This window comes from Reinekea thalattae, assembly GCF_008041945.1.
Classification (GTDB): Bacteria; Pseudomonadota; Gammaproteobacteria; order Pseudomonadales; family Natronospirillaceae; genus Reinekea; species Reinekea thalattae.
Window position 1 is genome coordinate 346030 of sequence record NZ_VKAD01000001.1, and the last position, 230686, is coordinate 576715.

A 230686-nucleotide genomic window follows, 5' to 3' on the forward strand; every position below is an offset into this window, starting at 1 on the left:
AATATCAAAGCTGGCGCTGTAGTCAGGATCGCCTTCGGAAATGTTTTCGTTGCGTACCAGAGTGACATTGGCCGCAAAGGTCGCAGAGTTGCCTAGCTGGCCAATGCGATCAATAACAGTACCATTTTGTTTCAGTAACACAGCGTCGTTACCATTAAAATTAGTCACAGTTGAACTGACGTTACTTACCGCAAGGATGTCGCTGTTGGCACTCGGATGGCTAATTACATAATAGCTGTCGCTGGCTAAAGAGCCGTTAAGTGTTAGGCTGTAACTGGCTGTACTGCTGCCATTCGAATACAGCTCAATGCTGTAGTTAGATAAATCAACAGCAGAGTCGCCGCTGTTGTAGAGTTCCAGTGCCTTATTGTAACTCGAACCTTCCACGTACTCCGAAAAGAGTAAGTTCGCGGAAGATTGACTGGCGAGTATGATGGCAGCACTGCCAATAAATGCTAAGCGATATCGCATGAGTATGTTCCTCAAATATACGTTCAGATTGTTACCTTGAGCATGACTTTGTCAACTGGGGCTTTGCCCATCGTGACGATCAAGACCTGTAGGCTACATTAGTGAGTCATAATGACAATAGCATTATAGATGGGGTGCATAGCATTGATTGCTTGGCTGGCCGCTGTGGGTTTAGCCTTCAGGGTTTGGGGTGCTGGCTTACAAGCCTTGGTCGGCTGTTGACATTGAATTGTCAGCATCGACTGTGTATTCTCGGCCGATTTTTTGATCGCTAACATATGGCGATCAACAATGACTTAATTTTAAAAGCAAATTTTAAGCAAAAAGCGAAGAGGCGAATTCATGTTGTTGGCTCAAAAGAAATCCGATTGGTTCGGTAATATCCGTGGTGACATTTTATCTGGTCTTGTTGTCGCCCTAGCGCTGATTCCTGAGGCGATTGCATTTTCAATTGTGGCCGGTGTGGATCCTAAAGTGGGGCTTTATGCGTCATTTTGTATCGCGGTTCTAACCGCTTTTGTCGGTGGTCGTCCGGGGATGATCTCTGCTGCAACGGCCGCCATGGCATTAATGATGGGCGATCTAGTGAAAGATCACGGCTTGCAGTATTTACTAGCTGCGACCGTGCTCACAGGTATTTTGCAGATTATTGCTGGCTATTTGCGGTTAGATCAGCTGATGCGCTTTGTGTCGCGCTCTGTGGTTACCGGCTTTGTTAACGCTTTAGCGATTTCTATTTTTCTTGCGCAGCTGCCAGAATTGATCGACGTCTCTTGGATTGTCTATGTCATGGTTGCCGCCGGCTTAGGTATTATTTATCTGTTCCCGCTGGTCAATAAGGTCATTCCGTCTCCGCTGGTTTGTATCCTGCTATTAACGGCGGTCTCAATCGGTTTAGGTTTCGATATCCGCACTGTTGGTGACATGGGTGATTTGCCAGATACGCTGCCAGTCTTCTTATTGCCTGATGTACCGCTGAACTTTGAGACGCTTGCAATTATTTTCCCTGTTTCAGTATCGCTTGCTGTTATTGGTCTGTTGGAGTCGTTAATGACAGCAACGATCGTTGATGAGTTAACGGACACTAACAGCGATAAAAACCGTGAATGTAAGGGTCAGGGTGTTGCCAATATTGGCGCTGGTTTCTTAGGCGGCATGGCGGGTTGCGCGATGATTGGTCAGTCGGTGATTAACGTCAAGTCTGGCGGACGTGGCCGTCTTTCAACCTTTGTTGCTGGTATGGTTCTGCTTATTCTGGTTGTGTTCTTAAGCGACTGGGTGGCTCAAATCCCAATGGCTGCCTTGGTTGCGGTAATGATTATGGTATCTATTGGTACATTTAATTGGGCATCGATTAAAAATTTGAAGCACTACCCACTGTCAACTAACTTAGTTATGTTAACAACGGTGGTTATTGTTATCTGGAAACATAACTTGGCCTTTGGTGTTTTTGCTGGAGTCTTGCTTGCTGCTGTGTTCTTTGCCAATAAAATCAGTCATTTTATGTATATCGAGTCTGATTTAGATGAAAAAGAAAGCAAGCGTACTTATCGCGTTAATGGTCAGGTGTTTTTCAGTTCTGCGACCAAGTTTACAGCGTCTTTTGATTTTAAAGAGGCGGTAAAAGAAGTAGAAATAGACCTATCTCGGGCCCACTTCTGGGATATTACGGCGGTTGAAGCGTTAGATAAAGCCGTACTGAAGTTTCGCCGAGAAGGTGCAGATGTTAACGTTGTTGGACTTACTGAAGCGAGCCTAACCATTGTTGATCGCTTTGGTCAGCACGACAAACCTGAAGACATAGAAAAGGTACTGGGAGGCCACTAGTGGCAAATAACAATAATACCGCAGAACGTTCTTCTACCATCGCTTGTATCGATGGCTCTAAATTTAATGCAGCGGTTTGCGATTACGCTGTTTGGTTAAGTAAGGCACTCAATTCGCCTTTTAAAGCGCTGCACGCGATTGAGCATGCAGCCACCGCTTCGGCTGCCGATTTGACCGGTGCATTGGGTCTAGGGGCGCAAGAAACGCTGCTGGCCGAATTGAGCGAGATCGAGCAGCAGCGCAATAAGCTGGAGATTGAAAAGGGTCGCCAAATGTTGGCAGCAGCAAAGCAGCGAGCGATTGATCTGGGTGTTTCTAGTCCAGAAGTACTGCAGCGTCATGGTGCTTTAACAGAAACGCTGATTGAGCTGGAATACGAAAGCCGAGTGGTTGTGGTTGGTATTCGCGGTCAACAAAATGAAGAAAACGGCAATCACCTAGGTGCGCAGCTGGAAACTCTGGTTCGCACTATTCAACGGCCAATTTTTGTTGTTAACCGTGAGTACGTTGAGCCTAAGGCAGCGATGATCGCTTATGACGGCAGTAGCTGTAGCGAAAAAGCGCTCGATATGGTCGCTAAAAGCCCGATGTTTGATAACATTCCTGTGCATATCGTCTATGTCGCTAAGCAGAAGGGTGAAGGCGAAGACCTTATCGATACTGCCAAACATACGCTGATGGCCGCAGGCCGAAAAGTCTATGCTGGCGTACTTGAGGGTGATCCTGCAACTGCTTTGTGCCAGTATCAAGAGCTGCACAATATAGATCTGACGGTTATGGGCGCCTTTAGTCACCATCGCTTGCGCGACTTTGTCTTTGGTAGCTTTACCGCCAAAATGTTGCTTAATACTAAGGTGCCTTTGCTGCTGTTGCGCTAATTCTTCAATGCCTCATGGTTAGCCGCTAACAGCATTGTCAAATAGAACCTGCACTATTGGGCTTAGTTTTATTTAGCTCAGTTTTATTTAGCTTAGTACTATGGTCTGAGCTTATTGATAAATACTTGACTGTTTTAGTCGGGTATTTATACTTTCGCCTAAATTTGCAGCCAGATCAGCCTATGAAACTGACCACAAAAGGGCGTTACGCGGTAACCGCCATGTTGGACTTGGCTCTTAATGAGAGTAAAGGCCCAACTAATCTCGCAGACATCTCGGAACGGCAAGGTATTTCACTTTCTTATTTGGAGCAGTTATTTTCTAAGCTTCGTCGAGAAGGCTTAGTGGCTTCTGTGCGCGGTCCGGGCGGTGGTTATTTGCTGGGTAAGCCAAAGGCCGACATCAGTGTTGCTCGCGTTGTTGAGGCTGTTTCAGAGTCAATGGATGCAACCAAGTGCCGAGGCAATACGGGTTGCCAGCAGGGTGAAGTCTGCTTGACGCACCACCTATGGCAAGATTTGAGCTGCCAAATTTTTTCTTTTTTAGATGGTATCAGTTTACAAGATCTGGTTTCGCGCCGTGAAATACAAAACGTTAACGAGCGCCAAAATCAGCAATTGATTACGTTGCTCGATAATACAGCAACGCCAGACTCAGATATTTCAAGGGTAGAATTAAGTTAATGCGATCAGTTTATCTTGATTATGCTGCTACAACGCCGGTGGATGAGCGTGTAGTGCAACAGATGACAAAATATTTAGGTGTGAATGGTGAGTTTGGTAATCCAGCATCACGTTCACACTATTACGGCTGGATGGCCGAAGAAGCCGTAGAAGAGGCGCGAAATCAGGTTGCAGAGCTTATTGGTGCCGATAGTCGCGAGATAGTCTGGACCAGCGGCGCGACCGAATCCAATAATCTGGCGATTAAAGGCGTTGCCGAAAATTACGCCCCAGACGATTGCCATATTATTACTAGTGCGCTTGAACATAAGGCGGTATTGGACCCAGTTTTATACCTTAAAGATAAGGGCTATGCGGTCACTATTTTACAGCCGGACGCGAATGGCGTTATTAGCAAAGACGCCGTTGAGCAAGCGCTGACTGAAAAAACTCGTTTAGTGTCGTTAATGGCGGTGAACAATGAAACCGGTGTTATTAATCCGATTAATGATATTGGTCAACTTTGTCAGCAACGCGGTATAGCCTTTCACGTTGATGCGGCTCAAGCTGTTGGTAAAATCCCATTAGACATGCAGCAGTTAGGTATTAGCCTGCTGTCGATATCCGCTCATAAATGTTATGGCCCGAAAGGGGTTGGCGCACTGTATGTGCGTCGTCGAAGTGATGTGGTTGTGTTGCCTCAAATCCATGGCGGTGGTCATGAGCGGGGTATGCGTTCAGGTACGTTAGCAACACATCAGTTAGTTGGTTTGGGTACGGCTGCGCAAGTCTTACAAGAGCAGCAGCAAACCGAAGTCGCCCGTATTGCGAAGCTACGCGACAACCTGTGGCAAGGTATAGAAAAGCTCGGCAATGTTTCAGTGAACGGTATGAATGCACCTCGTTCGGCGGGGCATTTAAATATTTGTTTTCATGGTTTAGACGGTGAAGCTCTGATGATGGGGCTGAGAAACGTTGCTATTTCAAGTGGTTCGGCCTGTATGTCAGCAACGGTTGAACCATCTTATGTATTAAAAGCTATGGGTTTATCTGATCAGGATGCCCATAGCTCGTTACGGTTTAGTGTTGGCCGCTTTACAACGCAAGAAGATATCGAAGCAGTCATTACCTCAGTGTCAGATGCTGTGATGTCATTAAGATCAGCATCGAAAGGATAAATGGTACAAGTATGAGTGAAGAAGTCGAACAGTATATTAAAACCGAATACGAAGCGGGTTTCGTAACGGACATTGAATCAGAAACCATAGGCGCAGGTTTGAATGAAGACGTTATTCGTCTGATTTCATCTAAAAAAGGTGAGCCAGAATGGTTGTTGCAGTGGCGCTTAAAAGCCTATGCCGCTTGGCAAGAAATGGAAGAGCCAGAGTGGGCTCACGTTGAATACGATAAGCCAGATTTTCAAGCGTTGTCTTATTATTCTTCGCCAAAAAGTATGGAAGAAAATCGCCCTAAGTCATTGGATGAGGTCGACCCTGAATTACTGCGAACCTATGAAAAATTGGGCATTCCTGTGCATGAACAAGAGGTTCTTGCTGGCGTGGCAGTCGACATGGTATTCGATTCGGTTTCAGTCGGTACTACCTTCCGTGAAAAGCTAGCAGAAGCCGGTGTGATTTTCTGTTCTATATCAGAAGCGGTACATGAACACCCTGAGTTAATTAAAAAATATTTAGGCAGTGTTGTGCCACAACGCGACAACTTTTATGCGGCGTTAAATTCAGCGGTATTTTCTGATGGATCGTTTGTTTATATTCCAAAGGGCGTGCGTTGCCCAATGGAGTTGTCGACGTACTTTCGAATTAACGAAGCAAAAACGGGCCAGTTTGAACGCACCTTGATTATTGCCGATGAAGGCAGTCACGTAAGTTACTTAGAAGGCTGTACTGCGCCAATGCGTGATGAAAACCAATTGCACGCAGCGGTGGTTGAGTTAGTCGTTATGGACGACGCAGAAGTAAAATATTCCACGGTGCAAAACTGGTATCCAGGGGATGCTGAAGGCAAAGGCGGTATTTATAACTTTGTAACTAAACGTGGTATTGCTCATAAACGTGCCAAGTTGAGTTGGACTCAGGTTGAAACCGGCTCAGCAGTGACGTGGAAATACCCGTCGTGCATCTTGAAAGGTGATGACAGCATTGGTGAATTCTACTCGGTAGCGCTTACTAGTAACCGACAACAGGCCGATACCGGCACTAAGATGATTCACATTGGTAAAAATACCAAGTCGACCATCATCTCTAAAGGCATTAGCGCCATGAAAAGCCAGAACTGCTATCGCGGTCTGGTAACCATGCAAAAAGGTGCTCAGGGTGCTCGAAACTTTACCCAATGTGATTCGTTATTAATTGGCGATCAATGTGGTGCGCACACCTTCCCGTATATCGAAAGTAAAAATCCTTCGGCGGTGGTTGAGCACGAAGCGACAACATCAAAAGTCAGTGACGACCAGATGTTCTTATGTCAGCAGCGCGGTATAGATGCAGAAAAAGCTGTGTCGATGATCGTCAATGGTTTCTGTAAAGAAGTATTCAAAGAGCTGCCAATGGAGTTTGCCGTCGAGGCGGGCAAACTGCTGGAAGTCAGTTTGGAAGGCTCCGTTGGTTAATCGGTATGAATCATGCCGGTCAAACCCTCTTTAAAATTTTATATAGGTTATAAATACAGATGTTAAGCATTAAAAACTTACACGCAAAAATTGAAGAAAAAAATATTTTAAAAGGCTTGGACTTAACCATTAATCCAGGTGAAGTTCATGCCATCATGGGCCCTAATGGTGCAGGTAAAAGTACATTAGGCAACGTGCTTGCTGGTCGCGAAGATTACGAAGTGACTGATGGTAAGGCACTGTTTCATGGTGAAGATATTTTAGAGTTGGACCCAGAAGAGCGTGCTCGTAAAGGCTTATTTTTAGCCTTCCAATACCCTGTAGAAATTCCTGGTGTCTCTAACATGGAGTTTTTGAAAGCTTCGGTTGATGCCGTTCGTGAATCAAAAGGCTTAGAGCCTTACAGCTCGGTTGATTTTATTAAGCTGGCGCGAGAAAAATCTAAAGCCGTTGATCTATCAGCAGACTTTCTAAAGCGTGGCGTTAACGAAGGTTTTTCTGGTGGTGAGAAAAAACGTAACGAGCTTTTGCAGATGATGCTGTTAGAGCCGTCACTTTGTATTCTTGATGAAACCGACTCTGGTTTGGATATTGATGCTTTGCAAGTTGTTGCTAAGGGCGTTAACGAGCTGCGTAGCAAAGACCGATCCTTTATCGTTGTAACCCATTATCAGCGTTTGTTAGATTACATTGTGCCAGATTTTGTGCATGTATTAGCTGGCGGTAAAATTGTTAAGTCCGGTGGTAGTGAGCTAGCCAAAGAACTAGAAGCTCAAGGCTACGGTTGGATCGACCAGGAGAATGCATAAGGTGACTACGCAGTTAGATGTAAGCCATGTTTTTCCTGCCGTTAATCAGCAAGTAAAACAAAGCGCTTTAATGAGTTGGCAGCAGGCTGCACAGCAGCAACTTGCTGAACAATTATTACCAACTAAAAAAACCGAAGCCTGGAAATACACGCCATTAAAATCAATTGTCTCGATTGATTGGAATAAGGACGCGCAAGCGCCTTTTGATCAGGGTGTCGTATTTCAAGATTGGCATGAAATTACCTTACGCATTGAAAATGGAATGCTAGCATCGGTTCCTGATTTGCCAGCGGGTGTTGAGTTGATCTGTTCGGCTGATTTTAATGAACAGCAAAGCCAAGAGTTTATTGAAAAAATTACCGAGCAGCGCGGCAGTTTTTATTTTGATGCTTTAAATCAAGCCGCTCTTGATCAAGCCTATTGGTTAAAGGTTGATGATGGCGTGACATTAGAAAAACCGTTGCACTTTAACTATGTGCAAGCCGGTAATCATCGCATGATCAACACTCAGTTATTGATTGAATTAGGTAAGGGCGCTGCTGCCACCGTTGCAGAAACCTTTACTCAAGCGCAAGGCAGTGTCTGTTTTTCGAATGCGAACACGACGGCAACTATTGGCGAGCAGGCACATCTGACGCATTACCATCTGTTATTGGAGCGTGATGAAAATCGTCATGTTGGTCGTGTCAGTATGGCGTTATCAGAAAAAGCCAAGTTGACGGCTTTTCACATGGCGATTGGTGGTGTACTAAAACGCAAAGATATTGCAATCCATCATCGCGGTGAAAACACGGAATTAAGTCTGAATGGCGTTTATTTGCCGACAGGTAACGAGATTATCGACTATCACACCAGTATTGATCACGCGGTTCCTAACTGCTTCAGTGATCAGGTGTTCCGTTGTATTGCCGGTGATAGCAGTAAAGCTATTTTTAATGGCCGTATCCATATTCATCCGCAGGCGCAAAAATCGCTGGCAAACATGAATAATCGCAATCTGTTGCTAAGCCCTAATGCAGAAGTTTATACCAAGCCGGAATTAGAAATTTACGCAGACGATGTGCGTTGCTCGCACGGAGCGACAATGGCTCAGCTTGATGAAGACATGCTGTTTTATTTTCAGTCTCGCGGCATCAGTCGTGCAAAAGCAGAAGTGATGCTTAGCTTTGGTTTTATTAACGAGCTGTTAGATGCGTTGACGGATGAGCCGGTAAAAGCACTATTGCAGCCATTGTTGGGTGAGTTGTTTTCACAATCATCGAGCCAGCCAATGAGGCAGACGGCATGAGTTTTAATGTCGAAGCAGTTCGCCAGGATTTTCCAATATTGCAGCAGCAGGTTAATGACCAGCCGCTGGTTTATTTAGACAATGGCGCGACGACACAAAAACCGAACTCGGTTATCGATGCGATAACAAATTATTATCGATGTGATAACAGTAACGTGCACCGTGGTGCGCATACTTTAAGTGATCGAGCGACTGGCCATTTTGAGCAAGCCAGAAAAACGGTGCAGAAATTTTTAAATGCTAGCTCAAGCGACGAAATTATTTGGACCAAAGGCACCACTGAAGCAATTAATTTAGTTGCTTTCAGTTGGGGCTTAAGTGAGCTCAAGCAGGGTGATCGCGTGTTGGTCTCTCACATGGAGCATCATGCCAATATTGTTCCTTGGCAGATGGTTTGCCAGCGCACCGGTGCAGAGCTTGTCGCTATTCCTGTAACGGATCAGGGTGAGTTAGATTTAAATGCCTTTGAAGCACTGCTGGATGAGCGGGTTAAATTTGTTTCGATGGTGCATGTATCGAATGCTTTAGGCACGGTAAATCCGGTTGCCGATGTCATTGAGCTAGCCCATAAAGTTGGTGCTCGAGTCTTAATTGATGGCGCTCAAGCCGTTGCGCATTGGTCGATTGATGTGCAAGTACTGGATTGCGATTTTTATGTCTTTTCCGGCCATAAATTATACGGCCCGACAGGCATAGGTGCTTTGTATGGTAAAGCCGAGCTATTAAACCAGATGACGCCTTTTATGGGCGGTGGTGAAATGATCGAAACGGTAACCTTTGCCGAGACAACCTATAATCGGTTGCCTTATAAGTTTGAGCCCGGCACGCCGAACATTGCCGGAGCGATCGGTTTAGCTGCGGCAATTGAGTATCTAAATCAGCTTGATCGGCAGCAGGTTGAACAGCATGAGCAGGACGTTTTGAACTATGCGCTTGAGCGAGCAGAGGCTTACGAAGGCCTGCGTTTAATTGGCAGCGCCAAGCAGCGTGCTGGAGTGTTGAGTTTTGTGTTGGAGGGTGCACACCCGCAAGACGTTGGTATGTTACTCGATCAGCAAGGTGTGGCGGTAAGAACAGGCAATCACTGCGCTATGCCGATTATGGATTTTTTCGGTGTACCAGGAACGATACGTGCGAGCTTTGCTCTGTATAACACTCGTGCCGATGTTGACGCTTTATTCGCCGCGCTCGATAAGGCTAAGCGTTTACTTTTTTAATTTCTTGATGCTGGCTTGCAACAGCAGCCAGCTGCAAATTTCTTAAACCTGCGGGTTTACATAGCTTTCTCAGAGGAGGCGATTATGACGGTCAATTCAATCGACCCAACCGATATTAAACAGAATCCCAATATTCGATTTACCGATGCGGCAATTGCTCATTTTAGTAAGCAGCTGGCAGCGTCTGAACACGAATCGATTCGTTTGTTTATTGAAGTGAGTGGTTGCTCTGGTTATATGTATCGACTTGAGTTGGTATCTGAACCACAGCCGGACGATGTCACTATTGAACTAGTCGATGGACTAAAACTTTATGTTCAAGGCGAAGCGATAGCCATCTTGCAAGGCACGGAAGTAGACTTTCGTAAGGAAGTCCTCAACGAGTTGTTGATGTTTAATAACCCAAATGTGACTGGTGAGTGCGGCTGTGGTGAGAGCTTTGTCGTTGAGTCTGAAGCTCGGGACAATGCCTAATGGAGCGGCGCGTTGTTGTCACCACTCGTGAGGTTAATGCGCGATTAGTGCCAGTAGGGACGCCGTTGACGATTCCTGCAGATACTTTTGTAACATTGACTCAGGCATTAGGTGGTACTTATACCGTTATCCATCAGGGGAATATGGCGCGTATCGATGGTACCGATGCCGATGCCTTGGGCTTTGAAGCTGAGGTATTAGAGTTTTCTGAGGTGACTGGAGACGACGTTCAAGAAGATCAGGTTTGGTACGCACTAAGTACTGTGTTTGACCCAGAAATCCCAGTTAATATCGTCTCATTAGGCTTGGTTTATGCTGTTCAAGTGAGTCAGAAGAGTGTCCAAATACAGATGACATTAACCGCGCCTGGTTGTGGCATGGGGCCGGTACTGGTCGATGATGTTAAGTATCGCGTCGCCATGGTGCCTAATGTTGAAAATGTACAGGTTGATTTGGTGTTTGACCCACCTTGGCACCGAGAGATGATGAGTGAAGAAGCCCAATTAGAAACCGGTATGTTTTTTTAGTTTGTATATTTTTTAGTTTGTATATTTTTTAGTTTGTATGTTTTTTTGATTGTATGTTCTTTTGGCTTGTATGTTCGCTTGATTCGTAAATTTTTTTAGTGTTCACAGCTCTAATTACAGCGTGTGAACAAACGGCTCGATAAGTTATAGCTTTATAAGAGAGGGAAGATGAGTTCTGTTTTTGGCGTAGATATCACCACCGATGATATTTTAGAAACCCTGTCCTTTTTTGATTCATGGGAAGACCGATACAAGTACATTATCGATCTTGGCAAAGAGCTGCCACCGATGGACACTGAATTGAAAACCGATGACAACATCGTTCGTGGTTGCCAGAGTCAGGTTTGGTTGTCTCCCTATATGGAAGGTGAGCAGTGCTTCTTTCAGGTCGACTCCGATGCTCATATCGTACGTGGGCTATTAGCGATGACGTTGGCAGCTTACAACGCTAAAACTAAGGCAGAGATAGCCAGCTTTGATATTGACAGCTACTTTGAGTCTGTCGATTTATTGCGACATTTAAGTCCAACACGTGGCAACGGCCTGCGTGCCATGGTTGCGCGCATTACGGATTACGCTAAAAGCTAAATTCTCAGATTTCTCTAGTCATAACCATTGTTGCTCAGCTAACGGTGTTGAGCAGGCGATAGTCGGCACTGTATGCTATATTTTTAACGCTGTATCTAATCTTTAAGAGATTGATAAAGCCGAATTTGCTGGCCTTCGCTGGTATGACAAAAATAAAAAATAAGAGAGAAATCGAATGGCGATTGAACAAACCTTTTCCATTATTAAACCCGATGCGGTAGCTCGAAACCTGATTGGTACTATCAATGCTCGCTTGGAGGCAGCAGGCTTTCAGATCGTAGCAATGAAGCTGATCCAAATGAGCCGCTCCGATGCAGAAAACTTCTATGGTGAGCATCAGGGTAAGCCATTTTTTGGGCCGTTGGTTGAGTATATGACCTCAGGGCCGATCGTCGTACAGGTGCTGCAGGCCGAGAATGCAGTGCTTAAATACCGCGAAATACTGGGTGCGACCAATCCAGAAAACGCCGCAGCTGGAACTATTCGCCACGATTTAGCCGAGAGCATGAGTAGAAATTCGGCACATGGGTCCGATTCGTTGAGCTCCGCAGCACGAGAAATTGGCTGTTTTTTTGAACAAAGCGAGATATTTTCGAAATAACGTCGGTTTTCACAATAAAACGGACGCGTTTTCAAGTATTATAGCCAGCTTAGCTAGTCAGTTAGGCTATTGAAAAGGGAGGCCTATGTTGCCTCCCTTTGTTGTGTTTAGTTGTTGGTCATCTTGGATGGCCTATTCGTATATCGATACACCGTTGCCTAGCCAAAAGGCTCAGCAATAGAGTATTTAGAAAGAAGTGACCGGAAAGAGTACTTGGAAAGTTGAATATGTCAGCGTCGTCGCAAAAAGTTAATTTACTGGGTATGGGCCTAGATAATATGGTGCAGTTTTTCACCGAAGAATTAGGTGAAAAGCGTTTTCGTGCCGTACAGATTATGAAATGGATCCATCAGCGTGGCGTTGATAACTTCGATGATATGACCGATGTCAGCAAGTCAATGCGTGAAAAGTTAAAGCAGCGATGCGAAATTATTGCACCGGAAGTCACCTATAAAAAATACTCGAAAGATGGCACCCGTAAGTGGGTCATGAAAATGCCCGGCGGCAGTGCAGTCGAGACCGTCTACATTCCAGAAGATGATCGTGGCACCTTATGTGTTTCTTCACAGATTGGTTGCGCGCTGGATTGTTCTTTTTGTTCAACCGGTAAACAAGGCTTTAACCGTGACTTAAGTTCGGCAGAAATTATCGGCCAGTTGTGGGTCGCTGCACGTTCGTGGGATGAGCCCGGTAAAAAGCGTGAACGCCATGTTACAAACGTTGTCATGATGGGTATGGGTGAGCCGTTGTTGAACTACGACAATGTTGTTGAGTCGATGAACTTGATGATGGAAGATAACGCTTACGGTCTATCTAAACGCCGCGTTACATTGAGTACTTCTGGTGTTGTACCAAGAATTTATGATCTTGCCGAGGTTACTGATGTTTCCTTAGCTTTGTCATTGCATGCTCCGAATGATGAGCTGCGTAATCAGTTGGTGCCAATTAACAAGCGCTATGGTTTGCAAGAAACCCTAAACGCGGTTAATGCCTATTTTGATCGCTTGCCTGATAAACGCGTCTGTACTATCGAATATACTCTAATTGATAAGATAAATGACGAAACTTTTCATGCAGAAGAATTAGTGCAGGTGCTTAAAAATACCCCCTGCAAAATCAATTTAATTCCGTTTAATCCGTTTCCAAATTCGGGTTACAACCGGCCGAGTAATAACCGTATCCATCGCTTTAAAAATATTTTGCACGAAGCCGGTTACAACGTCACCGTGCGCAAAACACGCGGTGACGATATTGATGCAGCCTGTGGCCAATTGGTTGGCCAGGTTGCCGATAAAACGCGTCGCTCGGTTAAGTTTATCGAAGCCATTGAGCTGGGCCATACGGCTGCAACCGTTGCCAGTCAGCGAACAGATCGGAACGCCGTGGAATGAAGCAAAAACGTCTTTGGGCTCTATGTTTAATGAGTGTTGTGTGGTTGTGCAGCTGTGTAACTACCACCCAAGGCCCGTTTGAGCAAAAAAAAGATCTGGAAAAAGCAGAAAAAATTTATATTCAATTGGGTTATGGCTATTTTGAAAATGGTCAATTACTCAAAGCCAAAGAAAAACTCAGCGAAGCCTTAGCGATTAATTCAAAAAGCGCAGGTGCGCATATGGGGCTTGCTCGAGTTTACGAGCAGGAGCAAGAGTACAGTTTAGCCGAATCTCATTTTCAAAAAGCTATTCAGTATGGTGGAGCGACAGAAGCGCATTTCCAATACGCGGTTTATCTATATAATCGTGCTCGATTCGAAGACTCGTTAGCTCAATATAATGAGGTGTTAAAAGACACTCTCTATGAACGCCGAGCGCAGGTGTTTTATTATCAAGCCATTGCGTTAACGCGCTTGCAGTCGTTTGATGAAGCGATAACCGCTTATCAAAAATCGCTGGTATTAAACACGGAATTAGCGGGCAGCTATCTTGGCTTGGCGAGGCTTTATAATAACGACCAATCTACCGATCAGGCTTACCAGTCTTATTTGGGTTTTATAGAGTTAGTGCGCGCACGTAAAGCGAACCAAAACGCTGCGTCGCTCTGGTTAGGTATTCCTTTGGCGTATGTCCATGGCGATATGGATCTATACGCTTCACTGGCATTACAACTGAAAAGCCAGTACCCACAGACAGACGAATATTCGCAATACTTATCTTGGCAGGCGGAATTATGAATAAGCAAGGCGAAAGCCCAATTAAGCGTCGAGTTTCGAGAAAAATTTGGGTCGGTGATGTCCCCGTTGGTGGTGATGCACCGATCAGCGTGCAGTCGATGACTAATACGCCAACAACCGATGTTGCCGCGACCGTGGCGCAAATTAAAGAGTTAGAAAAGGCCGGTGCCGATATGGTTCGGGTTTCGGTTCCAACCATGGAAGCTGCCGAAGCCTTTGCTGAAATTAAAAAGCAATCCAATGTGCCGTTAATTTCGGACATTCACTTCGATCATAAAATTGCTTTGCGCGTTGCCGAACTGGGCGTTGATTGCTTACGTATTAACCCGGGCAATATCGGTCGCGAAGATCGAGTGCGGCAAGTTGTTGATGCCGCGCGTGATAAAAATATTCCTATTCGAATTGGTGTTAACGCCGGTTCGTTAGAAAAAGATCTACAAAAGAAATATGGCGAACCCACTGCGGAAGCTTTAGTTGAGTCGGCAATGCGCCACATCGATATTCTCGATCGCCTTGATTACCCAAACTTTAAGTTGAGCTTAAAGGCTTCGGATGTCTTTATGACCGTCGCGGCCTATCGCCAGATCGCCAGTCAAATCGATCAACCATTGCACTTAGGTATTACCGAAGCTGGCGGCTTACGCAGCGGTACAGTGAAATCGTCGGTTGGCTTAGGCATGCTGTTGATGGATGGCATTGGCGATACTATTCGGGTCTCATTAGCGGCTGATCCAGTACAAGAAATTAAAGTCGGTTTCGACATTTTAAGAAGTCTGCGTTTACGCAATAAAGGTATTAACTTTATTGCTTGCCCAAGTTGTTCACGGCAAAACTTTGATGTTATTGGCACCATGAACCAGCTCGAAGAGCGCCTAGAAGATGTACTAACACCTATGGATGTGGCGGTGATTGGTTGTATTGTCAACGGCCCAGGCGAAGCAAAAGAAGCGGACCTTGGTATTACTGGCGGTTCACCCAATAATTTAGTTTATGTCGACGGTAAGCCTGATCATAAAGTAGAGAACAGCAACATCGTAGATCACTATGAACAGCTTATTCGAAAGAAAGTAGCAGAAAAACAATTGCTTGATGAGTCGATCATCGCAAAAGACAGTTAAGGAGAAGTTCGGTTGGCTAATTTGCAATCCATTCGTGGTATGAACGATGTCCTGCCCACGGATAGCCCACTATGGCAATACTTTGAAAAACAGGTGAAGGCGGTATTAGATCAATACGGCTACCGAGAAATTCGCACGCCCGTTGTTGAACCAACAGAGCTTTTTTGTCGTGGCGTTGGCGAACATACCGATATCGTTGAAAAAGAAATGTACACCTTTGCCGACCGTAATGGCGAAAGCTTAACCTTGCGTCCAGAGGGTACCGCCAGCTGTGTTCGCTCAGCGATTGAACATGGTCTTTTGCATAATCAGCAACATCGCCTTTGGTACCAAGGCCCAATGTTTCGTTATGAGCGTCCGCAAAAAGGCCGCTATCGTCAGTTTTATCAGTTAGGTGTCGAAACTTACGGTATCGCCAGTGCCGATATTGACGCTGAATTAATTCTGATGACTTATCGATTGTTCAAGCAATTGGGTGTCGCCGAGTCTGTGACGCTAAATATTAATACCTTGGGCAGTAGTGAAGCTCGAGCGCAATACCGTACGGCCTTGGTTAACTATTTAGAGGGCGTTAAAGATCAGCTGGATGAAGACAGTCAGCGTCGCTTAACCACAAACCCTATGCGTATTCTTGATTCTAAATCAGCCTCGACTCAGGCTTTATTAGATGCAGCGCCAAACTTTGACGACTTTATCGATGATGAGTCTAAGCAACACTTCGCCGATTTGCGCACTATTTTAGATGCCGCCGGTGTGCCGTACGTCGTTAATTCACGTCTGGTTCGTGGTTTAGACTACTACACAAAAACCGTCTTTGAGTGGATTACCGATGCGCTCGGTGCTCAGGGTACAGTGTGTGGTGGTGGTCGCTACGATGGCTTAGTGCCAATGCTGGGCGGCAAGCCAACGCCAGGCTCTGGCTTTGCTATGGGTATTGAGCGTTTGTTGTTGCTACTGCAAGAGCTTAACGTGGTGCCAGATGGTATATATAACACCATCGACCTCTATTTAGTCGCCGCTGGTGAACAGGCTGAAGCCGTTGCTTTAGCGGTTGCGGAACGTATAAGAGATGCCTTGCCGCAAGCTCGCTTACAGGCCAATTGCGGCGGTGGTAGTTTCAAAAGCCAAATGAAGAAGGCAGATAAGTCTGGTGCTCGCTTCGCATTGATCTTAGGTGATCAAGAAGTGGCCGATAAGAGCGTGCAAATCAAGGATTTACAAGGTCATAACGAACAACAAGCAAGTTCTTGGGATGATGTAGCTGAAGTTTTAATCAAACTCGGGCTATAATCTGCGCCCTAAAAAATAGTCACGGTCTATCTAGGTAGGCCCATTAATAAAACTGGCAGCCGCCAAGCGCCAGTATTTTGAGTTTATGTTGGAGTAATAGCGTGTACGACACCGATCAGGAACAAATTGAAGCATTGCAAACATGGTGGTCCAAATACGGTAATTGGGTGATTGCTGCCTTTATTATTTTTATCGCCGCTTATGTCGGTGTTCAGCTATACCAAAATGCACGTGAAAATCACCGAATTGAAGCGTCGGTTATTTACGATGAATTAAGTGCCAGCCTAGCTGACAGTGAAAATACCGAAAAGCAGCAAGAGTTGATTGATGCGTTGAAGCGCGATTACTCAGATCTTGGTTACGGTGCTATGGCTGCTTTGATTGCCGCTAAAATCGACGTTGATGCCGGTGATTTCGAGGCTGCGTTAAGCGAATTGGATTGGGCGCGAAAGAATAGCGATGATGAATTGCTTGCCTTGGTTCAATACCGTAAAGCACAGGTCGAATTCCAATTAGGTGAGCTGGATGCGGCGTTATCAACCTTGGCGGCTATTGAAGGTACTGGTCATGAGGCGGTAACGTTCGAGTTAAAAGGCGATGTATTGTTTGAGCAGGGCGATATTGAAGCTGCGCGTCAAGCTTACCAAACCGCTTACGAACTTAGCTCAGAGCAAAGCATTAATAACCCCTATTTGAAAATTAAGTTGGATGATTTAGCCGTTGCTGAATAGTTCTCATATGTTACGCCAATTAATAGCGATTACTGCCGCGCTTGTATTAGTCGCCTGTTCTAATGGTGCCTTGCGCGAGCAGCCAGCGCAATTGCCTGAGACCTTGCCGAGTGAGGCAAATTTAAAGGTACAGTGGTGGCGTATTTTAGATAGCCAAGCCGATGCCAATGCTTTTGCGCATTTGAATCCTACTGTAGTCGATGAAGCGATTTATGTTCCGCTAGCCAACGGCGAGTTATTTGAACTTGATCAGCGCGGCAAAACGGTTCGTCAGTTTTCGCTAGGTGCTGGCATTACTGCCCAAGTTAGCTATGACAATGAACAGTTTTTAGTGCTCAATAATGAAGGTCAGGCGGGTTTGTACGACACTGAATTTGAACGTCAATGGCAAACTAAATTAGGCGCGCTTTCAATAGAGCCGGCTTTGATTACCGATAGCCGAATTTTTGTGCAAACCATTGATGGCCGATTAAATGCTTTAGAGCGCATTACTGGTCGTCTGCTTTGGGCTTATCAAGATGCCGAGCCAAATTTAACCATTACTGGAACCAGTGCGCCGGTGCTAGTGAATACCGCTCAGGGTGAAGCGGTAATTACTGGTTTATCTAATGGTAAGGTTGTGGCGTTAAGCGTTACTGACGGTGCCATTCTTTGGGAATACCGCATTGCTCGTGCCAGTGGTTCGACAGATATTAGTCGCCTAGTGGATATCGATGCACAGGCAACATTGCTGGGTAATCGTTTATTAATATCTGGCTATCAGGGTGATTTAGTCGTTATCGATGTCAATTCTGGTCGTGTATTGCAAGCGGCACCGTTCTCTTCTTATCGTGCGGTTAAATCGGATGGTCGTTTGTGGTATGGCGTTAATGCTCAATCACACCTTGTCGCCATAGATCCTGCCACGATGAATGAAGTATGGCGGGTTGAGTCGTTCCAATATCGTCAGCTCAGTGATTTGTTAATTGACGGTGATTATCTGTTCGTTGCCGACATTAAAGGTTACGTGCATCTGCTTAATAAAGCAGACGGACAATGGCTCACTTCTCGCCAGATCGACTGGAAAGGCTCAAACGGTGAACCTGTTAAATATTTAGATGGCATTTTATTCCAAGGCAGCAGCAGTCGAATTAAATACCTAACTGTGCAATAGCTTCACAGACTCGTGAGCGGCTTTTCTACGCTGGCATTATTGAGGCGTAGATAAGCCGCTTTTTTGTGTTTTAGCGCGGCCTATTTTTAATAGTGATGCGGTGCTAAAAAGTATGAATTTTGGTCAAATTAGTCCAAACTTCAAAGATTCAATAGACCCATATAAACCTAAAGACGAAAATTAAATGATTCCTGTAATTGCATTAGTAGGCCGACCGAATGTCGGTAAATCAACTCTTTTCAACCGCTTCACGCGTTCGCGAGATGCCTTGGTTGCAGACTGGTCAGGCCTGACCAGGGATCGTAAATACGGTGAGGGTAAGCTTGGCGAACAGCCGTTTATTGTTATCGATACCGGTGGTGTCAGTGGTTTTGAAGAAGGTCTCGATGCTGAGATGGCAAAACAGAGTTTTGCCGCCATTGACGAAGCTGATGCGGTGTTGTTTTTGGTGGATGGCCAAACGGGCCTTACTGGCGCCGACCAGTTTTTAGCTGATCATCTGCGTAAAATAAATAAACCCATTTATTTGGTGGTGAACAAAACCGACGGCCGCGATCCTGATGTAGCCACGGCAGACTTTTTTGAAATTGGCTTAGGTCAACCGTTACCGATTGCCGCCTCGCAAAACCGAGGAGTTTCTTCGTTATTGGAAGAAGTATTGGCCAACTTCCCGATACCAGAGGATCGTCAAGATCCGATGGACGATGACACCATTCGTATGGCGATTATTGGTCGGCCAAATGTGGGTAAATCAACACTGGTTAATCGCATGTTGGGTGAAGATCGAGTGGTTGTTTACGATCATCCGGGCACGACGATGGATAGCATTTACATTCCATTTGAGCGTCATGAAAAACATTACACCCTGATTGATACGGCCGGTGTTCGTCGCCGTAAAAACATTTCTGAGGCGGTAGAAAAGTTTTCTATCGTTAAAACCTTGCAGGCCATTCAAGATGCGAATGTAGTGGTGCTGGTTATCGACGCACAGGTTGGCTTGGTTGACCAAGATATGCACATGCTGGGTTTTGCATTGGATTCAGGCCGGGCGTTAGTTCTTGCTGTCAATAAATGGGATGGTTTGCACGAAGATCAAAAAGATACCGTTAAAACGGCAATTGATCGTCGAATGCCGTTTATGGATTGGGCTGATCTGCACTTTATTTCTGCTAAGCACGGCACCAATGTTGGCCATCTGTATGAGTCGGTTGATACCGCCTATGCAAGTGCTCGTGGCCATTGGAGTACTAATCAGCTCACTACAATAATGCAGGGTGTGGTTGAGATGCATCAGCCGCCAATGGTCGGTGGACGTCGTATTAAGCTGCGTTATGCTCACCAAGGTGGTACTAACCCGCCGATTGTGGTTATCCACGGTAATCAGCTTAATAAGCTACCTGGCAGCTATAAACGTTATTTGGAAAATGCCTTCCGTAAAGCATTGAAAGTTCGCGGTACGCCGATTCGATTTGAATTCCGAGTTGGTGAAAACCCCTATGATGATGTTGCTAAGGGTCGTCGAGCACCTAAAGAAAAGGCACGTCGCGAGCATCGACGCAATAAATAAAAACAGCTTCAATCAAAGTATCAAGCGTATCAAAAGAAAAGCCTGACTGTGGCAGCGGCAACAAAGCCATGTCACAGTCGTATTTGGTTTTACTGCTTTTGCTCGCTACTGCTTTTACTCGCTATTTAATTGCAGGCTTTGTTGCCGGTTCTGTTGCAACGACTCTAGATCGAATCCGACCTTGCGCCACCTCTGTTTGAATCTCTTGGCCTTCGGCTAATTCAGAAACATCTCGAATGATATTTCCTGCGTCATCTTTGGTAATGCTGTAGCCTCGTTCCAGTGTTGCCAATGGCGATAGTATATTCAGCTGTGAGGCGCAATTGGCCAGTTGTACCTGCTTGTTGCCAAGGCTGTGTTGAATGCTATTTTGTAATCGGCTTTCTAGCTGCACCAGGCTGTTGTGCTGTTGTTTTAGCTGAGCGGCAGGGTTCATGCGTTCAAGCCGATTAGTGAGCGAGCTTAACCGCTGACTCCAAGCTAACATCGGCTGTTTGATGGCATCGATTAACTGACTTTGTTGTATGTGTAGCGACAGTCGCCATTCACTAAGCGTTTGTTGTGGGCTTTTTAAGCGCTGCCGGGTTTGCAATAGTCGTTGTCGGCTGAGCGCCAGCTTCGTATTGACGGCGTAATACAGCTTTTCAGTCAGCTGATCAACACGCTGTATACGTTCATACTGATCTGGGCTGACTAATTCGGCAGCTTGAGAGGGCGTTGCTGCTCGAACATCAGCAACAAAATCGGCAATAGAAAAATCCACTTCATGGCCAACGGCAGAGATAACGGGCAACTCCGAGGAAAATAATGCCCGAGCGACAGGCTCAGTATTAAAACACCATAAATCTTCTAATGAGCCACCGCCACGGCCGACGATCAGAACATCGACTTCATTGCGCCGATTGGCGGTTTCAATGGCTTCTACTAAGGTTTGTGTTGCTTGAGCGCCTTGAACTTGGCTGGGGTATAAAATGGCTTTTATAGCCGGGTAGCGGCGCTTTAAAACCGTTAAAATATCCTGTACTGCAGCGCCTGTGCTAGAGGTCACTAAGCCGACTGTTTGGATCGATTCTGGTAGCGGTTTTTTGTGTTCTGCGTCAAACAGGCCTTCGGCTGCTAGGCGTTCTTTCATTTGAAAGAATGCCGCCTGTAACTCACCTTCGCCTACAGGTGCGATGCTATTGGCAATCAGCTGATAGTCGCCGCGGCCTTCGTATAGGCTTAAACGGCCTTGTACCAGTACTTCATCGCCCTGTTTGGGCACATAACGATTACGCGCTAGCTGGCCTTTAAACATGGCGCAGCGAATCTGTGCGTTTTGGTCTTTCAGCGTGAAGTAAATATGCCCAGAAGCAGGGCGGCTTAAAGTCGAAATTTCACCTTGCACAGGAATCGCAGGGAATTGGCTTTCCAGTAGCTGTTTAACCTGTCGGTTCAGCTGCGAAACGCTTAATGGGGAAGAGGGTTGGTGCCACATAGAAGACTCTCGATATAGAAGACTCTTACTCTTTAATAAGAAGTCACATTAATAGTAAGAAGTCACACGATGACGCTTATTGGCTGCGCAGCCTGTCTTAGCATTCGCCAGACCCGCAAAGAGGCAGTCTATAAAAGCGCGCGATAATGCCATAAAGCTTTGCAATTAAGCAAATATGGTTATAATGCCGCGCCAATCAAAGATTGGTATCCTTAATAGCGAGGGTGCTTCATCTATCTCCTTTCCACGTTAAGCAAAGGGATACATCATGCTACGAATTGCTCAAACAGCCTTAACTTTTGACGACGTTCTTTTAGTTCCAGGCCACTCAGAAGTTCTACCCAAAGACGTGTCGTTAAAAACGCGCATCAGCCGTAATATCGCCTTAAATATTCCCCTTGTTTCTGCCGCAATGGATACTGTTACTGAATCTCGCTTGGCTATTGCCATGGCGCAAGAAGGCGGTATCGGTATTATTCATAAGAATATGACCATTGAGGCGCAGGCGCAGCAAGTTCGCCTCGTTAAAAAATATGAATCTGGCGTTGTACGTGACCCAATCACTATTGACGCCGATGCGACCATTCGCGAACTTATCGACCTAACAACCCTGCACAGTATTTCTGGTGTTCCAGTACTTAAAGATGGTGATTTAGTCGGTATTGTTACTAGCCGAGATGTTCGCTTCGAGAAAAACCTCGACAACAAAGTCTCTGACATCATGACTGGTAAAGAGAAGTTGGTGACTGTACAAGAGGGCGCTAGCCAATCGTTAGTACGCGATTTACTGCACGATCACCGCATCGAAAAAGTCTTGGTGGTTGATGATGCCTTTAAGCTGATCGGTATGATGACGGTTAAAGACATTAACAAAGCCAAAACCTATCCAAACGCCTGTAAGGATCAGAATGGCAGTTTACGTGTGGGCGCTGCGGTTGGTACTGGTGCAGATACTCCCGATCGCGTTGAAGCGCTAGTTAATGCTGGCGTTGATGTCATTGTTGTCGATACCGCACATGGTCATAGCAAGGGCGTCATCGATCGAGTTCGTTGGGTAAAAGAAAACTACCCTCAAGTTGATGTGATTGGCGGTAATATCGCCACAGCCGCTGCCGCGATAGACTTAGCCAAAGCTGGTGCTGATGGCGTGAAAGTCGGTATTGGACCTGGCTCTATCTGTACCACTCGTATTGTTGCAGGTGTTGGTGTTCCTCAAATCAGTGCCGTCGCTAATGTTGCAGAAGCGCTCAAAGAGTACGACATTCCACTGATCGCTGATGGCGGCATTCGTTTTTCTGGTGACCTTGCTAAAGCGATTGTTGCTGGTGCTTCGGCTATTATGGCTGGCGGCATGTTTGCCGGTACTGACGAATCGCCAGGTGAAGTCGAACTGTTCCAAGGCCGTTCTTATAAAAGCTACCGTGGTATGGGCTCGATGGGTGCTATGTCGCAAACACAAGGTTCAAGTGATCGTTACTTCCAAGCCGTAGAAAGTGGTGTCGAAAAACTGGTACCAGAAGGCATTGAAGGCCGTATTGCTGTTAAAGGACCAATGGGTGCCGTTGTGCACCAGTTATTGGGTGGTTTGCGAGCATCGATGGGATACACTGGCTGTAAGAACATTGAAGAAATGCGCACCAAACCAGAATTTGTGCAAATTACCGGCGCTGGTATGAAAGAATCGCACGTGCATGATGTTCAAATTACCAAAGAAGCACCGAACTACCGTGTCAGCTAATCACTGTCACCTAGTCTTTAAAGGCTAGCTAGCTCTTAGTAGTCATAAATAGCTAATGATCATAGATAGTTAGTGGCCATAAGCAGTTAGCGGCTATAGGTAGTTTGACTGTGGTAGTTAGTGACAGATAGAACGTTTAAATCGCCGAGCGCGCCCATTAGGGTTTCGCTCGGCGAGTTGTTTTATTTGTATTAAATTAGTTGTTTTACTGAACCAAGAAAACGCAATCAACATTAAGCTCGAAGGTGTCGGTTGTTGTGTTAGACAATAGATCTGAAGGCAAATTACATGACTCAAGTGAATATCCACTCCGATAAAATCCTGATCTTGGATTTTGGCTCTCAATATACTCAGCTGATTGCACGTCGCATTCGCGAGTTAGGTGTTTATTGTGAAATTTACGCCTACGACTTACCCGAACAAGAGATCAAAGATTTTAATGCTCGCGGCATTATTTTATCCGGTGGTCCAGAGTCTGTTGGTCAACAGGATAGCCCAGCAGCGCCAGATATTGTATTTAATCTTGGTATTCCGGTTCTTGGTATCTGTTACGGCATGCAAACCATGGCGCACCAGTTTGGTGGTGTTGTTTCTACCTCGAATGAACAAGAGTTTGGTTACGCCGAAGTTAAAGTTGAAAGTAACGGTAGCCTATTAAAAGGCTTATCCGATAAAGAAACCGACGGTGCGCAGCTGTTGGATGTTTGGATGAGTCATGGTGATAAAGTCACTCAATTACCTGAAGGCTTTGAGTTGATGGCATCAACACCCAGTTGCCCAATCGCTGCCATGGCCAACGAGGCTAAAAAATTCTACGGTGTGCAATTTCACCCAGAAGTGACGCACACTTTAAAAGGCCTAGAGTTGCTACAGCGCTTTGTGATTGAATTTGCAGGTTGCAAAGCCTTGTGGACACCGGCCAATATTATCGAAGATCAAATTGCAGCGGTCCGCCAGCAAGTAGGTAATCGCCGAGTATTGTTAGGTCTTTCAGGCGGTGTTGATTCGTCAGTCGTGGCTGCCTTATTGCATAAGGCTATTGGCGATCAGCTAACCTGCGTGTTCGTTGATAACGGCCTATTGCGAAAAGACGAAGGCGATCAAGTCATGAAGACCTTTGCCGAAAATATGGGTGTTAAGGTGATTCGTGCCGATGCTCAAGATCGTTTTTTAAACGCGCTTAAAGGCGAGTCTGATCCTGAAGCCAAGCGAAAAATTATTGGTCACGAATTCATCAATGTATTCGATAACGAAGCGACAAAAATTACCGATGTCGATTTTCTAGCGCAGGGTACGATCTACCCTGATGTTATTGAATCCGCTGCTTCTAAAACCGGTAAAGCGCACGTGATTAAATCGCACCACAATGTCGGTGGCTTACCAGAAGATATGAAAATGGACTTAGTCGAACCGCTACGCGAGCTCTTTAAAGACGAAGTTCGCCGCATTGGTTTAGAGCTCGGCTTACCGTACAACATGGTTTATCGCCATCCATTCCCAGGGCCAGGCTTAGGTGTACGCATTTTAGGTGAAGTTAAAAAAGAATACGCCGATATCCTACGTGAAGCCGATGCCATCTTTATGGAAGAGCTGCACGCAGCGGATTGGTACCACAAAACGTCACAAGCCTTCGCTGTATTCTTACCAGTTAAATCCGTCGGCGTGGTTGGCGATGGCCGTCGCTATGAATGGGTTATAGCACTGCGCGCGGTAGAGACTATCGACTTCATGACAGCACGCTGGGCGCATTTACCGTACGAGTTGCTAGGTAAAGTCAGTAACCGTATCATCAATGAAATTAATGGTGTCTCGCGTGTTGTTTACGATGTGTCAGGTAAACCGCCAGCGACCATCGAGTGGGAATAGGCTTTAATCAACTAGTGCGATAGTCTACGAGGCTTATCTAGATCAATAGATAAAATATTTTATTTTGGCAAGGTTTTACAATTCGGTTGTTTGAAGCAACTGTCTGTAAAGCATATACAATAAGGTAGCAATAGATGAACGATGTAAATTACAGGCATGACGATGAAATCGACCTAATAGAGCTATTTAATACTCTATGGGCTAAAAAAATACTGATTGCTGCGGTTACCGCAGTGTTCTCTATTATCGCCTTAGTCTATGTCTCTATCACACCGTCTACCTTTACTGCACAAACAATATTTCGTCCTATACCGTTATTAGAGAACTTGAAATATAGAAGCTTTAATCAATATGACGCAGTAGAGGTTAATTCAAATACGTTATTCGTGATGTTTTTGGAGCAGCTTCAGTCTAGTGATGCTATTCAGGCAGCGATGAAGGAATTGAATTTTATTGATTCTTCATTATATGACGCTGAAGCCGAATACAATTTAGCATTAGCTCAAGAAGCGTCGGAAGTTGGTGTGAAGATCATTAAAAATACGAATATTGTTACTGCAGAGGAGCCTTCTATTTATCTAGAGCTAAGCTACTCTCATACTGACGAAGAAAAATGGAAGCAATTATTAGCTTTGTTATATTCCCAAGTGAATACAGACATACGGAAAACAATTATAAGTCGAGTAGAATCAATAGTTGCGAGTGAGCGATCTAAATTAAACTTCGAGATAGAAGATATAGCAACAGCTATAGAGAATGCAGAGCGAGACTACGAACAGTTTGTATTAACTCGTATTGCCTATTTAGAAGAGCATGCAGCTATTGCAAGGTATTTAAATTTAGCAGAAGGAAGAATGGTCTCTGGCGACAAGGTGAATTTTGAAATTTCAAATGATGTCTTGATGAACTTAAACTCAAACGATGCAATGACACCAGAAAAAACAAATAACTTTGAAGCTAATAGGTCGAGTCAAAACCATGCTGACGATACAATTACCTATCTACGTGGTTATAAAGCCATAGAAAAAGAAATCGAGTTGTTAAAAAATAGAAAAAACAAGAGTTATTTCATTGAAGGCTTGTTTCAGCTAGAACAACAAAAGCGAGCTCTAGAGCAAGATAAAACATTAGAACGAATCCAAGCCGCTTTACTAGAAACGCCTATTGCTGATGAAGCTGAATTTCATTCGGTATTAGCTAATGTTGATGCCACTGAATTTAACTACAGTAAAAAGAAAATAATGATATTGGTATTGGCTATTTTCCTAGGCCTTATGTCTAGCTGTATTTTTGTGCTGTTCCGTTCAGCTGTTCAGAATAAAGCAGAACAACATTAGGATGATTAATCCATACGGCAAAGGCGAATGAGTCAGCAAGATCAACACTATATGCATCGAGCTCTTGGGCTAGCGGATAAAGCCGAGCAATTGGGTGAGGTGCCTATAGGCGCAGTGGTGGTGTATCAAGATGAGGTGATTGGGGAAGGCTTTAATCAATCCATTACCTCGCTCGACCCGAGTGCTCATGCCGAGATGGTAGCGATACGTGCAGCGGCCAAGCATATAGGCAATTATCGCTTGGTGGATTGCACGCTTTATGTCACGTTAGAGCCTTGCACTATGTGTATGGGCTTGCTGATTCACAGCCGAATTAGCCGTTTAGTTTATGGTGCGGTTGAGCCTAAGGCGGGCGCCATTTCATCGACCTTAAATATCCATAGTTTGACTCATTTTAATCATCGCTTCGATATCACCAGTGGTGTGTTGGCGGAGCAATGCTCAACTAAAATGTCGAACTTCTTTAAAGAACGCAGAGCGCGCAAAAAGCAGCTCAAAGACAGCGTTCAAGTTCATAAGGAAAGTTAAGATTGTCTCCAAGTTCGTTGTCGCTAACTCAAAAGGTGTGGCGACTTTCTCCTATTTATCTTTTTTATTTTGCCCTGTTCGGCTCTTTTATTCCTTATATTGCGCGATTTTTAATTGCCAGTGGTCTAACTGCCGTTGAGGCTGGGATCATTGTTGCCGTAGCAAATGGCGTGAATGTATTTGCACCCTTTTTAATTAGTTTTTTAGCCGATAAAACCGGTAAGCGTGTTATTTACTTGCGCATCGGTTATATCGGCATGGGGCTGTTTTATTTCGCCTCATTATTTGGTTCTGGGTTTTGGTTTTATTTTACGGTCTTTGGTTTATTTGGTATTTGCCTTTCAGCTGTATTGCCGCAAATGGAAACCATTACCTTATCGCTGTTAGGCGACCAGCGTCATCGTTATGGCCAAATTCGGCTTTGGGGTTCGATTGGCTTTGTCATTACGGTATGGCTGTTGGGCAGTTTGATCGACCTATTTAGTGTTCGCATTATTGCCATGATTGGTGCGGTGTTGTCGATGCTGATGCTAATTGCATCACTGTTTATCCCTGAACAAAAAAATACCGATACAAAGGTAGTGCTCGAAAATAAACCACAAACAGAAGCCTCACCAATCGAACTGCCAATAAACTGGTTACAGGTGAGTGGTTTACTCGTAGCGGTTTTGTTTTGGCAGTTCAGTATGGCGCCTTACAACACCTTTTTTGATTTATATATGCGAGAGCAGGGTGTGAGTGCCTCGATGAGTGGTTTTTTGCTGAGCTTTGGATCATTCTGCGAAATTGTCACCTTTATCTTTATTGCTCGGCTATTCGTTAAATACAGTGATAAAGCCTTGCTGTTGTTTGCCTTGGCAGTGACGGTACTGCGTTGGTTGGTGTTAGCTAATTTCGCACAAAGTGTTGCCGTGGTGCTATTAACTCAAGTTGCGCATGCAATCACCTTTGGTGTCACTCACTCAGTGATCGTGCATCGAATGAGTTACCTATTTCCGGCCAGCCGTGCCAGTTTTGGTCAGGGTTTGTATGTTGCAGTTGGCTCTGGCGTTGGCTTGTTTTTCGGTAATTTGATTGCCGGTGCACTCTGGGATGGCAGTGGGCGAATTTACTGGGTTGCTTCCTGCTGGGCAGGTTTAGCATTTTTAGTTGCCCTGTTGTTTATTAAAAAAGACAACAAAACTCATTAATTGCAACTTAATCTCGCTTAGCTTAAATAAGCGGATGAGCAGCTTTTTCTTGGCTTAGTAGTAATTGGTAAAACTGTTCATACTGTTGTGCGGCTTTTTGCCAACTAAAGCGTTGTTGCATTGCATTCTGTTGCAGCTGTTGCCATATATCAGGCTGTTGATTATAAACAGCCAGTAAGCGTTCCAGCTCACGTAGCAATGCCGTTGAATTAGCCTCTAAAAACATAAAGCCAGTAGCCTGGTCACAATTGGTGTAGTCGTCAGCTAATCGACAGACGGTATCTTTTAATCCGCCGACTTGTCTCACTAACGGCAGGGTGCCGTAGCGCAAACTGTATATTTGGTTCAGCCCACAGGGCTCAAAAATGGATGGCATTAAAAAAGCATCGCAGCCAGCTTCTATTTGGTGAGATAACTCGATGTCATAGCCGTTAATAAATTTAAAATTCTGCTGGTTATTTTCTGCCAGTTCTAACAATTCACTGGCTAATCGTTCATCGCCAGAACCCAATACGACAATCTGGCATTGGTTAGCCTGCATTAATTGCTTAAATGCCGGAATGAGTAGATCAATACCTTTTTGCTCAGTCAGTCGACAAATAACGCCAAGCAAGGGTTTACTGACCTCGCTAGCCAGATTCAGTCGTTGCTGTAAATCCAGTTTGCATTGCTGTTTGCCGCTAAGGTCAGAGGCAGAAAAATGGCTGCTAATATAGATGTCACTCTCTGGGTTCCATTGAGACTCGTCACTGCCGTTTAAAATGCCTTTAAAGGGCTGTGATAGGCTGTTTATCTTATCTGTAAGTCCATGTCCGCCCAGTTCTGTTTTCAGTTCCTGTGCGTAACCTGGGCTTACGGTGACAATGCCATCGGTAAAACCAAGACTGCCTTTTAGTAGGTTAAGGCCGTCCTGTTGTTTAAAATCCTGTTCGGTATAAAAGCGCTCGTCGATGCCTAAATAAGTAAGCTCACGTTGCTCGCAATACATTTGGTACGCTGCGTTATGCAGGGTCAGTATTGATCGAGTATTGGTAAAAAAGGATTCGTGTTTAAAGTGTTCGGCTAAATAAAAACCAGCCAGAGACGATTGCCAATCGTTTGCATGCACAATGTCCGGCTGCCAACTATTTAACTGACACCAATCTAAACTGGCCTTGGTCATCATTGCAAAACGAAATGGATTATCGCTATAGGCCTGCTGGCGTTCATCGTAGATACCGTTGCGATTAAAGCTATCCTTATGCGCAATAGCCACGAGCGCCAGACCATTAAAATCACCCTGATAAGCACTCACGGGTTCAGTCATAAAATGATTAATTTTGCTTTCGAAGGTTTGTTTTGGCCACGTTTGCCAAACGGATTGAATTTGTTGGTAGGCGGGTAGGGCAATTTTAACTTCATGCCCCAGTGCGCAGAGTGCTTTTGGTAGCGCATAGGCGACATCGGCTAGGCCGCCTGTTTTAATCAGCCCATCGATCTCGGATGCGATAAAAAGTATCTTCATGGAGTGAGGTGTGATTAATCGTATTCTTGTTTTTTCTTCCAGTCGTCATCGACGAATGAATCGACATTATCTTCTAGCGTATTCGCAGTCGCTTTTGCATTCTCTTCTTTGGTTTTATTCCATTGATCGAGCATGTTGTTAAGCTCGCTGCGAATCTTGACTTCTTGTTGGTGGAACTGTTCAGCATGAGCTGAACTAGAGATTGCATCTAACGCCTGTTGATAAGCACTTTGTGCTTGTCGGTAGCGTTTGGTGTTATTAAGCTCTTTTGCCGCACCAGCAAAGAATTCCACTGCTGTTTCTACAAGTTTAATTTCAACCTGCAAGATAATTTTTTCAGCATGTTCTTTGTTTAATCGACCAGTTTCGTAATTGCGACGAATAAATTGATACAGCGACTTCAACAGGCTGCGAAATAACCCAACCTGTTCTTCTGTCAATCTAATGGATTTTTCTGGTGGTGGATTATTACTCGCTTTTTCACGTGCTTCGGTTGCTTGATCTAATTCACTTTGCAGCAGCTCTTTATTGATCTTACTGAGCATAATTTGGGATTTAATATTTTGCTGTAATGCTTGATAGATAAAATCCCGTAATTCAGTCGAAAGATAACCTGCCGGAAGTAAGTTGAGTAAGTTGTTTAGCCTTTTTTGCTGCAAACGAAGCTTTTGTATCTGCTCATTACGTAATTTTTGAGCACGATGGTTCGCTTGGGAGACGAGTACCCCTATTACGATAGCAACCAAGAAGGCAAAGCCTAATATAGCTAGTAGAGTGTCGTTATTTATTGCCATGCCCTAACGATCATCCAAAGTTAAAGTGAATACTATAATGTACTTTAGCGGCGGCGTTTGAATTAAATGAAGATTCATTATTGTTATTTCAGCGATATTTTTTCTATTTTAGCCAGAAAGTGACGTGTTTAGCACCGAAAATCCGGCTTTTGGCAGTTCTAAATAGTGTTTTAGTGCACATTCTACGGTTTTAAAGGCCAGAGAAGACCAAGGGATCTCTGTTTCGTTAAAGAGTTTGACCTCGCTAGACTCCTCAGTAGCCGCAAAGCTAAAGTCTGGCATTTGAATACGATAAAACAGATGGACTTGGTGCCATTTGGGTACGCTGATCACAGCAAATAGCTCACCGGTGTCGGCTTTAACTCGAGCTTCTTCCCATGTTTCTCGTAATGCTCCCTGTAGCGTACTTTCATCGTTTTCCATAAAACCACCAGGCAGTGTCCAGTAGTTTTTTTGCGGCTCGATATTACGTTTGCATAATAAAATTCGACCATCTGGAGCAATCGGCAGGGTTAGGGTGATGGCTCTTGGGTTTTGATAATGGATGGTTTGGCAATGATCACAGACGTAGCGCGGACGATTATCACCCTCTGGAATTTTAAAAATAACCGGCTGACCACATGCACTGCAAAAATTCATAAATTACTCATTGATTAAGACTGACGACAGAGTAGCAAAAATAACTCTGAGCTGAAAAGCGTCGTTATTTACCTTGATCAGCATTGTTGAGTAGGTCTCATATTAGCTATTTATCGGCTGTTAGTCTCGTAGTGGTTGTTGGCATCATTGCCGTTATGAACGTTGGCTTGCGAGTGCTCTTTATCGTAGCGTGCGAGCTGGTGACGTATGTAATCGATTTGTAGGCCTTGCAAGGAGAGTCTCAAAGCCTGTAATACTAAAAGGCTGTAGTTGTTATGAGGGCTGCATTTAAACAGTCGAGCTTTAAAGGGGTGCGTCAGCTTCGCTTGTCGTCGCAGCTGTTCTATTCGTTCTAGAGGCAAGCTCAGTTCATCATGGCTTTGGTGCGGTTTGCGGGCTCTAAAGCGGCTCAATGGTGTCGGTGCGACGGGCTTTGCCTGAACCAGATACAGCAGTTGGTCATAGTGGTAAATAAGCTCGCTTTCGCTCAACCAAGTCAGACTATAACAATTGTTAGCTTGTGGCTCTTGAGGCGATTTTTGTCGCGATAAAGAGCATAAAGGCTGTCGCTTAGGCTTTGATAAACTCTGTGCTGGGGTTAGCTGCGTTGGTGCTAAAAACAACGAAGGCGTGTTTTCGCAGAGCGTCAATAGGTCAGGCTCTGGTTCAATGATCAATGCTGTGTGTAGTTTCGCCTCGTCCATGAAGCAGCCCTATGTTATATCGATGCTGTCTGTAACCGCAGAAAAAGACTGAGTTTGTCCATTAATCTCAGCATAAGCGGCTTTAACCGCAGCGACAAGAGCGAACGCTAATCTGAAGTTTTGTCCTTGTATTCGCACAGATCTTCAATCAAGCAGCTACCGCATTTCGGCTTTCGTGCAACGCAAGTATAGCGACCGTGCAAAATAAGCCAGTGATGAGCGTCGAGCAAAAACTCTTTAGGCACCAAACGCATAAGGCGTTTTTCTACTTCTAAAACGTTTTTTCCCGGCGCTATTTTTGTACGGTTGCTGACTCGGAAGATATGAGTATCAACGGCCATTGCAGGCTGTCGAAAGGCGGTATTTAAAACCACATTCGCGGTTTTACGGCCAACGCCGGGCAGCGCTTCGAGCGCTTCTCTGTTATCTGGAACTTCAGAATTATGGTTGTCGATCAGCTGCTTGCAGAGCTTAATGACGTTTTCTGCCTTGGTGTTGAACAGCCCGATGGTTTTAATGTAACCCTTTAAGCGATCAACTCCTAAGGCGTAAATAGCTTCAGGCGTATTGGCAACGGGGAATAGCTTATCGGTTGCTTTGTTGACGCTGACATCGGTTGCCTGTGCAGACAGGGCAACAGCAACCAATAGCTCAAAAGGGCTGCTGTAATTAAGTTCGGTTTTAGGTTCTGGGTTTTCGTTGCGTAACCGAGTAAAAATTTCAGTACGAATATCTTTGTTCATTGCCTAGCTTCCAAGATTAAAAGCACACAGGTCTAATTTATCAGTCACTAACTGATGCTGCCCGTTACTCGTACACGTTTAGAAACTTTCGGCTCGTCTGTCTGTTGTTTGGCGAGGCGTTTTTCATGGTAAGCGTCGATGGCATTTTTTGCGGCAATTAAAAAGCCTAAGCCAACAAATGCACCCGGCGGTAACACAGCAAATAAAAAGTTAGGGTAATCGTTAAATAGATTAATCTGCCAGCCTCGCGCGGATTCGCCAAAAATTAGATGCATGTTGGTGAAAAGCGTGCCTTGGCCAATAATTTCGCGCATGGCTCCCAGTATGACCAAGACCACTAAAAAACCAAAAGACATGGCAAGGCCATCGATAATTGATGGTACCAGTGAATTTTTTCGAGCAAAGGCATCGGCTCGGCCAAGAATGGTGCAGTTGGTTACAATCAGAGGAATAAAAATGCCCAGTACTTGGTACAGCTCATAAGTATAGGCCTGCATCAGCAATTCGGCGCAGGTAGTAAATGAAGCAATGATCATAACAAAAGCCGGCAAGCGGATCGCATCGGCAACGTAGTTACGAATCAACGATACCGCAATGTTTGAGCCGACCAATACTACAGTTGTTGCAAGGCCTAAGCCTAACGCGTTTACCACCGTGCCAGAAACCGCCAGCAATGGGCATAAACCTAAAATTTGTACCAGCGCAGCATTGTTACTCCACAAGCCGTTTTTAACTAGTGTCGTGACAGAATTACTCATTGTGCCGCTCCTTCTGTTAGTCCTTCAGCTAAATTTTCACTGAGCAGGCTCGCCTTATTTAATTCATAAAAGGTGAGTGTTTGTTTTACGGCTTTAACGACTGCTCGTGGGGTAATGGTTGCGCCAGTGAGTTGATCAAAACTGCCACCGTCTTTTTTTACCAACCATTGTTCGGGCGTCGGGTTGTTAAGCGACTTGCCGTTAAAGTTTAGAATCCAATCCGATTTTGCTCGTTCGATTTGATCGCCCAAGCCCGGGGTTTCTTTATGCTGAGTCACGCGAGTACCAATCACTTCACCTTGCGCGGTTAAGCCAATAATAAGCTGGATACTTTCGGTGTAACCTTCGGGTGCTTGTGCCGGTAAAATAATGGCTTGGACTTGTCCTGCTGCATTTTTAGCAATGTAGTAAGGACTGCCGTTAGAAACATTTAACAGTTCAAATTGTTGCAGTTGTGTCGCATTTAAAGGCTGCGCACTGTTAAGAATTTGCTCTGCTTTAAAGCCATCAGGCAGTAGCGATAGCAATTGACGAGCTTCGAATTGGCGTTGGTTTTCAGTGATGTTTTTCGCAGTTACTTGCTGAGTTATCGCAATAATGCCAGCAGTAAAAAAAGCAAAAATACCTAAGCCAATAGCGGAGTTTTTTATTGCTTTAAGCATTGAGGTGTTGGCTTCAGTCATCTTTTTTAAACCCCTTTACGGCGCTCTTGTGACCATAAACTCTTGGCCGAGTGTAGTGGTCAATTAACGGTGCTGCAAAGTTCATCAGCAATACGGCAAAGGCGGTTGCGTCAGGGTAATTACCCCAAGTTCGGATTAAATAGATCAGCAAGCCAATGCCGATGCCGTAAAACAGTTTGCCTTTGTTACTGGTTGCAGCAGAAGCGGGATCGGTTGCGATATAAAATGCCGCAAGCATGGTTGAGCCAGAAAATAGATGTGTTAACAGTGGCACCTTGGCATCAATATCATGGCTAAATAGCAAAGCCATCAGCGTTATAGTTGCAAGTACCGCCACAGGAATATGCCAAGTGATGATGCGCCGCCACAACATGATTAGGCCGCCAACTAAAAAGGCTAAATTCACTTGAGTCCAGCCGATCGCAAATGAACCTTGAAACAGGGGCTCAATAAGTAAATCGTTGGCGCTAAAGCGCGAGATATTCTGCTTGTAATGATCCAGTGGAGTCGCGCCGGTCAGTGCGTCAAGAGGTGCTTGGCCAAGGTTAAAAATAGTCTGTAGGCTTTCTAGTAGTCCACTTGGGCTTTCTATTGCGGCCCAGCGTGTTGTCATATAAACCGGGAGTGATACCAATAAAAGAGCGTAGGCCACCATAGCTGGGTTGAAAGGGTTTTGCCCCAGTCCACCAAATAGCTGCTTGCCAAAAATAATAGCAATGCCAGTGCCGATAACTGTTAACCACCAAGGCGCGAGTGGCGGTAATGCACAGGCTAGCAATAAGGCGGTGACTAAGGCGGAGCCGTCTTTAATAAAAAACAGCACTGGCCGCTGACGAACCTTAAGGATCGTAGCTTCGATACAAATAGCCGTTAGGCTGGCGAGAATTAGGTTGACTAAATAACCCCAGCTTAAAAAATATATTAGGCACAGAATTCCTGGAATCATGGTGCTGGCAAGTGTCAGCATAACTTTGCTGACTGAGGCCTTACCGGTAATGTGAGGCGAGCTAATAGATAGCATGATTATTGTTTATCCTTTGCTTGCTTAACTAACAGCTCGAGGCTGTTGGCTTTTTCTTGCAATTTGGTTGCTGCTTTTTTTAGCGCATTAACCATTTCAGAGCCTTCTTCTTCAGCTGCTTTAATTCGCTCAAGCGCTTTTTGATAACGAGCGTTGGCCTTGTCGAAATCGGCTTGTAACTCTTCAACAGATTTGTCTGCCGCGGGAGCTTTTTGAGCCGCTTTTTTAGCGGCGGCTCGCGCCAGTGCGGCTTTAATTGGGTCGTCTTCAGCAGGTTTGTTTTCTGCGCCTGTTTCACCGGCTTCTTCTTGTGCCTTTTTCTTTGCGGCCAGTGCTTTGGCAGCGGCTTCGGCACGAGCTTTACGACGATTTTCTTTTTCTAACGCTTCACGCTCTTGGCGTGCTTGGCGGTTTTCAAAGCGAATGCGAGCCTGTTCCGATTTTAAGTGGTCGAGCTGCTCTTGGCGCGTTTCGCCCTTGGCATAGCGGAAGTACTGCACCAATGGAATATGGCTTGGGCAGACATAAGAGCAGGCGCCACATTCAATGCAATCAGGAAGGCTGTGTAATGCCGCGTTCTCTAACTGACGGTTTTTTGCCGCCCAAAGCATTTGTTGTGGCAGTAAATTCACAGGGCAGGCCTGCTCGCAAAGGCCGCAACGAATACAGGGATTATCGGCCATCGCTGGCGGTAATTCTTTTTTGCTCGGTAACAGCAGGCAGTTGGTGGTTTTCATCACTGGTGCAGCGCTGTCTGGTACGGCAAAGCCCATCATAGGGCCGCCCATAATAATGCGATCGGCCAGTTTAAGGTCTGCTTCGACATAGCTTAATAATGATTCAATTGGCGTACCGATGCGGACTTCATAGTTACCGGGTTGGCCTGAGGCCATACCTGTTACTGTGGTAATACGACTGATCAATGGCTCATCATGAACCACAGTGCGGTAAATTTGCCGCAGCGTACCGACGTTTTGGCATAAAATGCCGACATCGCTTGGTAAGCCTGCACTCGGCACTTCAATACCAGTCGTCAGTTGGATCAGCTGTTTTTCACCACCAGAAGGGTATTTGGTTGGCACAACGGTCAGCGTTATTGCCATATTCAATTGTTGCGCAGCCTCTTTTAAGGCGGCAACGGCTTCTGGTTTGTTATTTTCAATACCGATAATGATTTTATTAGCACCGCTCAGTTGCTGGCTAATTTGTGCACCCAAAAGTATTTCGCTTGCGTAGAAGCGCATCAGTACATCGTCGGAGGTGATGTAAGGCTCACACTCGGCAGCATTAATCAGTAGGGTATCGATCTTTGCATGCTTGTTGCTGTATTTGATATCGGTTGGAAAGCCTGCACCACCGAGGCCTACCAAACCGCCAGAGTGAATACGCTGGAGTAATTCCGCGGCAGGTTTTTCTTGCCAATTTGGCCAAGGCTGTTGTGCTCGCCATTGGTCTTTTTGGTCTGGCGTAATGCATATGGCTTCGACTGCAAAACCAGACTCATGAGCAAAGGCGTGTTCTGCAATAGCAGAGATATGGCCGGAAGTTGGCGCATGGATATTAGCCGAAATACCCGCTTGAGCTTTGGCGATCAGTTGGCCTTTTAACACCTGCTCGCCAACAGAGACAATAGGAATAGCTTGCGCACCTATGTGCATAGACAGAGGTAGCCATAGCTCGCTAGGCAGAGGTGCGGTTTTAATGGGCTGCTGATTGGAGAGCGACTTCTTATCGTCTGGGTGAATACCGCCTGGTATTGACCAAGCTTTTCCCATAGTTATCATTTTATCAGAAGCGATAACGTTGCCGGTGGCGATGTTGTCGGCGGATGAATTCATGAGGCGTTCTCGTTGGCATGGGCGACCAAACCGCTTCTGTCGGTCGCGATTAAATCTAAAACATTAACTGGCTTATCGGCATGCCAAGTTCTTAATGTGGTCTCAATCGGTACCATGTCGATGCAATCAACCGGGCAGGGCTCAACACATAAATCGCAGCCGGTACATTCCGACTCAATGACGGTGTGCATCTGTTTAGCGGCACCTAAAATGGCATCGACAGGACAGGCTTGAATACATTTAGTACAGCCAATACATTCGGCTTCACGAATGACAGCGATCTTTGGTGTGCTGTCGGCACCTTCTTCAGCATCGAGCGGTAAAACTTCGACATCGAGCAAATCAGCCAAGGCCTGAATTGTGGCTTCACCGCCAGGAGGGCATTTATTGATGGCTTCACCGGCGGCAATACCTTCGGCGTATGGTCGGCAACCAGGATGGCCGCATTGGCCACATTGGGTTTGCGGCAATATATTGTCGATTTCATCAACAATCGGGTTACCTTCGGGTTTAAAGCGAACAGAAGCAAAGCCCAACAAAGCGCCTAATATGGCCGCTAAAATCAGCAGAGTGACAACGGAGATAATCATAGTTAGCCTGCCACCAAGCCAGAAAAGCCCATAAAGGCAAGCGACATAATGCCGGCAGAAATCAGGCCAATGGCTGCGCCTTGAAAGGGCTTCGGTACATCGGCTAGGTTAATGCGTTCACGCATTGCCGCAAACAGAACTAATACTAATGAAAAGCCTAATGCTGCGCCAAAACCGTATAAGAAGCTTTCTAATAGCGAATTTTGGCGGCTAATGTTCAGTAGCGCGACACCCAATACTGCGCAGTTAGTGGTGATTAGTGGCAAAAAGATACCTAATACGCGATACAGTAACGGGCTGGTTTTACGCACCATCATTTCGGTAAATTGCACCATGAAGGCGATGACCAAAATAAAGCTGATGGTTTTTAAATAAACTAAGCCTAGCGGCTCTAGTAAAAAGGTATAGACGACATAGCTGGCAACCGAAGAAAGTGTCAGTACAAAGGTTGTTGCCGCCGACATGCCTACGGCGGTCTCCAGTTTATTCGACACTCCCATGAACGGGCAGAGGCCTAAAAACTGAACCAGCACGAAGTTGTTCACGAAAACCGTGCCAATCAGTAAAAGAATGTAGTCAGTCATTTATTATCGTCTATTTATTGGTTCGTCAGCTGGCAAGCTTTACTCGTAATCAGTTGCCTATTTTTAATACCGTAACGAATCGAGTTATAAAATTTGGGGCGTTAATATCAGTCGCGTTATTATCGTTATAACAGTTATATCAAACAAGCGGGATCTTCTGTTATTTTTATAGTTATTTGGAATAACTATGTAATCTTAGTGAGGCAGGTAAAAAGCAGAATAAGGATTGAGTTGTTTAGTAGAGACTCGCTTTCTAAGCGAGCAGCCACAGAGTAACGACACTCTGTGGCTGTTTGATCGCCTAAATTAGCTAATTCGGGTTCCTGGAGGGATGTTCACATCGCCTTCCATAATCCACAAGTCTTTGCCTTCACCGGCGGCAAGTACCATGCCTTCCGACATGCCAAAACGCATTTTTCGTGGTGCTAGGTTGTAGACCAATACCAGATTTTTACCGATTAGGTCTTCAGGTTGATAATGGCTTTTAATGCCTGAGAATACTTGGCGAGTCTCGCCATTGCCGACATCGAGCTGTAATTGCAGCAATTTATCGGCGCCTTCCACATGGTTTGCTTCAAGCACTTTGGCGATGCGCAAATCGACTTTAGCAAAGTCGTTAAAATCGATCGGGCCATCACCTTCACCTGCCGGTTTCGTATCTGACGATTTGGCTTTTTTATCTGCCTTTTTGTTTTGCTCGGCGGCAGGCGCCGCTTTGCCTTTAGCCGCTTCGCGTGCCACGTCTTGCTTGGTTTCTTCTATTAAGGCTTCAACCTGTGTCATCTCGATACGGGTCATCAGTGGCTTAAATTTATTAATCGCGTGGCCGGTCAGTGTTTGTTCTAGGTCGGTAAAGTTAAGGCTGTCGACGTTTAAGAACGTACGCGCTTTCTCCGTTAGGTTTGGTAATACCGGGCCAAGGTAAATCGCGAGTGCTCGGAACAGGTGAATACCCATAGAGCAAATATCCAGCACTTCTTGCTCTTTGCCTTCTTCTTTAGCCAGCGCCCAAGGTGCTTTCGCCTGAATATATTCGTTGGCCTTATCGACCAGCGCCATAATTTCACGAATCGCTTTGCTGTATTCACGAGCTTCATAAAGTTCGGCGATGTTTGCTTTGGCTGCAATAACCTCTGCTAACAATTCAGGTTCGGCAATGTTCTGTGAAAGCTCACCGCCAGCTTTTTTGACAAAACCTGCGCAACGGCTGGCAATGTTAACGAACTTGTTAACCAAGTCTGTATTCACACGCTGGACAAAGTCTTCTAGATTTAGGTCAATGTCTTCCGTGGTAGAGCCGAGCTTAGCAGCATAATAGTAGCGTAACGCTTCTGGGCTTAAGTGTTTTAAGAAGGTGCTGGCCATAATGAAGGTGCCGCGAGACTTAGACAGTTTTTCACCGTTAACGGTAATAAAGCCATGCGCGAAAACGCCGTTAGGGGTTTTAAACTCTGCGCTGGTCAGTACGGCAGGCCAAAATAAGGCATGGAAGTTAATGATGTCTTTGCCGATAAAATGGTACAGCTCGGCATCGGCGTCCTTTGCCCAAAAGTCGTCAAAGTCGAGGCCTTCGGTACGGTTACACAAATCCTGAAAACTGGCCATGTAACCGATAGGCGCATCCAGCCAAACATAAAAATACTTGCCTGGGGCATTAGGGATTTCAAAGCCAAAGTAGGGCGCATCACGAGAAATATCCCAAGCTTGCAAGCCTGAGTCGAGCCATTCCGAAAGCTTGTTGGCAACACTGGTTTGCAAGGTGCCAGAGCGAGTCCACTGTTGCAACATGTCTTGGAATTGTGGCAAATCAAAAAAGTAATGCTCAGATTCTTTTTCGACTGGTGTTGCTCCGGTATAGGCTGATTTCGGGTTGATCAGTTCGTTGGCTTCGTAAGTCGCCGAGCAAACTTCACAGGCATCGCCGTATTGGTCTTCGGCTTTACACTTAGGGCAGGTGCCTTTTACAAAGCGGTCGGCTAAGAAAATCTGTTTTTCAGGGTCGTACAGCTGGCGAATCGTTTTAACGGTGATGTGACCGTTTTCTTTTAAACGATTGTAGATCAACGAAGAAAGCTCACGGTTCTCATTCGAATGAGTGCTGTAATAGTTGTCGTGACCAATTAGAAAGCCTTCAGAATCCGCTTTATGGTCGGCATTCATTTTGTCGATCCATTGCTCCGCTGTAACACCTTCTTTTTCGGCTCGCAGCATTACCGCGGTGCCGTGGGTGTCATCGGCACAGACATAAATACATTGGTGGCCCATACTTTTTTGGAAACGCACCCAGATATCGGTTTGGATCTGTTCCATCATATGACCTAAATGAAGTGGGCCATTAGCGTATGGAAGGGCACTGGTAACGAGAATTTTTCGTTGACCAGAGTTCTGTGGAGCAGCGTTTTGTAGGGCAGTCATATGCGCGACTTGTATCCTCTATCTAATTGTTCTGAAACTCAGGTGACATCCCTAAGCTCAGAGGTATCTTTAATGTAGCCAGCTATTCTAACCTGAAGCCGCTTGAGTCGTCATCCATTGTGCGATAAGCAGTTGGCTAATATTTGCGTTCTGTGCCGTAAGCAGTGACAATTGCCGCCATTTTAACGACGAGTATTTATTAAGATCGGTCGTTTACTTATTTTTAGACTCAAAAAGGAATCGAACGTGGTTATACCTGTATTATTAGCTGGCGGTGTGGGAAGTCGTTTATGGCCGTTATCGCGAGAGCTCTATCCTAAGCAATGCATTAACCTGTTTGACCCAACTAAAAGTTTAATTCAACAAACCGCAGAGCGGGCGCAAACGGCCAAGCTTGCTGAGCCGATCGTGGTTTGTAACGATGAACATCGGTTTCTTATAGCACAGCAATTGGCGGAAGCTGATATCAAGGCCGACATTATCCTTGAGCCTAGCGGTAAAAATACCGCTCCAGCCATCGCATTGGCTGCTTTTAGAGCGCTGGCTCTTGACCCAGAAGCAGTTTTGGTTGTGTTGCCAGCCGATCATGTCATTAAAGATCAGGCGCAATTTAACGCAGCATTAAAGCAGGCAGTTAGTGAAGCGAAAAAAGGCAAACTAGTCACTTTTGGTGTTAAGCCTGCCTATGCCGAGACTGGTTACGGTTATATTCAAGCCGAGCAACAAGGCTGTGTTAGCGCGGTACGCGCCTTTAAAGAAAAGCCCGATGCTGCAACTGCCGAGCAATACCTAGCAGCGGGTAATTATTATTGGAATTCAGGTATGTTTGTCTTTAGTGCTCAAAGTTACCTGAGTGAGTTGCAAAGTCTGCAGGCCGACATTTTTAACGCTACCGAACAAGCCTATAAAGAACATAACATCGATCTGGACTTTATCCGTGTCGGTGCTGAAGCCTTTGCGCAATCGCCAGCCGATTCTATCGATTACGCCATTATGGAAAAAACCGATAAGGCCGTGGTTGTACCTTACCATGGCGACTGGAACGATATTGGCGCATGGGCTGCGTTATACGACCTTAACGAAAAAGATGACAACGGCAACGTACTGTTTGGCGATGTACTCACCCATGAAGCCAGTGGTAACTACATCCGTAGTGAAAACCAGTTGATTGCAGCCGTCGGCGTTGAAAACCTCGCTGTAATTGCCACTAAAGATGCCGTCGCCATTGTGCCGCGTGAACGTGCGCAAGATGTTAAACATATAGTGCAGCAGCTAAAAGACGCAGGTCGTACCGAGCATGAAATTCATACCAAAGTGCATCGCCCTTGGGGCTCTTACGAAACCATTAATCTAGGCAACCGTTACCATGTAAAAAATATTATGGTGAAACCTGGTGAAAAGCTTTCGGTACAAAAGCATCATCATCGTGCCGAACACTGGATTGTCGTTAGTGGTACAGCAAGCGTAACTATCGATGATAGCGTACAGATGGTGACAGAGAATCAGTCAGTCTACATTCCGCTCGGTGCCGTTCATGCATTAGAAAACCCTGGTAAAATCCCTTTAGAGCTTATCGAGGTACAAACCGGTGCTTATTTAGGTGAAGATGACATTATTCGCTTAACTGATCGCTATGGCCGTGTATAGGCTTGTTAAACTTAACCTCTTGGTAGGTAAAAGATTAAGCAAGCCTAAGTATGGCGTTAGGCTTTGAAACCGGAAAACCTTAAGGGCTAAGCATTTAAGTATTTGGTTAATGCACATTCAGGCAAAGTTAAGGAAAAGGCATGACTATGGAAAACGTAAAAAAGATAATTGCCGTTGCTTCAGGTAAAGGCGGCGTCGGTAAATCTACCACGGCGGTGAACCTAGCCTTAGCATTGCAACAACAGGGCAAGCAAGTCGGCCTGCTCGATGCCGATATTTATGGCCCCAGTGTCGCGCTCATGATGGGTGTTGCTGAAGGCACTAAGCCAGAAGTGATTAACGAAAAGCAAATGCAGCCGATCATGGCGCATGGCATTCAAACCATGAGTATTGCTTATCTTATTACCGATAAAACACCGATGGTTTGGCGTGGTCCAATGGCCTCTGGCGCATTGCAGCAATTATTAACGCAAACCAACTGGCAAGGACTCGATTACTTAGTCGTCGATATGCCACCTGGTACGGGTGATATCCAGTTAACGCTCGCGCAGCATGCGCAAATTAGCGGTGCTGTGATTGTCACGACACCGCAAGATGTTGCCTTGCTGGATGCTAAAAAAGGCATCGAAATGTTCCAAAAGGTTAACGTGCCTATTTTAGGCGTGGTTGAAAACATGGCGGTACACATCTGTTCGCAGTGCGGCCACGAAGAACATATTTTTGGTGACGCTGGTGGTAAAGCATTAGCGCAACAATACGGTGTTGAGTTATTGGGTCAATTGCCACTCAGCTTACAGGTGCGAACGCAAATGGATGCTGGGCAACCGCAAGCGCTACAAAATGAAGTGGGTATAGCAGAGGCTTACCAACAGATGGCGGTTAAGGTCATAGCTGGTTTGGACAGTGCAGAAGATGCCTTGCCAGAAATCACCCTCTCGTAACAGCGTGATGTTGCTTGGTATCAAAAAATATTTTTATTTAACTTATTTAATTAAGCATTTTAAGAGAGCATAGATGACTGTTTTGGTGACCGGTGCAGCCGGATTTATTGGTAACGCACTGGCATTAGAGCTCGTTAAGTCAGGTCACGAGGTTATTGGTATTGATAACCTGAATGATTATTACCAAGTGCAACTTAAGCATGATCGCCTTGAACGGTTAAACGATTACGACAACTTTAAGTTTATTCAGTTAGCAGTAGAAGACCGTGCAGCAATGCAGCAGTTGGCAGAACAATACAGCTTTACGCTTATCTACCATATGGCAGCACAAGCCGGTGTGCGCTATTCGATAGAAAACCCAGCTGCTTATATCGACTCTAACTTGGTTGGCTTCGGTAATATTTTAGAGCTTGCGCGCCAGCAAAAAGTAGAGCATTTAGTTTATGCCTCTTCCAGCTCTGTTTATGGCGCTAACAAAGAGCAACCGTTTTCTGAACAGCATAATGTTGATCACCCAGTCTCACTTTATGCAGCAACGAAGAAGTCGAACGAGGTGATGGCGCATTCCTATAGTCATCTATACGGCATACCAACCACAGGGTTGCGCTTTTTTACCGTTTATGGCCCTTGGGGCAGGCCAGATATGGCGCCATTCTTATTTTTAGATGCCATCCTGAATGACCGGCCAATTAAAGTATTTAACCATGGTGATATGGAACGTGATTTCACCTATATCGACGATATTATTGAAGGTGTAATTAAAGCGGGCGAACACCCACCTCAAAGCCTGTCTGCGGATTTAGATAGGGTTTCTGGTCCAGCCAAAAGCGATGCGCCTTATCAGCTGTTTAATATTGGTAATTCAAAACCGGTTCGGTTAATGGAGTTTATCGAAACCATTGAGCGTGAGTCCGGCAAGCAAGCAGAAAAAATCTACATGGATATGCAGCCTGGTGATGTACCTTCAACCTATGCCGATACCTCAATGTTAGAGCAGCGTGTAGGTTATAAACCGAGCACCGAGTTAAGCCAAGGTTTAAAAGAAACCGTCGCTTGGTACAAAAGTTATTACCGTAAATAGAATTTCAACAAGTATGACGTTTACATGACAGTTATTGGCTGTAAAACAGCCAATATAGGCTGTTTTATGTAAGCTAAAGGGCGTTTTTATGACTTTACGCCTGTTCTTACTTTGCTTTTATGTATACTGGCTGAAAATTTAAAGTGCATAGATCGAGTGGTTTTATCTATGCATTGTTTGATCGATTCGTTGGAGTAAAAATGACTAAAATTGCAGTGGCGGGTACTGGGTACGTTGGCCTTTCAAATGCTATGTTGTTAGCACAAAATCACCAAGTGATAGCAGTAGATATCGTGCCTGAAAAGGTCGAGATGCTAAACCAAAAAACTTCACCAATCGAAGATACTGAAATTTCAGATTTCTTAAAAAATAAGCCGCTTAACTTCACTGCAACCCTTAATGCAGAACAGGCTTACAGCGATGCTGAATTTGTGATTATAGCAACACCAACTGATTACGACCCTGAAACTAACTACTTCAATACCAACAGTGTTGAAGCAGTAATCAAGCAGGTTTCAGCAATTAACCCTAATGCAGTGATGGTGATTAAATCGACTGTGCCGGTGGGTTATACGGCAGAGGCAAGCGAGCGGTTTAAAACCTCAAATTTAATGTTCTCGCCGGAGTTCTTGCGTGAAGGCAAAGCGCTATACGATAACCTTTATCCATCTCGTATTATTGTGGGTGAGCAAAGTGAGCGCGCTGAGCGTTTTGCAGCATTGCTTACCGAAGGTGCGATTAAAACCGATATCCCAACGTTGTTTGTCGACTCAACCGAGGCCGAAGCGGTTAAGCTATTTTCTAACACCTACCTTGCTATGCGCGTAGCTTACTTTAATGAGCTGGACTCCTACGCAGAAACACACGGCCTAAATGCCAAGCAAATTATTGAAGGTGTTGGTTTAGACCCACGTATTGGTAACCATTACAACAATCCTAGTTTTGGTTATGGTGGCTACTGCTTACCTAAAGATACCAAACAGCTATTGGCTAATTTCCAAGACGTACCGAATAACATGGTGCGTGCCATTGTTGATGCTAACACTACCCGTAAAGATTTTATCGCTGACTCTATTATTAAACGTAATCCGAAAGTTGTGGGTATTTACCGTTTAGTGATGAAGTCTGGCTCTGATAATTTCCGTGCCTCAGCCATTCAAGGCGTAATGAAACGTATTAAAGCCAAAGGCATCGAAGTAGTGGTGTACGAGCCAGTATTAAATGAAAATGAGTTTTACCATTCTGAGGTAGTCAACGATTTAAGCGCCTTTAAACAGCGTGCCGATGTGATTGTTGCCAACCGCCCATCGGAAGAGCTCATCGATGTTGCCGAAAAAGTTTACACACGAGATTTGTTCGGTAGTGACTAAAGACTTTTAGCTTAAAGGTTAAAATTATAGCTGTGCGTATTTTAGGTTTAAGCATCGAGTCATGACTCTATGTAATGTAACTAAAGTAACTAGTAAGTAAGAGTCATCAAGTTAAAGGGTAACGAGTATGAGTAGCAGTAAAAAAACACCTTATGAAGTTAAGAGCACCGAACTTGCCTCTAACGCAGTGTGGCACCACGCTACCGTAACAAACCAAATGCGTGCAGAAAAATTGGGCCAAAAACCAAAATGTATCTGGTTGACTGGCCTTTCTGGCTCGGGTAAATCGACCATTGCTAATGCCTTGGACTCCTCATTATTTGAGCAAGGTGCTGCAACCTTTTTACTGGATGGCGATAACGTACGCCACGGCCTAAACAAAGATTTAGGCATGAGCGAAAAAGATCGTGCTGAAAATATCCGCCGCGTTGGTGAAGTTGCCAAGTTGATGGTCGACGCAGGCCTAATTGTGATTTGCGCATTTATATCGCCATATCGACGCGACCGCCAAATGGTTCGCTCAATGTTTAACCATGGCCAGTTTATAGAAGTCTTTTTAGATACACCGTTAGATGTATGTGAACAGCGCGACCCAAAAGGCCTCTATAAAAAAGCCCGCCAAGGCATCATCAAAAACTTTACAGGTGTAAGCGATCCTTACGAAGAACCAGAGTCTGCCGAAGTTAAAATTAATACATCATCTTCTACAGTAGAACAAAGTGTTGCAGCTGTACTTGACGTTATTAATTAGGTTTAATTCTCTTTTAGATCATTGCTCTAGCCAGAAAAGGATTCTTATATGAGCTGGCCTGCATGGGTAACGTTACTAGTTATGGTGAGCGTACTGGGTTTTGCCTATAAAAATCATAACAAAGCCTGGCGCTATTTTTTTGCCGGTGCAGTGGCGCTTTATCTAACTGGAGTTAATGACATTCAAAGCTCTTTTCAAGGAGTGATGAATGAAGGTGTATTAACTCTGGTTGTTATGCTTATTATTTCTAAAAGCCTCTATGAAGCAGGGTTGATAGATGGCTTAGTGAAGGCACTATTACCGTCTAAATGGCAAAGCGCTACAGGCTTTTCGTTTCGTGTTCTTGTACCGGTAGCGTTGATTAGTGGGGTATTAAATAATACGCCTGTTGTAGCGCTGTTAATTCAACCTATTCGTCAATGGGCTATAAAACACGACTTAGAAGCACATCAGTTATTGTTGCCATTAAGCTATGCTGCCATTATTGGCGGTACCCTAACCTTGGTAGGGACTTCTACTAACCTAATTGTTTTAGGTTTGCTGGAAGCCCAGCAAGTCAGCCATAGTTTGTCACTATTTTCGCCTGCCGTTGTTGGCCTTCCGGTTCTTGTTGTTACCAGTTTTTATTTTGCGTTTTTAGTTAAGCGCTTAAAGCCTGCTGTCAACCTAAAAAAACAAAAATACTATGGTAACTACTTATTTAGAGCGACCTTTTGTGATGACTCCCTTATTGGTAAATCTTTATTCGATGCAGGTTTGCGACAATTGGAAGATGGTTACCTGTATCAAATACAGCGGCAAAATGGCGATGTAATAGATGCCGTATCTAAAACTGTAATTTTAGAAGGTGATGAACTTCACTTCAGTGGTTCACTGCAATTAGGTAATGAATTGGCTCAATTAAACATGATTATTAATGAGCTACCGAATCAATCGGAATTAAACTTTTATGAAGTAATTGTACCTTCTAATAGCCGCTTAGCTGGTAAAACCCCTAAACAAATAGATTTTCGGGAATCTTATAATGCTTCAATAATCAGTGTGGCGCATCAGGATAAAAGTATTTTAGGGCGCATTGGGGAATGGCTTATTCAGCCTGGCGATATGATGGTTTTATGTGCTGGCCCAGATTGGGCTGGTTCTTTAGCCGCAAGAGATTTTCAGTTGTTAAATCAAGCTCAGCTACGTCAGGTTAAGCCTGCTTGGGTTCAGGCTGTATCGGTTATTGGTTTATTAATCGCGATTTTCCTGGGGGCTTTCACGCCGATTGGGCTTTTAAAGGCAATGACTGTTTACCTTATTTTATTATTAGTGATGAGCGTTACCACGCCTCGTAATGCTGCTCAACAACTTCCCTTTGATCTTCTGCTTATTATTGTTTCATCAATTGCGATTGCTCAGGCCAGTATCCATAGCGGGCTTGCTTTATCTGCGGTAGAAGTGATCCAGCCTTTAGTTAGTGGACCTCTTACCTCTTTATTATTTATCTATGTTATTACTTGGTTGTTGACAGAGTTACTAACCAATAATGCAGCTGCAGCTGTTATGTTGCCTTTTGCTTTGGCCATTGGTGATGTTTCTGGTTTAAATGTGAATCAGGTTGCCATTACCGTGATGGTAGCGGCATCTAGCAGTTTTATTTCGCCTTTTGGCTACCAAACAAACTTAATGGTGATGGCGCCGGGTAACTACACCCCTAGCGATTACTTTAAAAGTGGTGTACCTCTGCTATGCATTTCTATCTTTATGGTGTTGTTTATTCTATTATAGGATGCGTGTGTTCTAGGGTTTTTAGCCTGTTATTACGGTTGGTGGTTATGCAGTGCCCTGTTTATAGTTAGCGCTAAAAAAGCTGTCAATTTCTGAACTTTAGAGGTTTGAGTTTGACTGCGAAGTTTATATATATAATAGAAACTATTCGGTCATATATTTATTTTGGATGGTAAATAGGTCAGTCATTTGTAAGGGCTGATATAGCATGTGATTGTAATGGCAGTTGTGTTTTATAGATGAAGATAATGTTTTGTTTAAGGTAACTAAGATGAAAGGGTGTCTTTTTATTGCTTATATATCACTCTGATCATTTAGTGCCAATCATGGTTCTGTTTGGTGAAGTCTTTATTGGCGTGTTGAAGCTGGTGATGAAAAAGACAAGATTATAGCGGGTTTGTAATTTGATTACCTTTTTAATTTTTTTTCGTTTTATTTCCGATTTTTTTTGGAATATTAAGTTTATAAGTTTATTAAGCTTTCTATTGCTTGGAGTTATCTTCTTTATTTTCATGATGAGAATGAGATTGCTGAAATCTCCAATTTCTGATTTTTTATTTCTGTTTTTTCTTTTTTATTCATTGTTTGTGTTTTTGTCTTATCCAGATAGTGCTTTGATTGATTTTATTAAATTCTCAATGATCTCCATAGGCTATTTTTTGGGACGAATCTCTTATCAAGAAAGAGTGGGTTATAGGTTTTTATTTTTTATTTCGGCTTTTGCAGTTTTGGTTTTTTTTGTGGTTTCACTGTTTGGGGTTGGCTACAAGCAATGGGGTAGTGTTGTTACTTTTTCCGGAGGGTATTATTTTAAAACGGACTTGGCTATAGCTGTTGCGATTTTTTCAATATTTATATATGTCTATTTGCCAGTGAGTTTTTTTTCGTATCTTATTTTTTTTTCTATATGTGGATATTTGATATTTTTATCCAACTCTCGTATATGTTTGCCTTTGATATTTTTATTGCCTTTTCTTGTATGGTACTTCCGTAAAGGAGGGGCGATATCATTGGGGTTTTTATTATTATGCATCATATCGATGGCTTTGTTTGTTTTGGTAATTTCACTTTTTGATTTTTCAGCGTTCGGCTTCTTAGCTATAGATTTTAATAGTTTTTTTAGTGGTGAGAATTTACAGGGGAGAAACAAGATATGGGCGGCTTTGATAAGTCATTATCAAACATATACACCTTTAGAGGCTGTCTTTGGTCGAGGTTATCTGGCTGATCAAGAGGCAACTTCTTTATATATGTATAATTTTGGTTCAGGGTCTCATAGAGCTCATAGTAGCTACTTTTATTTGCTATTATGTACGGGCATAGTTGGTTGTTTGCTTTTTTTATGTATGGTTGTTCAAGCTGTTTTTATTATATTTAAATCCACAGCTAGGTGTTCATTGCCAGAGCTAAAAAAAGATGCAATAGTATTTTCATGTTTTATGTGTATATTTTTAATTGTATCTTTGACTACAGAATCTATTATTCGCCCTCAAATTACCGTGCCTTTGTTTTTATTTTACGGTCGATCGGTTAGTAATTTGAAATTACCTAGTGTTATCTAATGAAAGAGATTTATATTTACCAGAGGGTCTTGCCTCATTATCGAATCCACTTTTTTGATGCCCTGCATGCGTCATTGCTTTCGCAGGGTGTCAAATTGTATGTGGTCGCTGGATTTGAGAAAAGTGGTAGTGTCCCTAAGACGGTTGAAATTAATCGGCCATGGGTTATTTACCGTGGTAATAAATATATAAGTTTTTTAGGTAAAGAAATTGTTGTTCAGTCAGTTTTATTTCGAAGCCTGAAGCGAGGATCTGTTGTTATTGTTGAACAGTCCAATCGATTAGTAATCAACTACTTGTTCTGGCTTTTGCGCAAACTTAAATTTATTAAAATGGGGTTGTGGGGGCATGGTAAAAATTTTCAGTCACGCAACCCTAATGGATTCTTGGAGTGCTTTAAAAAGCGTTTTTCATTATCATTCGATTGGTGGTTTGCTTATACAGATTTAGGAAAGAGAATATTCTGGGAAGCAGGTTGTCCGAAAGATAAAGTCACTGTAGTTTATAACAGCATAGATCTTGGCTGCTTTAACGATATTCAAAGGTATCGAGAGGGTGAAGTCCTCGACTTCGTAAAGTTTAAGGTTTCAATTGGTGATGATGTAGGGATATATTGCGGAGGTATGTATACAGAAAAAGACCTCCCATTTCTTATCGAATCTATTGAGTTGGTTAAAAAACATCGACCTGGCTTCAAGATGATCTTTATAGGTGATGGCCCTGATGCTTATAGCGTTAAGGGGTTTTCTGAATCTAATGATTGGAGTATTTGGTTAGGCGAGATCTCTGGGGAGGATAGAGTCAAATACTTTGCGTACGCGAAGGTTTTTTTAATGCCTGGGTTAGTAGGCTTGGCGATTTTAGATTCTTTTGCTTCTGGTGTGCCAATGATTACCACAGATGTCGCTTATCACAGTCCAGAAATTGAGTATTTAGTCAATGATGTTAATGGTTTGAAAGTTCCTCATAATATTGAAGCATATAGTGACGGAGTAATTAGTGTTCTCGCAAACAAAGAGTTTCACGATAGGTTGGTTACTGGGTGCATAGAGTCAACCAGTAAATATTCACTTCAAAACATGGTAAATAATTTTGCTAATGGCATTCAAAGATTGGTTCTAGAATAATGAAAATATTAGTTATTCATAATTCCTATAAAGTTAGAGGTGGGGAGGATTCAGTTTTTGAGAATGAGGTTGCTTTATTGCGTGATGGGGGGCATGAGGTAACTGAGTTAAGGGTGAGTAATGATTCCGTTAGAGGTTTTTTCTCAAAGATTTTTGTAGCAGTTTCGACTGTTTTTTCTATCCATGGCTACATCAAAACGTTAAAGGCTATTGATAAAGTAAGGCCTGATGTTGTTCATGTACATAACTATTTCCCTATTTTATCCCCCTCTGTTTTTTATGCCTGCAAAATAAAGGGCGTACCTGTTGTGCACACCTTGCATAATTTCAGAGCTATATGCCCTACAGCTTTGTTGCAATTCAATGGTAAAGTGACTGAGCGGAGTCTTACAGAAGGGCCATGGTGGGCGGTAAGAAAACGTGTTTATCGCGGCTCACTTGTTGGTACATTCCTTTTGTCCTCTATGATTTCTTTTCATAAAAAAGTAGGCACTTGGACTAAATGTGTAGATCGGTTTATAGCGCTTACTGATTTTAATAAGCAATTATATCTTAATGTTGGCTGGCCAAAAGATAAGGTTGTAGTGAAACCTAATTTTACGACTCCAGTGTTGAAAAGAAAGAAAGCTAGAAAACCTTATGCTCTGTTTGTCGGGCGATTAAGTGAAGAAAAAGGCATTCCATTTTTATTGAGTGCATTTGATGACTCAAATGAATTAAAGTTGAAGGTTATTGGTGCTGGCCCCTTAGAGCAATTAGTAAAAAGTAAAACTAGTAATAATATTGAATACTTAGGAGAGCTTAGCCGACTTCAGGTTGCTGAAAAAATGATGGAGGCTTCTTGTCTTGTTATAACATCATTAAGATATGAGCCATTTGGTATGGTTATTATTGAAGCTATGAGTTATGGACTTCCAGTGCTCATTCCATCTGAAGGAAGTATGGAAGGTATTGTGCCTAATGATGAAGCGGGACTGCATTATATGGCAGGTAATAGGGGGTCTTTTTTGGCTTGCATTCGAAGGCTATTGGATGACAATGTAATGTTTGAAAAATTATCGACCGGTGCTAAAAAAAAGTACCAGGAAAAATATACCGCAGAGGTGAATCTAGCTATGCTTGAGTCTATTTATGCATCTGTTATCTCTACTGACAGAGTTAAGCTCAGTAAATGAAAAGTAAGATTTTAAAGATGGATACAGATGTTACTTCACTGGAAGAAGTACTAGGCTTTGTTCAGTCTCATCGGGAAGATAATTCGTCGTATATCTGTGTGTCTAATGTGCATATGTGCATGGAAGTCTTTGACAGTAAGGACTTTGCAACGGTAGTAAACACTGCTGATATGGTTATACCTGATGGTCGACCTATTTATTGGGCGCAAAAGCTGCTAGGGAATAAAGGTGCAACTCAGGTTAGAGGGCAGGATATCATGAATGCGATTTGTGCCATCTCTGGAAGTAAACAGCTGAATATTGGTCTATATGGCGGCAGCTCACCGGAGCTATTGTTGGAAGTTAAGCGTAAGCTGTCAAATACTTACCCTGATGTGAAAATAACTTATGCTTATGCACCACCATTCAGATCATTAACAGAGACTGAAGATGTTCAGATGTGTACAGAAATTAATGGTTCTGCAGTAGATGTATTGTTTGTTGGAATTGGTTGTCCAAAACAAGAGCGTTGGATGTATGAGCATAAAGGTAAAATCAATTGCGTAATGTTGGGTGTTGGTGCTGCCTTTGACTTTATAGCGGGCTCTAAAAAACATGCGCCACGATGGATGCAGTTGGCTGGTTTGGAATGGCTGTTTAGGTTGGCTTCTGAGCCCGAAAGGCTTTGGCAGCGATATTTGAAACAGAACCCTAGATTTTTATTTCATTTTTTTCGGCAGAAAATCTTTGGTATTGAATTTGGCGATTAACTATTTTAGGTGTTCCAAGTATCGGATTAATTAACTAGCTGGCGCTAAATTTGTTATGAGATGCCTTTACTAGTACCTATCTGCGTGGTGTTTTGAATTTAATAGAATGAGAGATTTATGAATAGGAAGGTAGCTTTAATTACTGGTATTACTGGGCAGGATGGCTCGTATTTAGCAGAACTATTACTAGAAAAGGGTTATGAGGTTCATGGTATTAAGCGCCGATCTTCATTATTTAATACTGAGCGTATAGATCATATATATGAAGACCCGCATATAGAAAACGCGAGATTTAAGCTACATTATGGTGACTTAACAGATACTTCAAACCTAACCCGTATTCTGCGGGAAGTGCAGCCAGATGAATTGTATAATTTAGGTGCTCAATCGCATGTTGCTGTTTCTTTTGAAGCTCCAGAATATACTGCAGATGTAGATGCTATAGGCACCTTACGCTTACTGGAAGCAATTCGTTTTTTAGGACTAGAAAAGAAGACTCGCTTTTACCAAGCTTCAACCTCCGAACTCTATGGCCTAGTTCAGGAAATACCCCAAAAAGAGACTACGCCTTTTTATCCGCGCTCGCCATATGCGGTAGCCAAAATGTATGCCTATTGGATAACGGTAAACTATCGAGAGTCTTATGGTATTTATGCCTGTAACGGCATTTTGTTTAACCACGAATCCCCTCGCCGTGGCGAAACCTTTGTTACCCGAAAAATAACTCGTGCAATCGCCAACATAGCCATGGGCTTAGAGCCATGCCTATACTTAGGTAACATGGACGCCCTGCGAGATTGGGGCCACGCTAAAGATTACGTTCGCATGCAGTGGATGATGCTGCAGCAAGACCAACCAGAAGACTTTGTAATTGCCACCGGTAAGCAGATATCAGTGCGTGAATTTGTATGTATGTCTGCACAGGAAGCCGGTATTACTCTTGCGTTTTCTGGCGAAGGTGTCGATGAAATTGCCACAGTAACCGCAGTAAATAGTGAAACAGCACCAGGCGTGAGCGTAGGCGATGTAATTGTGAAAGTAGACCCACGCTACTTCCGCCCAGCTGAAGTTGAAACCTTACTCGGTGACCCTGCCAAAGCTAAAGAAAAACTCGGCTGGGTACCAGAGATCACCGTAGAGGAAATGTGTGGTGAAATGGTCGCGTCAGACCTTCAGGTAGCTAAGCAACATGCGCTTCTTAAGGAACATGGTTACAAAGTTTCCGTCGCAAAAGAATAACATGTGAATTCAGTGTTTCTGTTGGCCTGTGTCATAGCGTTTTAAAGGATACTGTCAAGATTAATTTAATTGTAAGGGAGTAGGGCAGGTTAACTCGTTTTGTAGCTGCCCTCTATATCTATGAAAAAAGTATTTGTTGCTGGTCACCTCGGTATGGTGGGTTCCGCTATTGTGCGTCAGTTAGAGTCTGACCAATCGATTCAAGTTGTAACGAAGAAGCGTTCTGAGCTGGATTTGATTAATCAGCAGGCTGTAAGTGACTTCTTTCAGCAAGAAACTATTGATGAAGTTTACCTTGCTGCGGCGAAGGTCGGAGGCATACACGCCAACAACACCTACCCAGCCGAGTTCATCTACGAAAACCTAATGATAGAATGCAACATTATTCATTCTGCATTCAAAAGTGGAATCACCAAGCTGCTGTTTTTAGGCTCTTCCTGTATTTACCCCAGAATGGCCGAACAGCCTATGGCAGAATCTGCCTTGTTAACCGGCACGCTGGAACCGACTAACGAGCCGTATGCTATCGCCAAGATCGCAGGCATTAAATTGTGCGAATCTTATAACCGGCAGTATGGCGTAGATTACCGAAGCGTAATGCCCACTAACTTGTACGGGCCGCACGATAACTTCCACCCGGAAAATTCCCATGTAATACCCGCCCTTATTCGCCGCTTCCACGAAGCCAAAATGAATGGCGACGCCAAGGTAGTAGCCTGGGGCAGTGGCAAGCCCATGCGAGAGTTCCTGCATGTAGACGATATGGCCGCAGCTTCGGTATTCGTTATGAACTTGCCTGAAAGCATCTATCAAGAGCATACACAGCCAATGTTGAGCCACATAAACGTAGGTACGGGTGAAGACTGCACCATTCATGAACTGGTGAAAACCGTAGCAGCTGTTACTGGCTTTAAAGGTGATATTGAGTTTGATAGCACTAAGCCAGATGGTGCACCGCGTAAATTGATGGATGTAGGCAGGCTACATTCTCTAGGTTGGCAGCACAGCTATAACTTAAGCGAAGGGTTGAATCACGCTTATGATTGGTTTTTGGAGAACCATAAATCGTTTTCGTAAGCCTTGAGGCTTATCGGACAATACTTGCAAATTGAAATGCCTCCAAGTTTAAAGTATTGCAAATAGATAGTAGGTCTATGAAAATATTTTTCTAGCTAAATGAATTATTGATTGAGAATAAATATTGGCTACTTGACTTTAGGTTTTTTACAAAAAATTTTAGCAGTGAGTGATGTGGTTATGTTAAAAGTAGCATTTGTGATGGATGATAGTGCTCTTGGAAAGTATTCTTCAGTGTCACCAGAAAACGGAAATGAGGGTATAGGTGGAACGCAATATTGTTTTATCGCATTAGCCTATGAGCTCACGAAGTCTAGTATGACGATCGAGCCTACTTTAATTCATTGTAATTCAGAGGCATCACTTCCTAATAATCTATCAGCTATTTGTGTGTCTGAACCTGAAATGAAGTGTAATTGTAACAGCGTTGATTTCTCTGCATTCGATTTGATTGTTGCAAGAGGGGATAATGCGATATTACAAAGTTGGATTTTAAACAAAGGCGTTCCGGTTGTGCTATGGGTACACAATCATCTTAAAAGGCATGTATTAGATGCGTTTGGTAAAAATGATCTAGTACAAAAAGTTATTTTTTGTGGTAGGGAGCAAATGGCGTTAGCTTTAGATACTAAAGCTGCCCATAAAGCTACCTATATCTACAATATGCACTATCCTCTTCGACAAGAGTATGAGATTAACTATGCGAGCCAGATAGTGGTATATATCGGGAATATTATCCCTAGCAAAGGCGTTCATAAGTTGATCAGGCTGTGGCCGATGATTAAAAAGGAAGCGCCTGATGCTCGTTTAAAAATCATTGGGTCTGGTCAGTTATATAATCAAAACGCAAAATTAGGCCGTAATGGTATAGCGGAAGCTGGATACGAAAAGCGGATTATGAAGTATCTGGATTTTGAGCCGGAAAAGTACGATGTTGAATTTTTAGGGTTGATTCGAAAGGATAAATATTTGCACCTTGCATCTAGCTCAGTTGCAGTACCAAACCCTACAGGGTTAACCGAATGCTGCCCTGGTAGCGTCATCGAGTGTGCATCCGTAGGTCTTCCAGTCGTGTCGGTCAATAAGTTTGGAATGGTAGATACAGTCAAGGATGGATCTACAGGCATCCTTACTGTGTCAGATAAGCAAATGATTCAAAGCATAGTCGCTCTTTTGCATGATCCAGGCTTGTCTGAAAAAATGGGGCGCACTGGGAAGGAGTTTGTTAAAGAGACGTTTGCTCCTAGTGTGGTTGTTTCTGCGTGGCAGTCATTAATTTCCGAAATAATTGCTGGCCATGCTCACCAAAGTGAGAATAAAGTAAATCTTCGAGGGCGCTATGCATATAGCTGGTTGATTAAGGCTAATCACTATGGAAATAAAAAATTAATAGGTTTGTTAAGAGATTTTATTTCAAGAATAGAAACTGCAATTTTAAAGCTTAGATAGTTAATGTTTCACTACATTTGGTGTTTCTTTGTTAGATTTTAAAAATATATTGAGCCTGTTCCAAAGCCGTACGGCCTCAGCTTATATCAATAATACTATCTGGCTTTTATTGGAAAAATTAGTTAGGTTGTTTGTTGCATTTATTGCTGAAGTTATAGTAGCAAGGTATTTAGGTGTATTTGACTATGGTTTGTGGTCTTATGTTATGGCCATAAATTTTGCACTATTAGCACTATGCACTCTAGGCTTAGACGGAATTTTAGTTCGTGAATTCGTAAAACAGCCATCCCTAACAGATAAGTTGTTAGGTTCTGCTTTTATTAGTCGGTTAATAGTTAGTGCTATAGTCATGCTGATTTTATTGTTGAGTATGGTTTTCTTCCAAAAAGACATGTTGATGTTGATGATAGTAATCATGTCGTTCAGTTTACTTTTTCATTGTTTTAGCGTTATCGATCAACTATTTCAGAGCAGGGTTCAGAGTAAGTTTGTTGTTTTTTCATCGATAATATCCGTGTCGCTAGGGGCATGTTTAAAGCTTTTTTTAGTCTTCATTAGTGCTCCTGTTTTTTGTTTTGCTTTAGCTTATGTTTCTGAGATATTTATATTATCTTTGGGTTACTTGTATTTTAATCGTAGATTTGGGATGCCAATTAATAATTGGTCATTCAGTACTCCTATAGCAAAGAGCTTACTTAGAGATAGCTGGCCCTTAATACTTTCTGGTGTCGCTATCTCTATTAATATGCGAGTTGATCAATTTATGCTTAAAGGGTTTTTAGGACTTGAGGCAGTAGGGATGTATGCATCAGCGGTAAGGATATTGGACTTGGCGGTAATGCTTCCACACCTAATTAGTCGATCTATATTTCCTTATTTTGTTAAGCTCAAAGAAGTCGATGAAAACACTTTTTACAGAAGGATGTCTATAGCTTATAAAGTCTTTGCTGTAGCTATGGGAAGCTTCGCGATAATCTTGTATTTTTTAGCTGAATATATTGTAGATTTATTTTATGGCGCGCAATATATTGATTCGGTGAACGTCTTAAGAGTAGGGTGTATTGCTATATTTTTGTCAAGTTTTGCAGCATTGAATAGTGTCTATTTAAGAGTTATGAATGAGCAACATAAAATAATGAACCGACAATGGGTTAATGTGATCTTGAATCTATTTTTGAACGTTGTTTTGATTAATCGATATGGATTCTTAGGTGCAATGTATTCAACGGTTATATCCCTCTTTATTAGTACGATTGTATATGATCTCTTTGATTCTGATCTTAAGGTTATGAATAGAGTGAAATTTAAAATTGTTGGAGGCTAATGTGATTTTTGGTCGACTTACTCGAATTTTTACAAGGCTATACCAATTTTTCTTTTACAATGAGTATTATCGACGTTCTGTTTACTTAGCGCCACGCTCTCGATTAGGTTTAAATACTTATATAGGCGATGGAACCAATATTAATGGACCTTGCTATATTTTCAGTAATAAACAAGCTAGTGTGCGTATCGGAAGGCATTGTGCTATAGCTCATAATTTTAGAGTCAGGACTCGTAACCACTTGGTTTGCTATGCGAATATGCAAGACAAATTACAAAAAATCGTTGGCGGTCCTTCTCTGTCCAGAGATCAAGGAGGTGTTGTCATTGGTCATGGATGTTGGATAGGAGACAATGTAACTATCCTTCCTGGGGTCTGTATTGGTAATGGAGTGGTTATAGGAGCGGGCAGTGTAGTTACCGGGGATATTCCTAGCTACTGTATTGCAGTCGGTACACCAGCTAAGGCCATAAAGAGAAGGTTTTCATTAGAGTTGATTGATCAATTGGAAGATATTAAGTGGTGGTATTGGCCTAAAGAAAAGTTAGAAGAGAATGTAGAGTTTTTTTCGATAGATCTAACTAGTTTCTCAGGTGATTTAAAGAGCATGGTTAAATGATTTATTTTCATGTTGGGTTTCCTAAATCAGGTAGTACGACGCTTCAAAAGAAGCTTTTTGATAAATGTGATCAAATAAATTTTTTAGGACAGTACCCAGTGAGTAATATTGGTTTAGATTCTGAATACATAAAAACCAGTACTCATGATGCTAGTGGTGAAGCAGTTCTTTCATATTTTCATGAGAGTATTTCACACGATAGTGAAATTGCTTTTAAGAAAAAATTTCAGGAGGGCGTTTTTGATTTATCCTCAGTATATAAGAATAATAAAGTTAATGTTTTAAGTAATGAACGTATGGCTTCAAATTTATTTTCTTTCCCGGATCAAGGAGTAAAAGCTCGACGGGTAAAAGAGTGCTTTGACGATTCAAAGATCATAATTGTTATACGTAATCAGTTTGATATTATTAAATCACAGTATCGTGATCATCCGTTTGATCCTAGAAGTTTTAATTGGAAGCGGCGTAGTACTGATATAGATAAATGGGTTGAAATTGATCAAAAGAATCCTAATGGCTTTCTTGCCTCTATTAACTATTTTGATTTATTGAATTATTACGTAGATCTATTTGGATGTGAAAATATCTGCGTTTTATTATTTGAAGATATGATTCATGATTTGGTTGGTTTTTCTAGCAAAATTGGCCGATTTTTAGATATTGGTAGTGAGGAAGTTCATCGGCTTTTAGCTGGTCATCATGAAAATAGTGGTGTATCGGCAGGGCTGAATAAATATCGCCACTATAAAAACTTACTTATCAATATTTTACCGGATGATATGAGAAATAATTATTTTCTTAAGAGTATAGATGTCAAGCTGATGAAGCGATTTCGTGGTGGTCAGAAGATGGCAGTCGATTTTTCTTCTGACACAATTGATTTTATTAGTGGTTTCTATTCGGAGGGAAACTTAGGATTATTTAAAAAATTTGGGTTAGAAGTGGAGAAATATCGATACCCGGGTTTTTAAAATCTAACGTGCCAACTACCCTATTAGTGACGCAACTCTAAATTAGAGTTTTCCAGTTTTAGAGATGCTAAGAGGTAAGCCCTGCGGGGCCCTCTTCCTTTTAGTTGGCCCCTCTAGTTTTTTGCGCCTGCTTAATTGATTCAAAGTAATATTTACTTAAAAACTCTCGATGAAATGAGCCGCTAAATGGTAATTTTTTCATAATGGTCTCCTGAGGTCATGATTTTAGAAACCCCAATTTTGCCTATCTCAGTTTAAGGGTAGCTGACAGGAGTACTATAATAGTGTGTTTTATTAGTAAGCGTTTTTATGCCTTAAAATATATAAAATTGTCAATGTGATAATTTTAATGTCAAACCAAAATGACCAATTGTCAATATAGAAAAGGTCGTGTTCAACTCGTTTTTCCATCTTATCTAATGTATCCGTTTCGCCCCGTAAACCATTTACTTGAGCCCATCCAGTGATTCCGGGTTTTACTTTATGCCGCTTCATGTAGCTTTGTACTAGGTTGGCGTAGTATTCGTTATGTTGAATAGCGTGAGGCCGCGGACCAACAATGCTCATTCTTCCTTGGATGACATTATAAAACTGCGGTAGCTCATCTAAGCTTGTTTTTCTTAAAAAACCACCAATAGGAGTTAGCCGGGAGTCGTTCTTCTTTGCTTGGGTAACTTCATTGTTTTCTTCTTGGTGTACTTTCATTGAGCGGAATTTATAGATTTTAATTGGCTTTCCATCAATTCCATGGCGATGTTGCTTAAATATAACTGGCCCTTTAGAGGTCAGTTTTACAGCAATGGCAATAACTAACATGATAGGTAACAAGCCGATAAAGATTAAACTTCCTAAAAATAAGTCTTCTAGCCGTTTTATTAAGCCTGATGATCCATCTAAGGGGGAGGTGCTTAAATCGATGGTATGCAATCCGACAATATTACCTACTTTATGGTTTAGGAGTCGTAAGTCGCTTAGGTTGGGTACGTAGCGAATGTTTTTTGTACAGTTTTGTAGTTTGTAGTAAAGCTCACTTACTTTCTCACTGTTTTTAATGGAGGCGGTTATCCAAACTTCGTCTGAATCACCCACAAGGTAAAGTAACTCTTGTTCTGTTAATTTACAGGCATCTTTTAAATCTAGAGTCCCACTAATGCGGAACCCAGCCCAATTATAAAGTTTGAACTGGTTTTCTATTTGTGATGCTTTGTCTTTACCGCCAAAAATAAAGACGTTACTTTTATTTCCGCCTTTTGTTCGGCGGATAGCGAGTATGTAATATGCAAATAGTCGAATAGTAATAGCAGAAAGCCAGCTGCCTACTAACCAGGTGCCTAGCCATAAGCGTGAATAGTATTCACCCTGGTGGCTGAATAGGATAAAACATATTAATAAAAGGCTTGATGTTAGCCAGCATGTTGATAGTCGCGAGAAAAGAGAGAAGCCATAATGTCCACGCCATGATTGGTAGATTTTTTGGTGTGAACATATAAGCAACATTATAACGGCGCCTAGGGCAAGGATATTTTTATACTCTCCTTGAAGTTGCCAGGTATTGAATCTCGCCCAGTAGGTAATGTATCCAATAGATGTAACGATTATTAGATCTGCTGCTCTAAAAAATAAGCCAGAGCATTGGGTAGGAGTTTTCATAAAGCTGTTCGCTGGATAGGATGTATTGACTATAACATTAAGAACTATAACCTAATGACAAGCTAGCTTAAACTACTTTGAGTTGTTGAATATCAAAAGATTTATGTATCAAGGTCAGTTAGCTATTGTTGAGGAGCTATTTTGTTGTAAGGTCTGGTTGGGTCTTTTTTTTGGGGGCAGCTTTATATCTGTAATTGGCTGATTCTCTAACTGGAATCGACTTTCTTAGAGCTTCTATTCTATAGTGAGCAAGGCTTTTAGGGTTAATTGGTTTAGTTGATACGACTCTAAGTTAAACTACCTACTCCCATTATTAGGTCAATAGCATCTAGAAATTTGGTCTGTGACACTACTAGTGTAGATAGCTTTATCTATAGTTTATAGAGAATAAATAGTGCTATGTTATTTTAATAGCAATGAAAATTATAAGTTAGGTTGTTGGGAAATGAAAAGAATTCTTGTAACGGGTGGAACGGGGTTTATTGGTAGTCATACGTGTGTAGAGCTATTGCAACAAGGTTATAAAGTGGTAGTGGTCGATAACCTATGTAATTCAAGCCCTGAAGTAGTGAATCGTATTCATGCTATTACGAACCAATCTATCGAGTTTCATAAAGTTGATCTGCTGGATTATGATTCCTTGAGCCAGGTATTCAAGCAGCATAAAATTGATGCCGTGATTCATTTTGCAGGCTTGAAAGCGGTTGGTGAGTCCACAAAAGTACCTCTTAATTATTACCATAATAATCTTACCGGCACATTGACTCTTTTAAGGGTGATGCAGGAGTATTCGGTTTTTAATATGGTATTTAGCTCCTCAGCGACAGTATATGGTGATAAAAACCCAATCCCTTTTGTTGAAACCTTTCCTTTAAGTTCTACTAGTCCTTATGGGCGAACTAAAGTGATGATTGAGCAATTTTTACAAGATGCTCATGCCTCGGATTCGCGATGGAATGTATCTTTACTTCGTTACTTTAATCCAGTTGGCGCTCACCCTAGTGGCTTTATAGGTGAAGACCCAAACGGAGTTCCAAATAACTTGATGCCATTTATTAGTCAGGTTGCTGTTGGAAGAAGAGAAAAACTTCAGATTTTTGGTGATGACTATCCGACTCCTGATGGAACCTGTATTCGTGATTATATTCATGTTGTTGACTTATCTTTGGGTCATATTAAGGCGCTAGAGAAACTAATCGCTAGTACTAAACCTACTGTTGAAGCTTATAACTTAGGCGCAGGCAATGGGTGTAGTGTATTGGATGTAGTCCGAGCGTTTGAAAAATCATCAGGTAAAAAAATAAACTATGATATTGCTCCGCGCAGAGATGGCGATATAGCCGCATTCTATGCAGATACAAAAAAATCATATCAGGAGCTTGACTGGCGTGTTGAACGCTCACTAGATGATATGTGCCGAGATACTTGGAATTGGCAATCTAAAAACCCAAATGGTTATTAATGATTGCTCCTTCAAAAAGGCTGGCTATTAATAGAGAGGCTACTTTATGCCTATTTTATAAATAGCGCCAGGGTTAGGGGGATAGCTTTTGTTATAGTTCGACTATAGGTTAGTTTAAAATGCCTATAGATGTACATGTTTGGAATATAAAGGGGTTTATGTGTTTATTCGAGAGATTGGCGGTGCGCCTAAAGTTTATAAGTGGGCTTGTAGTCTGCTTTTTGTTCACTTTTTAATGCTTTGGCAATTTAGGTATTCGCACGAACTTGCTTTGGTGGTTTTGTTATTTATAGGGCTTGGTTTTACAATGCTAAGTCTTTTACAGCGTAGGCTAGTGTTGAGCCGTACAGAGCGTTGGTTTTTTACTCTGATATGCATCCTCCCTCTTTATACTATGCTGCGGGAATTGTTTGGTGGCCGTTATTCTGCCGATCAATTCGATATATTGTCTCGTTTGATTTTTATTATCCCTGTGATGATATTTCTCATTCGCACTGGTATTAATGCAAAGCTATTGAGCTTTAGTATGTCACTTGCTGTTGTGATTGGTTCGGCAATGACTATTTGGGATGCTTTTCATAATACCGGTCGTCCAAGGCTCAATATGCACGCAATAACCTCGGCAGATTTTATTGTGTACCTCGGTTTTGCAAATCTTATCTTTGTTTATTTAGGGGTGAAAGCTCGCGGCTGGCATGGTCGTTGGCTTACGGCGGTATATGTTGTATTACTATTCGCATTTATACAAATAGTATTAAGTCAGACTCGAGGTTCTTGGTTGGCTGTGCCGGTTTTTTTTGTGGTTTCATGTTTTATGCTCTTTCGGTCTTTGCCTGTGCGCTATTTTTATTTATTGGCTGTAGTTATAGTCATTGTGTTTTCGGTGAGCTATATAGTGCCTGGGTCGCCTTTAAAAAGTAGAACTGATGCAGCGGTAAGTGAATTTCATGATCATATGACGAGTGGTGGCGGGAGAGGGTCAATAGGAGCGAGGCTTGTGATGTGGGAAGTTTCAGTTGCCGGCTTTAAAATACAGCCAGTATTTGGCCTTACTTCGGCTGGGTTAACTCAATTTGAGGAAGATAGCGGGCTGGCTAACTATAATTATAAAAAATACGGTCACCAGCATAATGACTTTTTTGATATTTTAGCAAAGAGGGGGTTGGTTGGTATTGCTTGCTATTTAGCGTTATTTTTTGGGGTGTTTTACGCTTTTAACTGCTATAGCTCAACCGGTTATCGGGAAGCAGGTATTTTGTTAGGTGTTGGCTATTTGGTATTTGGTTTAACTGAAGCAACAACTAATAACTACGCTGCATGGTCACTGTTCTCATCTCAGCTTGCCATTCTATTTGCTGGCGGGCACCGTGAGTGGCTGTTGCAAAACCAGCCTGAGTTATTGAATAAATTTTCAACCTATTGGCCTGATAAGCCAGTCACGCAAGGGTAGCTTAGGTGGCAGTTCAATTCTCCGTTATTCTTTCTGCTTATAACAATTTCGCAGCGCTTAATAGGGCGCTGCCTTTTTGGTTTAATCAAACGTGCTTAGACTTTGAGTTGATCATTGCTGATGATGGTAGTACTCAAGAGCAGATAGCTAGCTTCCATGCCGCTGTTGAGCGGTTGAATAATGCTAATGTATCAGTGAAGCATATCTGGCACGAAGATGAAGGCTTCGATAAATGCGGCATGCTCAACCAGGCCATTCTGGTGGCTAGTGCACCGCGATTGCTTTTTTTAGATGCCGATATGCTGCCGCGTTTTGACCTTGTCGCTAACCATATTTGTTTGCTTAAGCCTGGATTTTTTATAACTGGCGGTAGTCATGTCAATGTTAATGAGGCGGGACAGCAGTTTTTGGCAGAACTAGAGCAGGGTGCTGTTAATAAGGCTAATCAATTAAGTTCGTTATTTGCCAGTAAAGCGTTTGTTGAGCACGGTTTCATTGCTAAAAACAAAGCCAGTCGAGTCAGCACTTTCGGGATACAGGCGAGAGTGAAAGATTTTTTAACGTGGCGTAGCAATGCCTTTACCGGCGCGAATTCTTCTTGTTGGAAGAGTGATGCTCTAAGGGTGAATGGTTTTGATAAAGACTGGGGCTACGGTGGTTTAGATAGAGACTTTGGCATTCGTTTAACAAACGCCGGTACTTCTTCGCGACGACACCAATATTCATTAGTTGCCTTGCATCAAGAGCATGGTAGGCCTTACAGAAAGGCAGATAAGGTTCGCCAAAATAAGGTGATGTTAAAGCAGCGTATGCGTGACAAAGCGATTAAAATTGAAAACGGAATTGATAAACTTACAGAAAAAGAAATCCGAATTATTTGGGCAAATAAGTAGTTCTAGCTATAGCCTTCTATAGTTACTACTGTGCAGTCGTATTTTTTGTTTACTAGCCTAAGGCTTAGCTCATATATCGTTCAAAGTAATTTTTAATGATTAATAGGTTGAGTAACTTCTCGGCTTTATGATCAAAAAATGGTTGCACATGCCTATGTGCATGTTCAATAACTTCTTCCGCTTCTTTTGGATGGCTTAAGTAATACTCTACTTTATCTTCTAAATCCGAGAAATCGTCTGCTACCTCAATATAGTGTTCACCTGCATTTAATTTGCCTTCCATAAACCAGGTTTCATATTTCAGTTTTGGGCTGATTACCAGTGAGTTTGAAGCCATAGCCCATTTTAAATTGGTAGCTACGTCATTACCTTCAATACTAATAATGAATTTATGATCAAGCTGGTTCTGAACGCTCATAAATGGTTTTTTAGGAGGTAAGCTTGGGTAGTCTTTATTTGTTTGGTGTGCGTCAATTAGAGGGTTATTAATATAATTCGCGACTAGTTTACGTCTGTTTTCGTTATGTGCATGGCCACGCCATATAGCGCTGTCGGCTTTTTGGTACCATGTTTTTTTGTCAGCATGAAATGAAAAGTGCCGCAGGGTTGAAATTTTTAGTAATACAGATTGCCAGTTGTTTTTTGAAATTGGACGGCTTTTTACAAAGGTGGGGTTTTCAGGAACTAGGGTTATGTCACCGTATAAAACATTGAATTTATTATGTTTTGGGAAATGATGCAGCAGTGGTGCTAAATCAAAATATTGCAGTGAGTTTTTTTCTAGTTTGAAATCGGCAACAGCTTTATTAAGTTGTAGGCGATCAGGCGAGCTTTTTCTATCTTTTAAATAGTAATCGAGGCGATTCTTTTGCTCAACGTTCAGTTGATTTTCAAAGTTGGCTATTTGACGTTCTGTTATGCTATATGGTGTTGCTTTTGCGAGCTGAGTCAGCATGGCCTTGCGGAGAAAAAAACTAGGGCGTTCTAAATTTAGCATATCAATATCTCAGGATCTTTTTACTCAGTGCAATCAGTAACTTCTTCTCAATAGCGCAACACTGCCAGTCAAGTAAAGCAGATTACTCAGTAGTGTTGCGGCAATCGCGTTCATCTGTAGGATCATCAATGCAGCGCCAATGGTATCCATCATCAGGCCTGCGGTAATACCAATAACAATGGTTTTAAAGGCGGCATCGCCAACCGTTTTTTGTCGAAACGACCCAAATGAAAATGCCAATGCTAATAGCAATGCAGCGCAGTAACGGATGGGATACCAAACTCTATTCCAAAAATCTCGTTGTGTTTCTGAGGTTAGAGTGCCAGCTTCAGCGTCGAATCGGCTGCGTTTAAACAGTTCCGTGAGTGTTAATCGGTCGCTGTATTGTTTCAAGCTGTTAACAACATCAGGAGTGAATAACTCAGTTTGCCAAGTGCTTTGTGGATTAGTTTCCCGGCTGACTGAGCGGGTATCAAAGTTGAGTTCGGTACTGTTTTCTAATATCCAATGGTCTTCATTAAAGGAGGCCATTTTACTGTATTGGGCTGATAATAGATTTTGCTCGCCGTCGGTAGTAAAGCGGCTAATGCCAATGAGCTGGTTGTCGGTGGTAATCAAGTTAATGTTGATGTACTCATTGCCGGTTTTAAACCATTGGCCGCTTAGAGTTGGCGTGCTACGGCCGGTTAGGAGTGCTCGCTCTAATTTTGCACTCTGTGCCAGTGAAGGCCCAAGCCATTGGCCCGAATAGTATAAAAAGGGCAGCATGATTAAGGCAGGCAGCAATAACCGCAGTACTAAGTTGGCGGTTGAGCTGGATATTAATTGAATGCTGGTAAGCTCTTGGTTTTTGTTTAAAGAAGCTACTGTGATCAGTGTGCCAAGCATGACGCAAATATCGATGTATTCATGCAGAAACGACGGCAGCATCATGAGGTTGTATTTAACAGATTTTAATAGCGTGTAGCTTTCGTCAACGCGGCGTGCTGCATCGTCAGCAATGCCGGTGATCAGCAGCAGGCCAGCTATCGAACAGATGACAATGCCGATCATAAAGCTGGTTTGGCGCAGTAGATACCAGTCTAAAATTTTCATCACTGAGCCTTCCTTGCAACAAGGTAATAAGCAACTAACGCCAGTAAGGCAAAGTACCACCAAGGTGATAAAAATAATGCCGCATCCGATTTGGCGAAGGCGCTTTGCACCGTGCGATAACTAAAGTTCGACAGAATATAAAAAAAGATACCGATAGCCATGGCACCAGCTTTGCCGCTGCGCGGTTTAAAACGAGTAAGGGCGACAGCCCACATGCAAAAAACTGGAATAAATAGGCTGGAAATAGAACGATGCAAAACTTCAATTTGATTGCTTCGATCCGCCGTTGCTATCAACTCCTTGCTTGAACTGGAGTAACGTCGTTTTTGTGCCGATTGAGCTTTCGCCTGGTCGATCAAAATATTTAATGCCGAAAACTCACCCTGTTGGCTTTCGCTGTTTTCAGTAAAAGAGAATCGAGTTTGGGTGCCTTGTTGGAATAACAGGTATTGGCCGTTTTCTGAAATGCCGGTTTTGGCGCTATCGGCTAAGATGATGCTCAGTTCACCCTGTCGGTTTGAAGCAGAGAAAACCTGTTTAAGTTGCTCGCTTTGGTTGTCGGCGCCATTAGCGTAGAGTGTGCCGGCTGCACTGGAGATTTGGTTGAAGGTTTTTGCTTGAATAATGTCAGTAATTGGCCGGCTTTTTTGCTGCTCAATGTATTGAGCTAATTCATAGTTAGCTAGCGGAGTTATGTAGTTTTGCAATGCTAGCACAACGGCAATAATAGGTAGGGAAGTCGCCAGTAATAATCGTTTCAAGATATCTTTATCGCTAATGCCTACAGCATGGTAGACCACTCGCTCTAAGTCTTGGCTAAAACGGTTGAGCGTAGTTAAGCAAGCTAAAAAATAAGCTGCAGGAATTATCTCAGGCAGCAAAATAAAAATCTGAAAGCCGATCACATACAAAATAGCATTGCTGCTGTACTGCCGCGTTAATATCTTGGTGAGTGTGTCGCTGAGTTCGGTAGCGATAAGTAAACACAATAAAACCGCCGTAATAGAAAGGCTGGTGATCAGTATTTCTTTGTAAAGGTAGCGGTTTATTTTCATTAGCAATATAAGGTTATTAGTAGTCTTTTATTAGTTCGTTTTTTGAGCTTGATAAGAACAGGTCGTCGTTATTTAAAGCTAACACCATAAATATATTGCATGCCATCGTTTTCTTGGAAGCCAGCAAACCATTGTAGGCTGTTTACATAGCGCAGGTTCATTTTGTGCTCGGCACTTAACGTTAGGTTAGTACGGTTTAAATCTGACTCAACTGCTTTAGTGAAATCCCACCACTTGCTACTAACTTCAAATTTGCGAATAAGGCTTAGCTCTAAAGGTAGGCTGTTTAGCTTGATGGAAAGGCCTGCATTAAGTAAGTCGTTTTGGCCTTCACCGTTATAGACATCTGGGATTTCAGGGCCAAACTGGCCTGTAATATAGGCGAAGGGTGTTTCGATGCCGTGCGTGTAGAATGCATAAAAGCGCACAACATCAGGTTCTAAAGGGCGGTTAGCTGCGGGTTCTGTTACACCGACGGTAAAGGTATTGTGATCTTTGATTTGTACCGTCGTTAGGAAAGCAGGATCGCCAAGCGTGTAGCGATTGTCTTCGTTATCAGCGGTGTTTAAATAGACCCAAGGAACCGAGGCGCGAAATAAGATCTCATCTGAGACGTTTTTTTGCAGCAAAATACGCGGCAAGTCGATTCGGTAGCCGTCGTCATTGCGAATTTCACCACTACCTTCATTGATACCTAATTTGAAGATGACTTCGCCACCTGAGGCCTCATTTTTAACCTGTGATGGCTGTAAAAAGGTATCAGTTAATAGATTGTCGGCCTGAAGGGCGCTACTGATAAGGCTGAATAGGGCGATGGTGCTGGCTTGGCGGAAAAGGTTTGTAGGTATCATAGTGGCTCTGTCTAACGGTAAACGAGATTAAATTAAGCGTATAAACATATTCTTGGTATGCGTAAAAGTTGACCAAGGCTTTATCTGGATCAAAATAATACCCTAATCCATGCTGTTATGCTGAGATTACTTTCAGTCTCTATAAAAAAATATTACCCTACATGGCTTAGTTAAACTATTGATGGAACCCTGTTTATTATTTGCCGCTGTGAGGTTCTGTTAAGCCAGTTTTTATTACGATTAGACTTCGTGTTTGCTGTGGTTACTTGTTTGAGCGCTGCGGTCATCTGTTTAGATTAGAGTAGCTGTTAAACTGCGCTTATTTAAAATTTAAAACTTTCAAATTCAGTTATTTCATATTAAGGAACCCTAATGACGTTGACCTGCTTCAAAGCCTACGATATTCGAGGAGAGTTGGGAGTCGAACTCAATGTGGATATTGCCTATAAGATAGGCCGAGCTTTCGCTTCATTCTTAAAGCCTAAAAAAGTGGTTGTCGGTTGGGATGTGCGAGAAACCTCGCCAGAATTAAAAGATGCCTTTGCTCAAGGTGTTTTAGACTACGGTGCAGACGTGATCGATCTAGGTCTCTGCGGTACCGAAGAGGTGTACTTTGGCACCAAGTTTTTACAGGCCGACGGTGGTTGTATGGTAACGGCAAGCCATAACCCGATTAATTACAACGGCATGAAAATGGTACGTGATGAAGCCAAGCCGATTTCTGCTGATACCGGCCTTAGCGACATTCGTAAAATGGCAGAAGAGGAAAGCTACGATGCCAAAGCTGCTACGCCAGGTACGCTGACCCAGTTGGATAATCGAGCTCACTATGTTGAGCATTTGATGAGCTACATCGATATCGCCAATTTAAAGCCGATGAAAATCGTCGTAAATGCCGGTAATGGTGCCGCAGGTCCAAGTTTGGACGCCATTGAAGCCGAGCTTAAAAAGCGTGGTGCACCGATCAAGTTGATTAAAATTAACCACGAACCTGACTCCAGCTTCCCTAATGGTATTCCAAACCCATTATTGCACGACCAGCAGCCAGTGACGGGCAAAGCCGTGAAAGACCATGGTGCCGATCTAGGTATTGCTTGGGATGGTGACTTTGATCGCTGTTTCTTATGGGATGAGGACGCTAATTTCATTGAGGGTTATTACATCGTTGGCCTGCTGGCGGAAGCCTTTTTGGCGAAGCAGCCGGGCGCTAAAATTGTTTATGATCCAAGATTAACCTGGAATACCCTTGAAATTGTTGAAGCCGCTGGCGGCGAAGCTATCCAATCGGTTTCTGGTCATGCCTTTATTAAAGAGAAGATGCGCTCAGAAGATGCCGTCTACGGTGGTGAGATGTCGGCGCACCATTACTTTAAAGACTTCGCTTATGCAGATTCAGGCATGATTCCTTGGTTATTGGTTGTTGATTTACTGAGCCGTAAGAACACCACCCTTAAAGCCTTAGTGGAAGATCGCATGGCGAAATTCCCAAGCCCAGGTGAAATTAACAGCAAGGTAGCCGATGCCGATGAAGCCATGGCGCGCGTGTTTGAGCAATATAAAGCAGACGCTATTGCCGTTGAGCGAGTGGATGGTCTTTCATTATTCTTTGAAAACTGGCGCTTTAATTTGCGTAAGTCCAATACCGAGCCGGTTATCCGTTTAAACGTTGAAACACGTGGTGACCGAGCATTGATGGATGAAAAGACTCAAGATTTGTTGGCTTTGATTCGTCAATAGTCACTATGAGTCATTAGCGGTACTACGCTGGTTTAGCGCTAGCTAACAGATAGTTTACCGCCAGCTAACAAGTCGCTTAGCGCCAGAAAAAACAAAGCCAGCTTATGCTGGCTTTTTTGTGCTTGGAGTTTATTAGGTAAGAAGGGGATCAGTACCTTTCAGCTTTTCGCTCTTTATTTCGGTCGAGTTATTCTGTTCGAGCGTACAAAAATATAGAGGCTTTAATGATGTCTTCACTGTTGGTTGCACTGAGACCTTCGGTGTCCATAATCCAGCGACGCTGCTCGTCTAGGTCAAAGCTGTCGATGTTATCGAAGCAGTCGTATTCGGAAATAACATCGTATTCACATTCTTTCTGATATGCCTCAAACATCAAATCTAAGCAATATTGAGTCGATATCGGGTCTTGGCAGTAAAGCTCACCATCTTCTAGATCTAGATCCCACTCTTTGAGAATGTCTAAAACAGACTCACCCTTATCGAGTAAATCCTGAACCGATGGGGTGTCGCTGTTGAACTGTGCGGTTTCAAAATCAATCAGCCATTCTTCTTCTGGTCGAATCAGTACCGTTTTGTATTGGCCATCTTTTAACGACCAAGAAACCGCATAAGGGTAGCCGGATTCGATATCAGTCATTTCAAAAGCAATAAAGGTAGGGATATTCATAGCATCTCATCAGTGTTTCGGTTGCCGCTAATGATCTCATGGTGCAGGCAGAATAATCCAGTCTGCGATTTTTTAGTTTATACCGTTATCTAATTTGCGGGTCATGTTAAAAATGGCGGCTTTAGTTTAGAGTTCGCAGCCGTTTTGTAGTTTTAAATAAGGTTAATCAGAAGGGAGAGAGCGTGATGAGCGACGAAAACGAGCGAATTGCTAGAGATTTCAGCGCGCGCAGTGCAGAAGAGCAGCAGGCATTTTTAGAAAATACTTGGTGCAATCAGTGCCAGCAGGTCGATTTGGGGATGGTTGAGCCTATTGAGTACGAGTTTTTAGGTCGTATTTTTATCGAAGGTAAATGCTCTGTTTGTGGTGAGCCTTCAATTACCGAAGTGGTTGATGACGAAGACGACGATTGATGGTTGATGAGTAATGAGTGATGTTTCGGTTATTTATGAAGATGAGTACCTGATCGCGGTCGACAAGCCTGCCGGTTTGCTTGTTCATCCGTCATGGCTTGATCGCCATGAAAGCGATACGTTAAGTCATCGATTAAAAAGCTATTTTCAGCAGCAGGGCGCTAGCCATAAGGTGCATACAGTACACCGATTAGATCGACCGACCAGTGGCATTATGTTGGTGGCGAAATCTGAAGCGGTGGCGCGTGATCTAGCCGAACAGTTTCGTAATGGATCGATTAAAAAGCGCTATTGGGCGATTTGCCGTGGCTTTTGTGAGCCTGAATTTAGCGTCGATTATGCCTTGGTTGAGCAGCTCGATAAAATCGCCGATAAATACGCTCAGCAAGATAAGCCTGCACAGCCTGCCGTTACTTACTTTAAGCGTCTCGCCATTGCCGAGCTGGCGCATCCAGTCAGTCGATACTCAAAAAGTCGATTCTCTTGGTTGGAGTGCCAGCCTGAAACAGGGCGTAAGCACCAAATTCGTCGTCACCTAAAGCATGTTCGCCACCCCATTTTGGTGGATAGCCGGTACGGTTGCAGGCATCACAATAAGCTAGCTCAACAGCAGTTGGGTATTGCCTCGCTAGCCTTGAGGGCGGTTTCTATCGATTTTTTCCATCCTGTACTAAATAAAAATATGATGCTCGAAGTCCCTGCAAACCCCTTATGGCTCAGTGCTTTACGTGAATTTGGCTGGTTTTAGACGATAAATTTAGTTTGTATACTATTTGAGGTTTAGAATTGGCTTTGTTATGGTTGTGTCAACTTTTGCAATACAAGAGGACTCGTCAAACGGTTACCAGCCCCTAACCAGGCTCGGTTTTAGACTATTTGAACGAATAGTATATGAATATCTTAGAGAACAGTTTAGCCACGCTATTACTCCCGTTCCTTTCTGCTACTCGTGCCACAATTAGTCGGCCTGCAAAAGTTCTTCTTCCTTACCGTTTTTGTTTTTTATACCTCTTATCCCTAACTCGTAATACACAATTTCCCCTCTCTATAAAACGTAACAACCGTCTTGGCAGCTATTAGCTAGGTTTTGCTATGGGTTGTCTGTACAAAAAATAATCAAGGAATGCAATGAAATGAAAATTAAATTAAGTATGGTTTTGCCAGTTGTGACTGCGCTGCTGTTAGCGGCCTGCTCACAAGAAGGTGCTGAAGATTCGGTTGCTGAATCAGAAAGTCATCAGTGTGAGAACGTTACAATTGCAGAAATGACTTGGAGTTCTGCTTCATTGTGGGCGAATATCGATAAGGTGATTCTGGAAAACGGCTTTGGCTGTGAAGTGGAATTAGTACCTGGTGACACCCTGGCGGCAACAACATCGATGATCGAAAAGGGCGTACCAGCAATTGCCCCTGAGTTGTGGACTAATGGTGTTGTTGATGTACTGGAAAAAGGTGTTGAGGACGGCAAGGTCGAATATGTTGGTCGTTCACTTTCTGATGGTGGTCAAGAAAACTTATGGGTACCTAAGTACATGGTTGATCAATACCCAGAGTTAGCAACACTTGAAGGTGTTAAAAAACACGCAGCGCTGTTTAAAAACCCTGAAAACCCTGGTACGAGCATGATGATGGGTTGTCCAGCTGGTTGGAACTGCCAGATTGCAAATGAGAATTTGTTCCGAGCTATGGAACTAGCAGACTATGGTTTTGAATTAGTAGATCCAGGTTCTGGTGCTGGCCTTGCTGGCTCTATTGCTAAAGCGTATGAGCGTAAAGAACCATGGTTTGGTTATTACTGGGCACCTACTGCGCTATTAGGTAAATATGAAATGGTAAGTGTTGATGTGGGTGCAGAAGCTGACCTTGAACACTATTCTACCTGTATTGGCAAATTAGACTGTGAATCACCTCGAGTGATTTCATTCCCTGTTGCTAATGTATGGACAGTTGTAAGTACTGAATTTTCTTCAGGATCTCCAGAAGTTATGGATTATTTAGCTGTTCGTTCTTTAGATAACGCATTGATGAATAAGCTGCTAGCATGGATGGAAGATAACCAAGCAAACGGCGAAATTGGTGCTTATGAATTTTTAGAAAGCTATCCAGAAGTTTGGACTCCTTGGGTCTCTGAAGAAGTCGCGACAGCAATTAAAGCTTCGCTATAGAAGTTTGTGATTTATTTCATGAATTTTATTTGAAGTCATTTGTCTTTAAATAAAAACTAAGTGGCGCTCTTTATTAGGGCGCCTTATTTTTAGCTTGAAAAGAAACTTAACATGTCTTGGTTAACAGAAATCCCTCAGCTAGACCGTAGTGGTATGACTAGCTTAAAAAAAATAATTGATGAAGCCTTTAAAGGTTTTTCTCGTCAATATGGTGAAGGTATTGAAAACTTCTTTAAGCCTTTGCTGGATTTTTTAATCTTTTTTGAAAAACTATTACTCGCCACACCTTGGTGGCTAATGATCGCTATTTTAGTATTGATTACTCAGCTGGCAGCACGTTCAGTCAAGTTGTCTGTTGGTGTTGGCGTTGCGCTACTCTGTATTGGTTTTTTAGGTATGTGGGAAGACACAATGCGGACCTTAAGCCTAATTACAGTGTGTACGCTGTTATCAATTTTAATAGGTATTCCTGTTGGGATTTTGATGTCTCGGTCTGATCGTACGCAGAAAGTTATTACGCCTGTGCTCGACATTATGCAGACAATGCCTGCTTTTGTTTATTTAATACCGGTAGTCATCTTGCTTGGTATTGGCAGAGTTTCAGGCCTAATCGCTGTCGTTATTTATGCGATCCCTCCTGTTATCCGTTTAACGAACTTAGGTATCCGTTTAGTGGATAAAGAAGTCATTGAAGCCGCAGATTCTTACGGTGTTACTTCTATGCAAAGGCTTTGGTCGGTGCAGCTGCCGTTAGCCATGCCTAATATTATGGCGGGCATTAACCAAACCATTATGATGGCATTATCGATGGTTGTGATCGCATCTATGATTGGTGTTCGGGGTTTGGGTTTACCAGTATTGCAAGCCATTAATAACCAATACATTGCTCAAGGCTTGCTGAATGGTTCTGCCATTGTTGTATTAGCTATTATTTTTGATCGTGTATCACAGGCTTACGCTAAGCGCTCGCAACATAATATTGGAGGTCAAAATGACTGAATCATTGGTTCGAGTTGAAGGCCTCTATAAACTTTTTGGTTCAACACCTAATAAGTTTATTGAAAAAGCCAAAGCAGGTGAGACAAAAACTGACATCTTGAAAGAAACTGGACACACCTTAGGTTTACGTGACATTAGTCTAGATATTAAACGCGGTGAAATCTTCGTTATTATGGGGCTATCAGGTTCGGGTAAGTCGACTCTTATTCGTCACTTTAATCGACTGATTGACCCTACCGAAGGTAAAGTCATCGTTGAAGGTCAGGATATTATGACGTTGAACGAAGCTGAACTGCGAGAGTTCCGCCGAGTTAAAATGTCGATGGTATTTCAACGTTTTGGTCTTATGCCTCATTACACGGTATTAGAAAATATAGCCTTTGGTTTGCAGGTTCGTGGTGTTGCTAAAAAAGATCGCTCAGAAAAAGCCATGCAATGGCTGGAAGATGTCGGTCTAAAAGGTTATGAAGATCAGTATCCTTCACAGCTTTCTGGCGGCCAGCAACAGCGTGTTGGTTTAGCGCGAGCTTTGTGTACTGATGCAGAAATTCTATTAATGGATGAAGCTTTTTCGGCACTTGATCCGCTCATTCGTTCGGAGATGCAAGACCAGTTGGTTGAGCTGCAAGAGAAGCTGCATAAAACCATTATCTTTATCACCCACGATTTAGACGAAGCCTTACGTATTGGTGATCGTATTGCCATTTTACGTGACGGTGAATTGATTCAAGTAGGTGAGCCCGCAGATATTCTGCTGAACCCAGTAGATGATTACGTCGAAAGTTTTGTTCGCGATGTTAACCGTGCTCGGGCATTGACAGTCGATACCGTGATGCAGCCTGTTAAGGATCGTATTTCTGCGCATACTATTGGTGAAGCGATTAAACAGATGCGAACTTCTAAGCTCGATTACGCTTACAATGTGAATGAAGATGGCTACCAAGGTGCGATTGTTCGTGAGCAGCTTGAAGAGCTGGATAAATCTGAATATTCCAATGAACTGTGTGAAGACAACTACGAACCAGAAGTGGTTGTATCACCGGATGATGTGCTCGAAGCGGTGATTTCTGAAACTCTCGACAGCGAATACCCAGTACCTGTCGTCGACGAAGAAGGCCAGCTGCAGGGTGAACTCAGTCGAGGAAACCTAGCCGAGGCGCTCAGCGCTCAATCTCTGCAGGACCCAGAAACCGAGACGGATTCTAAGTCTTAATCTTAATGCTACTGGTCAATATTCAAGTTTATCCTTTAGGGTAAACTTGAATGCTATTTAACCGTTATGTCGTGGCGCTTCATTTTATCTATTTCTAAACCTGTTCCCTCAATTGTTAGGCCATGGTTTTGCTACTGCGTTAGTGAATTCAAAGCGGTTAGTGTGTTTTACTAATTAACATTTCAAACCAGCTTTATACAGCTGACAACGGAGGTTATACGCATGTTAAACGTCACCTGTGCATCCTGTTCTACCATCAACCGAGTACCTGAAGACCGATCGGTCGATCAGGCGATCTGCGGTCATTGCAAAAAGCCGGTCATTCAGTTCGGTGCTATCACTGTTGGTGAAGGCAATTTTGATAACCATGTATTGAAAACAGATTTGCCCGTTGTGGTCGATTTTTGGGCCAGCTGGTGCGCGCCCTGCGTTCAGTTTTCTCCAGTGTTTGAGCAGGCGGCTCGTGGCTGGGAACCTAGAGTTCGCTTTGTCAAAGTAGATGCCGATGCGACGCCTGTTATTTCTAATCGCTTTGGTATTCGCAGCATTCCGAGTATTTTATTGTTCTATAAAGGCGAGGTTGTCGAGCAACGCCAGGGTAATATGCCAGCAGGTTTATTCGACCAATGGCTAGAGAAGCAAGTGACTTCGCTGGGCCTTTAGTTAGGCCGCTGGTTTTTATTTTGTTATCGAGTTTTAGCTGTCGTATGTTGTTTAGTTATCCGGTTTGAACTAGCGAGTTTGAGTTATTTAATTTGAACTAAAGGCGTGACTTGCGTGCCACAGGTTACGCTTATGGCGGCAGCAATCAATGTTATACTGCTTTCATCTTATCTCACTTTGTCTTATTGAGTGCTGGTGTTTGTGCTGGAGTAATTAATGCATAGCCTGAGTTTGTTCATATTTATTGCGCTGCTGTATGTAATGGTTTTTTTTGCCATTGCTTGGTGGGGCGATAAAAAACCGCTGCACTCTCGACTGCACCCTTGGGTTTATGGATTATCGCTCACCATCTTTTGCACCAGCTGGAGCTTTTATGGCGCAACGGCTCAATTTGCGGGGCAGGGGTGGTACTTTTCTCCGGTGCATCTAGGCGCCATTGTGTTATTGGTTTTTGGCTTTTCGTTTTGGCAGAAGCTAGTTCGAGTCGCTAAACAAGAAAACGCCACCAGTCTTTCTGATTTCATTACATCGCGCTATGGCAATAGCAGAACCGTCGCATTATTGGTTGCACTGATATCGCTATTTGCCGTTATTCCCTATATCGCTTTACAGCTGCAGGCGATGTCCGTCAGCTTTAGCTTGGTTTCAAATACACCGGTTGTCACCAATTATTGGTTTCAGGATATCGCCCTTTATATTGCTTTGGTTATGGCTGCTGTTGCAATGCTGTTAGGCACTCGTCATCTCGACGCAACGAAACATAACTCCGGCATGCTGTTGGCTGTCGCAGCAGAAGCGATCGTTAAACTGGTAGTTTTTTTGGTTCTAGGTTACTGGGCAGTACAAAGTATCGGTGGTGGTTTTGTGCCCTTGTTGCGCGACTCTTTGGCTGCTTCGGCTACAGAAACTCTGTTTAATGGCTTTAACGACAGCTATATTTATACCACGCAAATGCTGCTGGGTTTGTTGGCTATTTTTGTCTTGCCGCGGCAGTTTCAGCTTGCTGTTGTCGACTGTCGAAATGACCAAGATTTGCAAAAATCGCGTTGGATTTTGCCCAGCTATTTAATTTTATTTAACCTCTTCATTGCCCCGTTAGCCGCTGTTGGTTTGCTGCACGTCAATGCAGATGCCAGCCAGTTAGAACACCTAGTATTAACTTTACCACTGCTGCATGGCCGAGATGATCTTGTTTTGCTTGCGTTTATTGGTGGTCTTTCTGCGGCAACCTCAATGCTGATTGTCAGCACTATTTCATTAAGTACCATGTTATCTAATGACCTTGTGTTGCCCATGTTGATTCGTTTTTCAATCTTTCGTGCTGAATCAAAACGGATGGCTAGCATTATTTTAACGGTTCGGCGTTTGGGTATTGTGGCTATTCTATTGGCCGCTTTTTCTTATTATCGCTTAGTTGGCTCGGCACACAGCTTATTACTGACAGGGTTAGTCGCGTTAGTGGCGGTAGCTCAGTTTGTACCATCCGTTGTGATTGGTTTGTTTTGGACGGGCGTGAATCGTAAAGGTGTTATTTGGGGGTTAAGCCTAGGGTTTCTGACCTGGTTTTATACTCTGATGTTGCCTATGGCAGCGCAAACATGGCTTGGTACCGAAGCGTTGCAGCAGTGGCTACAGCAGCAGAGCATTTTTAATCCTTATGCGTTATTTGGTGTCGATGGTTTAACACCAGTGGTGCATGCAACCGCTTGGAGCTTAGCGCTCAATGTTTTGGGGTTGCTGCTGGGTTCGGCATACAGTCAGGTTTCGTTAAAAGATCGAATACAGGCCAGTCGTATTGTTCAGCAGTCAGCTAAAGAGCCAGCAGAGAATCAATACAGTGGTATTACGGTGGCAGATCTCTATAGCCTGATGAGTCAGTTTATTGCCATTGAAAAGCTGTCATCGTTATTTCATGGCTACACCCACCCAGTGACGCATCGCATCAGTAAGGATGGCATAGCTGACGATCGTTTGATCCGTAACAGTGAACGCATGTTGTCGTCGGTCATGGGGTTGCCAGCAGCGCGTCTGTTGTTTGAAGAGGTTGAAAAGATTCGCCTACAAGGCTGGGGTGATGTTGATAACATCGTCACCGAGGCGTCTCAGGTGTTTAAGTTTAATCGGGACATATTAAATTCTGCACTGCAATCGATTAATCAGGGCATTAGCATTGTCGATCAGCAGTTTAATTTAGTTGCGTGGAATAAAACCTATCAGCAAATGTTCGATTACCCAGAGCACCTTCTCGTTGTTGGTACGCCGATCATTGATTTGGTGCGCTATAACGCAGAGCAGGGTGAATATGGTGAAGGCTCGGTGGCGCAATTGGTTGAGCAGCGCATGGCGTTTTTGTATCGAGCCGAAAATTATAAAACCGAACGAAAAGTTAAAGACGGCCGCTATATTAATATACTAGGCCGCCCGATGGACGAGGGCGGTTATATCACCGTCTATACCGATGTCACCGAGTACCGTTTAATTACTGAGCAGTTAAAGCACAGTAATGAAGACCTTGAAATGCAGGTCGATAAACGTACCGAAGCCTTGCGACAATCTAATTCAGAACTTGAAAAAGCCAACGTAGAATTAGAAAAGGCAAACATCAATAAAACCAAATTCCTTGCTGCAGCCGGACACGATTTAGTACAGCCATTAAATTCAGCTGCCTTGTTTACCGCCAGCCTTCAATCGCGGCTGAATGATTCGCAAGAGAGTGACGAACTCAAATTACTGTGTGAAAAAATAGAGAGCTCGCTGCAATCGGCAGATAGCCTATTAAGCGAGTTGCTCGATATCTCTAAGCTAGACTCGGACATTATTAAGCCGTCGATATCAACCTTTAGCCTGAGTTCGATGCTGCAATCGTTGCAGGCTGAGTTTGCCATTATCGCAGAGCAGCGCAATGTCGATTTTACCTTGGTGGTCAGTTCGGCCGTGGTTGTTTCTGATGCTCGATTGCTGCGTCGTATTTTGCAAAACCTGATCAGTAACGCCATTAAGTACAGCCATTCCGGACGGGTTCTGGTTGGCGTGCGCCGACACCAGCAACAGCTTCGAATTGAGGTTATCGATACTGGCCCCGGGCTCAGTGAGCAACAGTGCAAGGTTATTTTTGATGAGTTTTATCGAGTGCCGGAATACGCACAAAAAGAACAAGGCCTTGGTCTTGGCTTGTCGATTGTGAAACGGATGTCCGAATTGCTCGATCACCCGCTGTCTGTTGAATCTACGCTCGGCAAAGGTAGCTGTTTTAGTGTTAGCGTGCCTAAAGGCGATAGCTTGCCAGTAGCCAGCCAATCCAAACTTGAGGCAGTTGAGCGAGGTGCCGATTGGCGCATCCTCTGCGTTGATAACGAACAGCAAATTATTGATGGCATGCAGAGCCTAATGCAGGCTTGGGGCTATCAAGTTGATGTCGCACTCGACGAACAAGCAGCGGATCAGCATATCCAAAAGAGTCAGCCAGAGTTGGTGATTATCGACTTCCACCTTAATAATGAGGTGACCGGGCTAGAGGTGATTGACCGTTGGCAGCAAAGCTGGATGCAGCAAACACCAGTTATTGTTATTACCGCAGACTATACCGATGAGGTGCGCCACGCGACAAAAGACAAAGGCTATTACTTACTAAAAAAACCGATTCGGCCATTACAGCTTAAAGCCTTGTTAGAAAAGATCCTTGCTTGATCAGAGCCGCAAAAAGCTAGCAAAATCAACTATTTGCACTAAATATAGCGGCCTAGCACTGGACTAATTTTTCCGCCCTGACTACAATGGCAGCCGTTCAATTCTGAACAGCACTACGCGCCCGTAGCTCAGCTGGATAGAGTAGGTGGCTTCGAACCACTTGGTCGGGAGTTCGAATCTCTCCGGGCGCGCCATTTCAATAGTATTTCATTGCCAAATTATGTATTGCCTACCGGTATCAATTCCCGCTGTATCGGAGAGATTGTTTTGCACCGCAAAACGAGTGCGAAGCACGAACGAACGTAGGAGTTCGACCCGAAGGGCCGCGAAGCGCATATCTTTCGGCGCGCCATTTCAATAGTATTTCATTGCCAAATTATGTATTGCCTACCGGTATCAATTCCCGCTGTATCGGAGAGATTGTTTTGCGCCGCAAAACGAGTGCGCAGCACGAACGAACGGTCGAGTTCGACCCGAAGGGCCGCGAAGCGCATCTCTTGCGGCGCGCCATTTCAATAGTATTTCATTGCCAAATTATGTATTGCCTATCGGTATAGATTCCCGCTGTATCGGAGAGATTGTTTTGCACCGCAAAACGAGTGCGCAGCACGAACGAACGGTCGAGTTCGACCCGAAGGGCCGCGAAGCGCATATCTTCCAGTTCTTACCGGCTGTCTAATCATCATCGTTGCCGCTTGGCTCGGCTGCTTGGCAACCGCTAGTGTCATATTTGTGTCATGAGAATGGTTGTTTTTTACACGATCCCATAGTAATGTTGACCAAAAGGTAAGTTTTGTCGGGTTTATTAGGCTGTACGATTTAACCGCCTATGCCGGAGTTGCTAGGCTCCGGGTAGTTATCTCGTTGCCACCTACTGCGTAGGTGCTTTTGGCGTCTCTGAGTAGTATTTCTGTCTGAACATTTCTTCTCAAAGTTACACCTAAATTTATCATGGCCTTGTTGCTCAAGGCTGTCTGTTTGTTGCTGTGTTGTGTCACTGATCTGGCGATCCGTACTTTCAAGAAACCTTGATTGGCGGTCATTAGTTGAAGGACTACACTGATGTTTTTTGTGTTCGTAGCATGATTGCTGCTTAGTTTTAGAGGTTACTATGGCTTTTCTTTCTAAATTTTCGATTAAGACGCAAATTACAGTGTCGTTGTTTTTATCGATTTTTGCTTCCACGGCGGTACTGGTTGAAATTTCCACCGGTAAAACTCAGGAGTTGCTGGCCGAGCGATTAGAGTCGTCAGACTTTCCTAACCTTGTTCAGCGAGCACGTAACCTTATTGATGGTGAAATCGGAGAAATGCATGTTATTACGCATGCGTTAGCCACCAATCCGTTTATTGTTTCTTGGTCAGAGAATGGTGCTAACGCAGAGCAAGAGACAGAGTTAGTGGCCTATCTAAAGCAGGTTGCAACAACTAACCAGCTCAGTAACGCTTCTTTTGTTGATCGCCAAACCAATAACTATTGGAATCAAGACGGCTTTTTACGTCAGCTACAAAACGATAACTTCGACGGCTGGTTCTTCGCCTATAAAGCCAGCGGCCAGGCCAGAAGTGCCAGTACCTACACTTACGAAGATGGCTCTATTGACGTATTTGTTAACTATCAGCAGTTAGATGGTCGAGGTGCATCGGGTGTGTCTAAATCCTTTGGTGATGTCGTTGATGTCTTGAATACCATTGAGATTGAAGAAAGTGGTTTTTTATTTTTGGTCGATAAAGATGGCTTGGTCAAAGTTCATAAAGACATGAGCTTGGTTGGAGAGCGTCACCTAGACCAGCTGTTCGATAATATGGATACCAGCCAGCTATTAAAAAATAGAGACTTTGCCTTTGCATCCAACAAATCAATGATCATTGCTACCAGTTATATTGAATCGTTGGATTGGTATGTTGTGGCGCAAGTTCCGCGTTCAGAGCTGTATTCTGCTATCAATGAAGCACGTAATTACATGTTTATAGCATTGGCTTTATGTTTGTTGGTTTTTGTTGGTATTGCTGCTTTCTTAGTGCGTAAGCTGTTTGCTCCGTTGGATGATATGGCTGCCTCTTTTGAGCGCTTAGGTCAGGGCGAAGGCGATCTTTCTAGTCGTTTAGATACCAATAAGTCTGAAGAAATCGCTCGACTAGCGATGGGCTTCAATAGCTTTGTCGACAAAATACGAGCGGTGGTTTTACAGGTTAGTGAAACTTCTGATGCGGTACGCCATGCGGCTGAAGGCACTCGTACCGATGCTGAAAACCTACGTCAAGTCGCTGATCAACAGCGTGATCGAAGCTTGCAGGTAAACACGGCAGTTAATGAAATGGGTAATACCATTACCGATGTTGCTAACAACGCCAGTGTTGCTGCTCAGTCGGCTAATCAGGCGAATGAGTTGTCTAAAGAAATATCCGAAAAGGTTGCGGAATCTGAAAGTATTGTCAGTGTGATGGCGCAAGATATGGATGCAGTGTCTGGTTCGATTTCTTCATTGGCAGAAAAGAGTCGTTCTATCGCCTCGGTACTTGAAGTTATTCAGGGCGTTTCTGAACAGACCAATCTATTAGCATTAAATGCAGCGATTGAAGCTGCGCGAGCCGGTGAACATGGTCGAGGCTTTGCGGTTGTTGCTGATGAGGTTCGTAGCTTAGCTCAGCGTACCAGTGCCTCGGCCGAAGAGATTGGGCAAATTATTGCTCAGTTACAAGGTGGTGCTGACGAGTCGGTAACGGCGGTTGAGCGAGGAATTCATCAGGTTGAGAAAAACGTCGAGTCATCAAAAATGATTCGAGAGTCGTTATCGAAAATTGTGAAAAATATCCAAAACCTGAGCGATTTAAATACTCAAGTCGCGACCGCGACAGAAGAGCAGAGCGCCGTGGTCAAAGAGATTAATGAGCATGTCGTTAACATCAGCGACAGTACTGATAAAAATGTCGATGCTGCAGAGAGCGTTAATCAATCCAGTCATCAGTTAAAAGATTTATCAGATAACCTTGCTGAATTGGTGTCACGTTTTAAAGTCTAAAAATAGGCTCCTGTACTGGCTGTAAAGATTATAGCTGCAGCCATTACAGGAGACACTTAAGCAACTCTGTTTGCCAGCTCTGCTGAACGGTCGGGGCGATAATTTCTATCCGACTTTCGCTGAGCGGCGCTAATCGCGTTTCATTAAAGCTGTCTTCCGTGATGTTAAAACCTAAGCTGTTTTCATCGCTAATAAAGCTGCCTTTAATGCGTTCTGCATTAATGGTTTTTAAAAATTCCCTCAATTTAGAAGCGTCAAATCGATGCTCGCTTGAAAATTGCCAGCCAATACTTTCATAACCTTCGCCCTGATTCGCAACTTGCCTGTAGCCGTTGTCTGCTAACGGCTCAGGCTGGTTTTTATGGCTATGGCTATGGCTATGGCTATGGCTATGATTGTGATGCTCGTGCTCGTGCTCGTGCTCGTGCTCGTGCTCGTGCTCGTGCTCGTGCTCGTGCTCGTGCTCGTGCTCATGGGCATGCGGTTCCGGCTTAAGAGTAGGGTTCACAATCGGCGAAGCCGTTGCGCCGGTTATCTGCGCCAGCGTAATTTTGCCATGGCTTGTGGCATGGAACTCCACGTCGACTGCTGAGACATCGCTGACATAGTCTTTCAGTCGCGCCAAATCATCAGGCTGATAAAGATCGGTTTTTGTGGCAATAATAAGATCGGCGATTTTAATCTGCTGATTAAAGGTTTCATGCTCAGTGTAACGAGTGTCAGCCACTTTTCGGGCATCGACCAGTGTGACAATTTTTTCAAGAGCAAGGCTTTCTTGGTAATGTTCGCTGGATAATACCTTGAGCACTTCAATCGGGTGGCCTAAGCCTGTTGGTTCTATAAATAGCCGGTCTGGTTTAGCTCGTGTCAGTAGTTCATTTAGAGCAACCTGCATCGGCAAACCGGCTGCGCAGCACATGCATCCACCCGGCACTTCTCGAATAAAGACGCCAGCCTGTTGTGGCTGATGTTCGAATAGGCTGCCGTCAACGCCGATCTCACCAAACTCATTGACTAAAATGGCCCAGCGTTCGTGCTCAGGTTTTGCTTTTAATAGGTTTAAAATTAAAGAGGTTTTTCCTGAGCCCAAAAAGCCAGTGATGATATGGCTCGGTACTTTGCTGATCTTTTGGTTTTGGCTCATATTTGGCCTATCTATGAAAAAGTATTTAGGAAGATGGATAGTCGTTGCCGACTATTGTATCGCTCTTATCGATCGAGCAGCTATCCTGCATTGGGTTTAAAACGAAAGCTTTGTTCTTGAGTTTGGCTGAGTATGAATTCCCAGGTGAGCTTTAAATCTCGAAATTGATGTAAATCCTTACTGGTCGATATCCATAGTTCACGGTGCAGCAATATATCGGGCAGTACAGGGCTTAAGCCGTCATCACCATAGGCGACAAAGTGCGGCAGAATACCAATGCCTAAACCTGACTGAACCGCCTTGTGTTGAGTATGAATGGTGGTTGATTGGTAGATGAATTCCAAAGCTGGATATATTTCTGATTGATACTTTAATAGGTCGGTAAACAGTTGGTCTTCGATATAGCCAATAAAATGATGCGCTTCTAAATCATCGCGCTTTTTTATTTTAGGGTGTTCTTCTAAGTAGCTATGGCTGGCAAATAAGCCGAGCGTATAGTCGGTCAATTTTCGTTGAATGAAGTTTTCACCCTTTTGCGGCCCGATGGTGATACTGATATCCACATCGCCGCTGGTGATGTAAGTAATGCCGGCGAGTGAGACCAATTCAATATCGATGTTCTTATGTTTAATCCATACCGGTAAGTGGCTCGATAAAAAATAATTACTAAAGCCTTCGGTCACTCCGATGCGAATGGTTGAGCGGATCTGTTGTGTGCTGCGGTACTTTTCATTCGCTAGACGCAGCGTTCGCTCACATTCTTCAGCATAGGGAATGAGGTCTTCACCCGCTTTGGTTAGGTGAAAGCCTTTGCTGTTTTGAAAAAATAACCGGGTGCCGACCGCTTTTTCTAACTGTTCAATCCGGTTTGCAATGGTGACGTGAGTACAGCCAAGTTTGCTGGCAGCTAAAGATAGTCGGCCATAGCGGGACAGCGCTAAAAAATATTTTAGGTCGTTCCAGTTTATCGAAAGCAGGTTAGTGTGCTCATTCATACGGTGTTCCTGAGGTAAGCTTGCTTGGCGGTAGGCAGTGGCGATTATCTTTTGGCACTGGAGGCAAAGGTTAATGGCTTTAGCCCGCCAGTGGCAAGGCTTGTTGTAATTTTTTTTTCAGTCAAGTTGCTGTGCTGATGGCTTTAGGTTGAATTTTATTGCCTCCAAATAGGGCGTAATTGCAATGAATTAAAGGGCTTTGTTTTATTTTGGTGCTTTTTGCTTGAAAGTGAGGCTGTTTTTAAACCGCTGTTCGTGCTGTCAAATAGTGGTTTTCTGTAATTTTTTTTACAGCTGGTGTAAGCAAACTTCTATTGCCTTTAAATGCCCCGGCGCCTATTTTTTGTCCGACGCACAGAGAGTTCTATACAGTCATCGAGATCGATAAAGATTAATCGGAACAGAAGTAGGAGAGTCATGATGAAAAAGCATCTTATCGCTGCATTCGCGTTACTGATGAGTACAGCAGTCACCGCAGCAGAATACAACTTTACCTTTGCACACGTACTTATAGATGAAACACCTAACGGTCAGGCGGCATTGGCGTTTGCTAAAGAAGTTGAAGAAAAATCAGACGGCCGAATTAAAATTAATGTAATGCCGGCGGCGCAATTAGGCGGTGACGTTGAAATTATCGAACAGTTACAGCTCAACTTAGTGCAAATTGCTATTCCACCTACGGCTACATTGGGTAACTTTGAGCCACGCGTACAAATTTTAGATCTACCATTTTTACTGCCTTCTGAAGAGTTGATGATCAAAGTATTGGATGGCAAAGCTGGTCGCGAAATTCTAGATACATTAGAAGGTCACGGTATGCACGCAGTGAACTTTTGGGGTGCGGGTTTCCGTCATATGACAAACAATGTACGCCCAATCGATGAGCCGAGTGATTTAAAAGGCATTAAGATGCGTACTATGCAGTCACCAATTTTGCTTAGCACCTACCGTAACTTTGATGCAAACCCAACGGCAATGGCTTACACCGAGGTTTACAACGGTTTACAGCAAAGCGTTATTGAAGGGCAAGAAAACCCAATTGCAAACATTACCAGTAAGCGTTTTTATGAAGTTCAAAAGTACATGACACTGACGTCAAATGCTTACCATGGTTATGCCGCTATTGTTAACAAGCAAGCTTGGGATTCACTACCAGAAGATCTACAAGCGGTAATGACAGAAGCCTTTAATAATGCTCGTGATCTTTCTCGTCAGTTAACCAATGAGTTGGAAGCTACAGCACTTGAAAACATCAAGAAGTACACGCAAGTGACTGAGTTAACGCCTGAGCAGCTAGAAGCATTTGTTAAAGCTAGCCAGCCAGTACATGAAGAGTTCCGCGATACCATCACGTCAGATCTGCTTGATCTCGTCTATGAAGAAATTAATCGTTAATAACTCATTTAACATGAGTAAAGAGGGAGGTTTACCTCCCTCTATTTTTTTCGTCAACATTGGTAAGCACTGAGTCATGCTAATCAATAGCTCAGGTTGATAAATTTATCTAAAGCAGGGTGGGTTTTGTAAGCCGTTTTATTCTGCTGGTTGTCCTTATTGGAATATCCTTATTGGAAGGTCTTTATGTTACAGAAGGTCAGTAAAGCTCTGGATCAAATCGAAGGGTTTTTAATCGCGACTATTTTGGCGTCGGCCTCAGTCCTGACATTCGTGCAGGTTTTTTTTAGGTACGTACTGAATGATTCTATATTTTGGGCTGAAGAAGCGGTTCTATATTTAATCATTGCAATGAGTTTTTTATCGACCAGTTTAGGCGTACGTAAAAAATCGCACATTACGGTTGATGTACTTAAAGCTTGCATCCCTAAATCGTTCCAAGCTGTTTTCTTATTTATTTCGTCACTCATTGGTTTCGTGTTCGGCTTATTGATTTTCTATTACGGCTATGCGCTCTATTCAAGCGCGGTCTCGCGAGGGCAGTTAACTCCTACGTTAAGAATGCCTATCGCTTATATTTATGCGCTTATTCCTATTACGGCTTGTCTTCAATCCTTTCGGTATTTTGAAAGTATGGTGTCGTTGGTGTTTAAGCCAAAACAGCCTGATAAAACAGATTCTTAATGCAACGTCGTGGGTTAGGTTCTTTGGTTCAGTTTATTGCTCAAGTAATTAAAGGTTGAGGCTTAGATAAATGGTTGTCGCTCTACTGGGTGTTTTTTTAGTTTTATTGTTATTGGGTTTGCCGATATACGGCTCCTTGGCGATGTCGGTTATTGGTGCAATGGAATTAACCGGTTCGCTTAACCCAATGATTGTACCGATGCGAATGTTTTCAGGCATGAATAATTTCACCCTGATGGCGATTCCGTTTTTTATTTTAGCTGCCGAGCTGATGCGAGTCGGTGGTTTGTCTGCACGGCTTATTAAGCTTGCTCAAGTCTCTATTGGTTGGGCGCCGGGTGGCTTGGCATCGGCGGCGGTTTTATCCTGTTTGTTCTTTGGTTCTATTTCTGGTTCTAGCCCGGCAACGGTGGTGGCGATTGGCAGCATTATGTTTCCAGCCTTAGTGGAAGCTGGTTATAGCAAGCGTTTCGCCATTGGTTTGCTAACAACAGCTGGCACTCTTGGGCCTATTGTACCGCCAAGCATTGCGTTAATTATTTATGGTTCCGTGACTGCAACCAGTGTAGGGCAGCTGTTTGCTGCGGGTATTTTACCCGCCTTGTTGTTAGGCGGTTTTTTAATTCTGTATTGCATGATTTATTCGAAGCGGAAAAATTTTCCAAGCGAACCTTTCCCAACCTTTGCAGAGGTTATTGCAGCGCTAAAGGGGTCGGCTTGGGGCTTAGGTCTGCCGTTTATTTTGTTAGGCGGTATCTACAGCGGTGTCTTTACCGCAACCGAGTCAGCCGCAGTGGCGTGTGCTTATGGTTTATTTGTTGGCATGTTTATCTATAAGCAGGTTGATGCCAAAACCTTATGGCAAATATTGCAGAGTACCGGTTTGACATCGGGTTCGCTGTTATTAATCACTGCTGGTGCTTCGGCTTTTTCATGGTTATTAACTGTCACTGGCACACCTGCAACCTTGGCAAATTCAGTTTTATCACTCAGTGATTCTCCTGCCGTAATTACAGCTGTGCTGAATGGCGTCATGTTAGTGGCTGGGTTTTTCTTAGACAGCGCTTCGGCGATCATCGTGTTAGCGCCATTGCTTACACCCATTGCTAATCAGGTCGGTATCGATCCTGTTCACTTTGGTGTGATTAATTTGGTGAATTATTCGGTAGGCATGGTGACACCACCAGTTGGTCTTAACCTATTTGTCGCTGTAACGATTTCTAAAATGGGGCTGTTTGAAATATTCAAAGGTTGCATACCCTTTGTTGCCATTATGCTGCTCGGCCTTATTGTTATTACTTATGTGCCTTGGCTTTCGTTATACATACCCAGTTTTCTTTTTTAGTTTTAAGTCAGTTTATACATTATTCGTAGTTATTTATTAGGGTAGCAGATGCAATCAAATAAAGTTTTAAAGGTAGGTATTATTGGCATTGGAGCGATTGGTTTTAATGTTGCGAAATCTATCGAAAGTGGGTTGTGTGGTTCGGCACAGGTGGTTTCAATACTGTGCCGAAACCGTACTAAAAATTTAGTCACTCATTGCAATGAATCTGATTATTTTAAATCTATTATTACTGATAAAGCAGAATCTTTTTTTTATGCCAAGCCAGATATCGTTATTGAAGCTGCTGGCCAAGAAACATTAGATCAATACGCAGCAAAAGTACTAGAGCAGGGGATCGATTTGCTGGTCTCCAGTATTGGTTTATTTACTGACGATAGTAAGCTGGCTAATTTGATCGAAGTCGCAAATAAGTCTGGTGCTAAGATCCTGTTGTCATCAGGTGCATTGCCGGCTGTTGACTGGATGTCTGCTGCGTCCTTTTCGGATGTTAAAGAAGTTTCTATTACTCAATCCAAACCGACGGATTCGTGGAAAAATACCCCAGCGGAAGATTTTATTAACTTGAATGAGCTACAAGAGCCGCGCTGTTTTTTCCAAGGTACCGCAAGGGAAGCTGCTGCTTTATTCCCAAAGAGTAGTAACATCAGTGCGATGTTAGCGCTGGCTACCGTCGGTTTAGATGACACCAAGGTAAAGCTGGTTGCAGACCCTTTAACATCGATGATGCAAACAGACATTAGCTTTGAAAGTAATGTTGGCCATTTAAAAACCCATTGGCAGGGTGTGCCATCAGAGATGACACCCAGTACCAGTGCAGATGTGCCATTGGCGATTGTTAAAGCAATTCGCAACATGACATCAGCAGTTAACTTTGGCGTTTAACAGTACTTTGGTGTTTAACAGAGCTTGGGCGTTTAACAGAAGTTTGATGATGTTTGAACAAAAACTAAAAAGGCGAACCTAGGGTTCGCCTTTTTTATTTGTATAATCCTCACGAATTGAACAGTTTGCCACTTTAACAGCGGCAAGTTTTATTAACCGCGATAAATCGGATTCGTTAGGCATGTCGGTCCGCCTTCGCAAGCCATGCATAGCGCGTCGCCTTCAAAGGTTTTCACGCTAATGCCGTGGTCTTGCATGACTTTTTTAGTCTTTAGAAAACCGTCAATCATAATGCACTGGCCGGGGGAAGTGGGTAACACATTAAGGTTAAGGCCAAAGGAGGCTTCAAACTCATCAGCTGGCGCCACGATTAATTCAATACCGGACTGCTCAAGTAAGCTCCAAAGCCGAGCGGGGATCAACGGTGGGTGAACCAGATAAGCCGTTTCGGTCAGTGGTGAGATCACCGACATCAAATGCAAACAGGCTTCTTTGCCAGCCCAGTATGGCATGTCGAATCCCAGTACGGTTATCTCATGAGGGTTGAGCAATTCATTCAGCTGCTTAACGCCTTCTTCGTTTGAGCGAAAGCCAATACCAACAAGCAGGGTATTTTCGTTCAACCAGATGGTGTCACCACCTTCAATCATGGCATCACCAGTCAATTGGCCAAGCACAGGGATTCCGAGTTTTTCATAGCTGGACTTATGCAGCATCGGCTCGGCACATCGTAGTGGTTTGCCCATACGTAAAGGAACGGCACCGGCTTTGGTAATTAGCGAGGCATCGCGGGTAAACATAGCATCGGCAAGGCCATCACCCTGGTCTTCTATCCAGCAAATTTCTGCACCCGTTTCTTCAATCAGTTTGGCGAACTCATGGTATTGCTGGATGGCTTTTTTAGCATCAAAAAGCGAATTGTAATGCCAGGTAGCAGGGTCTGCTTGCAGTAAGCTTTTGCCGGGTCTGCGCATCAATACGCGAGACATATTTTTTGCCATCAACTGGCATCCATATTCTTTCATTGTTTCAACCTTCCTTAAATGTAAAGCAGTCCGAATGGCGCTGATAAATTGAATGGCCTTTTCGAAAACTGTCGAGCCAGTTTCTTGCAAGTGTTAAAGCATGCTCAGAGGAGTTTTCTCGCTGCTCTAAGCTTTGTCGTACCCATAGGCCATCCAGTAAAGCCATTAATCGCTGGCTGACGGGGGAAATATCGGTAATGTTTAATCCGTCATCTTGGCTAATTTGCAACAGCAAAGCCTTTAACAGATTTTCAGTTTCTTGGTTATTACGTTTATAGGCTTCAGCCATTTCTGCTGAGTCTGGAATAAGGCTCCAAAACACTAACCAGGCTCTGAGTAACTTTGGGTTCATCCAGCGTTCTTGGAAATGGTATTCAAAAAACAGGTGAAGCTTATCTTCTGCGCTACCGTTGCAGCTATCGAGTTGAGCAATGGTGGTTTGGCTAAACTCATGAGAAATAAGATCGTAAGCGCAGGCAATGAGGTTATTAATAGAACCGAAATGCAGATTAACCATTCCTTGCGAAACGTTGGCTTCTTTGGTTATTTTTCGCACCGAAAGGCCTGCATAGCCTTCATTTTCTAAACAACGAATGGCGCTACGAATCAGTAGTTCTCGTCGTTCATCCGGCTCTTGCCGAGAAAATTTTTTTTCTTTTATTGGCTTCTTGGTCATTTTTAAAATCGTATCGTTAAGCTTGAATAGTTTTAATAATAAACTAAAGAGGGCAGAACCCTCTATAGTTTATGCTGTAAGCGCTGTAGCCCTATAGGCATACAAATTACGGCGCTACATTGGTACCTAGGTATTTCACTGAAAGTGCTTCATATTCGTCGCTTACTGTGAGCTTTTTAATTGCAGCAGTAATTTTGGCTTCTAGTGCCGTATCTTCATGACGGAAAGCCGCAGAAGCGCCAGTGCCTAACATTGGGTCCCACGCTACGTTGCCGTAAACTTCTAGGCTATCTTGGTTCGCGTTGTAAAGTTCCATAGCGACAATGCCGTCAGCAAGCATGAAGTCAATACGACCGGCTAATAGATCAGAATTCACTTCGTCTTGAGTGTTGTATTCGCGAATCTTGGTGAGTTTCTCCGCTTTGTCTTTGATGTAGTCGCCAGCAACAGTAGAAGATTGCACGCCGATGATTTTACGCTTTAGATTATCTTTGCTGATTTCCCATGTTTGGCCTGGCAAACCAATGACGGTAACCGGTGTATTGTAGTAAGGCGCAGAGAATAATACGCGCTTAGCTCGCTCTTCGGTTGCAGACATGGAGGTGAAGATCATATCAATTTTTTTACTAACCAGTGATGGAATAATTCCGTCCCAGGCAACGGCAGTGATTTCACACTCAACACCGGCTTCTTCACAGATCATATCAAGCAGTTCTACTTCAAAACCTTCCCATGTGCCATCTGGCTTTAGCGTCGACATCGGTGGGTAAGGCTCGGCTGCAATACCAACTTTAACAACTTCGGCGGCAGTCGCCGAGATGGCGGCGCAGGCCAGCGCAGATAGGGCAATGGTTCGCAATGTTTTCTTCATGCTAGTTTTCCTTTCTTGGGTTTGGCGGTCGTGGAGGTTTGCTTATTGACCGTAATGGACAAAAAGCCGCTCAGCGCAATGAACATCGCACCGATAATTAAAAAGTATCCGGGTTGGTTCCCCCAGATAAAGTAAGAGAATAAAAATGCCCAAATCAGCCCGCTGTATTCGATCGGTGCGAGCGTACTGGCGTCGGCATATTCAAAGCTAGAAAATAAAAAGTACTGACCTAAAGCGCCAATCACACCAGTTAAAACCATGACACTTATCGTCGTTGCATCAATCGATGTGAAGGTCCACGGCAGGGTGGCTCCGGTCATTAGCGTGGTGACAACATTGGCTAAAAGCATCTGTACAAGGATGCTCGATTTGCCTGAAAGCTTGCGCAGCAAAATATAGGTATAGGCCCACAAAAAGGCTGAAAATAATGCATAAAAAATTGATAAATATTGATTTGTTGCTTCTGGCTTCGATGCAATGATAACGCCGATAAAGCCAATCGCTGTTGCGGCCCACTGGCGCTTAGTGGGTTGTTCTTTAAGTAATGCAACCGCAAGCAGCACCACAATGATTGGCGCCGAATAATAAAGCGTTGTCATCTGTGCCAAGCTCAGCTCTCTGGCTGACAGGTAATAAAAAAACCAAGCTAAGGCCGCAATGATGCTACGCCAAATTAGCGGCAACAGAATTTTAGAGCTGAGTGCTTGCTTTATAATAGCCGCGCCACCCAAAGCCAGACAGACCAGAATAGATGTGAGGCTGCGCCAAAAGAGTAACTCAGCAACACTAAAGTCAGTAACAAACCACTTCATCACCGCATCCTGAATAGAGAAGGTCGCGTATGCAGAAAAGCACATGATTACGCCGATGGTGGTGGCTGGTAGCTTGTGACGCATTGCTGAATTCATTCCATCAGCCCCGAGTCGGTATGCGGTTTTCGACGCGCTTAAATAGATGCTCAATCAATAGAGTGATAAGCAAATAGATCGCGGCGACGGTCAACAGAGGTTGGTAAACCTCAAGAGTGATCGAACGGAAACGTTGCGCTGCACCGAGTAAATCCATAATCGCAATAGTCGAGGCGAGGGCGGTTGATTTTAGCAGCAGGATTGTTTCACCGGCTAAGGTTGGCGTTAGGATGTAAATGGCTCGAGGCAAGCGAACACGAATTAAAATTTTGAAGGCTGACATACCAAAAGCGCGAGCCGCTTCAATTTCACCTTTGGGCACTGCTAATAAACCGCCTCGAATAACTTCACCCCAGTAAGCCGCAGTAGATACGATAAGCGCAAACGCAACATACCAATAACCGTCTCGCAGGTATGGCCATAAAAAGCTAGAGCGTATTCCTGGCATCTTGGCAAAGACTTCACCTAAGCCATAATAATAAATATAGATTTGTACCAATAAGGGCGTGCCTCGAATGACACTGGTAAAAATAAACGCAGGGAGTGCGATAATTTTGTAGTGAGAAAGACGACTCAGGGCAACAAAAATAGATAGGATAAATCCAAAAATAAACGAGATGATGAGTAGCGATACGGTGATCCATAAACCCTCTAGGATTAAATCACTGTACTCCATTATAAATGTCATGGTGTGCTCCTAGTGTTTTGGCTGCCAGCGGCGCAGGTAAGTTTCTAATATCCGCAAGAAGTAGCTGGAAATTAATGTAATTAGGTAATAAATCACTGCCGCAGCACCAAAGAACAAAAGGTACTCTTTAGTTGAACCGCCAGCCTGCTTGGCGATATGAAGTAATTCACTGGTGCCAACAACACTGATTAGCGCGCTGTCTTTAATGATGTAAACCCAAAGGTTGGAAAGCCCAGCTAATGCGTTGGGTGCCATAATGGGCAGCGTGATACGAAAGAATATTTTTTTCTGGCTCAAACCATAGGCTTGCGCCGCTTCGATTTGTCCTGGGTGTACCGACTGAATGGCACCGCGAAAAATTTCTGAAGCATAGGCGCCTTGCACTAAACCAAGAACGAGAATGGCAACAGGTAAACCGGCGACATTAAAATCTTCAAAGCCAATACGTTGAGCTACCGCATTTATCAGGCTGCTGCCGCCATAAAAAAATAAGATGATTAATAATAATTCGGGTACCGCACGGCAAAGCGTACTGTAGCCGTTGGCAATCATTTGCAACGATTTAAATCGGCAAAGCTTAGCGCTGGCAGTAATTAGGCCGATTAATAAGCCGGTTAAAAACCCGCCAAAAGATATTTGTAAGGTAATCCAAGTGCCTTTGAGTAAGGCGGGACCCCAGCCATTTTCGCTAAAACCTAATAGATAAAGTGATTCATGCATTATTAAGCCTTAGCGCGAATGCTGTGCGTTAATGAATTGATTAAATCGCTCGTTATTCGATTGGTTGAATATGACGTCTGGTTTGCCCTGTTCTTCAATAATGCCTTGATGTAAAAAAGCGACGTGCGAGGAGACATCGCGTGCGAACGCCATCTCGTGAGTGACTAGAATCATAGTGCGGCCTTCTTCGGCTAAAGAACGTATAACCTTCAATACTTCGCCAACCAATTCTGGGTCGAGTGCAGAGGTTGGTTCATCAAATAACATGGCTTTTGGTTCAACCGCTAAGGCTCGGGCAATAGCGACACGTTGTTGCTGGCCACCCGATAAAAAGCTTGGGTATTCGTCTTTTTTGTGCGCCATACCAACACGTTCTAATAAACCCATCGCACGTTCAATGGCTTCAGATTTCTTTTCTCCAAAGACATGAATTGGCGCTTCAATCAGATTTTCTAAAACGGTTCGGTGTGGCCAAAGGTTAAAACTTTGAAACACCATGCCAAGGCGAGAGCGAATGTCGATCAGCTGCTTTTGGTCGCGAACATAGGGGTTACCCTTTGAGTCGGTGCGGATATCGATGCCTTGGTTGTCGATATAAACCACGCCTTCATTGGGCACTTCTAACATATTAATACAGCGCAAAAGGGTGCTTTTACCAGACCCAGAGCCACCAATAAGTGAGATCACTTCGCCTTCGCGTGCGGTTAGAGAAATACCCTTCAGTACTTCTACATCGCCGAAACGCTTGTGAATGTTTTCAATTTGAATGACTTTTTTCTGCATCGTTTCGTCCTGATGGCTGGGCTGTTTAATGGATTAAAGGGCTTAGCTAATTTGTTGTGGTTCGGCTTCTAATTGATCGCTTTGCTCGATTTCGTCGGCACTGACAAGGTCGTTAATAAACTGACTGATTCGCTGACAAGCGCGTGCTAATTCGCTTTCACTCAAGGTAAATGACAGTCGGATAAAACCTTGAGCGCTGGCACCAAAAGCAGAAGCATCAAGTGTGGAAACTTTTTGCTGTTCGTACAGCGCCCAAATAAATTTTTCGGTGCTGATGCTGAGTTCACGAATGTCTATAAGTACAAACATGCCGGCATCGGGCTCTAATAATTTGATCTTAGGGCAGTCGGCTAAACCGGCTTTAACGACAGCACATCGTTTACGATAGGTTTCGACCATGTCGCTGATAATGCGCTCAGAATGTTCAATTGCAGTGGCGCCGGCTTCTTGGATAAAGCCGGGCAGGCCATACATCATGTTTAATACCAGCGGGTCCATATGTTCGATTAATGTCTTATTGCCGATCATCCAACCACATCGCCAGCCTGTCATCGCATGCGATTTTGATAAACTGCTGATGATTACTGTGCGTTCTTCCATGCCTTCTAATTCACGAATAGAGGTGCAGGGTTTGGCAAAGCTTAGGCTGTTATAAACTTCATCAGACACAACCCAAAGGTCAAATTCACGCGCGACTTCTGCAATGGCTTCGAGTTCGGATCGATCCATGACTCGCCCGGTAGGGTTGTTTGGATTAGCAAAAAAGATGGCTTTGGTTTTTTCGCTAACGGCGTTGCGCAAGCGAATAGGGTCAAGCTCAAAGTAGTTGTCAGGATCGGTTTTTACCGCAATTACCGTCGCGCCAGTTGCCTTCAGTGTTGCTTCATAAGTGAGGTAGCTAGGATCAATAACCAACACTTCGTCGCCTGGATCAAGTAAGCAGCTTGCAGCGCAATAGAGGCCATTTTGTGTACCGGCTAAAATAATGACATTGTTTTGGTCGATTTTTTTAGTCGCAGTTTGATTAAACTGTTCGGCAATCTTTTGTCTTAAATTAACGCGGCCTTTAGTACCGGTGTAGTGCGTGTCTCCGGCTCGAATAGCATCGATGGCGGTATCGCAGATAACTTCTGGGGTATTAAAGTCGGGGTCACCAACACTTAGTACAATAACATCTTCACCGGCATCTTTAGCTTCAACGGCTTTAAAATGAATATTCCATGCCTCACCGCCTTGGCTTTTGATGCGGTCTACAAACGATGCGTATTTCAAAGATTGCTCCTAAAATAACCAAAAAAATTAAGCTCTGATAGAACAGGAATTCAGGTTACATTAGTAATGTACGACCGTTCAAGTAGTAAATGTACGATCGTTCAATATTCCCTATAACGGGGCGTTTTAGCTGGTGCGGTTATTTTTTAGTGCGTAGCTAGAGAGTGAGCTGTAACAGTACTTTACGGTCGATTAGATGCGTGATGAGGCTGTTATGTTTGCAGTTGTGGTGCACTTTTTTTTGAATTTTTTGGTGGGTTTTCCGCGAATAGGCAGAGCCTTTGAACACCAAGCTGCAATGCCAGCCTTTAAATTATGAAGTGCTTTTATTCGGCCGCTGAAACCACTAGGCTGTGGTGAATTTAAATGATGTTGAGTTAGAGCAGAGTATTGTTTGTTGCTCTAAACCTAAGGATGCCAAATGACAGATCGCATTTTACCGACAAAAGATATCGACCAAGGTGAGCTAGAAGAGGTGGTGCGCTTAAGGCGGCATTTTCATCAGCGTCCAGAATTGGCGTTTACCGAATTTTGGACAACGCGTGAAATTTGCCAATACTTACAGGGCTTAGGTTATAGCATTCAATATGGCAAAGACCTCTATAAAAATGCTTACCCAAGCGTGCAGCATATTAGCGAGCTGGCGGCATTGGACGCCAACCTTGTTGATGAAGCCTATGCTCAAGTAACCAGTGAATATCCAAATGATCCATGGCTTGAGCAGATGCAAGGCGGCTTTACCGGTTTAATTGCCACCTTGGATAGTGAGGTTTCTGGTCCGACTGTCGGTTTCCGATTTGATATCGATGGTTTACCCATTAAAGAGTCTGCCGAGTCCAGTCATTTACCATCGTCGAACAGCTTTACCTCTAGCAACGAAAATATGCACGCCTGCGGTCATGATGGGCACACCTCTATTGGCTTAGCATTAGCGAAACAAATTTCTGAGCAAATTGATCAGTTAACAGGCCGTTTTGTTTTAGTTTTTCAACCGGCAGAAGAGGGGCCTTCGGGCGGTAAGGTGTTTGCACAGTTTAGTGTCTTCCAGCAGCTCGACTATTTTGTGGCGTTGCATGTTGGCATTTTAGATGCTCGACGAATTGTCTGTGGCCTATCTTTCTTAAGCCTGAAGTCCTTTACGGTGCGCTTTAAAGGTACCAACGCACACGCTGCGGTGAGCCCAGAGCTTGGCCGTAATGCATTGTTGGCTGCCTGCTCAGCAGTGACCAATATTTTTGCTATTTCTCGTCACAGCGATGGTGTTTCTCGGATGAATGTTGGTCAGTTTCATAGCGATAATCCAGCCAATGTAATCTCAGGCCTCGCTGAGTTTGAATTGGAATTACGAGGCCAAAGCAATGAGATTTGTGACTTTTTATATCAGCGTGCACAGGATGTTTTGCAGGGCATCGCCTTGGCCTATGGCGTCGAGGTAGAAATGGAACCCTTAGGTGAATACGTCATGGCTGAAAACGGCGCAGCCAGTGTGCAACTAATGAAGCAAGCGGTGCTCGATGCCGGTGTGCCCGAAGAATTGATTACCGATTACGAGCTGACGCCCGGCAGTGAAGATGCCACCTTTATGATGAACGAGGTTAATCGCAGTGGCGGTTCGGCGAGTTATCTTTGCTTAGGCTCGCAAACCTTTGGCGGGCATCATCACCCGGAATTTAATTTCGATGAAGACATGTTGCTGTACGGCGTTGATATTTTATGGCGCTATATTCAGCGAGTAAATGAATCAGAAAAATAGCCGTTATGAAAAAATGTGACATTAAAGAAATTCACCACGATTGGCTTCGCTTGCCAGATGGAACTCGATTAGCTTACCGCGCTTGGCTGCCTGAAAATTCAGACCGCCAGCCCGTTCCGGCAATTTTAGAATATTTACCCTATCGCAAAAACGACGGTACGATTTATCGCGACGAAATTACCATGCTGAAAACCGCTCAACAGGGTTATGCCTGTATACGGGTAGACATTCGTGGTACCGGTGAGTCTGAAGGTTATTTTGACGATGAATATTCACCGCAAGAGTTGCAAGATGGCGTTGATACCATCGCATGGATTGCAAGCCAGCCTTGGTGTGATGGTAATGTCGGTATGGTTGGCATTTCTTGGGGTGGCTTTAACGCCTTACAAATTGCCGCGCTGCAACCGCAGGCGTTAAAGGCGATTATTAGTCAATGCTCAACCGACGACCGCTACAGTGACGATGTCCACTATGCTGGCGGCTGTTTACTAAACGATAACCTCGACTGGGCCGGTTATTTTTGGGCTTACGCCTTAGGCCGAGCACCGGATGCTCGCCTTGTCGGGGATGACTGGCAGGCTATTTGGTTAGATCGGCTGAACAATATGCCAATGCTGGCGTTGCCTTGGTTGTCTCATCAGGTGCGTGATGATTACTGGAAACATGCCTCTGTTTGTGAAGATTACAACGCGATAAAAATACCGGTATACAGCATTAGCGGTTGGTCAGATGGCTATCGTAATGCGGTGTTTCGGTTGTTGGAAAATCTTCCCGGTATTAAAAAAGGCTTGGTCGGTCCGTGGTGTCATGCTTACCCAAATATGGCGTCGCCTAAGCCTTCTATCGATTACATTACAGAGTCGGTTCGATGGTGGGATCGTTGGCTAAAAAATGTCGACAACGGTATCGAGCACGAACCTGAGCTGCATTATTATTTGCAACAGAGTGTATTACCACAGGCCGATTATGATTATCGCGCTGGTCAATGGGTAAGTGAACCGGTTTGGCCAAGTGAAAATACAGAGACCGAGACGCTGTATTTTTCTGAACATGGATTACACCTTCAAGCGCAAGCAAGTGATGCAGAGTTAAGTATCTGTTCGCCACAAACCGTTGGTCTACAGGGCGGTAATTTTTTTGTTGGTATGCGTATCGATAAAGAGCAGCCAGTTGATCAACGCGACGATGATGCCGGTAGTTTGGTGTTCGACTCAGATAGTTTAACAGCCGACAAAGCCATTGCCGGGCAAATGAAAATCAATTTAAAACTTTGCAGTGATCAGGCTCAAGCCAACTTAATAGTTCGCATCAGCGATGTGCATCCAAGCGGGGAAGTCACTCGCATCAGTTATGGCGTATTAAATTTAACTCACCGAAACAGTCACGAACAGCCTGAGCTTTTACAGCCAAACCAATGGTATGACATTGCATTAAATATAAATCATATTGCCTATGTTGTACCGCAAGGCCATAAAATTAGAGTCGCGATTTCAACCAATTATTGGCCACTGATTTGGCCAAGCGCGCACAGTGCAACATTGCGCATAGCGCCTCAAAGCTGTTCATTGCAGCTGCCGTTGAATAATGCGCCTGAGGTCAGTTCCGCGTTTGCAGACTATGAAGAGACGCTCAGTTTTAATGCCCAACAAACCAAGCCAATGGTCAGTGAACGGACGCTTCATACAGATTCAGAGACAGGCGTGATTACACTGGAAACGCTGGAAGATTTTGGTAATGACTTTTATCAATCGACTCAGAGTGAGTGTGAATTCAGCATTCATCAATTACGTTCCATCCATCCATTAGATCCACTCAGTGCAAAAAATGACATTCGCTTTCATGTCAATATGGGCAGAGAAGGGTGGCGCAGTGCTCTTAAAGCGCGATACCAAATGACCAGTGATGCCGACCATTTTTATATCAGCGCCAACTGGCAAGCCTATGTCGACGGCGAATTGATTTTTACTAAAGACTTTACCGAAACTATTAAGCGCCAGTTTTTGTAATTGGCTTTTATTTTTATAGCCTGCCAGCCTTTCGTAAGCTAAAGCGCGATGAATGCATCGACTTTAATACCATAGCGTTGTTGGTATTTTTAGGTAATCTGACGTCGGGGCAGTGAATCCTTCCTGCCCATTTATCTAATGCTTAACTGTTCGTAGTGTTTTTTAAAAGGCATAAACTCAACCACATTGAGTTTGGGGGCGTATGAATCCAAAGCTAGAAAAACCGTCAGCCCAAGAGGCTAAAAACAGCATTCATCGGGTCGGCAGACAGTATAACCAGTGGGTTGCGGATCAAACCTTAGAAGATTTCGCGCTCCGTTTTACCGCGCGTAAAGCCCGCCATATGAGTATCCGAGTGGTGGGTACCACAGCATTAGGCGCAACCGCTTTTTTAGCGCTGGAGAGTTTGGCCGCGGCGGTAACCTTTGGCTACGGTACTGTGAATGCCGTTGCTGCTATCCTTGCTGTGGCGATTATCTTTTTTATTACTGGCTTTCCTATCAGTCGTTATTCGGCCAAATATGGTTTGGATATTGATTTACTCACTCGCGGTGCTGGCTTTGGCTATTTAGGTTCAACCATTACCTCGCTGATTTATGCCACTTTCACCTTTATCTTTTTTGCCATCGAAGCATCGATTTTAAGTTCGGCCTTGCACTTCCTATTTGGCATTCCTATGTCGTTAGCCTATGTCATTTGCGCCTTAGTCGTTATACCTATTGTGATGCGTGGCATTACTGCTATCAGTAAATTTCAAGTCGGCACTCAGGCATTATGGTTAGCACTACAGCTGGCAGCCCTAGTTGTGGTGCTGGTATTTGATTGGCGAGAATTTAACAGCTGGGCAAGCTATACGCCCGAACATTTACCGGATGCACATCGCTTTAATTGGCTGTATTTCGGTGCTGCGTCGTCGGTGTTATTTGCCCTTATTGCACAGATTGGTGAGCAGGTCGATTACTTGCGATTTATGCCAGAAAAAACCGAAAAAAATAAAAGACAATGGTGGTTTTGGTTAGTGCTGGCTGGGCCGGGTTGGGTATTTATTGGTGTTGCAAAAATGTTATTGGGTTCCTTTTTAGCGCATTCGGCGTTGATGAAAGGTGTGCCGATTCTTGAGGCTGGTGATCCAACAAAAATGTACCAGCGAGTGTTTGAATACTTTGTTTATTCTGAACGGATTGCGTTAATTCTTGCTGCGGTTATGGTGATTATTTCGCAAATGAAAATTAACCTGACCAATGCTTATGCAGGCTCTATTGCTTGGTCGAACTTTTTTTCTCGATTGACCCATACGCACCCGGGCAGAGTCGTTTGGTTAGTGTTTAACGTTATGCTTGCCTTACTGCTCATGGAGTTGGGCGTACATAAGGTTTTAGAGTCTATTTTAAGTGTATTTGCTTTTGTAGCGGTCAGCTGGTTGTGTTGTGTTTCGGCGGATTTATTAATTAACAAGCCTTTAGGTCTAAGCCCTAAACATATTGAGTTTCGCCGAGGTTATTTATTCGATATTAACCCCGTTGGTTTTGTTTCGATGTTTGTCGCTGCTTTTGTTGGCTTTGCTTTTTATATGGGCTGGTTTGGCGAGCCAGTTCGAACGCTGGGGCACTTTGCCACCATCATCGTTTGTTTTGTCATGGTGCCTTTACTGGCATGGCTAACGAAAGGTAAGTATTACTTAGCGCGACAGCCTGAAGATCTTTCTCAGCCGAGTTGCCAATGTGGTGTTTGTGAAAATACCTTTGAGAAAGAAGATATGCTGTTTTGCCCAGCCTATCAAAGCCATATTTGTTCTCTTTGTTGCTCTTTGGATTCACGCTGTTTAGATCAGTGCAAAGATACCTCTTCCGGTTTTACACCATTACTGGTGATTGTTCCGCGCTACATTCGTAACCTATTGCTCGGTTGGACAGGGCGGTTTTTTGCCTGGTTTATCGTGGTTAATGCGGCAATGGCGGCACTGCTTTCTTTGGTTTATCAACACATGACACTGCAAAGCCAGCGCGAATTACCCTATTTAGAAAACGGTCTATTAACACTGTTTTTTATCTTAATGATTATCAACGGTGTGGTGATTTGGTTATTTTTATTAGCGCACGAATCACGAAAAAATGCGCAACAGGAGTCGAACCAACAAACCAAAAAGCTGATGCAAGAAATACAGGCACACGAACTAACCGATGCCGCGCTACAAAATGCTAAAGAGTTAGCAGAAAATGCCAGTGCAGCAAAAAGCCGTTATCTTTCTGGTATTAGCCATGAATTACGCACGCCGCTGCAATCTATTTTAGGCTATACCCAATTACTTAAAGAACGACAAGATACACCCTCGACTCACCAAAAAAGTTTGGATTCTATACATCGTGGCGGTCAATATTTGTCCGATCTAATAGAAGGCTTGTTAGACGTTTCTAAGATTGAAGCGGGTAAGCTAGAACTGCATCAAACGGTGGTTAATTTCCCAGAATTGGTGTATCAAATTTCTGAAATGTTTCATATGAAAGCCGCAGCCAAGGGGCTGCCGTTTAATCTTAATGTGCAGGATGTCTTGCCTGGTTGGGTGAAAACCGATGAAAAGCGCTTACGCCAAGTGCTGATCAACCTATTATCAAATGCGATTAAATACACTGATAAAGGCGCAGTTGATTTTGAAATTCGCTATCGAACTCAAGTGGCGGAGTTTATTGTCCGTGATACTGGCTGTGGTATTCCTGCCGACCAGCATGAGCGCATATTTTCACCCTTTGAGCGTATTCAACGGGACGATAGCAAGTCGGTGTCTGGCACAGGCTTAGGCTTGACCATTGTTAAGCTGCTGGTTGAAGTGATGGGCGGTGATTTGCAGCTTAAATCGGAACTCAACAAAGGCAGCGAATTTAAAGTTTCTTTGATGTTGCCTTGGGTTCAGGGGGATATTCATGAGCTGGATAATCAAGAATCTATCGTTGGTTATCAGGCTGATAAGAAAAGTATTTTTATTATCGATGATGATACTTATGTTCGTGAAATGCTCACCGATCTATTGCAGCCTTTAGGCTTTGATATTCACTGTGCCGAAAACGGACGTGATTGTTTAAACCGATTGGATCAGCTAAGCAGTGATTTATTTATTATCGATGTCTCAATGCCTGGCATGAATGGATTTGAACTGGCCAAAGAATTAAGGTTGCAACGCGTGTCACAACCGATTTTAATGTTGTCGGCGAATGCACAGGTTCCGCCAGAAAACTTTAAAAAACAATACGGCTATTCCGATTATTTGATTAAGCCGATACGTAACCAAGCCTTATTGGATGCCATTAGTTTTCATTTGAATATTAGTTGGCAGACCACGGCCAAATCACTTTCAAACCTACAGGCTAAGCATAGTCGGCGGCCTATACAGATCGTCGATAGTCCGGAACTTGCCGAGCTGATCAGTGCGTCTGAGATCGGCTTTAAAAGAGGGATTTTAGAAGCACTTAAAACCTTAAGGACTAAGGCGTTAATATCAGAAGAGCAATTTGCACGTCTGAGCGATCATGCTGAGTCGATGCAATTTAATCGGATCAAAGAGGATATTGAGGTTATTTAGATGTCTATTGAATTAACTGGCAAGCTCGCATTAGTCGTCGACGATTCGCCGGATGCATTGTCTTTTGTACACGATGCCCTTGAAGCCTCAGGTATCGATGTTTTAGTTGCCTTAGAGGGCAAGCAAGCCATCAGCATTGTTAAAAAAATGAAGCCCGACATCATTTTGCTCGATGCATTAATGCCGCAAATGGATGGTTTTGAAACTTGCCGACAATTAAAGTCAGATAAAGCATTAGCCGCCATTCCTGTTATTTTTATGACCGGCCTGACCGATACCAAAGACATTGTCAAAGGCTTAGAGGCGGGCGGTGTCGACTACCTAACCAAACCAGTCAAACCGGATGAATTGATCGCTCGTATCAAGGTGCATCTGACTAACGCGAGCCTAACCCGAGCAGCTTATTCTGCATTGGATCAGAACGGCCAAATGATGATGGCAGTAAATAGTCAGGGTGAACAACTTTGGTCAACGCCTCAGGCCTATACGCTCTTGAGTAAAGCGGGTTTAAGGAGTGAGCAGAGTTGGCAATTGTTTTCTCAGCAATTGGCGCAATGGCTCGCCAATAAACCCAATGTGGGTTACCAGCTCCAGCTTGAAAACCCCGACTATCGATTAGCGGTTCGGCTAATGTTTGATCACGAAAGCGAATGGGTATTGCGGTTAATTGACGGTGAACGGCCAACCGGATCAGAGCTATTACGCAACCAGTTAGAGATTACTGAGCGAGAATCGGAAGTTTTATATTGGCTGGCCAATGGTAAGGCAAATCGCGAAATCGCTGAAATATTATCGATGAGTCCTCGCACCGTGAACAAACACCTAGAGCAGATCTACGTTAAATTAAATGTCGATAATCGCACTAGCGCCGCAGGCATTGCACTCAAAATATTTGCCCAAGAGAACGCATTGCTTTAAATCTAAATTAAGTTTTTGTCTATACGTCAATTAACGTATCTCGTTAGGGGATTCGCCCCATAGTCTTACATTCCTCGGATCGCATAATGCTGCATAGCCAGTTCAATACTGGATCATCCAAAACGCTACGAGGAACTTCCATGAAACTTAAAACTGTACTAACAGGTGCAGCCTTTGCCGTCTCTGCGACTATCGCTGCGACAGCATACGCTGCAGACACAATCAAAGTGGGTGTGCTGCATTCACTTTCTGGCACCATGGCTATCTCAGAAACGACATTGAAAGACACCGTTCTGATGATGATCGAAGAGCAAAATAAAAAGGGTGGTTTATTGGGCAAGCAACTTGAAGCAGTTGTTGTTGACCCTGCATCCAACTGGCCTCTTTTTGCCGAAAAAGGGCGCGAGTTAATCACTCAAGAAAAGGTCGATGTTATCTTTGGTAGCTGGACATCGGTTTCTCGAAAATCGGTATTGCCGGTTCTTGAAGAGCTAAATGGATTGATGTTCTACCCAGTACAGTACGAAGGCGAAGAGAGTTCTAAAAATGTTTTCTATACCGGCGCTGCGCCAAACCAACAGGCGATTCCAGCGGTAGATTACCTGATGAATGACCTTGAAGTTGAGCGCTGGGTATTGGCCGGTACCGACTATGTTTACCCTCGTACCACCAATAAAATTTTAGAAGCTTACCTTGAGTCTAAGGGCGTAGCGAAAGAAGACATCATGATCAACTATACGCCATTTGGTCATTCCGATTGGCAGTCGATCATTGCCGATATCAAAAAATTTGGTAGCGAAGGCAAAAAAACAGCGGTTGTTTCTACCATTAATGGCGATGCAAACGTGCCATTCTATAAAGAGTTAGGCAACCAGGGTGTTTCTGCTGAAGACATTCCAGTAGTGGCATTCTCAGTGGGTGAAGAAGAGTTGTCTGGTTTCGATACCGCGCCTTTAGTCGGTCACTTAGCGGCATGGAACTACTTCCAGTCAGTAGAAAGTGACGCCAATACTGCCTTTATCAAAAAATGGAAAGCCTTTGCTGGTGAAGATCGTGTCACCAATGACCCAATGGAAGCGACTTACATCGGTTTCAATCTTTGGGTAAATGCCGTAGAAAAAGCTGGCACCACCGATGTTGATGCAGTTGAGCAAGCGATCATTGGCCTGAGCGTACCAAACCTAACCGGCGGTACTGCAACCATGGGTGCAAACCATCACTTAACTAAGCCTGTTTTAATTGGTGAAATCCAAGACGACGGCCAGTTTGAAGTGGTTTGGGAAACAGACGGCGAAGTAGCAGGCGATGCATGGTCAGACTTCTTACCTGAGTCAGCGAAACTGATTGCCGATTGGACAGCCCCAATCAAGTGCGGTAACTACAACACCGAAACAGGTGTTTGTTCTGGACAAAATTACTAGTCCGCCTAAACGAATGGCAACCGACTCTGTTTAAGTTTTTGATTATTTTTATAGCAGAGTCTCCTAACTTAGCCTATTGAGTGTTCAGGCTTAACAGGTCGGTTGCCACCTTGATTTACATTTCGGATTGGGTGAGTTTATGAATCGATACCGCTGTCATTACCTACTAAGTAACAGTCTAAAATTATTATTCGGTTTTTTACTGTTCGTCTTTTCTAGTTTTTCTTATTCGCAAACCATTGCAGAATTACACCATGAATTAACCAACGTAACGCTCAGTAAAACCAAGTCAGTGCTTGAAAAAATAGTACAGACCGATGATGAAACGAACCTGCATTTATTTGAGACCATGTTGGCAGGCAACCTTTACTTTGATACATCTGATCACTCCTTGTTGGTATTAGAGAAGGTCGATGGTGTTGAACAAATTAAAGACTTCTATAGCGCCGAAGTACGGGCTATTGATCGCTCCGATGCAAAAAAAATCCGAGTCAATAACGCGTTACGTACCTATTTAAGAGCCAGTATTGCGCGTATTCAACTAACAGCTAAAGATGACACCGTGCGCAAAGAGGCTGTTGAGTCGTTATATAAAAAAGTTGATAAAACAACCTTTGCAACCGTTGTTGAACTGCGTAGCCAAGAGACTAACAAGGCGGTTCAGTCGGCAATGGATTTACTGATTGATATGAACGATGCTCAGTTCAACAAAAATGAGCAGCAACGTATCGCAGCGATTAACCGATTGGCGAAAAGCCTAGAACCTGCAGTCAGAAATATGCTGGTCACTATCGCTAATCAAACAGAGGTGCCAAAGGTTGCAGCCGCGGCAACGCAAGCGTTACAAACAATCGAAGCAAAAATAGGCTTTTATAACAAACTCGACACAGTATTTTTTGGCTTAAGTTTGGGCTCTATTTTGTTGTTAGCCTCAATTGGCTTAGCCATTACCTTTGGCGTAATGGGTGTTATTAATATGGCCCATGGCGAAATGATTATGCTCGGTGCTTACACCACTTACGTGGTTCAACTACTGATGCCCAATCACATTGATCAGTCCATTATTGTTGCGATACCGCTGGCATTTACCGTTTCTGCGTTAGTTGGCATTGTGATTGAACGAGGCGTTATTCAATTTTTGCATGGCCGACCGTTAGAAACGCTATTAGCAACCTTTGGTATTAGCCTTATTTTGCAACAGTTGGTAAGAAGCATATTTTCTCCACTCAATCGACAGGTCAATACGCCTAGCTGGATGAGTGGTTCGGTTGAAATTAATCCGGTTTTGTTTATTACCTTAAACCGTCTTTATATTTTCTTTTTTGCGCTCATCGTCTTTGCTGCCTTGCTCGTAATTTTAAGAAAAACATCGCTTGGCTTAAATGTACGGGCGGTTTCGCAAAATCGAAATATGGCTCGCGCACTGGGGATAAAAACCGCTCGGGTCGACGCTCTAACCTTTGGTCTCGGTTCTGGCATTGCCGGAATTGCAGGTGTTGCCTTGAGTCAGTTAACCAATGTTGGCCCTAACTTAGGCCAAAGCTACATTATCGACTCCTTTATGGTGGTGGTTTTTGGTGGCGTTGGTAATTTATTCGGCACTCTGGTTGCTGCCTTCACGCTGGGTATTGCCAATAAATTATTTGAACCGATGGTTGGCGCAGTGCTGTCCAGCATTTTGGTGTTGGTGTTTATTATTCTATTTATTCAAAAACGCCCTAAAGGCCTGTTTCCACAAAAAGGGAGGGCGGCTGAATGAAGCTATTTTCCAGTATTTTTAACTTTAAACGCTCAGGCGAACCTGGCGCGGTGATTGTGCCGTTTGTGGCCTTGTTATTTGTCGTGACGCTGTTTGCTGCCTTAGGTAATTTAGTGTTTCCAGAAGGCTCTGTGCTGCACGTTTCTACCTACAGCATTACGTTGTTAGGTAAGTATCTGTGCTACGCCATGCTGGCATTAGCAGTGGATGTGGTGTGGGGTTATTGCGGAATTTTAAGTCTAGGTCACGCGGCGTTTTTTGCCTTAGGTGGTTATGGCATGGGCATGTATTTGATGCGCCAAATTGGAGATCGCGGCGTTTATGGTAATGCCTTACTGCCGGACTTTATGGTGTTTTTAAATTGGGAGTCTTTGCCATGGTATTGGTTTGGCTTCGATCACTTTGGCTTTGCTATGTTAATGGCGTTGCTGGTGCCTGCGTTGCTGGCGTTTGTTTTCGGTTGGTTAGCATTCCGCTCACGTGTCACGGGTGTGTACTTATCGATTATGACGCAAGCGCTCACCTATGCCTTAATGTTGGCGTTTTTCCGAAATGAAATGGGCTTTGGTGGAAATAATGGCCTAACGGATTTTAAAGATATTTTAGGCTTTAGTTTGCAAAGCGATACGACTCGAGTGGTGCTGCTCGCTATTACATCCTTGCTGCTGTCGTTATTGCTGATATTAAGTCATGCCATTATGAAATCGCGATTCGGCAAAGTCATTGTCGCAGTGCGAGACAGTGAAAGCCGAGCTCGGTTTTTAGGTTATCGAACCGAGCGCTATAAGGTTTGGCTGTTTGTCTATTCTGCCGTTATCGCCGCGATTGCCGGAGTCCTCTATGTGCCGCAAATTGGCATTATTAATCCCGGTGAATTTACACCCATTAATTCCATCGAAATTGTTATTTGGGTTGCCATTGGCGGGCGTGGCACTTTAGTGGGTGCCGTACTGGGTGCGTTGTTAGTCAATTATGCCAAAACACGGTTAACGGCAATATTTCCAGAGGCGTGGTTATTTGCCTTAGGCGCTTTGTTTGTTGTTGTGACACTTTTTTTGCCAAAAGGTCTGTTCGGTTTAGCAGGTTCAATACGCAAAAAATTATTGCCATCGCCAGCCGCTGTTAAGGAGGTGAAATCATGAAATGGTTAAATGACTTCCGAGAGCTGTTTCGGCGCGATCAAGTTTGGTCGGTAATGTTACCTAAGCAGGTTGATGTCAATCTAGATAAAAATATCGCGCTTTATATCGAGGATTTAAACGTCAGTTTTGATGGCTTTAAAGCCATTAACCAGCTCAACCTTTATATCAAAGAAGGTGAGCTGCGCTGTTTGATTGGTGCAAACGGTGCCGGAAAAACCACGCTGATGGATATTGTCACAGGTAAAACAAAACCGGATTCCGGTTCGGTTTGGTTTGGTCAAAATCACGATCTTTTAGGCTACGATGAAGCCGCGATTGCGCGATTAGGTATTGGTCGAAAATTTCAAAAGCCGACAGTGTTTGAAGAGCTTTCAGTTTTTGACAATTTGGAATTGTCGTTAAAAACCAATAAGTCGGTTTTGCCAACTTTATTTGCTCGGCTAAGTCATCAGCAAGATAAACGAATTGCACAGGTGCTAGAGACCATTGGTCTTACAGAACAGCGCCAACTTGCCGCAGGTGCTTTGTCTCATGGTCAAAAGCAGTGGCTTGAAATTGGTATGTTGCTAGCTTCCGATTGCAGGTTGCTGTTAGTTGATGAACCCGTCGCGGGAATGACCGCAGAAGAAACCGAAAAAACTGCCGAGCTATTAAATAAGCTGGCAGGTGAACATACGGTTGTCGTGGTTGAACATGATATGGAATTTGTACGCTCTATTGCTCGCACCGTTACTGTATTGCATCAGGGCTCAGTTTTAGCCGAAGGCAGTATGGATGATATTCAAAAAAATAAAGAGGTGATCGAAGTTTATCTCGGTGAAGAGCACGCAGAAGGTTCGGAGGCAGCTTTATGATTCGTATTAAAAATTTGAACCAACACTATGGTGGTACTCAGATTTTGTGGGACCTAAACCTCGATATAGCCGAAGGTTCTTGCACCTGCATTATGGGGCGTAATGGCGTTGGTAAGACAACGCTGCTGAAGGCGATTATGGGTTTATTACCAACCACGAGTGGCGAGATTGAGTTTCAGGGCAAAGCCTTGCAAAACCGCAGTGCAGAGTTTCGTGCACCTGCGGGTATTGGTTACGTGCCACAGGGGCGTGAAATTTTTCCATTATTAACCGTTGAAGAAAACTTACGGCTCGGCTTACAGGCGCGTAACGACGGTTTAAAAACCATTCCAGAAAAGGTTTATCAGCTGTTTCCGGTGTTAAAAGAAATGCTCAACCGTCGCGGTGGAGATCTTTCTGGTGGGCAACAACAACAATTGGCGATTGGTCGTGCTTTGGTGACGGACCCGAGAGTGCTGATTTTAGATGAACCTAATGAAGGCATTCAGCCGAATATCGTCAGCCAAATTGGCGACGTTATTTTAAAGCTGAATGAGCAGGATGGATTAACGGTCATCCTAATTGAACAAAAATTAGGCTTTGCACGCAGAGTAGGTAAGGAGTTTCGTCTTATGGAAAAGGGCAGCATTGTCGCGGCTGATCGAATGGAAAACCTTAATGATCAGTTAATTCGCCAATACTTGGCCGTCTAATGATGAATCTATTGCAGCAAGCATTGCTGACTGATCAGGTGGAACTTAATGCGCCAGAGAGGCAGGCAAATAAACAGTCAGATAACAAAGAACTAGGCAGCAGAAGGTTAGAGAATAAAGAGCCAGATAGCCAAGCATGGCACGCTAACCTGATGTTGCGTTTTGCTCAAACGCAACGAGGGGTTCGTTTAGTAGAAAAGCAGCACCAAGGGCCGCTTTACGTTCAAAAACCTTTTTACCCAGAAGGGGTTGAGGCGCCGCACGTCTACTTGCTTCATCCTCCTGGCGGCTTGGTCTCCGGTGATTGCTTGAGTATCGACATCAATGTTGAACACCAAGCGCACGCACTAATTACAACGCCGGGCGCTGGACGGCTGTATAAATCAAGGCCTGATCAGCGCTTACAGCGTCAGCAGGTGACTTTAAATTTAGCCAGCGCAAGTTCTATTGAGTGGTTGCCGATGGAAGCCATCGTGTTTCCAGATGCCAACGCCTCAGCCAGCAACTGCATTCACTTAGAAGAAAACGCCCATGTTATTTTTTGGGATGTGCTCAGCCTTGGTTTACCGGCGAACCAAAAAACCTTTGACCAAGGCAGCATTAGCCAAAACATAAAAATATATCGAAAGCAGCGCTTACTGTTACAAGAGCGAATGCAGGTTAATGACGTTAATCGAAACATCTTAGAAAGTGCAGCTGGCTTTGCCGGTTATCAAAATCAGGGCGTTTTAATAGCGGGGCCTTTTACAACAGAGCCAGAAGAATTATTGCATCACTTGCGCGAGCAATTTACCGATTGTGATGAACCCTTAGGCATTACCTATGTGGGTGAATTTTTAGTGATTAGAGCATTGTCTAAACGCAGTGATTTAATTCGTCAGCGCTTTGTTTGTTGTTGGTCCTATATTCGCCCGGCGTTACTGAATCGACCCATTTGTGAGCCAAGAATATGGAACACCTAAACTATTTAAATTGTTGCAAACATTTGAATTATTTCAACCGATGAATCAAAAGCTTTGGTTAACTAAAAACTTATTAACTAAAAGAGTTTATTAACTAAAAGAATTAAGCAATTAAAAGATCTGATAAAAAGCACACATCAGTCAGGCAGGCTTAGCAAGCTGGAATTATTTTTAACCTATTCAAGATAAGAGAGAAGCTATGGAACTGTTACCGAGGGAGAAAGACAAGTTACTTATTTTTACCGCAGCGTTGCTAGCCGAGCGACGCTTGAATCGTGGTTTGAAATTGAATTATCCAGAAGCCATGGCTTACCTCAGCATGGAAATTATTGAAGGCGCACGCGATGGTAAAACCGTCGCCGAGCTCATGTCTTATGGCAAGCAGCTATTGTCGGCAGACCAAGTCATGGAAGGTGTTGCAGATTTAATTCATGAAGTGCAGGTTGAGGCGACTTTCCCAGATGGAACCAAATTGGTAACGGTTCACGAACCCATCTGTTGAGTGGGTTTTTACTTAAACAGAAAGATATTTTTTAACCGATGATAAAAATGGGGTTAGCTATGATTCCAGGTGAAATACAGGTTGCTCAAGGCGACATCGTGCTAAATGAAGGCAGAAAAACCTACCGGCTTTATGTCGAAAATACTGGCGATCGGCCCATTCAAATTGGCTCGCATTATCACTTTTTTGAAACCAATCCAGCGTTGAAGTTTGAGCGCCAGCCAAGCCTTGGTTATCGGCTGAATATTGCATCAGGCACTGCCATTCGATTTGAACCGGGACAAGGTCGCGAAGTTGAATTAGTCGAGTACGCGGGCACAAAAACAATTTATGGTTTTCGCGGTGAAGTGATGGGGCCGTTGGCAACGGAGGCAGATAATGACTAAAACAATGGACCGTAATGCTTATGCTCAAATGTTTGGGCCAACCACAGGCGACCGGCTTCGACTCGCCGATACTGAACTGTGGATTCAGGTAGAAAAAGACTTCACCCTGTACGGCGATGAAGTGAAGTTTGGTGGCGGTAAAGTTATCCGCGATGGCCAGGGGCAATCTCAACGGACATCCCGTGAAACTATGGATCTGGTCATTACCAATGCGTTAATTTTAGATCATTGGGGCATTGTTAAAGCCGATGTCGGCGTCAAAGAAGGCCGTATTGCCGGCATAGGCAAAGCAGGAAACCCTGATATTCAAGATAAGGTTGATTTAATTATTGGCCCCAGTACCGAAGTGATCGCAGGTGAAGGTTCGATTTTAACCGCAGGCGGAATCGATGCACACATTCACTATATTTGCCCGCAGCAAGTAGAAGAGGCGTTGATGTCTGGCGTTACTACGATGATTGGCGGAGGTACTGGGCCAGCAACAGGAACCAATGCCACTACTTGCACGCCGGGACCTTGGTACATCGGCAAGATGCTGCAAGCAACTGACAGCATGCCGATGAATTTTGGCTTTTTAGGCAAGGGTAATGGCAGCTTACCAGAGGCTTTAGAAGAGCAGCTCGAAGCTGGCGCCATGGGATTAAAACTGCATGAAGATTGGGGCACAACACCGGCTTCGATCGATAACTGTTTAACGGTGGCAGATAAATACGACGTTCAAATAGCAATTCATACCGACACCTTGAACGAGTCGGGTTTTGTTGATGACACCATCGCGGCGTTTAAAGATCGGGTCATTCATACTTATCACACTGAAGGTGCAGGCGGTGGTCATGCGCCCGATATTATTCGCGCCTGTGCCTTGCCAAATGTGCTGCCAAGCTCGACTAATCCAACACGGCCTTACACGCACAACACCGTGGATGAGCATCTCGATATGCTGATGGTGTGTCACCATTTGGATTCAAATATCGCTGAAGATGTTGCCTTTGCCGATTCGAGAATTCGTAAGGAAACCATTGCCGCAGAAGATTTATTTCATGATCTCGGCGCGTTCAGCATGATCGCATCGGACTCACAAGCAATGGGGCGAGTTGGTGAAGTGGTAACGCGGACTTGGCAAACGGCACATAAAATGAAAACTCAGATGGGATTATTGAGTGAAGACATAGAGATTGGGGCAGATAATTTTCGCGCTAAACGCTATGTAGCCAAGTACACGATCAACCCAGCAATCGCTCATGGTATTGCGCATGAGGTTGGCTCGATTGAAGCCGGTAAATTGGCAGACTTAGTTTTATGGAAGCCAGCATTTTTTGGCATTAAGCCGAGTTTGATTCTTAAGGGTGGCATGATCGCCGCGGCGCCGATGGGAGACCCAAATGCTTCCATTCCCACACCTCAGCCGGTGCATTACCGAGAAATGTTTGGTGCTTTAGGTAAGGCTGCGGCGGCGACATCGGTGACTTTTGTTTCTCGGGCAGCACTGAATAATAAATTAGCTGAAAAGCTCGGTTTAGATCGTCAACTTATTGCCTGTGGTAATACTCGCGATATCGCCAAAACCGACATGATTCATAACAGCTGGATGCCCGATGTCAGTGTCGATCCGCAAACCTATGAGGTGCGCGCAGACGGTCAGTTGATCAGCTGTGAGCCAGCAACAGAATTGCCATTAGCACAACGCTATTGTTTGTTTTAGCCGCGCTTTAACTGACAGGGGTTGTTAAATAATAGCGGCTATTTAATTAGATCGGTTATTTAATTAAAGCAATTATCAAATTACGAAGGTTACAGGAGAGCATCATGTTAGAAGCCATTGAAAGATTAGGCTTGCACTGTGAACAGCCTGCTGTCGCAATTGTCACGCTGAATCACGAACAGCGTGAGCGTGGCCGATTAAAATTAGTCAGCGATCAGGGTGAAGAAGTTCGCGTGTTTTTAGAGCGAGGAAAAGCCCTATTGGTTGGCGAGTATTTGCGCAGCCGCTGCGGTCAAATTATTCAAGTTCGAGGGGCTACGGAAGCGGTTGCTCATGCCAGCTGTGAAGATTGGCACACCTTTTCTCGTGCTTGTTATCACTTGGGTAATCGGCATACCAAAGTCGAGGTAGGGGATCGCTGGTTACGAATAAAGCCTGATCATGTATTGGAAGACATGCTTCATCAAATTGGTCTGGTGGTGAGTTTAGAGCAGGCTGTGTTCAACCCAGAAAATGGAGCCTATGCGCATGGACATCACCACCACTAGTTCAGCGCTATTTAAACTGCTACAGCTTTCGAGCGTTAGCTTACCGGTCGGTGGTTACAGTTTTTCTCAAAGTTTGGAGTATGCCATTGAGTCCGGCTCGATCAACGATGCCGAGCAAACCAAAGCTTGGTTGCAAACTCAGTTATTTGAATCGATCGCGCGAGTAGATTTACCAGTATTGTTTGGCGTGATGAATTCGGATGTTGACGATGTAGAAAACTGGCGGCGGTGGAACGATATTTCCATGGCGAACCGAGAAACCAAAGAACTGCGGCTAACAGAGTCTGCCATGGGCGAAGCCTTAAAACGACTATTAACCAGCTTTGCCGTGCCAGTGCCTGAGGTCGTAGATAATCAATACAGCTTTGTCGCGCTTTATGGTTTAGCGGCAAACTATTGGTCGTTAGAAGCGCAGCTTACCGCTCATGGCCTTGTTTGGTCTTGGTTAGAAAATCAAATTTCAGCAGCGACCAAGTTGGTGCCATTGGGGCAATCACAAGCGCAACAGCTATTGCTGGAATTACCGTCGAGTTTAGCGCCAGCCATTGAATTGGCACAGACGTTAGATGAAGACTCTATGGGTGGCTCGCTGCCCTTATTAGCAATTTATAGCTCGCATCATGAAACACAATACAGCCGATTATTTCGATCTTAGAGGGTGAGAAAATGACAAAACAAACATCGCTAACAAAACAAACCTTAAGAGTCGGCGTTGGCGGCCCTGTTGGTTCCGGCAAAACAGCATTACTGCGATCGCTCTGTGCCGCATTGAAGGATCACTACAATATCGCTGTAGTCACTAACGATATTTACACCAAAGAAGATGCGCAGTTTTTAACGCGACACAACGCATTAGAGGCTGATCGTATCATTGGCGTAGAGACCGGCGGTTGCCCGCATACTGCCATTCGTGAAGATGCCTCAATGAATTTAGCTGCTATCGATACGCTGATGCAGCGCCATGGCGAGCTGGATGTGATCTTTGTCGAAAGTGGCGGCGATAACCTCAGTGCGACCTTTAGCCCAGAGCTGTCAGACTTTACCATCTATGTTATTGATGTCTCAGCAGGCGATAAAATCCCGCGTAAAGGTGGCCCGGGCATTACACGTTCAGACCTGTTTGTGATTAACAAAACAGATTTGGCGCCGTTGGTGGGTGCCTCGTTAGAGGTCATGGATCAGGACACTCGTAAAATGCGCGGCAGCAAACCCTTTGTGTTTTCTAACCTAAAAATAGCAGAGGGTTTGGATCAGATTATTAATATTATCGTCAGTGAAGGCATGCTTGAGGTTAAGGATTTACCACCGGCCAAGGCTGTTGTGTAGCGCTACACTCAACGGCTGAGAGCCAGCAGGCTTGGTTTTTTGTTGCCTCGGTTATTCTATGATTCTATTTTTCGGCTCTCGTGTTAGCATCGCCTGATTATTGAGAGCCTCGATTATTTAGAACCTTAAGCATGAAAAAGCACGCCGTCCATCATTTATATGACCAACGCATTAGCCGTTCAACGCGGCCATTTAATGCGCGTGGAAAATTAGTACAACGCTGTTCTTTTTGCCGAATATCGCAGGCGCATTGCATATGTTCGCTGCGCCAAGAGCTGTCATCAGATGCTGGTTTTTTATTGCTGTATTACGACGATGAGGTGTTAAAGCCTTCAAACACCGGCAAGCTAATCGCCGATTTAATTGCCAACACCTTCGCCTTTATCTGGCAACGTACCGAAGTCGATGAGGCTCTGCTTAGCATAATCAACGATTCTGCTTGGTATCCGATTGTGGTGTTCCCCAAAGCCTATAGCGAACCAGAGCGGCTTTTGCCAGAAGGCCAGCTGAGTATTCCAAAAGGTAAAAAGCCGCTGTTTGTGCTGTTAGATGGCACCTGGCGTGAAGCTAAAAAGATGTTTCGTAAAAGCCCTTATTTAGATGCTTTTCCTGTGTTATCGATTGAGCCAGAAGCCTTATCAGCGTTTCAGATTCGTCAGGCCAGTCAACAGCATCAATTGGCTACCGCCGAAGTTGCAGCCGCGGCTTTAGCCCGTGTGGCAGAGCAAAAAAACGCCAATCGATTACACGCCTGGTTCGAGCTGTTTAATTATCGGTATCAGCAGGGTAAGACGGCGCCGAACCGAGGAAACCCAAATGCGGAAGCAGAATTTTGCCAATCGCTGCAGGAATGATCGGGTAAAGGTTCGTGCGCCAATAAATCGAAAAGGGCAGTGAGCAGCGCTATCTATTTCGATAAGGGCGAGTCAAAATAGACAGAATAAATACAATAAAAATTGCCCTAGATCTAAGATTCTATCGAAAACACGCAGTTTCAGGATGCCATCACCTTACATTGTACTACTTTCGTCGCATAATCGGTGGCGAATGAAGGGTGCTGGGTTCGTTCGAACCTTAATCTACGGCATTAAAAATGTGGAGTAATGTAGGAATGAAACGATTCACAATCATACTGAGTGTATTGTTGTCTGGTTTATTATTGCCGACACTAAGTTTGGCCAACACCGAGGCAACGCATCACACACTTAATCTAAATCTAACCCACGGTTGGTTTGGCTATGCCGCTGTAGCGGTTTTCGTTATCGCTTATCTGTTCGTTATTTTTGAAGAACAGCTGCATCTGCCTAAATCTAAGCCAGTGATGGTAGCCGCAGGTTTAATTTGGATAATTATTGCTATTGCTTATCACGCTCACGACCTCGACGGTTTGCATAATTCTATTCAACATAACTTTTTAGAATACGCTGAGCTGTTTTTCTTTTTGCTTGTCGCGATGACTTACATAAACGCGATGATGCAACGCGGCGTTTTCGAAGCACTTCGTAATTGGCTGGTCGAGCGAGGCTACAGTTACCGTCAACTGTTCTGGATGACGGGTGTACTCGCATTTTTTATTTCACCCATTGCTGACAATTTAACCACGGCATTAATTTTATGCGCAGTGGTACTGGCGGTCGGTAAAAATAATGACAAGTTTGTTGCTTTAGCCTGTATCAATATTGTTGTTGCAGCAAATGCAGGCGGTGCTTTCAGCCCGTTTGGCGATATTACAACGCTGATGGTTTGGCAAAAGGGTAATGTTCAGTTTGGCCAATTCTTTGCGCTCTTTATTCCATCGGTGGTGAACTTTTTAGTACCAGCAGCGATTATGAATTTTGCCTTACCTAAAGGCCTGCCAGAAAAAGTCACCGATATCCAAAACTCTAGTGGCAGTGCGCTGAAGCCTGGTGGTCTAGTAATGGTTGGGTTGTTTATTGCAACGATTGTTACTGCGGTTTGTTTCCATAACTTTTTCAACATTCCACCAGCCTACGGCATGATGTTTGGCTTATCGTATCTGGAATTGTTTGCTTATTATCTGAATCGACGCTCTCATCATTGGACTGCACGACCTGATCAGCCACCAGAAAACCAGACTAATCCCTATAAGTTTAATATCTTTAATAAGATTGCTCAGGCCGAATGGGATACGTTATTTTTCTTCTACGGTGTCATGATGTCGGTTGGTGGCTTAGGCTTTATAGGCTATCTGTCCATGGCATCGGAGACTATCTACGTTGGCTTAGGTGCCACAACCGCTAATATATTAGTTGGCTTTGCCTCGGCAATAGTCGATAACATCCCTGTGATGTTTGCCGTTTTGACCATGCAGCCAGATATGAATTTGTATCAATGGTTATTGGTGACTTTAACGGCAGGTGTCGGTGGCTCTATGTTATCCATTGGCTCAGCCGCCGGTGTTGCATTAATGGGTCAAGCACGTGGTAAGTATACTTTCTTTAGTCACTTACGATGGACGCCAGTGATCATCCTAGGTTATTTTGCCAGTATTGGAGTGCATTATTTGATCAACGGCTAAGCCTTTAAAATTAGCCTAATGGCTTGTTTTAAAATATGTTATTTTTACCTCCCGCCTTTGCGGGAGTTTTTGTTTGTATTGGTTGAATGTTTTGATCTTTTGGATATAAAAATGCCTAAAGCCCCAGATATAAAAAGTGGACAGGTGATTGAGCTGGACAATGCTCAATACATTGTTAAGTCGATTACCGTTAGTAGCCCAACCGCACGCGGCGCTGCAACGCTTTATAAAATGTTGCTTAATGAACTGAAAGAGCGACGCAAAAAAGAAGTTACCTTTAAAGGTGACGATGTTATTCAATTGGCGGATTTCCAGCAGATCAGTGTCAGCTATTTATTTTCTGACGCTGACTCCCACACCTTTATGGATACAGAAGACTATAGCCAGCATTTGCTTTTTAGCGATGATCTGGGTGATCAGTTGATGTGGATCCACGAAGGTATGGAAGGGATTCGAGGCTTGGTGGTTGATGATCGCCTAGTTGCGATAGAATTGCCGCAGTCGGTGGTTAAAAAAATTACAGAAACCAGCCCGAGTATTAAGGGCGCCTCTGCTTCTGCTCGAACAAAACCGGCAATATTGGAAGGCGGTGTGACCGTACAGGTGCCTGAGTATATTGGCCCTGGCGATGTGATTAAGGTGAATACCGAAACAGAAAAATATATGTCACGGGTTTCAAGCGCGACTTAATTGTAATGGCAAATAACGAATTAAACATTCGAAGCTAGACGTCAGAAGTTAAAAACTAGACGTTAAAAGTCAGAAAGTTAGAAGTTAAAAAGGCAGCCTAGATCTAGGCTGCCTTTTTTATTGGGTACGATCAACAGGGTTGCAAATAGAACTGGTACATCTGAGAGAACATCGCCGGATGCTGCAATTCAAATTCTTGCCAATTGTTTAAGTCGATCCGTTTAGCATCGTCAGGATAGCGCGTTGAATAGTCAGCCTTTTTATCACTTGGCAATACAAAACCTAAAAATCTTAAATCGTGCTCGCTAATGAGCTGTTGTATTTTTAGTGGCGAAAACAGCAATTCTTGCTCATGAAACAATAGATCTCGGCAACCACTGGCTGAGTAGAAATCTTGGCTTTCCAAAATACCTTTATTATCAATCGGTAATTTATCTTCAATGATCGATTGACGTAAGGTTCGAATCGACTCTAGGTTCGTTGGTACTTGGTATTGATCTAACAAGGCCCTAACTTGCTGAATCGGCTTGCGGGCCACTTCACTGTATAGGCCTAACTTAATAAGGCCATTAGCTGCTAATTTGGTTTTTAACTTCGCTAGTCCAACGGAAGGGTCTTGCATATGGTGCAGAACACCGGAGCATTCGATAACATGAAACTCGCCCTGCAGTGCATCCAAGTCGAGAATGTCCAAGTTCATGAAGGTGATGTTTTCAATGCCATATTGTTCGGCTTTCTTTTGTGCATAAGCTAAAGAGCGACGAGTTATGTCAATGGCAGTGACTTCAACGTTTCTAAAATATTTCGCCACTCGCAAAGCATGTTGACCAGTACCACAGCCAGCAATAAGTACCTTAATGGCGCCCATGTTAAAAAATTCTGGCGCTCTAAAATTTTCTAATTCTTGCTCAAGTGCGCGGCCATAATTGGTCGGTGTGTTATAGCCGAGATGCGACCAACGAGGATAGGGGTTAGCTTCGTATTGTGCTTTTACAGCCAATGAAATTTCATTTGAAATGCTGGTCAGTGTCGTTAATTCATCTGCTGCGGCAATTTCTGCTTTGAAGTCGAGCACGGTTGTCTTAAATAAAGTTTTTACCTCATCAGGCCAAGTGTAGACATCGGCAAAGCTGATCTTAAGTAAGCTGCTGATCTGAGTAGGGGATTCGTACATGGCGTATAAACTAAATAGATAAGCAACGTTCGAGTGCGACTGTAAGTCGGTCTGGCTCAGCTTTTTAAGAGAGTCTGTTAGCAGGTTTAGAATCTCTAACTCATCGGTTTGGTAGGCGTAAATGTATTCATTGTGTTGCGAATGCTGAGCAATGTTTATGGTTAAGTCGAGTAATTTACTGTCTTGATAATCACCGGCAATCGCGCTCAGCAGCAGTTGTTTTCGAATAATGATAATGACTTCTTCAAGGCTTTTGTCGGTCACGTATAGCTTCGCTAAGGCGAGGCTAAGCAGTGGATCAATAGCTAAGTCTTGTAAGTCTAAAACTGCGTTTGGGTTTTTTAGATCGTATTTATGCGTTAACAATGAAATGGTCAGAGGCGCTAACTTTTGGCTGTTAACGTCATCGAGCATCAGCCAGCTGATCACATCCTGTTCAAGCTCTTCTTGGTAATAATCCGCTTTGATTTGGTGAACCAAATCAAACAGCTTTGCTTGAACGTGCTGATCTTCTGGATGCACATGGAACAGCTTTCGGTACGCCTGAAAAGCGGCAACTGTTAAGCCTTTTTTATAAAGCGTGTAGGCTATTGATATTGCAGCGCGAGTCTCGTTAGGAGATATATCGAGTGCTTTGGTAAAGCATTCTAAAGCCTGATCGTAACATTGGTCGGCTAGATGCACGTGACCTAAGGAATACCAATTGCCTGCTGAGTTGGGTGCCAGACTGGTGGCTTCTTCTAGGTGTTGAAACGCAAGCGAGTAAAAGCCTTCGTCCAGTGCGATACGCCCAAGCAAATTCAAAGCGATACTGCAGCTTTGTGAATTTTTATGCTTATGTAGCGTAACTAACTGGTTGGCGTAGTCTCTAGCTTTTTGACGATGCATGGCGCAATCTTCATTGCGTGTGCTTTCTGCTAGGCTTTTCTCATAATGGTAAAGCGCATGCTGTTCTAAATTGCTCGCTGCATTGGTGTCATGATAAATGTCATCACGATTCGACGCAGTAGGCAGTTTAGTTGACCATGAATCCAAATGTTGAATTGCCTGTTCCATAACCAATACCCTTGTTTGGTTGACTCATTTATTGCCGTTTAATGAATTCTTTCGGCAACTTATGACCGCTATTTATTCAGCTCGTTACCTTTCTTTACAGTGGAGCAAAGGGCGTGCCAGAGGGGTTAATAGCCAGTGATACAGGCGAGTGTGAGAAAAAGTACTAAAATTATTCGTGCTCAGGCCGATAAGGTTTTTGTATTGATAATTTGTTGTCGCCAAGCAGCTAGATCACTTGATGATAAACAGACCAAACCGATCACGTTGGGAAATGAGGTAGATTAATGTACGCACAGGGCATTAACCAGTATAAGTCCGTTGGCACTGAGACATCGATTGTGGACGCCGATCCGCATCGTCTCATTCAGCTTTTGTTTGAAGGTGCGACGGCTCGCATTGCTGCGGCAAAGGGTCATATTGAGCGCAAAGAATATGATAAAAAGAATAATCAAATTAATTCTGCAATATCGATCGTTGGTGGTCTGCAAGATAGTTTGAATCTGGATGCTGGTGAGCTGGCTCAAAACCTTGAGCGACTCTACAACTATATGATTCGACGTCTGTTTGAAGCGAACATCCGAAACGACATTTCATTGCTAGACGAAGTTGGCGGACTATTAGGTCAAATTAAAAGCGCCTGGGATGAAATTCGTGATGAAGCCTTAGATTCATTAAAGCAGGAAGGTCGAATTTAACTTTAGCCGTTGTGGTCGTTGCAACTATCGATCGGCTTGGTTATGCATTTGATCAGCAGTGTCCTGCGTGGCAAAGGCTATTCTATCGACGAGATGGTTATTTTTTTACCGATTAGCGATTAGATAGTTATTTGATTGTTTGAGCCGTTGACGTTGATGAATTGACATAATTCAGCTGCACCATCCTACCTTTATTAACAAGTGTAATGAAATGAGAGAATGGTGCAGTCAATGCAGTTATCAATTGATCGATTTTGTGTCAATCAGATGTCGATAAAGCGCTTAAAAGTCTTGCCTGCACCGAAAACCTACCGTTTTTATCTCTGTATTACATAAAAATCAGTCATTTATTTGACTATCACTTCAAATCGCTCTTTACTTCTGTATATTAAGAATACCGATATTTTGGCAGTGTTTGTTTTTCAAGGTCAGTTCGCTGATTTGACCGTTCGAGGCTAATTAGATGTTGAAAGAAATTAAATTACTTTTAATAGATGATGACGAGCAGCGTTGTCGTGATATGAAAGTAATTCTCGATTTTTTAGGTGAAGAATTAATCACCGTGAAAGGTAAAGACTGGTTTGAGCAGGCCTCTAATGCAGTGGATTCACCAGCAAGCTTGGTTGGTGTGATGCTGGGTAGGCTGAGCGATGAACTAGAAGCGACCGTGAAAGCACTGACAGACTGGGATGCTGGCATCCCGATTATGCTTATTGCTGAGGAGCATACTGAGCTTGAGCAATTGGATGATGAGCTACGCTCTCGTGTGATCGCCAAACTTGCTATGCCGACAACCTACAACAAGTTGCTTGATACATTGCATCGCGCACAGATGTATCGAGAACAGTATAATTTGACTCGTGGTCGCGATAATCGACGTGAAGTGAATTTATTCCGTAGCTTAGTTGGCAGTAGTCGTACGGTTCAATCCGTGCGTGAAATGATGACTCAAGTTGCAGATAAAGAAGTGACGGTATTAATTACCGGTGAAAGTGGTACCGGTAAAGAGGTGGTTGCTCGTAACCTGCATTATAACTCTCATCGCCGAAATAAGCCGTTTGTGCCAATTAACTGCGGCGCGATTCCTGTTGAACTGATCGAAAGTGAACTCTTTGGTCATGAAAAGGGTGCCTTTACCGGCGCTATTACCTCCAGAGCGGGTCGGTTTGAAATGGCCGAAGGTGGTACTTTATTCTTAGATGAAATCGGTGACTTACCGCTCAACATGCAAGTGAAGTTGCTGCGAGTGTTGCAGGAAAGAACCTTTGAACGAGTTGGCGGTACGAAAACCTATACCACCGATGTTCGTGTTATTGCTGCAACTCACCGTGATCTTGAAGATATGATCACTAAAGAAACGTTCCGCGAAGATTTGTACTACCGTTTAAATGTTTTCCCGATTGAGATGCCCGCGTTGCGCGAGCGCAGTGAGGATATCCCTTTACTGCTCAATGAGTTGATTTCTCGCTTAGAGAATGAAAAGCGTGGCTCAATCCGATTTAATTCCGCTGCCATTATGAGCCTGATTCAGTACGAATGGCCAGGCAATGTCCGTGAGATGGCTAACCTGGTTGAGCGTCTAGTGATCATGCATCCCTATGGTGTTATTGGTGTGCAAGAGCTGCCGCTAAAATACCGTCAGATCGATGATGATATGGAAGAAGAAACTCTGCTGCCTAAGTCACTTATGGAATCGCTAGCGGAACATCACCCTGAGTCGACTGTCGATGGTATTCCTGCGCAGTTGCCGGTAAACGGAATTGATTTGAAAGAATATTTGACTGAATTAGAGAAAAACTTAATTCAGCAAGCCTTAGATGATGCTCAAGGTGTCGTCGCCAGAGCTGCCGAAAAACTGCATATTCGACGTACAACGTTGGTTGAGAAGATGCGTAAATACAATATTAACCGTAAAGAAGTCGCCTAGCTGCTCTTATAGTTAAAATGGTTTTCTTCTATTTAATCTAGTTTTTCTTGTGTTTAATACTGCTAATTCAACTCTAGCCCGCTTATACAGCGGGCTTTTTATTGTTTGAAAAAATAAAAAAGAAATTATAAAACTGGCATCGCCTTTGCAAACTTCAGATAAACGTCAATTATTTGAAGACTTTACATGCAAGCAGCTCAATTAACCGGCAACATCAGAAATCAGAAAACTGATCAGGTGACCGCCGACAAAAAAACCATTCAGGACTTACAGAAAGCCTTTACTGCATTTTCTGAGATGAGTCAGCATCTAACAGAAAGCTATTCTCAGCTCGAAAATAGAGTCATTGAACTCAGTGGCGAATTGGCTTCTGTTTCTGCTCAGCGCTTAGAAGAGCTCAATGAAAAAGAACAAATAGCGGACAAACTAGAAAGTTTACTTCGCCTATTACCCGCTGGTGTGATTGTGCTCGATAATCGAGGCGTCATTATTCAAGCCAACCCAACTGCCGAGAAATTATTGTCAGGTTCGTTGTTATCAACAAGCACTGGTTTGCTTGGTTTGGCTTGGGGCCGGGTGATACGAGAGGCCTTTGCGCCAAAGCAAACCGACTATCATGAAGTCAGTTTGAAAGACGGTCGCTTGGTTAAAATTGAAACCAGCCCGCTGGATAAAAAAGGTCAGCTGATACTATTAACTGATCAAACGGAAACTCGTGCATTGCAAAGTCAGGTTGCACGTCAACAGCGACTTACGGCGATGGGGCAGATGGTTGCTTCTTTAGCACATCAGGTTCGCACACCATTATCGGCTGCATTGCTGTATGCCGGAAATCTCAAAAATCCAAATTTATCGACCGAAAAACATGACATCTTTGTCGATAAATTGGTTGGGCGCTTAGATCATTTGGAGCGTCAAATTCAAGACATGCTGCTATTTGTTAAAGGCGAGTGTCAGCTAAAAGATCAGTTGCCGATTCAGGCGATCATCCAGTTACTGCAAGAGTCTGCAGAGGGTTTGCCCGCTCAGGCATTCGAAAAAATTCGTTGGCCAGTAACCCTGCCAAACGTATTTATTCAATGCCAAGCGGATGCATTAATCAGCGCCTTTATGAACCTCATTAATAACGCATTAGAGGCGTCAAACAATAAAGCAACGGTACATATTGATGCGGTACCAAAAAAAGACACGTTAGAAATTTCATTTTCTGATGAAGGTCCAGGTATGACCGAAGAGCAAATTCATAAAATTCAAGAGCCGTTTTTTACCACCAAAAGTCACGGCACAGGATTAGGTATCCCTGTGTTAATGACGACCGTTAAGGCTCACAAAGGGCATGTCAGAATACGAAGCAAAGTCGGTGTTGGCAGCCAATTCATAATTTCTTTACCAGTGGTTAAACAGGGGTAAGTGCAATGAAGATTTTAATTGTTGAAGATGATGCAAATTTACGCGAAGCGGTCAGTGATACGCTGACACTGCACGACTATGAAGTCGAATGTGCAGAGTGTGGTGAAGATGCGATACTAAAATTAAAGCAGCATTCGTTTGATTTTATTGTGTCCGATGTCAGCATGCCGGGTATGAATGGTCATGAGCTTTTAGATCATGTTCGCCAATACTATCCGCAGATACCGATGCTATTAGCAACAGCTTATGCCGCAGTAGATAAAGCAGTCGATGCCATGCAAAAGGGTGCGGTAGATTATTTAGTAAAGCCGTTTGCTCCGAATCAATTGATCGAATTGATCCAACAACATTGTGAACCGACGATTAAAGATACTCAATCACCTGTCGCGGTTGATAAAACCAGCCAGCATATGTTGGCGTTGGCGAGAAAGGTCGCTGTCAGTGACAGCACTATTTTAATTAGCGGTGAAAGCGGTACCGGTAAAGAGGTGTTGGCTCGCTATATTCATACGCATTCCGATCGCAGTGATGGTCCATTCATCGCAATTAACTGTGCGGCTATTCCAGACAATATGTTAGAAGCCACGCTTTTTGGTCACGAAAAAGGCTCCTTTACCGGTGCGGTTGCTAGTCAAGCCGGTAAGTTTGAACAGGCCAATGGCGGAACCATTCTGTTAGATGAAATTTCAGAAATGGATATCAATCTTCAGGCGAAAATTCTACGTGTATTGCAGGAAAAGGAAGTTGAGCGTATTGGCGGTCGTAAGACGATATCGTTGGATGTGCGAGTGCTGGCGACAACAAACCGTCAACTCACTGAAGAAGTGAAGGCGAACCGCTTCCGTGAAGATCTATATTATCGTTTGAGTGTTTTCCCGTTAGAGTGGCAGCCGTTGCGTAATCGTAAAGCGGATATTATTCCGTTGGCCGAGCGTTTATTAGTTAAGCATGCCAGTAAAATGCATAAATCAAACTTGCAGTTTGATGCCTCCGCTAAAGCAGCTATGTTGGATTACTCTTGGCCGGGTAATGTTCGTGAGTTAGATAATGCAATTCAACGTTGTCTAATTTTGCAATCTGGTCAAACGGTGACGGCTCAAGATTTAGGTGTAAACGGTGAACATCTAATCGATTTTGAATCGACGCGTCATTATTCCAGCGAACTTTCAAATCCTCCGACTATGGATATTGCCGAACCAATCTCATTAGTCGCTGAGAATAATGAAAGCTCGAGTATACATGTTGGCCTGAAGCACAAAGAGTTCGAGATTATTCTTGACGCATTACGTATTCATAACGGCCGTAAAAATAAAGCCGCAGATCACTTAGGGATTTCGTCACGCACCTTACGTTATAAGTTAGCCAAAATGCGTGAGCTGGGGATGAATGTTGATCAGGCAATCGCCGATATTCGTTGATCTCAGTAACCGGCTAATAAGCTGGCGGTAAATTAGACAAAAGCCTTCCAAATGGAAGGCTTTTTTATGCCTAAACGCAAATTAAAACTAAATCTTTGCCGAATAACTTAAGGTATTTAAAAAGCGGCAAATGTTGGCCTGTCAATTGCAAAGTATGTGTTGTAAGCGGAAATAGTCAGCAGAACGACAGAAAATTGTCGAGTTTTAGTCACTATTTCTAGGTATCACGAAACTTAGTTTTTTATTTGACGCGAAAGAGGTGACTCATGGTTGATAGAGTGGATATTCAAGGCGTACTTGAACAGATGCGCGCCTTAAAAGGCCAAACGAGTATTCCAAATACAACTGTCAATCCGACGGGCTTTTCCAATGCTATTGAGCAGGCTCGGCAACAGATGGGCACCGCCTCGCCATCTCGCGTCAATGAAGTAAATGAGCATCCTGATTCTGTGGTCAGTAACACACCAACCGGAGACGTTCCTTCGTTTGGTCAGATGATGGGAGCGGCCATTAATACCGTGAACCACAATCAACAGGTCGCCAATAATTTGGCGACACGTTACGAGATGGGTGATCCAAAAGTTGATCTACCCGAAGTAATGATTGCGTTGCAAAAATCCAGCGTTTCTTTTCAGGCGATGACCCAAGTGCGGAACAAGATGGTCGAAGCCTATAAAGAAATTATTAACATGACTCTCTAAGTAACGGGCAGATAAGACTATGACTCAGAACGTACCCGCTGCATCGACCACAGATATGAACGCCATGGAATCGGAGTCCGAATCCACTCAGTTGCCACAAAGCAGTGATGCACAAATACCGGTGGCGACAGAAAAAACCGACCTGATGGAAGCTGAAGATCCAAAGATCACTAAGATGCATCCAATCTTAGTTGGCTTTAATAAATTGACCATGATGCGTCAGTTTGGTTTGTTGGTGGCCTTGTCGGCGACTATTGCGTTGGCGTTAGGTGTCGTCTTGTGGATGCAGAAAGAGCGTTATCGGCCACTGATGAATAGTACCAATAGCTTTGATGCAGCCGAGCTGATCGAAGTATTGCAAGGTCAAAAAATCGACTTTGATATCGACCCTTCTAGTGGCGTTATCTTAGTCAAGCAAAGTGATTTACATGCTGCCCGTTTAGCCGTTGCAGGTGCTGGTTTATCTGATGATCAAACCGTTGGTTATGAGTTGTTGGATGAAGATCAGCCATTAGGTCAGTCGCAATTTATGGAGAATGCTCGCTATTTGCGTTCTTTAGAAGGTGAGCTAGCGCGTACCATTTCGTCGATTAATCAGGTGCGTTTAGCGCGTGTACATTTGGCTATTCCTGCTCGTTCGGTATTTGTTCGTAATCAACGCGAACCAACCGCTTCTGTTTTTGTAGAATTGTATGCCGGTGCGGAACTCGACAACAGTTCCGTTAAAGCGGTTCGAAATTTGGTATCAACATCGATTCCAGAACTGAAAGATGAAAATGTATCTATCGTCGATCAGCGTGGGCGCTTATTAAGCGACAGCGAAGAAAATTTAGAAGATGAAATGACCAATCGTCAGTTCGACTATCAGCGTCGAATTGAAGAAAATCTGGTCAGTCGAATTAACTCCATATTGTCGCCGATCTTAGGGACTGAAAAATTTCAGGCGGAAGTTTCGGCCGATATCGACTTCACTAAAGTTGAACAAGCTGAAGAGCTTTATAACCCAGATCTCATTGCATTACGTAGTGAACAAACGATAGAAGAAGAACGCGTTAATGAGCCAGAAGGCGGAATCCCAGGTGCGCTTTCTAATCAACCACCAACTGATGCAGAAGCACCGGAAGTTGTTGAAGGCGGTGAGGGCGGCGCTACTATTCCTCGTTCTAGTCGAGATGAAGCAACACGTAACTATGAAGTAGATCGAACACTCAGTTACACCCAATTCCAACAGGGTCGAGTGCGTCGTTTAACCGTTGCTGTTGTTATCGATGATATTAAAGTATTAGATCCAGAAACCGGCGAGCTTGTTGAGCAGGAGTGGGATCCAGAATCCATCTTGCGATTACGAACCCTAGTACAAGATGCGGTTGGCTATGACGCCAGTCGAGGTGATAGTATTAATGTTATTAACTCGACGTTCCTAGGTGTCGGCGACGATCTAGAACCAGAGCCGTTCTATACTCAACCATGGTTCTGGGAAGTGTTAAAATACTTTGGCACTGGGTTGTTTTTACTCATATTATTGTTTGGTGTGATTCGCCCAGCCTTCAGAAACTTGACTGCCAGTGGTGAAGAAGACCTTCAGGACAGCCTAGAAGATGCCGCATTAGCGAATTTGGATGTCGATGAAGACCTAATTTCCGACGATAGGGTGACGCTCAGCACTGCTGATGACTTCACCTTACCGGGCCCATCAGAAAGCTTTGAGCGACAGCTGGAAGCCTTGCGAGGGCTCATTGCAGATGACCCAGGTCGTGTCGCCTTGGTCTTAAAACGATGGATTATGGCTGATGACTGAGAATACTAACTTACCCGCTGCAACGCAGGCCGAGCTTGGTGAACTAGAGCGAGCCCTTGATGGCGTGCCAATGCGCACCCGTGCTGCCATGTTATTAATGACTGTTGGTGAAACAGATGCAGCAGAAGTGCTTAAACACCTAGGTCCAAAAGAAGTACAGCGTGTTGGTACAGCGATGTCGACCATGCCTGAGTTGCGACAAGAGCAGATCGAAGGTGCGGTACGTTTGTTCTTAGAGGAAGTTGGCGGTCAGTCTGGTTTAGGCGTTGGGGCAAACGACTATATCCGCAATATGTTGACTCAAGCATTAGGTGACGAAAAAGCAGCCGGCCTGATCGATCGAATTATTTTAGGGGGTAATACCACCGGTCTGGATACCTTAAAATGGATGGATGCCCGAGCAGTTGCTGATGTTATCCGTAACGAACACCCTCAGATCCAAACCATTGTATTAGCCTATCTCGACGCCGACCAAGCCAGTGATGTCTTGGCGTTATTCCCTGAAAAAGTTCGCTTAGACATTATTATGCGGGTTGCGTCCTTAGAAAGTGTGCAACCAGCAGCCTTACAAGAATTGAACAATATTCTAGAGAAACAATTCTCTTCCAGTGCAGGTACTCAGGCTCAGACGTTGGGTGGTGTTAAAACTGCGGCTGAAATCATGAACTACCTAGATTCCAGCGTTGAAACAGAACTTATGGACGGCATTAAAGAAGTCGATGAAGACTTGGCGACTGAAATTTCTGACCTCATGTTTGTGTTTGATAACCTGATTGATTTGGATGATCGTGGTATTCAGGCGCTGTTACGTGAAGTCTCTACCGAGTCGCTGAAGATCGCCCTTCGTGGTGCTGAGAATGATCTGGCGAATAAAATCCTGGATAACATGTCTCGTCGAGCTGCAGAAATTCTGCGTGATGACATGGAATCAATGGGACCAATTAAAGTCTCTGAAGTGGAAGTGGCACAAAAAGAAATTCTTGGCATTGCTCGCAGAATGTCTGATGCTGGTGAAATCGCATTGGGTGGCGCTGGCGGTGAGGACATGCTGTAATCACCAGCCTAATGAAAGGAGCCAATTGTGTCGTCAACCTCGAACTTAACGTCTCGTAAATCACTCGGAAAAAACGCATCGACAAAAGCAGAAAGCGTTGCGTTGCCTCGATGGGACCGACACGGCAATCTAATTTCCAGCCCTAAACGTCCAGAAGCTGAAGTTACAGTAGAAAATGTTGAAGAGCAGGTAAAGCTTCCTACCGTTGCGGAATTGGAAAAAATTACCGAACAGGCTTATAACGAAGGTTTTGAGCAGGGCTATGAACAGGGCATGGCTCAGGGGCAAAAAAAAGGCCTCGAACAAGGCTATGCCGAAGGTTTTACTAAGGGTGAAACGGAAGGACAAACCCAAGGCTTTGATAAGGGTTATGAGGAAGCCTTGCAGAAAGGCGAACTGGAAAGCCAAAAGAAAGTCGATCTATTCCATTCTGTTGCTGATGCGATGAGCCAGCAGCTTATTCAAGAAGAAACTGAATTAAAAGAAGCGGTGCTGGCGCTGAGTCTGCGTATTGCTAAGCAAGTGCTGCTTGAAGAATTAGCGGTTAATCAAGAACACATTAAACGGATCGTTCATGCAGCTGTGCAGGCGTTGCCGAACCCTGATGAGAAGCTCGTTATCTACACTAATAGTGCAGATGCAGAATTAGTGCGTTCCATCGCCGAGGAAAACTGGCGTGTTGCCGAAAACGATAATGTCGCCAGCGGCGGCTGCCAGGTAAAAAGTGATACTAGCTATGTCGACTACAGCATTGATCGGCGCTTTGATACCGCGGTGGCTCAGCTGATGACGTTACCGAGTCAGCCTTTATCGGAGCAGCATAAAGCCCCGATATCTGAACAGCCATTGGCCGATGTTCTAGAAAATACCGCTGCTGCCCAAGCGGAGCTTACGGATCCACAACAGCCTTTAGTCGATACAACGGAAGAGTCTACCGCAGACAGTCTGAGCTCAGATTCGTCACTAAATCCCGAGCAGGAATCTACACTGGAGCAACCGTCGACAGCATCGCTCAATGCTCAGGCGGAGCAAGAAATAACCGATGATGTCACTGAGCAGCAATCAGCCAAGAATGAACTAGCTGGCGATGAATCAGCTGAGCACGAACTAGCTGAAGATGGCTCAACAGAAGATTATTCAGCCAGTAACGAGCAGGCGGACGAAGAGTTTGTTGCTTCAGAAATAACTGTAGATACCCGTGACTCTCAACTGAACGACTCACTGGAATCATCAATTAATCAAGAAGCTGAGTCGACAACTCAAGAACCTATTTCTGAATCATCACAAGAGCCGATAGATCAAGAGCCATCAGTCCAAGAGCCGTCAACCCAAGAACCAATAGATCAAGTTAAGCATGACCAGCCCGATTAGCGATTACCTTAAAGACTGTGAACAGTGGGTGACTCCTCCAGAGCCTGTTGCGCAAGGGCGATTGACTCGAATGGTTGGTTTAACGCTCGAAGCCGTAGGCCTGAATACCTCTATTGGTCAGCGTTGTCAGGTAATCGATGGCGACCAAATAGTTGAAGCTGAAGTCGTCGGCTTTCATGACAAACAAACCTTTCTTATGCCGGTTCAGGCCGTACATTCGCTACGCGCAGGCGCCAAGGTTGTACCGCTAGCCTCATCGAATCAATTGGTTATCGGTGACGAGTTGCTTGGCCGAGTACTTAATGGCTTTGGTGAACCGATCGATGGCAAAGGGCCGCTGAATTGCCGTGTTCAACAGAGCTTAAGTGGTTCTTATATTAATCCCTTGCACCGAGAGCCCATTCGCAAGCCATTGGATGTTGGTATTCGTTGCATTAATTCTATGCTGACTGTTGGTCGCGGCCAACGGTTAGGCTTATTTGCCGGTTCCGGTGTTGGTAAATCGGTATTGTTGGGCATGATGACGCGCTTTACCGATGCCGATATTACCGTTGTCGGTTTGATTGGTGAGCGGGGCCGAGAAGTTAAAGAGTTTATTGAAGAGATTTTAGGTGAAGAGGGGCTCGCCAGAAGCGTTGTCGTGGCTTCTCCGGCGGACGACGCACCCTTATTAAGATTACGTGCCGCAGAATATACAACGGCCATTGCAGAGTATTTTCGTGCTCAGGGTAAGTCGGTATTGATGCTGATGGATTCGTTAACTCGTTATGCCATGGCACAACGTGAAATCGCTTTAGCGATTGGTGAGCCACCGGCAACCAAGGGTTATCCACCATCGGTGTTTGCTCGTATTCCCCAACTAGTGGAGCGAGCGGGTAACGCTGAACAGGGCGGTGGCTCTATCACCGCTTTTTATACCGTGTTGACTGAGGGTGATGATCAACAGGATCCTGTGGCGGATTCATCACGGGCAATCTTAGATGGTCACTTTGTACTGAATCGAAAGCTGGCTGAAGAAGGGCATTATCCTGCCATCGATATTGAGCAGAGTATCAGTCGAGTTATGCCTCAGGTGGTATCAGAGGAACACTTTAAAGCCGCGCAACTAACGAAGCAGTTATGGGCGACGTACTCACAAAATAAGGACCTTATTTCAATTGGTGCTTATTCAAAAGGCAGTAATAAAGAGATTGATAGAGCGGTAGAGTTACAGCCTCATATTCGTGATTTTTTACGACAGGGGCTGAAAGAAGAAACGCCTTTAGAAGAGTGTGTTAAAGGTTTACAGGCTTTGGTGGGTGGTACTGAAAATGCAGTGGCTCAGAAACCTAAAGCTGGCGAGCCGCAAAAAATCAGTGCAGGCCAAGCTACGACGGGCCGGGCTGCTCGTAATCAAAAAGGCATTAAAGGTAAGCGACCCATTAAAGGAGCGAAAAAATAAATGAGCCGCTCAAAACGCTTACAGCTCGTTGCTAAGCTCGCGCAACAACGAGAAGACCAAGCCGTTCAGGCCTTAGCAGAAGTGCGTAGCCAGCTGGCATTAGAGCAACAGCGCTTAGATGAGTTATTACAATATCGCAAAGAGTATCAAACCTATTTAGATCAGCAGGCGAATGGTGGTATTGCTATTGAACAGTGGCGGCGTACACAGGGCTTTATCGATCAGCTCGCGATGCTGGCACAACGTCAAGAAAGCACTATCGCATCCTGGCAACAGCGTGAGCAGCAGGTACTTGAAAAGTGGCGCGAGCTTTATCAGAAGAAAAAAAACATTGGCCAGTTCATCGATAAAGTCAGTGCCGAAGAATTAATTGCAGAAGATAAAAAAGAACAAAAATTTATAGATGAACTCGTGACCCAGCGCTTTCACCGCTCTTGAGACTAGCTTTAGCCTAGTTATTCCGAGCAATATCAAATAATTAAGCCCTTAAATTTCATATTAGACTAATGTTGTATAACGGCGCTAAGACCTGCATGATGTCTGGTCTTAGCAATCAGTTGTGGTTGGCTTTTGTTGGTCGTATAAGTGAATTCCTAAAAATATCACTGAATTGGCTACTAACTTGTCAAATTGGTGCTATTTTTTCAGGGAATAAGTGGCAACTTGTTATGCCCAATCTATACTCAGTAAAAAGTTAATATTTAAGGAATGCATATGACGGTTACCGCTTCTACACAGGGTGAAAAAATTACAATTCAGGTTTCGGGTCGTTTCGATTTCAGCTCACATCAAGAGTTTCGCCAAATTTACGAGAATGTATCAGCTGACGTGTCGCTATACACTGTCGATATGAAAGACGCTACCTATCTTGATAGCTCTGCTTTGGGGATGCTGTTGCTGATGCGTGATTACGCTGGCGGTGATAATGCACGTATAGACATCATAAATTGTAACGATGATGTGAAGAAGATATTGATCATCTCTAACTTTGGTCAGCTGTTCAATATCGTATAAATCGACGTAACGGACTTTACCGCCGTGAATAATCGTTCATCGCTTCGTATTTTGATCGCTGATGATAACGAAACCGATCGAATTATTCTCAATCGGATCGTTACCAGTGAAGGGCATGAAGTCGTTATGGCTAGTCATGGTGGTGAAGCATTACAGCAGTACCATGACGCCCATCCAGACCTGATTTTGCTTGATGTGCTTATGCCCGTAATGGATGGGCTTGAAGTCGCTCGAAAAATTAGGCAATTTTCTGATCCAGAAAATTATGTTCCTATTATCTTCCTGACATCGCTGATTGATCCTAATGCATTAGCCGAATGCCTAGACTGTGGCGGCGATGACTTTCTCTCCAAACCTTATGACCGCACTATTTTAAAAGCGAAAATCAAAGCCTTTGGCCGCATGCGTTCGATGCAAGCAAAGCTTGGCGATCATAATCGTCAGTTGCTCATTGAACAGCAGGTCGCCAAAACTATCTTTGATCGAGTCGCTCATTCTGGCTGTCTTGAGTTAAGCAATATCAATTACAGTATTTCGCCATTATCGGTTTTTAATGGTGATACGGTTTTAGCAGAAAGAAAGCCCGATGGCGGAATGCATCTGTTTTTAGGTGACTTTACAGGTCATGGTTTGCCTGCAGCCATTGGTGCTATGCCATTGGCTGAAATTTTCTATGGTATGACAGCCAAAGGCTTTTCCATGGAAGAAGTGTTACGAGAAATGAACAATAAGCTAAGTCAGGTGCTTCCAACCGGCATATTCTGTTGTGGCTGCTTTATTGGTATCGATTTTTACGAGCGAATTGCAACTCTATGGATTGGTGGTTTGCCGGACATCATTTGTTATCGTAGTAAAACTCAAGAGGCAGAGGTTTACGGTTCAGAAAATTTACCGCTTGGGATTTTAAGTGCCGAAAAATTTAATCCGAAATTTACCGGGTTATCGTTAGACTTTGGTGACGAGCTGTTTGTTTGGTCCGACGGTATTATTGAATCACGTAATGAGTTGGGTGAGTTTTTTGGCGAGCAACGGCTGCTGGATTGTTTTAATGACACGCCTCAAGAGTCTATATTCCATTCGATTTTAAATAGGGTTGAACAGTTTGTTGGGCAGGCCAATGCCGATGACGACTTAACCTTATTGAGCGTTAAAATGGTTGATATTGGCGAACTGGGTTTGCCAAATTATAAGAACCAGCGAGGTTCATTGGGAGGGCCGCTTGACTGGTCGCTTAGTTATACTTTGAGGCCTCTATCACTCAAAGCGTTTAACCCATTACCGTTAGTGCTTTCGATTATTACGGAAGTTGAAGGGCTGCGTAATTTAAGTGGTCAGCTATATACACTCATTGCTGAACTTTATACCAATGCCTTGGATCATGGTGTGCTGGAATTGGATTCTGCTATTAAGGCGGCACCGAATGGCTTTGCTCAGTATTACCTAAAGCGTGAGCAACAGCTTGAAGCGGTCGATCAGGGCTATGTTTCATTCCATATTCATCATAAGCCGTTAAACGTTGGTGGCCGATTAACGCTGACTATTGAAGACAGCGGCAAAGGGTTCGATATCGATCAGGTGCAGCAGCGCATGGAATCGAACATTAGTTATAGTGGTCGAGGCATTCCGTTGATCAAAGAGATTTGTGATGAGGTGGCCTATAGCTCAACCGGTAATGCGGTATCGGTCGTGTTGACTTGGCCATTAGCCAGTACTGATTAAATTAGCGGCCCTGTGAAAAATAAAACTCTGCAGTTATTTGAAGTAACGAATCCAACTTGAAATCGCACTATTAATCTAAAGTCGTGGGCCGAATACTAGAGATCACATTAGTAAAAAAGACCATCAATATTAAGTAGAAAACTAAGGTAAGTTATGGCAATTATGTTGTTAGATCCACAGGTGATTGACGAACTAAAGGATTTACTCGAAGGCGAGTTCAAATTATTAGTCGACACCTATATTGAAGACACTCAGAAAAACGTTGCTCTGTTACGTCAAGCGGTCGATGAATTAAATCCTGCAAAGATATATGCCATTGCTCATAGTATTAAGGGTGCCAGTTTAAATTTAGGTGCCTTGTGGTTGAGCGAGCATTGCTTGCAGGTCGAAAAAGCCGCACGCGCCGACGATGCCTCCGTTGGTCAAAAATTGATAGATGATATTGAAAATAAATCCTCGGAAACCTGCGATCTTTTATCAACTTATCTGTAGCTAATCAGCCACGCATAGATAGCTAGTTAAAATACAGAATGACTGAAAGGATTCGCTAGCTAAAATATTTGCTGGCTACACTGTCAAAAGCTCTAATCTGAGCTGCTCGTCCTATTAGGTAATCCGAATGTGCACTCGCACTTATGCGCTCTTTTTAGAGCGTCAGGCCTTGAGCGTTAGCTATGGTTTTAATCAGCAGTATTACTTTTTTTAATAAAAAAGCGAAACTGGCCTTAGCTTTGCTATTCCAACCTATAACGGAATTTCTAAGGTAGTTACCAATGTTTCAATCGATGAGTTTGTTCTCTCTTTCTGCGGATGCGCAGCAAGGTGACTCAGCTGCGTCCATTGCAAGTGAGCCCAGTCAGTTGGCGACGAGCACGGCAGTGGATAGGTCAGAAAATGGCTTTCAGCAGCTGGTTTCAAATTATAATGAACAAGAAGGCTCGGCGATGGCTATGAAAAAGTTGGCCGCCGAAGTACAGAGTAACGTCCAAAAAAGCGGCGAAAGCTATCCCCATATTGCACAGAGTAGCGGTTCACCGACGGCTCTAAATGAAGATGAGCTGCTGCAGAATATGGACAAAGAGAGTTTGATGTCATTTTTAATGGCAACCTCTGGCGTGCAAAAGCCTACGATGATTGACCCCGATGCCAGTCAGTTGCTCGTCGATGGTGACGCGCTCGAGATAATCGATATTGAAGCCGCCTCACAGTTGATTGATAGTGAGCTAGCGGATGAGGGGTTAACAGAAGAAGAGTTGGCCGAATTTGATTTATCTCTCTATGGCGAAGACAGAGAGGATCTGGATGACATAGCAGAGGATCTTGACGCTCGAGTAGCTCAGCTTGAAGCGTCGCTATTTATGGCAGCGCCAGGTGATAACAGCGCCGCTACACCTCTAAACCCTGTTTCTTCGCCTTTAGCTGAACATGCTATTACTGGTGGTTTAAATCCAGAAGCAGTAAAGCTGGCTGATTTTTCTCCGAGTATGCTAGCTGATTCAGCAGGTTCTGAGCACGTGCAATTGGAGGGATTAGGTCTGCAAAAACAAATTTTCTCAATTGATGAACGACCTACGGCTGTAGCCTCAGAGCAGCGGTTAAGTGAAATGCAGTTAAGTGAAATGCAGTTAAGTGAAATGCAGTTAAGTGAATCGTCATTAGGTGAATCGTCATTAGGTGAAACGCCATTGGCTGAGCAGATGACAACCGAACAGCTCGAACAAAACTTAACAGGCAATGAAGAGGTTGATTTGTTGGCGGAGTCGCCGGTTACGGTAGTTGCTAACAGCTCTGACCATTTACAGCCTTCACCGATCAGTACCGACGGCATTGTGTTGCAAGAGCCAGTTAAACTGGCAGCAGATGCACCGCTTGATGAGCAAGGCGATAATGCAGCTATAGCCGTAACATCGGAAAATGCTGAAATGCTGAATGCGACCAATACCGAATCGTTAGACGATACGCTTGTTGAGCAACCGCTAGAGAGCGATGTAGTGCCTGCTGCAACGCTGAGCGCAGCGCAGACTCTTGCTGCGGATGAAAAACGATTATCGAATGATCGCTCAACATTGCAACAGGATGACGCAGTGTTGAGTTCGAGCAGTACCAAGGCTTCTCAAACAGCTGCTACTCAAACACTCAGTAGCGATGACGCGCCAAGCTCTTTAAATGCATCGGTTGTCGACGGTAAGGTTCAGATTGATCCGGCTCAGAACTCCGCGGCAGGCGGAACGGCATCTGCTAGCGCAGAGTCCAATGATAGCTCGGATGCGACGCTGGATATCGACTTGGCGATGGATGCAGACAATCAGCCTGATAACGCTAAAAACGTACGCACAAGTTCTGATTTCTTTCGTGCTGAACAAACCCAACTAAAAGCGCCTTCTACAGTCGAGGGGCAGCAGTTACAGCAACAGCTAAATGAAGCCCTAAATAAGCCTGTTCGTTTAGTTGATGCCGCGTTTGATATGTCTGATCGTATTAAAACTATGCTTAATTCAGATGTGCAAACCGCAACGATCCGGCTTGATCCGCCAGAACTAGGTTCCATGGAAGTTAAGGTTCATGTTCGTAATGAGCAAACTCAGGTTCAAATTGTCAGCTCGAATCCGCAGACTCGTGAAGCACTAGAGCAGCAAGCCGTTCGTTTACGTGAAGCGTTGGCCGATCAGGGGATTAACCTTTCTAATTTAGATGTTTCAGACCAACAACCACAGGGCGGTTCTAGTGACGGTCGAGGTTCAAACCAGGGTGGCCAGGCGGCTGATGGCGCTGACTTTGACGCAGAAGTTGAAGTGACTACGCAGCGTACAATAGGTTTAGTTGACCAGTATGTTTAATTTTATGCCATAATTCTGACGATTGGCCGTGCAGCGAACTAGCGTCGCCGCGGCTATTATTCTCAGGAGCCGCTAAACATAAGGCTCTAAGCTATACTGGTTAATAATGGTATAGTGTTTGCTAAATCTAAAATGAGTACAGGGTAGGGTTGGATTATGGCCGAAGAAGATGAATTAGAAACGCTGGAAGGTGAAGGTGAAGAAGGCGGTGGCGGCGGTGGTAAGCTAAAGCTAATTATTTTCATTGTACTGGGCGTGATCCTAGTTGCAGCGCTGTCTATGTTAGGCACTTGGTTTATGCTAAAGGATAAGCTGTCAGATCCGAGCGATATGGCTGTCGACGAAATTGAAATGGCCGACCCTGTGGTCACTGTTGACCAAGGTGAAGCGATGTATTTTGAAATGATACAGCCGTTTATTGTGAATTATGCCTTGGGTGGGCGCTCTCGATTTCTTCAGGTTGAACTGTCGCTGCTGACGCGAGATATTGAGGCATTAGATGCTGTTGAAACACACAGTCCGCTCATCCGTAACAACCTGCTCGATGTGTTTAGTGTGCAAAATTTAGATGAACTTGTCAGCGCAGAGGGCAAGCAAAAATTAGCTGATGAGCTAACCGAGGCTATTCAAAGTATTTTGGATGTTGAAATAGGCCGACCTGGTATAGAAACCGTTCTGTACCGGAGTTTTGTTATTCAATAGGGTGATCAATTGCAAGATCTATTATCGCAAGACGAAATTGATGCGTTACTGCATGGTATTGATGACGGCGCTGTCGAAGAAGATGACGGCGCTGGTGCCGAAGGTGTTAAGTCCTACGACTTAACCACTGAGGATCGCATTGTCCGTGGTCGAATGCCGACCTTGGAAATGATTAACGAGCGCTTTGCTCGTTACACTCGTATCAGTATGTTTAACTTTCTGCGCCGCAGTGCGGATGTGGCGACTGGCGGTATTCAGATCTTAAAATTTGGTGAATATGTTCACACCCTTTATGTTCCGACGAGCTTGAACCTAGTCAAGGTGCGACCATTACGCGGAACGGCGCTGTTTATTATGGACGCCAAGCTGGTTTTTAAATTGGTGGATAACTTCTTTGGTGGTGACGGCCGGCACGCAAAAATTGAAGGTCGAGAATTTACACCAACCGAAATTCGAGTCGTTCAGATGGTGCTTTCACAAGTATTCGTAGACATGAAAGAAGCTTGGGCTCCTGTTTTAGACATCGAGTTTGAATATGTCTCCAGCGAAGTTAACCCAGCAATGGCGAATATTGTTTCTCCAAGTGAAGTCTGTGTTGTCAGTACCTTCCATATTGAATTAGATGGCGGCGGCGGTGATCTGCACATGACGTTGCCGTATTCAATGATTGAGCCGGTTCGAGAAGTGCTAGATGCAGGTATGCAGTCGGATGTTGACGAAGTTGATGAGCGCTGGATCGACTCGTTACGAACCGATATTTTGGATGCAACAGTACCGACCAATGCCGTCGTTGCAAAACGAAGAATTAAATTACGAGACCTGGTGAATCTACAAGCCGGTGACATTATCCCGATTGAAATTCCAAATAAAATAACATTGACGGCCAACACCACGCCTATTTTTGAAACTAAGCTAGGCCAGTGTGGAGAGCATCTAGCCTTAAAAGTTGAGCACCCAACGATCAAGCCGAAACATGAAACCGGTGATATGAAATCCAGAATTATGGGATTGCGTGAAAAGCAAAAAATGCAGTCTAAAGATGAAAAGGAATAAGCCATGAGCGATGATGATTTAAATAACGAAGGCAATGGTCAAATCGACGCCGATGCATTGGCTAATGAAGTGGCCGAAGGTGCAGATAATCAAGATCTTGCTGATGAGTGGGCGGCCGCCATGGAAGAGTCTGGTGATTCCGAGCAGGAGGCCGAACCGGCGCCATTAGAGCAATTTGAAGCTACTAAAAACGGCGAGTTTGATGAGAATAATCCGAATCTGGATGTTATTCTCGACATTCCTGTAACCATCTCGATGGAAGTTGGTTCTACAGAAATTGCCATTCGTAATTTGCTGCAACTCAACCAAGGCAGTGTGATTGAATTAGATCGATTAGCCGGTGAACCACTGGATGTGTTGGTTAATGGTCAATTAATCGCCCACGGTGAGGTGGTTATGGTGAATGAAAAATTCGGTATTCGACTCACCGATGTAGTCAGCCAGCAAGAGCGTGTACAGCGTTTGCGTTAATATTAAAATTGAGCTTTGTTTATGATGGTATTATGGGTAGGGTAGCTTGGTCGTTAATCGCCGTTTTGTTGATGACGAGCGTTTCCGCGGCCCCGATGAAGCCAGATTACAATCAGGATTTCGTTAAAGTTTTTTTAATGCTGATTGTGGTTGTGGTGATTATTTTTTGCAGCGCTTGGGTTATTCGACGAATATCGGGTGGCTTAGGTGTTCACCAAAAACATATCCGAGTACTATCGGTTATGCCTTTAAGTACGCGTGAAAAAATCATGCTGATTGAAGCGGCATCGGAGTATTTACTGATTGGCGTGACGCCTAATGGTATTCAGACATTGCATCGATTTGAACAGCCAATCGATGAGTCTGATAGCCAGATGCCAAGTCCATTCGCTGATCGATTGAAAGGTATATTAAAAGGTTTAGATAGTGATCCATTGGCCAAGCACCGAAAATCATCAGACCCATCAAAAAAATCGTAGTTTAACGAGCACTTGGCGTCTATGTTCACGCATTTTCGCTGTTCTGTGTTTATTCTTTTTTGCTGATTCTGCATACGCCAACGGCATTCCTGCCATTGCTGTAACAACGACGCCTGATGGCGGTACGCAATACACCGTCACCATTCAAATTCTAGCCATTATGACGGCGCTGAGTTTTATCCCAGCGTTGTTAATTATGATGACTAGCTTTACACGTATTGTGGTCGTTTTTGCCATTCTTCGCCAAGCGATTGGTTTGCAATCAACACCCTCGAACCAAGTATTGATTGGCCTAGCGCTGTTCTTAACATTCTTTATTATGTCGCCGATCTTTAACCAAATAAACGCTGAGGCGATTCAGCCTTATATCGCAGAAGAAATGGCTCCGCTAGATGCAGTGAATACAGCCTTGGTGCCCTTAAAAAAATTCATGTTAGCTCAAACCCGTGAAAGTGATTTGATCCTGTTTCTAGAGCTTTCCGATCAGGTCGGTCAAATCGCTTCTCCAGAAGAAACACCGCTGACGGTATTGATGCCGGCTTTTGTGACCAGTGAACTTAAAACCGCCTTTCAGATTGGCTTTTTGTTATTTATTCCATTTTTAATTATTGACTTGGTGATTGCATCTATACTGATGGCGATGGGTATGATGATGTTGTCGCCAATGATTATTTCTTTGCCGTTTAAAATTATGTTGTTCGTTCTTGTTGACGGCTGGGCCATGGTGATGGGTTCAGTTGCCGCTAGCTTTAACATGTAGGGAGATGAGACATGAATGCATTTAGTATTGGAGATTTATTCTCTGAAGCGCTTTGGATCGTTGTCGTGATGGTTTGCATCATCATTATTCCAAGCCTCATCGTCGGTTTAGTGGTGGCTACCTTTCAAGCCGCAACGCAGATAAACGAACAAACTTTGAGCTTTTTACCTCGACTATTAATTACGCTACTCATGGTAATTATGGCTGGACCCTTCTTAGTTAAAACCATGGTGGAATACGCCAATAATATCTTCATCAATATCCCGATATTGATAGGTTAACAGCTTGTATTACGTTTCTAACGAAATTATCTCCAGTTGGGTTAGCCACTTTATGTGGCCGTTCTTTCGTATTAGTTCGTTTTTTCTTATTGTTCCTGTACTTGGCGCGCAGCTGATTCCCGCCCGTATTCGTATTACTTTGGCCTTTGTGATCACGGTACTTATTTACCCGGTACTGCCGGATATGCCGATTATAGAAGCGGTTAATCTACAAACCTTTATCATCATATTCGAACAGATCATCATCGGTTCAACACTCGGCTTTGTCGTTTTTTTGCTTTTGCAGATTTATATCTTGGCGGGTCAGACTATCTCTATGCAGATGGGTCTCGGCTTTGCTTCAATGGTTGACCCAACGAATGGGGTTTCTGTCGCCGTGATATCGCAGTGGTATCAAGTTCTGGTGACGCTAGTCTATTTGTCGATTAACGGTCATCTGCTCACTTTGCAGGTTGTTGTTGAATCGTTTTATAGCATACCGATCGGTGACGGACTTTTTGCGACCACCGCATGGTTTGATTTATCGACCTTTGGCAGTTGGTTGTTCCGAGCCAGTTTGATGCTAGCGTTGCCAGCCATTAGTGCGTTATTGCTGGTTAACGTTGCTTTCGGTGTCATGACACGAGCTGCTCCGCAGTTAAATGTTTTTGCGCTTGGTTTTCCGATTACCATGCTTGGTGGTTTAGTCATTGTTTGGGCTAGCTATTCAGCAGCATCAGAGTTGGTTGATCACTATCTAAATATTCATGTCGATTATATACGTCGACTTATTGGTAACTAAGGAGGAGAGGTGGCAGAAGATTCCTCCCAGGAGAAGACCGAAGAACCCACGACGAAACGCAAAGAAAAAGCGCGAGAAGAGGGGAATGTTGCTCGGTCTAAAGAACTTAACACCAGCGCGGTGTTAATCGTTGCTGCCTTTAGTTTTATCTTTTTTGGCCCAATGCTAACGCGATCATTTATGGCGATCATGGCGTTGTGTTTTTCATTTGATCCAAGAGCCAGTTGGGACGATAAAATAGCGGGGCAGTATCTAAATGCTTCGTTATTTGAAGCGTTATTAGCGATTAGCCCTATCTTGATTATGTTGATTATTGTGTCGTTGGTTGCACCGATCAGCTTAGGCGGTTGGAACTTTTCAACCAAGGCGCTTCAGCCAAAGGGGTCTCGAATCAATCCGTTATCAGGCATTAAACGGATGTTTTCATTAAATGCTTTGGTTGAACTAGCAAAAAGTTGGGCCAAGGTAATTATTGTTTGTGGTGTTGCCGTTTTAGTATTGATTGGATTGAAAAATGATTTTTTATCGATGGTTTTTCAGCCGACAGAAAACGCCATTGCTCATGCCGCGAAAATAATCGCATGGTCATTTTTATTAATTGCCAGCAGCACAGTCATCATTGCCATCGTCGATATTCCTTTTCAGGTTTACAGCCACGCTAAAAAACTGCGCATGACGATGCAGGAAATTAAGGATGAATATAAAAATACTGAAGGTAAGCCAGAAGTTAAGGCGAAAGTAAGACAGCTGCAACGTGAAATGGCAAACCGACGTATGATGAAAGATGTACCTGAAGCCGATGTTATTATTACCAACCCGACTCACTATGCGGTTGCTCTAAAATATAAACCGCACGAAATGCCAGCGCCTATTATGGTTGCAAAGGGTGCTGACCATGTGGCGTTTAAAATTATTGAGATTGGTGAAGAGTATAAAATTCCAGTATTACAAATACCGGCATTAGCGCGTTCTATCTATCACAACACAGAAATTGGCGCGGAGATTCCAGAAGGCCTTTATATCGCCGTGGCACAGGTCTTGGCATACATTTACCAGATCGACCAATGGAAGCGAGGGCAAGCTCAGGAGCCGCCTAGAAAGCCTGATTACCCGATTCCGGATGATTTACGCGCAGATGAATAACAGCCTTACTTCTATAACCTGTTTCTCATTAAAGGCTAGTGTAACCAAGCATTTAGCAGCCAAGCGATAGCGTAAAGCGGAAGCTGGTGAACTAAATAAACAATCAGACTATTACGGCCTAACCAATGAATGAGCGTATTGATACTGCCTAATGGCAGGCGCTTTCGTCGCAATGCTCTTTTATGACCGATAAAAATTCCGATATAAACCATTCCTAACCAAGGGATTAAACGAGTCAGGTCGATAGTGCCATGAGGTAAGTGCAAAGGTTCATGCAAGGCTTGGTATAAAAAACTAAGATTGAACCAGGGAGTGAGTAGGAACAGTAAAAAAATACTTAAGCCGAATAAGCCTGCTAGTGATGGCTTGTTGACTAATGGCAAGCTTAATAGCGATGCAATAAAAATAAAATGCAGCACGCCAAACCAAACCCAAGACGTTGGGTACATGAAATAACTTGAAACACTGATGATCAACGCAGCAACCAACAGCTTACCTTGTCGGTATATAAATTTATGCCATTGAATTTTAGCTGAGTGAGCTAGCGCTAAACTGGCACCGACGGGAATAAAAAATAGCGTCAATATCAAATAGCGGAACCAGCTGAAGAAGCCTCCTTTTAGAGAAAATTCGATAAAATTAAATAGGCTCAGATCGTAACAAAAATGAAAAATTGCCATCAGTAGCACGGCTATGCCGCGCATCTGATCAATAATATATAAGCGATTATTTTGCTGCATAGCCTTACCTTAAAATCTAAAACAATAAAGCAGTGGAGGTTTAATAGACGTTACGGAGTGACAGGGCGGTAATGAATCTGATGGTGAGGTTGGTTTTTATACCAGGCCAACTGATGCTGTAATGAAGAAGATTCAGACCGCCAGGCTGTTTTTAGAATCACATTGTCGGCGGCTAAGTCTTCGCCAGTCACTTGGCTTGATGCCATGGCAGGTTTTTTATACAGCGTTTCGTCGCTATAGGGTTGCCCATACTGTGCCGATATAAATGAGCGAACCGTATAATATTGTTCCAGTGCGCGATTAAAGTCGCCTTTATTCATCGGTTGAAATAGAAACCGGCCTTCGGTCAGTACGCCGTCTTCGAACTGATAAATCAGCCGACTATGATCAATTCCCTTAATAGCAACACTGAAAATTAGATAGCCGTCGGCACCAAAGGGCGTCAAGTTTGGTCGAGTTTCTAGAGCTTTAACCTCTTCTATACTCATACCCCAATCAGCAACGCCGAAATCATTGGCGAGCGATAACGAGCTAAGGCCCATCGACAGCAAAAAAATACTGACAAAATGGCCTGAATGGTTCGCTAATCGCTTGGCGACCTTAGCTGTCGCTGTCAGCGGGAGCAATAATGAGAACGGTTTAATTAAAGAGTTGCAGTAATTCATCGCCGGATAACTGATCAAAGTCTTTTGTGGGTTTATCTTCTTTACGCTGCTTTGTATCGACCGCTAGGCGTGTATCTTCAGCTTTTTTAAGCCGCTCACGAACTTTTTGCTGGCCCGCACTGGTATCTGCAAGATTGTTTTCTGCAAGATAACGCTGATACGCCGACTTTTGCTTCTTTTTATGCTTGGCAAGTCGGTTGTGGCTAGGGATTTTGCCCATTTCCCCTTGCTTGATGAAATCCTTCTTCGAGCCGGTTTTAATGCCGACTCGATCCTTCATCCTTCTGGATTTTCTTGATCGAGACATATTTCGCCTATATTTCTAGTGTTTAAAGGCCTTATTATAGCCTGATTCGTTTGATATTTGCGTGGAGATCATCATGGAATACCGACTGTTAGGTCGTACCGATATAAAAGTATCTAAAATTTGCCTTGGCACTATGACCTTTGGTGAACAAAATACCGAATCAGAGGCGCATGAACAAATGGATTATGCCATTGCGCATGGCGTTAATTTCTTTGATGCAGCAGAAATGTATCCAGTACCCCCTAAGCCTGAGACTCAGGGCTTAACAGAGCAATATATTGGTTCTTGGTTCGCTAAAACCGGTAACCGAGATAAAGTAATTATGGCGACGAAGGTTGCTTCTAATGGCATGGATCATATTCGTCCAAACGCCGATTTGCGCGCCGCAGAGATCATAGAAGCCGCAGAAAAAAGCTTAAAGCGTTTACAGACAGATTACATCGATCTGTACCAACTTCATTGGCCAAGCCGTCCAACCAATTTTTTTGGTCAGCTAGGCTTTAGCTACCCAGCTAAAGATACTGGTGTGCCTATTGAAGAGACATTAGAGGCCTGTACTCGCTTAGTACAGTCGGGCAAGGTTCGCCATATTGGCGTTTCTAATGAGACCCCTTGGGGAGTCTCTGAATACTTAAGGTTGTCACGTGAAAGCGACTTGACTCGAATAGCGTCAATTCAGAACCCCTATAATCTACTTAACAGAACGTTTGAAATAGGCTTGGGTGAATTTGCTAAAGAAGAGCAGGTTGGCCTGTTAGCCTATTCGCCGCTTGGTATGGGGATTTTGACAGGTAAGTATCGTCACGGTGCTCGCCCTGCAAACGCACGTTTGACAATTTTTACTCGCTTTCAGCGTTACATGACTGAACTTGCTGACCAGATGACAGAGCAATACCTTCAGTTAGCTGAAAAGCATCAGTTAAACCCGGCTCAGATGGCGTTAGCCTTTGTTAATGATCGCCCGTTTGTGACCAGCAATATTATTGGCGCAACCTCGGTAGAGCAGTTAAAAACCAATATAGACAGTGCTTATCTCACACTTAACGAAGAGGTTCTTAAAGATATCGAGGCGCTACATGCGGCTCAGCCAAACCCTTGCCCGTAAAATGGTGCACATCGCTCTACAGTAAGCGTTGAGATAACGCCAGTCAGTGTCTGGAATTAGCGCTGGCTGGTACCTTACAGCAAAAGATTGGGCGCAGTTTTATTTACTTATGGCAGAGTTGCTCGGCAACCTACCACTGATCTCGAAGCGCGCGAAGTGCTTTGAATTGCTCGATACGGCTGTCTTTGCCAGTCAGTTCACGGACTTCATTGGAGTCGAGTCTTAAGAATAGGTTGTAGCTTTTTTCATCCTGCCAGCGTTGTATCGGTCGCGAGTCGTGACTTTCGGCTTCTGCTGCCTGCAGTGCTTGTTCAGCCGCTTTTAATGTCGGGCAATGCTTTAAGGTGAATTTAAGATTGCTCACCATGTAGTCATGACCAACATAAATCTGGCATTGCTCAGTGAGTAACTGGTGCAGGCGTTCAATACTGTGATAAAGCTGCTCTACATCGCCGGATTTGGTATTGCCTACACCGGCATTAAATAGCGTATCGCCTGCCAGAATAAAGTTATCAGTTGGCTGCTGCAGATCTTGATAAAGATACACGCCGTGTCCTGCGATATGCCCAGGAGTGAGAAACAGTTTGACGCTGTGGTGCTGGCTAAGATCCACCTCATCGCCATCTTCTAGCCAAATATCGGCATCCATTGCGTTTTTACAGGTGTGTGGTGCGTAAACTTGTGCGCTAGTCAATTCCTTCAAACGGTTGACATCTTTAATATGATCCCAATGTTCATGGGTAACCCATATTTGTGTAATGTTGAGTTTGTTATCATCAGCAATACTGATTAAATGGTCCGCATCGAACGGGTCGACTGCCGCGGCGACACCCGTCGTCGGGCAATAAGCAAGGTAGTTGTAGTTATCGGCTGAATTAGGTAAATAGGTTCGAATGATCTTCATAGCTCAACCATAATAAGTGTTTAAACCAGTGTAGAGGTTCTTAAAATAATGTTGAAGCCATTGGCGGTAATTTCACCCGCTAAAAAATTAGATTTTGACACTGAAGCTCCCGTGCAGGACAGCAGTGAGTTTCGTTTTGGTCAGCAAGCGCAAGCGTTAATCAGTGAGCTACGTCAATTGAGTGTTGGCGATATCAAAGCATTAATGAAGTTAAGTGATGCTTTAGCGGAACTTAACCATGAACGATATCAGCAATGGCAAGCTAAGATGAGCCCGCAAAACAGTAAGCAGGCGATGTTTGCATTTAAAGGCGATGTTTATACGGGTATGAGTGCAGAAACTCTAACCGCTGAACAAATCAGTGCGGCGCAGCATCAGTTTCGTATTCTTTCAGGACTGTATGGCCTATTAAAGCCGCTTGATCTAATTCAACCTTATCGATTAGAGATGGGCACGGGATTAAAAACGCAGCAGGGTGATAACCTCTATAAATTTTGGGGTGATCAGTTAACTAATCAGTTGAATGACGATATCAAAGCAGAAGGTGCCAATGTGTTGGTTAACCTAGCTTCGATTGAATATTTTAAAGCCATTCAACCGAAAGCATTAGACGTTCCGGTAATTACCCCAGTGTTTAAAGATGGGAAAAATGGCGAGTATAAAGTTCGCTCTTTTCTAGCAAAAAAAGCAAGAGGCATGATGGTTCGTTATTTGTTGGACGAACAGCCAAGCAGTGAACAGGCGTTAAAAAGTTTTAACTACGGCGGTTATGCTTTTTCGGCAGCTGAATCAGACGATACAACCTGGGTATTTAAGCGCTCGGAGCAGGCTTAATGCTCAAACTTCTGTTGAAGCGGTTTTTTAAAACAATTTTAATAACTATTTAGGGGATAAAAATGAAACAAGCGTTAAGATCTCTAGCGCTATTAAGCAGTAGCTTTATGGTTCTGCTTTCTGGTTGCTCTCAGCTGTCACCACAGTTAATCAGTTTGAATACCGATGTCGAAAGTGCCATTAATGCGCCGGTAACATTGTCGGTAAGTGTGACCGATAATCGTGCTGATAATATTATTGGTTATCGTGGTGGTGTCTATTCAGACACTTCAACTATTCAGCCAAAAGAGCCTTTGCAAGATCAGGTGGCTGATATTGTTTCTGAATTATTAGTAGAAGGTGGTGCGACCCTAACTAACGCCTTTCCACTCTATGATATAGAAATTTCTATTGACGAGTTTAGCTATAAAACTGAGCCTCAAAAGGCAAATATTATGCGCTCTACCGCGGTAGCAGAAATGAGTATCTTTATTAACAATGGTGCCAAGAGCTTTAAAAATGGTTTTAGAACCAGCGAATATATAGAAACTTTCGGCTACCCGAATGAACAGAAGAACGAGCAGCTATTGAATGGCGTATTCAGTTCGGTTATTGAGAGAATGCTTAGCGACCCAGCGTTAGAAAAATTCTTAGCTGAATAAGCTGTAGAGTCGAACTAGCTAAAGAAAAAATGCCGACCATAAGGTCGGCATTTTTCGTTATCGTTTGGCTGATTTGACTGGCAGATCATCCAAATTATTGTTTTCGAAATAACTGGCCATAAAATCGACAAAGGCGCGACTTTTGGCTGACAAGTAACGATTCTCTGGATAAACCACGTGAATGGTGCGAGTTGGGAAGTTAATTTCTGGTAATAGCTGCACCAGCTTGCCACTGTCTAGATGTTGTCTGATTAAATAAAGTGGCAGTGCGGCAACGCCCATACCATTCAATGTTGCTTCACATAATGTATCTAGGTCGTTAACAGTAAAGCGACGTTCTTTATTTGCCAGCCCAGCTTCCTTGATAAAACGCTTAATCCAACGAGGTTCGGCAAAATCGATACCGGATACCATCAATAGGTGATGGTCAATTAAGTCATTCAAGTGCTGAGGTGTGGAGTGGCTATCTAAATAATCTTTAGAGGCAACTAAAACAACTTTTTGCCGTGCGACAGGCCGTGCGACCAGTCGACTGTCTTGCAGTGAGCCTAGGTGGATCGATAAATCGATGCCGTCACGCACCAAATCCAATCCTTTATCTGCCAGCGTTAGATCGAAGTTTACGTTAGGGTACTGTTTTAGAAATTCAGCAAAGATTCTCATTAGCATGGCTCGACCAAAGGTCGGCGTCGCAGATATTCGTAATGTGCCCTGAGGTGAAGTTTCGAGATCTTTCACCATGTGTTCGGCTTCTTCTAAATCTTCTAATAACCGGCTGCAGCGATTGTAAAATAGCTGGCCTGCTTCGGTAGGGCTAACAGAGCGAGTTGTACGGTTAAGCAGGCGAACCCCTAAGCGATCTTCTAATAGACTGATTTGTTTGCTGACCGCAGAGGGCGTAAGGCCCATTTGATGTGCAGCATTAGTAAAGTTGTTCGCTTTGACGACGGTAGTAAAAATAATAAGTGAGTCCAGACGCGCCATAAGTTGGGATCCTGTTTGCTACTGTTAAAGCGCTATAATAGTCACTTAAAGGGCTTTTATCTAGGTTATTGTTGAGTAAAATTTGATAATAAGGCGAATTTGTTGGTGATTATCAATTTTTAGGCTCTTATTGTTTCCTGCTGCTAGAGCGGAACCTAAATAAAGGGCACTAAATAAAGGACATAGATAGTGATAATGGCGAGGTGTTCTAAGCTTCTGTTAAATTCTTGCTTTAGTTATCCATTATTCGGCCGATAAAAAGTTAGGCTATTTTAAATTTATGCATACCCTTAGCGCGTATTCAACAGGAGTCTTCTGCCGTGAACAACTACAACCTTGGGTCTGGTTATTATCCAGATAACTATGCTTCTCAGTATCAATATGGCTCGGCTAATTCAAAACTGCAGTCGCCTGAAGCAGCACAAAAGACGGAAGCAAGTTCAACTGAGCAAACAGATTCCACGTCACGCGCTGACAATTTTAATGTCGATGCCTTGGTTGACCAGCTTTGGTCTTTTGCCTCTTCACGGGTTGCTAAGGCAGAAGCTGATGGCGCCAGTGAAGAAGACATTGCTCAAATGTGGCAGGATGCTGCCAGCGGTATTGAGAAGGGCTTCTCCGAAGCTAAAGAAGTCCTAGAAGGCATGGAGTTGCTCGACGAACCTCTTAAGATGAAGATTGACTCAGCCTATGGCCAGTTGGTTGATAAAATTGATGAATCACTGCAAGCGCTGTCAGGTGATGTGTTGATTGAACCGAAAGAAAAGGCATCGACAACCTATGTCTCAGCCTCCTATGTTGAAACATCCTCTCTTTATACCAATCGTTCATCAAGCTCCCAAGGTATAAATGCTTATAGCCAGTATCAGTACCAGAGCCAAACATTTGAGCTCGACTTAGTGACAAAAGAAGGCGATAAAATTCAGATTCGCTCAGCTGTAACCGAAGAAAACTACGCAGCTTATGGTTCCGATAATTCAGCGTCGTCTGTTCAGTGGGGTGCCAGCGGTTCTAGTGATTACAGCCTTTATATCGAAGGTGACCTGAGTGACGAAGAACGCGCAGACTTAGAAGCACTGCTTGAGCAGGTTAATGAACTGGCGAACGAATTTTATAACGGCGATTTAAATACGGCCTTCAGTATGGCGCAGCAAATCGGCATTGACGGTACTTCGTTAAAGTCGATGGATCTATCTATGACTGAAGTCGAAGCCAGCCGAGTGGGCAGTTACGTCAGTAATGTTCCAGAGTCCGATTCTACTAGCCTTCCTAAGGGACTAGAGCCATTAAAAGATTACGCCGATCGTTTGTTAGCTGAGCAACTGGAGTGGCAAAGTAAGTTTGAATCCGATCGAGGGCTACTCACCGCCTTATTGAATCACCCGATGAATCAGGGTGACTTAGGTGATTTTGTTTCTCAAATGTTAGGCGAGTAATTCGCTTAGTGTATCTGTTGAGCCTCTACGCTTTGCTAAAGCGGCTCAATGGTGGTTTTTGGGTGTGTTTCGTTAGCCTATAGGCTAGGTGTTAAGTGTTATGTGCGTAAGGCTGTCGCAGTCATTCGTATCTCTTGGAATTTTGTCTACACTTAGGTTATTCGAGCATTACCTATATTAAGTTATGTAATTAGTGAGTTTTTAGATGTCAGATATTTTAAAAAATGTAGATAGCCGAACCAACCTTGTAGGGCAGAACCGACTGGAGCTCTTAATGTTTCAGTTGGCGGGTCGGCAAAAATTTGCGATCAATGTGTTTAAGGTTCAAGAAGTACTGACATTGCCTCAGTTGACTCTAATGCCGCATCGTAATAAGGCCGTTATAGGTGTGGTTTATTTGCGAGGCCGCTCATTACCGGTGATTGATCTAAGTTTGGCCATTGGTATGCGGCCAATTCAGCATGATGAAAATTCAACCATCATAGTGACGGAATATAATTCGACCGTACAGGCTTTCTTGGTCGGCGCTGTAGATCGTATTGTTAATTTGAACTGGGAACAAATTAAGCCACCACCGAGTGGTACGGGTCATCATCATTACCTAACAGCGATCACGCAGTTAGAAGAAAAAATCATTGAAATTATTGATGTTGAAAAGGTGTTGTCAGAAATTTCGCCATTGAGCACTGAGTTACCCGATCATATTTTGGAAGATGATTTTGTAAATAAAGCCCATGGCAAAGAAATTGTTATGGTCGATGATTCATCGACTGCGCATGCTCAAGCCAAGGCTATTTTTACAAAATTAGGTTTAACTGTGCATCAGGCAATGGATGGCGAAGCAGGGTTGCAGCTGTTACGTCAACTGGCTAGCGAGCAAGAAGGCCCGATTACCGATCGAATTTTACTATTGGTGACCGATGCTGAAATGCCAAGAATGGACGGTTATCGACTGACAACTGAGATACGCGCAGATGATAAACTAAAAGATTTATATATTGTGCTCCATACTTCTCTCAGTGGCGCGTTCAATGAAGCGATGGTCGAGAAGGTGGGTTGTAACCAGTTTTTATCGAAGTTTAAACCTGAAGAGCTGGCTCAGCTAATCAAAGATCGAATCGAACAGTCAGCTTAAAAGCAGTCTGTACATAAAAACGGGCTATCTAAGAGAGCCTATAAAAGATCACCTAAAAAGCGCTGTTTTCATACAGCGCTTTTTTTATTGGTTCGATTTATGTTGCCTATGAGGCGTTGCTTTTTTCACACACCACACTACACCACACTTGAGATTTTCGACCTATCTAATCACTGCAGTATTTATGGATTTTGTGTTTGTTCGTTATCACTGCCGGTCCAAGCCGAAAGGCGCCACTGATTTTCAGCGGTTAAGGCATAGACTTGGCTATAGGTAAGCACAGACTTGACGTAATGCCGAGTTTCATCGAATGGAATGCTTTCTATCCAGATTGTAGGCTCATAGGGAAACCGTTCATTCCAAGAGACAACCCGATGCGGCCCAGCATTATAAGCAGCAGTCGCATAAACCTGGCTATTAAATTCTTGATATAAATCGCTGAGGTACTGGCTACCAATACGAATGTTGGTTTCTGGGTTGAAAAGATCCTCAGGTCCTTGGTAGGGGATATTATGTTTGTCTGCTGTGGCTTTTGCCGTGTAAGGCATAATCTGCATTAAGCCTTGAGCGCCGACTGGACTTACCGCGGCGCTATCAAATCGACTTTCTTGGCGCATAACACCGTATAGCCAGTGCTCAGGTAACTCGAAGCGCTGTGCATTCTCTGTTATCAATGAGGCAAATGCTGCAGGATAGCGTAGGTGAATTAAATTATAGCGCCCACTCCAGCCTGCCGATTCAGATGATTTAGCATACCAACCCCAATTAAACGCCAATTCAGCCGCTGCGTGTTGCACATCGTTATTTTGAAGCCGTACCCAGTCGTCCCATTCTGCTTTAGCTCGTGGCAAATCACCGGCACGATACAGCGCTCGCGCCCGTTTAAGCGCAGGTTGTTTATTTAGACTGGCAATATTGCTCGCTTGATAATCCGCTTGTGAGCCAAGTGACGGAGTTTTATTTAAAATGCCGGCGGCGAGGTAGCCGTAATAGTCTCGCTCGTCACTGAGTTGATACAGGATGTTGTCGCCACTGAGTTGCCCGGTGAGTTTAAGCTCAGCTAGACCAGACCAATATTGCCATTGGTGAGTCAGTTTTAGCTCGCTACTAAGCTCGGAAAACAGTTGCTCTACCTGTTCATAGTCTTCGTTTGCCAATGCAATTTGCAGTCGCCAATGTTGAACCGTTTGGTCGGAACGGTAAGGGTCTGCAATGGCCAGCCAATAGTCCGCTTGCGGCAGTGCAAGTTTTGCCATAGCAATCCCTAGGTATCGAGAAGCTGTTTGGATGTCCTCAAACTCAATGCCTGGTGTTGCTTGTACGATTTGTAGCCACAGGTTTGATGCGGATTTAGGGTCTTGATAGGCCATGCGATTAACCGCTGCCAGCGCCAGCTCTCGATTCTCTGCAGAACTAGGGTCGTAAGATAGGCTAATAATGGACTTAGGGTCCTGATAAACATCGCGCAGTTTCACACTCAAGGAGAGGTAGTCGTTCGACTCATACAGCAATTCAAGCTCGGTCATTAAGCTATCATTGCGCTCATAAAAGGCGAGTAATTGGCGTTGCCAGATGCGCTGATCTTTTTCTTCTGGTGACGCGTTAAGCCAATTTAAAAAAGGCTCGTTGCAATTGCTCGGCTGTGATTTGCCAGAAAACCAAAGTGAAGCTATCAATGGATAGTGCTCAGAGATATTGGCGTTTAACTTTAATGATGCGAGTAAAAAATCGCATTGCCCGTCAGGTTCATTGGAGTGTGCAAATTGTTTAACCAATTGCGGCCAGTCTTCTCGGCGAGTTAACTCTTCTCGCCAGGCGGGTAAAAATAGTTTTGCTGCAGCGCTGTTGGATGTTACAGATAAGAACCGGCTGACTTCTTTGTTTTTCACTTGGGTGATGTTTTGTTCTAACCAGAGTGAATAGAGATGAGGGTAGAGTAGTTCATTGTGCCAGCTTTTAAGTTCAGCTTTGGAGACTGAGCCAGCTTGGATACGTTGTTTGTATATCGAAAATTCACTGACGGGCTCATCAACCAAGGTTTGTTGATGGCAGCTGCTTAACCAGATAAACAATAATAACGAGACAATGTTAATAACTTTCATAACATCCGATTAAGCAGAATGACTTCAAGCTAGGCTAGATGGCTTTGCTCTGAAATTCAAGCACGTTATGTAACACAGTAAGTAAAGTGAGAAGTCTATACCGCTAAACAAAGCCATGTTAATTGGTGTGGTCAGAGCTGATGCTTCTTAGCTGATAAAGAATGGGTATTAATAGGTAATAAATGTAGTTTAAAGCTTGAGTGAGTCGGTAAAGAAAAATAAGCGAGCGAAGGCAGGGGCCTTCGCTCGGCAAGGACTATTTACGTGCAATAAGTGTCGTAATTAGATTAGGTAAGCCTGCTAAGATAGTTTTTAACCAAGCGATTAGGCGTTTAATATCTCGGTCAATAAAAATTAACATGCTTGGGGTCAAGACCAGCGTTAACAGAGTTGCAAAGGTTAAACCTCCTGCAATGGCTGTTGATAGCTGAGTCCACCATTGCGCTGATGGCGCGCCGATAGACATTTCTTGACCAGGTATATCAATAGTTAGCTGCAACACCATCGGCACCAACCCCAAAATGGTGGTGATGGTGGTTAACGCAACTGGCCGAGCTCGTTGCGCACAGGTGACTAAGGCCGCTTCTATCGGCTCTAGGCCATCGCGCTTCATGACATTATAGGTGTCGATAAGCACGATATTGTTATTTACCACAATACCAGCCAGAGCAATAATACCAACACCGCTCATGACGATACCGAACGGGTTGCCTGTCACGATGATACCGACTAAGACACCGACTGTTGAAAGTACAACAGAAGATAAGATCAAACCGGTTTGCAGTAGGCTATTAAATTGCGTTACCAAAATAATCACCATGATGAATAGCGCGACCAAGAAGGCGTTGCCTAAAAACGCCATGGTTTCCATTTGCTCTTGCTGATCACCGACGAACAAAAAGGTAACGTCCTGTGGTAATTGACCAGCTTGATACAGCTCGGTCAATTGAGTCTGTAAGTCGGCAATGACAAAGCCAACCTGTTCTCCAGGTTGTAAGTTTGCTTCAATTTCTAGGGTGAGCTTACCGTCAGTACGGAAAATATCGCCACGTTTGTTTTCCGCGGTACGTTTTATAAAGTTACTGATCGGTACCTGTTGACCCTGAGTAGTGATGGTTAAATTATCGATCTGTTCGAGATCTCGGCCATTAAATGGGTAGCGAATTCGAATGTCGACTTCATCATCAGCATCATCTGGACGGTAAGTACCAATTTTAAGGCCGTTGGTTATCATCTGAATCGATGAGCCTACGGTTGCAACATTGGTTCCGAAACGCGCAGCCGCTTCACGATCAACTTCAATTTTCCACTCTAAACCATCGAGTGATCGGTTGTCGGTAACTTCTTTGAAGCGCTCGTCGGCTTGCATGGTTTTGACCACCGTATCGACTGCCGAATATAGGCTTTCAATGCTGTTCGAAACAAACTGCAATTGAATGTCGATACCTGTTGTCGGGCCGTTCGCAGGCTGCTTTGTTTCGACAACAATACCGGCAATATCCGAAGTCGCAGCAACGGCATTGCTTAGTATCAGGTCGGTGCTTGGACGTGCCGGTGTCCAGTCAAAATATTCGACAAATAGAATGCCAATTGTATCTGCACTGTATTCACTCGAAGGTGATGTGGTGACCGTCGTGGTGACCGTTTTAATGTGTTCGACTTCCATCACTTTTTGTTCAACGCGCTTAACAATTTCGTTGCGTTCATCGAGTGAAAGGTTGCCGCGCGCTCGCACAACAACAGAACCGAAATCTGAATCAACCTGCGGGAAAAATTCAACACCGGGCTGGCGAATGATGAAGGCGATAACAATGAGTAGCATCACTACAAATACCAAAACCATGGCAATCCAAGGGCGGGGTAGTAGCCAGCTGAGGAACTTAATATAGCGACCTAAAACACCTTTAATATTACCGAACTGCCGTTGTTGAATTGCATCGATGGTGACCTGTTGTTTCTCGGTGACAGGTAAGGCTTTACCAAATAAGAAACCAAAAGCTGGGATAGCAATGAGAGCCATAATCAAAGAGGCTGACAGCGTGATCAATACCGTTTTCGGTAGATAGCCCATAAACTCACCTGCAATGCCGGGCCAAAATAGCAGCGGCATAAAGACGGCAAGAGTGGTTGCTGTCGATGCGATAATCGGCCAAGCCATACGGGTGGCTGCCTCACGGTAAGCAGTGGTTTTATCTGCACCTTCAGACATACGTCGGTCGGCGTATTCGATCACCACAATCGCGCCATCGACTAACATGCCAACGGATAAAATAAGCGCAAACAGCACAACGATATTAAGCGTAATACCGAGCATCGACATCACTAGAATTGCAGCTAAGAACGAGCTTGGAATCGCTAAGCCAACCAATACAGCACTGCGTACACCTAATGCCCAAACGATGACGATGAACACGAGCAAGGTCGATAGCATGACAGAGTTAAACAGGTCGTTTAACTGTTGTTGAATGGAAACCGATTTGTCTTGCGTGTAGGTAACCGTAATACCTTCAGGCCAAGCGCTCGAAGCCTCTTCGATAGTTGCCTTAACGCTTTCAATGGTTTCAATAACGTTCTCACCGACACGTTTTGAAATTTCCAATGTAACTGAAGGCTGACCATCGAGTCGAGAATAGGTCTCAGCATCCTTATAGGTTCGCTGCGCGACGGCGATATCACCAAAGTGAACCACGGTATCACCATCGACCTTGACTGGAAGGTTTAGAATGTCTTCTTCGGTTTCGATTAAACCAGGTACTTTAAAAGAAAAGCGTCCAGCACCGGTGTCTAAATTCCCCGCGGTTACCAGCTGATTATTATTTGAAACAATGGAATAAAGTTCGGCATGCGAAATGTTATAGCTTGCCATTAGCGCAGGATCGATAATGATTTCTGCAACTTCATCACGGCTACCGTTTATCTTTGCTTCCAGTACGCTGGGCAACGCTTCAAGGCGATCTTGAAGATCATCAGCGATCTTAAATAGTACGCGATCATCGACTTCACCAGATAGTGATGCATTGATGATCGGAAATTCTGCAATGTTGAATTCCAACACGTAAGGTTCGCTTGCTTCGCTAGGAAGATTGCCTTTGGCGGTATCAACCGCTTCACGAACATCGACAAGTGCGTCGTCAATAGAAACGCCAACGCGGAATTCCATGGTTAAACCAGCATGACCTTCACTGGCAGTGCTGGTGATTTCTTTAAGACCATCGACGGTGCTGAGCTCTTGCTCTAATGGCCGAACCATCAATCGGTCAGAGTCTTCTGGTGAAATACCTTCTAAGGACACGCCGACATAAACAAAGGGGACAGTAACATCCGGTTCTGCTTCTTTCGGGATAGATACCAACGCCGAAACGCCGGAAAAAAATATCAATAAAAAAACCAGTATAACCGTACGTGAGCGACTTAAGGACGCCTTAATAAATGAAACCACAATAAGGCTCCTTAAAGACCAACGGCCGTTGCTGGATTGAATTCAACCATTTTTGGCTCAACAGTATCTTCTAGGCTAACAAAGCCTTGGCCAACAATAATGATACGGGAACGTTCATCCAATCCTTGAACCCAAACACCATCGGTATCTGAGCTGATAATTTGTACTTCTTCAAACTGCACTTTATTTTCAGCGTTAAGCGTTTTTAACCCCATCTGACCATCGTTATTCACATACAGCAATGCAGGGCTAATGTAATGGCCTAGAGCATTATCAAGGTGAATGGTTGCCGTTGACGTCACGCCGGAAATTTTTCTATCGACCTTGTTGATTTCAAGTTCGATATCAAAGGTTCTTGTCGCTGGGTTAGTGACTGAGCTGATATGGCTGACGGTTGCGTCAACTAAGTCGCCACTGATTAATTCGACTTCCGCAGTTTGACCGATCGCTAGCTTGGCAATGTTTTTTTCAGAAATAGAACCCTCAAAAACCAAGGTTCGGTAGTCATAAATACTGGCAACAGCATCGCCATTACGGATGAAAGTACCTATTTCTAAATCGCTGTTTTCTATTTGGCCTGCAATTGGGGCGCGAAGTAGGGTGTGTTCTAATTGCAGCTCAAGTGATATGACATTAGCTTTGGCTTGCTGATAAGAAGCATAAAGAGCGGCGATTTGAGCCTCATTGATTAAGCCTTTACGCTTTAATTCACTCGCGCCGTTGTATTCTAATTGCGCTGCCTTTTCAAAGGCTTTGGCCTGTTCAATCTGGGCGGGTATGTCTTTGCTGTCTAAACGAGCAATGATATCGCCGACCTCAACAGTCTCTCCTTGCGTTTTTAAGACACTGGTGACTTTTCCTGAACCTTCACTGATGACAGTTACTTGCTGTTGTGCTTTTGTTGTACCATTGACGGTCAGCTTCTGTTGCACCTCTCTTGCGGTACTGTCGATTGCTTGAACGCTTGGTACGATAGTTTTATGAGTGTTTTCTAAATGAGTTACGCTCTCAGGCTTTTTACCGCCCATGAGCATCCAAAGCACGAACAGGATAGAGATGACTATCGCGATAATTGGACCTGCAGATTTTATTTTAGGCACGTCAATGACCCCTGTAATAGTGTTGCGATGTATTTTATGAATTTGTTAATTGGCACTTATAGTGCCATAAGTAGTGATTATGAGCCTTATTATATTTGACAGTGTGAATTTTGCGATGGGCTCCTTAGCCATACTAGATCGCTGTAGCTTTGTGCTAGAAAAAGGTGAGCGACTCGCCTTGGTTGGGCGTAATGGCGTCGGTAAGTCAACCCTTATGCGGTTAATTCAAGGCCAATATGAACTCGACTCTGGCGTCATTAAGTACGCACAAGGTATGAGAATAGGTCACTTACAACAAGCACTTCCTGAAGGCGATAGTCGTACTATTTTAGAAGTCGTACTCGATGGCGTGCCAAAGGTTGGCCGAGCGTTGTATGAGTATCAAACGATAGCTGCATCTGAAGCACCTGATTTAGACAAAATGGAGCAGTTACAAAAAACCATTGAAGAGGCTGATGGTTGGCATTATCAAACCAAAGCGGAGACGGTTATCAGTCGCTTGGGGTTGACGACGGATAAATTATTTTCCGAGCTTTCTGGCGGCTGGCGTCGGCGTGTGTTGCTTGCGCAAGCGTTAGTCGATGAACCCGATTTGCTGATTTTAGATGAACCGACCAACCATTTAGATATTAAAATGGTTGAATGGTTGGAAGAATTGTTATCAGCTTTCAACGGGACTCTGTTGTTTGTCTCTCATGACCGTTCCTTTATTGATAATTTGGCGACGCGGATTATCGATCTCGATCGTGGCCAGATCACTTCTTTTAATGCACCCTATGAAAAATATCTCGCCGAAAAAGAGCAAGCGTTAGAGGTTGAGGCGACTCATCGTGCGCACCAAGATAAAATTTTAGCGCGCGAGGAAGCCTGGATTCGTCAAGGTATCAAAGCGCGTAGAACTCGTAACGAAGGCCGCGTTAGAGCTTTAAAGGCGATGCGTTCAGAATTATCGCAACGAAGGGATCAGCAAGGTTCGGCGAAGTTCGACATTAATCAGCACGAAATTAGTGGCAAACTGGTAGCAGAATTTAACGACGTCGTTTTTGATTATCCATCACAATCCATTATTGCTGGGTTTTCTGATGTCATTACGCGTGGCGAAAAAATTGCCTTAATTGGTCCAAATGGTATTGGTAAGTCGACCTTATTAAAAATATTACTGGGTGAGTTAGAGCCACAGTCGGGTCAGTTGCGTGTCGGCACTAAATTAAATGTTGCCTATTTTGATCAGGCGCGCATGGCGCTCGACCCAGAAAAAACACTAATCGACAGCGTCGCCGAAGGGCGTGAATTTATTACCATTGGCGATAAGTCACGACATGTTATTAGCTACTTAGAAGATTTTCTGTTTCAGCCTGAGCGTTGCCACATGAAAGTACGTCAGCTTAGTGGTGGTGAAACTAATCGCTTATTGTTAGCTCGACTGTTCAGTCAGCCAGCAAATTTATTGGTACTGGATGAGCCAACCAATGATTTAGACATGGACACCATTGAGTTACTTATCGATCGTTTAGCCGAGTTTAGTGGCACGGTATTATTAGTCAGCCATGACCGTTATTTTATTAATCAGCTGGCTACAAAAACATGGGCTTTTGAAGGTGACGGGGCTATCCGTATTTACCCAGGAGGCTATGAAGATTGGGCCGCTCAGGGTGGCGTTTGGCCGGCAGAGCAAAGTCAGCAAAAGGGCGGTTCTTCTACAAAAGTTGCACTTGAAGAGGTTGCTGAGACACAAAAAAAACCGAAAAAACTCAGCTATAAAGATCAGCGTGAATTCGATCAGTTACCAGAAAAAATTGAACAGCTGGAAGCGGAAATTAATGAGCTTGAAACGCAAATTGCGGATAGTCGTTTTTATACTCAACCAGCAGATATAACAATGCCTGTGCTGGCACGTTTATCGGACGTTCAAGCACAGCTGGATCTGACTTATGATCGTTGGGCTGAACTCGAAGCATTGATGGAGTCATGACAGAATGGATTTATTAATTGCAATTTGTTCGAGTCTATTAGTCATTGGCGCCTTTTTATGGCTTAAGCCTTCAAAGCGAGATCAGCACCTAGCTCAACTTCGCTCAAGTGCTATTGCTCAGGGCTTTCTCATTGGCAGCATAAAGCTACCTGACACCAGTGAGTATGGTCGAGTCAATCAACGCAATAGCATTGAAACCCTATACCGACTAGCACTTGAAGTGGACCCGCAAGCCAATGATAGCCCACATGACCGATTAGCCTTTACGATACTTAGAACCAGTGGTGAGTCAGGTATTTATTTGCCTAATGGCTGGGCATGGCAGCAGCGTCAGAATGTCACAGAAACACATTATCAACGACTGGCACAACGGTTAGCGAAAGTGCCAGAAGAGGTGACAGCTTTAGTGGTCAATGATGCGTTTGTTGGCTTGGTATGGAATGAAAATACCAAAGAGGTGAGTTTGCAGCAGTTGGCGGAATTATTAAGCCAGCTTGCAGCGGATTGCGATCTTGTGTTGATTAATCCGCTGGCTGCGACTAGCTAAGCCGGATTTACTATCCGGCTTGCTGACTGTCTTCTTTAACCTCAACCTCTTCAGCTTCAGATGTGGCCTCGGTTTCGTCGTCGTTTTCTTCATCTTCGTTAGTAACATAAAGGCCTGATAAATCATTCGAGGTCTTTTTAATTAGCTCCGATTTGCCTTCAAAGTTGAGTTCAGACTTCATCAGCAATTCTTTAGCGTGCTTAAAGAAGTTCGCAGCTGAGCTGGTATCGCCTTCGTTTTTAGCAATGTTGCCCTGTTTTCGGTACGCCTTCACTTCAAGTAATAGGGCGCTCTGAACCAGCCGGTTATATTGTTCACTGGCTCGGTTGGATGGCATTCTGCCAGCGCCTGCGAGTCGTTTAATGGCTTTCTGCGCGCGTAAAAAATGTTTTTTCATGAGGTTGATTTGCTGATCCGAAACGGGAATTTCCGGCTCTGATGTTGAGTTTCTTAAGACGTCAACTTCCTGCTCTAATGAGCGCACATTGAGTACATCACCGCGAATCGATTCACTGTCTGGCATCAGCTCAAGAGCACGATCGATAAGAGAGCGCATTTCTTTAATAAAATAATCCAATAGCTGAATATCTTTGTCATATAAAAGAAGCGTGCGGCAGATTTCGTCGAGATCGACAATCGTCAGGTGTGTTTGCCTAGCTTTGAATTTCAATTCACGAAACTCAGCTTCTTTTTGTGCTGCGTATTTTGCTACAAGAAGCGCACTCGCCATAATTGCAAGTAGGAGCAAAATGCCAATAAAACCCCAAAAAGACATATATCTACCCTTTAATGCGTAATACTGCTTGACGGATAAAATTTTATCTATATAACCACAGCCGCTTGCGGAAAGCTCTAAGCTGAGTTAATTATATAAAAAAGACATCATAAGATAAGCGGAATCATAACGCATGGGAAAATCACTGGTAATAGTGGAATCGCCTGCCAAGGCAAAGACTATTAATAAGTATCTTGGATCAGACTTTGTCGTCAAATCCTCGGTTGGCCATATTCGTGACTTGCCAACCAGTGGCCAAAGTAAGCCTGTAGACCCGAAAGCACGGGCAAAGCAGGCGGCCTTGACGCGTAAGATGAGCGCCGAAGAAAAGATTGTTTATAAGCAGAAAAAGTCCCATGAGCAGCTAATTAACCGCATGGGCATTAACCCTGACAATGACTGGGCGGCCAATTATCAGGTTTTGCCTGGCAAAGAAAAAGTTGTCGATGAATTAAAGCGACTGGCCAAAGATGCTGATGTTATCTATCTCGCGACCGATTTGGACCGCGAAGGGGAAGCCATTGCCTGGCATTTAAAAGAGGCTATTGGTCTCGAAGACGAACGCTATAAGCGTGTAGTGTTCAATGAAATCACCAAAAAAGCGATTCAAGAGGCATTTGAAAAGCCGGGTGATTTGGAGATCGACCGTGTTAATGCTCAACAAGCCCGCCGATTTTTAGATCGCGTTGTTGGTTTTATGGTCTCTCCTTTGCTTTGGGCCAAGGTTGCTCGAGGCTTAAGCGCTGGTCGTGTGCAATCGGTCGCTGTGAAACTGATTGTTGAGCGCGAGCGCGAAATTCGTGCCTTTATTCCAGAAGAGTTCTGGGATTTGCACGCTCATACTGAGCGTGGCTCCGATAAAATTCCATTTGAAGTGGTTAAGTATCAGGGGGAAAAGTATCGTCCTACCTCTGAGGCTGAATCGAATGAGCATGTTAAGCGCTTAGATCAGCCAGATTATGAAATTACTCATCGCGAAGATAAGCCTACCAGCTCGAAACCAGCTGCTCCCTTTATTACTTCAACGCTGCAGCAGGCAGCCAGTACTCGCTTAGGTTTTAGTGTTAAAAAGACCATGATGATGGCGCAGCGGCTTTATGAAGCCGGTCATATCACCTATATGCGTACCGACTCTACCAATCTGAGTGCTGAAGCGGTTGAAAATGCGCGCCAATACATTAGCGATTCTTACGGCGCTAAGTATTTGCCTGAAAAGCCGATCACTTACGGCAGCCGTGATGGCGCTCAAGAGGCGCATGAGGCGATTCGTCCGTCTGATGTCAGTATTTCAAGCACCGATCTAACTTCTATGGAGCGGGACGCTCAGCGGCTTTATGAGCTTATCTGGCAGCGTTTTGTTGCTTGCCAAATGGTGCCGGCAAAATATAAAAGCACGACGCTCTCAATTGACACTGCAGGCTATGAGCTAAAAGCCAAGGGACGAGTGTTGGTATTTGATGGCTTTACTCGAGTCATGCACCCAGGTAAGCGGGATGACATTATCGAGCTACCGGATATAGCGGTTGGTGAGCGCGTTAAATTAGAAAAGCTTGAGCCGAAACAACACTTTACTAAGCCAATTGCTCGTTTTACTGAAGCTTCATTGGTAAAAGAATTAGAGAAACTAGGTATTGGTCGGCCTTCTACCTATGCCAGCATTATTTCTACCATCCAAGATCGTGGCTACGTTAAGTTAGAAAGCCGACGGTTTTATGCTGAAAAAATGGGCGATATCGTTACAGAGCGCTTAGAAGGCTCATTTCATGATCTTATGGCCTACGAATTTACAGCTCAGTTCGAAGAATATTTAGACGAAATTGCCAACGGCAAGCGAAACTGGAAAGAGGTGCTTAATCAGTTTTATAAGGACTTTACTGCCCAGCTAAGCAAGGCCAGTAGCGAAGACGGTGGTATGAAGCCGAATGAACCGACTCTGACGGATATCGAGTGCCCGACTTGCGGCCGCCCGATGATGGTTCGTACCGGAACTACCGGTGTGTTCTTAGGCTGTTCAGGTTACAGCTTGCCGCCTAAAGAACGCTGTAAGGGCACGCTGAACCTTATTCCAGGTGAAGAAGCTATTTCTGAAGATGACGATGAAGCCGAAGTTAATCAGTTGCGCCAAAAAGAGCGTTGCGACATTTGCGGCACAGCAATGAATAGCTATCTCATTGATGAGACTCGTAAGCTACACATTTGCGGCAATAACCCAGAATGTTCAGGCTTTAAGCTTGAAAAGGGCGCCTTTAAAATCAAAGGCTATGACGGCCCTGTACTTGAGTGCGATAAGTGCGGCAATGATATGCAGTTGAAGACCGGGCGTTTTGGTAAGTACTTTGGCTGTACTTCTGATGACTGCAAAAATACGCGCAAGTTATTACGTAACGGCGAAGCGGCACCACCAAAGATGGATCCAGTGCCAATGCCTGAATTGCAGTGCCAAAAGGTAGACGATACCTATGTGCTGCGCGATGGTGCTGCTGGTATGTTTTTAGCGGCCAGTCAATTCCCGAAAAACCGAGAAACACGACCGCCTTTGGTTGCAGAATTGATTCCTCATAAGCAGGAGTTACCAGAAAAGTATCATTACCTTTGTGATGCACCTGTTGCTGATGACGATGGCAGGCCGAGCGTTATTCGTTTCAGTCGTAAAACCAAAGAGCAGTACGTTATGTCTGAAGAAGACGGTAAAGCGACAGGTTGGGCAGCTTATTATGCCAGTGGTAAGTGGGCTGTGCAGACAAAAGCAAAAGCCAAGGCTAAGCCAAAAGCGAAAGCAAAGCCTAAGGCGAAAAAAGCCTAGTTTTAGGTTTACTTTAATGGCCGCTAGAAGCTCTTTGTTAAGCTATTAACGGGAGCTATCTCTAGTCATAAAAAAACCGGCAATTGCCGGTTTTTTTATCGATGAATCTTAACTTAATTTTAATCTTGCTTAATTTAAGTCTTATTCTTCAACTTCACGAACACCTTCACCGGTGTAGAGCTGTCTAGGGCGGCCAATTCGGTATGGCCCTGAGATCATCTCTTTCCAATGTGCAATCCAGCCAGGCGTACGGCCGACGGCAAAAATTACCGTGAACATCGAGGTTGGAATCCCTAATGCTTTGAAAATAATACCAGAATAGAAATCTACATTCGGGTAGAGTTTTTTCTCGACAAAGTAAGGGTCTTCTAAGGCAATTTGCTCGAGCCTACGAGCGATGTCCAATAGCGGGTCATCGGTAATGCCTAATTCTGATAACACTTCATCAGCGGTTTCTTTCATTACCTTAGCGCGAGGATCGTAGTTTTTATAAACTCGGTGACCGAATCCCATTAATCTGAATGGATCATCTTTGTCTTTCGCTCGAGCAATGAACTCATCAATTTTACTGACGTCGCCAATTTCTTCGAGCATGTTCAATACTGCTTCGTTTGCACCGCCGTGTGCAGGCCCCCAAAGCGCTGCAATACCAGAAGCAATACATGCAAAAGGATTTGCACCAGAGGAGCCTGTTAGGCGCACTGTGGAGGTTGAAGCGTTTTGCTCATGATCGGCATGCAGAATAAATATTTTATCCATAGCACGCGCTAGAGTCGGGCTAACGTAGTACTTTTCACATGGGTTACTAAACATCATGTGTAAGAAGTTTCCGCCGTACGATAAGTCGTTGCGAGGGTAAACAAATGGTTGGCCAATGGAATATTTATAAACCATCGCAGCCAGTGTCGGCATTTTAGAGATCAATCGAGTTGCCGCAACTTCACGGTGGTGTTCGTTAGTGATGTCGAGAGAGTCGTGGTAAAACGCAGACAGGGCGCCGACAACTCCGACCATAACACTCATTGGGTGAGCGTCGCGCCGAAAGCCTTTAAAGAAGTCGTGCATCTGTTCATGAACCATGGTGTGACGCATGACAATCTGGTGAAATTCACGTTTCGCTTTGTCGTCTGGCAGTTCGCCATTGAGTAACAAATAGCAAACGTCTAGGTAATCTCTTTTTTCTGCTAGCTCTTTAATTGGGTATCCGCGATGCAGTAATACACCCTCGTTACCATCGATGTAAGTGATGGCGGAATCACAGGAGGCAGTTGCCATAAAGCCGGGGTCATAAGTGAAGTAACCCTTAGAAGCTAAGCCACGAACATCAATAACTTCTGGCCCTAACGTACCTGGGTAAATAGGTAGTTCTATGGGGTCTTGCCCTTCAATGACCAGCTTGGCGATTTTATTAGCCATGAGGTCTCCTCTTGTTTACGGTTGTTACGTCGACATTGACGCCAATTGTGGAGTAAAAACAACTACTTAGCACATTCATTTTTTTATATTTTATTTATATAAAAGAACGGCGATTATCAGCAGCATTACCAAATCACTATAGAGTTTTGCGTTTGAAAGTCAATTTACCGAACCATTAGTTCGTTCAATAAATAGTCTACACGCTAAAGTATTAGAGACGAGCTGGAATAATGATTGAGGTAAAACTAATGCTGGCTGCTAATATTTGAGTGTGGTTCCAAGATAAAAACAGCTAAAACCCATTTAAATTGAAAAAAAGTTTTCTTTATCCTACCAAAAGCGGGTACCTATATTTTTTTTGACTAATAGGCTGTGAGCATCTAGTTTGACAACTCAATAATAAAGCGCTTAATAATGCACTTAATAAGAACAACTGAGACTACGCCTGTGAAAAAAAATCGACCTGTGAATCTTGATATCACAACTATTCGCCTGCCTGTTCCTGCCATCGCTTCGATTATTCACCGCATTACCGGAGTTGGCCTCTTTGTCGCATTGGCCTTTCTGATGTGGGCTTTGAATTTAAGTCTAAGCTCGCAGCAAGGGTTTGATACGGTATCTCAAGTCATGTTGCATCCATTTGCCAAATTCATTTGCTGGGCCGTTTTATCGCTAATCGCTTACCATTTGATTGCTGGTATTAAACATCTATTAATGGATATGGGCTTTTTTGAGACCAAAGAAACCGGTCCAATTGCATCGATTGTGGTGCTGGTTGTATCGGTCATTTGTATTTTATTGCTGGGGGTTTGGGTATGGTAAAAAGTGTCACGAGTTTCTCCCGTAACGGCCTCGTTGATTGGATTGTTCAGCGTGTATCGGCAGTGCTTCTTGCAAGCTACACGTTATTTATGGTGGTTTTCTTTGCGGTAAATCCAGATCTTTCATTTCAGCAATGGCATGCGCTGTTTGCGAACAGTTGGTTTAAGTTATTTTCAGTGGCGACGCTGCTGGCTATTGTTGCTCATGTTTGGGTCGGCCTATGGACCGTCGCTACCGATTATATTCATAACACCTTGGCGAGATTTTTGTTTTTATTGTTCGTTGCCGCCATAACGTTTGTATATTTTGTCTTTGGATTCACAGCAGTGTGGGGCGCTTAAAAGATGTCAAAAATAAAAACAATGAGCTTTGATGCCATCGTAATCGGTGGCGGCGGTGCAGGACTACGCGCTGCATTAGAATTGGCTACATCCGGATTAAATACCGCTGTAGTGTCAAAAGTATTTCCAACTCGTTCGCATACCGTATCCGCTCAGGGCGGCATTACTTGTGCTATCGCCAGTGCTGACCCAGAAGATGATTGGCGTTGGCATATGTACGATACCGTGAAAGGCTCTGATTATATTGGTGACCAAGACGCTATCGAATACATGTGCTCAGTCGGGCCGCAAGCCGTTTTTGAATTAGATCATATGGGTTTGCCGTTCTCTCGAACAGAAGAGGGGCGTATTTATCAGCGTCCTTTTGGCGGCCAGTCTAAGGGTCCAGATAATCCAACTCAGGCGGCTCGAACCTGTGCAGCTGCTGATAGAACCGGACATGCCTTATTGCACACGCTTTATCAGGGCAATTTAAAAGCTAAGACCAGCTTTTTAAACGAATGGTATGCCGTGGATTTGATTAAAAACGCCACTGGTGCTGTTGTTGGTGTGATTGCCATTGAAATAGAAACTGGCGATGTTGTGCACATTCGCTCTAAAGCAACTGTTTTAGCAACTGGCGGTGCTGGGCGCATTTACGCCTCAACCACTAACGCTCTGATCAATACCGGTGATGGTATTGGTATGGCCTTGCGCGCGGGTTTTCCTGTGCAAGATATGGAAATGTGGCAGTTCCACCCAACCGGTATTTATGGCGCTGGTACGTTGGTAACCGAAGGTTGCCGAGGTGAAGGTGGCTATCTTATTAATAAGGATGGCGAACGCTTTATGGAGCGTTATGCGCCTAACGCAAAAGATTTGGCGGGCCGCGATGTTGTGGCGCGTTCTATGGTTATGGAAATTTTAGAAGGTCGCGGCGGCGGCGCTGATAATGACCATGTATTCTTAAAGCTAGACCACCTTGGTGAAGAGCTCTTGCAAGAGCGCTTGCCAGGTATTTTAGAGCTTTCCAAAACCTTTGCTCATGTCGACCCTGCAAAAGAACCGATTCCAGTGGTGCCGACCTGTCACTATATGATGGGTGGCATACCAACCAACATTGGCGGCCAAGCTATTCGTTTAGATGAACAAGGCAATGATCAAATTATTGAAGGGCTTTACGCCTGTGGTGAAGCTGCTTGTGTTTCGGTACATGGTGCTAACCGTTTAGGTGGTAACTCGTTATTAGATTTGGTTGTATTTGGTCGAGCAGCAGGCATTCAGATTCAAGAAACGCTACAGCAGGGTTATGACTCAGCAGCTGCCAGCGAAAGTGATATTGAAGCTGCGCTGCAAAAATTAACTGCGCTAGACGCTCGAACTTCTGGTGAGCCGGTAGCGGAAGTGAAAAAAGACCTACAAAACACGATGCAATTACATTTTGGCGTTTTCCGCGAAGGCGAAAAAATGGCGGAAGGGCGCAAAAAATTAGAGCAGTTGCGTGAGCGTGTCGAAAACGTAGTGTTGTCTGATCACTCGAAGACCTTTAATACTGCCCGCATCGAGGCGTTGGAATTAGGTAATCTGATGGAGGTTGCCGAGGCGACCGCCATATCAGCAGATGTGCGTACGGAAAGTCGTGGCGCTCATGCTCGATATGACTTTGAAGATCGCGACGATAAAAATTGGCTATGCCATTCGGTATATAACCCAACTGCTAAAGAAGTTCTTAAGCGTTCGGTTAATTTTGAGCCTAAAACCGTCGAACCTTTCCAACCTAAAAAGCGTACCTATTAAGGAAGTGAGCATGAAAGTCAGTGTTTATCGTTATAATCCTGATGTCGATTCCCGACCTTATATGCAGGATTACGAAGTAGAGATTCCAACCGGCAAAGATCTAATGATCTTGGATGTTTTGAACTTATTAAAAGAACAGGATCCGACGCTCTCTTATCGGCGCTCTTGTCGAGAAGGTGTTTGTGGTTCTGATGGCATGAATATCAACGGCACTAACGGATTGGCCTGTATTACATCGTTGTCTGATGTTATTGGTTCTAAAGCCAAATTAGTGCTGCGCCCATTGCCAGGCTTGCCCGTTATTCGTGATCTTGTTATCGATATGACAACTTTTTATAAACAGTATGAAAAAGTTGAGCCATTTTTAATTAATAATACTCCTGCGCCGGCGATTGAGCGGTTACAATCCCCAGAGGATCGTGCAAAATTAGATGGCCTTTATGAATGCATCTTGTGCGCTTGTTGTTCTACTGCCTGTCCATCATTCTGGTGGAATCCAGATAAGTTCATTGGACCATCCGGTTTATTGCAAGCGTATCGTTTCTTGGCTGATAGCCGAGACGATGCAACTGAGGAACGATTATCTCGATTAGATGACCCATTTAGCGTTTTCCGCTGTCGAGGCATTATGAATTGTGTCAGTGTATGTCCAAAAGGTTTAAATCCAACTCGTGCGATTGGCCATATACGATCTATGCTACTAAATAGCGCCATTTAAAAATGGCGTTTTGGATGTTTTAAGTGAGCAAGTACGTGTATTGCAATGAATGACGGTCGTGGTGTAGCGAATAGATAGTAAGGTTATATAATGCGAAATGCTTCAATGGAAGAGCAGTGGTTATCATCCCATTTATCAGGCGGTAACCAAACTTATTTAGATGAAATGTACGAAGCTTATCTGCAAGATCCGAATTCGGTTCCAGAGCAGTGGCGAACTATTTTTGATAAGCTGCCCAGCGTTAGCGAAGAAGTCACTACCGATACTCCTCATAAGCCAGTGCGCGATCATTACCTGTTAATGGGTAAGTCTCCCAAATTAGCAACCGACACCTTGGCTCCAAGCCTAGTTACCGAGCATGAACGTAAGCAGGTTCGTGTGCATCAGCTTGCTACAGCGTACCGCTTGCGTGGCCATCAGCGCTCCGATCTCGATCCCTTAGGCCTTAAAAAGCAATCTTCTGTTCCTGACTTGGACCCTAAATATCATGGTCTAAGCATGGCGGATATGGAAACTATCTACCAATGCGCCAACCTTTATATTGGCCGTCAGGAAGCGCCACTTAAAGACATTATTGGTGCTATGGAGCAAACCTACTGTGGTTCGGTAGGGGCTGAATTTACCCATATTGTTAACACATCCGAGCGCCGCTGGATTGAATTGAGAATGGAGTCTGTGCGCTCTAATCCTGAGTTTTCGGTCGATGCGCGCAAGCATATTTTAGAGCGTCTTTGTGCCGGTGAAGGTATTGAAAAATATTTAGGCTCTAAGTATCCAGGAACAAAGCGATTTGGTCTTGAAGGTGGTGAAGCTCTTATTCCGTTAATGGATGAGCTGATTCAACGCAGTGGCTCTTATGGTGCTAAAGAAGTTGTTATTGGCATGGCTCACCGTGGCCGACTTAATATGCTGGTCAATATTTTGGGTAAAAATCCTGCCGATCTATTCGATGAATTTGAAGGTAAATCTTTCTTAACGGAAGGCTCAGGCGATGTGAAATACCATCAAGGCTTTTCGTCTAATGTCATGACTTCCGGTGGCGAAATTCACCTAGCATTGGCTTTTAATCCATCGCATTTAGAAATTGCAGCGCCAGTGGTTGAAGGGTCTGTTCGGGCTCGCCAAGATCGACGTAAAGACAGCGATGGTAGTCTCGTTATACCTGTCAATATTCATGGTGATGCCGCCTTTGCTGGGCAAGGCGTCGTTATGGAAACCTTGCAGATGTCGCAAACTCGCGGTTACGGCACGGGTGGTACGATTCATATTATCATTAACAACCAAGTTGGTTTTACCACATCAAAGCAAGACGATGCGCGTTCAACTGAGCACCCAACCGACGTTGCTAAGATGGTACAAGCGCCTATTTTCCATGTGAATGGTGATGACCCAGAAGCGGTCGTTTTTGCAACACAGCTGGCTGTCGATTATCGACAACAGTTTAAGCGCGATGTTGTTATCGATTTAGTTTGTTACCGTCGCCGTGGCCATAACGAAGCAGATGAACCAGCGATGACTCAGCCGCTGATGTACAAATCTATTCGTAAGCACAAAACAACATTTGAGCTGTATTCAGAAAAATTAAAGCAGAGCGGTGTTGTCTCACAAGACGAGATTAAACAGCTGGTTGATAAATATCGTGAATCATTAGCCAGTGGTGAACATGTTGCTAATGCGCTGGTAAAAGAACCGAACAGCTCGTTATTTGTTGACTGGAAGCCGTACCTTAACCAGCCAGTAAATGATGACTTTGACACTAGCTTCGACCTTAAGCGCTTACAAGAATTAGCGCATATTATTAACACGCCACAAGAAAGTTTCCCGCTGCAGCGGCAGGTTAATAAAATCATGGAAGATCGAGGCAAAATGGCCAAAGGTGCATTGCCGATCAATTGGGGTTTTGCCGAAACACTCGCCTATGCAACGATTATTGATCAGGGTTTACCGGTACGTATTACTGGTCAGGATGTTGGTCGTGGCACCTTTGTGCATCGTCATGCCGTTTGGCATAACCAAAACGATGGCAGTAGTTTTGTGCCGCTAGCGAACATCTCCGAAGATCAGGCAAGCTTTGAAATTTATGACTCGTTCTTATCAGAAGAAGCGGTATTGGCTTTTGAGTATGGTTACGCCACAACAATGCCTAATGCGTTGGTTATCTGGGAGGCTCAATTTGGTGATTTTGCCAACGGCGCTCAGGTCGTTATTGATCAGTTTATTACATCGGGTGAAGGTAAGTGGGGCCGCCTATGTGGCCTTACGATGTTGTTACCGCATGGCTATGAAGGGCAGGGACCAGAACATTCATCAGCTCGTTTAGAGCGTTATTTACAGCTCTGTGCCGAATATAATATTCAGGTCTGTATGCCAACCACGCCAGCGCAGGTTTATCATATGTTAAGACGTCAAATTGTGCGCAACTTGCGTAAGCCGCTTGTGGTGATGTCGCCTAAGAGCTTATTGCGTCACAAAGATGCGGTTTCAACCTTAGAAGAGTTAGCTGACGGTCGTTTCCAAACGGTTTTAGATGACCCTAGTGCCGATGAAAACAAGGTGACCCGAGTGGTGGTTTGCTCAGGCAAGGTTTACTACGATTTAAAAGATAAAATTCAAAAAGAAGGCGTTGATAACGTTGCCGTGATTCGTGTCGAACAGCTGTATCCATTCCCTGAGGATCGTTTGTTTGAAGTGATGTCACGTTACAAAAAAATCGACGATGTTATTTGGTGTCAAGAAGAGCCAATGAATCAGGGAGCATGGTACTCCAGTCAACATCATGTCCGATACGTTGTTAACCGTATCAACCCGAATCTCTATTTACGTTACGCTGGACGAGAGGCTTCTGCATCACCGGCTGCTGGTTATATGTCGCTGCATTTAGAACAACTCGAAAAATTCCTCAACGACGCAATACTGAATATTCAGTAATCGATAAGGCGGAGCACTTAAGGACTTACTATGGCAATAGAAATTAAAGCACCTCAATTCCCAGAATCCGTCGCTGACGGCACTATCTCTGTTTGGCATAAGCAGCCAGGAGAAGCGGTTTCTCGTGACGAGCTTCTTGTTGATATCGAAACCGACAAGGTGGTCTTAGAAATTGTTGCACCGGCGGATGGCAAGATTAGCGATATCATTAAAAACGAAGGTGATGTTGTTGAAAGCCAAGAGGTGATCGGCCATTTTGTCGAAGGTGACATATCTGAGTCTGAGCAACCTTCTACGTCTGAAGGCGCCTCGGTTAGCTCGCCGATTGCTGGCAGTGCAGACACACCAATGAGTCCTGCAGCTCGCAAATTGGCCGACGAACATAATCTCTCTGCTGAGCAAATAGTCGGCACGGGTAAAGGCGGCCGAATTACGAAAGAGGATGTGCTCAGCAAAACTCAAGAAAGTAGCTCTGCGCCGGTTGCAAAAACTGAGACCAAATCAGAAACATCTGCACCTGCAGAGCATTCAATGCCGGGCATGATGCCGCCAATGAGTGGCTCAAGCACAGATGCTCCAGCGCAATCAGGTGCTCGTTCAGAAAAACGTGTGCCAATGACTCGGCTGCGTAAACGCATCGCGGAACGATTGCTGGATGCTAAGAACAACACCGCAATGCTAACAACCTTTAACGAGGTGAATATGCAGCCTGTGATGGAGCTGCGCAAAAAGTATAAAGATCAATTCGAGAAAGCTCATAATGGCACTCGCCTTGGCTTCATGTCGTTTTTTGTTAAGGCGGCAACAGAGGCTTTAAGACGTCATCCAGAAGTAAATGCCTCACTAGATGGTGACGATGTGGTGTATCATGGGTATTATGATATAGGTGTTGCGGTTTCGAGCAATAGAGGTTTGGTTGTTCCTATCCTTCGTGATACGGATCTTATGAGTTTAGCCGGTGTTGAAAGTGCCATCCGTGATTTTGGTGAGCGAGCTCAGCAAGGTCAGTTAGGCATTGAGGAAATGCAAGGCGGAACATTCACCATCTCTAATGGCGGTGTGTTCGGCTCTTTAATGTCGACTCCAATTCTAAACCCACCTCAAACAGCTATTCTGGGTATGCATAAAATTCAGGAAAGACCCATGGCTGTGAACGGTGAGGTGAAGGTCTTACCAATGATGTATCTTGCGTTGTCCTATGACCATCGATTAATTGACGGCAAAGAAGCTGTTCAATTTTTAGTCGCAATTAAAGATATGCTTGAAGACCCTGCAAGAATTTTGTTAGAACTGTAATTTAAAATAAGTTTTCATGCTTTCGATTAGGGGCTGCAGCCCCTTTAACATGTAATTAACATAAAGGTATATGTTGCCATGGCACATCAGTTTGAAGTGGTAGTAGTTGGTTCCGGACCAGCAGGATACGTAGCTGCAATTAAAGCAGCTCAACTTGGTAAAAAAACAGCGATTGTTGAAAAGTGGGTTAAAGAAGACGGTAAGACCACTTGGGGCGGTACCTGTTTAAACGTTGGTTGTATCCCATCTAAAGCTCTTTTAGAGTCGTCAGAAAAATACGCTCAAACACTTCATGAGTTCGATGTTCACGGTATTTCTGTTAAATCACCTAAAATGGATGTTGCAAAAATGCTGGCTCGTAAAGACGGCATTGTTGATCAACTAACCGGTGGTGTTGCAGGTCTATTAAAGGGTAACGGTGTTACTAGCTTTGAAGGCAAAGGCTCACTTAAGGCGAACAAAGTTGTCGAAGTTGCTAAGCACGACGGCACTGTAGAAACCATTCAGGCAGAAAACGTGATTCTGGCTATGGGTTCTATTCCTGTAGAAATCCCACCAACACCAACCGACGGCGACATTATTGTTGACTCTACCGGTGCACTTGAGTTCAGTGAAGTACCTAAGCGTTTAGGTGTTATCGGTGCTGGTGTAATTGGTCTTGAGCTTGGTTCTGTTTGGGCTCGTTTAGGCTCTGATGTTGTTGTTTTAGAAGCGATGGATTCATTCCTTGCAGCAGCAGACGGCGCTATTTCTAAAGATGTTTATAAGCACTTTAACAAGCCTGGCTTTGAAATTCGTCTTGGCGCACGTGTTACTGGTTCTACAATCAAAGGTAAGCAAGTTGAAGTGACTTTCCAAGATTCGGAAGGTGAAAAGACTGAAATATTCGACAAGCTTGTTGTTGCGGTAGGTCGTCGCCCATACACGGAAGGCTGCTTGTCTGATGACAGTGGTGTTAAGTTAGATGAGCGTGGTTTCATTTTTGTTGATGATCAATGCCGTACGACTGTGCCTGGTGTTTATGCCATTGGCGACGTCGTTCGTGGTCCTATGTTGGCTCACAAAGGTTCTGAAGAAGGTATTATGGTTGCCGAAATCATCGCTGGCCATAACGCTAAGATGAACTATGACGCAATTCCTAGCGTTATTTATACTCACCCTGAAATTGCATGGGTTGGTAAAACAGAAGAGCAGCTAAAAGCAGAAGGCGTTGACTACAAGGCTGGCGCATTCCCATTTGCTGCAATTGGCCGAGCAATGGCTGCTAACGATACAACAGGTCAAGTTAAGATCCTTGCTGATGCAAAAACTGACCGTGTATTAGGTATGCATATCTTTGGTTTGGGTGCTTCAGAAATGATTGCCCAAGGTGTGATTGCTCTAGAATTTGCTTCTAGCGCAGAAGATTTGCAATTAACTTGTTTTGCTCACCCAACTTTATCGGAAGCGGTACATGAGGCGGCATTGGCTGTTGATAATATCGCTATTCATAAAGTGAATAGGAAAAAACGTTAATCCTGATTATGATTAACATGAGAGCGAAGCTAATCACTTCGCTCTTTTTTTAACTGGACAAAAGTGAATTAATACGCAAACTCATTTTTAAACGTACAGTTTAAAAACTATCTAATAATAACTAGTGACCTAATAACAACTAAAAGAAGGCAGTGAAAATATGAACCTTCACGAATATCAAGGAAAACAACTTTTCAAACAATACGGTTTACCGGTTTCTGAGGGTTACGCATGTGACACCCCGGAAGAGGTAAGCGATGCTATTTCTAGAATTTCTGGCGATAAATGGATTGTAAAAACACAAGTCCATGCAGGCGGCCGAGGAAAAGCAGGCGGAGTTAAATTGGTTCAGTCGGCAGAAGAAGCTAAAGACTTTGCAGCGCAATGGCTGGGTAAAAATCTCGTTACTTTTCAAACAGACGCCAAAGGCCAACCGGTCAGTAAAATTTTAGTAGAGGCTTGTTGCTCCATTGAAAAGGAGTACTACTTAGGTGCCGTTGTTGACCGCTCTAGTCGCCGAATCGTTTTCATGGCTTCTACAGAGGGCGGCGTTGAAATCGAAAAAGTCGCTGAACAAACCCCTGAAAAAATCGTAAAAACAGAGATCGATCCATTGGCTGGACCTCAGGCTTATCAAGGGCGTGAACTCGCATTTAAGCTAGGACTTTCTGGCACTCAAATTAGGCAGTTCACTAATATATTTCTTGGTCTTGCCAAGTTGTTTATCGAAAAAGATTTAGCCTTAATTGAAATCAATCCATTAGTAACGACAACCGATGGTGACTTGCATTGCTTAGACTCTAAAGTAAGCATCGACAGCAATGCGCTGTATCGCCATAAAGATTTACAAGCCATGCATGACCCTAGCCAAGAAGATGCGCGAGAAGCTGAAGCGGCAGAGTGGGAGCTTAATTATGTAGCACTAGATGGCAACATCGGCTGCATGGTGAACGGTGCTGGTCTCGCAATGGGGACCATGGACATTGTTAACTTACATGGTGGCTCACCGGCTAACTTTTTAGACGTTGGCGGCGGCGCAACAAAAGAACGCGTTGCTGAAGCTTTTAAAATTATTTTATCAGATGACAATGTCAAAGCTGTATTCGTTAATATTTTTGGCGGCATTGTTCGGTGCGACATGATCGCCGAAGGCGTCATCGGTGCGGTAGAAGAAGTCGGGGTCAAGGTGCCTGTTATTGTTCGTTTAGAAGGCAATAACGCTGAGTTAGGCTCTAAAAAATTAGCTCAAAGTGGGTTAAATATTATTGCGGCATCCTCTTTAGCTGACGGCGCAAAACAGGCTGTTGCAGCGGCAGGAGGTGCACAATGAGCATTTTAATTAATAAAAATACCAAAGTTATATGCCAAGGTTTTACCGGAGCTCAAGGTACTTTTCATAGTGAGCAGGCGATTGATTATGGAACGCAAATGGTTGGCGGTGTTTCCCCAGGAAAAGGTGGCACTCAACATCTAGGGTTGCCAGTTTTTAATACCGTACGTGAAGCAGTACAGGCTACTGGGGCACAAGCAACGGTTATTTATGTTCCGGCTCCTTTCTGTAAGGATGCCATTATCGAGGCTGCAGACAGCGGTATTGAACTGATCGTTTGCATCACCGAAGGTATCCCAACCTTAGATATGTTAGTCGCCAAAGAGTACGTCGACCGTAAAGGCGTTCGTATGATTGGTCCTAACTGTCCAGGGGTTATTACACCAGATGAATGCAAGATCGGTATTATGCCTGGACACATTCATCGACCAGGAAAGGTCGGGATTGTTTCTCGTTCAGGTACGCTGACTTACGAGGCTGTTAAGCAGACGACCGATCATGGCTTTGGTCAATCAACCTGTGTTGGTATCGGTGGCGATCCGATACCTGGCTCTAACTTTATTGATATTTTGCAGTTATTTGAGCAAGACCCAGCAACGGAAGCGATTGTAATGATCGGTGAAATTGGTGGCACAGCAGAAGAAGAGGCAGCAGCCTTTATTAAAGCCAATGTTACCAAACCGGTTGTTTCTTACATTGCTGGCGTAACAGCGCCGCCGGGTAAACGCATGGGGCATGCCGGTGCTATCATTTCTGGCGGCAAGGGCACAGCAGATGAGAAATTTGCAGCACTGAATGACGCTGGCGTTAAAACGGTTCGTTCGTTAGCAGATATCGGTAGCGCTTTAAAAGAGATTACCGGCTGGTAATTTGAGCAGAAAGTTTCTTCGCATAAAAAAGCGACCACTGAGGTCGCTTTTTTTATGGCTATTTTTTTTACTTACTTTTTTTCTTTTTATTTATTTATTTATTTAGCAAGTAAGCAAGCAATCAGTCTTTGCTATCGTCTCTATTAACTACTTCACCCTCAATAACATCGTTTTGACGAAACTGAGATTGATAACGATGGAAGTGCTTTGGGCCAGAGAATAATGGCCGGCCAGTGATTTTCATCTTGATTTTATTAACGATAGCTAAGGTAAATGCAATCACTGCGAAACTAATAATGAAAACCATACCGATCCAGAATAGGCTGATCATTAAGAATACAGAGACTGCAAATATTAAAAAGCGTTGCCACAGTGGCCGATTATAGAGGTGTTTAAAATGTATATTCACGTACTAGCCTTAATGCATGGTCTGAATTTCTATATTGCAGCCATTGTTACTTATTTCAATTGAATTTTGTCAGTTTAATGGCTATTTAACGCTTTATTTACAGGCACTTTAATTAACAGAAAGGCTCCTATTAGAAAATAAACCAAAATTAGCAGTAGACTATTTTGCCGACCGACAAGATCGCTTAAAGGCCCAAACAGCATCGCTAAGATAATCGCTAGCCTAGAAAAGGTGCCCCACAAGCCGAAGATAAAGGCAGAATCCTGACCACTGGCAAATCGTCCAACAATGGCTCGGCTAGATGATTGGGTTGCACCTAAGGCAGAGCCTGCGATAAAGCAAATAACAATAAATAGCTGAGACATCGAAATGTTTGTCCAATAACTGAGAGAGGCTAAAAAGTAAATTGCACAAACACCTAGCACCCATAAGGCAATCGAATAAAGAATCGCGGCCTTAGAGCCGACTTTATCATCCAGCAAGCCAAATAATATGGCGCCAATCATAGAGCTGACTTGTAACGTTGCGCCGACAATAATTAATTCGGCACCACTGATACCAATTTCTTCCGTAGCATAAATCCCCATAAACTTTACAACCACAGCGACGCCAGCGGTATAAACCAAGAAAGCTAAAAAGAACTGAAACATACTCGGTTTATCTCGGCTCAAGCTTTTTAATTGCCGAATCTGTTGCCAGGCTAGGAGTAACAATTGCGATGATGAGATCTTGTTACCTTCTTTTGTTAATGGTGTGGGTGGCGTTTGTTTAACGACAAAAAACAACGGCAATGCAGCAATACCATAGAAGAGGGCAATCATTAGCATCGCTAACTGATTTTGGTGGATGTACTGCTGGATATTATTTTCTGCCGAGGCGGTAATAATCATGAAGACCAAAATCAAGCTCAATAAACCGCCAATGTAGCCAATGCCCCAACCAAAGCCAGAGACGGAGCCAATGTTTTTCTCATTACTGATGTCGGTTAAAAAACTGGCATTGAACGACTCCGATAGCATCCAGGCTGTATTACTGATGACCAATAAAAACATCCCCAATGCCAAATCATTCGGTCCAACAAAATAGAGCAGCGCTGTACTGATAACCGATGTGAGTGTACAAACACCTAAATACTGTTTTTTACGGCCGGTGATATCACACAGCGCGCCAATATAAGGAGCTGCAAAAATACTAATAAGAGTCGAGAGGCTTATCGTCGCGGCCCAAAGAGAGTTCTTTAAATGAGCAAGCTCTGGCGGAATGATGTAAGACATGAAAAAAGCAGAATAGACAAAGGTGATGACTACGGTGGTATAGCTGCTATTGGCGAAATCATATAGCGCCCAGCTGATGATTTCTCGCTTGGGGGTCTTCTCAGGCGCCATTAGGTAGCTTTTCATGCAATATCTCCAGAACGACAAGGCAAATGTAATAGGGCGTATTTCAGTTATCTAAAAGCACATCTCTAAAAGAGCAATTACTTAAGAGCTCAGGTTTTTAAGGATAATGTACTTTTAATATGGCAGTAAGGTGTCTTCCTAAGGTTATACCCTTGAATTAGAGTTAATAATCCCCATTCTAGCGTCAAACTTACTCACTTGGCATAACAACACTGGAAGAGGGAATATGTCTGAAAACACTCAACAATCGATGAGCTTTCAAACGGAAGTAAAGCAACTATTACATCTGATGATCCACTCCTTGTATTCGAATAAAGAAATTTTCATGCGAGAGTTGGTATCAAATGCTTCTGACGCTTGTGATAAGTTGCGTTTTCAATCATTGAAAGATGACAGCCTTATGGCTGAGAACAGCGATTTAAGAATCCGCATCAGCGTCGATAAAGAGGCCAATACCATTGCAATCGAAGACACCGGTATTGGTATGACACGCGATGAGGTTGTTCAAAACCTAGGCACCATTGCACGTTCTGGTACGGCTGACTTCTTGAAAAATTTGACCGGCGATGAACGCAAAGATAGCCAGCTGATTGGTCAGTTTGGTGTTGGTTTTTATTCATCCTTTATTGTTGCCAAAGCTGTTGATGTTTATACCCGAAAAGCAGGGCATGCCGCAGAAGAAGGCGTGCATTGGCACAGCGAAGGCGAAGGTGAGTTCACAATCGACGACGCCATCTTGCCTCAGCGCGGCACTAAAATCGTGCTGCACCTAAAAGCTGAAGAAAGTGAATTTGCCGATGATTGGCGTTTAAAAAGTCTGGTTAAAAAATACTCTGATCACATTTCTGTACCCGTGCAAATGCTTGAAGAAAAATTTGCAGCACCAGAAGAAGGTGAAGAAGAAGCCAAACCCCAAGAGCCAACATGGGAAAACGTAAACAGCGCTAAGGCGTTGTGGACACGTTCTCGTAGCGATGTTAAGGATGAAGAATACCAAGAGCTATACCGCCATATTTCTCACGATTACGGCGATGCATTGACTTGGAGTCATAACAAAGTTGAAGGCAAGTTGGACTACACCAGCTTGTTGTATATTCCTAAAAAAGCACCTTACGACTTATGGAATCGTGAGCGTGTGCGTGGCCTTAAGTTATACGTTAATCGCGTCTTTATCATGGACGACGTTGAACAGTTTCTGCCTATGTACTTGCGCTTTGTGAAGGGTATTGTCGATTCCAATGATTTGCCTCTAAACGTCAGTCGCGAAATTCTACAAAACGATTCAACCATCGAAAGTATTAAGTCTGCGTTAGTAAAGCGTGTTCTTGATATGTTGGAAAAACTGGCGAAGAAAAAACCAGAAGAGTATCAAGAGTTTTGGCAAGAGTTTGGTCAGGTGCTTAAAGAAGGCCCGGCAGAAGACATGGCCAACAAAGAAAAGGTCGCAGGTTTATTGCGCTTTGCAACCAGTCACAGTGGTGAGGCAAAACAAGATGTTGCCCTGGTTGATTACATTGAGCGCATGAAAGAAGGTCAGGACAAAATTTATTATGTTTGTGCTGACAGCCATCAAACCGCTAAGAACAGCCCGCATTTAGAAGTCTTCCGCAAGAAGGGTATCGAAGTGTTGTTGTTATCTGATCGCATCGACGAATGGTTAATGAGTTACCTACAAGAATTCGATGGTAAGTCATTTGTTGATGTCGCGCGTGGCGGCTTAGACTTAGGTGATATTGAGTCAGAAGAAGAAAAGCAAGCGCAAGAAAAAGCCAATGATGAGCACAAAGACCTGATTGGTAAAATGAAGACTCTGTTTGCTGAAGAGGTTGCCGATGTTCGCATGACGCATCGTCTGGTTGAGTCTCCAGCCTGTATTGTGGTTGGCGATGATGACATGGGTGCTCAAATGCGCCGAATCATGGAAGCCGCTGGGCAGCAGGTGCCGGAAACAAAACCGACATTGGAGCTAAACCCAGAACACCCATTGGTTCAGCGTTTGGAGCAAGAATCCAATGACGATCGCTTTAATGATCTGGCCAATATCCTACTGGAGCAGTCTCGTCTTGCCGAAGGCTCTAGCTTAAAGGATTCAGCGAGCTTCGTTTCACGTTTGAATAAACTCTTGCTAGAAATGATGTCTTAAACTGTCATTGTAAAATTCATTAAAAAACGATCCTCAAATTGCATCATGCCCTTATCGGCGTGATACAAAAATGAGACTATCCGCAAAGCCTTACTTTTAGCCTCTTGCATAAGTGGTTTAAGTAAGGCTTTATTACAAAGTTTAAGTATCTTGGAGAAAGATAAATGCTGTTGAAAAAGGTCATTGTATCTGGAGTTATTCTTGCCTCTTCTATTGTGGCCAATGCGGGCGGCGCTATTGATTTTTCTTTAGCGGATGATTCTATCCGTATCGAGCACGATGCTGTTTTGGTTGGTACCGGGGCTCACTTTACTACCGGCTATCTGTACAACGAAGCGAATTCCAGCTGGGGATTAACCGCTGGCTTTAATGCGGTCGATGCTTCGATGGCTAATCAGGACCTCATTGGCGGTGTTGGTTTTAAGGCAATTCTAATCTCTTCAGAAGTGGATGACTTTGCTTTAGCGACTGGCGTTGGCGGTTTTATTCGCTATCAGCCTTATGTCTTAAATGGCTTAGGTATTGAGGGCGATGCCTATGTTGCACCGAGCATTCTAAGTTTTGGTGAGCTTAACTATGTGCATGAATTATTGGCACGAGTAACCTATCAGGTGCTGCCTCAGGCTCGGATCTTTGTTGGTTATTACGATGTTCGTGGTAACTACAATGCGCGCAATAATGTCGAGATTGATTCGACTTTCCATGTCGGCTTTAGAATGGCGTACTAATCGTATTCGTAATTTACTGATTAGTAGCTGCCTAGTATTTGGCTAGCTAGTTAAAATCTAACTGGATTGTAGATGGCCCATCAGCAATGCTAGATGGGCTTTTTTGTGCTCGTCAATTTTGTCTTTAATCGGTTTCTGGTTAATCCTGATCGAAAAACAACACGCCGTAGATGAATAGTTGGAACAGCAAGGTGTGACTCTCGATTTGATCGAACGGTGATCTATTGTCGCTTTCAAATACAGCGGTTGAGCAAATGACTTCAAGGTCTTGGGCCTCAAGCTGGCTGTCGAATCGATGGCCGTCTGCAAATAGGGCAGAGCCATAATAGGCAAAGCGGCTAGTCGGGTTCTTGTATAACGGCTGCTGATGCCATTGAGCCATAAAGGACTCAAAGTCTAGATCGTCAAATGGCTCTGCCTCATTGTATTTGGGTTGAGTCATGTATTGGCCTAACCACTGCGCTAGCTGCTCATCACTGGAGTTGCGTTCAATAATGGCCTTTAATCGCTGAATGTCCTCACTGAGTAATGCATGAGGATGTGCATTTCGCTGTGACAGTTTTGGGTCTTGATAACGTTGGAATTCCGACAATTGATCACTTAAAAAATAGCCAAACTCGGTGATGAATTCACTGTCAGAGGGGGCTCTAAAGCCCACTGAAAGCGTCAGGCTATCACCGATAGATTCACTCCAGTGAGCAACCCCAGGCGGAATATAAAGCAGGTCGCCAGGCTCGGTGATCCAGCTTTCTTGTTGCTCAAATTCTTGCAGTACCTTAACGGGTAAATCTTCGAGCAGCTCGCTATTTTCATTACAATGCTGTCCAACCTTCCAATGACGCTTGCCTGATAGCTGAATTAGGAAGACGTCATATTGATCGTAATGTGGACCGACACCGCCGCCTTCAACAGCAAAGGAAATCATCATGTCGTCCATGCGCCAGCGCGGTAAAAACTGAAAGGCAGAGAAACTATCGTTTACAGCTTCTATCCAGTGATCCACCGCTTGTACTAGCAATGTCCAGTGGCTATCAGGTAACGATTGATAGTCTTTTTCGGTGAATGGGCCGTGCTGCACTTGCCAGTCATTAGGCTGATCTGCCGAATTAGAAATGAGCCTAGATTCAGCTTCGGGTTCACATGCCAGTGCCATTAATTCTTCTTGGCTAATCAGCTCTTCTGATGAAAATGACTCTCTAACCAGTAATGGCTTTTGTTGCCAGTAGTCAGCTAGAAATTCTTGTGGGTTGATGTGTTTTAGCGTCGCTGAAGGCATGAGAGGTACTCTAGGGTTACAGGAAGGTCAATCTGAAAGACTAAGGGGCTGTAAACAGCCCCTTTATTTAAGTCATTTAAGCATTCATAAGTCTAAAAGCTTAGATGTTTTTTGCCTGAGTCGCCGCATTACCGGTATAGAGCGCCGGAGTCATTGCCAATAATGCTTCTTTGGCCTCTGACGGTAGCTGCAACTGGTTTACAAACTCAACCATCATCTGTTCGGTAATGGCACGGCCTCGAGTGAAGGCTTTAAGCTTTTCATAGGGCTCTTCAATCGCGTAACGGCGCATTACCGTTTGAATCGGTTCTGCCATGACTTCCCATGCGTTGTTTAGGTCATCAGCCAATCTCTGTTCATTAACTTCAAGTTTGCTGATGCCTTTTAGGCTGGCTTGATAAGCGATCAAACTGTGCGCTAAGCCAACGCCCATAGTGCGCAACACAGTTGAGTCTGTTAGGTCGCGCTGCCAACGAGAAATTGGTAATTTCTCAGCAAGGTGAGCCAGCATTGCGTTAGCAATACCTAGGTTGCCTTCTGAGTTTTCAAAGTCGATAGGGTTGACCTTATGCGGCATCGTTGAGCTACCAACTTCTCCTGCAATGGTTTTTTGCTTGAAGTAGCCTTGAGAAATATAACCCCAAACATCACGGTCGAAATCGATCAAAATAACGTTGAAGCGACTGATCGCATTAAACAACTCAGCAATGTAGTCGTGCGGCTCAATTTGAGTGGTGTAAGGGTTCCACGTGAGCCCTAAAGAGGTGACAAATTGCTCTGCATTTTTTTGCCAGTCGATATCGCTGTAGGCAGAAAGATGAGCATTGTAGTTACCGACAGCACCATTGATTTTGCCTAGGTATTCAATATTTTCGATCTGCTTAATTTGACGCTGCAAGCGATAGGCGACGTTGGCGAATTCTTTACCAACGGTTGTTGGTGAGGCTGTTTGTCCATGCGTTCTGGCCAGCATTGGTACATCAGCAAGGTCGTGAGCAACCGTTTGAATGGCAACAAAGGTTTCTTTTAATGTCGGTAGAATGACATTGCGGATACCGTTGCTAAGCATGAGCGCGTGAGACAGGTTGTTAATGTCTTCTGAGGTGCAAGCAAAATGAACAAACTCAAGTACAGCTTCAAGTTCTTCATTGCCTTTAAATTTATTCTTTAGAAAATATTCAACCGCTTTAACATCGTGATTGGTCGTTGCTTCGATTTGCTTAATTTCTTGTGCATCAGCAGGAGAGAATTGAGCAATCAAGTTGTCGAGGAAGTCATGAGTGCTGGCTGAAAAGGCAGGGCATTCGGCAATATCGGTGATATTAGAAAGCTGTTGTAACCAGCGAACTTCAACTTCTACGCGGTAACGAATCAAGCCGAATTCACTGAAGTATTCTCTAAGGGCCGATGTTTTATTGCCGTATCGGCCGTCAACAGGGGATATGGCGGTAAGGGCGGAAAGTTCCATAAAAGTAAGCCTATTTCTTGCGATCGAGGAAAGAAAACGACGCGCATTATACCTAAATGATCCGATTAGACCATTTTAACCAGCTGCTCAGACTGAGCTTTTATTTTTGATCGACGAGTCAAGAAATGCCAGCGATGGCCATTTGCCTGACGCCAAAGCATGGCACAGCGAATGCCAAACAGCAGGATGGTACGTATTTTTTCGGCGACTTGCGGATTTTTTAAATGCCCTGGGTTGCCGACGACGCGAATACGAAAACTTAACTGGCTGAGTGTTTTTTCATAACACTGAGCGGTAGAGGCCACTACAGCCTCATGGGTATAGCTATCAAAATAACGTTGCTGATCAACGGTTCGATCTAAGGCGTTAGATAGCACTTCCATTAGATCTGGGCGTTCGGCCAGTTTGCTTTGCGCGGCAATAATGCCCATGGCGTACTGCAGAACTTCCCGATTGATATCTCGGCTGTTTTTTGACATCGCTTTGTTTAAAGCGTTGAACCCTATCACTAGGTTTTCACGACCTTGGAAGACGTCGTCATAGGAACTAGGCGATAAGTTAAGAATACTGGCAACGGTGTTTTCTAACTGTTTAGGCTCAATAGAACCAGACTTGGCCAAGTTATCGACCAGAGTTGCGGCTTGAAATACGCCGGCCAGAGCCAGCGTTTGGCGAGAAAGATCAGATTCCATATTGAGTTTACTTCCAAGTTTCTTCTATAACACCGCCACCTAGGCAGATGTCATCTAGATAAAAGACCGCCGACTGCCCAGGGGTAATTGCGCGTTGTGGCTGATCAAAATCGGCCTGCAGTTTGCCTTGCTCATTAAGTGACAGGGTGCAGCTTTGATCAGGCTGGCGATAGCGATGTTTACAGCTAACTTTTATCGGTAGTTCTGGGCCTTTATCGTCCACCCAGTAGACATTAGACATCGATAACGCATGGGTAAATAGCGAAGGGTGATCGGTACCTTGAACCACGACAAGATGGTTTTTAGTTAAGTCTTTATCGGCGACAAACCATGGCGCTTCACCGTATTTTGTACCACCAATACCCAAGCCTTGACGCTGACCAATGGTGTAATACATAAGGCCTTGATGCTGACCGATAACATCGCCTTGCTCCGTGACAATATCGCCCGGTTGTGCAGGGATGTACTGTTTTAAGAAGTCAGCAAAGCGGCGCTCGCCAATAAAGCAAATGCCGGTGCTGTCTTTCTTTTTAGCTGTAGCCAGCTGATATTTTTCGGCGACTTGACGTACAACGGGTTTTTCCATATCGCCAATTGGAAAGAGTGTTTTGGCAAACTGTTCATGACCAACAGCATGCAGGAAATAACTTTGGTCTTTGTTGTTGTCTAAGCCTCGTAACAAAACTGCTTGACCGTTGACTTCGGTTGTTCGTGCGTAGTGTCCAGTGGCGATTTTATCGGCGCCTAGAGCAAGGGCGTAATCCAAAAAGGCTTTGAATTTAATTTCTCGGTTACAAAGGATATCAGGGTTCGGCGTGCGTCCAGCTTTGTATTCTGCAAGGAAGTGCTCGAACACATCGTCCCAATATTCGGCGGCAAAGTTTGCGGTATGTAATTTTATACCCAGCTTATCAGCGACAGCTTGAGCATCTTTTAAATCTTCTATCGCGGTGCAGTATTCGGTGCCATCGTCCTCATCCCAGTTCTTCATGAACAGGCCTTCGACCTGATAGCCAGCTTCAAGTAATAAAGCTGCAGTCACAGAAGAATCGACACCGCCAGACATACCGACAATGACTTTAGTTGAGGAAAGAGAGTTCATGGGTGGCTCCGATAAAACTTGAAATATACAATGGGTTCACTCAAGGCGAGTTCAAGGTGAATTAAAGCTGCCAGCGGCAGATGTTTATGAACACAGTTGGTAGTGAAGGCAGTATTATACCCTGTAACCAGTCGTGGCGACATTAGCGTGACAGTGGTGTGACACGCTAATTAGTTATTAAATTCACAACTCTTATTCGCACGTTAAAATCGAAGTCATCGCAAGGGTCGATTACTATAACGACCTAAGTTTCGTTTTTAACGAGTAGAATCCTAATTCGTTGTCTATTGTACCCAATTTAGAAGGAATACCTTATATGGTCATCAAGCCCAAAATTCGAGGTTTTATTTGTACAACAGCTCATCCAGTCGGTTGTGCAAAAAACGTTCAAGAACAGATCGACTATGTTGCCAGTCATAAAACAGACGTTGATGGGCCAAAAAATGTATTGGTGATTGGTTGTTCAAATGGTTACGGACTTGCCTCTCGCATTACTTCTGCGTTTGGTTTTAATGCTAATACCCTAGGCGTGATGTTTGAAAAAGAGCCGACAGAACGCCGTACAGCATCCGCAGGCTGGTATAACACGGTCGCCTTCGAAAAGGCTGCTGCAGAAAAAGGCCTGTATGCAGAATCTCTTAATGTCGATGCGTTTTCTAATGAAGCCAAGCAAGATGCCATCGCCAAGATTAAACAAAACATGGGCAAGGTTGACCTTGTTGTTTACAGCCTTGGAGCGCCGCGTCGTAAAGACCCAAATACCGGTGATATTTACTCTTCAACGCTGAAGCCAATTGGTGAAGAAGTTACGCGTAAGAACCTTAATACCGATACTCGAGAAGTTTCTGATATCACGCTAGAGCCAGCAAATGATGACGAAATCTTTAACACTGTGAAAGTTATGGGTGGAGAAGATTGGGAAATGTGGATGGACGCTCTTGCTGAGGCGGATGTCTTAGCTGAAGGTGTTAAGACCACTGCCTACACGTACATCGGTAAAGATTTGACCTGGCCTATTTATGGCGGTGCCACTATCGGTAAGGCAAAAGAAGATTTGGATCGTGCTGCAAAGGCTATTTCAGCCAAACTAGAAGGCTCACTTGGCGGTAAAGGTTATGTTTCTGTATTGAAGGCTTTAGTGACTCAGTCGAGCAGCGCCATTCCTGTTATGCCACTATATATTTCGGCACTGTACAAAGTGATGAAAGAAGAGGGCACACATGAAGGCTGCATCGAGCAGATCTTTGGTCTGTTCTATAAAGAAATTTACGCCGATGGCGCGCTTAATCTAGACAGTACTGGCCGTATCCGCATGGAAGACAATGAATTGAAAGACTCCGTGCAGAGCAAAGTTGCAGACATCTGGGCCAAGGTAAACAGCGATAATTTGGACGAGTTAACCGACTTTAGCGGTTACCAGAACGAATTTTACCGCCTGTTCGGTTTTGGTTTCGACGACGTTGATTACGATGCGGATGTGAATCCGATCGTTTAGTCGCTGCCTTCACTGGCGCAGCCGTTTTAGCATGGCGGCTGTGCTGGTTTGTCATTCTTTTTATCCCCAATGCCTGATACAGCTGCTGTTCCGACAGCTCTTTACTCTCGCCGCTGGCTAGTTGATCCAACGTTAAATCCCCGATGGCATAACGCACCAAGCGCAGTGTTGGGTGATTAATAGCCGCTGTCATTCGCCGAACCTGGCGGTTTTTCCCTTCTGTTATGGTAATTTTAAGCCAACTCGTTGGTATCTCTTTGCGCTCCCGAATAGGCGGCGTTCTTGGCCAAAGCCACTCAGGTTGAGCCACTAATTCAGCTTCGCAGGGTCTTGTCATACCATCTTTTAGTTCCACTCCAAGCCTTAGCTGAGATAGGCTCTCAGCCGACGGAATGCCTTCAACCTGAACCATATAGGTCTTTGGCACTTTAAATTTTGGATTCATTAAGTGGTGGATGAATGGTCCATTATTTGTTAAAAGTAACAGCCCCTCGGAGTCATAATCTAAGCGTCCAGCGCCGTAGATGTCCGGAATTTTGATATAATCAGCCAATGTGGCTTTACCGGTATCATCAGTGAACTGGGTTAATACTCGGAAGGGTTTGTTAAATAGGATGTACCGAAACATGATAGGTTGAGCTCGTGCGAATAGAGTTTTATCAAAGTATATTCAGGCTAAAGTTTGATTACATTAGTTTGTTCAACTGATTAGCCTTATTTGTTATTCGCAATCGCATTTACAGCTAGATTAAAAAATGGTCTGTATCTTTCTTTAAATATTAGGAATAAATATGACTGATAATAAAGCAACAATAATTTATACCGAAACGGACGAAGCCCCAGCACTGGCGACATACTCGTTATTACCCATTATTCAAGCCTTTACCAGTGCCGCTGATATCAGTGTAGAGACACGCGATATCTCATTAGCAGGTCGGGTGATTGCGAACTTTCCAGAATATTTAAAAGAGCACCAGCGTATTCCTGATGCCTTGGCCGAGTTAGGCGAGCTGGCGACCAAGCCAGACGCCAATATTATTAAACTTCCGAATATCTCAGCGTCCGTCCCTCAGCTGTTGGCAACTATCGATGAGTTGCAAAAGCAGGGCTACGATTTACCAAATTACCCTGAAGAGCCATCTAACGACGAAGAAGCCAGCATTAAAGCTCGCTATGATCGAATTAAAGGCAGTGCGGTAAACCCAGTGTTACGTGAAGGTAACTCAGATCGCCGTGCGCCAGGTTCAGTTAAGCAATATGCACAAAAAAACCCACACAGCATGGGTAAATGGAGTGCAGACTCGAAATCTCACGTTTCCAGCATGAGCTCTGGTGATTTTTACGATAGTGAAAAATCAGTCACGCTAAAAGATGCGACTGAATTTAAGATCGAATTACATCGTGCTACTGGTGAAGTCGACCTGTTAAAAGGCTTTGCGCCGCTGTTGGCAGGTGAGATTATCGATACTTCGGTCATGAATGTGGCGGCATTGAAGCGATTTATTGAAGAGCAAATTAAAGAAGCCAAAGAGCAGGGTGTGCTGTTCTCGCTGCATTTAAAAGCGACGATGATGAAGGTCAGTGATCCAATTATCTTTGGCCACGCGGTGAGTGTTTTCTATAAAGATGTACTTACTAAATACAGTGCTGAATTCGAAGCTATTGGCTTAGATGTTAACAATGGTATTGGTGATCTGTACTCGAAAATGTCGCAACTGCCAGAAGATGTACAAAAAGCGATTCAGCAGGATATGGACGCGCTTTATGGCCAAGCACCTGAGCTGGCTATGGTTAATTCCGACAAAGGCATCACCAATTTACACGTGCCGAGTGATGTGATTATCGATGCATCTATGCCTGCAATGATTCGTACTTCGGGTCAAATGTGGGGAGCAGATGGCAAGTCTCACGACACGAAAGCGGTTATTCCTGATCGTTGTTACGCGGGTGTGTATCAAACAACCATCGAATTCTGTAAGAAGAACGGTGCTTTTGACCCGACTACGATGGGCACAGTGCCTAACGTTGGTCTTATGGCTCAAAAGGCTGAAGAATACGGCTCGCACGATAAAACATTTGAAGTTGCAGCCAGTGGCACAGTTAAAGTCATCGACAGCGACGGTAACGTTCTGCTTGAACAAGCGGTCGAAGCCGGTGACATTTTCCGTATGTGCCAAGTGAAGGATGCGCCGATTCAAGATTGGGTTAAGCTTGCTGTGAGTCGTGCAAAAGATACAGGCTGGCCAACGGTATTCTGGCTCGATAAAGGTCGTGCTCATGATCGTGAGCTGATCAAGAAGGTAGAAGAGTATCTAACAAACTACGATACCAAAGGCTTAGATATCCAAATTATGAGCCCAGTCGATGCCACTTCGCACGCTCTAACTCGCATGAAAGCGGGCAAGAACACCATTTCTGTTACCGGCAACGTATTGCGTGATTACCTTACTGATTTATTCCCTATTTTAGAGTTGGGTACCTCAGCCAAGATGTTATCAATTGTACCGTTGATGAATGGTGGCGGCTTGTTTGAAACCGGAGCCGGCGGTTCTGCGCCTAAGCACGTACAGCAGTTCAACGAAGAGAACCATTTGCGTTGGGACTCTCTAGGTGAGTTTCTTGCATTAGCGGCGTCTTTAGAGCACTTGGCTAAGCGTTTTGATAACGACAAGGCATTGGTTTTAGCAAAAACACTCGACCAAGCAACGGCTGAGTTTTTAGAGACGAATAAGAGCCCATCGCGAAAAGTAGGTGAAATTGATAACCGTGGCAGTCATTTTTACTTGGCGCTTTACTGGGCTGACGCACTAGCAAATCAACAAGAAAATTCCGATCTAGCTACAATCTTTAAATCGGTTGCTGAGAATATGAAGGCTGAAGAGGCTAACATTGTAGCGGAGCTGAACTCTGTTCAGGGTAAGCCTGTAGACATTGGTGGCTATTATAAGCCGAATACGGAATTGGTTTCTGAGGCAATGCGCCCAAGCAAAGAATTGAACCGATTAATTGAGATGATTGGTTAATCGAGCGTTGTTTGAGTCGCTTAAATAACGAGCCCGGCAATAGCCGGGCTTTTTTATGTCAATCTGTTAATTGTTTAAAATTAAGCAGTGACGGAGTCGTTAGCTTTTTCTGTGGCTTTGTTGTCGACTTCCATTTCGATGGGCTGAATATTCACAGCGTGAATACCTCGTTCGGATTTAACCGTTTCAAACTCTACCGCTTGGCCAGCTTTCAACGTTTTATATCCTTCCATTTGAATAGAAGAGAAGTGTGCAAACAGGTCGTCTTTATAATCATCGCTGACAATAAAACCAAACCCTTTGACGTTGTTGAACCATTTTACGTTCCCTATTGGCATAGTGTACCCCTTTATAACTTTTTATTATTTGTTTTTGGATTTCCCTGTTGGTTTGTTGCTATGGATTGCTCCGACAACGCTACCAACGACTGCGCGCGAGTGATATAAAACTATCTGGATCACGAACTTCGCCACGAATGTATGGAATACCGTTGAATATACTAAGTCAACCCCAATCTGGTAGTTATATGATGCAGTCGGCGTTATGCACTCTTCGTCAGATTGATTAAACTAACTGTGCAAAGATAAGTTTAACTATCCAAAACATGGCCAAAAATATTGTGAATATTCGTTTTAATGCATCAAATTACGCTACAGTTCTACAAGGAGGAGCTCAGTTAATGGCTTCGGGTACCGATACAGATGACACTATAGGCGTTTCAATACAAAGCGCTGAGCCCGAACTAAAACGGCCTTCTTTGTTCCAAGTGGTATTGATGAATGATGACTTCACCCCCATGGAGTTTGTTATCTATGTGTTGGAACATTTTTTTACCATGAATCGTGAAAAAGCCACGCAAGTCATGCTAAATGTCCATACGAAGGGAAAAGGGATCTGTGGTATCTATACTAAGGATATAGCCGAAACCAAAGCAGCTCTTGTAAATAGCTTTGCGAGAGAGAACCAACACCCGCTATTGTGCGAGGTAGAGGAAATAGGTGACAACTAGTCACTGAGGAAGGGGCGTACTATGTTAAGTAAAGATTTAGAGTTAACACTCAATAGCGCATTTAAAGAGGCGCGGGCCAAGCGGCATGAGTTTATGACCGTTGAGCACCTGCTATTAGCCCTGCTGGATAATCAAGCTGCTGCAGAAGTTTTGACTGCCTGTGCTGCAGATATCCCACAGTTGCGACGGGATCTGATCGAGTTCATCGACTCCACCACGCCGTTAATTCCAATTGAAGATGAAGATCGCGAAACTCAGCCGACGTTAGGCTTTCAACGAGTTTTACAGCGAGCTGTATTCCATGTTCAATCCTCAGGCAAAAAAGAAGTCAGTGGTGCCAATGTACTGGTTGCGATTTTCTCAGAGCAAGAAAGCCAAGCGGTTTATTTCTTGAAGCAGCAAAGCATCTCTCGTATCGATGTGGTTAATTTTATGGCCCACGGTATTTCTAAGGCTCAGTCAGATGATCACGAGGGTGATGATTTTGGTTCTGAGCAATCTCATGAAGAGACTAGCGCAGAGTCATCAGGCTCTAGCCCGTTAGAAAACTTTGCGACCAATTTAAATGAATCGGCACGCGAAGGGCGTATTGATCCGTTAGTCGGGCGTGATTTTGAAGTCGATCGAGTAGTGCAGATTTTATCTCGTCGCAGAAAAAACAATCCCTTGCTGGTTGGTGAATCTGGAGTCGGTAAAACAGCTATAGCAGAAGGTTTGGCTAAGCGTATTGTCGATGAGGATGTGCCGGACATTATGCTTGGCGCGCAAGTTTTCTCGTTGGATTTAGGTGCGTTGCTAGCCGGTACCAAGTATCGAGGTGATTTTGAAAAACGCTTAAAAGCCTTATTGGCGGATCTTAAAAAGCGTGAAAAATCGATTCTGTTTATTGATGAAATCCACACCATTATTGGCGCAGGTGCTGCCTCTGGCGGTGTTATGGATGCCTCGAATCTATTGAAGCCAATGCTCAGTTCTGGCGAGCTTCGTTGCATTGGTTCAACGACCTATCAAGAGTTCCGAGGTATTTTTGAAAAGGATTCAGCGCTGACTCGTCGTTTCCAAAAAATCGATGTCAACGAACCATCAGTGGATGAAACCTATAAGATTTTACGCGGCTTAAAAACCAAGTTTGAAGATCATCACCAGTTGAAATATACCGATAAAGCACTTAAGGCTGCGGCCGAGCTTGCTGATCGTTATATCACCGATCGTCACTTGCCGGATAAAGCCATTGACGTTATTGATGAAGCGGGCGCGGCTGAGCAATTGAAATCTGAAAGCCGTCGTAAAAAATCGATCGGTGTTGTTGATGTTGAGCGAGTTGTCGCTGCGATTGCTCGAGTGCCTGCCAAAACAGTCAATAAAGATGATAAAGAGTTGCTCTCCAATCTAGAGCGTAATCTGAAGATGACGGTATTTGGCCAAGACGAAGCCATTGAAAATATCTCATCGGCGATCAAGCTAGCGCGAGCAGGCTTGAAGTCGGCAGATAAGCCTATTGGTTCATTCCTGTTTACGGGCCCAACAGGCGTCGGTAAAACGGAAGTAACAAAACAGTTGGCAGAGTCTTTAGGCGTTGAGCTACTGCGTTTCGATATGTCGGAGTATATGGAGCGTCATGCGGCTTCAAGATTGATTGGTGCGCCTCCAGGTTATGTTGGTTTCGATCAGGGTGGTTTATTAACCGATGGTGTTAATCAGTATCCTCATTGTGTGTTGCTGTTGGATGAAATCGAAAAAGCACATCCTGACGTCTTTAACCTGTTGTTACAGGTTATGGATCACGGAACGCTTACCGACAACAATGGCCGTAAGACCGATTTCAGAAGCGTTATTTTAATCATGACCAGTAACGCAGGCGCTCAAGAAATGAGTCGTCGCTCTGTTGGTTTTACTGTACAGGATAACTCTACAGACGGCTCAGAGGCGATTAAACGCGCCTTTACGCCTGAGTTCCGTAACCGACTTGACGGCATTGTTCAGTTTGCGCCGCTAGAGCAGGGTATTGTGCTGAACGTTGTCGATAAGTTCTTGGTTGAGCTGCAAGCACAGCTAGACGCTAAGCGAGTCGACTTGCACGTTGATGATTTAGCTCGCGATTGGCTGGCTAAAGAGGGTTATGACCCATTGATGGGTGCGCGACCGATGGCTCGTTTAATTCAAGAGAAGATCAAGCGTCCGTTGGCCGATATGATCCTATTTGGTGAGTTGATGCAGGGCGGTACCGTGAATGTATCGGTTGTCGACGAGAAGCTAACGCTTTCGGTCGTTGGCGAGCTCGCAGAAGCCTAATAACCAAAAATAATGCGCTATCGATTAACGGTAGCGTATATTTTTACTGATTAAGCGAATCAAAATCGATAAGCACAAAAAAAAGCACCTAAAGGTGCTTTTTTATGGAAGTCGAAACAGAGCAGTAGATGAAATTAACGAGCCCGGTAAACAATGCGGCCTTTCGTCAAATCATAAGGTGTTAGTTCAACTTTCACCTTATCACCCGTCAAAATTCGGATGTAGTTCTTACGCATTTTTCCAGAAATATGGGCAGTGATCACATGACCATTTTCAAGTTTTACTCTGAACATCGTATTTGGAAGGGTATCAAGGATCTCTCCTTCCATTTCAATCACATCTTCTTTTGCCATAGACTCACTAAATAGTATTTGAATTGATAAATGATATTTGAAATAACAATCGGCGCGCATTCTGCCTGAAAATTCAGCAATTAGCAAAAATACTGTTCCATTTTATTAAAATCATGCGTCAGATGGCTTTTTAGGCTTAAATTCAACGCCTTGCCAGCGACCACTGAGTAACAGCTCAATGGGTTGATAATGGGCTTTGTATTCCATTTTTCGGCAATTAGGAATCCAATAGCCTAAGTACAGGTAGGGCAGTTTGAACTCTTTGCAAAGTTCAATCTGTTTTAAAATAGAGTAAGTACCTAATGAACGACTGGCTTGGTCTGGATCAAAAAAGGTATAGATCGCAGATAGGCCGGTGTTGAGCCGGTCGGTGACACCAATACCGATGAGCTGGTCATCCACCAAATAGCGTACCTGAAAGCTAAAATCTCGATCGACCGTCAAAAAATCACGATAATTCGCCTCATTAGCCGGGTACATATCGCCATCAGCGTGTCGCTCGTTTACATAGCGTTCAAACAAACGATAGTCGGCTTCATCAAAGTGACAGGGCCTTAGTTCGATACGCACATCTTGATTGCGTTTCATGATGCGACGAAAGCGCCGATTTAGTTGAAAGTCGTCGACAGGTATACGTGATGCAATACAGGACTGGCAAGACATGCAGTCTGGGCGGTACAGATGTTTGCCACTACGGCGAAAGCCAGCATGAGTCAGCTCTTCATAAAGCGTTTGGCTGTAGCTCAATTCAGGATCTAAAAATAGCGTGCGGGCTTGCTGGTCCGGCAGGTAGCTGCATTCGTGCTCTCCGGTACGAAAAAATTTAATTAACGGATCTGTTGTTGAATTCGATTTCATCGTTGTGACTCAGGCTCCATTAATCGCAGGAAAGATAAGTTGACCGATGCCGCATCCATCGCAGCTAAACGAGTTTCTTGGTTCGGCAATCGTTCTTGGAATGGCTGTTTAGCCATCATGCTTGCACCTAAAGAATCTAAATAGGGGTTGTATAGCTGACAATCGATCATGCTTAACTCGGCTTCTTTGGCCCATTCACTCAATGCTATGAAAGCGAATTTTGATGCGCTCGGCTGCAACGAAAACATACTTTCACCAAAAAAACACCGATCAATACCGACGCCGTAGAGTCCGCCAATAAGGCTGCCTTGTTGCCAGACTTCAAAAGAGTGTGCCCAGCCTTCTTTGTGTAGTCTTATATAGGCTTGCACCATCTGTTCGGTAATCCAGCTGCCATCACGCCGTAATGGATTGTTGGCACAATTGCGGATCACCTGTTCGAATTGACTGTTAACACGAATTTCGACCGGTTGACGCCTAAAAGCCTTGCGCAGTGATTTGGAAATATGAGCTTCACCCGGAGAAAGCACCATTCTGGGCATCGGGCACCACCACATAATGGGCTGGCCATCATTAAACCAAGGGAAAATACCTCGTTGGTAGGCCGCCAATAACCAAGGCGTTGTTAACGCCCCGCCAATGGCCAATAGTCCCTCGGGGTCGTCGAGTGCTTCTTCGACCGCTGGAAAATAGGGCGTTTGTTCAGCATTGAGTAAGCTTATATTTGACATAAAAGTGCTATTAATTCAATAAGTTGACCATTGATTTGTGTTATCTTATAACCCCTTCAGAACAGTTCCTACAATTAAGGGTAGCCAATTGGCCGAGAGATTAAAAAATTACAAGTCAGATAACCGCTTGACAGAGCTACGCAAACGCTTCCGTCATGATGCTAAGTGGATAACGTCTATTGCTATTGGCGTCTTATTCGCATTAGCCATTTTCAGTTATGACCCACTCGATCCAGGTTTTGATTTTGCTGGCGGTACCAGTTATGTCTCCAACTTAGCAGGCTATGCTGGTGCTTGGGTATCTTCATTGGCGTTTTTCTTGATCGGTATCTTCAGTTATCTACTGCCATTAATTTGTTTTTATCAAGCTTGGTTAGTCTTTCGTGAGCGTTCAGAACCTCAGCCATGGAATCCGCTTATTGTCTTATTACGTGTTATTGGCTGGGCGGTTTTCTTAGTAACTGGCTGTGCGCTAGCGACGGTACATATCTCTAGCGATTTGATGCATACCTCTGGCGGTTACATTGGCTTGGCGGTTTCTGACAGCCTGTTCCCAATACTCGGCTTAACCGGCGGCACGGTTATTTTTGTTCTGATCTTCTTGTTATCGCTGACCCTTGCTGGCCATATTTCATGGGTGGGCGTTATCGATAAGATTGGTGAAACCGTATTTAAGCTAATTGAGAAAGTTAAGCACCGTCGCAGTGAAGCTAAACGCAAAGCCAGTGAAGCAGCTCAAGTTAAACAGGTTGTGGCTGAGCGAAAGCGTAATTTAGAAATTCAGAACGAGAAGCGTGCTAAGCGTAAGCCGCCTCAAATCAAACCGCTGCAAAAGGCAGAAGCCAACCAAAGTGCGCGTGCTGCAAAAGAGAAACAGAAAACACTCTTTGATGATCCTGTGGTCAGTGGCGGTTTGCCGGAACTTAATCTGTTGACCTCTTCGGAAGGTGATGAGTCTGGAGGCTTTAGCAACGAAGCACTCGAAGCGATGTCACGGTTGTTAGAAATTAAACTGAAAGATTTCGGCGTGGCGGCAGAAGTCACAGAAGTGGCGCCGGGCCCGGTTATTACTCGTTTCGAAATCCAACCGGCGGCAGGGGTTAAGGTTTCAAAAATTACCAACTTGGCAAAAGACTTAGCGCGTTCAATGGCGCTAGTCAGTGTTCGTGTTGTTGAAATCATCCCAGGAAAAACCACGGTAGGTATTGAAATTCCTAATGAAAAGCGTGCCATAGTTCGTCTGCGTGATGTACTTGGCTCAGCCGTTTATGACAATTCCAAAAGCGTACTGAGTATGGGCCTAGGCCACGATATTAGTGGTACTCCGGTAGTTGCCGATCTGGCTAAAATGCCGCACTTATTAGTGGCTGGTACGACTGGTTCAGGTAAGTCGGTTGGCGTTAATTCGATGCTCTGTAGCTTACTGTATAAAGCGACTCCCGATGAAGTACGGCTTATTCTTGTCGACCCGAAAATGCTTGAGCTGAACGTTTACGAAGGCATCCCACATCTGTTGACGCCTGTTATTACTGACATGAAAGAGGCCGCTGGCGGTTTACGTTGGTGTGTTGCGGAAATGGAACGTCGCTATAAATTGCTGGCTGCTGTCGGTGTGCGTAATATTGGCGGCTTTAACAAAAAAGTTAATGACGCCATTAAAAACGGCGAGCCTATTTTGGATCCACTGTACGACCCAAACACCGCATTGGACCCAAGCGAGCCAGCGCCTGCGCTTAAGCCGCTTCCTTTTATTGTTGTCGTCATCGATGAGTTTGCCGACATGATGATGATTGTCGGTAAAAAAGTCGAAGAGTTAATTGCCCGTATTGCGCAAAAAGCTCGTGCCGCCGGCATCCATTTAATTTTGGCAACTCAGCGACCTTCGGTTGATGTGATTACTGGCTTAATCAAGGCCAACATTCCAACTCGTATTGGTTTCCAGGTTTCATCGCGAGTCGACTCAAGAACGATTTTAGATCAGGGTGGGGCGGAGCAATTACTCGGTCATGGTGACATGCTTTATATGCCTCCAGGCACCAGCCTGCCGATTCGGGTGCATGGCGCCTTTGTTGATGATGATGAAGTGCATGCCATTGTTGCAGACTGGAAAAAACGCGGCGCGCCAAACTATCTGGAAGAAATTGTTCAAGGTGGAGGCGATGATGTACCAGGTGCGCCTTCGTTGGATGACGATGGCGATGCCGAGTCGGATGCGTTGTTCGATCAGGCCGTCGAATTTGTTACCCAAACTCGTAAAGTCTCAATCTCTTCGGTGCAGCGTAAGTTGCGAATTGGCTATAACCGAGCGGCTCGATTAGTTGAAGCAATGGAAGCGGCTGGTGTGGTCAGTTCCGCTGGCCATAATGGTGCTCGTGAAGTGTTAGCGCCACCACCGCCTCCGGCTTAAAACTAGCTATAACCATAAATATGACTGCTGCGTAGTTGTTGTTATGCCGCAGTCAGAATTGAACGAATTTGTCTGAAAGGATGATCAACATGCGTTATTTAGCATTTATATTATCGGCTCTATTGCTTGCACCCTGGCTGTCTGCAAACGAGGCAGATAAAGAACAGCTGATAAAAAGTCTTGAGCAATTTTCTACAGTGTCGGCGCTTTTCAGCCAAAAAACTTATGCAGAGTCATCGTTCGAGCCGGAGCAATTGACAGGCTATTTTAAGGTTGAAAAGCCACTTAAGTTTTTATGGATGGTCACTGCACCTTACGAGCAGCAAGTGCTTTCAGATGGTGAAATGCTATGGGTGTATGATCCTGACTTAGAACAGGCGACTTATCAGGCAGTTGACCAACAGGTTCAGCATTCTCCCGCGATGATATTGTCTGAACCTCGTCAGACCTTATCTGATCAGTATCAGGTACTGCGTGTTGTTATCGACGACGAACAGGTTTATCAGTTAATTCCATTTGATGAAGATTCTGTTTTTACAGAAATGCAAATGACGCTTAACGATGAGAGTATCAAGAAAATAGTGATTTTAGATTCGCTTGGTCAACGTACCGAAATTGAGTTTAGTCAGTTCAGTGCTAACCAGCCGATCGATCCGAGTGCTTTTCAATTTAATCCACCACCCGGTACGGATTTGTTCGAGCAGCTCTAAATGGATGATTTATTTCAAACGCAATCCGGCTACCAACCTTTAGCCGATCGTTTACGGCCGACCTCATTAGATGATTACGTCGGCCAAAAGCATATTCTTGATAATGATAAACCTCTGCGAAAAGCATTAGAGCAAAAAAACATCCACTCGATGATTTTTTGGGGGCCGCCGGGAGTGGGGAAAACCACATTGGCTCAGGTGATAAGCCACAGTGTTGATGCTCGCTTTCAAACTATTTCCGCTGTTCAGGCTGGCGTGAAAGACATCAAACTTGCCGCGGAACAGGCCAAGCAAGCTAAATATATCGGTGAAAAAACCATTTTATTTGTCGATGAAGTACATCGTTTTAATAAATCGCAGCAGGATGCTTTTTTACCCTATGTCGAAGATGGCACCTTTATTTTTATTGGCGCTACCACTGAAAACCCGAGCTTTGAATTAAATTCCGCATTGTTGTCGCGTGCTCGAGTTTATGTTTTAAAAAGCTTTACTGAGCAAGATTTTATTACGCTATGGCAACGTGCTTGTAAGCTCGATAGCCAAATCGCGGCGCTTAAGTTAGATGAGCCAAGCCTTTCGATGTTAGCGCAATACGCTGACGGAGATGCTCGACGATTTCTGAATATGCTGGAAATCGCGTCAGACTTTTTTGAGCCGGAAGACGCCATTAATACCGACAGCATTCAGCAGCTGTTGCAGAACCAGCCCCGTCGATTCGATAAGGGCGGTGAAAACTTTTACGATCAAATCTCTGCCTTTCATAAAAGTGTTCGAGGCTCATCGCCGGACGGTGCACTCTATTGGTTATGTCGAATGTTGGATGGCGGCATTGAACCGCTCTATTTAGCGCGAAGAATGGTGCGTATTGCCTCAGAAGATATCGGCAATGCCGACCCTCGTGCGCTGACCTTGGCGATTAATGCTTGGGAAAGCCAAGAGCGTTTAGGCAGCCCGGAAGGGGAGCTTTCATTAGCGCAAGCAGCGGTTTACCTTGCTAGCGCACCTAAGTCGAATGCCGTCTATAACGCCTACAATGAAATGATGGCGTTGGTGAAAAGCGAAGGTTCTCAAGAGGTGCCAATGCATCTGCGTAATGCACCGACTAAGCTGATGAAAGAATTAGATTATGGTGTTGGCTATCGTTACGCTCATGATGAACCAGAAGCTTATGCCGCAGGCGAGAATTATTTGCCGGAGCAGCACAACGGCCGCCAGTTTTATCAGCCGGTTGATCGTGGTTTAGAAAAAAAGATCGCACAAAAACTAGACTACTTACGCGCACTTGATCAAAAGTCTAATCAAAAGAGGAATCGCTAATGGCAGCACTATCTATTTGGCATTGGGCCGTCATTGGCTTGGGTGGTGGCCTTGGGGCGATGGCGCGGTTTGCTACAGTTAACTTCATCAATCGCCTACACGGTAGCCAATTCCCGCTTGGTACACTGAGCGTCAATGTTGTAGGTAGCTTTATAATGGGCGTCGCCTTTGTCTTCTTCACGATTAAGTTTCAACAGTTACCGAGCGGCTATAAAAGTTTTGTTATGGTCGGTTTATTAGGTGCTTTTACCACCTTTTCCAGTTTTGCACTCGAAACACTATCGCTAATCCAGCAACATTATTTTACTATCGCTCTTCTATACATAGCCGCCTCTATTACCGCCTGTTTGGTAGCCGTGCTGGCTGGTTATGTTTTAGGCAAATTCATTTTTTAACGTAAGGACTCATGCAAGATGCTTGATATTAAGCAGCTCAGAAACGACATTGATTCACTCGCTAGCCGATTGGCTGTAAAGGGCTATTCATTACCTATTTCAGAATTTCAGTCGCTTGAGTCCAGTCGTAAGTCGTTACAGGTTGAGACCGAAGAGCTGCAAGCCGAACGTAAAAAAGCATCGAAAGCGATTGGTGAATATGTTCGCCAAGGTATGAGTGCGGAAGAAGCTAAAGCGAAAGTACAGGAAACGTTAGATAAAATTGCCGCGACTCTGTCAGAAAAAGAGTCTGAGCTTAAAGCAGTGCAAGCCAAGCTGGATGACATTCTGTTTTCTGTACCCAACATCCCGCATGAATCTGTACCTGCCGGTAAAGACGAAGACGATAACGTTGAAGTTTTGAAGTGGGGCGAGATTCCGAGCTATGAGTTTGATGTGCAAGATCATGTTGATGTTGGTGCTAGACTTAACGGTTTAGATTTTGAAACCGCAGCCAAACTCACAGGCTCGCGTTTTGCTGTTATGAGTGGCGGAGTAGCAAAACTACACAGAGCTTTAGCGCAGTTTATGCTCGATGTTCAAACTAATGAGCACGGCTACGAAGAAATGATCGTGCCCTTTATGGTTAACCAAGATTCGCTATTTGGTACTGGCCAGCTGCCTAAATTCGGTGAAGATCTATTCAAGCTTGATTTTGAACAGGAGTATTACCTGATCCCAACGGCAGAGGTTCCTCTGTCTAACATGGTGCGAGGTGATATTTTAAACGCAGAGCAACTGCCAATGAAAATGACGGCACACACGCCGTGTTTTCGCTCTGAAGCCGGTTCTTATGGCCGTGATGTGCGTGGCATGATCCGCCAGCATCAGTTTGAAAAGGTCGAACTTGTACAGATTGTTCACCCAGAAAAATCGTTCGATGCACTGGAAGAGATTACGCAACACGCGGAAACCATTTTACAGAAGCTAAATTTACCTTACCGTAAAGTCGTACTGTGCGGTGGTGATATGAGTATTGGTTCAGCTAAAACCTACGATTTAGAAGTTTGGCTGCCGGCGCAAGCAACCTATCGAGAGATTTCATCGTGCTCTAACATGACCGATTATCAAGCTCGCCGTATGCAAGCGCGTTTCCGAAACCCAGAAACCAATAAGCCAGAATTAGTGCATACACTGAACGGTTCTGGTTTGGCGGTTGGTCGCACCTTGGTGGCGGTACTTGAAAACTATCAAACTGCGGAAGGCTTAAAGATACCGGAAGTCTTACAACCCTATATGGGCGGCATTGAATTTTTAGCTTATAAAAAATAAAGCGGTAAATAATCAAGCCCCGAAAGGGGCTTTTTATTCTCCGTCAAAACAAAAACTTACTTTTGCTTTTTAACAGGGTGACACCTTGGATTACTTTCCACTCTTTCATCGACTAAAGGACACCAACGTTCTTATTGTGGGCGGCGGCGCTATCGCTTCTCGTAAAATTTCCTTGCTGGAGCGCAGTGGTGCCCGGTTAAAAGTAGTGGGTAAAGAAATCCTGCCTGCCGTTAAAACCAAGCCGAGTTGTGAATGTCACGAGCGTGAGTTCCAAGATGAAGACCTCAATGATTGTGTACTTGTCGTTGTTGCAACCGATGATCACAGCTTAAATGCCAGCATCAGCGACAAAGCCAAAGCTCGAGGTTTATTAGTCAATGTGGTCGATTCACCGGACTTATGCAATTGCATTTTCCCATCGATTGTCGACAGAAACCCATTGTTGATTGCCATTACATCCAGTGGCCAAGCTCCGGTATTGGCGCGCACCATTCGAGCCAAACTTGAAAGCACCATTCCAGCCAGCTACGGCAGGCTTGCGCAATTAGCATCTAAATTTCGTGCTCGAGTTAAAGCTAAATTTAAACGCATGGACGACCGGCTTTATTTTTGGGAAAAAGCCTTGAATGGCGTAATTGCTGAACAGGTATTTGCAGGGCGTGACGAAAAAGCCGAAGCCTTAATGGAAGCCGAACTGAATAATCCAGACCTGCGTAACAGTGGTGAGGTGTATTTAGTCGGAGCAGGGCCGGGCGACCCTGACTTATTGACCTTTAAAGCGCTTAGACTCATGCAACGAACCGACGTAGTACTTTACGACGCTTTGGTTTCTGATGAAATTATGGATATGGTTCGTCGCGATGCTGAGCGTATTTATGTCGGTAAACGCAAAGCTAATCATGCTTTGCCTCAAGGAGAGATTAATCAACTCCTGGTTGATTTGGCGCTTCAAGGCAAGCGGGTATTACGCCTAAAAGGTGGTGATCCCTTTATCTTTGGTCGCGGTGGTGAAGAGATCGATTTACTGGCGCAGCACAATATCTCCTTCCAAGTTGTGCCAGGTATTACTGCCGCGTCTGGCTGTGCCTCCTATTCAGGCATTCCGCTAACACATCGTGATTATGCTCAGTCGGTACGTTTTGTTACCGGTCACCTGAAAGATGGCTCTAGCAACTTACCGTGGAAACAGCTGGTTAGTTCAACAGAGACCTTGGTGTTTTACATGGGCTTAAGCGGCATAAACACAATTTGCGAACAGCTGATTAAACATGGCAGTAGCCCTGATATGCCAATTGCGCTTATTCAGAAGGGTACGACACCAGAACAACGCGTAATCGTTGGTACGTTGGCGACTATGCCTGAGATTGTGCTACGTGAAAAACCTGAGGCACCAACATTGACTATTGTTGGTCATGTTGTCGCATTGCATGACCACTTAAAATGGTTTCACGTTTAGCTCGTTAGTCTGACTAACCTAAATGATTGGCCGTACATTTAATATGTTGGCTGTGATTAGCCAATCGAGCTATTGGCGTTATACATATCAAAACATCAAGCGATAAACGGAGCGAATAACATCAATGATGCACGGCGAATATAAGGTTCCTGGCGGTAAGCTGGTTGTAGCGGATGTTTTAGTTGAAGCAGGCCAAATCAGCGAGCTGCAAATTTCGGGTGATTTCTTCCTTGAACCTGAAGAGGCCCTTGCTGACATTGCTGCTGCGCTGGTAGGAAAAGACATAACAGGGCCGGCAAAAGAGTGGGTCGAAGCCGTTAAAGATGCATTGCCAGAAGATGTTCAAATGTTTGGCTTTTCAGCAGAGGCCGTTGTTATCGCTGTGCGCCGAGCGTTAGGTTTAGCAAAGACATGGTACGATTTTGAATGGCAAATGGTTTATCACAAGCCGGTAACGCCCCTGATGCATGTTGCGTTGGATGAAGTCTTGGCGTTAGAAGTTGCCAAAGGTAATCGACCACCGACGTTACGTTTTTGGGAATGGGATCGAGCTGCTGTCATTATTGGAGCCTTTCAATCGGTAAAAAATGAAGTTGATGCCGATGCAGCTAAAGAATTAGATGTCGAGATTGTGCGTCGAGCAACCGGTGGCGGTGCTATGTTTGTTGAGAAGGGCAACTCCATTACCTACTCATTGTATGCGCCAAGCTCGTTAGTGGCCGATATGAACTTTGCAGACTCTTATGCCTTTTTGGATAACTGGGTATTGAAAGCCCTGAATGAGTTGGGCGTTGAAGCTTTTTATCAACCGCTCAATGATATCACTGGCCCTAAAGGCAAGATCGGCGGTGCAGCGCAGAAACGCTTTGCCAATGAAACCGTATTACACCACGTCACCATGGCTTACGATATGGACCCGAGCAGAATGACTCAGGTGTTACGTATTGGTCGTGAAAAACTTTCCGATAAGGGTACTGCCAGTGCCGCTAAACGTGTTGATCCATTGCGTAGCCAAACAGGAATGGATCGTAGCGATATTATCCAATCGCTGATGGATACCTTTAGCCAGCTAAACGGCGCGGTCATGGGCGAAGTGACTGAAGATGAATATCAAAAAGCCGAAGCGCTAGTGAAAGAAAAGTACGGCACCGATGAGTGGCTTTATAAATTGCCGTAACGGAGGATTAGTTTTTTTAGCTAGTTTTTGTTAACTGTTGGCACTAGCCGTAATCGCTTGCCAATAATACCTTTGTGAGAGCGAGGCTGTTGCTCTCCGCATGAGTGCCGATTGGCAAAGCTGTGCGCTTGTTCTAGTAGCTCGTCGTCGACTTCACCTAATAACAACTCCATTAAAAAGTCATAGCCGGCAATAAAGTGGTTACGTCTCATATGGTGAATCATTAATAAAATTAAGCGCTCATCAGGCAGCACTTTTTCAGACTCAATGCTTTCACTGCTCGGCAAAATTTGTAAGTCATCAGCCTTAATTCTTAATAGAGATACAGTGATTTGCGCTAGTCCATTAACCAATGGTAAGCCTGTGCGTGAACCAAACTGTTGTTCGGCGCGAGCATAAACCGATAACCAATTCGGCGCTTTTGGATCTAAGCAGCTATGAGCAAGAGCCCGTATCATTGGTAATAGAGCGATCTCGAATGGGTCACAACCAATTTCAAACAGATTGCTGCTTTCATAGGCTAGTGGTTCAGACCAAGCTTTTTGAGGTGTATTTTTAACTGCCATTGTCGACTCTAATATTTAGACGGGTTCATAAGGTCGCATTATGAGTCTTATTTTAGCGATAATTAATAACCTAGAAAAGAAACAGATAAAACTAGCCGTGCAGTTTTATCTGTTAATCTCATCTTTGCCTTTATAAACGATTGTATTTGTAGATCGCTCTATATTCAGCGCTTGGGCCTATCGCACATTCAAAACCATTTTCGTGAACATTCATTATATGGCAGGGTGCACTAAAGTGTTGAAGCTCTGCAAATTCATCAGTACAAAATTTACGATGCTGCATATCATTACTTGTAATTAACATATTGCCTTCTATTTTCCAGGTGCCATTCGACACAGTTAAATCACACGAAGAATCAGCAGAACTTAATGTGTAATTGTCTGTGCCATCACTATTTAACCTATAATTGCCAAGCTCCACCCAGCGACAACCGCGACTTAACATATTTAGCTTATATTCCCCTACGAGATTTAAGTTTTTCTGGTCAGGTGTTTCTAGATTCACAAGGTTCTCTATTACTAGACCTTTATTATCAATCTTAGATGTCATACTTATCGTAGCAGGGTAGTCTTGTAATTGGTTGGCGATAGCATGAGCGGCAACGCAGTTGTCACTTGAGTACGATGCTATGCGATTGAAACTGTCAAAGGTGATCAGTTGGCGTATTTTTACTAGGTCGCTATTTACACTGAATAAACCATTGGTTTTTGTCGTTTCATTAATCAGTTTTTCGGCCACATCTTCTGATTTCTCTCCAGAAAATAAAACAAGGTGGCTGCCTTTGATTGCTGCCGTTAATGTCATGGTTTTGGGTAAAAAGGGTATATCGTCATGGGTAATTTTAACATTGTCCGAAATCTTTAAACCGGCTGCTGTAGCTAAAAAGCTAAATAGAGATTCTGGGTTTTCAGTTGCCACACTTACAATGAAATCAGCACTTTCAGGTAACTTTGGATGCTCAAGTTCGATATAATCCAAGTACTCATCGAGTGTAATTTTCTGATCGCTTTCTGTGATATCAAAAATTGAGAAGCCTATTCCTTTTACACCATTTAACAGCTCTACAAAGCTGGTAAGTTTTTCTAAGTTGAAGCTATTTGTTTGGGCTTTTATCAAGGCTGGGCAGTTAAAGTCTTGAGCAGCAAACTGCTCCAATAAAGTCGACAGCACAGGCATTAGGTTGTCTATATTTATGCCAATACCTGCGGCAAGTATTTTGTCTTTAACTTCCGTGCTGTGTTCAGGAATATGACCTTGAATTTTCTTTAGTTGTTTTGGCAATGCAGCATTATTCATTTGCAGAGTGGTATGGCTATTAAATTGAGCCTCGCCACTATCAATGGTTATCGAGTCGTAACCCATAACTAGGCGAGGCATGCTATCTGCTAAGTCGATAAGATCGCCACTGCATTCGGCTGTTACTTCTTTTAAAAATAGGTATCTTTCTAAATCACGGCCAAGCTTGTTGGTTTCTGGCGTTATTAACGCCCTGGCAATATGGTTGAGCTGAATCATACCGAATAGATTGTCAGCGCCATCATATTGTTTTCTTAAACTTTGAGTATCTCGGTCATTTGCTAATGATTGTTCAGGCTTAATAATCCCTAAGCGTTGTTTTTTAGCGTCTAAGTCATCATCGTTAGTAATAATCGTAAACACGGCGTAGTTTTCATTATTCGCAATAGTGAAAAAGGCTTGCCGACGATTATATTCACCATTGAGAGGCCAAAGGCGAACTGTCATGTCGTCTATATTATCTTGTGTATACTGCCATTGGCTGTTCTGCACTGCATTTTCGATAAGTGTGTTAAGCGTGCTCGCGTTATTAATACCTAGACGTAATACGGGCATTAAACCATCACTAAATAAAGCAAACGGATCATCAGGTGATAAGCCAGTCAGCTTAGCTAACTTAGTAATATCTCGATCACTTAGGCTGTTGTACTCATTCAAAAAATAATAGAAAAACTTTGCCTTTGGCGATGCTTCTTCTAACAAAGATGGGTCAACTTCAGGGAAAAATGACGACCGCCATAATTCAGAATGGACTGGTGATAGAGCTGCAAGAGGGTAATTGTTAATGTATTTAGCGGCGTCCTTACTCGGCTTACCGCCAACATAATATGCCGTATCTGCAGGAACAAAGCTTAATGTATCGTCTGCTGTTGTAGAGGATGCACTAGAAAAAAACCAAACGAAAATTCCGCTAGTTGCAACGATTGCAATAACGAACAGTACCAACTTTCTCATAGAAAAACCTACTGTTTTATAATTGATAATATAAAGGGTATCTTGAACGACACATTATCACCAAAACCGAGTGTTGAGTAGGAACGCTATCTGCAGTATTGAATTGTGAAATTAAAATACGAGTAGGGCGGAGATGAAATAAAAAGCAAAGGTATAGCAGCGCGAAGCGGCAATACCTTTGTTTAGCATAAAATACTGCTAGCAAAAAAATTGGCAGTATAAATTTTCAGTCTGATAACAAATTAAGTTGTCACGATAGGTTGTCGTTGTAACCACCAGTCTGCAACGACGCCTTGAGCTTCTGCTAGGCTAACAGCTCGGTATTGCGCCAACACTAATGCAGCTGTTTGCAATGTAGCCGCTTCGCCGTATGGGTTTGGCTGTTGCTTATTCCATAGATCGATTAGCGGCTCTAGGCTAACTGTTTCAGGACGAATTGCACGGGTTTGTAATACCGGTTCGATTTGTGTGATATCTGCTTGCGTTGCTGCGTGAATGGCAACCGCCGTATTGCTGTCTGGTCGTACTTCGAACTCACCACCGTCACCCTTGAGCACAATATTATTGGTTTGTTCAAGCTTAACTGCCGTTTCATGATGCATCGGCATATAGGCTGGGTGGAACATACCTTGCAGTGTGACGCGTGCATTTAATGGATTCAAATGGCGAACTAATGTGTTGACTGGCGAACGTAAACCCAGCTCTGCCTTCATATCAATCAGATGTGATAACACTGGAGAAAAGCGAGCTAAGGGAATGTAGGCGATATTCTGTTGTTCAATAAGCTCGTTAGCTTCAGCTAAATCTTGTGCGCTGCCAATGCCAATCGCCGAGCAAATATTGGCCGCATATTGGCGACCCTCGGTGTGTTCTCCACCACCATGAATCAATATTTTTAAGCCGTTATTGGCTAATAATTTTGCCGCTAACAGGTACCAAGAAGGCTGCTTCTTTTTACCGGCGTATGCCGGCCAGTTAATATCGATTGCTGCATTGGCAGGAGCTTCGATAGCTTGTTCGGCAGCCTTAACCATACCGGCAAGCTCTTCTGCAGTTTCTTCTTTTACTCGCATCAGCATTAAAAAGGCGCCTAGCTGTGCCTGACTGATGGAGTTATCTAAAATGGCCGTCATAACAAAGGCGGCTTCATCTTCGGTGAGGTTTCGAGTGCCTTTCTTGCCTCGTCCGAGTGCCCGAATGATCAAAGGTAATGAAGTTGCTTGGTCCATAGGGAAAGGCTCTTTAATGTAGATTAACGGTTTATAGGGCTAACTAACGCTCAGTTATAAGCAATTTTTCGGCTTTGGCAAGCCTGACAGTAAAGCCAAAGTTCGTGCTGGGCTTTCACCATAACGCTGCATTAACCAGATACTGTTGCCAATATCAGCACCGAAGTTATTTTTAATATGTTTTACTAGAGGTCGCATTGGCGGTGACAGATCGAATTCAAAATAGAAATTGCGCAGCGACTCAATAATCGCCAAATCTTGCGCCTCTAATGCGATGTCCAATTGTTCAGCAGACTGCTCAGCCCACGCTGGCTGCCAGTCGAGCGGGTTAAGTAAAAAGCCTAGATGGTCGGTCTCAAAAGTCATAAATCTCTAACTACCAGCTCAAAGTCTTGTGATGTTCAATTAGCGATAATAATTCTAACTGGCTGATTTGTTGCCATGCTGCGTTTGCTTTGCCACCTATTTTTTCTGCGTCCTGCTCGAGTACAGCTGCTTGGCAAGCCAGCGGCAGAGCATTGAAAATCATCGGTAGTGCCGCGCTGTGTACCAGCACAATATCATCACTGGATAATAGCTGAGCAAAAAATTCCAGCTCTAAAGCACTCGGTAATTGCGATAGTTTTAATAGCATCTAACCAAATACCTCGACATGTTCAGCCTGTTGCATCCAGCTCGCTAATTCAGCAGTAGATACCGCCTCAGCGTTCTCGTTAAGAGCTTGGTTAGGGTAGAGGGCCTGCGCATGGGAATCGACATAATAGAGGTTTTCAGCGCCATACATAGGCAGAGCGTTGATCTGCTTTTCTATAGACTTTTCATTTATCGGCGCTTGCTCTTTGAGTAACCAGCTCACCCCAGCTTCAAAAAATACAATTTTATGTTCGATATCAAACAAGCCGATGCTCATTAGCGCCTCTAGTATTTCGAGGTGACTACGGCCAAGGTAGCTTGGTTTTTTAACAACAAATAGATTAAATGCCATAGGATTCTTGCTACTTAAAACTGATAATTTTATCGGTGTCTCTAAAGCCCGCGGCCCATTGCCCTAAGCCGACCAACTCAAAGACCTCGTTCATCGGCGCAAAGGGTTTAGCATAGCGTTCGGCTTCTGCCTTATCTAACACGCCGCGATTACTGGCGGCCGCGATGCATAACAATAGTGGTACCTGTTGCTCGGCGAGCTGCTGCCAGCCAGCTAATAAATTCTGTTCATCCGAGGAAGGAGCTTGGCTGTCTAGACCTAAGTAAACGGCGTCAAAGTAAAAGAAACAACGCTTAATGGCATGGCCGTTTTCTAAGCACAGCTGTGCAAATTGCAAAGCGTTACTTGCTGCATTACTGGCTAATGGAGAGCCGTAGATATTAAGTTGGATATTCATAAGCAAATAGGGAGCGAATTTATTGTCTATATCTTAAGTTAAGCAGGCTTAAGTAAAACACAGAGTTGAAAAAAAAAGCCGCATATAGCGGCTTTTTTAGGAGGTTTTCTAAAACCGATTAATCACGACCTGTCAATACAGCAACAAGGTGTAGAAGGTGAACAAATAGGTTGTAGATATCCAAGTATAGGCTGACCGTTGCGCGAATGTAGTTAGTTTCGCCACCGTTAACGATACGGCTAGTATCGAACAAGATCATCAATGACATTAGCAATACAACCGCTGCAGAGATCGCAATGTTCATAGCAGGGATCGCTACAAAGATGCTCGCAATCGAAGCAACCAACACAACAATAAGACCAACCATCAAAAAGCCAGCCAAGAAGCTGAAATCTTTTTTAGTGGTTAGCGCATAGAAAGAAAGTGCAAAGGTTACAATCGCTGTACCGGCTAATGCTTGAGCCACAATAGAAGGGCCAGCAGGTAACGCTAGGTACATATTAAGCATTGGACCTAAGCTTGCGCCCATTAGGCCAGCAAACACAAATGTCCAAACAATGCCCATGCTTGAGTTATAGCTGCGTGGCAGTACAAACCAAATGATAGCGATTGAGCCAAACATCATTGCCATTGAAACAGCAGGTGACAGACCAACTGCCATAGCAGCAACTGCGGCAATAGCACTGACAACCAACGTCATAGAAAGCAGCATGTAGGTGTTTTTAAGCACCTTGTTGGTCGCAAGTGTCGACTCGCGACCCGTGCTGGTTAGGTTTTCAAACTGGGCCATTTCAAGCCTCCTTTGATTAAAGTAATGTCTAGGTTTTTATTATCAGGTTATTACTAGCCAATTCAAGGCCATAAGCGCGAGTTTTACGATAATGACCCAGTAATTCAAGCATTAATGGTTTTTATTCGTCATAGCTACAAGATCGAGCCTAAATCCTGAGTAAAAATCGATTAATAAATCATTGATTTGATAGGCATCAATCTTGTCCATGCTGCAGCTAAGTCAACCGCGCCATTCGGCAGTATCACCCTCGCATAAATATCATATCGTCTACAATGTAGACTTAAAGGCTGTTGTTATTAGCCATCGTCATATCTACACGTAGATAATATGGCCCTTTTATATTGCTACCCCCTGAATGAGTACTCAAACAGGGAGCAGGGTTTGGAAGTCCAGCTGAGATAAGTTTTAGAGCGTCCCTGGAGGCGCGCAAAGAACCAAGCGAGTACTACTGGTTGTAAACTCACATTCAGCCATGGCTGCGGTTTCTGCTTTAATTTGCTGCGATAATGCTTCGATATCTTGCTCAGTGACCAATTTGTTAATGCCAGCTAGGTAAGTCATACGCTCTAATCGAGCCGCGTTATGGTTATTGAGCGCATTGGATGCCTGTTCAATCACCTCACTAAAGCGCTGCTTGGCAAATGTTTGGCTTAAATCGTACAGCGGTGAGATGCGTTCTTTGGCTTCACGAATCATTTTCCGCGCGACCTTAACAGGCATCGCCTTGACCTGCTGTTGCAGGGCGTCTTCTTTAAGTACGTCGTTGAGGTCTTTTTTGCCGCCTTCTAATACCAGCGTTCTGAACACGGACTCATTGATGTGCGGCTTGATCGAGTGTTGGTACAACCCCGGAATGTTGACAGACCATTGCACCTCTAACAAAAGGCTGCCAGCAGGCACTTGTTCCGTTTCAAGCACAGCAATACTGGCCTGGCCAAGGTCTGTGCCTTCTAAAATATCCAATAAGCCCTGAATGAACGGGTGCTCCCAAGATAAGAACAGCGTGTCTTCACGGCCACATGCGATTTCACGGCTGAAGGTGACCAGTGCGCCACCTTCCGGAATGCCGGGCAACATTGGGATCATCATATTGCTGGAAGGAATCAGCTCGTAAATACCCTGAGCGATAGACTCAAAATGCAAATTCAGTAGATTGGCCGCCATTTCAACCACAGCTAACGGGTGGTTTTGCTCCAGCTGCTCAATCTCTTCTTTAATGCTATCGGCTTCTGGCTGACGGCACGAGTTAAGCTCCAGCAACACATCACGGCCTTGTTCCAGCTGTTGCGTCAAGCTCTGTAAGTCTTGATTGATCTGTTCTGCCAGAGCGTCGCTAGGCTCAGTAAACCAAGCTTCTGCGTATTGTTCATGAATAGCACCTGCCGCTGGCTGTATCTGATTAATGCAGTTTAGCGTTGAGTGGTACCAGTTGAAGTAGCCAAGGTCTTGGCTTTGCTCTAACAGGAAAGCATGAATCTGAATGGTACTGGTTTGACCGATACGATCTAAACGACCAATACGCTGTTCTAACATGTCTGGATGGTTCGGGATGTCCCACAGAATCAGGTGGCGACAGAACTGGAAGTTACGGCCTTCACCGCCGATTTCTGAGCAAACCAGTACTTGTGAGCCATCTTCTGCGTCAGCGAAGTGAGCTGCAGCTCGGTCGCGTTCTATTAGGTCAAGCTCTTCATGGAACACGCTGGCATCAATGGCGTACTCGTGACGCAGCTGGAAACCCAGTTGCTTGGCAGTATCCTTTGAATGGGTTATCAATAGGATTTTCTCATCGAGATGATTTTTTAGCCAGTCGGCTAGTGCTTTGACTCGTTCGTCGTCAGAGTTAAAGCAGACAGCCTCAGCTTCTCGGTCATGAAAGCCTTGAACGCCTTTGCGAGTATTACGGTAAACCACGCGACCAGTTCCGTGGCGATCGAGCAGGGCAGACAAGGCTGTTTTAGAATCCTGCGGCCAATGGATGCCGAGTTCCGTCAGTTGAGCTTGTTGTTGGTTGTTAATACTGCCTGCGTTCAATGCCGAAGCCAGTTCGGTTAGCTCTGAAAACGCCTGTTCATCCTGCTGGTATTGCTCAAAACTCACAAAGCGGCCTGAATCCAGTAGATGTAATCGGCCAAAATGCGCTTCTAAGCCAAGTTGCTCCGGTGTTGCTGTGAGTAATAACAGGTGATCCGTACTGGCTGCTAGTTCGCTCCAGTGCGGGATATTAGGCTTAGCATTGGTTGGTAAGTGGTGCGCTTCATCGACAACCAGCATATCCCAGCTGTGGGATTCGATTTCGAGCAGTGTATCTAAGTCTTTTAACTGCTTGTGAGTAACCAGATGCACTTGGCCGATGGCAAAGTCGTGCTCGGCGTCTTGGTACATCTCACAAAACAATGAGAAGCGACGGATTAATTCAACCAACCATTGAGCTTGCAGAGCTTCTGGTACGGCAATAAGAATACGCTTGGCACGGCCTTGTTGAGCAAGGCGATTAATAATTAGACCGGCTTCAATGGTTTTACCAAGGCCAACTTCATCGGCGAGCAGTGCACGCACGTGGGTATGTTCTGTGGCTTGCTTGGCGACATAAAGCTGGTGTGGCAGTAAGTTCGAGCGCGTACCCAACAGACCATTAAGCTGGGCATTCCAAATGGCTTGGGTGCCGCGATTTAATGCCGAACGGAAGGAAAACCAGTTAGGGTGATCGGTTTGCCCTGTGAGCAATCGCATAACTGGGTTATTACGCTTAACAGCATCGGCCAATTCGGTTTCTGGCACCATTTGGCCTTCTGGCGTTTCATAAATGACGAGGCCATTTAGCTCATGGACCTTAGCAATTTCTAGGCTGCCTTGCTCGCGATGCTCAAGGCTGTCGCCAACTTCTAAGATCAAGCGAGTCAGCGGCGCGTTCTGTAGCGCGTATTGGCGTTCGGTGTCGCATTCTGGGAAGTAGAGAGTCACGGCTCGGGCTTCGACGCTTTGCACCATGCCTAAACCCAGTTCCAATTCGCTATCGACCAGCCAACGTTGTCCCTGGATAAAGTCCGCCATATGTCACCTCTACAATAAATTTGGGGCGGCTATTCTACGTATTTACAGCAAGGATGAAAGGGTTAGCGCGCAATCCAAAAACAGCCCTACAAAAGCCCGTGTGCATTTTGGGCAATGGGCTTTATACTGCACTTAAAGCTAACAAATTCGATGTTGAGCACTTAAATAAAACAACGATAAGTTTCAAGTTTAAAAGCAACCAGCGGTTTAAAAAGGTCGCTCTCGCCATCATCCTAGTTATATTCAGCAAAACAACACATCTATCGCCAGAGATATAATCTGCTGCAAAGCCAATTTGGCCTGCGTTAGATATTAAGGAAACCCCATAAGCATGACGTTAAATTCAGCCTGTCCAGCCCCATTTTCCAGCTTCTCTTTGATTGAATCGCGCTATATCGAGTCGCTCAATATACGTTTAGAGCATTATCGACACCTAAAAACCGGCGCTGAGCACTTCCACTTAGCCAGTGATAGCAAAGAAAACGTCTTTATGGTGTCGTTACGTACTATGCCAAATGATTCCACCGGCGTGGCGCATATCTTAGAGCACACAGCTTTGTGTGGTTCAGAGAAGTATCCAGTACGCGACCCGTTTTTTATGATGACTCGTCGCTCACTGAATACCTTTATGAACGCCATGACCAGCAGCGACTGGACGGCTTACCCCTTTGCCAGTGAAAACAGCAAGGATTACGAGAACTTACTGTCGGTTTATCTGGATGCGGTGTTTTTCTCTCGCCTAGATGAACTGGACTTCCAGCAGGAAGGTCATCGTTTGGAGTTTGAAACGGATAACGACCCTAGCTCGCCGCTGCAATACAAAGGTATTGTGTTTAACGAAATGAAAGGCGCTATGAGTTCGCCGGTTTCGCAGCTGTACCAAACGGTTAAGAGCCACCTGTTCCCGAGTAATACTTACCATTACAACAGCGGCGGGGACCCTGAACACATCCCCGATCTGAGTTATGAGCAGTTAAAAGCCTTTTATAAAACCCATTACCACCCTTCGAACGCCAGTGTATTCACCTTTGGTGATCGTCCAGCAGCCGATATTCAGCAGCGCCTAGAAGAACAGGCGTTTAGTCGCTTTGAACCGCTCGGTCACAGCCTATCGGTGCCACCAGAAAAGCGTTTTAACAGCCGTTTAACGGTTGAAGCCAGTTACCCGCTGGAAACGGACATCGACAATAAAACCTACCACACCTTGGCTTGGTTGCTTGGCGAAAGCGCTGACTTAGAGCAGCAGCTAGAAGCCCATCTATTAAGTGACTTATTGCTTGATAACAGCGCCTCTCCTTTACGTAAAGCGCTAGAAACCAGTGAAATAGGTACAAATCCATCACCACTGTGCGGCTTAGACGACTCTAACCGTGAAATGATTTTCCTGTGCGGCATGGAAGGCAGTACGCCAGAGCAAGCCGAAGCCTTTGAGCAGCTGGTGACAGAAACCTTGCAGCAGGTTGCAGAGCAGGGCGTTAGCGATGACGACATTGAAGCCATGTTGCACCAATTGGAGCTATCGCAGCGTGAAATCACCGGCGACAGCTACCCATATGGCTTGCAGTTGATCTTCTCGGTCACTGGTGCCGCAACGCATGGCGGTTCGGTTATGGAATCGTTAGATATCGATCAAGCATTGGCGCAACTGCGCGAAAAAACCAAGCAGCCTGGCTATATTGGCGAGGCTATCGAACGCTTGTTGCTTAACAATGCGCATCGCGTGCAGCTTAGCTTTAAGCCGAACCCAGAGTTCAAAGCGCGCCAGCTACAACATGAGCGTGACCGCCTAGACACCATTCAACAGACCTTGAGCGATGAGCAGGCGCAGCAGATCGTTGCTACCGCGCAGGCGTTAAAAGAGCGCCAAGCGCAAGTTGATGACGACAGCCTTCTGCCAAAGGTAACGCTGGATGATGTTAATCCAGAGGTTAAAACCATAAAGGCCCATAAAAACGGCCCGGTTGTGCAATACGCGGCAGGTACTAACGGCTTGGTTTATCAGCAATGGTATTGGCCGATCCCGCAGTTAACGGTAGATGAACAGCAATTGATGCCGCTCTATACCGCCATGTTGCCAGAGCTTGGTGCAGGAAAGTTCGATTACCTAGAAATGCAACAGCAGCAAGCTGCTAAAACTGGCGCGCTTAACCTGTACAGCCTGTATAAAACCGATATTCAAGACACCAGTAAGCTGAACGGCTATTTGGTGCTTAGCGGCAAGGCGCTGGAGCCTAATGCTCAAGCGTTGACAGACATTATGGAGCAGCACTGGCTAAATGCGCGCTTTGATGAAACCGACCGCATTCAAGATTACCTCAACCTAATGAGCTCTCGTCGCGTGCAAGGCATCACTGGCAGCGGTCATTCTTTGGCTATGCAAGCTAGCTCGGCCAGCCATGCTGTGGGTAGCGCATTGAGTTATCACAATACTGGCTTACCGGCCATTGCACGGCTTAAAGGCTGGATTCAGGCTTGGCAGCAAGATCCGAAGCAGCTTGGGCCTTGGTTGCAAGCCTTACAGTCGTTGCACCGTAAATTCCAAGCCAGCTCAGCACACGCGTTGGTCGTCGGCGAGCAAGACAGCCTTGCTGAACTGGAACGCATTCAATTAGCGACTCAAATGAACTTTGCAGAGCAGGGTGCATCGCATCACCAAAGCATTGCATTGGCGGCTAAAGAGAACCTAGTTTGGAGTGTCGATACCCAAGTAAACTTCTGTGCCGCTGCTTATAAGACGGTTGCTCCTGAGCATCCAGACTCTGCGGCACTGACCATCCTTGCCGGTGTGTTACGCAATAACTATTTGCATACCGCGGTGCGTGAACAGGGCGGTGCATACGGTGGCGGGGCTAGCCATGACAACAGTAACGGTGTGTTTCGCTTTTATTCTTACCGCGATCCTCGACTAGAAGAAACATTAGAAGACTTCTCTAAGTCGTTGAATTGGTTAGAAAAAACTAGCATTAGTGATGATCAGGTTGAACAGTCAATCTTGGGCGTTGTTAGCTCTTTGGATAAACCAGGCTCACCAGCCGGGGAAGCCAAAGCGGCCTATCAAAACCTACTATTTAACCGCAGTGATGACTTTAGAAAATACTACCGCGAGCAGCTACTTTCTGTGACCAGTAAGCAATTGGTTGATGTTGCCGGGCGTTATCTCACCGATGACAACAAGACCGAAGCGGTGATTACAGACACCAGTAATGCAGAGCGGCTGGCAGATAAAGGCTTTGCTTGGCACAAACTTAGTGAGTAATAGAGAGATTCAGCATTGAATCAGGCATAAAAAAGCCGACAGCATGCAAGTGCTGTCGGCTTTTTTTGGGTTTTAGAAATACATTAAATATGTGAAGCACCGCCGGTAAAATGGGAATCAAATGAACAATAGACATCCAGTTGCCAGTACCGTGTTTGATTACCTCAAAAATGAAACCAAGCCCTTGGTTATGGGCTTTCCAGCAGGCTTCATAAGCAAAATACTCAGTTTAAGCCATTTTTATGGCTTTAGGCGGGCTAAAAGATGATGAAAACCCTGCATATAAGAAAATTATAAAATATAGTTTGCGGCTTAATATCGGGCTTTCAGGGCAGTGATTGTTAAAAATCTTGAACCAGAACCTACAATGAAACTAAGAGAAACCCTATATGAACTTAGAAGCAAGTAAAGGCTGGTTTTTAACTGCTGAAAAAAGATAGCCAAGCCCTTGGTTATAGGCTTTTGAAGAGTATGTATGAAGCATAAAAAAGCCGACAGTATGCAAGTGTTATCGGCTTTTTTGAGCTTATTAACAAGTAAGCAGCTCAGAAAACCAAGCTAAATCAAGATCCAAGCTCAGCCAGGCAGGGGCGTGGTCGCTGGGTTTTTCCATTCCGCGAATTTGGTAATCGATGCCGACTTCTTGAATGAGTGGTACCAGCGGTGCAGTGATCATAATGTGGTCAATGCGTAAGCCGCGCTTAGGCTCGTCATCAAAACCTTTAGAACGGTAATCGAACCAGCTTAATAGCTCGCTAGATTCTGGATTTACTTGACGATAGCTATCGACTAAGCCCCAGTTACGAATGCGTTCAAACCATTCACGTTCTTCTGGTAAAAAGGCCGATTTGCCTTCACGTAACCAGCGCTTAGCGTTCTTTTCACCGATACCGATGTCTGCATCAACCGGTGCGACATTAAAGTCCCCCAGTACGATCACAAGGTCATCCGGTGTGACGTTGCTTTCCAGCCAGCTGAGTAAATCAGCGTAAAACTTACGCTTTGCGGGCCATTTGGTTTCGTGCTTATTGCTTTCACCCTGTGGAAAGTAGCCATTAATGACCGTCAGAGTACGGCCATCTTTGGTTGGGTGTCGAGTAATGATTAATCGGCGCTGATCGTCTTCGACATCGCTAGGAAAGCCACATTCGTGCTCAACCGGCTGACGCGTTAGGGTGGCGACGCCGTGATGGGATTTTTGCCCCCAAACTTGAGAAACCAAGCCACTGTGCTGGCTAACATCATCATGAGGATATAGGTCTGAGTGCACCTTAATTTCTTGCAGCGCTAAGATGTCAGGGTCATGGCTGGTGCGAATGGCATCCAGCTGATGAAAGCGGGCGCGAATGCCATTGATATTAAAAGAAATGATTTTCATGTAACTTTCCATTGAGGCAGAACCAATAAGGCCAGTATTATTGCCCACCTTTCTTTTGATTGATATTGAGAATTATCGAACTTATGGCGCAGCTTTATTTCTACTACTCGGCAATGAATGCCGGAAAATCCACCGCGTTACTGCAATCTGACTATAACTATCATGAGCGTGGTATGAAAACGCGGCTGTTAACTGCGCAATTGGATAACCGCTTTGGCGAAGGCCAAATTGCCTCGCGTATTGGCTTGGAAAAACCCGCAGATACTTTTAATGAAAGCACCGATTTAATTGATTGGTACCAGCAAGAGCCGAGTGTTGACTGTATCCTCATTGATGAAGCGCAATTTTTAACCAAACAACAGGTCGACGACTTAGCCACCATTGTCGATGAATTTAATACGCCAGTACTGTGTTATGGCATTCGTACTGACTTCCAAGGCGAGCTGTTTTCTGGCTCAGAACGACTCTTAGCCATTTCCGATAAGCTGACCGAATTGAAAACCGTCTGCCATTGTGGCCGTAAGGCAATCATGGTGGTACGGATGGACGAGCAGGGCAACGCCCTCGTCGAGGGCGCTCAAGTACAGATTGGTGGTAACGAGAAATACGTTTCTATGTGCCGAAAGCACTACAAAGAAGCGTTAGCAAAGGCTCAAAACTAATACAGCTAAGCAGTTAAATGCTTACGTTTACGGCCTAACCATTGGCTGAGCACGCCGTTATTTCGCCCTGTAAGTACTGAGACGAAATAACATAGGCCTAAGCTGGCAATAATGGTTGGGCTGGTTGGAATGCTGATGTAGTAAGACAGTAGCAACCCAACCAAGCAGCTGAAAAACGCCAGTACAATGGCAAGCAGGATCATCGGCTCCAATTGCTTTACCCAGAAGCGAGCAATGGTTGCTGGTAAAATCATCAAGCCAACCGACATTAATGTGCCCATCGCATGGAAACCACTGACTAAATTCAGTACCACGAGCATCAAAAAGCCAAAATGGGCGATCGCGCCATAACCACTCACCGACTTTAAAAAGTCAGGGTCGATACATTCCATCACCAAAGGGCGGTACAGAATTGCTAGCGTTAATAGCGTGATGCTGCAAATAATTAACAATAGGATGAGTGCGGTATCGTCTAACGCCAATGTTGAGCCAAATAAAACGTTCATTAGGTCGACATTACTACCAGACATAGAAATGATCATCACGCCAATTGCCAACGACGTTAAATAAAACGCCGCTAGGCTGCTATCTTCGTTTGTGTCTGTTTTGCGCGCGGCTAACCCAGATAGTAAGACAACAAAGCTGCCAGCAAGTAAGCCGCCAATGGTCATCGCGGTGACCGATAAGCCAGCAAATAAAAAACCCAATGCCGCACCGGGCAAAATAGCATGTGCCATCGCATCGCCGGTTAGGCTCATGCGCCGTAACATTAAAAACACGCCGACAGGGGCAGTACTAACCGAAAGCATCAACATGCCCAATAACGCACGTTGCATAAAATCGAATTCGACAAATGGCATGACAAACAGGCCAATAACGCTGGTGATTTCCCAGTTAGCATCAATCATGTTTTACCTCGCATACTTCGGCGTGAATAGCGCCTAAGGCAACGCTGTTGGCTTTATTGATGTTGTCTGCACTGAGCACCTCATTACTTGGCCCGTGTGCAATTAATTCTCTAGAAAGCAACATGGTTTGAGGGAAATAACGGCGCACCAAATCTGAATTATGTACTACGGCAACAATCGTCGCGCCAGCCTGATGCTGTTCAATAAGCACCTGCATTAAATCTTCAATGGTGGCTTCGTCGACAGCGGAAAAAGGCTCATCCAACAACAGAAGTTGCGCGTTTTGAATCAATTTACGAGCAAACAATAGCCGTTGGAACTGCCCGCCAGATAAGGCATTGAGGGTTCGTTTTTCGAAGCCTTTTAAGCCAACTTTAGCTAGCGCCAGCTGTATACGCTCGCGTTGATCCGCCGTAATTCGCTTAAACGGGCCATTTTCATACCAGAGGCCAGTACCTGTAAACTGGCCTACCGTCATAGGAAAGCGCCGATCCACCGCGCTCGATTGCGGCAAATAGCTGATATCACTTTTAACGATACCGTTAAACTCTACGTGGCCTTCAATAGGCAGAACGTGACCTAAAATGGTTTTCAATAGGGTAGATTTGCCAGCGCCGTTTGGGCCAACCAAGGCTAAAAAATCGCCTTTGGCGATATGTGCATTTAAGTGATGCACGGCTGGGTGGCGATCGTAGCCAATGGTTAGGTTTTCGAAACGTAACATCAGCTAATCGTTCCTAATAACAATGCGGATAATATAGAAATTAACAATAAAACGGCGGCAAGGCGTGCCACCAAAGGCCAATTAAAAAAGTGCATAACAATCGATTTTGTCTAACGAGGGCGGCAATGATACAAGATATCGAGGCGCTTTGTCCTCAGCCATTATCGATCAGCACAGCAATTAGGCATCCATAAATACCCGCAGCTGTTTATCTAGCTGCTCAAGGCTGACTTTAAGTTCATCAGCGCTCAGCCCTTCGGGTAAGCTCAATGTTAGCTTCGCTTCAAATACACCGGTGCTTAAGCCAATAACCGGGTAGCGCCGGCTTTCAAAATGGTCGATAAAAACATCCTGTTCATAGAGTAGGTGGGTGATTTCACTGGTTAAGCCTTGTCGGTCTTCGCCTTCTACAGTAATTCGCGCCATTTGGCGGATATTGAGTTTATCGCCAGAGACCGGATGGTAACTCACAGAATAGTCGTAAAATTCAGCCATTAGCTCTTCAAAAGCCGGTAGTTGTTCTTCTTCGATGTCTAGCTTCAATAGGCCTGACATTTGGCCTTCGAGATGAATCATTTTATTGGCTAACCAAACACCTCCCAGTTTTGCGGTATCTTCTGTGAGCTGCTTGAACAGCCCGATTCGATCAGGGCCTTGAATTGATACAATAAGCTGAGTATTCATAACAACCTCGAATTGTTTTTATTGTTTAAATGTAACCGTTACAGTATAGGTCGATATTGAGCTGCGCGCTTTCGATCTGGCGCTACAGCCTTTATGAACCCTTTCTAACAGCACTGAATTAGGTAACGCCATGTATAAGACGCTGTCCTCAACAGAAACCTATAAAAACCCTTGGATACGAGTACGTGAAGATATTATCGAGCGGCCAAGCGGTGAGCAGGGTCTTTATGGCGTGGTCGAGAAAAACGATTTTGCCGCCATTATTGCTGTCGACAATGGCCAGATTCATTTAGTTGAACAATATCGATACCCCATTGCACAGCCGACACTCGAAATCCCCATGGGCGGATGGACTGACCAACCCGATGCCGACCCAATGCAGCTGGCGCTAGGAGAATTACGCGAAGAGACAGGTTACCAAGCGGATAAAATTGAAAAAATAGGCTTTCATCATGTCGACAACGGTACCTCGACTCAGGGCTGCCATATCTTTTTAGCCAGCCAACTGCACTTTGTCGGTCAGCAATTAGATAATGAAGAAGAGGGGCTTATTGCCTGCCAAATTCCACTTGAGGTGTTTGAGCAAAAAATAATCAGCGGTGAGATTACCGATGCCTGCACCATCGCCTGCTATGGCTTGGCAAAGCTGAAAGGTTTACTCTAAGTCTGAAACTTATAATCTGAAACCTATAGATAGTTATACTAAGTAACAACAGAAACACGATCAACTGAGAACCCTATGAACAACGATTACCCAAGAGACCTCATTGGCTACGGCCAAACACCACCAAACGCAAACTGGCCCAACAAAGCAAAAATTGCACTTCAATTTGTCATTAATTACGAAGAGGGTGGTGAAAACTGCGTATTGCATGGCGATGAAGGCTCCGAGAGATTCTTATCTGAAATTGTTGGCGCTGAATCCTATGCTGATCGCCACCTCAGTATGGAGTCGATTTACGAGTATGGTAGTCGTTCTGGCTTTTGGCGCTTACATCGCTTGTTTACTCAAGCGAATATCCCGACGACGGTTTTTGGCGTTGCCACGGCGTTACAAAAAAATCCAGATGCTGTTAAAGCCATGCTTGATGCTAACTGGGAAATCGCCAGCCACGGTTTACGCTGGATTCACTATCAGGATTTCAGCAAAGAAGAGGAAAGGGTGCATATCGAAGAAGCAATTCGGATTCACCAGGAAACCACGGGTAGCAAACCGCGTGGCTGGTATACCGGCAGAACCAGTCCTTATACATTAGAGTTGATTGCTGAGCGCGATGATATTTTATACTGCGCCGACAGTTACGCTGACGACTTACCCTATTGGGACAATAACTATTCCAAGCCGCTTTTCATTGTACCTTATACACTCGATACCAATGATATGCGCTTTGCAACGCCACAAGGCTTTAACAGTGGCGAACAGTTTTACCAATATTTAAAGGATGCTTTTGATGAACTTTATCGTGAAGGCGAGCAAAGCCCTAAGATGTTGAGTATTGGTTTGCATTGCCGAATTGTAGGCAGACCAGCTCGCTTGGCTGCATTACGCCGCTTTATTGAATACACAAAACAGTTTGACGATGTTTGGTACGCCACACGTCAACAAATTGCTGAGCATTGGTTAGCTGAGCATGGCTGATTAGTGACGTAGTTTATTAAATTTCCCTCATAAACTTTCAAAAGCCGTCTTAACTGCTAATAAGATGGCTTTTGCTGACTCTCTAATGACAACTCCCAATATAGAAAATAGCAGGGTGATTCAAACCCTCTGTATTTCAGCAAGCCTTATCGGCAGATCTTAATTTCTTTTGTGGTTTAACTCTTAAGTTGGTTTCTGCCATCTACCTATCTCCTTATGTCCGATACTGTGAGGTATTGGATATTGCGTTTAGCATTGAATATAGATAGCTGTACTCAGCCATAAAGACCTAACTGGCAGTCTTTATGGCTGGTTTTTTCTTTATACCGCGCTTGCTGAACGTTGTTGGCTTTGCCACTTATCAGCAACAACGACTGGTGCATCACTGGCGGCTAAAGGCGTTTTACCAAGAATTAGATCGGCAGCTCGTTCTGCAACCATAATGGTTGGCGCATTTAGATTGCCATTGGGTATGGTTGGGAAAATTGAAGAATCGACCACGCGTAGATTTTCAATGCCATGAACTTGGGTGTTGGAATTAACCACAGCCATATCATCTTCTCCCATTTTGCATGAGCACGATGGATGATAAGCGCTTTCTACTGAGCTTCTTACAAATTCATCAATCTGTTCATCTGTCTGTACGGCTAAGCCTGGCTGAATTTCTTCACCACGATAGTCATCTAACGCAGGCTGATTAATAATTTCACGCGTTAATCGTACGCAGGCACGAAAGCCTTCAATATCATCTTGATGCGATAAATAGTTAAATTGAATGCGTGGCGCGGTATGAGGATCGCTAGAAACAACCTTAACATCGCCTCGGCTTTTGGGTTTGTTATGGCCAATATGAACCTGAAAACCATCACCAGCAAAGGCTTCTTTACCGTCGTAACGCATTGCCGCAGGTAAGAAATGATACTGCAAATCCGGCCATTCTAAATTGGCTTTAGAGCGAATAAAGCCGCAAGATTCAAAATGATTGGTCGCGCCTAAACCGGATTTATTAAGTATCCAACGAACGCCGATAAACAATTTACTTAATGGATCCAGTTTTCGGTTTAACGAAATGGGTTTTAAGCATTTAAACTGGAAATAAAACTCAAGATGATCTTGCAAATTTTCGCCAACACCCGGTAATTGATGCAGTGGTTCAATACCAGCAGCTTGTAACGTTTTTGAATTGCCGATCCCAGAAAGCTGTAAAATATGCGGTGAACCAATCGAACCTGCGCTTAGAATAACTTCTTTGTTACAGTTTATATCAATCAGTTTTCCTTTAACTTCATAACGTACGCCCACCGCTTTTTTGTTTTCTATCAGCACTTTATGCACTAACGCATGGGTTACAACCGTTAGGTTCTTACGTTTCATGGCCGGCTTTAAATAGGCATTCGCTGTTGACCAACGTACGCCATTTTTAACCGTCATGTGCATTGGGCCAAAGCCTTCTTGCTGGGCAGCATTGTAGTCATCAGTGGCTAAGTAACCGGCATCGGTACCGGCATTAATAAAGGCTTTATAGAGTGGGTTTTTCATTTGGTTGCCGTTATTAACCGACAATGGGCCACTATCGCCACGGTAATTATCGCCACCAAAAGCCCAAGTTTCTGCCTTTTTAAAATAAGGTAAGCAGTGTGCGTAATCCCAGTTGTTTGCGCCCTGCTGCTGCCATTCATCAAAATCACGAGCATGACCACGAACATAGACCATGCCGTTGATCGATGATGAACCGCCAAGCACTTTACCGCGCGGACAATGCATACGGCGGTTGTTTAATGTGGGTTCAGCTTCGGTTTCAAATTGCCAAGCGTATTTTTTAGTGTTCATTGGAATAGAAAGCGCTGTTGGCATTTGAATAAAAATACTTTTATCGCTGCCGCCAGTTTCTAATAGCAACACCCTATTACTGGCATCTTCTGTTAAGCGATTTGCAAGGACACAACCTGCACTGCCAGCACCAACAATAATGTAGTCGTAGTTGCTTGAATTTTTTACAGTCATTTTTATTCCTTAAAACGGGCTTTCTAGTGTTTGCATGCCAACGTATACCGCTTTTATTTGGGTGTAGGCTTTTAGAGTTTCGCTACCGTTTTCTCGGCCGATACCAGACATCTTATAACCACCAACGGGCATTTCGGCAGGTGATGCGCCATAGGCATTGATCCAACAAATACCCGCATCGATTTGATGAATGACACGATGGGCGCGTTTTATATCTTGGGTAAATACTGCAGCTGCGAGGCCTAGCTGGGTATCGTTAGCGCGGACAATAACTTCGTCTTCATCACTAAAGGTTAAGATGGACATCACAGGGCCAAATATTTCTTCTTTAACAATCGTCATGTCATCGGTGCAATCGGTAAATATTGTTGGCGCAACAAAAAAGCCTTGCGGTGAGTTTTCTGGTTGCAATGCCTTACCGCCAGCAAGCAAGGTTGCCCCTTCTTTTTTACCGAGCTCAATGTAATCTAAAACCTTTTGCTGATGCTGCTGTGAAATGAGCGCACCAAAATTAGTTTCTGGCTGCATCGGGTCACCACAAATAATATTTTGCTTAGTGCGTTCAACAAGGCGTTCTATAAAGCGTGGGTAAATCGCTTGTTGAACAAAAACTCGTGTTCCATTGGTACAGATTTCGCCTTGAGTATAAAAGTTACCCAGCATCGCTGCAGAAACGGCGTCTTCTAGGTCGGCATCATCAAAAATGATTAGCGGGGATTTTCCGCCCAACTCCATCGTGACTTCTTTTAGCGTATTGGAGGCAGCGGCCATGACTTTTTTACCGGTACCGACTTCGCCGGTAAAGGACACTTTGGCAATGTCTGGATGATTTGTTAACCAAGAACCGACGCGCCCATCGCCCTGCACTACGTTAAATACGCCGTCTGGTACGCCTGCTTCAGTGAATATTTCGGCCAAACGCATAGCGCCGCGCGGCGTTTCTTCTGATGGTTTAAAGATCATCGCATTGCCGCAAGCCAACGCTGGCGCAGCTTTCCAACAAGCAATTTGCAACGGATAATTCCAAGCGCCTATCCCGGCACAAATACCTAAGGGTTCGCGACGGGTGTAATAAAAATCATCTCCAACGGGTTGTTGGTTACCTTCAATACTGGGCGCTAGACCGGCAAAAAACTCTATCGAATCGGCTCCGGTAACAACATCAACTTCGCTAGCCTCCTGCCAAGGCTTACCAGTATCGATGACTTCGCCTTTCGCTAGTTCATCATTAGATTCTCGAAGTAACGCTACGGCTTTCAGTAAGATTCGGCTGCGCTCCATAGCGCTCATAGCAGACCAGATGGCAAAGCCTTTTTGAGCGCTTTCGATGGCCGCTTGCTGTACCACTTCGGTAGCGGTTTCTACCAAGTAACTGATTTCGCCTGTGGCAGGGTTAGTGACGGCAAAGGTTTCCCCCGTACCATTGGCGATATATTGACCGTGAACATAATTTTGGTAGGTAACTAACGAAGGCATCATTTCTCCATATTGATGGTTTAGCGTATTTATTAGGAACTTAGCGCTGTGGTATTACTACCAAAATCCATCAATAACGACTTGCGGACATTGTGTAAACTCTTTCAACTAACATTGTATGCTTGCTATAGAACGACAGCATTCAGCTAAGCTAGTGCGGATCATGATAAATAAATGAGTAACCGAGGTATATAGCTGGCCGTTATTCACCTAATTTTCAATCGTAGCCTTTAAGTTCAAGATCAAATTTTAAGCATCATACGAGCTAAGTTTAGTTCTCAGCACTCGCGCTCAGCCTTGGCTGACTGGTTTACATCGGCTTAATTGTGCTGACCCTAATATTCAACATATCAACACTGTAAATCTGACTCTGCATAAATTGATATACTATATCATTTGCCTTAGTATGCATCGTCGATTCAACTCACTCAGGCGCGTTAATTAACCCGAAGCTGTTTTTACATCAGGCGTGTTAGTGAGATTTTAATGATGACAAAGCCTGCCACTGAGGCATGTTGATTTCATTCTGTTATGTGTAAGCGCTATGCTTCGAGTGCAAATAATTGGATTATCTTTTATGAAAAGCAAGTTCCTGTCGGTTGTTAGTATTGTTGCAATCTCTTTGTTCGTCGCTGCTTTATGGCATTATTGGCCGGCGATCGTTAAAGGCATACTTACAACACAGGCAGACTTTCACAGCCTGTTATCACGACATATTAGTCAATTCAAAGAAAACCCTCGTGTTAGCGGCGCTATGCTAGTGGCAATTTCTTTTGCTTACGGCGTATTTCATGCTGCTGGCCCTGGCCATGGTAAAGCGGTATTGGTGACCTATTTATCGACGCAAAAAGACACTCTTAAACAGGGTATTTTTATTTCATTTGCTGCGGCGATATTTCAAGCGATTGTCGCTATTAGCATTGTTTCTATTATTTCCATCCTGTTGAGCCAAACCTTTAGCCAAACCAATTTGGTGAGTCTACGTACTGAGCAAACCAGTTATGTTTTGGTTATATTATTTGGTGGTTATATCTTGTGGCGATCGGTTTTAAAAGTTAAAAAGAGATTAGTTGGCGCGCGCAACGACCATCATTCACACGACCATCATTCACACGACCATCATTCACACGACCATCATTCACACGACCATCATTCACACGACCATCATTCACACGACCATCATTCACACGACCATCATTCACACAACCATCATTCACACAACCATCATTCACACAACCATCATTCACACAACCATCATTCACACAACCATCATTCACACAACCATCATTCACACAACCATCATTCACACAACCATCATTCACACAACTATCATTCACACGACCATGGCGATCAATGTTGTCATACCTATAAGCCGGTCGAAAAAGTCTCTCCGTGGCAAACCCTTGGTATTATTGTCGCCATGGGAGCAAGGCCCTGTACTGGCGCGATAATGGTGCTTATTTATTCTCATATTGTTGGCATCTACTGGGTTGGTATTAGTGCAACGTTGCTGATGGGGCTTGGCACCGGGCTGACAGTAGCAAGCCTAGGCTTTATAACGATTCTATTTAGGGAGCAACTAAGTAAAGTTGTTTCAAGTGACGCCAGTCATGGCCACCACAACAGTACTGTAGGCTTGTTTATTTCCTGTTTCGGCGGCATATTATTACTGTTACTTGGTTTCAGCCTGTTTCAGGC

Annotated in this window: 199 protein-coding genes and 1 tRNA gene (2 of these 200 running past the window's edge); 133 read left to right on the top strand and 67 right to left on the bottom strand. The window is 44.2% G+C overall.

Translation table 11 applies throughout. The features are described from left to right. A protein-coding gene (locus FME95_RS01640) for an ExeM/NucH family extracellular endonuclease (RefSeq protein ID WP_147712546.1) crosses the window boundary here: on the bottom strand, positions 1-471 show its beginning. Its footprint begins 2097 nt before the window's first position; only the first 471 of its 2568 coding nucleotides appear in the window; it begins with the start codon at positions 469-471; its stop codon lies off the left edge, out of view. Between the two features lie 342 nt (positions 472-813). Between FME95_RS01640 and FME95_RS01645 the strand changes: the two genes are divergently transcribed. From FME95_RS01645 to der, 19 genes are all read left to right on the top strand, one after another. Next, positions 814-2298 carry a SulP family inorganic anion transporter gene (locus FME95_RS01645; protein ID WP_147712548.1) on the top strand — a complete coding sequence of 495 codons (1485 nt, stop codon included), beginning with the start codon at positions 814-816 and terminating at the stop codon, positions 2296-2298. Continuing rightward, positions 2298-3176 (top strand): universal stress protein, encoded by an 879-nt coding sequence (locus FME95_RS01650; RefSeq protein ID WP_147712550.1) that lies wholly within the window; start codon positions 2298-2300, stop codon positions 3174-3176. Before FME95_RS01645 ends, FME95_RS01650 begins: the two co-directional genes overlap by 1 nt. A gap of 182 nt (positions 3177-3358) precedes the next feature. Next, complete coding sequence (gene iscR / locus FME95_RS01655) at positions 3359-3859, top strand: Fe-S cluster assembly transcriptional regulator IscR (RefSeq protein WP_147712552.1); 501 nt, start codon at positions 3359-3361, stop codon at positions 3857-3859. Further along, on the top strand, positions 3859-5016 hold the full coding sequence (locus tag FME95_RS01660) for an IscS subfamily cysteine desulfurase (protein ID WP_147712554.1): 1158 nt from the start codon (positions 3859-3861) through the stop codon (positions 5014-5016). The genes iscR and FME95_RS01660 overlap by 1 nt, the downstream gene beginning before the upstream one ends. A gap of 11 nt (positions 5017-5027) precedes the next feature. Next, positions 5028-6467, top strand: a complete 1440-nt coding sequence (gene sufB / locus FME95_RS01665) for a Fe-S cluster assembly protein SufB (protein WP_147712556.1) — start codon at positions 5028-5030, stop codon at positions 6465-6467. A gap of 59 nt (positions 6468-6526) precedes the next feature. Then, a complete protein-coding gene (gene sufC, locus FME95_RS01670; RefSeq protein ID WP_147712558.1) occupies positions 6527-7276 on the top strand; it encodes a Fe-S cluster assembly ATPase SufC in 750 nt (249 codons plus the stop codon). Between the two features lies 1 nt (position 7277). Further along, positions 7278-8564, top strand: a complete 1287-nt coding sequence (gene sufD, locus FME95_RS01675) for a Fe-S cluster assembly protein SufD (RefSeq protein WP_187265413.1) — start codon at positions 7278-7280, stop codon at positions 8562-8564. Beyond that, entirely contained in the window at positions 8561-9781 is a 1221-nt protein-coding gene (locus FME95_RS01680; RefSeq protein ID WP_147712562.1) for an aminotransferase class V-fold PLP-dependent enzyme, read from the top strand. The genes sufD and FME95_RS01680 overlap by 4 nt, the downstream gene beginning before the upstream one ends. 84 nt (positions 9782-9865) lie before the next feature. Next, positions 9866-10255 (top strand): HesB/IscA family protein, encoded by a 390-nt coding sequence (locus FME95_RS01685; protein WP_147712564.1) that lies wholly within the window; start codon positions 9866-9868, stop codon positions 10253-10255. After that, positions 10255-10782 carry a putative Fe-S cluster assembly protein SufT gene (gene sufT / locus FME95_RS01690; RefSeq protein ID WP_147712566.1) on the top strand — a complete coding sequence of 176 codons (528 nt, stop codon included), beginning with the start codon at positions 10255-10257 and terminating at the stop codon, positions 10780-10782. Before FME95_RS01685 ends, sufT begins: the two co-directional genes overlap by 1 nt. Before the next feature lie 168 nt (positions 10783-10950). Then, on the top strand, positions 10951-11370 hold the full coding sequence (locus FME95_RS01695) for a SufE family protein (protein WP_147712568.1): 420 nt from the start codon (positions 10951-10953) through the stop codon (positions 11368-11370). 175 nt (positions 11371-11545) lie between these two features. Beyond that, on the top strand, positions 11546-11971 hold the full coding sequence (ndk, locus tag FME95_RS01700; protein WP_147712570.1) for a nucleoside-diphosphate kinase: 426 nt from the start codon (positions 11546-11548) through the stop codon (positions 11969-11971). Positions 11972-12198: 227 nt separating this feature from the next. Continuing rightward, entirely contained in the window at positions 12199-13362 is a 1164-nt protein-coding gene (gene rlmN / locus FME95_RS01705) for a dual-specificity RNA methyltransferase RlmN (protein ID WP_147712572.1), read from the top strand. Beyond that, the gene (locus FME95_RS01710; RefSeq protein ID WP_147712574.1) at positions 13359-14141 is read left to right on the top strand and encodes a tetratricopeptide repeat protein; all 783 of its coding nucleotides are present in this window, start codon (positions 13359-13361) and stop codon (positions 14139-14141) included. The genes rlmN and FME95_RS01710 overlap by 4 nt, the downstream gene beginning before the upstream one ends. Continuing rightward, on the top strand, positions 14138-15259 hold the full coding sequence (ispG, locus tag FME95_RS01715) for a flavodoxin-dependent (E)-4-hydroxy-3-methylbut-2-enyl-diphosphate synthase (protein WP_147712576.1): 1122 nt from the start codon (positions 14138-14140) through the stop codon (positions 15257-15259). Before FME95_RS01710 ends, ispG begins: the two co-directional genes overlap by 4 nt. Before the next feature lie 12 nt (positions 15260-15271). Further along, complete coding sequence (gene hisS, locus FME95_RS01720) at positions 15272-16549, top strand: histidine--tRNA ligase (RefSeq protein ID WP_246109303.1); 1278 nt, start codon at positions 15272-15274, stop codon at positions 16547-16549. Positions 16550-16650: 101 nt separating this feature from the next. Then, positions 16651-17280, top strand: coding sequence for a YfgM family protein (locus tag FME95_RS01725; protein WP_187265414.1), 630 nt, complete (start codon positions 16651-16653; stop codon positions 17278-17280). 7 nt (positions 17281-17287) lie between these two features. Beyond that, complete coding sequence (locus tag FME95_RS01730; RefSeq protein WP_147712579.1) at positions 17288-18433, top strand: outer membrane protein assembly factor BamB; 1146 nt, start codon at positions 17288-17290, stop codon at positions 18431-18433. 184 nt (positions 18434-18617) lie between these two features. Next, the gene (der, locus tag FME95_RS01735) at positions 18618-20000 is read left to right on the top strand and encodes a ribosome biogenesis GTPase Der (protein WP_147712581.1); all 1383 of its coding nucleotides are present in this window, start codon (positions 18618-18620) and stop codon (positions 19998-20000) included. A gap of 121 nt (positions 20001-20121) precedes the next feature. On the opposite strand, the gene xseA is transcribed toward der, so the two are convergent. Further along, positions 20122-21477, bottom strand: coding sequence for an exodeoxyribonuclease VII large subunit (xseA, locus tag FME95_RS01740; RefSeq protein WP_147712583.1), 1356 nt, complete (start codon positions 21475-21477; stop codon positions 20122-20124). Between the two features lie 268 nt (positions 21478-21745). Between xseA and guaB the strand changes: the two genes are divergently transcribed. The 5 genes from guaB (at position 21746) to FME95_RS01765 (ending at position 28136) form a co-directional block, all read left to right on the top strand. Then, positions 21746-23215 carry an IMP dehydrogenase gene (gene guaB, locus FME95_RS01745; RefSeq protein WP_147712585.1) on the top strand — a complete coding sequence of 490 codons (1470 nt, stop codon included), beginning with the start codon at positions 21746-21748 and terminating at the stop codon, positions 23213-23215. A gap of 288 nt (positions 23216-23503) precedes the next feature. Then, positions 23504-25081, top strand: a complete 1578-nt coding sequence (gene guaA / locus FME95_RS01750; RefSeq protein ID WP_147712587.1) for a glutamine-hydrolyzing GMP synthase — start codon at positions 23504-23506, stop codon at positions 25079-25081. A gap of 134 nt (positions 25082-25215) precedes the next feature. Further along, positions 25216-26418 carry a Wzz/FepE/Etk N-terminal domain-containing protein gene (locus FME95_RS01755; protein ID WP_147712589.1) on the top strand — a complete coding sequence of 401 codons (1203 nt, stop codon included), beginning with the start codon at positions 25216-25218 and terminating at the stop codon, positions 26416-26418. Positions 26419-26445: 27 nt separating this feature from the next. Then, complete coding sequence (gene tadA, locus FME95_RS01760; RefSeq protein ID WP_147712591.1) at positions 26446-26946, top strand: tRNA adenosine(34) deaminase TadA; 501 nt, start codon at positions 26446-26448, stop codon at positions 26944-26946. A gap of 2 nt (positions 26947-26948) precedes the next feature. After that, a complete protein-coding gene (locus tag FME95_RS01765; protein ID WP_147712593.1) occupies positions 26949-28136 on the top strand; it encodes an MFS transporter in 1188 nt (395 codons plus the stop codon). Positions 28137-28158: 22 nt separating this feature from the next. Here the strand turns inward: FME95_RS01765 and FME95_RS01770 are convergent, their stop codons facing one another. The 12 genes from FME95_RS01770 to metG form a co-directional block, all read right to left on the bottom strand. Continuing rightward, a complete protein-coding gene (locus FME95_RS01770; protein ID WP_147712595.1) occupies positions 28159-29640 on the bottom strand; it encodes a glycogen synthase in 1482 nt (493 codons plus the stop codon). A gap of 14 nt (positions 29641-29654) precedes the next feature. Beyond that, a complete protein-coding gene (locus tag FME95_RS01775; protein ID WP_147712597.1) occupies positions 29655-30434 on the bottom strand; it encodes a hypothetical protein in 780 nt (259 codons plus the stop codon). A gap of 108 nt (positions 30435-30542) precedes the next feature. Next, a complete protein-coding gene (locus tag FME95_RS01780) occupies positions 30543-31073 on the bottom strand; it encodes an NUDIX hydrolase (RefSeq protein WP_147712599.1) in 531 nt (176 codons plus the stop codon). Positions 31074-31183: 110 nt separating this feature from the next. Then, positions 31184-31777: a hypothetical protein gene (locus FME95_RS01785; RefSeq protein WP_147712601.1), complete on the bottom strand. Its 594-nt coding sequence runs from the start codon at positions 31775-31777 to the stop codon at positions 31184-31186. A gap of 107 nt (positions 31778-31884) precedes the next feature. After that, entirely contained in the window at positions 31885-32520 is a 636-nt protein-coding gene (gene nth / locus FME95_RS01790) for an endonuclease III (protein ID WP_147712603.1), read from the bottom strand. A gap of 47 nt (positions 32521-32567) precedes the next feature. Beyond that, on the bottom strand, positions 32568-33278 hold the full coding sequence (locus FME95_RS01795) for an electron transport complex subunit E (protein ID WP_147712605.1): 711 nt from the start codon (positions 33276-33278) through the stop codon (positions 32568-32570). After that, complete coding sequence (gene rsxG, locus FME95_RS01800) at positions 33275-33961, bottom strand: electron transport complex subunit RsxG (protein ID WP_147712606.1); 687 nt, start codon at positions 33959-33961, stop codon at positions 33275-33277. Before rsxG ends, FME95_RS01795 begins: the two co-directional genes overlap by 4 nt. Continuing rightward, entirely contained in the window at positions 33954-34982 is a 1029-nt protein-coding gene (rsxD, locus tag FME95_RS01805) for an electron transport complex subunit RsxD (protein WP_147712608.1), read from the bottom strand. The genes rsxG and rsxD overlap by 8 nt, the downstream gene beginning before the upstream one ends. A gap of 2 nt (positions 34983-34984) precedes the next feature. After that, positions 34985-36820 (bottom strand): electron transport complex subunit RsxC, encoded by a 1836-nt coding sequence (gene rsxC, locus FME95_RS01810; RefSeq protein ID WP_246109304.1) that lies wholly within the window; start codon positions 36818-36820, stop codon positions 34985-34987. Next, a complete protein-coding gene (gene rsxB / locus FME95_RS01815; protein WP_147712610.1) occupies positions 36817-37410 on the bottom strand; it encodes an electron transport complex subunit RsxB in 594 nt (197 codons plus the stop codon). The genes rsxC and rsxB overlap by 4 nt, the downstream gene beginning before the upstream one ends. A 2-nt stretch (positions 37411-37412) precedes the next feature. Then, on the bottom strand, positions 37413-37994 hold the full coding sequence (rsxA, locus tag FME95_RS01820; RefSeq protein WP_147712612.1) for an electron transport complex subunit RsxA: 582 nt from the start codon (positions 37992-37994) through the stop codon (positions 37413-37415). Between the two features lie 306 nt (positions 37995-38300). Continuing rightward, positions 38301-40409: a methionine--tRNA ligase gene (gene metG, locus FME95_RS01825; protein WP_147712614.1), complete on the bottom strand. Its 2109-nt coding sequence runs from the start codon at positions 40407-40409 to the stop codon at positions 38301-38303. A 246-nt stretch (positions 40410-40655) separates the two neighbouring features. Here metG and FME95_RS01830 point away from each other — a divergent pair, with 246 nt between their 5' ends. The 16 genes from FME95_RS01830 to FME95_RS01905 all read left to right on the top strand — a co-directional run bounded on the left by FME95_RS01830 (position 40656) and on the right by FME95_RS01905 (position 59261). Beyond that, a complete protein-coding gene (locus FME95_RS01830) occupies positions 40656-42056 on the top strand; it encodes a mannose-1-phosphate guanylyltransferase/mannose-6-phosphate isomerase (protein WP_147712616.1) in 1401 nt (466 codons plus the stop codon). 140 nt (positions 42057-42196) lie between these two features. After that, a complete protein-coding gene (gene apbC, locus FME95_RS01835) occupies positions 42197-42997 on the top strand; it encodes an iron-sulfur cluster carrier protein ApbC (RefSeq protein ID WP_246109305.1) in 801 nt (266 codons plus the stop codon). Between the two features lie 73 nt (positions 42998-43070). Continuing rightward, positions 43071-44078 carry an NAD-dependent epimerase gene (locus FME95_RS01840; RefSeq protein ID WP_147712617.1) on the top strand — a complete coding sequence of 336 codons (1008 nt, stop codon included), beginning with the start codon at positions 43071-43073 and terminating at the stop codon, positions 44076-44078. 200 nt (positions 44079-44278) lie between these two features. Next, positions 44279-45448: a nucleotide sugar dehydrogenase gene (locus FME95_RS01845; protein ID WP_147712619.1), complete on the top strand. Its 1170-nt coding sequence runs from the start codon at positions 44279-44281 to the stop codon at positions 45446-45448. Between the two features lie 127 nt (positions 45449-45575). Next, positions 45576-46199, top strand: a complete 624-nt coding sequence (gene cysC, locus FME95_RS01850) for an adenylyl-sulfate kinase (protein WP_147712621.1) — start codon at positions 45576-45578, stop codon at positions 46197-46199. 48 nt (positions 46200-46247) lie between these two features. Beyond that, complete coding sequence (locus FME95_RS01855; RefSeq protein WP_147712624.1) at positions 46248-47969, top strand: SLC13 family permease; 1722 nt, start codon at positions 46248-46250, stop codon at positions 47967-47969. 527 nt (positions 47970-48496) lie between these two features. Then, complete coding sequence (locus FME95_RS01860) at positions 48497-49531, top strand: O-antigen ligase family protein (protein WP_187265415.1); 1035 nt, start codon at positions 48497-48499, stop codon at positions 49529-49531. After that, entirely contained in the window at positions 49531-50658 is a 1128-nt protein-coding gene (locus tag FME95_RS01865) for a glycosyltransferase family 4 protein (protein WP_147712628.1), read from the top strand. The genes FME95_RS01860 and FME95_RS01865 overlap by 1 nt, the downstream gene beginning before the upstream one ends. Continuing rightward, entirely contained in the window at positions 50658-51833 is a 1176-nt protein-coding gene (locus tag FME95_RS01870; RefSeq protein WP_147712630.1) for a glycosyltransferase family 4 protein, read from the top strand. Before FME95_RS01865 ends, FME95_RS01870 begins: the two co-directional genes overlap by 1 nt. Before the next feature lie 17 nt (positions 51834-51850). Next, the gene (locus FME95_RS01875) at positions 51851-52582 is read left to right on the top strand and encodes a WecB/TagA/CpsF family glycosyltransferase (RefSeq protein WP_222709887.1); all 732 of its coding nucleotides are present in this window, start codon (positions 51851-51853) and stop codon (positions 52580-52582) included. Between the two features lie 117 nt (positions 52583-52699). Beyond that, positions 52700-53821: a GDP-mannose 4,6-dehydratase gene (gmd, locus tag FME95_RS01880; protein WP_147712634.1), complete on the top strand. Its 1122-nt coding sequence runs from the start codon at positions 52700-52702 to the stop codon at positions 53819-53821. A gap of 120 nt (positions 53822-53941) precedes the next feature. After that, entirely contained in the window at positions 53942-54898 is a 957-nt protein-coding gene (fcl, locus tag FME95_RS01885) for a GDP-L-fucose synthase (RefSeq protein ID WP_281289357.1), read from the top strand. A 111-nt stretch (positions 54899-55009) separates the two neighbouring features. Next, positions 55010-56347, top strand: a complete 1338-nt coding sequence (locus FME95_RS01890) for a glycosyltransferase family 4 protein (RefSeq protein WP_147712638.1) — start codon at positions 55010-55012, stop codon at positions 56345-56347. Between the two features lie 28 nt (positions 56348-56375). Next, positions 56376-57671, top strand: coding sequence for a flippase (locus FME95_RS01895; protein WP_147712640.1), 1296 nt, complete (start codon positions 56376-56378; stop codon positions 57669-57671). 1 nt (position 57672) lies between these two features. Beyond that, positions 57673-58290 carry a CatB-related O-acetyltransferase gene (locus FME95_RS13695; RefSeq protein WP_246109306.1) on the top strand — a complete coding sequence of 206 codons (618 nt, stop codon included), beginning with the start codon at positions 57673-57675 and terminating at the stop codon, positions 58288-58290. Then, positions 58287-59261 carry a sulfotransferase domain-containing protein gene (locus FME95_RS01905; RefSeq protein WP_147712642.1) on the top strand — a complete coding sequence of 325 codons (975 nt, stop codon included), beginning with the start codon at positions 58287-58289 and terminating at the stop codon, positions 59259-59261. Before FME95_RS13695 ends, FME95_RS01905 begins: the two co-directional genes overlap by 4 nt. A 294-nt stretch (positions 59262-59555) precedes the next feature. Here FME95_RS01905 and FME95_RS01910 read toward each other — a convergent pair whose 3' ends face one another. After that, entirely contained in the window at positions 59556-60911 is a 1356-nt protein-coding gene (locus FME95_RS01910; RefSeq protein WP_147712644.1) for an undecaprenyl-phosphate glucose phosphotransferase, read from the bottom strand. A 445-nt stretch (positions 60912-61356) separates the two neighbouring features. Here FME95_RS01910 and galE point away from each other — a divergent pair, with 445 nt between their 5' ends. The 3 genes from galE to FME95_RS01925 all read left to right on the top strand — a co-directional run bounded on the left by galE (position 61357) and on the right by FME95_RS01925 (position 64716). Then, positions 61357-62373: a UDP-glucose 4-epimerase GalE gene (gene galE / locus FME95_RS01915; protein WP_147712646.1), complete on the top strand. Its 1017-nt coding sequence runs from the start codon at positions 61357-61359 to the stop codon at positions 62371-62373. Between the two features lie 160 nt (positions 62374-62533). After that, entirely contained in the window at positions 62534-63823 is a 1290-nt protein-coding gene (locus FME95_RS01920) for an O-antigen ligase family protein (protein ID WP_147712648.1), read from the top strand. 5 nt (positions 63824-63828) lie between these two features. Continuing rightward, a complete protein-coding gene (locus tag FME95_RS01925; protein WP_147712650.1) occupies positions 63829-64716 on the top strand; it encodes a glycosyltransferase in 888 nt (295 codons plus the stop codon). 64 nt (positions 64717-64780) lie between these two features. On the opposite strand, the gene FME95_RS01930 is transcribed toward FME95_RS01925, so the two are convergent. From FME95_RS01930 to FME95_RS01945, 4 genes are all read right to left on the bottom strand, one after another. Continuing rightward, positions 64781-65713 carry a glycosyl transferase family 90 gene (locus FME95_RS01930; RefSeq protein WP_147712651.1) on the bottom strand — a complete coding sequence of 311 codons (933 nt, stop codon included), beginning with the start codon at positions 65711-65713 and terminating at the stop codon, positions 64781-64783. Positions 65714-65746: 33 nt separating this feature from the next. After that, positions 65747-66808, bottom strand: coding sequence for an LptF/LptG family permease (locus tag FME95_RS01935; protein WP_246109354.1), 1062 nt, complete (start codon positions 66806-66808; stop codon positions 65747-65749). Next, entirely contained in the window at positions 66808-67863 is a 1056-nt protein-coding gene (locus FME95_RS01940) for an LptF/LptG family permease (RefSeq protein ID WP_147712655.1), read from the bottom strand. The genes FME95_RS01935 and FME95_RS01940 overlap by 1 nt, the downstream gene beginning before the upstream one ends. Before the next feature lie 68 nt (positions 67864-67931). Continuing rightward, positions 67932-68714 (bottom strand): hypothetical protein, encoded by a 783-nt coding sequence (locus tag FME95_RS01945; RefSeq protein ID WP_147712657.1) that lies wholly within the window; start codon positions 68712-68714, stop codon positions 67932-67934. Between the two features lie 372 nt (positions 68715-69086). Between FME95_RS01945 and FME95_RS01950 the strand changes: the two genes are divergently transcribed. Then, positions 69087-70451, top strand: a complete 1365-nt coding sequence (locus FME95_RS01950) for a phosphohexomutase domain-containing protein (RefSeq protein ID WP_147712659.1) — start codon at positions 69087-69089, stop codon at positions 70449-70451. 187 nt (positions 70452-70638) lie between these two features. Here the strand turns inward: FME95_RS01950 and FME95_RS01955 are convergent, their stop codons facing one another. Continuing rightward, positions 70639-71118: a hypothetical protein gene (locus tag FME95_RS01955; RefSeq protein ID WP_147712661.1), complete on the bottom strand. Its 480-nt coding sequence runs from the start codon at positions 71116-71118 to the stop codon at positions 70639-70641. A 185-nt stretch (positions 71119-71303) separates the two neighbouring features. Here FME95_RS01955 and FME95_RS01960 point away from each other — a divergent pair, with 185 nt between their 5' ends. The 9 genes from FME95_RS01960 (at position 71304) to FME95_RS02000 (ending at position 83280) form a co-directional block, all read left to right on the top strand. Further along, entirely contained in the window at positions 71304-71531 is a 228-nt protein-coding gene (locus FME95_RS01960) for a hypothetical protein (protein ID WP_147712663.1), read from the top strand. A gap of 13 nt (positions 71532-71544) precedes the next feature. Then, positions 71545-72279: a pseudouridine synthase gene (locus FME95_RS01965; protein ID WP_147712665.1), complete on the top strand. Its 735-nt coding sequence runs from the start codon at positions 71545-71547 to the stop codon at positions 72277-72279. A gap of 385 nt (positions 72280-72664) precedes the next feature. After that, positions 72665-73696, top strand: a complete 1032-nt coding sequence (locus FME95_RS01970) for a glycine betaine ABC transporter substrate-binding protein (RefSeq protein WP_147712666.1) — start codon at positions 72665-72667, stop codon at positions 73694-73696. 111 nt (positions 73697-73807) lie between these two features. Beyond that, on the top strand, positions 73808-74695 hold the full coding sequence (locus FME95_RS01975) for an ABC transporter permease (protein ID WP_147712668.1): 888 nt from the start codon (positions 73808-73810) through the stop codon (positions 74693-74695). Then, positions 74688-75908 (top strand): quaternary amine ABC transporter ATP-binding protein, encoded by a 1221-nt coding sequence (locus FME95_RS01980; protein WP_147712670.1) that lies wholly within the window; start codon positions 74688-74690, stop codon positions 75906-75908. The genes FME95_RS01975 and FME95_RS01980 overlap by 8 nt, the downstream gene beginning before the upstream one ends. A 222-nt stretch (positions 75909-76130) precedes the next feature. Further along, a complete protein-coding gene (gene trxC, locus FME95_RS01985; protein ID WP_147712672.1) occupies positions 76131-76571 on the top strand; it encodes a thioredoxin TrxC in 441 nt (146 codons plus the stop codon). Positions 76572-76787: 216 nt separating this feature from the next. Then, entirely contained in the window at positions 76788-80258 is a 3471-nt protein-coding gene (locus FME95_RS01990; protein WP_147712674.1) for a hybrid sensor histidine kinase/response regulator, read from the top strand. Positions 80259-80375: 117 nt separating this feature from the next. Then, positions 80376-80452 (top strand) — tRNA-Arg (locus FME95_RS01995). A 917-nt stretch (positions 80453-81369) separates the two neighbouring features. Continuing rightward, positions 81370-83280 (top strand): methyl-accepting chemotaxis protein, encoded by a 1911-nt coding sequence (locus FME95_RS02000; protein WP_147712676.1) that lies wholly within the window; start codon positions 81370-81372, stop codon positions 83278-83280. 43 nt (positions 83281-83323) lie between these two features. On the opposite strand, the gene FME95_RS02005 is transcribed toward FME95_RS02000, so the two are convergent. Beyond that, a complete protein-coding gene (locus tag FME95_RS02005) occupies positions 83324-84424 on the bottom strand; it encodes a CobW family GTP-binding protein (RefSeq protein ID WP_147712678.1) in 1101 nt (366 codons plus the stop codon). An 80-nt stretch (positions 84425-84504) separates the two neighbouring features. Continuing rightward, entirely contained in the window at positions 84505-85419 is a 915-nt protein-coding gene (locus FME95_RS02010; RefSeq protein WP_147712680.1) for a LysR family transcriptional regulator, read from the bottom strand. A gap of 420 nt (positions 85420-85839) precedes the next feature. Between FME95_RS02010 and FME95_RS02015 the strand changes: the two genes are divergently transcribed. The 4 genes from FME95_RS02015 (at position 85840) to FME95_RS02030 (ending at position 89728) form a co-directional block, all read left to right on the top strand. Further along, a complete protein-coding gene (locus FME95_RS02015) occupies positions 85840-86814 on the top strand; it encodes a TRAP transporter substrate-binding protein (protein ID WP_246109307.1) in 975 nt (324 codons plus the stop codon). A 186-nt stretch (positions 86815-87000) separates the two neighbouring features. After that, positions 87001-87498, top strand: coding sequence for a TRAP transporter small permease (locus FME95_RS02020; RefSeq protein ID WP_147712684.1), 498 nt, complete (start codon positions 87001-87003; stop codon positions 87496-87498). A gap of 70 nt (positions 87499-87568) precedes the next feature. Further along, positions 87569-88843 carry a TRAP transporter large permease gene (locus tag FME95_RS02025; RefSeq protein WP_147712686.1) on the top strand — a complete coding sequence of 425 codons (1275 nt, stop codon included), beginning with the start codon at positions 87569-87571 and terminating at the stop codon, positions 88841-88843. A 48-nt stretch (positions 88844-88891) separates the two neighbouring features. Beyond that, positions 88892-89728, top strand: coding sequence for an aspartate dehydrogenase (locus tag FME95_RS02030; RefSeq protein WP_147712688.1), 837 nt, complete (start codon positions 88892-88894; stop codon positions 89726-89728). Between the two features lie 152 nt (positions 89729-89880). On the opposite strand, the gene FME95_RS02035 is transcribed toward FME95_RS02030, so the two are convergent. The 8 genes from FME95_RS02035 to FME95_RS13670 form a co-directional block, all read right to left on the bottom strand. After that, on the bottom strand, positions 89881-90753 hold the full coding sequence (locus FME95_RS02035) for a dimethylarginine dimethylaminohydrolase family protein (protein ID WP_147712690.1): 873 nt from the start codon (positions 90751-90753) through the stop codon (positions 89881-89883). Positions 90754-90757: 4 nt separating this feature from the next. Beyond that, positions 90758-91429, bottom strand: coding sequence for a TetR family transcriptional regulator C-terminal domain-containing protein (locus tag FME95_RS02040; RefSeq protein ID WP_147712692.1), 672 nt, complete (start codon positions 91427-91429; stop codon positions 90758-90760). 106 nt (positions 91430-91535) lie between these two features. Next, positions 91536-92300: a transporter substrate-binding domain-containing protein gene (locus FME95_RS02045; protein ID WP_147712694.1), complete on the bottom strand. Its 765-nt coding sequence runs from the start codon at positions 92298-92300 to the stop codon at positions 91536-91538. Beyond that, positions 92297-93208 (bottom strand): DMT family transporter, encoded by a 912-nt coding sequence (locus tag FME95_RS02050; RefSeq protein ID WP_147712696.1) that lies wholly within the window; start codon positions 93206-93208, stop codon positions 92297-92299. Before FME95_RS02050 ends, FME95_RS02045 begins: the two co-directional genes overlap by 4 nt. A gap of 4 nt (positions 93209-93212) precedes the next feature. Beyond that, positions 93213-93896 (bottom strand): ABC transporter permease, encoded by a 684-nt coding sequence (locus FME95_RS02055; RefSeq protein ID WP_147712698.1) that lies wholly within the window; start codon positions 93894-93896, stop codon positions 93213-93215. Positions 93897-93905: 9 nt separating this feature from the next. Further along, a complete protein-coding gene (locus FME95_RS02060) occupies positions 93906-94616 on the bottom strand; it encodes an ABC transporter permease (protein WP_147712700.1) in 711 nt (236 codons plus the stop codon). 9 nt (positions 94617-94625) lie between these two features. Next, positions 94626-95399, bottom strand: a complete 774-nt coding sequence (locus tag FME95_RS13665) for an ABC transporter ATP-binding protein (RefSeq protein WP_222709888.1) — start codon at positions 95397-95399, stop codon at positions 94626-94628. Positions 95400-95441: 42 nt separating this feature from the next. Beyond that, complete coding sequence (locus FME95_RS13670; RefSeq protein ID WP_222709889.1) at positions 95442-96671, bottom strand: pyridoxal phosphate-dependent aminotransferase; 1230 nt, start codon at positions 96669-96671, stop codon at positions 95442-95444. Between the two features lie 421 nt (positions 96672-97092). On the opposite strand from FME95_RS13670, the gene FME95_RS02070 reads away from it, so the two are divergent. From FME95_RS02070 to efpL, 19 genes are all read left to right on the top strand, one after another. Beyond that, positions 97093-98424 (top strand): amidohydrolase, encoded by a 1332-nt coding sequence (locus FME95_RS02070; RefSeq protein WP_147712702.1) that lies wholly within the window; start codon positions 97093-97095, stop codon positions 98422-98424. Between the two features lie 5 nt (positions 98425-98429). Continuing rightward, positions 98430-100430: a CocE/NonD family hydrolase gene (locus FME95_RS02075; RefSeq protein WP_147712704.1), complete on the top strand. Its 2001-nt coding sequence runs from the start codon at positions 98430-98432 to the stop codon at positions 100428-100430. 202 nt (positions 100431-100632) lie between these two features. Beyond that, positions 100633-104004, top strand: a complete 3372-nt coding sequence (locus tag FME95_RS02080) for a hybrid sensor histidine kinase/response regulator (protein ID WP_147712706.1) — start codon at positions 100633-100635, stop codon at positions 104002-104004. Beyond that, positions 104005-104922 (top strand): response regulator transcription factor, encoded by a 918-nt coding sequence (locus FME95_RS02085; protein WP_147712708.1) that lies wholly within the window; start codon positions 104005-104007, stop codon positions 104920-104922. A 140-nt stretch (positions 104923-105062) separates the two neighbouring features. Next, the gene (urtA, locus tag FME95_RS02090) at positions 105063-106343 is read left to right on the top strand and encodes an urea ABC transporter substrate-binding protein (RefSeq protein ID WP_147712710.1); all 1281 of its coding nucleotides are present in this window, start codon (positions 105063-105065) and stop codon (positions 106341-106343) included. Positions 106344-106482: 139 nt separating this feature from the next. Continuing rightward, positions 106483-108102 (top strand): urea ABC transporter permease subunit UrtB, encoded by a 1620-nt coding sequence (gene urtB, locus FME95_RS02095; protein ID WP_147712712.1) that lies wholly within the window; start codon positions 106483-106485, stop codon positions 108100-108102. Further along, positions 108099-109244: an urea ABC transporter permease subunit UrtC gene (gene urtC / locus FME95_RS02100; RefSeq protein ID WP_147712714.1), complete on the top strand. Its 1146-nt coding sequence runs from the start codon at positions 108099-108101 to the stop codon at positions 109242-109244. Before urtB ends, urtC begins: the two co-directional genes overlap by 4 nt. After that, entirely contained in the window at positions 109241-110098 is an 858-nt protein-coding gene (gene urtD / locus FME95_RS02105) for an urea ABC transporter ATP-binding protein UrtD (RefSeq protein WP_147712716.1), read from the top strand. The genes urtC and urtD overlap by 4 nt, the downstream gene beginning before the upstream one ends. Then, entirely contained in the window at positions 110095-110790 is a 696-nt protein-coding gene (gene urtE, locus FME95_RS02110) for an urea ABC transporter ATP-binding subunit UrtE (protein WP_147712718.1), read from the top strand. Before urtD ends, urtE begins: the two co-directional genes overlap by 4 nt. Continuing rightward, complete coding sequence (locus FME95_RS02115) at positions 110790-111752, top strand: urease accessory protein UreD (RefSeq protein WP_246109308.1); 963 nt, start codon at positions 110790-110792, stop codon at positions 111750-111752. Before urtE ends, FME95_RS02115 begins: the two co-directional genes overlap by 1 nt. Positions 111753-111951: 199 nt before the next feature. Further along, on the top strand, positions 111952-112254 hold the full coding sequence (locus tag FME95_RS02120) for an urease subunit gamma (RefSeq protein ID WP_147712720.1): 303 nt from the start codon (positions 111952-111954) through the stop codon (positions 112252-112254). A 59-nt stretch (positions 112255-112313) separates the two neighbouring features. After that, on the top strand, positions 112314-112640 hold the full coding sequence (locus FME95_RS02125) for an urease subunit beta (protein WP_147712722.1): 327 nt from the start codon (positions 112314-112316) through the stop codon (positions 112638-112640). Continuing rightward, positions 112633-114342 (top strand): urease subunit alpha, encoded by a 1710-nt coding sequence (ureC, locus tag FME95_RS02130; protein WP_147712724.1) that lies wholly within the window; start codon positions 112633-112635, stop codon positions 114340-114342. Before FME95_RS02125 ends, ureC begins: the two co-directional genes overlap by 8 nt. Positions 114343-114446: 104 nt before the next feature. After that, entirely contained in the window at positions 114447-114890 is a 444-nt protein-coding gene (gene ureE / locus FME95_RS02135; RefSeq protein ID WP_147712726.1) for an urease accessory protein UreE, read from the top strand. Next, a complete protein-coding gene (locus tag FME95_RS02140) occupies positions 114871-115545 on the top strand; it encodes an urease accessory protein UreF (protein ID WP_147712728.1) in 675 nt (224 codons plus the stop codon). Before ureE ends, FME95_RS02140 begins: the two co-directional genes overlap by 20 nt. Positions 115546-115556: 11 nt before the next feature. Continuing rightward, on the top strand, positions 115557-116216 hold the full coding sequence (ureG, locus tag FME95_RS02145; protein ID WP_147712730.1) for an urease accessory protein UreG: 660 nt from the start codon (positions 115557-115559) through the stop codon (positions 116214-116216). Positions 116217-116347: 131 nt separating this feature from the next. Then, on the top strand, positions 116348-117070 hold the full coding sequence (locus tag FME95_RS02150) for a tRNA-uridine aminocarboxypropyltransferase (RefSeq protein ID WP_147712732.1): 723 nt from the start codon (positions 116348-116350) through the stop codon (positions 117068-117070). Between the two features lie 257 nt (positions 117071-117327). Continuing rightward, positions 117328-118755, top strand: a complete 1428-nt coding sequence (gene nhaD, locus FME95_RS02155) for a sodium:proton antiporter NhaD (protein WP_147712734.1) — start codon at positions 117328-117330, stop codon at positions 118753-118755. 111 nt (positions 118756-118866) lie between these two features. Next, complete coding sequence (efpL, locus tag FME95_RS02160) at positions 118867-119445, top strand: elongation factor P-like protein EfpL (protein ID WP_147712736.1); 579 nt, start codon at positions 118867-118869, stop codon at positions 119443-119445. Between the two features lie 130 nt (positions 119446-119575). Here efpL and FME95_RS02165 read toward each other — a convergent pair whose 3' ends face one another. Further along, entirely contained in the window at positions 119576-121675 is a 2100-nt protein-coding gene (locus FME95_RS02165) for a class I SAM-dependent methyltransferase (protein ID WP_147712738.1), read from the bottom strand. Positions 121676-121959: 284 nt separating this feature from the next. Here FME95_RS02165 and fliS point away from each other — a divergent pair, with 284 nt between their 5' ends. The 22 genes from fliS to flhB all read left to right on the top strand — a co-directional run bounded on the left by fliS (position 121960) and on the right by flhB (position 144730). Then, entirely contained in the window at positions 121960-122370 is a 411-nt protein-coding gene (gene fliS / locus FME95_RS02170; RefSeq protein ID WP_187265416.1) for a flagellar export chaperone FliS, read from the top strand. 463 nt (positions 122371-122833) lie between these two features. Next, entirely contained in the window at positions 122834-124297 is a 1464-nt protein-coding gene (locus tag FME95_RS02175; RefSeq protein ID WP_147712740.1) for a sigma-54 dependent transcriptional regulator, read from the top strand. A 186-nt stretch (positions 124298-124483) separates the two neighbouring features. After that, on the top strand, positions 124484-125707 hold the full coding sequence (locus FME95_RS02180) for a sensor histidine kinase (RefSeq protein WP_147712742.1): 1224 nt from the start codon (positions 124484-124486) through the stop codon (positions 125705-125707). Positions 125708-125712: 5 nt separating this feature from the next. Beyond that, complete coding sequence (locus tag FME95_RS02185) at positions 125713-127125, top strand: sigma-54-dependent transcriptional regulator (protein WP_147712744.1); 1413 nt, start codon at positions 125713-125715, stop codon at positions 127123-127125. A gap of 266 nt (positions 127126-127391) precedes the next feature. Beyond that, positions 127392-127826 (top strand): flagellar hook-basal body complex protein FliE, encoded by a 435-nt coding sequence (gene fliE, locus FME95_RS02190; RefSeq protein WP_147712745.1) that lies wholly within the window; start codon positions 127392-127394, stop codon positions 127824-127826. Between the two features lie 19 nt (positions 127827-127845). Then, a complete protein-coding gene (gene fliF / locus FME95_RS02195) occupies positions 127846-129624 on the top strand; it encodes a flagellar basal-body MS-ring/collar protein FliF (RefSeq protein ID WP_246109309.1) in 1779 nt (592 codons plus the stop codon). After that, positions 129617-130678 carry a flagellar motor switch protein FliG gene (gene fliG, locus FME95_RS02200; protein ID WP_147712746.1) on the top strand — a complete coding sequence of 354 codons (1062 nt, stop codon included), beginning with the start codon at positions 129617-129619 and terminating at the stop codon, positions 130676-130678. The genes fliF and fliG overlap by 8 nt, the downstream gene beginning before the upstream one ends. Before the next feature lie 27 nt (positions 130679-130705). Continuing rightward, a complete protein-coding gene (locus FME95_RS02205) occupies positions 130706-132049 on the top strand; it encodes a FliH/SctL family protein (protein ID WP_147712748.1) in 1344 nt (447 codons plus the stop codon). Beyond that, a complete protein-coding gene (gene fliI / locus FME95_RS02210) occupies positions 132033-133490 on the top strand; it encodes a flagellar protein export ATPase FliI (RefSeq protein WP_147712750.1) in 1458 nt (485 codons plus the stop codon). Before FME95_RS02205 ends, fliI begins: the two co-directional genes overlap by 17 nt. Continuing rightward, positions 133491-133928, top strand: coding sequence for a flagellar export protein FliJ (fliJ, locus tag FME95_RS02215; protein ID WP_147712752.1), 438 nt, complete (start codon positions 133491-133493; stop codon positions 133926-133928). 276 nt (positions 133929-134204) lie between these two features. After that, entirely contained in the window at positions 134205-134504 is a 300-nt protein-coding gene (locus tag FME95_RS02220) for an STAS domain-containing protein (protein WP_147712754.1), read from the top strand. 24 nt (positions 134505-134528) lie between these two features. After that, positions 134529-136223, top strand: a complete 1695-nt coding sequence (locus FME95_RS02225) for an ATP-binding SpoIIE family protein phosphatase (protein WP_246109310.1) — start codon at positions 134529-134531, stop codon at positions 136221-136223. Positions 136224-136376: 153 nt separating this feature from the next. Further along, positions 136377-136715, top strand: coding sequence for an Hpt domain-containing protein (locus FME95_RS02230; protein ID WP_147712755.1), 339 nt, complete (start codon positions 136377-136379; stop codon positions 136713-136715). 281 nt (positions 136716-136996) lie between these two features. After that, on the top strand, positions 136997-139060 hold the full coding sequence (locus FME95_RS02235; RefSeq protein ID WP_147712757.1) for a flagellar hook-length control protein FliK: 2064 nt from the start codon (positions 136997-136999) through the stop codon (positions 139058-139060). 156 nt (positions 139061-139216) lie between these two features. Then, entirely contained in the window at positions 139217-139762 is a 546-nt protein-coding gene (locus FME95_RS02240) for a flagellar basal body-associated FliL family protein (protein WP_147712759.1), read from the top strand. A 9-nt stretch (positions 139763-139771) separates the two neighbouring features. Continuing rightward, a complete protein-coding gene (fliM, locus tag FME95_RS02245; protein ID WP_147712761.1) occupies positions 139772-140815 on the top strand; it encodes a flagellar motor switch protein FliM in 1044 nt (347 codons plus the stop codon). Between the two features lie 3 nt (positions 140816-140818). Next, on the top strand, positions 140819-141286 hold the full coding sequence (gene fliN / locus FME95_RS02250) for a flagellar motor switch protein FliN (protein WP_147712763.1): 468 nt from the start codon (positions 140819-140821) through the stop codon (positions 141284-141286). 32 nt (positions 141287-141318) lie between these two features. Beyond that, positions 141319-141765 (top strand): flagellar biosynthetic protein FliO, encoded by a 447-nt coding sequence (gene fliO / locus FME95_RS02255; RefSeq protein ID WP_147712765.1) that lies wholly within the window; start codon positions 141319-141321, stop codon positions 141763-141765. Between the two features lie 31 nt (positions 141766-141796). Beyond that, positions 141797-142525 carry a flagellar type III secretion system pore protein FliP gene (fliP, locus tag FME95_RS02260; RefSeq protein ID WP_147714331.1) on the top strand — a complete coding sequence of 243 codons (729 nt, stop codon included), beginning with the start codon at positions 141797-141799 and terminating at the stop codon, positions 142523-142525. Between the two features lie 11 nt (positions 142526-142536). Beyond that, entirely contained in the window at positions 142537-142806 is a 270-nt protein-coding gene (locus FME95_RS02265; RefSeq protein ID WP_147712767.1) for a flagellar biosynthetic protein FliQ, read from the top strand. Positions 142807-142810: 4 nt separating this feature from the next. After that, positions 142811-143587 carry a flagellar biosynthetic protein FliR gene (gene fliR / locus FME95_RS02270; protein ID WP_147712769.1) on the top strand — a complete coding sequence of 259 codons (777 nt, stop codon included), beginning with the start codon at positions 142811-142813 and terminating at the stop codon, positions 143585-143587. A gap of 9 nt (positions 143588-143596) precedes the next feature. Beyond that, positions 143597-144730 (top strand): flagellar biosynthesis protein FlhB, encoded by a 1134-nt coding sequence (gene flhB / locus FME95_RS02275; RefSeq protein ID WP_147712770.1) that lies wholly within the window; start codon positions 143597-143599, stop codon positions 144728-144730. A 35-nt stretch (positions 144731-144765) separates the two neighbouring features. Here flhB and FME95_RS02280 read toward each other — a convergent pair whose 3' ends face one another. Genes FME95_RS02280 through FME95_RS02290 form a run of 3 tightly spaced genes read right to left on the bottom strand, consistent with a single transcriptional unit; the run spans position 144766 to position 146442 of the window. Then, positions 144766-145470, bottom strand: coding sequence for a heparan-alpha-glucosaminide N-acetyltransferase (locus FME95_RS02280; RefSeq protein ID WP_147712772.1), 705 nt, complete (start codon positions 145468-145470; stop codon positions 144766-144768). A gap of 50 nt (positions 145471-145520) precedes the next feature. Continuing rightward, a complete protein-coding gene (locus tag FME95_RS02285) occupies positions 145521-146135 on the bottom strand; it encodes a hypothetical protein (protein WP_147712774.1) in 615 nt (204 codons plus the stop codon). Next, complete coding sequence (locus FME95_RS02290; RefSeq protein ID WP_147712776.1) at positions 146110-146442, bottom strand: hypothetical protein; 333 nt, start codon at positions 146440-146442, stop codon at positions 146110-146112. Before FME95_RS02290 ends, FME95_RS02285 begins: the two co-directional genes overlap by 26 nt. A gap of 73 nt (positions 146443-146515) precedes the next feature. Between FME95_RS02290 and FME95_RS02295 the strand changes: the two genes are divergently transcribed. Beyond that, a complete protein-coding gene (locus FME95_RS02295; protein WP_147712778.1) occupies positions 146516-147547 on the top strand; it encodes an NADP(H)-dependent aldo-keto reductase in 1032 nt (343 codons plus the stop codon). 130 nt (positions 147548-147677) lie between these two features. On the opposite strand, the gene FME95_RS02300 is transcribed toward FME95_RS02295, so the two are convergent. Further along, on the bottom strand, positions 147678-148451 hold the full coding sequence (locus FME95_RS02300; protein ID WP_147712780.1) for a hydroxyacylglutathione hydrolase family protein: 774 nt from the start codon (positions 148449-148451) through the stop codon (positions 147678-147680). Positions 148452-148499: 48 nt separating this feature from the next. Here FME95_RS02300 and yaaA point away from each other — a divergent pair, with 48 nt between their 5' ends. Together yaaA and FME95_RS02310 are read left to right on the top strand one after the other, a co-directional pair. After that, the gene (yaaA, locus tag FME95_RS02305) at positions 148500-149285 is read left to right on the top strand and encodes a peroxide stress protein YaaA (protein ID WP_147712782.1); all 786 of its coding nucleotides are present in this window, start codon (positions 148500-148502) and stop codon (positions 149283-149285) included. Between the two features lie 62 nt (positions 149286-149347). Further along, on the top strand, positions 149348-149926 hold the full coding sequence (locus FME95_RS02310; RefSeq protein ID WP_147712784.1) for a YajG family lipoprotein: 579 nt from the start codon (positions 149348-149350) through the stop codon (positions 149924-149926). Positions 149927-149983: 57 nt separating this feature from the next. Here the strand turns inward: FME95_RS02310 and FME95_RS02315 are convergent, their stop codons facing one another. After that, entirely contained in the window at positions 149984-150910 is a 927-nt protein-coding gene (locus FME95_RS02315) for a LysR family transcriptional regulator (protein WP_147712786.1), read from the bottom strand. A gap of 320 nt (positions 150911-151230) precedes the next feature. On the opposite strand from FME95_RS02315, the gene FME95_RS02320 reads away from it, so the two are divergent. Further along, the gene (locus FME95_RS02320) at positions 151231-152346 is read left to right on the top strand and encodes a DUF5610 domain-containing protein (RefSeq protein WP_147712788.1); all 1116 of its coding nucleotides are present in this window, start codon (positions 151231-151233) and stop codon (positions 152344-152346) included. 274 nt (positions 152347-152620) lie between these two features. Continuing rightward, positions 152621-153481 (top strand): chemotaxis protein, encoded by an 861-nt coding sequence (locus tag FME95_RS02325; RefSeq protein WP_425468223.1) that lies wholly within the window; start codon positions 152621-152623, stop codon positions 153479-153481. A 182-nt stretch (positions 153482-153663) separates the two neighbouring features. On the opposite strand, the gene FME95_RS02330 is transcribed toward FME95_RS02325, so the two are convergent. The 3 genes from FME95_RS02330 to FME95_RS02340 all read right to left on the bottom strand — a co-directional run bounded on the left by FME95_RS02330 (position 153664) and on the right by FME95_RS02340 (position 160122). After that, complete coding sequence (locus tag FME95_RS02330; protein WP_147712792.1) at positions 153664-155583, bottom strand: transglycosylase SLT domain-containing protein; 1920 nt, start codon at positions 155581-155583, stop codon at positions 153664-153666. Positions 155584-155839: 256 nt separating this feature from the next. After that, positions 155840-159022, bottom strand: a complete 3183-nt coding sequence (locus FME95_RS02335) for an efflux RND transporter permease subunit (protein WP_147712794.1) — start codon at positions 159020-159022, stop codon at positions 155840-155842. Between the two features lie 11 nt (positions 159023-159033). Further along, positions 159034-160122, bottom strand: coding sequence for an efflux RND transporter periplasmic adaptor subunit (locus tag FME95_RS02340; RefSeq protein WP_147712796.1), 1089 nt, complete (start codon positions 160120-160122; stop codon positions 159034-159036). Between the two features lie 79 nt (positions 160123-160201). Between FME95_RS02340 and FME95_RS02345 the strand changes: the two genes are divergently transcribed. Next, positions 160202-162094 (top strand): ATP-binding cassette domain-containing protein, encoded by a 1893-nt coding sequence (locus FME95_RS02345; protein WP_147712798.1) that lies wholly within the window; start codon positions 160202-160204, stop codon positions 162092-162094. 4 nt (positions 162095-162098) lie between these two features. After that, the gene (locus tag FME95_RS02350; protein WP_147712800.1) at positions 162099-162641 is read left to right on the top strand and encodes a hypothetical protein; all 543 of its coding nucleotides are present in this window, start codon (positions 162099-162101) and stop codon (positions 162639-162641) included. A gap of 10 nt (positions 162642-162651) precedes the next feature. Here FME95_RS02350 and FME95_RS02355 read toward each other — a convergent pair whose 3' ends face one another. Beyond that, the gene (locus FME95_RS02355) at positions 162652-163416 is read right to left on the bottom strand and encodes a hypothetical protein (protein ID WP_147712802.1); all 765 of its coding nucleotides are present in this window, start codon (positions 163414-163416) and stop codon (positions 162652-162654) included. A 133-nt stretch (positions 163417-163549) separates the two neighbouring features. Between FME95_RS02355 and topA the strand changes: the two genes are divergently transcribed. Continuing rightward, positions 163550-166219: a type I DNA topoisomerase gene (topA, locus tag FME95_RS02360; RefSeq protein WP_147712804.1), complete on the top strand. Its 2670-nt coding sequence runs from the start codon at positions 163550-163552 to the stop codon at positions 166217-166219. Positions 166220-166360: 141 nt separating this feature from the next. Here the strand turns inward: topA and FME95_RS02365 are convergent, their stop codons facing one another. Beyond that, entirely contained in the window at positions 166361-167635 is a 1275-nt protein-coding gene (locus tag FME95_RS02365; protein WP_147712806.1) for a citrate synthase, read from the bottom strand. Positions 167636-168082: 447 nt separating this feature from the next. Here FME95_RS02365 and sdhC point away from each other — a divergent pair, with 447 nt between their 5' ends. The 9 genes from sdhC to sucD all read left to right on the top strand — a co-directional run bounded on the left by sdhC (position 168083) and on the right by sucD (position 179230). Further along, positions 168083-168457, top strand: a complete 375-nt coding sequence (sdhC, locus tag FME95_RS02370; RefSeq protein WP_147712808.1) for a succinate dehydrogenase, cytochrome b556 subunit — start codon at positions 168083-168085, stop codon at positions 168455-168457. Further along, complete coding sequence (gene sdhD, locus FME95_RS02375; protein WP_147712810.1) at positions 168451-168798, top strand: succinate dehydrogenase, hydrophobic membrane anchor protein; 348 nt, start codon at positions 168451-168453, stop codon at positions 168796-168798. Before sdhC ends, sdhD begins: the two co-directional genes overlap by 7 nt. A gap of 3 nt (positions 168799-168801) precedes the next feature. Continuing rightward, the gene (gene sdhA, locus FME95_RS02380; protein ID WP_147712812.1) at positions 168802-170574 is read left to right on the top strand and encodes a succinate dehydrogenase flavoprotein subunit; all 1773 of its coding nucleotides are present in this window, start codon (positions 168802-168804) and stop codon (positions 170572-170574) included. Between the two features lie 10 nt (positions 170575-170584). Further along, a complete protein-coding gene (locus FME95_RS02385; protein WP_147712814.1) occupies positions 170585-171292 on the top strand; it encodes a succinate dehydrogenase iron-sulfur subunit in 708 nt (235 codons plus the stop codon). 90 nt (positions 171293-171382) lie between these two features. Next, entirely contained in the window at positions 171383-174220 is a 2838-nt protein-coding gene (locus FME95_RS02390) for a 2-oxoglutarate dehydrogenase E1 component (protein ID WP_147712816.1), read from the top strand. A gap of 30 nt (positions 174221-174250) precedes the next feature. Continuing rightward, complete coding sequence (gene odhB, locus FME95_RS02395) at positions 174251-175516, top strand: 2-oxoglutarate dehydrogenase complex dihydrolipoyllysine-residue succinyltransferase (protein WP_147712818.1); 1266 nt, start codon at positions 174251-174253, stop codon at positions 175514-175516. Between the two features lie 78 nt (positions 175517-175594). Further along, on the top strand, positions 175595-177031 hold the full coding sequence (gene lpdA, locus FME95_RS02400) for a dihydrolipoyl dehydrogenase (protein WP_147712820.1): 1437 nt from the start codon (positions 175595-175597) through the stop codon (positions 177029-177031). 160 nt (positions 177032-177191) lie between these two features. Then, positions 177192-178361: an ADP-forming succinate--CoA ligase subunit beta gene (gene sucC, locus FME95_RS02405; RefSeq protein ID WP_147712822.1), complete on the top strand. Its 1170-nt coding sequence runs from the start codon at positions 177192-177194 to the stop codon at positions 178359-178361. Beyond that, complete coding sequence (gene sucD / locus FME95_RS02410; RefSeq protein WP_147712824.1) at positions 178358-179230, top strand: succinate--CoA ligase subunit alpha; 873 nt, start codon at positions 178358-178360, stop codon at positions 179228-179230. The genes sucC and sucD overlap by 4 nt, the downstream gene beginning before the upstream one ends. Before the next feature lie 121 nt (positions 179231-179351). Here the strand turns inward: sucD and FME95_RS02415 are convergent, their stop codons facing one another. Next, positions 179352-179639 (bottom strand): hypothetical protein, encoded by a 288-nt coding sequence (locus FME95_RS02415; protein WP_147712826.1) that lies wholly within the window; start codon positions 179637-179639, stop codon positions 179352-179354. A 74-nt stretch (positions 179640-179713) separates the two neighbouring features. Further along, positions 179714-181039 carry an MFS transporter gene (locus tag FME95_RS02420; protein ID WP_147712828.1) on the bottom strand — a complete coding sequence of 442 codons (1326 nt, stop codon included), beginning with the start codon at positions 181037-181039 and terminating at the stop codon, positions 179714-179716. Positions 181040-181265: 226 nt separating this feature from the next. Between FME95_RS02420 and htpG the strand changes: the two genes are divergently transcribed. Together htpG and FME95_RS02430 are read left to right on the top strand one after the other, a co-directional pair. Continuing rightward, on the top strand, positions 181266-183182 hold the full coding sequence (gene htpG / locus FME95_RS02425) for a molecular chaperone HtpG (protein ID WP_147712830.1): 1917 nt from the start codon (positions 181266-181268) through the stop codon (positions 183180-183182). Positions 183183-183346: 164 nt separating this feature from the next. Continuing rightward, positions 183347-183910, top strand: a complete 564-nt coding sequence (locus FME95_RS02430) for a YfaZ family outer membrane protein (protein WP_147712832.1) — start codon at positions 183347-183349, stop codon at positions 183908-183910. Positions 183911-184049: 139 nt separating this feature from the next. Here the strand turns inward: FME95_RS02430 and FME95_RS02435 are convergent, their stop codons facing one another. The 4 genes from FME95_RS02435 to mnmA form a co-directional block, all read right to left on the bottom strand. Then, positions 184050-185186, bottom strand: coding sequence for a cupin domain-containing protein (locus FME95_RS02435; protein ID WP_147712834.1), 1137 nt, complete (start codon positions 185184-185186; stop codon positions 184050-184052). Between the two features lie 100 nt (positions 185187-185286). Next, on the bottom strand, positions 185287-186654 hold the full coding sequence (gene purB / locus FME95_RS02440; RefSeq protein ID WP_147712835.1) for an adenylosuccinate lyase: 1368 nt from the start codon (positions 186652-186654) through the stop codon (positions 185287-185289). 65 nt (positions 186655-186719) lie between these two features. Then, entirely contained in the window at positions 186720-187346 is a 627-nt protein-coding gene (gene hflD / locus FME95_RS02445) for a high frequency lysogenization protein HflD (protein ID WP_147712836.1), read from the bottom strand. 7 nt (positions 187347-187353) lie between these two features. Then, complete coding sequence (mnmA, locus tag FME95_RS02450) at positions 187354-188448, bottom strand: tRNA 2-thiouridine(34) synthase MnmA (protein ID WP_147712837.1); 1095 nt, start codon at positions 188446-188448, stop codon at positions 187354-187356. Positions 188449-188764: 316 nt separating this feature from the next. Between mnmA and fabV the strand changes: the two genes are divergently transcribed. Next, a complete protein-coding gene (gene fabV / locus FME95_RS02455; protein ID WP_147712838.1) occupies positions 188765-189943 on the top strand; it encodes an enoyl-ACP reductase FabV in 1179 nt (392 codons plus the stop codon). Here the strand turns inward: fabV and FME95_RS02460 are convergent. Then, positions 189855-190571 (bottom strand): pseudouridine synthase, encoded by a 717-nt coding sequence (locus tag FME95_RS02460; protein WP_147712839.1) that lies wholly within the window; start codon positions 190569-190571, stop codon positions 189855-189857. The genes fabV and FME95_RS02460 overlap by 89 nt on opposite strands. Positions 190572-190734: 163 nt before the next feature. Here FME95_RS02460 and FME95_RS02465 point away from each other — a divergent pair, with 163 nt between their 5' ends. Further along, on the top strand, positions 190735-192966 hold the full coding sequence (locus FME95_RS02465; protein WP_147712840.1) for an NADP-dependent isocitrate dehydrogenase: 2232 nt from the start codon (positions 190735-190737) through the stop codon (positions 192964-192966). Between the two features lie 80 nt (positions 192967-193046). Here FME95_RS02465 and cspD read toward each other — a convergent pair whose 3' ends face one another. After that, positions 193047-193304: a cold shock domain-containing protein CspD gene (gene cspD, locus FME95_RS02470; RefSeq protein WP_147712841.1), complete on the bottom strand. Its 258-nt coding sequence runs from the start codon at positions 193302-193304 to the stop codon at positions 193047-193049. 341 nt (positions 193305-193645) lie between these two features. On the opposite strand from cspD, the gene clpS reads away from it, so the two are divergent. Both clpS and clpA read left to right on the top strand, forming a co-directional pair. Further along, positions 193646-193975, top strand: coding sequence for an ATP-dependent Clp protease adapter ClpS (gene clpS, locus FME95_RS02475; protein WP_147714332.1), 330 nt, complete (start codon positions 193646-193648; stop codon positions 193973-193975). Positions 193976-193996: 21 nt separating this feature from the next. Continuing rightward, positions 193997-196267: an ATP-dependent Clp protease ATP-binding subunit ClpA gene (gene clpA, locus FME95_RS02480; protein ID WP_147712842.1), complete on the top strand. Its 2271-nt coding sequence runs from the start codon at positions 193997-193999 to the stop codon at positions 196265-196267. A 134-nt stretch (positions 196268-196401) separates the two neighbouring features. On the opposite strand, the gene infA is transcribed toward clpA, so the two are convergent. From infA to aat, 3 genes are all read right to left on the bottom strand, one after another. Next, entirely contained in the window at positions 196402-196620 is a 219-nt protein-coding gene (gene infA / locus FME95_RS02485) for a translation initiation factor IF-1 (RefSeq protein ID WP_008043370.1), read from the bottom strand. A 111-nt stretch (positions 196621-196731) separates the two neighbouring features. Then, complete coding sequence (locus tag FME95_RS02490; protein ID WP_147712843.1) at positions 196732-197478, bottom strand: arginyltransferase; 747 nt, start codon at positions 197476-197478, stop codon at positions 196732-196734. Continuing rightward, positions 197475-198209 carry a leucyl/phenylalanyl-tRNA--protein transferase gene (gene aat, locus FME95_RS02495; protein WP_147712844.1) on the bottom strand — a complete coding sequence of 245 codons (735 nt, stop codon included), beginning with the start codon at positions 198207-198209 and terminating at the stop codon, positions 197475-197477. The genes FME95_RS02490 and aat overlap by 4 nt, the downstream gene beginning before the upstream one ends. Before the next feature lie 127 nt (positions 198210-198336). Between aat and FME95_RS02500 the strand changes: the two genes are divergently transcribed. The 7 genes from FME95_RS02500 (at position 198337) to lplAB (ending at position 206982) form a co-directional block, all read left to right on the top strand. Continuing rightward, the gene (locus FME95_RS02500) at positions 198337-200616 is read left to right on the top strand and encodes a DNA translocase FtsK (RefSeq protein ID WP_246109311.1); all 2280 of its coding nucleotides are present in this window, start codon (positions 198337-198339) and stop codon (positions 200614-200616) included. Between the two features lie 89 nt (positions 200617-200705). Next, positions 200706-201326 (top strand): outer membrane lipoprotein periplasmic chaperone LolA, encoded by a 621-nt coding sequence (gene lolA / locus FME95_RS02505; protein WP_187265418.1) that lies wholly within the window; start codon positions 200706-200708, stop codon positions 201324-201326. Beyond that, positions 201327-202643 carry a replication-associated recombination protein A gene (locus FME95_RS02510; protein WP_147712847.1) on the top strand — a complete coding sequence of 439 codons (1317 nt, stop codon included), beginning with the start codon at positions 201327-201329 and terminating at the stop codon, positions 202641-202643. Further along, positions 202643-203038, top strand: coding sequence for a fluoride efflux transporter CrcB (crcB, locus tag FME95_RS02515; RefSeq protein ID WP_147712848.1), 396 nt, complete (start codon positions 202643-202645; stop codon positions 203036-203038). The genes FME95_RS02510 and crcB overlap by 1 nt, the downstream gene beginning before the upstream one ends. Before the next feature lie 18 nt (positions 203039-203056). After that, positions 203057-204349, top strand: coding sequence for a serine--tRNA ligase (gene serS / locus FME95_RS02520; RefSeq protein WP_147712849.1), 1293 nt, complete (start codon positions 203057-203059; stop codon positions 204347-204349). 85 nt (positions 204350-204434) lie between these two features. Next, positions 204435-205805, top strand: coding sequence for a siroheme synthase CysG (cysG, locus tag FME95_RS02525; RefSeq protein WP_147712851.1), 1371 nt, complete (start codon positions 204435-204437; stop codon positions 205803-205805). Between the two features lie 124 nt (positions 205806-205929). Continuing rightward, positions 205930-206982 (top strand): lipoate-protein ligase LplAB, encoded by a 1053-nt coding sequence (lplAB, locus tag FME95_RS02530; RefSeq protein WP_222709891.1) that lies wholly within the window; start codon positions 205930-205932, stop codon positions 206980-206982. Between the two features lie 20 nt (positions 206983-207002). On the opposite strand, the gene FME95_RS02535 is transcribed toward lplAB, so the two are convergent. From FME95_RS02535 to FME95_RS02575, 9 genes are all read right to left on the bottom strand, one after another. After that, positions 207003-207548: a hypothetical protein gene (locus tag FME95_RS02535; RefSeq protein ID WP_222709892.1), complete on the bottom strand. Its 546-nt coding sequence runs from the start codon at positions 207546-207548 to the stop codon at positions 207003-207005. 130 nt (positions 207549-207678) lie between these two features. Beyond that, entirely contained in the window at positions 207679-209799 is a 2121-nt protein-coding gene (locus FME95_RS02540; RefSeq protein ID WP_147712853.1) for a hypothetical protein, read from the bottom strand. 242 nt (positions 209800-210041) lie between these two features. Next, positions 210042-211028 carry a glycosyl transferase family protein gene (locus FME95_RS02545; RefSeq protein WP_147712855.1) on the bottom strand — a complete coding sequence of 329 codons (987 nt, stop codon included), beginning with the start codon at positions 211026-211028 and terminating at the stop codon, positions 210042-210044. 54 nt (positions 211029-211082) lie between these two features. Then, complete coding sequence (locus FME95_RS02550) at positions 211083-211394, bottom strand: TusE/DsrC/DsvC family sulfur relay protein (protein ID WP_147712857.1); 312 nt, start codon at positions 211392-211394, stop codon at positions 211083-211085. 10 nt (positions 211395-211404) lie between these two features. After that, entirely contained in the window at positions 211405-211662 is a 258-nt protein-coding gene (locus tag FME95_RS02555; protein ID WP_147712859.1) for a hypothetical protein, read from the bottom strand. Next, the gene (locus tag FME95_RS02560) at positions 211663-212013 is read right to left on the bottom strand and encodes a DsrE family protein (protein ID WP_147712861.1); all 351 of its coding nucleotides are present in this window, start codon (positions 212011-212013) and stop codon (positions 211663-211665) included. A 10-nt stretch (positions 212014-212023) separates the two neighbouring features. Continuing rightward, complete coding sequence (gene tusD, locus FME95_RS02565) at positions 212024-212410, bottom strand: sulfurtransferase complex subunit TusD (protein WP_147712863.1); 387 nt, start codon at positions 212408-212410, stop codon at positions 212024-212026. A 118-nt stretch (positions 212411-212528) separates the two neighbouring features. Then, positions 212529-213200, bottom strand: coding sequence for a Bax inhibitor-1/YccA family protein (locus FME95_RS02570; RefSeq protein WP_147712865.1), 672 nt, complete (start codon positions 213198-213200; stop codon positions 212529-212531). Between the two features lie 408 nt (positions 213201-213608). Next, the gene (locus FME95_RS02575; RefSeq protein WP_147712867.1) at positions 213609-216257 is read right to left on the bottom strand and encodes a helicase-related protein; all 2649 of its coding nucleotides are present in this window, start codon (positions 216255-216257) and stop codon (positions 213609-213611) included. 331 nt (positions 216258-216588) lie between these two features. Between FME95_RS02575 and FME95_RS02580 the strand changes: the two genes are divergently transcribed. Further along, on the top strand, positions 216589-219513 hold the full coding sequence (locus FME95_RS02580) for an insulinase family protein (RefSeq protein WP_147712869.1): 2925 nt from the start codon (positions 216589-216591) through the stop codon (positions 219511-219513). A gap of 529 nt (positions 219514-220042) precedes the next feature. Here the strand turns inward: FME95_RS02580 and xthA are convergent. Continuing rightward, on the bottom strand, positions 220043-220891 hold the full coding sequence (gene xthA, locus FME95_RS02585; RefSeq protein ID WP_147712871.1) for an exodeoxyribonuclease III: 849 nt from the start codon (positions 220889-220891) through the stop codon (positions 220043-220045). 83 nt (positions 220892-220974) lie between these two features. On the opposite strand from xthA, the gene FME95_RS02590 reads away from it, so the two are divergent. After that, a complete protein-coding gene (locus FME95_RS02590; protein WP_147714335.1) occupies positions 220975-221553 on the top strand; it encodes a thymidine kinase in 579 nt (192 codons plus the stop codon). A 5-nt stretch (positions 221554-221558) separates the two neighbouring features. Here the strand turns inward: FME95_RS02590 and FME95_RS02595 are convergent, their stop codons facing one another. From FME95_RS02595 to FME95_RS02605, 3 genes are all read right to left on the bottom strand, one after another. Further along, on the bottom strand, positions 221559-222461 hold the full coding sequence (locus FME95_RS02595) for a metal ABC transporter permease (protein WP_147712873.1): 903 nt from the start codon (positions 222459-222461) through the stop codon (positions 221559-221561). Further along, positions 222454-223185, bottom strand: coding sequence for a metal ABC transporter ATP-binding protein (locus FME95_RS02600; RefSeq protein WP_147712875.1), 732 nt, complete (start codon positions 223183-223185; stop codon positions 222454-222456). Before FME95_RS02600 ends, FME95_RS02595 begins: the two co-directional genes overlap by 8 nt. A gap of 180 nt (positions 223186-223365) precedes the next feature. After that, a complete protein-coding gene (locus FME95_RS02605) occupies positions 223366-223869 on the bottom strand; it encodes a glycine cleavage system transcriptional repressor (RefSeq protein ID WP_147712877.1) in 504 nt (167 codons plus the stop codon). A gap of 130 nt (positions 223870-223999) precedes the next feature. Here FME95_RS02605 and FME95_RS02610 point away from each other — a divergent pair, with 130 nt between their 5' ends. Both FME95_RS02610 and puuE read left to right on the top strand, forming a co-directional pair. Beyond that, positions 224000-224533 (top strand): NUDIX hydrolase, encoded by a 534-nt coding sequence (locus tag FME95_RS02610; protein WP_147712879.1) that lies wholly within the window; start codon positions 224000-224002, stop codon positions 224531-224533. A gap of 75 nt (positions 224534-224608) precedes the next feature. Next, positions 224609-225508 (top strand): allantoinase PuuE, encoded by a 900-nt coding sequence (puuE, locus tag FME95_RS02615; protein WP_147712881.1) that lies wholly within the window; start codon positions 224609-224611, stop codon positions 225506-225508. 321 nt (positions 225509-225829) lie between these two features. On the opposite strand, the gene betA is transcribed toward puuE, so the two are convergent. Together betA and betB are read right to left on the bottom strand one after the other, a co-directional pair. Beyond that, positions 225830-227512, bottom strand: a complete 1683-nt coding sequence (gene betA / locus FME95_RS02620; protein ID WP_147712883.1) for a choline dehydrogenase — start codon at positions 227510-227512, stop codon at positions 225830-225832. 9 nt (positions 227513-227521) lie between these two features. Continuing rightward, positions 227522-228988, bottom strand: a complete 1467-nt coding sequence (gene betB / locus FME95_RS02625; RefSeq protein WP_147712885.1) for a betaine-aldehyde dehydrogenase — start codon at positions 228986-228988, stop codon at positions 227522-227524. A gap of 577 nt (positions 228989-229565) precedes the next feature. On the opposite strand from betB, the gene FME95_RS02630 reads away from it, so the two are divergent. Continuing rightward, positions 229566-230686 carry the 5' portion of a nickel/cobalt transporter gene (locus FME95_RS02630; RefSeq protein WP_187265419.1) on the top strand. The gene runs 37 nt beyond the window's last position, so the window shows 1121 of its 1158 coding nt (coding positions 1-1121); it begins with the start codon at positions 229566-229568; its stop codon lies off the right edge, out of view.

Coding starts and splice junctions, on each gene's coding strand:
- FME95_RS02490 (WP_147712843.1), bottom strand. CDS start 197,478: ATGAAATCGAATTCAACAACAGATCCGTTAATTAAATTTTTTCGTACC.
- FME95_RS02185 (WP_147712744.1), top strand. CDS start 125,713: ATGAAGATTTTAATTGTTGAAGATGATGCAAATTTACGCGAAGCGGTC.
- der (WP_147712581.1), top strand. CDS start 18,618: ATGATTCCTGTAATTGCATTAGTAGGCCGACCGAATGTCGGTAAATCA.
- FME95_RS02460 (WP_147712839.1), bottom strand. CDS start 190,571: ATGTTTCGGTACATCCTATTTAACAAACCCTTCCGAGTATTAACCCAG.
- FME95_RS02545 (WP_147712855.1), bottom strand. CDS start 211,028: ATGGACCAAGCAACTTCATTACCTTTGATCATTCGGGCACTCGGACGA.
- FME95_RS01780 (WP_147712599.1), bottom strand. CDS start 31,073: ATGAATTTTTGCAGTGCATGTGGTCAGCCGGTTATTTTTAAAATTCCA.
- FME95_RS02550 (WP_147712857.1), bottom strand. CDS start 211,394: ATGACTTTTGAGACCGACCATCTAGGCTTTTTACTTAACCCGCTCGAC.
- topA (WP_147712804.1), top strand. CDS start 163,550: ATGGGAAAATCACTGGTAATAGTGGAATCGCCTGCCAAGGCAAAGACT.
- clpA (WP_147712842.1), top strand. CDS start 193,997: ATGTTAAGTAAAGATTTAGAGTTAACACTCAATAGCGCATTTAAAGAG.
- FME95_RS02240 (WP_147712759.1), top strand. CDS start 139,217: ATGGCCGAAGAAGATGAATTAGAAACGCTGGAAGGTGAAGGTGAAGAA.
- FME95_RS02355 (WP_147712802.1), bottom strand. CDS start 163,416: ATGTCTTTTTGGGGTTTTATTGGCATTTTGCTCCTACTTGCAATTATG.
- FME95_RS02560 (WP_147712861.1), bottom strand. CDS start 212,013: ATGGCATTTAATCTATTTGTTGTTAAAAAACCAAGCTACCTTGGCCGT.
- FME95_RS02165 (WP_147712738.1), bottom strand. CDS start 121,675: ATGGAACAGGCAATTCAACATTTGGATTCATGGTCAACTAAACTGCCT.
- iscR (WP_147712552.1), top strand. CDS start 3,359: ATGAAACTGACCACAAAAGGGCGTTACGCGGTAACCGCCATGTTGGAC.
- rsxB (WP_147712610.1), bottom strand. CDS start 37,410: ATGATTATCTCCGTTGTCACTCTGCTGATTTTAGCGGCCATATTAGGC.
- hflD (WP_147712836.1), bottom strand. CDS start 187,346: ATGGAATCTGATCTTTCTCGCCAAACGCTGGCTCTGGCCGGCGTATTT.
- purB (WP_147712835.1), bottom strand. CDS start 186,654: ATGGAACTTTCCGCCCTTACCGCCATATCCCCTGTTGACGGCCGATAC.
- FME95_RS01940 (WP_147712655.1), bottom strand. CDS start 67,863: ATGAAAATAAACCGCTACCTTTACAAAGAAATACTGATCACCAGCCTT.
- FME95_RS02575 (WP_147712867.1), bottom strand. CDS start 216,257: ATGGCGGACTTTATCCAGGGACAACGTTGGCTGGTCGATAGCGAATTG.
- ndk (WP_147712570.1), top strand. CDS start 11,546: ATGGCGATTGAACAAACCTTTTCCATTATTAAACCCGATGCGGTAGCT.
- FME95_RS02365 (WP_147712806.1), bottom strand. CDS start 167,635: ATGGCTAATAAAATCGCCAAGCTGGTCATTGAAGGGCAAGACCCCATA.
- aat (WP_147712844.1), bottom strand. CDS start 198,209: ATGTCAAATATAAGCTTACTCAATGCTGAACAAACGCCCTATTTTCCA.
- FME95_RS02000 (WP_147712676.1), top strand. CDS start 81,370: ATGGCTTTTCTTTCTAAATTTTCGATTAAGACGCAAATTACAGTGTCG.
- FME95_RS01710 (WP_147712574.1), top strand. CDS start 13,359: ATGAAGCAAAAACGTCTTTGGGCTCTATGTTTAATGAGTGTTGTGTGG.
- FME95_RS02070 (WP_147712702.1), top strand. CDS start 97,093: ATGACAGATCGCATTTTACCGACAAAAGATATCGACCAAGGTGAGCTA.
- FME95_RS01695 (WP_147712568.1), top strand. CDS start 10,951: ATGAGTTCTGTTTTTGGCGTAGATATCACCACCGATGATATTTTAGAA.
- sdhD (WP_147712810.1), top strand. CDS start 168,451: ATGGTAAAAAGTGTCACGAGTTTCTCCCGTAACGGCCTCGTTGATTGG.
- FME95_RS01965 (WP_147712665.1), top strand. CDS start 71,545: ATGAGTGATGTTTCGGTTATTTATGAAGATGAGTACCTGATCGCGGTC.
- tusD (WP_147712863.1), bottom strand. CDS start 212,410: ATGAATATCCAACTTAATATCTACGGCTCTCCATTAGCCAGTAATGCA.
- FME95_RS02080 (WP_147712706.1), top strand. CDS start 100,633: ATGAATCCAAAGCTAGAAAAACCGTCAGCCCAAGAGGCTAAAAACAGC.
- urtA (WP_147712710.1), top strand. CDS start 105,063: ATGAAACTTAAAACTGTACTAACAGGTGCAGCCTTTGCCGTCTCTGCG.
- fliS (WP_187265416.1), top strand. CDS start 121,960: ATGTACGCACAGGGCATTAACCAGTATAAGTCCGTTGGCACTGAGACA.
- FME95_RS01680 (WP_147712562.1), top strand. CDS start 8,561: ATGAGTTTTAATGTCGAAGCAGTTCGCCAGGATTTTCCAATATTGCAG.
- lpdA (WP_147712820.1), top strand. CDS start 175,595: ATGGCACATCAGTTTGAAGTGGTAGTAGTTGGTTCCGGACCAGCAGGA.
- ureC (WP_147712724.1), top strand. CDS start 112,633: ATGACTAAAACAATGGACCGTAATGCTTATGCTCAAATGTTTGGGCCA.
- FME95_RS01775 (WP_147712597.1), bottom strand. CDS start 30,434: ATGGCAATAAATAACGACACTCTACTAGCTATATTAGGCTTTGCCTTC.
- FME95_RS02280 (WP_147712772.1), bottom strand. CDS start 145,470: ATGCAGCAAAATAATCGCTTATATATTATTGATCAGATGCGCGGCATA.
- FME95_RS01955 (WP_147712661.1), bottom strand. CDS start 71,118: ATGAATATCCCTACCTTTATTGCTTTTGAAATGACTGATATCGAATCC.
- FME95_RS02465 (WP_147712840.1), top strand. CDS start 190,735: ATGACTGATAATAAAGCAACAATAATTTATACCGAAACGGACGAAGCC.
- FME95_RS02085 (WP_147712708.1), top strand. CDS start 104,005: ATGTCTATTGAATTAACTGGCAAGCTCGCATTAGTCGTCGACGATTCG.
- FME95_RS01730 (WP_147712579.1), top strand. CDS start 17,288: ATGTTACGCCAATTAATAGCGATTACTGCCGCGCTTGTATTAGTCGCC.
- FME95_RS13665 (WP_222709888.1), bottom strand. CDS start 95,399: ATGCAGAAAAAAGTCATTCAAATTGAAAACATTCACAAGCGTTTCGGC.
- htpG (WP_147712830.1), top strand. CDS start 181,266: ATGTCTGAAAACACTCAACAATCGATGAGCTTTCAAACGGAAGTAAAG.
- FME95_RS02175 (WP_147712740.1), top strand. CDS start 122,834: ATGTTGAAAGAAATTAAATTACTTTTAATAGATGATGACGAGCAGCGT.
- FME95_RS02540 (WP_147712853.1), bottom strand. CDS start 209,799: ATGAGAAAGTTGGTACTGTTCGTTATTGCAATCGTTGCAACTAGCGGA.
- FME95_RS02235 (WP_147712757.1), top strand. CDS start 136,997: ATGTTTCAATCGATGAGTTTGTTCTCTCTTTCTGCGGATGCGCAGCAA.
- FME95_RS02265 (WP_147712767.1), top strand. CDS start 142,537: ATGAATGCATTTAGTATTGGAGATTTATTCTCTGAAGCGCTTTGGATC.
- FME95_RS02555 (WP_147712859.1), bottom strand. CDS start 211,662: ATGCTATTAAAACTATCGCAATTACCGAGTGCTTTAGAGCTGGAATTT.
- fliN (WP_147712763.1), top strand. CDS start 140,819: ATGAGCGATGATGATTTAAATAACGAAGGCAATGGTCAAATCGACGCC.
- odhB (WP_147712818.1), top strand. CDS start 174,251: ATGGCAATAGAAATTAAAGCACCTCAATTCCCAGAATCCGTCGCTGAC.
- FME95_RS01870 (WP_147712630.1), top strand. CDS start 50,658: ATGAAAATATTAGTTATTCATAATTCCTATAAAGTTAGAGGTGGGGAG.
- sufB (WP_147712556.1), top strand. CDS start 5,028: ATGAGTGAAGAAGTCGAACAGTATATTAAAACCGAATACGAAGCGGGT.
- gmd (WP_147712634.1), top strand. CDS start 52,700: ATGAATAGGAAGGTAGCTTTAATTACTGGTATTACTGGGCAGGATGGC.
- FME95_RS02230 (WP_147712755.1), top strand. CDS start 136,377: ATGGCAATTATGTTGTTAGATCCACAGGTGATTGACGAACTAAAGGAT.
- FME95_RS02140 (WP_147712728.1), top strand. CDS start 114,871: ATGGACATCACCACCACTAGTTCAGCGCTATTTAAACTGCTACAGCTT.
- FME95_RS02060 (WP_147712700.1), bottom strand. CDS start 94,616: ATGCATGAATCACTTTATCTATTAGGTTTTAGCGAAAATGGCTGGGGT.
- FME95_RS02535 (WP_222709892.1), bottom strand. CDS start 207,548: ATGGCAGTTAAAAATACACCTCAAAAAGCTTGGTCTGAACCACTAGCC.
- urtD (WP_147712716.1), top strand. CDS start 109,241: ATGAAATGGTTAAATGACTTCCGAGAGCTGTTTCGGCGCGATCAAGTT.
- ureE (WP_147712726.1), top strand. CDS start 114,447: ATGTTAGAAGCCATTGAAAGATTAGGCTTGCACTGTGAACAGCCTGCT.
- FME95_RS02315 (WP_147712786.1), bottom strand. CDS start 150,910: ATGGCGCGTCTGGACTCACTTATTATTTTTACTACCGTCGTCAAAGCG.
- tadA (WP_147712591.1), top strand. CDS start 26,446: ATGAGTCAGCAAGATCAACACTATATGCATCGAGCTCTTGGGCTAGCG.
- FME95_RS01910 (WP_147712644.1), bottom strand. CDS start 60,911: ATGAAAACTCCTACCCAATGCTCTGGCTTATTTTTTAGAGCAGCAGAT.
- FME95_RS02385 (WP_147712814.1), top strand. CDS start 170,585: ATGAAAGTCAGTGTTTATCGTTATAATCCTGATGTCGATTCCCGACCT.
- fliF (WP_246109309.1), top strand. CDS start 127,846: ATGACTCAGAACGTACCCGCTGCATCGACCACAGATATGAACGCCATG.
- metG (WP_147712614.1), bottom strand. CDS start 40,409: ATGACTGCCCTACAAAACGCTGCTCCACAGAACTCTGGTCAACGAAAA.
- FME95_RS02430 (WP_147712832.1), top strand. CDS start 183,347: ATGCTGTTGAAAAAGGTCATTGTATCTGGAGTTATTCTTGCCTCTTCT.
- FME95_RS02345 (WP_147712798.1), top strand. CDS start 160,202: ATGAGCCTTATTATATTTGACAGTGTGAATTTTGCGATGGGCTCCTTA.
- fcl (WP_281289357.1), top strand. CDS start 53,942: ATGAAAAAAGTATTTGTTGCTGGTCACCTCGGTATGGTGGGTTCCGCT.
- FME95_RS02075 (WP_147712704.1), top strand. CDS start 98,430: ATGAAAAAATGTGACATTAAAGAAATTCACCACGATTGGCTTCGCTTG.
- fliO (WP_147712765.1), top strand. CDS start 141,319: ATGGGTAGGGTAGCTTGGTCGTTAATCGCCGTTTTGTTGATGACGAGC.
- clpS (WP_147714332.1), top strand. CDS start 193,646: ATGGCTTCGGGTACCGATACAGATGACACTATAGGCGTTTCAATACAA.
- rsxG (WP_147712606.1), bottom strand. CDS start 33,961: ATGACTGAAGCCAACACCTCAATGCTTAAAGCAATAAAAAACTCCGCT.
- rlmN (WP_147712572.1), top strand. CDS start 12,199: ATGTCAGCGTCGTCGCAAAAAGTTAATTTACTGGGTATGGGCCTAGAT.
- urtC (WP_147712714.1), top strand. CDS start 108,099: ATGAAGCTATTTTCCAGTATTTTTAACTTTAAACGCTCAGGCGAACCT.
- FME95_RS02610 (WP_147712879.1), top strand. CDS start 224,000: ATGTATAAGACGCTGTCCTCAACAGAAACCTATAAAAACCCTTGGATA.
- FME95_RS02300 (WP_147712780.1), bottom strand. CDS start 148,451: ATGAAGATCATTCGAACCTATTTACCTAATTCAGCCGATAACTACAAC.
- mnmA (WP_147712837.1), bottom strand. CDS start 188,448: ATGAACTCTCTTTCCTCAACTAAAGTCATTGTCGGTATGTCTGGCGGT.
- betB (WP_147712885.1), bottom strand. CDS start 228,988: ATGCCTTCGTTAGTTACCTACCAAAATTATGTTCACGGTCAATATATC.
- ureG (WP_147712730.1), top strand. CDS start 115,557: ATGACAAAACAAACATCGCTAACAAAACAAACCTTAAGAGTCGGCGTT.
- FME95_RS02595 (WP_147712873.1), bottom strand. CDS start 222,461: ATGATTGATGCTAACTGGGAAATCACCAGCGTTATTGGCCTGTTTGTC.
- cspD (WP_147712841.1), bottom strand. CDS start 193,304: ATGCCAATAGGGAACGTAAAATGGTTCAACAACGTCAAAGGGTTTGGT.
- FME95_RS01795 (WP_147712605.1), bottom strand. CDS start 33,278: ATGAGTAATTCTGTCACGACACTAGTTAAAAACGGCTTGTGGAGTAAC.
- urtE (WP_147712718.1), top strand. CDS start 110,095: ATGATTCGTATTAAAAATTTGAACCAACACTATGGTGGTACTCAGATT.
- FME95_RS02180 (WP_147712742.1), top strand. CDS start 124,484: ATGCAAGCAGCTCAATTAACCGGCAACATCAGAAATCAGAAAACTGAT.
- FME95_RS01990 (WP_147712674.1), top strand. CDS start 76,788: ATGCATAGCCTGAGTTTGTTCATATTTATTGCGCTGCTGTATGTAATG.
- FME95_RS02040 (WP_147712692.1), bottom strand. CDS start 91,429: ATGACCAAGAAGCCAATAAAAGAAAAAAAATTTTCTCGGCAAGAGCCG.
- FME95_RS02015 (WP_246109307.1), top strand. CDS start 85,840: ATGAAAAAGCATCTTATCGCTGCATTCGCGTTACTGATGAGTACAGCA.
- FME95_RS01905 (WP_147712642.1), top strand. CDS start 58,287: ATGATTTATTTTCATGTTGGGTTTCCTAAATCAGGTAGTACGACGCTT.
- lplAB (WP_222709891.1), top strand. CDS start 205,930: ATGATGCACGGCGAATATAAGGTTCCTGGCGGTAAGCTGGTTGTAGCG.
- FME95_RS02330 (WP_147712792.1), bottom strand. CDS start 155,583: ATGAAAGTTATTAACATTGTCTCGTTATTATTGTTTATCTGGTTAAGC.
- FME95_RS02350 (WP_147712800.1), top strand. CDS start 162,099: ATGGATTTATTAATTGCAATTTGTTCGAGTCTATTAGTCATTGGCGCC.
- FME95_RS01935 (WP_246109354.1), bottom strand. CDS start 66,808: ATGAAAATTTTAGACTGGTATCTACTGCGCCAAACCAGCTTTATGATC.
- sufC (WP_147712558.1), top strand. CDS start 6,527: ATGTTAAGCATTAAAAACTTACACGCAAAAATTGAAGAAAAAAATATT.
- FME95_RS01660 (WP_147712554.1), top strand. CDS start 3,859: ATGCGATCAGTTTATCTTGATTATGCTGCTACAACGCCGGTGGATGAG.
- galE (WP_147712646.1), top strand. CDS start 61,357: ATGAAAAGAATTCTTGTAACGGGTGGAACGGGGTTTATTGGTAGTCAT.
- FME95_RS02220 (WP_147712754.1), top strand. CDS start 134,205: ATGACGGTTACCGCTTCTACACAGGGTGAAAAAATTACAATTCAGGTT.
- FME95_RS02030 (WP_147712688.1), top strand. CDS start 88,892: ATGCAATCAAATAAAGTTTTAAAGGTAGGTATTATTGGCATTGGAGCG.
- FME95_RS01840 (WP_147712617.1), top strand. CDS start 43,071: ATGACTGTTTTGGTGACCGGTGCAGCCGGATTTATTGGTAACGCACTG.
- FME95_RS02010 (WP_147712680.1), bottom strand. CDS start 85,419: ATGAATGAGCACACTAACCTGCTTTCGATAAACTGGAACGACCTAAAA.
- FME95_RS02295 (WP_147712778.1), top strand. CDS start 146,516: ATGGAATACCGACTGTTAGGTCGTACCGATATAAAAGTATCTAAAATT.
- apbC (WP_246109305.1), top strand. CDS start 42,197: ATGACTATGGAAAACGTAAAAAAGATAATTGCCGTTGCTTCAGGTAAA.
- FME95_RS01945 (WP_147712657.1), bottom strand. CDS start 68,714: ATGATACCTACAAACCTTTTCCGCCAAGCCAGCACCATCGCCCTATTC.
- FME95_RS02285 (WP_147712774.1), bottom strand. CDS start 146,135: ATGAATTACTGCAACTCTTTAATTAAACCGTTCTCATTATTGCTCCCG.
- FME95_RS01950 (WP_147712659.1), top strand. CDS start 69,087: ATGACGTTGACCTGCTTCAAAGCCTACGATATTCGAGGAGAGTTGGGA.
- trxC (WP_147712672.1), top strand. CDS start 76,131: ATGTTAAACGTCACCTGTGCATCCTGTTCTACCATCAACCGAGTACCT.
- FME95_RS02290 (WP_147712776.1), bottom strand. CDS start 146,442: ATGTCTCGATCAAGAAAATCCAGAAGGATGAAGGATCGAGTCGGCATT.
- cysC (WP_147712621.1), top strand. CDS start 45,576: ATGAGTAGCAGTAAAAAAACACCTTATGAAGTTAAGAGCACCGAACTT.
- FME95_RS02310 (WP_147712784.1), top strand. CDS start 149,348: ATGAAACAAGCGTTAAGATCTCTAGCGCTATTAAGCAGTAGCTTTATG.
- FME95_RS02005 (WP_147712678.1), bottom strand. CDS start 84,424: ATGAGCCAAAACCAAAAGATCAGCAAAGTACCGAGCCATATCATCACT.
- FME95_RS02570 (WP_147712865.1), bottom strand. CDS start 213,200: ATGGCCCAGTTTGAAAACCTAACCAGCACGGGTCGCGAGTCGACACTT.
- FME95_RS01770 (WP_147712595.1), bottom strand. CDS start 29,640: ATGAAGATACTTTTTATCGCATCCGAGATCGATGGGCTGATTAAAACA.
- crcB (WP_147712848.1), top strand. CDS start 202,643: ATGGCAGCACTATCTATTTGGCATTGGGCCGTCATTGGCTTGGGTGGT.
- puuE (WP_147712881.1), top strand. CDS start 224,609: ATGAACAACGATTACCCAAGAGACCTCATTGGCTACGGCCAAACACCA.
- serS (WP_147712849.1), top strand. CDS start 203,057: ATGCTTGATATTAAGCAGCTCAGAAACGACATTGATTCACTCGCTAGC.
- guaB (WP_147712585.1), top strand. CDS start 21,746: ATGCTACGAATTGCTCAAACAGCCTTAACTTTTGACGACGTTCTTTTA.
- sdhA (WP_147712812.1), top strand. CDS start 168,802: ATGTCAAAAATAAAAACAATGAGCTTTGATGCCATCGTAATCGGTGGC.
- ispG (WP_147712576.1), top strand. CDS start 14,138: ATGAATAAGCAAGGCGAAAGCCCAATTAAGCGTCGAGTTTCGAGAAAA.
- infA (WP_008043370.1), bottom strand. CDS start 196,620: ATGGCAAAAGAAGATGTGATTGAAATGGAAGGAGAGATCCTTGATACC.
- fliE (WP_147712745.1), top strand. CDS start 127,392: ATGGTTGATAGAGTGGATATTCAAGGCGTACTTGAACAGATGCGCGCC.
- FME95_RS02020 (WP_147712684.1), top strand. CDS start 87,001: ATGTTACAGAAGGTCAGTAAAGCTCTGGATCAAATCGAAGGGTTTTTA.
- urtB (WP_147712712.1), top strand. CDS start 106,483: ATGAATCGATACCGCTGTCATTACCTACTAAGTAACAGTCTAAAATTA.
- guaA (WP_147712587.1), top strand. CDS start 23,504: ATGACTCAAGTGAATATCCACTCCGATAAAATCCTGATCTTGGATTTT.
- yaaA (WP_147712782.1), top strand. CDS start 148,500: ATGTTGAAGCCATTGGCGGTAATTTCACCCGCTAAAAAATTAGATTTT.
- FME95_RS02605 (WP_147712877.1), bottom strand. CDS start 223,869: ATGAATACTCAGCTTATTGTATCAATTCAAGGCCCTGATCGAATCGGG.
- efpL (WP_147712736.1), top strand. CDS start 118,867: ATGCCTAAAGCCCCAGATATAAAAAGTGGACAGGTGATTGAGCTGGAC.
- betA (WP_147712883.1), bottom strand. CDS start 227,512: ATGACTGTAAAAAATTCAAGCAACTACGACTACATTATTGTTGGTGCT.
- fliI (WP_147712750.1), top strand. CDS start 132,033: ATGACCAGCCCGATTAGCGATTACCTTAAAGACTGTGAACAGTGGGTG.
- FME95_RS02115 (WP_246109308.1), top strand. CDS start 110,790: ATGATGAATCTATTGCAGCAAGCATTGCTGACTGATCAGGTGGAACTT.
- FME95_RS01970 (WP_147712666.1), top strand. CDS start 72,665: ATGAAAATTAAATTAAGTATGGTTTTGCCAGTTGTGACTGCGCTGCTG.
- lolA (WP_187265418.1), top strand. CDS start 200,706: ATGCGTTATTTAGCATTTATATTATCGGCTCTATTGCTTGCACCCTGG.
- FME95_RS01980 (WP_147712670.1), top strand. CDS start 74,688: ATGACTGAATCATTGGTTCGAGTTGAAGGCCTCTATAAACTTTTTGGT.
- sufT (WP_147712566.1), top strand. CDS start 10,255: ATGGAGCGGCGCGTTGTTGTCACCACTCGTGAGGTTAATGCGCGATTA.
- xthA (WP_147712871.1), bottom strand. CDS start 220,891: ATGAAAATCATTTCTTTTAATATCAATGGCATTCGCGCCCGCTTTCAT.
- FME95_RS01645 (WP_147712548.1), top strand. CDS start 814: ATGTTGTTGGCTCAAAAGAAATCCGATTGGTTCGGTAATATCCGTGGT.
- fabV (WP_147712838.1), top strand. CDS start 188,765: ATGGTCATCAAGCCCAAAATTCGAGGTTTTATTTGTACAACAGCTCAT.
- xseA (WP_147712583.1), bottom strand. CDS start 21,477: ATGTGGCACCAACCCTCTTCCCCATTAAGCGTTTCGCAGCTGAACCGA.
- FME95_RS02390 (WP_147712816.1), top strand. CDS start 171,383: ATGCGAAATGCTTCAATGGAAGAGCAGTGGTTATCATCCCATTTATCA.
- sucD (WP_147712824.1), top strand. CDS start 178,358: ATGAGCATTTTAATTAATAAAAATACCAAAGTTATATGCCAAGGTTTT.
- FME95_RS01865 (WP_147712628.1), top strand. CDS start 49,531: ATGAAAGAGATTTATATTTACCAGAGGGTCTTGCCTCATTATCGAATC.
- FME95_RS02510 (WP_147712847.1), top strand. CDS start 201,327: ATGGATGATTTATTTCAAACGCAATCCGGCTACCAACCTTTAGCCGAT.
- FME95_RS01855 (WP_147712624.1), top strand. CDS start 46,248: ATGAGCTGGCCTGCATGGGTAACGTTACTAGTTATGGTGAGCGTACTG.
- FME95_RS02045 (WP_147712694.1), bottom strand. CDS start 92,300: ATGAAGAAAACATTGCGAACCATTGCCCTATCTGCGCTGGCCTGCGCC.
- FME95_RS02025 (WP_147712686.1), top strand. CDS start 87,569: ATGGTTGTCGCTCTACTGGGTGTTTTTTTAGTTTTATTGTTATTGGGT.
- nth (WP_147712603.1), bottom strand. CDS start 32,520: ATGAACAAAGATATTCGTACTGAAATTTTTACTCGGTTACGCAACGAA.
- FME95_RS01685 (WP_147712564.1), top strand. CDS start 9,866: ATGACGGTCAATTCAATCGACCCAACCGATATTAAACAGAATCCCAAT.
- fliJ (WP_147712752.1), top strand. CDS start 133,491: ATGAGCCGCTCAAAACGCTTACAGCTCGTTGCTAAGCTCGCGCAACAA.
- rsxA (WP_147712612.1), bottom strand. CDS start 37,994: ATGACTGACTACATTCTTTTACTGATTGGCACGGTTTTCGTGAACAAC.
- FME95_RS01975 (WP_147712668.1), top strand. CDS start 73,808: ATGTCTTGGTTAACAGAAATCCCTCAGCTAGACCGTAGTGGTATGACT.
- FME95_RS01930 (WP_147712651.1), bottom strand. CDS start 65,713: ATGCTAAATTTAGAACGCCCTAGTTTTTTTCTCCGCAAGGCCATGCTG.
- fliG (WP_147712746.1), top strand. CDS start 129,617: ATGACTGAGAATACTAACTTACCCGCTGCAACGCAGGCCGAGCTTGGT.
- FME95_RS02600 (WP_147712875.1), bottom strand. CDS start 223,185: ATGTTACGTTTCGAAAACCTAACCATTGGCTACGATCGCCACCCAGCC.
- FME95_RS02125 (WP_147712722.1), top strand. CDS start 112,314: ATGATTCCAGGTGAAATACAGGTTGCTCAAGGCGACATCGTGCTAAAT.
- FME95_RS02035 (WP_147712690.1), bottom strand. CDS start 90,753: ATGAAAGAATATGGATGCCAGTTGATGGCAAAAAATATGTCTCGCGTA.
- FME95_RS01785 (WP_147712601.1), bottom strand. CDS start 31,777: ATGGACGAGGCGAAACTACACACAGCATTGATCATTGAACCAGAGCCT.
- nhaD (WP_147712734.1), top strand. CDS start 117,328: ATGAAACGATTCACAATCATACTGAGTGTATTGTTGTCTGGTTTATTA.
- FME95_RS02580 (WP_147712869.1), top strand. CDS start 216,589: ATGACGTTAAATTCAGCCTGTCCAGCCCCATTTTCCAGCTTCTCTTTG.
- FME95_RS02050 (WP_147712696.1), bottom strand. CDS start 93,208: ATGAATTCAGCAATGCGTCACAAGCTACCAGCCACCACCATCGGCGTA.
- FME95_RS02420 (WP_147712828.1), bottom strand. CDS start 181,039: ATGAAAAGCTACCTAATGGCGCCTGAGAAGACCCCCAAGCGAGAAATC.
- FME95_RS02150 (WP_147712732.1), top strand. CDS start 116,348: ATGAAAAAGCACGCCGTCCATCATTTATATGACCAACGCATTAGCCGT.
- FME95_RS02590 (WP_147714335.1), top strand. CDS start 220,975: ATGGCGCAGCTTTATTTCTACTACTCGGCAATGAATGCCGGAAAATCC.
- FME95_RS02435 (WP_147712834.1), bottom strand. CDS start 185,186: ATGCCTTCAGCGACGCTAAAACACATCAACCCACAAGAATTTCTAGCT.
- FME95_RS01755 (WP_147712589.1), top strand. CDS start 25,216: ATGAACGATGTAAATTACAGGCATGACGATGAAATCGACCTAATAGAG.
- FME95_RS02120 (WP_147712720.1), top strand. CDS start 111,952: ATGGAACTGTTACCGAGGGAGAAAGACAAGTTACTTATTTTTACCGCA.
- sucC (WP_147712822.1), top strand. CDS start 177,192: ATGAACCTTCACGAATATCAAGGAAAACAACTTTTCAAACAATACGGT.
- rsxC (WP_246109304.1), bottom strand. CDS start 36,820: ATGAATTCATCCGCCGACAACATCGCCACCGGCAACGTTATCGCTTCT.
- rsxD (WP_147712608.1), bottom strand. CDS start 34,982: ATGCTATCTATTAGCTCGCCTCACATTACCGGTAAGGCCTCAGTCAGC.
- FME95_RS01845 (WP_147712619.1), top strand. CDS start 44,279: ATGACTAAAATTGCAGTGGCGGGTACTGGGTACGTTGGCCTTTCAAAT.
- FME95_RS01875 (WP_222709887.1), top strand. CDS start 51,851: ATGGATACAGATGTTACTTCACTGGAAGAAGTACTAGGCTTTGTTCAG.
- FME95_RS02055 (WP_147712698.1), bottom strand. CDS start 93,896: ATGACATTTATAATGGAGTACAGTGATTTAATCCTAGAGGGTTTATGG.
- FME95_RS02325 (WP_425468223.1), top strand. CDS start 152,621: ATGTTTCAGTTGGCGGGTCGGCAAAAATTTGCGATCAATGTGTTTAAG.
- FME95_RS01960 (WP_147712663.1), top strand. CDS start 71,304: ATGAGCGACGAAAACGAGCGAATTGCTAGAGATTTCAGCGCGCGCAGT.